The sequence below is a fragment of the Algoriphagus faecimaris genome, from assembly GCF_900101705.1.
GTDB classification, from domain to species: Bacteria; Bacteroidota; Bacteroidia; order Cytophagales; family Cyclobacteriaceae; genus Algoriphagus; species Algoriphagus faecimaris.
In genome coordinates, this window is sequence record NZ_FNAC01000002.1 from 1 (window position 1) to 205,572 (window position 205,572).

At 41.7% G+C, this 205,572-nt stretch carries 186 protein-coding genes, 8 tRNA genes, 1 rRNA gene and 1 pseudogene; 117 read left to right on the plus strand and 79 right to left on the minus strand.

Going from position 1 to position 205,572, the window contains the following annotated elements:
- Nucleotides 1-350, plus strand: a 350-nt coding sequence (locus BLQ57_RS01100) for an IS1595 family transposase (RefSeq protein WP_139162639.1), incomplete at its 5' end; no start/stop codon positions are given.
- A gap of 111 nt (nucleotides 351-461) precedes the next feature.
- On the opposite strand, the gene mnmD is transcribed toward BLQ57_RS01100, so the two are convergent.
- Genes mnmD through BLQ57_RS01115 form a run of 3 tightly spaced genes read right to left on the minus strand, consistent with a single transcriptional unit; the run spans nucleotide 462 to nucleotide 2,868 of the window.
- Nucleotides 462-1,151, minus strand: coding sequence for a tRNA (5-methylaminomethyl-2-thiouridine)(34)-methyltransferase MnmC2 (mnmD, locus tag BLQ57_RS01105; RefSeq protein WP_087940371.1), 690 nt, complete (start codon nucleotides 1,149-1,151; stop codon nucleotides 462-464).
- Nucleotides 1,148-1,630, minus strand: a complete 483-nt coding sequence (gene ispF / locus BLQ57_RS01110) for a 2-C-methyl-D-erythritol 2,4-cyclodiphosphate synthase (RefSeq protein ID WP_087940370.1) — start codon at nucleotides 1,628-1,630, stop codon at nucleotides 1,148-1,150. The genes mnmD and ispF overlap by 4 nt, the downstream gene beginning before the upstream one ends.
- A complete protein-coding gene (locus BLQ57_RS01115) occupies nucleotides 1,627-2,868 on the minus strand; it encodes a M16 family metallopeptidase (protein WP_087940376.1) in 1,242 nt (413 codons plus the stop codon). Before BLQ57_RS01115 ends, ispF begins: the two co-directional genes overlap by 4 nt.
- Nucleotides 2,869-3,069: 201 nt before the next feature.
- Here BLQ57_RS01115 and bshC point away from each other — a divergent pair, with 201 nt between their 5' ends.
- The 10 genes from bshC (at nucleotide 3,070) to BLQ57_RS01170 (ending at nucleotide 18,993) form a co-directional block, all read left to right on the plus strand.
- Nucleotides 3,070-4,629: a bacillithiol biosynthesis cysteine-adding enzyme BshC gene (gene bshC / locus BLQ57_RS01125; protein ID WP_087940368.1), complete on the plus strand. Its 1,560-nt coding sequence runs from the start codon at nucleotides 3,070-3,072 to the stop codon at nucleotides 4,627-4,629.
- Nucleotides 4,629-5,198 carry a 5-formyltetrahydrofolate cyclo-ligase gene (locus BLQ57_RS01130; protein ID WP_087940367.1) on the plus strand — a complete coding sequence of 190 codons (570 nt, stop codon included), beginning with the start codon at nucleotides 4,629-4,631 and terminating at the stop codon, nucleotides 5,196-5,198. The genes bshC and BLQ57_RS01130 overlap by 1 nt, the downstream gene beginning before the upstream one ends.
- Before the next feature lie 22 nt (nucleotides 5,199-5,220).
- Nucleotides 5,221-5,718, plus strand: a complete 498-nt coding sequence (locus tag BLQ57_RS01135; protein WP_087940366.1) for a hypothetical protein — start codon at nucleotides 5,221-5,223, stop codon at nucleotides 5,716-5,718.
- Nucleotides 5,719-6,295: 577 nt separating this feature from the next.
- Nucleotides 6,296-9,502 (plus strand): SusC/RagA family TonB-linked outer membrane protein, encoded by a 3,207-nt coding sequence (locus tag BLQ57_RS01140; protein ID WP_087940365.1) that lies wholly within the window; start codon nucleotides 6,296-6,298, stop codon nucleotides 9,500-9,502.
- A gap of 19 nt (nucleotides 9,503-9,521) precedes the next feature.
- Complete coding sequence (locus tag BLQ57_RS01145) at nucleotides 9,522-11,171, plus strand: SusD/RagB family nutrient-binding outer membrane lipoprotein (RefSeq protein WP_087940364.1); 1,650 nt, start codon at nucleotides 9,522-9,524, stop codon at nucleotides 11,169-11,171.
- Between the two features lie 19 nt (nucleotides 11,172-11,190).
- Nucleotides 11,191-12,123, plus strand: a complete 933-nt coding sequence (locus BLQ57_RS01150; protein WP_087940363.1) for a hypothetical protein — start codon at nucleotides 11,191-11,193, stop codon at nucleotides 12,121-12,123.
- Nucleotides 12,124-12,252: 129 nt separating this feature from the next.
- Nucleotides 12,253-15,033 (plus strand): 2-oxoglutarate dehydrogenase E1 component, encoded by a 2,781-nt coding sequence (locus BLQ57_RS01155; RefSeq protein ID WP_087940362.1) that lies wholly within the window; start codon nucleotides 12,253-12,255, stop codon nucleotides 15,031-15,033.
- A gap of 69 nt (nucleotides 15,034-15,102) precedes the next feature.
- Nucleotides 15,103-16,647 carry a 2-oxoglutarate dehydrogenase complex dihydrolipoyllysine-residue succinyltransferase gene (gene odhB / locus BLQ57_RS01160; RefSeq protein WP_087940361.1) on the plus strand — a complete coding sequence of 515 codons (1,545 nt, stop codon included), beginning with the start codon at nucleotides 15,103-15,105 and terminating at the stop codon, nucleotides 16,645-16,647.
- 92 nt (nucleotides 16,648-16,739) lie between these two features.
- Nucleotides 16,740-18,137: a dihydrolipoyl dehydrogenase gene (lpdA, locus tag BLQ57_RS01165; RefSeq protein ID WP_087940360.1), complete on the plus strand. Its 1,398-nt coding sequence runs from the start codon at nucleotides 16,740-16,742 to the stop codon at nucleotides 18,135-18,137.
- A gap of 82 nt (nucleotides 18,138-18,219) precedes the next feature.
- Entirely contained in the window at nucleotides 18,220-18,993 is a 774-nt protein-coding gene (locus BLQ57_RS01170; RefSeq protein ID WP_087940375.1) for a Rossmann-like and DUF2520 domain-containing protein, read from the plus strand.
- On the opposite strand, the gene BLQ57_RS01175 is transcribed toward BLQ57_RS01170, so the two are convergent.
- The 5 genes from BLQ57_RS01175 to BLQ57_RS01195 all read right to left on the minus strand — a co-directional run bounded on the left by BLQ57_RS01175 (nucleotide 18,990) and on the right by BLQ57_RS01195 (nucleotide 25,360).
- The gene (locus BLQ57_RS01175; RefSeq protein WP_087940359.1) at nucleotides 18,990-19,844 is read right to left on the minus strand and encodes a pirin family protein; all 855 of its coding nucleotides are present in this window, start codon (nucleotides 19,842-19,844) and stop codon (nucleotides 18,990-18,992) included. The genes BLQ57_RS01170 and BLQ57_RS01175 overlap by 4 nt on opposite strands.
- Before the next feature lie 72 nt (nucleotides 19,845-19,916).
- Entirely contained in the window at nucleotides 19,917-21,215 is a 1,299-nt protein-coding gene (locus BLQ57_RS01180) for a Zn-dependent hydrolase (RefSeq protein WP_087940358.1), read from the minus strand.
- Between the two features lie 211 nt (nucleotides 21,216-21,426).
- The gene (locus tag BLQ57_RS01185) at nucleotides 21,427-22,428 is read right to left on the minus strand and encodes an acyl-ACP desaturase (RefSeq protein WP_087940357.1); all 1,002 of its coding nucleotides are present in this window, start codon (nucleotides 22,426-22,428) and stop codon (nucleotides 21,427-21,429) included.
- A 316-nt stretch (nucleotides 22,429-22,744) separates the two neighbouring features.
- On the minus strand, nucleotides 22,745-23,626 hold the full coding sequence (locus BLQ57_RS01190; protein ID WP_087940356.1) for an NHL repeat-containing protein: 882 nt from the start codon (nucleotides 23,624-23,626) through the stop codon (nucleotides 22,745-22,747).
- A gap of 6 nt (nucleotides 23,627-23,632) precedes the next feature.
- A complete protein-coding gene (locus tag BLQ57_RS01195) occupies nucleotides 23,633-25,360 on the minus strand; it encodes an alpha/beta hydrolase-fold protein (protein ID WP_087940355.1) in 1,728 nt (575 codons plus the stop codon).
- 172 nt (nucleotides 25,361-25,532) lie between these two features.
- Between BLQ57_RS01195 and BLQ57_RS01200 the strand changes: the two genes are divergently transcribed.
- Nucleotides 25,533-26,780, plus strand: a complete 1,248-nt coding sequence (locus tag BLQ57_RS01200; protein ID WP_087940354.1) for a dipeptidase — start codon at nucleotides 25,533-25,535, stop codon at nucleotides 26,778-26,780.
- A 73-nt stretch (nucleotides 26,781-26,853) separates the two neighbouring features.
- Here the strand turns inward: BLQ57_RS01200 and BLQ57_RS01205 are convergent, their stop codons facing one another.
- A complete protein-coding gene (locus tag BLQ57_RS01205; protein ID WP_087940353.1) occupies nucleotides 26,854-27,309 on the minus strand; it encodes an ORF6N domain-containing protein in 456 nt (151 codons plus the stop codon).
- A gap of 261 nt (nucleotides 27,310-27,570) precedes the next feature.
- Here BLQ57_RS01205 and clpB point away from each other — a divergent pair, with 261 nt between their 5' ends.
- A complete protein-coding gene (gene clpB, locus BLQ57_RS01210; protein WP_087940352.1) occupies nucleotides 27,571-30,198 on the plus strand; it encodes an ATP-dependent chaperone ClpB in 2,628 nt (875 codons plus the stop codon).
- A gap of 101 nt (nucleotides 30,199-30,299) precedes the next feature.
- On the opposite strand, the gene BLQ57_RS01215 is transcribed toward clpB, so the two are convergent.
- Both BLQ57_RS01215 and BLQ57_RS21060 read right to left on the minus strand, forming a co-directional pair.
- Nucleotides 30,300-30,680, minus strand: a complete 381-nt coding sequence (locus tag BLQ57_RS01215) for a carboxypeptidase-like regulatory domain-containing protein (RefSeq protein WP_087940351.1) — start codon at nucleotides 30,678-30,680, stop codon at nucleotides 30,300-30,302.
- Between the two features lie 216 nt (nucleotides 30,681-30,896).
- Entirely contained in the window at nucleotides 30,897-31,385 is a 489-nt protein-coding gene (locus BLQ57_RS21060) for a carboxypeptidase-like regulatory domain-containing protein (protein ID WP_169712773.1), read from the minus strand.
- 463 nt (nucleotides 31,386-31,848) lie between these two features.
- On the opposite strand from BLQ57_RS21060, the gene BLQ57_RS01225 reads away from it, so the two are divergent.
- The 6 genes from BLQ57_RS01225 to BLQ57_RS01250 all read left to right on the plus strand — a co-directional run bounded on the left by BLQ57_RS01225 (nucleotide 31,849) and on the right by BLQ57_RS01250 (nucleotide 38,599).
- Nucleotides 31,849-32,388 carry an RNA polymerase sigma factor gene (locus tag BLQ57_RS01225; protein WP_139162640.1) on the plus strand — a complete coding sequence of 180 codons (540 nt, stop codon included), beginning with the start codon at nucleotides 31,849-31,851 and terminating at the stop codon, nucleotides 32,386-32,388.
- Entirely contained in the window at nucleotides 32,378-33,043 is a 666-nt protein-coding gene (locus BLQ57_RS01230; protein WP_087940349.1) for a hypothetical protein, read from the plus strand. The genes BLQ57_RS01225 and BLQ57_RS01230 overlap by 11 nt, the downstream gene beginning before the upstream one ends.
- The gene (locus BLQ57_RS01235; protein ID WP_087940348.1) at nucleotides 33,021-34,133 is read left to right on the plus strand and encodes a hypothetical protein; all 1,113 of its coding nucleotides are present in this window, start codon (nucleotides 33,021-33,023) and stop codon (nucleotides 34,131-34,133) included. Before BLQ57_RS01230 ends, BLQ57_RS01235 begins: the two co-directional genes overlap by 23 nt.
- A 289-nt stretch (nucleotides 34,134-34,422) precedes the next feature.
- Nucleotides 34,423-37,539 (plus strand): WD40/YVTN/BNR-like repeat-containing protein, encoded by a 3,117-nt coding sequence (locus BLQ57_RS01240; protein ID WP_087940347.1) that lies wholly within the window; start codon nucleotides 34,423-34,425, stop codon nucleotides 37,537-37,539.
- 311 nt (nucleotides 37,540-37,850) lie between these two features.
- Nucleotides 37,851-38,033 (plus strand): CPXCG motif-containing cysteine-rich protein, encoded by a 183-nt coding sequence (locus tag BLQ57_RS01245; RefSeq protein WP_087940346.1) that lies wholly within the window; start codon nucleotides 37,851-37,853, stop codon nucleotides 38,031-38,033.
- Entirely contained in the window at nucleotides 38,033-38,599 is a 567-nt protein-coding gene (locus BLQ57_RS01250; RefSeq protein WP_087940345.1) for a pyridoxamine 5'-phosphate oxidase family protein, read from the plus strand. The genes BLQ57_RS01245 and BLQ57_RS01250 overlap by 1 nt, the downstream gene beginning before the upstream one ends.
- Here the strand turns inward: BLQ57_RS01250 and BLQ57_RS01255 are convergent, their stop codons facing one another.
- The 3 genes from BLQ57_RS01255 to BLQ57_RS01265 all read right to left on the minus strand — a co-directional run bounded on the left by BLQ57_RS01255 (nucleotide 38,600) and on the right by BLQ57_RS01265 (nucleotide 41,899).
- Nucleotides 38,600-39,658 (minus strand): NAD(P)H-dependent glycerol-3-phosphate dehydrogenase, encoded by a 1,059-nt coding sequence (locus tag BLQ57_RS01255; protein WP_087940344.1) that lies wholly within the window; start codon nucleotides 39,656-39,658, stop codon nucleotides 38,600-38,602. It lies immediately after the preceding gene.
- The gene (locus tag BLQ57_RS01260) at nucleotides 39,636-41,333 is read right to left on the minus strand and encodes a 1-acyl-sn-glycerol-3-phosphate acyltransferase (protein WP_087940343.1); all 1,698 of its coding nucleotides are present in this window, start codon (nucleotides 41,331-41,333) and stop codon (nucleotides 39,636-39,638) included. The genes BLQ57_RS01255 and BLQ57_RS01260 overlap by 23 nt, the downstream gene beginning before the upstream one ends.
- A gap of 65 nt (nucleotides 41,334-41,398) precedes the next feature.
- Nucleotides 41,399-41,899 (minus strand): DUF4199 domain-containing protein, encoded by a 501-nt coding sequence (locus tag BLQ57_RS01265; RefSeq protein WP_087940342.1) that lies wholly within the window; start codon nucleotides 41,897-41,899, stop codon nucleotides 41,399-41,401.
- A gap of 139 nt (nucleotides 41,900-42,038) precedes the next feature.
- Here BLQ57_RS01265 and BLQ57_RS01270 point away from each other — a divergent pair, with 139 nt between their 5' ends.
- Nucleotides 42,039-43,013: a polyprenyl synthetase family protein gene (locus BLQ57_RS01270; protein ID WP_087940373.1), complete on the plus strand. Its 975-nt coding sequence runs from the start codon at nucleotides 42,039-42,041 to the stop codon at nucleotides 43,011-43,013.
- A 140-nt stretch (nucleotides 43,014-43,153) separates the two neighbouring features.
- On the opposite strand, the gene BLQ57_RS01275 is transcribed toward BLQ57_RS01270, so the two are convergent.
- The 4 genes from BLQ57_RS01275 to thrA all read right to left on the minus strand — a co-directional run bounded on the left by BLQ57_RS01275 (nucleotide 43,154) and on the right by thrA (nucleotide 49,381).
- Nucleotides 43,154-44,233, minus strand: coding sequence for a glycoside hydrolase family 43 protein (locus tag BLQ57_RS01275; protein WP_087940341.1), 1,080 nt, complete (start codon nucleotides 44,231-44,233; stop codon nucleotides 43,154-43,156).
- 372 nt (nucleotides 44,234-44,605) lie between these two features.
- Nucleotides 44,606-45,904: a threonine synthase gene (thrC, locus tag BLQ57_RS01280; protein WP_087940340.1), complete on the minus strand. Its 1,299-nt coding sequence runs from the start codon at nucleotides 45,902-45,904 to the stop codon at nucleotides 44,606-44,608.
- Between the two features lie 11 nt (nucleotides 45,905-45,915).
- Nucleotides 45,916-46,842, minus strand: coding sequence for a homoserine kinase (locus BLQ57_RS01285; RefSeq protein ID WP_087940339.1), 927 nt, complete (start codon nucleotides 46,840-46,842; stop codon nucleotides 45,916-45,918).
- 91 nt (nucleotides 46,843-46,933) lie between these two features.
- On the minus strand, nucleotides 46,934-49,381 hold the full coding sequence (gene thrA / locus BLQ57_RS01290; protein WP_087940338.1) for a bifunctional aspartate kinase/homoserine dehydrogenase I: 2,448 nt from the start codon (nucleotides 49,379-49,381) through the stop codon (nucleotides 46,934-46,936).
- 409 nt (nucleotides 49,382-49,790) lie between these two features.
- Between thrA and BLQ57_RS01295 the strand changes: the two genes are divergently transcribed.
- A complete protein-coding gene (locus BLQ57_RS01295; protein WP_087940337.1) occupies nucleotides 49,791-50,207 on the plus strand; it encodes an META domain-containing protein in 417 nt (138 codons plus the stop codon).
- Between the two features lie 3 nt (nucleotides 50,208-50,210).
- Here BLQ57_RS01295 and BLQ57_RS01300 read toward each other — a convergent pair whose 3' ends face one another.
- From BLQ57_RS01300 to BLQ57_RS01310, 3 genes are read right to left on the minus strand one after another with little or no spacing between them, the layout of a single operon-like run.
- Nucleotides 50,211-50,666 (minus strand): hypothetical protein, encoded by a 456-nt coding sequence (locus BLQ57_RS01300; RefSeq protein ID WP_087940336.1) that lies wholly within the window; start codon nucleotides 50,664-50,666, stop codon nucleotides 50,211-50,213.
- Nucleotides 50,667-50,669: 3 nt separating this feature from the next.
- Nucleotides 50,670-51,143 carry a nuclear transport factor 2 family protein gene (locus tag BLQ57_RS01305; protein WP_317042207.1) on the minus strand — a complete coding sequence of 158 codons (474 nt, stop codon included), beginning with the start codon at nucleotides 51,141-51,143 and terminating at the stop codon, nucleotides 50,670-50,672.
- Nucleotides 51,130-51,807: an SDR family NAD(P)-dependent oxidoreductase gene (locus tag BLQ57_RS01310; protein ID WP_087940335.1), complete on the minus strand. Its 678-nt coding sequence runs from the start codon at nucleotides 51,805-51,807 to the stop codon at nucleotides 51,130-51,132. Before BLQ57_RS01310 ends, BLQ57_RS01305 begins: the two co-directional genes overlap by 14 nt.
- A 54-nt stretch (nucleotides 51,808-51,861) precedes the next feature.
- Between BLQ57_RS01310 and BLQ57_RS01315 the strand changes: the two genes are divergently transcribed.
- Together BLQ57_RS01315 and BLQ57_RS01320 are read left to right on the plus strand one after the other, a co-directional pair.
- Nucleotides 51,862-52,755 (plus strand): mechanosensitive ion channel family protein, encoded by an 894-nt coding sequence (locus tag BLQ57_RS01315; RefSeq protein WP_087940334.1) that lies wholly within the window; start codon nucleotides 51,862-51,864, stop codon nucleotides 52,753-52,755.
- Nucleotides 52,736-53,074, plus strand: a complete 339-nt coding sequence (locus tag BLQ57_RS01320) for an MGMT family protein (protein ID WP_087940333.1) — start codon at nucleotides 52,736-52,738, stop codon at nucleotides 53,072-53,074. The genes BLQ57_RS01315 and BLQ57_RS01320 overlap by 20 nt, the downstream gene beginning before the upstream one ends.
- On the opposite strand, the gene BLQ57_RS01325 is transcribed toward BLQ57_RS01320, so the two are convergent.
- On the minus strand, nucleotides 53,071-54,516 hold the full coding sequence (locus BLQ57_RS01325; protein ID WP_087940332.1) for a sodium:solute symporter: 1,446 nt from the start codon (nucleotides 54,514-54,516) through the stop codon (nucleotides 53,071-53,073). The two genes, BLQ57_RS01320 and BLQ57_RS01325, sit on opposite strands and share 4 nt — an antisense overlap.
- A gap of 53 nt (nucleotides 54,517-54,569) precedes the next feature.
- Between BLQ57_RS01325 and BLQ57_RS01330 the strand changes: the two genes are divergently transcribed.
- From BLQ57_RS01330 to BLQ57_RS01370, 9 genes are all read left to right on the plus strand, one after another.
- On the plus strand, nucleotides 54,570-54,863 hold the full coding sequence (locus tag BLQ57_RS01330; protein WP_087940331.1) for an ATP-dependent Clp protease adaptor ClpS: 294 nt from the start codon (nucleotides 54,570-54,572) through the stop codon (nucleotides 54,861-54,863).
- Nucleotides 54,864-54,873: 10 nt separating this feature from the next.
- Complete coding sequence (gene recR / locus BLQ57_RS01335; RefSeq protein ID WP_087940330.1) at nucleotides 54,874-55,494, plus strand: recombination mediator RecR; 621 nt, start codon at nucleotides 54,874-54,876, stop codon at nucleotides 55,492-55,494.
- Nucleotides 55,495-55,634: 140 nt separating this feature from the next.
- Nucleotides 55,635-55,708, plus strand: a tRNA-Ala gene (locus BLQ57_RS01340).
- A gap of 263 nt (nucleotides 55,709-55,971) precedes the next feature.
- Nucleotides 55,972-56,223: a GIY-YIG nuclease family protein gene (locus BLQ57_RS01345; RefSeq protein WP_092824009.1), complete on the plus strand. Its 252-nt coding sequence runs from the start codon at nucleotides 55,972-55,974 to the stop codon at nucleotides 56,221-56,223.
- 93 nt (nucleotides 56,224-56,316) lie between these two features.
- On the plus strand, nucleotides 56,317-56,418 hold the full coding sequence (locus BLQ57_RS01350) for a GIY-YIG nuclease family protein (protein WP_092824010.1): 102 nt from the start codon (nucleotides 56,317-56,319) through the stop codon (nucleotides 56,416-56,418).
- A 344-nt stretch (nucleotides 56,419-56,762) separates the two neighbouring features.
- Nucleotides 56,763-58,292, plus strand: coding sequence for a PKD domain-containing protein (locus BLQ57_RS01355; protein ID WP_169712805.1), 1,530 nt, complete (start codon nucleotides 56,763-56,765; stop codon nucleotides 58,290-58,292).
- A 5-nt stretch (nucleotides 58,293-58,297) separates the two neighbouring features.
- The gene (locus tag BLQ57_RS01360) at nucleotides 58,298-58,720 is read left to right on the plus strand and encodes a hypothetical protein (RefSeq protein WP_087941203.1); all 423 of its coding nucleotides are present in this window, start codon (nucleotides 58,298-58,300) and stop codon (nucleotides 58,718-58,720) included.
- Between the two features lie 17 nt (nucleotides 58,721-58,737).
- Complete coding sequence (locus BLQ57_RS01365) at nucleotides 58,738-59,010, plus strand: hypothetical protein (protein WP_087941204.1); 273 nt, start codon at nucleotides 58,738-58,740, stop codon at nucleotides 59,008-59,010.
- Nucleotides 59,010-59,819, plus strand: coding sequence for a Cof-type HAD-IIB family hydrolase (locus tag BLQ57_RS01370; protein WP_087941205.1), 810 nt, complete (start codon nucleotides 59,010-59,012; stop codon nucleotides 59,817-59,819). Before BLQ57_RS01365 ends, BLQ57_RS01370 begins: the two co-directional genes overlap by 1 nt.
- A 6-nt stretch (nucleotides 59,820-59,825) precedes the next feature.
- Here BLQ57_RS01370 and BLQ57_RS01375 read toward each other — a convergent pair whose 3' ends face one another.
- A complete protein-coding gene (locus tag BLQ57_RS01375) occupies nucleotides 59,826-60,503 on the minus strand; it encodes a DUF2461 domain-containing protein (RefSeq protein WP_087941206.1) in 678 nt (225 codons plus the stop codon).
- A gap of 201 nt (nucleotides 60,504-60,704) precedes the next feature.
- Here BLQ57_RS01375 and BLQ57_RS01380 point away from each other — a divergent pair, with 201 nt between their 5' ends.
- Complete coding sequence (locus BLQ57_RS01380; protein WP_087941207.1) at nucleotides 60,705-60,971, plus strand: DUF6364 family protein; 267 nt, start codon at nucleotides 60,705-60,707, stop codon at nucleotides 60,969-60,971.
- Nucleotides 60,961-61,380, plus strand: a complete 420-nt coding sequence (locus BLQ57_RS01385) for a type II toxin-antitoxin system VapC family toxin (protein ID WP_087941208.1) — start codon at nucleotides 60,961-60,963, stop codon at nucleotides 61,378-61,380. The genes BLQ57_RS01380 and BLQ57_RS01385 overlap by 11 nt, the downstream gene beginning before the upstream one ends.
- Here BLQ57_RS01385 and BLQ57_RS01390 read toward each other — a convergent pair.
- Nucleotides 61,373-62,668, minus strand: coding sequence for a UDP-N-acetylmuramoyl-tripeptide--D-alanyl-D-alanine ligase (locus tag BLQ57_RS01390; RefSeq protein ID WP_087941209.1), 1,296 nt, complete (start codon nucleotides 62,666-62,668; stop codon nucleotides 61,373-61,375). The genes BLQ57_RS01385 and BLQ57_RS01390 overlap by 8 nt on opposite strands.
- A gap of 85 nt (nucleotides 62,669-62,753) precedes the next feature.
- On the opposite strand from BLQ57_RS01390, the gene BLQ57_RS01395 reads away from it, so the two are divergent.
- Both BLQ57_RS01395 and BLQ57_RS01400 read left to right on the plus strand, forming a co-directional pair.
- On the plus strand, nucleotides 62,754-64,820 hold the full coding sequence (locus BLQ57_RS01395) for a T9SS type A sorting domain-containing protein (protein WP_087941210.1): 2,067 nt from the start codon (nucleotides 62,754-62,756) through the stop codon (nucleotides 64,818-64,820).
- A 65-nt stretch (nucleotides 64,821-64,885) separates the two neighbouring features.
- Nucleotides 64,886-66,589, plus strand: coding sequence for an amidohydrolase (locus BLQ57_RS01400; RefSeq protein WP_087941220.1), 1,704 nt, complete (start codon nucleotides 64,886-64,888; stop codon nucleotides 66,587-66,589).
- A gap of 107 nt (nucleotides 66,590-66,696) precedes the next feature.
- On the opposite strand, the gene BLQ57_RS01405 is transcribed toward BLQ57_RS01400, so the two are convergent.
- Complete coding sequence (locus BLQ57_RS01405) at nucleotides 66,697-68,043, minus strand: ATP-binding protein (RefSeq protein ID WP_087941211.1); 1,347 nt, start codon at nucleotides 68,041-68,043, stop codon at nucleotides 66,697-66,699.
- Between the two features lie 666 nt (nucleotides 68,044-68,709).
- Here BLQ57_RS01405 and BLQ57_RS01410 point away from each other — a divergent pair.
- The 20 genes and pseudogenes from BLQ57_RS01410 (at nucleotide 68,710) to BLQ57_RS01505 (ending at nucleotide 87,102) form a co-directional block, all read left to right on the plus strand.
- Nucleotides 68,710-68,982, plus strand: a complete 273-nt coding sequence (locus tag BLQ57_RS01410) for a hypothetical protein (protein WP_087941212.1) — start codon at nucleotides 68,710-68,712, stop codon at nucleotides 68,980-68,982.
- The gene (locus BLQ57_RS01415; protein ID WP_087941213.1) at nucleotides 68,972-70,144 is read left to right on the plus strand and encodes an HlyD family secretion protein; all 1,173 of its coding nucleotides are present in this window, start codon (nucleotides 68,972-68,974) and stop codon (nucleotides 70,142-70,144) included. Before BLQ57_RS01410 ends, BLQ57_RS01415 begins: the two co-directional genes overlap by 11 nt.
- Nucleotides 70,145-70,157: 13 nt before the next feature.
- On the plus strand, nucleotides 70,158-72,308 hold the full coding sequence (locus tag BLQ57_RS01420) for a peptidase domain-containing ABC transporter (protein ID WP_087941214.1): 2,151 nt from the start codon (nucleotides 70,158-70,160) through the stop codon (nucleotides 72,306-72,308).
- Nucleotides 72,309-72,387: 79 nt separating this feature from the next.
- The gene (locus BLQ57_RS01425) at nucleotides 72,388-72,783 is read left to right on the plus strand and encodes an HTH domain-containing protein (protein WP_087941221.1); all 396 of its coding nucleotides are present in this window, start codon (nucleotides 72,388-72,390) and stop codon (nucleotides 72,781-72,783) included.
- Nucleotides 72,784-72,823: 40 nt separating this feature from the next.
- Nucleotides 72,824-73,009 carry a hypothetical protein gene (locus BLQ57_RS01430; protein ID WP_087941215.1) on the plus strand — a complete coding sequence of 62 codons (186 nt, stop codon included), beginning with the start codon at nucleotides 72,824-72,826 and terminating at the stop codon, nucleotides 73,007-73,009.
- A gap of 218 nt (nucleotides 73,010-73,227) precedes the next feature.
- Nucleotides 73,228-73,719, plus strand: coding sequence for a CPBP family intramembrane glutamic endopeptidase (locus BLQ57_RS01435; protein ID WP_087941216.1), 492 nt, complete (start codon nucleotides 73,228-73,230; stop codon nucleotides 73,717-73,719).
- 455 nt (nucleotides 73,720-74,174) lie between these two features.
- A complete protein-coding gene (locus BLQ57_RS20830; RefSeq protein WP_139162641.1) occupies nucleotides 74,175-74,339 on the plus strand; it encodes a bacteriocin class II family protein in 165 nt (54 codons plus the stop codon).
- Between the two features lie 9 nt (nucleotides 74,340-74,348).
- Nucleotides 74,349-74,546 (plus strand): annotated as a pseudogene (locus BLQ57_RS01440) (class IIb bacteriocin, lactobin A/cerein 7B family); the annotation flags it as partial.
- Between the two features lie 237 nt (nucleotides 74,547-74,783).
- Nucleotides 74,784-75,446: a CPBP family glutamic-type intramembrane protease gene (locus BLQ57_RS01445; protein ID WP_087941218.1), complete on the plus strand. Its 663-nt coding sequence runs from the start codon at nucleotides 74,784-74,786 to the stop codon at nucleotides 75,444-75,446.
- Between the two features lie 527 nt (nucleotides 75,447-75,973).
- Nucleotides 75,974-77,542, plus strand: a complete 1,569-nt coding sequence (gene istA, locus BLQ57_RS01450; protein WP_244887407.1) for an IS21 family transposase — start codon at nucleotides 75,974-75,976, stop codon at nucleotides 77,540-77,542.
- Between the two features lie 5 nt (nucleotides 77,543-77,547).
- Nucleotides 77,548-78,270: an IS21-like element helper ATPase IstB gene (istB, locus tag BLQ57_RS01455; protein ID WP_087937831.1), complete on the plus strand. Its 723-nt coding sequence runs from the start codon at nucleotides 77,548-77,550 to the stop codon at nucleotides 78,268-78,270.
- Nucleotides 78,271-78,541: 271 nt separating this feature from the next.
- Nucleotides 78,542-78,763 carry a hypothetical protein gene (locus BLQ57_RS20835; protein WP_139162642.1) on the plus strand — a complete coding sequence of 74 codons (222 nt, stop codon included), beginning with the start codon at nucleotides 78,542-78,544 and terminating at the stop codon, nucleotides 78,761-78,763.
- Between the two features lie 531 nt (nucleotides 78,764-79,294).
- Complete coding sequence (locus BLQ57_RS01460; protein WP_169712692.1) at nucleotides 79,295-80,419, plus strand: 6-bladed beta-propeller; 1,125 nt, start codon at nucleotides 79,295-79,297, stop codon at nucleotides 80,417-80,419.
- A 593-nt stretch (nucleotides 80,420-81,012) separates the two neighbouring features.
- Nucleotides 81,013-81,210: a bacteriocin class II family protein gene (locus BLQ57_RS01470; RefSeq protein WP_087937700.1), complete on the plus strand. Its 198-nt coding sequence runs from the start codon at nucleotides 81,013-81,015 to the stop codon at nucleotides 81,208-81,210.
- A 3-nt stretch (nucleotides 81,211-81,213) separates the two neighbouring features.
- The gene (locus BLQ57_RS01475; protein ID WP_087937701.1) at nucleotides 81,214-81,414 is read left to right on the plus strand and encodes a hypothetical protein; all 201 of its coding nucleotides are present in this window, start codon (nucleotides 81,214-81,216) and stop codon (nucleotides 81,412-81,414) included.
- 47 nt (nucleotides 81,415-81,461) lie between these two features.
- A complete protein-coding gene (locus tag BLQ57_RS01480; RefSeq protein ID WP_087937702.1) occupies nucleotides 81,462-81,842 on the plus strand; it encodes a hypothetical protein in 381 nt (126 codons plus the stop codon).
- 74 nt (nucleotides 81,843-81,916) lie between these two features.
- Nucleotides 81,917-82,060, plus strand: coding sequence for a hypothetical protein (locus BLQ57_RS21065; protein WP_169712693.1), 144 nt, complete (start codon nucleotides 81,917-81,919; stop codon nucleotides 82,058-82,060).
- Nucleotides 82,061-82,205: 145 nt separating this feature from the next.
- Entirely contained in the window at nucleotides 82,206-82,388 is a 183-nt protein-coding gene (locus tag BLQ57_RS01485; RefSeq protein ID WP_087937703.1) for a hypothetical protein, read from the plus strand.
- A gap of 429 nt (nucleotides 82,389-82,817) precedes the next feature.
- Nucleotides 82,818-83,465, plus strand: a complete 648-nt coding sequence (locus tag BLQ57_RS01490) for a CPBP family glutamic-type intramembrane protease (protein ID WP_087937704.1) — start codon at nucleotides 82,818-82,820, stop codon at nucleotides 83,463-83,465.
- Nucleotides 83,466-84,174: 709 nt separating this feature from the next.
- Nucleotides 84,175-87,102: a S9 family peptidase gene (locus tag BLQ57_RS01505; RefSeq protein ID WP_087937707.1), complete on the plus strand. Its 2,928-nt coding sequence runs from the start codon at nucleotides 84,175-84,177 to the stop codon at nucleotides 87,100-87,102.
- A gap of 69 nt (nucleotides 87,103-87,171) precedes the next feature.
- Here the strand turns inward: BLQ57_RS01505 and BLQ57_RS01510 are convergent, their stop codons facing one another.
- The gene (locus BLQ57_RS01510) at nucleotides 87,172-87,528 is read right to left on the minus strand and encodes a hypothetical protein (protein ID WP_087937708.1); all 357 of its coding nucleotides are present in this window, start codon (nucleotides 87,526-87,528) and stop codon (nucleotides 87,172-87,174) included.
- A 424-nt stretch (nucleotides 87,529-87,952) separates the two neighbouring features.
- Between BLQ57_RS01510 and BLQ57_RS01515 the strand changes: the two genes are divergently transcribed.
- The 4 genes from BLQ57_RS01515 (at nucleotide 87,953) to BLQ57_RS01530 (ending at nucleotide 92,005) form a co-directional block, all read left to right on the plus strand.
- Nucleotides 87,953-88,612, plus strand: coding sequence for a DUF3575 domain-containing protein (locus BLQ57_RS01515; RefSeq protein ID WP_087937709.1), 660 nt, complete (start codon nucleotides 87,953-87,955; stop codon nucleotides 88,610-88,612).
- A 120-nt stretch (nucleotides 88,613-88,732) separates the two neighbouring features.
- A complete protein-coding gene (locus BLQ57_RS01520) occupies nucleotides 88,733-90,118 on the plus strand; it encodes a mercuric reductase (protein ID WP_087937710.1) in 1,386 nt (461 codons plus the stop codon).
- Nucleotides 90,115-90,906 carry a hypothetical protein gene (locus tag BLQ57_RS01525; RefSeq protein ID WP_087937711.1) on the plus strand — a complete coding sequence of 264 codons (792 nt, stop codon included), beginning with the start codon at nucleotides 90,115-90,117 and terminating at the stop codon, nucleotides 90,904-90,906. Before BLQ57_RS01520 ends, BLQ57_RS01525 begins: the two co-directional genes overlap by 4 nt.
- A 142-nt stretch (nucleotides 90,907-91,048) precedes the next feature.
- The gene (locus tag BLQ57_RS01530; RefSeq protein WP_087937712.1) at nucleotides 91,049-92,005 is read left to right on the plus strand and encodes a calcium/sodium antiporter; all 957 of its coding nucleotides are present in this window, start codon (nucleotides 91,049-91,051) and stop codon (nucleotides 92,003-92,005) included.
- Between the two features lie 3 nt (nucleotides 92,006-92,008).
- On the opposite strand, the gene BLQ57_RS01535 is transcribed toward BLQ57_RS01530, so the two are convergent.
- Genes BLQ57_RS01535 through BLQ57_RS01545 form a run of 3 tightly spaced genes read right to left on the minus strand, consistent with a single transcriptional unit; the run spans nucleotide 92,009 to nucleotide 93,420 of the window.
- On the minus strand, nucleotides 92,009-92,293 hold the full coding sequence (locus BLQ57_RS01535) for a hypothetical protein (RefSeq protein ID WP_087937713.1): 285 nt from the start codon (nucleotides 92,291-92,293) through the stop codon (nucleotides 92,009-92,011).
- Between the two features lie 5 nt (nucleotides 92,294-92,298).
- Nucleotides 92,299-93,093 carry a P-loop nucleotide/nucleoside kinase family protein gene (locus BLQ57_RS01540; RefSeq protein ID WP_087937714.1) on the minus strand — a complete coding sequence of 265 codons (795 nt, stop codon included), beginning with the start codon at nucleotides 93,091-93,093 and terminating at the stop codon, nucleotides 92,299-92,301.
- A gap of 3 nt (nucleotides 93,094-93,096) precedes the next feature.
- Complete coding sequence (locus BLQ57_RS01545; RefSeq protein ID WP_087937715.1) at nucleotides 93,097-93,420, minus strand: hypothetical protein; 324 nt, start codon at nucleotides 93,418-93,420, stop codon at nucleotides 93,097-93,099.
- Nucleotides 93,421-93,655: 235 nt separating this feature from the next.
- On the opposite strand from BLQ57_RS01545, the gene BLQ57_RS01550 reads away from it, so the two are divergent.
- Both BLQ57_RS01550 and BLQ57_RS01555 read left to right on the plus strand, forming a co-directional pair.
- Entirely contained in the window at nucleotides 93,656-96,040 is a 2,385-nt protein-coding gene (locus tag BLQ57_RS01550) for a TonB-dependent receptor (RefSeq protein WP_087937716.1), read from the plus strand.
- A 44-nt stretch (nucleotides 96,041-96,084) separates the two neighbouring features.
- The gene (locus BLQ57_RS01555; RefSeq protein ID WP_087937717.1) at nucleotides 96,085-98,265 is read left to right on the plus strand and encodes a DUF5916 domain-containing protein; all 2,181 of its coding nucleotides are present in this window, start codon (nucleotides 96,085-96,087) and stop codon (nucleotides 98,263-98,265) included.
- Nucleotides 98,266-98,380: 115 nt separating this feature from the next.
- Here BLQ57_RS01555 and BLQ57_RS01560 read toward each other — a convergent pair whose 3' ends face one another.
- The 4 genes from BLQ57_RS01560 to fbp all read right to left on the minus strand — a co-directional run bounded on the left by BLQ57_RS01560 (nucleotide 98,381) and on the right by fbp (nucleotide 101,459).
- Nucleotides 98,381-98,752, minus strand: coding sequence for a PIN domain-containing protein (locus tag BLQ57_RS01560; protein ID WP_087937718.1), 372 nt, complete (start codon nucleotides 98,750-98,752; stop codon nucleotides 98,381-98,383).
- Complete coding sequence (locus BLQ57_RS01565) at nucleotides 98,739-98,975, minus strand: hypothetical protein (RefSeq protein ID WP_087937719.1); 237 nt, start codon at nucleotides 98,973-98,975, stop codon at nucleotides 98,739-98,741. The genes BLQ57_RS01560 and BLQ57_RS01565 overlap by 14 nt, the downstream gene beginning before the upstream one ends.
- 203 nt (nucleotides 98,976-99,178) lie before the next feature.
- Nucleotides 99,179-100,351: a PQQ-dependent sugar dehydrogenase gene (locus BLQ57_RS01570; protein WP_240507728.1), complete on the minus strand. Its 1,173-nt coding sequence runs from the start codon at nucleotides 100,349-100,351 to the stop codon at nucleotides 99,179-99,181.
- A gap of 61 nt (nucleotides 100,352-100,412) precedes the next feature.
- The gene (fbp, locus tag BLQ57_RS01575; protein WP_087937720.1) at nucleotides 100,413-101,459 is read right to left on the minus strand and encodes a class 1 fructose-bisphosphatase; all 1,047 of its coding nucleotides are present in this window, start codon (nucleotides 101,457-101,459) and stop codon (nucleotides 100,413-100,415) included.
- A 58-nt stretch (nucleotides 101,460-101,517) separates the two neighbouring features.
- Between fbp and BLQ57_RS01580 the strand changes: the two genes are divergently transcribed.
- Nucleotides 101,518-102,786 carry an aspartate kinase gene (locus BLQ57_RS01580; protein ID WP_087937721.1) on the plus strand — a complete coding sequence of 423 codons (1,269 nt, stop codon included), beginning with the start codon at nucleotides 101,518-101,520 and terminating at the stop codon, nucleotides 102,784-102,786.
- Nucleotides 102,787-102,837: 51 nt separating this feature from the next.
- The gene (locus BLQ57_RS01585) at nucleotides 102,838-103,959 is read left to right on the plus strand and encodes a Gfo/Idh/MocA family protein (protein WP_087937722.1); all 1,122 of its coding nucleotides are present in this window, start codon (nucleotides 102,838-102,840) and stop codon (nucleotides 103,957-103,959) included.
- Between the two features lie 32 nt (nucleotides 103,960-103,991).
- On the opposite strand, the gene BLQ57_RS01590 is transcribed toward BLQ57_RS01585, so the two are convergent.
- Together BLQ57_RS01590 and BLQ57_RS01595 are read right to left on the minus strand one after the other, a co-directional pair.
- Nucleotides 103,992-104,864, minus strand: coding sequence for a fructosamine kinase family protein (locus BLQ57_RS01590; RefSeq protein ID WP_087937723.1), 873 nt, complete (start codon nucleotides 104,862-104,864; stop codon nucleotides 103,992-103,994).
- Nucleotides 104,857-105,342, minus strand: coding sequence for a low molecular weight protein-tyrosine-phosphatase (locus tag BLQ57_RS01595; RefSeq protein ID WP_087937724.1), 486 nt, complete (start codon nucleotides 105,340-105,342; stop codon nucleotides 104,857-104,859). The genes BLQ57_RS01590 and BLQ57_RS01595 overlap by 8 nt, the downstream gene beginning before the upstream one ends.
- A 174-nt stretch (nucleotides 105,343-105,516) precedes the next feature.
- Here BLQ57_RS01595 and BLQ57_RS01600 point away from each other — a divergent pair, with 174 nt between their 5' ends.
- From BLQ57_RS01600 to panB, 4 genes are read left to right on the plus strand one after another with little or no spacing between them, the layout of a single operon-like run.
- Nucleotides 105,517-106,761, plus strand: coding sequence for a 3-deoxy-D-manno-octulosonic acid transferase (locus tag BLQ57_RS01600; protein ID WP_087937725.1), 1,245 nt, complete (start codon nucleotides 105,517-105,519; stop codon nucleotides 106,759-106,761).
- Nucleotides 106,758-107,681 carry a ribosome small subunit-dependent GTPase A gene (rsgA, locus tag BLQ57_RS01605; protein WP_087937726.1) on the plus strand — a complete coding sequence of 308 codons (924 nt, stop codon included), beginning with the start codon at nucleotides 106,758-106,760 and terminating at the stop codon, nucleotides 107,679-107,681. The genes BLQ57_RS01600 and rsgA overlap by 4 nt, the downstream gene beginning before the upstream one ends.
- Before the next feature lie 54 nt (nucleotides 107,682-107,735).
- Nucleotides 107,736-108,227 (plus strand): phosphoribosyltransferase family protein, encoded by a 492-nt coding sequence (locus BLQ57_RS01610; RefSeq protein WP_087937727.1) that lies wholly within the window; start codon nucleotides 107,736-107,738, stop codon nucleotides 108,225-108,227.
- 5 nt (nucleotides 108,228-108,232) lie between these two features.
- On the plus strand, nucleotides 108,233-109,054 hold the full coding sequence (gene panB, locus BLQ57_RS01615; RefSeq protein ID WP_087937728.1) for a 3-methyl-2-oxobutanoate hydroxymethyltransferase: 822 nt from the start codon (nucleotides 108,233-108,235) through the stop codon (nucleotides 109,052-109,054).
- Between the two features lie 56 nt (nucleotides 109,055-109,110).
- On the opposite strand, the gene BLQ57_RS01620 is transcribed toward panB, so the two are convergent.
- The 6 genes from BLQ57_RS01620 to BLQ57_RS01640 all read right to left on the minus strand — a co-directional run bounded on the left by BLQ57_RS01620 (nucleotide 109,111) and on the right by BLQ57_RS01640 (nucleotide 115,367).
- Nucleotides 109,111-110,319 carry a glycoside hydrolase family 57 protein gene (locus BLQ57_RS01620; protein WP_087937729.1) on the minus strand — a complete coding sequence of 403 codons (1,209 nt, stop codon included), beginning with the start codon at nucleotides 110,317-110,319 and terminating at the stop codon, nucleotides 109,111-109,113.
- A complete protein-coding gene (locus BLQ57_RS01625) occupies nucleotides 110,316-111,605 on the minus strand; it encodes a glycosyltransferase family 4 protein (RefSeq protein ID WP_087937730.1) in 1,290 nt (429 codons plus the stop codon). Before BLQ57_RS01625 ends, BLQ57_RS01620 begins: the two co-directional genes overlap by 4 nt.
- A gap of 6 nt (nucleotides 111,606-111,611) precedes the next feature.
- A complete protein-coding gene (locus BLQ57_RS01630) occupies nucleotides 111,612-113,531 on the minus strand; it encodes an amylo-alpha-1,6-glucosidase (RefSeq protein WP_087937731.1) in 1,920 nt (639 codons plus the stop codon).
- 107 nt (nucleotides 113,532-113,638) lie between these two features.
- Entirely contained in the window at nucleotides 113,639-113,779 is a 141-nt protein-coding gene (locus BLQ57_RS21075) for a hypothetical protein (RefSeq protein WP_169712695.1), read from the minus strand.
- Nucleotides 113,780-113,869: 90 nt separating this feature from the next.
- Nucleotides 113,870-113,945, minus strand: a tRNA-His gene (locus tag BLQ57_RS01635).
- A 78-nt stretch (nucleotides 113,946-114,023) separates the two neighbouring features.
- On the minus strand, nucleotides 114,024-115,367 hold the full coding sequence (locus tag BLQ57_RS01640; protein ID WP_087937833.1) for a dihydroorotase: 1,344 nt from the start codon (nucleotides 115,365-115,367) through the stop codon (nucleotides 114,024-114,026).
- Nucleotides 115,368-115,403: 36 nt separating this feature from the next.
- Between BLQ57_RS01640 and BLQ57_RS01645 the strand changes: the two genes are divergently transcribed.
- On the plus strand, nucleotides 115,404-116,753 hold the full coding sequence (locus BLQ57_RS01645) for a DEAD/DEAH box helicase (RefSeq protein ID WP_087937732.1): 1,350 nt from the start codon (nucleotides 115,404-115,406) through the stop codon (nucleotides 116,751-116,753).
- Between the two features lie 45 nt (nucleotides 116,754-116,798).
- Here the strand turns inward: BLQ57_RS01645 and BLQ57_RS01650 are convergent, their stop codons facing one another.
- Complete coding sequence (locus tag BLQ57_RS01650; RefSeq protein WP_087937733.1) at nucleotides 116,799-118,295, minus strand: M28 family peptidase; 1,497 nt, start codon at nucleotides 118,293-118,295, stop codon at nucleotides 116,799-116,801.
- A gap of 195 nt (nucleotides 118,296-118,490) precedes the next feature.
- On the opposite strand from BLQ57_RS01650, the gene gcvP reads away from it, so the two are divergent.
- Nucleotides 118,491-121,385: an aminomethyl-transferring glycine dehydrogenase gene (gcvP, locus tag BLQ57_RS01655; RefSeq protein WP_087937734.1), complete on the plus strand. Its 2,895-nt coding sequence runs from the start codon at nucleotides 118,491-118,493 to the stop codon at nucleotides 121,383-121,385.
- A gap of 50 nt (nucleotides 121,386-121,435) precedes the next feature.
- On the opposite strand, the gene BLQ57_RS01660 is transcribed toward gcvP, so the two are convergent.
- The 3 genes from BLQ57_RS01660 to BLQ57_RS01670 all read right to left on the minus strand — a co-directional run bounded on the left by BLQ57_RS01660 (nucleotide 121,436) and on the right by BLQ57_RS01670 (nucleotide 125,955).
- Nucleotides 121,436-121,879, minus strand: coding sequence for a hypothetical protein (locus BLQ57_RS01660; protein WP_087937735.1), 444 nt, complete (start codon nucleotides 121,877-121,879; stop codon nucleotides 121,436-121,438).
- A 659-nt stretch (nucleotides 121,880-122,538) separates the two neighbouring features.
- On the minus strand, nucleotides 122,539-124,938 hold the full coding sequence (locus tag BLQ57_RS01665) for a ribonucleoside-diphosphate reductase subunit alpha (RefSeq protein WP_087937736.1): 2,400 nt from the start codon (nucleotides 124,936-124,938) through the stop codon (nucleotides 122,539-122,541).
- A 36-nt stretch (nucleotides 124,939-124,974) separates the two neighbouring features.
- Complete coding sequence (locus BLQ57_RS01670) at nucleotides 124,975-125,955, minus strand: ribonucleoside-diphosphate reductase small subunit (protein ID WP_087937737.1); 981 nt, start codon at nucleotides 125,953-125,955, stop codon at nucleotides 124,975-124,977.
- A gap of 702 nt (nucleotides 125,956-126,657) precedes the next feature.
- On the opposite strand from BLQ57_RS01670, the gene rplU reads away from it, so the two are divergent.
- From rplU to BLQ57_RS01690, 3 genes are all read left to right on the plus strand, one after another.
- Nucleotides 126,658-126,969, plus strand: coding sequence for a 50S ribosomal protein L21 (rplU, locus tag BLQ57_RS01680; RefSeq protein WP_087937739.1), 312 nt, complete (start codon nucleotides 126,658-126,660; stop codon nucleotides 126,967-126,969).
- A 33-nt stretch (nucleotides 126,970-127,002) separates the two neighbouring features.
- A complete protein-coding gene (gene rpmA, locus BLQ57_RS01685) occupies nucleotides 127,003-127,263 on the plus strand; it encodes a 50S ribosomal protein L27 (RefSeq protein ID WP_087937740.1) in 261 nt (86 codons plus the stop codon).
- 148 nt (nucleotides 127,264-127,411) lie between these two features.
- Complete coding sequence (locus BLQ57_RS01690) at nucleotides 127,412-130,477, plus strand: WD40/YVTN/BNR-like repeat-containing protein (RefSeq protein ID WP_087937741.1); 3,066 nt, start codon at nucleotides 127,412-127,414, stop codon at nucleotides 130,475-130,477.
- A gap of 46 nt (nucleotides 130,478-130,523) precedes the next feature.
- On the opposite strand, the gene BLQ57_RS01695 is transcribed toward BLQ57_RS01690, so the two are convergent.
- On the minus strand, nucleotides 130,524-131,696 hold the full coding sequence (locus tag BLQ57_RS01695) for a baeRF7 domain-containing protein (protein WP_087937742.1): 1,173 nt from the start codon (nucleotides 131,694-131,696) through the stop codon (nucleotides 130,524-130,526).
- A 98-nt stretch (nucleotides 131,697-131,794) separates the two neighbouring features.
- On the opposite strand from BLQ57_RS01695, the gene BLQ57_RS01700 reads away from it, so the two are divergent.
- The gene (locus BLQ57_RS01700) at nucleotides 131,795-132,103 is read left to right on the plus strand and encodes an HPF/RaiA family ribosome-associated protein (RefSeq protein ID WP_087937743.1); all 309 of its coding nucleotides are present in this window, start codon (nucleotides 131,795-131,797) and stop codon (nucleotides 132,101-132,103) included.
- A 78-nt stretch (nucleotides 132,104-132,181) separates the two neighbouring features.
- On the opposite strand, the gene BLQ57_RS01705 is transcribed toward BLQ57_RS01700, so the two are convergent.
- From BLQ57_RS01705 to lipB, 6 genes are read right to left on the minus strand one after another with little or no spacing between them, the layout of a single operon-like run.
- Nucleotides 132,182-132,811, minus strand: coding sequence for a rhomboid family intramembrane serine protease (locus BLQ57_RS01705; protein WP_087937744.1), 630 nt, complete (start codon nucleotides 132,809-132,811; stop codon nucleotides 132,182-132,184).
- Nucleotides 132,812-132,814: 3 nt separating this feature from the next.
- Entirely contained in the window at nucleotides 132,815-133,801 is a 987-nt protein-coding gene (locus BLQ57_RS01710; RefSeq protein ID WP_087937745.1) for a polyprenyl synthetase family protein, read from the minus strand.
- Complete coding sequence (gene rnr / locus BLQ57_RS01715) at nucleotides 133,764-135,962, minus strand: ribonuclease R (RefSeq protein WP_087937746.1); 2,199 nt, start codon at nucleotides 135,960-135,962, stop codon at nucleotides 133,764-133,766. The genes BLQ57_RS01710 and rnr overlap by 38 nt, the downstream gene beginning before the upstream one ends.
- A 51-nt stretch (nucleotides 135,963-136,013) precedes the next feature.
- Nucleotides 136,014-136,766 (minus strand): 3'-5' exonuclease, encoded by a 753-nt coding sequence (locus BLQ57_RS01720; RefSeq protein WP_087937747.1) that lies wholly within the window; start codon nucleotides 136,764-136,766, stop codon nucleotides 136,014-136,016.
- A gap of 6 nt (nucleotides 136,767-136,772) precedes the next feature.
- The gene (locus tag BLQ57_RS01725; RefSeq protein WP_087937748.1) at nucleotides 136,773-137,174 is read right to left on the minus strand and encodes a hypothetical protein; all 402 of its coding nucleotides are present in this window, start codon (nucleotides 137,172-137,174) and stop codon (nucleotides 136,773-136,775) included.
- Between the two features lie 3 nt (nucleotides 137,175-137,177).
- Entirely contained in the window at nucleotides 137,178-137,912 is a 735-nt protein-coding gene (lipB, locus tag BLQ57_RS01730; RefSeq protein ID WP_087937834.1) for a lipoyl(octanoyl) transferase LipB, read from the minus strand.
- Between the two features lie 84 nt (nucleotides 137,913-137,996).
- On the opposite strand from lipB, the gene BLQ57_RS01735 reads away from it, so the two are divergent.
- A complete protein-coding gene (locus tag BLQ57_RS01735; RefSeq protein ID WP_087937749.1) occupies nucleotides 137,997-138,353 on the plus strand; it encodes a YraN family protein in 357 nt (118 codons plus the stop codon).
- Here BLQ57_RS01735 and BLQ57_RS01740 read toward each other — a convergent pair.
- The gene (locus BLQ57_RS01740) at nucleotides 138,347-139,216 is read right to left on the minus strand and encodes a toxin-antitoxin system YwqK family antitoxin (RefSeq protein WP_087937750.1); all 870 of its coding nucleotides are present in this window, start codon (nucleotides 139,214-139,216) and stop codon (nucleotides 138,347-138,349) included. The two genes, BLQ57_RS01735 and BLQ57_RS01740, sit on opposite strands and share 7 nt — an antisense overlap.
- 133 nt (nucleotides 139,217-139,349) lie before the next feature.
- Between BLQ57_RS01740 and BLQ57_RS01745 the strand changes: the two genes are divergently transcribed.
- Both BLQ57_RS01745 and BLQ57_RS01750 read left to right on the plus strand, forming a co-directional pair.
- Nucleotides 139,350-140,552, plus strand: coding sequence for a pyridoxal phosphate-dependent aminotransferase (locus BLQ57_RS01745; RefSeq protein ID WP_087937751.1), 1,203 nt, complete (start codon nucleotides 139,350-139,352; stop codon nucleotides 140,550-140,552).
- A 79-nt stretch (nucleotides 140,553-140,631) separates the two neighbouring features.
- Entirely contained in the window at nucleotides 140,632-141,342 is a 711-nt protein-coding gene (locus BLQ57_RS01750) for a glycosyltransferase (protein ID WP_087937752.1), read from the plus strand.
- Here BLQ57_RS01750 and BLQ57_RS01755 read toward each other — a convergent pair.
- Both BLQ57_RS01755 and BLQ57_RS01760 read right to left on the minus strand, forming a co-directional pair.
- Nucleotides 141,339-142,085 (minus strand): FkbM family methyltransferase, encoded by a 747-nt coding sequence (locus BLQ57_RS01755; protein ID WP_240507729.1) that lies wholly within the window; start codon nucleotides 142,083-142,085, stop codon nucleotides 141,339-141,341. The genes BLQ57_RS01750 and BLQ57_RS01755 overlap by 4 nt on opposite strands.
- Before the next feature lie 128 nt (nucleotides 142,086-142,213).
- Complete coding sequence (locus tag BLQ57_RS01760) at nucleotides 142,214-143,002, minus strand: glycosyltransferase family 2 protein (protein ID WP_087937754.1); 789 nt, start codon at nucleotides 143,000-143,002, stop codon at nucleotides 142,214-142,216.
- Nucleotides 143,003-143,342: 340 nt separating this feature from the next.
- On the opposite strand from BLQ57_RS01760, the gene BLQ57_RS01765 reads away from it, so the two are divergent.
- Both BLQ57_RS01765 and amaB read left to right on the plus strand, forming a co-directional pair.
- The gene (locus BLQ57_RS01765; protein WP_087937755.1) at nucleotides 143,343-144,347 is read left to right on the plus strand and encodes a DUF4421 domain-containing protein; all 1,005 of its coding nucleotides are present in this window, start codon (nucleotides 143,343-143,345) and stop codon (nucleotides 144,345-144,347) included.
- Nucleotides 144,348-144,710: 363 nt separating this feature from the next.
- A complete protein-coding gene (amaB, locus tag BLQ57_RS01770; RefSeq protein WP_087937756.1) occupies nucleotides 144,711-146,255 on the plus strand; it encodes an L-piperidine-6-carboxylate dehydrogenase in 1,545 nt (514 codons plus the stop codon).
- Nucleotides 146,256-146,310: 55 nt separating this feature from the next.
- On the opposite strand, the gene BLQ57_RS01775 is transcribed toward amaB, so the two are convergent.
- The gene (locus BLQ57_RS01775) at nucleotides 146,311-146,871 is read right to left on the minus strand and encodes a type 1 glutamine amidotransferase domain-containing protein (protein WP_087937757.1); all 561 of its coding nucleotides are present in this window, start codon (nucleotides 146,869-146,871) and stop codon (nucleotides 146,311-146,313) included.
- Nucleotides 146,872-146,885: 14 nt separating this feature from the next.
- Nucleotides 146,886-147,134 (minus strand): Rho termination factor N-terminal domain-containing protein, encoded by a 249-nt coding sequence (locus tag BLQ57_RS01780; protein WP_087937758.1) that lies wholly within the window; start codon nucleotides 147,132-147,134, stop codon nucleotides 146,886-146,888.
- 245 nt (nucleotides 147,135-147,379) lie between these two features.
- Between BLQ57_RS01780 and BLQ57_RS01785 the strand changes: the two genes are divergently transcribed.
- The 3 genes from BLQ57_RS01785 (at nucleotide 147,380) to BLQ57_RS21640 (ending at nucleotide 147,813) form a co-directional block, all read left to right on the plus strand.
- Nucleotides 147,380-147,454 (plus strand) — tRNA-Val (locus BLQ57_RS01785).
- A gap of 20 nt (nucleotides 147,455-147,474) precedes the next feature.
- Nucleotides 147,475-147,552, plus strand: a tRNA-Val gene (locus tag BLQ57_RS01790).
- Nucleotides 147,553-147,645: 93 nt separating this feature from the next.
- Entirely contained in the window at nucleotides 147,646-147,813 is a 168-nt protein-coding gene (locus BLQ57_RS21640) for a GIY-YIG nuclease family protein (RefSeq protein WP_338063644.1), read from the plus strand.
- 283 nt (nucleotides 147,814-148,096) lie between these two features.
- On the opposite strand, the gene BLQ57_RS01795 is transcribed toward BLQ57_RS21640, so the two are convergent.
- On the minus strand, nucleotides 148,097-149,923 hold the full coding sequence (locus BLQ57_RS01795; protein WP_087937759.1) for a TonB-dependent receptor plug domain-containing protein: 1,827 nt from the start codon (nucleotides 149,921-149,923) through the stop codon (nucleotides 148,097-148,099).
- 175 nt (nucleotides 149,924-150,098) lie between these two features.
- Here BLQ57_RS01795 and BLQ57_RS01800 point away from each other — a divergent pair, with 175 nt between their 5' ends.
- On the plus strand, nucleotides 150,099-152,039 hold the full coding sequence (locus tag BLQ57_RS01800) for a M1 family metallopeptidase (RefSeq protein ID WP_394331254.1): 1,941 nt from the start codon (nucleotides 150,099-150,101) through the stop codon (nucleotides 152,037-152,039).
- 44 nt (nucleotides 152,040-152,083) lie between these two features.
- On the opposite strand, the gene BLQ57_RS01805 is transcribed toward BLQ57_RS01800, so the two are convergent.
- Together BLQ57_RS01805 and BLQ57_RS01810 are read right to left on the minus strand one after the other, a co-directional pair.
- Entirely contained in the window at nucleotides 152,084-152,482 is a 399-nt protein-coding gene (locus BLQ57_RS01805; protein WP_240507730.1) for a VOC family protein, read from the minus strand.
- A 147-nt stretch (nucleotides 152,483-152,629) separates the two neighbouring features.
- Nucleotides 152,630-154,297: a S41 family peptidase gene (locus BLQ57_RS01810; RefSeq protein WP_087937836.1), complete on the minus strand. Its 1,668-nt coding sequence runs from the start codon at nucleotides 154,295-154,297 to the stop codon at nucleotides 152,630-152,632.
- Nucleotides 154,298-154,460: 163 nt separating this feature from the next.
- On the opposite strand from BLQ57_RS01810, the gene BLQ57_RS01815 reads away from it, so the two are divergent.
- The 5 genes from BLQ57_RS01815 (at nucleotide 154,461) to BLQ57_RS01835 (ending at nucleotide 159,396) form a co-directional block, all read left to right on the plus strand.
- Nucleotides 154,461-155,219 carry a hemerythrin HHE cation-binding protein gene (locus BLQ57_RS01815; RefSeq protein WP_087937761.1) on the plus strand — a complete coding sequence of 253 codons (759 nt, stop codon included), beginning with the start codon at nucleotides 154,461-154,463 and terminating at the stop codon, nucleotides 155,217-155,219.
- Complete coding sequence (gene ruvX / locus BLQ57_RS01820) at nucleotides 155,219-155,632, plus strand: Holliday junction resolvase RuvX (protein WP_087937762.1); 414 nt, start codon at nucleotides 155,219-155,221, stop codon at nucleotides 155,630-155,632. Before BLQ57_RS01815 ends, ruvX begins: the two co-directional genes overlap by 1 nt.
- Nucleotides 155,629-156,183: a peptide deformylase gene (def, locus tag BLQ57_RS01825; RefSeq protein WP_087937763.1), complete on the plus strand. Its 555-nt coding sequence runs from the start codon at nucleotides 155,629-155,631 to the stop codon at nucleotides 156,181-156,183. Before ruvX ends, def begins: the two co-directional genes overlap by 4 nt.
- Nucleotides 156,180-156,980, plus strand: a complete 801-nt coding sequence (locus BLQ57_RS01830; RefSeq protein WP_087937764.1) for an amidohydrolase — start codon at nucleotides 156,180-156,182, stop codon at nucleotides 156,978-156,980. The genes def and BLQ57_RS01830 overlap by 4 nt, the downstream gene beginning before the upstream one ends.
- 184 nt (nucleotides 156,981-157,164) lie before the next feature.
- A complete protein-coding gene (locus BLQ57_RS01835) occupies nucleotides 157,165-159,396 on the plus strand; it encodes an NADP-dependent isocitrate dehydrogenase (RefSeq protein WP_087937765.1) in 2,232 nt (743 codons plus the stop codon).
- A 49-nt stretch (nucleotides 159,397-159,445) separates the two neighbouring features.
- Here the strand turns inward: BLQ57_RS01835 and BLQ57_RS01840 are convergent, their stop codons facing one another.
- A complete protein-coding gene (locus BLQ57_RS01840; protein ID WP_087937766.1) occupies nucleotides 159,446-160,318 on the minus strand; it encodes a S1 family peptidase in 873 nt (290 codons plus the stop codon).
- 247 nt (nucleotides 160,319-160,565) lie between these two features.
- On the opposite strand from BLQ57_RS01840, the gene gap reads away from it, so the two are divergent.
- Nucleotides 160,566-161,570 (plus strand): type I glyceraldehyde-3-phosphate dehydrogenase, encoded by a 1,005-nt coding sequence (gene gap, locus BLQ57_RS01845; RefSeq protein WP_087937767.1) that lies wholly within the window; start codon nucleotides 160,566-160,568, stop codon nucleotides 161,568-161,570.
- Nucleotides 161,571-161,668: 98 nt separating this feature from the next.
- Nucleotides 161,669-162,289, plus strand: coding sequence for an LON peptidase substrate-binding domain-containing protein (locus BLQ57_RS01850; RefSeq protein ID WP_317042208.1), 621 nt, complete (start codon nucleotides 161,669-161,671; stop codon nucleotides 162,287-162,289).
- A gap of 238 nt (nucleotides 162,290-162,527) precedes the next feature.
- On the opposite strand, the gene BLQ57_RS01855 is transcribed toward BLQ57_RS01850, so the two are convergent.
- From BLQ57_RS01855 to BLQ57_RS01870, 4 genes are all read right to left on the minus strand, one after another.
- Nucleotides 162,528-162,600 (minus strand) — tRNA-Lys (locus tag BLQ57_RS01855).
- 43 nt (nucleotides 162,601-162,643) lie between these two features.
- A tRNA-Arg gene (locus BLQ57_RS01860) sits at nucleotides 162,644-162,717 on the minus strand.
- A 122-nt stretch (nucleotides 162,718-162,839) separates the two neighbouring features.
- Nucleotides 162,840-162,916: transfer RNA gene (locus BLQ57_RS01865), tRNA-Pro, on the minus strand.
- A gap of 116 nt (nucleotides 162,917-163,032) precedes the next feature.
- Nucleotides 163,033-163,105: transfer RNA gene (locus BLQ57_RS01870), tRNA-Lys, on the minus strand.
- A 128-nt stretch (nucleotides 163,106-163,233) separates the two neighbouring features.
- Between BLQ57_RS01870 and BLQ57_RS01875 the strand changes: the two genes are divergently transcribed.
- Nucleotides 163,234-163,959 carry an SH3 domain-containing protein gene (locus BLQ57_RS01875; RefSeq protein ID WP_087937769.1) on the plus strand — a complete coding sequence of 242 codons (726 nt, stop codon included), beginning with the start codon at nucleotides 163,234-163,236 and terminating at the stop codon, nucleotides 163,957-163,959.
- A 41-nt stretch (nucleotides 163,960-164,000) separates the two neighbouring features.
- Here the strand turns inward: BLQ57_RS01875 and BLQ57_RS01880 are convergent, their stop codons facing one another.
- The 4 genes from BLQ57_RS01880 to BLQ57_RS01895 are packed head-to-tail and all read right to left on the minus strand — an operon-like array spanning nucleotide 164,001 to nucleotide 167,447.
- Nucleotides 164,001-164,744 carry a 3-keto-disaccharide hydrolase gene (locus BLQ57_RS01880; RefSeq protein WP_087937837.1) on the minus strand — a complete coding sequence of 248 codons (744 nt, stop codon included), beginning with the start codon at nucleotides 164,742-164,744 and terminating at the stop codon, nucleotides 164,001-164,003.
- A 4-nt stretch (nucleotides 164,745-164,748) separates the two neighbouring features.
- Nucleotides 164,749-165,171, minus strand: coding sequence for a c-type cytochrome (locus tag BLQ57_RS01885; RefSeq protein ID WP_087937770.1), 423 nt, complete (start codon nucleotides 165,169-165,171; stop codon nucleotides 164,749-164,751).
- A 23-nt stretch (nucleotides 165,172-165,194) separates the two neighbouring features.
- A complete protein-coding gene (locus BLQ57_RS01890) occupies nucleotides 165,195-166,247 on the minus strand; it encodes a sugar phosphate isomerase/epimerase family protein (protein WP_087937771.1) in 1,053 nt (350 codons plus the stop codon).
- Nucleotides 166,248-166,277: 30 nt separating this feature from the next.
- The gene (locus BLQ57_RS01895) at nucleotides 166,278-167,447 is read right to left on the minus strand and encodes a Gfo/Idh/MocA family protein (RefSeq protein ID WP_087937772.1); all 1,170 of its coding nucleotides are present in this window, start codon (nucleotides 167,445-167,447) and stop codon (nucleotides 166,278-166,280) included.
- 239 nt (nucleotides 167,448-167,686) lie between these two features.
- Here BLQ57_RS01895 and BLQ57_RS01900 point away from each other — a divergent pair, with 239 nt between their 5' ends.
- From BLQ57_RS01900 to BLQ57_RS01915, 4 genes are read left to right on the plus strand one after another with little or no spacing between them, the layout of a single operon-like run.
- Complete coding sequence (locus BLQ57_RS01900) at nucleotides 167,687-168,919, plus strand: nucleoside permease (RefSeq protein ID WP_087937773.1); 1,233 nt, start codon at nucleotides 167,687-167,689, stop codon at nucleotides 168,917-168,919.
- Nucleotides 168,919-169,797 carry a hydroxypyruvate isomerase family protein gene (locus BLQ57_RS01905; protein ID WP_087937774.1) on the plus strand — a complete coding sequence of 293 codons (879 nt, stop codon included), beginning with the start codon at nucleotides 168,919-168,921 and terminating at the stop codon, nucleotides 169,795-169,797. Before BLQ57_RS01900 ends, BLQ57_RS01905 begins: the two co-directional genes overlap by 1 nt.
- A gap of 21 nt (nucleotides 169,798-169,818) precedes the next feature.
- Entirely contained in the window at nucleotides 169,819-171,498 is a 1,680-nt protein-coding gene (locus BLQ57_RS01910) for a GMC oxidoreductase (protein WP_087937775.1), read from the plus strand.
- Between the two features lie 19 nt (nucleotides 171,499-171,517).
- A complete protein-coding gene (locus tag BLQ57_RS01915; RefSeq protein ID WP_087937776.1) occupies nucleotides 171,518-172,075 on the plus strand; it encodes a gluconate 2-dehydrogenase subunit 3 family protein in 558 nt (185 codons plus the stop codon).
- Nucleotides 172,076-172,127: 52 nt separating this feature from the next.
- Here BLQ57_RS01915 and BLQ57_RS01920 read toward each other — a convergent pair whose 3' ends face one another.
- Complete coding sequence (locus tag BLQ57_RS01920; protein WP_087937777.1) at nucleotides 172,128-172,781, minus strand: MCP four helix bundle domain-containing protein; 654 nt, start codon at nucleotides 172,779-172,781, stop codon at nucleotides 172,128-172,130.
- 80 nt (nucleotides 172,782-172,861) lie between these two features.
- On the minus strand, nucleotides 172,862-173,608 hold the full coding sequence (locus BLQ57_RS01925) for a glycoside hydrolase family 16 protein (RefSeq protein ID WP_240507731.1): 747 nt from the start codon (nucleotides 173,606-173,608) through the stop codon (nucleotides 172,862-172,864).
- Nucleotides 173,609-173,740: 132 nt separating this feature from the next.
- Between BLQ57_RS01925 and BLQ57_RS01930 the strand changes: the two genes are divergently transcribed.
- Both BLQ57_RS01930 and BLQ57_RS01935 read left to right on the plus strand, forming a co-directional pair.
- On the plus strand, nucleotides 173,741-173,941 hold the full coding sequence (locus BLQ57_RS01930) for a CsbD family protein (protein ID WP_087937779.1): 201 nt from the start codon (nucleotides 173,741-173,743) through the stop codon (nucleotides 173,939-173,941).
- A gap of 115 nt (nucleotides 173,942-174,056) precedes the next feature.
- Nucleotides 174,057-175,220 (plus strand): homogentisate 1,2-dioxygenase, encoded by a 1,164-nt coding sequence (locus BLQ57_RS01935; protein ID WP_087937780.1) that lies wholly within the window; start codon nucleotides 174,057-174,059, stop codon nucleotides 175,218-175,220.
- Nucleotides 175,221-175,341: 121 nt separating this feature from the next.
- On the opposite strand, the gene pafA is transcribed toward BLQ57_RS01935, so the two are convergent.
- Nucleotides 175,342-176,970, minus strand: a complete 1,629-nt coding sequence (gene pafA / locus BLQ57_RS01940; protein WP_087937781.1) for an alkaline phosphatase PafA — start codon at nucleotides 176,968-176,970, stop codon at nucleotides 175,342-175,344.
- A 112-nt stretch (nucleotides 176,971-177,082) separates the two neighbouring features.
- Between pafA and BLQ57_RS01945 the strand changes: the two genes are divergently transcribed.
- Nucleotides 177,083-178,681 (plus strand): aminopeptidase P family protein, encoded by a 1,599-nt coding sequence (locus tag BLQ57_RS01945; RefSeq protein ID WP_087937782.1) that lies wholly within the window; start codon nucleotides 177,083-177,085, stop codon nucleotides 178,679-178,681.
- A 146-nt stretch (nucleotides 178,682-178,827) separates the two neighbouring features.
- Nucleotides 178,828-179,094: a GxxExxY protein gene (locus BLQ57_RS01950; RefSeq protein ID WP_317042209.1), complete on the plus strand. Its 267-nt coding sequence runs from the start codon at nucleotides 178,828-178,830 to the stop codon at nucleotides 179,092-179,094.
- A 52-nt stretch (nucleotides 179,095-179,146) separates the two neighbouring features.
- Here the strand turns inward: BLQ57_RS01950 and BLQ57_RS01955 are convergent, their stop codons facing one another.
- Nucleotides 179,147-179,737, minus strand: a complete 591-nt coding sequence (locus BLQ57_RS01955) for a carboxypeptidase-like regulatory domain-containing protein (RefSeq protein WP_087937783.1) — start codon at nucleotides 179,735-179,737, stop codon at nucleotides 179,147-179,149.
- Between the two features lie 164 nt (nucleotides 179,738-179,901).
- On the opposite strand from BLQ57_RS01955, the gene BLQ57_RS01960 reads away from it, so the two are divergent.
- The 3 genes from BLQ57_RS01960 to pruA all read left to right on the plus strand — a co-directional run bounded on the left by BLQ57_RS01960 (nucleotide 179,902) and on the right by pruA (nucleotide 182,692).
- The gene (locus tag BLQ57_RS01960; protein WP_087937784.1) at nucleotides 179,902-180,285 is read left to right on the plus strand and encodes an ArsR/SmtB family transcription factor; all 384 of its coding nucleotides are present in this window, start codon (nucleotides 179,902-179,904) and stop codon (nucleotides 180,283-180,285) included.
- Nucleotides 180,286-180,291: 6 nt separating this feature from the next.
- Nucleotides 180,292-180,987 carry a YjjG family noncanonical pyrimidine nucleotidase gene (locus BLQ57_RS01965; RefSeq protein ID WP_087937785.1) on the plus strand — a complete coding sequence of 232 codons (696 nt, stop codon included), beginning with the start codon at nucleotides 180,292-180,294 and terminating at the stop codon, nucleotides 180,985-180,987.
- A 70-nt stretch (nucleotides 180,988-181,057) separates the two neighbouring features.
- Nucleotides 181,058-182,692: an L-glutamate gamma-semialdehyde dehydrogenase gene (gene pruA, locus BLQ57_RS01970; RefSeq protein WP_087937786.1), complete on the plus strand. Its 1,635-nt coding sequence runs from the start codon at nucleotides 181,058-181,060 to the stop codon at nucleotides 182,690-182,692.
- Between the two features lie 577 nt (nucleotides 182,693-183,269).
- On the opposite strand, the gene BLQ57_RS01980 is transcribed toward pruA, so the two are convergent.
- The 5 genes from BLQ57_RS01980 to fabG form a co-directional block, all read right to left on the minus strand.
- Nucleotides 183,270-184,544 carry an SPFH domain-containing protein gene (locus BLQ57_RS01980; protein ID WP_087937788.1) on the minus strand — a complete coding sequence of 425 codons (1,275 nt, stop codon included), beginning with the start codon at nucleotides 184,542-184,544 and terminating at the stop codon, nucleotides 183,270-183,272.
- A gap of 4 nt (nucleotides 184,545-184,548) precedes the next feature.
- The gene (locus tag BLQ57_RS01985) at nucleotides 184,549-185,328 is read right to left on the minus strand and encodes a hypothetical protein (RefSeq protein ID WP_087937789.1); all 780 of its coding nucleotides are present in this window, start codon (nucleotides 185,326-185,328) and stop codon (nucleotides 184,549-184,551) included.
- Between the two features lie 519 nt (nucleotides 185,329-185,847).
- Nucleotides 185,848-186,699, minus strand: coding sequence for a DMT family transporter (locus tag BLQ57_RS01995; RefSeq protein WP_087937791.1), 852 nt, complete (start codon nucleotides 186,697-186,699; stop codon nucleotides 185,848-185,850).
- A complete protein-coding gene (locus BLQ57_RS02000) occupies nucleotides 186,699-187,919 on the minus strand; it encodes a hypothetical protein (RefSeq protein WP_087937792.1) in 1,221 nt (406 codons plus the stop codon). Before BLQ57_RS02000 ends, BLQ57_RS01995 begins: the two co-directional genes overlap by 1 nt.
- 181 nt (nucleotides 187,920-188,100) lie before the next feature.
- Nucleotides 188,101-188,847: a 3-oxoacyl-[acyl-carrier-protein] reductase gene (gene fabG, locus BLQ57_RS02005; RefSeq protein WP_087937793.1), complete on the minus strand. Its 747-nt coding sequence runs from the start codon at nucleotides 188,845-188,847 to the stop codon at nucleotides 188,101-188,103.
- A gap of 297 nt (nucleotides 188,848-189,144) precedes the next feature.
- Between fabG and lpdA (BLQ57_RS02010) the strand changes: the two genes are divergently transcribed.
- The 9 genes from lpdA (BLQ57_RS02010) (at nucleotide 189,145) to BLQ57_RS02050 (ending at nucleotide 199,719) form a co-directional block, all read left to right on the plus strand.
- Nucleotides 189,145-190,542, plus strand: coding sequence for a dihydrolipoyl dehydrogenase (lpdA, locus tag BLQ57_RS02010; protein ID WP_087937794.1), 1,398 nt, complete (start codon nucleotides 189,145-189,147; stop codon nucleotides 190,540-190,542).
- A gap of 91 nt (nucleotides 190,543-190,633) precedes the next feature.
- Nucleotides 190,634-191,167: an RNA polymerase sigma factor gene (locus BLQ57_RS02015; protein ID WP_087937838.1), complete on the plus strand. Its 534-nt coding sequence runs from the start codon at nucleotides 190,634-190,636 to the stop codon at nucleotides 191,165-191,167.
- Nucleotides 191,167-191,994 carry an anti-sigma factor gene (locus BLQ57_RS02020; protein WP_087937795.1) on the plus strand — a complete coding sequence of 276 codons (828 nt, stop codon included), beginning with the start codon at nucleotides 191,167-191,169 and terminating at the stop codon, nucleotides 191,992-191,994. The genes BLQ57_RS02015 and BLQ57_RS02020 overlap by 1 nt, the downstream gene beginning before the upstream one ends.
- Nucleotides 191,995-192,108: 114 nt before the next feature.
- Nucleotides 192,109-192,561, plus strand: coding sequence for a DUF2721 domain-containing protein (locus BLQ57_RS02025; RefSeq protein WP_087937796.1), 453 nt, complete (start codon nucleotides 192,109-192,111; stop codon nucleotides 192,559-192,561).
- Between the two features lie 102 nt (nucleotides 192,562-192,663).
- Nucleotides 192,664-193,614 carry a glycerophosphodiester phosphodiesterase family protein gene (locus BLQ57_RS02030; RefSeq protein WP_087937797.1) on the plus strand — a complete coding sequence of 317 codons (951 nt, stop codon included), beginning with the start codon at nucleotides 192,664-192,666 and terminating at the stop codon, nucleotides 193,612-193,614.
- On the plus strand, nucleotides 193,604-194,617 hold the full coding sequence (locus BLQ57_RS02035; RefSeq protein ID WP_087937798.1) for a threonine aldolase family protein: 1,014 nt from the start codon (nucleotides 193,604-193,606) through the stop codon (nucleotides 194,615-194,617). Before BLQ57_RS02030 ends, BLQ57_RS02035 begins: the two co-directional genes overlap by 11 nt.
- A gap of 159 nt (nucleotides 194,618-194,776) precedes the next feature.
- Nucleotides 194,777-196,039: a replication-associated recombination protein A gene (locus tag BLQ57_RS02040; RefSeq protein ID WP_087937799.1), complete on the plus strand. Its 1,263-nt coding sequence runs from the start codon at nucleotides 194,777-194,779 to the stop codon at nucleotides 196,037-196,039.
- Nucleotides 196,040-196,318: 279 nt separating this feature from the next.
- Nucleotides 196,319-197,650, plus strand: coding sequence for a M16 family metallopeptidase (locus tag BLQ57_RS02045; RefSeq protein WP_087937800.1), 1,332 nt, complete (start codon nucleotides 196,319-196,321; stop codon nucleotides 197,648-197,650).
- A gap of 26 nt (nucleotides 197,651-197,676) precedes the next feature.
- Entirely contained in the window at nucleotides 197,677-199,719 is a 2,043-nt protein-coding gene (locus tag BLQ57_RS02050; protein ID WP_087937801.1) for an insulinase family protein, read from the plus strand.
- A gap of 55 nt (nucleotides 199,720-199,774) precedes the next feature.
- Here BLQ57_RS02050 and BLQ57_RS02055 read toward each other — a convergent pair whose 3' ends face one another.
- On the minus strand, nucleotides 199,775-201,415 hold the full coding sequence (locus BLQ57_RS02055) for a M61 family metallopeptidase (protein ID WP_087937802.1): 1,641 nt from the start codon (nucleotides 201,413-201,415) through the stop codon (nucleotides 199,775-199,777).
- Between the two features lie 143 nt (nucleotides 201,416-201,558).
- Between BLQ57_RS02055 and rpmH the strand changes: the two genes are divergently transcribed.
- The 6 genes from rpmH to BLQ57_RS02085 form a co-directional block, all read left to right on the plus strand.
- Nucleotides 201,559-201,717: a 50S ribosomal protein L34 gene (gene rpmH / locus BLQ57_RS02060; RefSeq protein WP_087937803.1), complete on the plus strand. Its 159-nt coding sequence runs from the start codon at nucleotides 201,559-201,561 to the stop codon at nucleotides 201,715-201,717.
- A gap of 46 nt (nucleotides 201,718-201,763) precedes the next feature.
- Entirely contained in the window at nucleotides 201,764-202,162 is a 399-nt protein-coding gene (gene rnpA / locus BLQ57_RS02065; protein ID WP_087937804.1) for a ribonuclease P protein component, read from the plus strand.
- Nucleotides 202,143-203,804, plus strand: a complete 1,662-nt coding sequence (locus BLQ57_RS02070) for a S41 family peptidase (RefSeq protein WP_087937805.1) — start codon at nucleotides 202,143-202,145, stop codon at nucleotides 203,802-203,804. Before rnpA ends, BLQ57_RS02070 begins: the two co-directional genes overlap by 20 nt.
- Before the next feature lies 1 nt (nucleotide 203,805).
- Nucleotides 203,806-204,492, plus strand: coding sequence for a tRNA (adenosine(37)-N6)-threonylcarbamoyltransferase complex dimerization subunit type 1 TsaB (gene tsaB / locus BLQ57_RS02075; RefSeq protein WP_087937806.1), 687 nt, complete (start codon nucleotides 203,806-203,808; stop codon nucleotides 204,490-204,492).
- Nucleotides 204,489-204,995, plus strand: a complete 507-nt coding sequence (locus tag BLQ57_RS02080) for a DUF2480 family protein (protein ID WP_087937807.1) — start codon at nucleotides 204,489-204,491, stop codon at nucleotides 204,993-204,995. The genes tsaB and BLQ57_RS02080 overlap by 4 nt, the downstream gene beginning before the upstream one ends.
- A gap of 364 nt (nucleotides 204,996-205,359) precedes the next feature.
- Nucleotides 205,360-205,572: ribosomal RNA gene (locus BLQ57_RS02085) — 16S ribosomal RNA — on the plus strand; the annotation flags it as partial.

Consider the following 205,572-nt stretch of genomic DNA (forward strand, 5'->3'; position numbering starts at 1 on the left):
AGAACTTGGAGGCGAAAACCGCACAGCATTTAATCAAGGATTACATTGATTCAAACGCTGTGCTTCAAACAGATAAAAGTACCACCTTCTCAGACCTGAGTGATTGTATTGATGTTCATGTCAGAGAAATCTCTGGTACACAAGAAGGCAATTTTAACCTCAAATGGGTTCATATTGCCATCAGTAACTTAAAGAAACACCTGCAGACATACCATATGATCAGCGAACGAATGATGCAGAACTATCTGGATGAGTTTTGTTACAAGCTAAACAGAAGATACTTCGGTCAAAAACTCTTTGACAGACTCATTATTGCTTCAATTTACCCATACTGGCATGATTGCGGATAATCATAAAAAGAATTAAAAATACCATGTGCTGTTTTTTATTTTAAAAACAAATCCCAAGCCAAAGCAGACTTGGGAGGGTATAAAGTAAAAGAGAGATGCATTTTTATGATTTTAAATCGGATCTTTCCAGGCTCTTGTCATTTCCTTTTTGCCGGGAGGTCCGGGAGGGTTTTCGACACGAAGACCAAGTTCTTTGAGGTCACGTTTGAATTGCCCCATGGCTGAGTAGGTGGTGAAAACAGCTCCGGGTCGCATTGAATCTACTATTTTTTGGAGTAAATCTTTTTTCCAAAGCTCAGGCTGTTTGCTTGGAGCAAAAGCATCAAAAAACACCACATCAGAAGGGTATAGCTGCGCTTCTTCGAGGGTGACTTGGTCTTTTTTAAAGTTGAAATACTCTGATACTGGCCCGCCTTTATTCCATTCTACATCGTGTAGAAGCTGAAAATACTTATGGTAATGCCAGATAGCATCATTTTGATCGATATAATTTAGCTGAGAATAAATCTCTTTGGAGATGGGGTAGGGCTCCAGGGTATGGTACAGAACAGGGATTTGATTTTGCTCAGCCCATACTAGCGTTAGCCAAGCATTCAGTCCTGTCCCAAAACCCACTTCAACTATTCGAATGGGCATTTTCTTTGGGTTGTGAGCTAGCCAAGAGTCCAAGCCATAAATTAAAAATACATGTAGGGACTCCTTGTATGCTCCGTGAAAGCTATGATAGCTTTCTTTTAAACCTTCATGATAAAGCGAATGAGAGCCATCTTCCGTTGTGATGATTTTCAACTGATCTGTCATGGTTTGTAAATTAGTGCGGTACAATATGCAGACACTCCTTCCTCTCTACCTACAAACCCAAGCCATTCGGTCGTTGTTGCTTTAATAGAAATTTGACTTTCTGCCACATTCATTACTTCAGCTAGGCAGGTTTTCATGGCAGGAATATGTGGGTTGATTTTAGGGTTTTGTAGACAAATGGTGCTGTCCAGGTTTCCTAATTCGTAGCCTTCAGCTCGCAAGAGCTGCATTACCTCTCGTAGGAGTATTTTGCTATCAATACCTTTGTATTTGGGGTCTTTGTCAGAGAAATGATATCCGATGTCGCGGAGATTGGCTGCTCCTAGAATCGCGTCGCAGATCACGTGAATCAATACATCTGCATCAGAATGACCGACAGCTCCTTTTTCATGGTCAACTTTGATGCCTCCCAGCCAAAAGTCATAGTCAGGTTTAAGCTGATGGACATCGTATCCAAAACCTATTCGAAATGTATTCATGATTCTATGGGTTGATAATATAAGACAGATGCTTGGTTTTCACGGATGAGCTGGTCAGCAGAAGCCTTGATTTCCTCAGCAGTGATTTTTGATTTGGTCTCAAATTCTTTCCAGTAGAGGTCAGGATGCCCCTGATTGGCATAGAAAGCGAGATTCATTACTCTATTGATCAGTTGGATAGACTCATAGGTCTTCATCGCTTCACTTTGGTTTTTGGATTTTTCTAGTTCGTTCTCAGAGATTTCTTTGCTCATGAACTCTCCCAAAGCATCATCCAATGCCTCCTCTGCTTCTCTTGCATTCACACCGCTTTCCATTTTCCCGGAGAAGACCAACAGTCCAGGGTCCATGGACCCCAGTACATAAGCTCCTACGGAGGCAAATAATTTACCAGATTTGACCAATTTTTGTTCTAGAATAGATGATTTCCCAAAACCAAGGACATCTGAAATTAAGTCAGCCTGAAGAAAACCCTCCTGAGTCTTGCCTGGCATTTTGTAAGCTTTGAATAGTGCTGCGGTAGGAACAGGGTAAAACACTTCTTTTTCCCGACGCATTTTTTGGGTCTCTTCTGATGGAATAGGGGGATTTTTTAATCCTATGGTTGGTATCGGTCCAAACCATTTCTCTGCAAGCCGCTTGACCTGCTCGGCAGTGACGGCTCCACCTACGACTAGGATAGCATTATTGGGGCCGTAGTTTCTTTGATAAAAATCCCAAACATCCTCTCTTGTGTAGCCTTCAATATCCGCCGGAGAATCACCGATAGTAGGCCATCTATAGGGATGATTGTGGTAAGCCAGTGCCCTGAGGTGATGCCAAACATCGCCATAGGGTTGGTTGAGGTATCGCTGCTTAAACTCCTCCAAGACTACTTTTCGCTGGGTCTCTATGGTTTTTTCGCTCAGGGTCAATTGTAGCATTCGGTCTGACTCCAGCCAAAAAGCCGTCTCTAGATTGGCCGCCGGGAGGTTCATATAATAATTGGTAATATCAGGGCTGGTGAATGCATTGCAGCTTCCTCCTACCCGCTCCAGTTCCCGATCAAATACAGGTACATTGGCTGAGGACCCAAACATCAGGTGTTCAAAAAAATGTGCTAGACCTGTTTTTCCGGGGACTTCGTTTTTGGAACCCACTTTATAAAGCAGATTAAAAACAGCCATCTTGCTGGTTTGATCTTCATGGACAATAACCTCCAGTCCATTGTCGAGAAAAAAACGTTGATAGGGTAGCATCATAGGTTGGCAAAGCTAAGTTTTTTGAAAATAAGCCATGCTAAAAAGAAAGGCCTTTTCGCCTCTTTTGTTCCAAAATTGTAAGAATTGGCACTAATTTTTTCCCGTTGGTGGAAGATTCCTGATTTTTCAGAAAAAAGGCGAACTTTGGAGAAATGCTTAAAGTTTGAGCAAGAAGTTTTATCCTCCCCAAAATATCTCATGAAGAAGCATCTCATCGACCTAGAAAAGACCAATCAATTCTCCACGTTTTTTTTGGATTACCTGAAAGGAAAAGCAGAGTTGAGACCTTTTTATGGTCATTTGCCCAAGATCGAAAGCTTTGAAGAGGCCATTAAGAAAAAGGATTTTACTGCTGAATACAGAAAAACTCTTTGTCAAAGCCTGGAGAGGCAATACCAAGGAGTCGAGCTTTTTGAGGAGGAAAAAAGTCAGCTTTCGCACTTAAAATCTGAAAACACCTTTACGGTCACGACTGGTCATCAGCTTAATCTTTTTACCGGGCCACTTTATTTCATTTATAAGATAGTTTCCACGATTAATCTGGCCGCAAGATTAAAAAAGGAATATCCGGCCTACAATTTTGTCCCCATGTATTGGATGGCTTCCGAGGATCATGATTTTGCAGAAATCAATTATTTCAAACTTGACGGGAAGAAATACGCTTGGCAGACCAATCAAACAGGTGCAGTGGGTGATTTCAACCTAGATGCTTCATTTCAGGAGTTTTTGAAGTCGCTTAGTTTCGCTCCGGAGCTCTTTAAAAAAGCTTACTCCAGTTCAAAGACCTTGAAGGAAGCTGTACGGAAGTACGTCCATGAGCTCTTTGGAGAAAAAGGCCTACTGATCATCGACGGACACGATGTAGAGCTCAAAGCCCAATTCAAGGAGGTAATGAAAGAGGATGTGTTTAATCATGGTCCCTATAAGGAAGCTACCCTAAAGACAGAGTCTTTGGAGTCGCTCGGCTATGGTGGGCAGATTTTCCCGAGGGAAATTAATTTTTTCTATTTGGATTCAGGGATTAGGGAGCGGATTGAGCAGAAAGGGGAGGATTTTTATGTTTTAAACACAAATCTAAAATTTTCAAAAACTGAGCTAAATGAACTGATTGAGCAGCATCCGGAGAGATTTAGTCCCAATGTAGTGCTGAGACCGCTCTATCAAGAAATGATTTTGCCAAATCTGGCCTACTTGGGAGGTCCTGCAGAGGTGGTGTATTGGCTGCAACTGAAAGGTGTCTTTAAGCTTTTCAAAACGCCTTTTCCTATTTTGCTTCCAAGGAATTTTGCTTTATTACTCAACGCTGAGGTTCAGCGAAAAATCCAAAAGCTTGAATGGCGGATTGAGGATCTTTTTTCTGATTTGGATAAATGGCGGCGCGATTTTGTTTGTAAGCACGCGCAAGAGGATATAGAAATGACAGTGGAAAAAAAAGCAATCGAATCCCTTTTTGATGCCCGTGGTGAAAGTGCTGCACTCCTAGACAAAAGTCTAAAGGAGGCTTTTGAATCTGCTAAGGTCCGTTCATTCAAAATTTTGGATCAGATGGGTAGGAAAGTTAGAAAAGCAGAAGAGCGGCGACAAAAGGTAATGTTAGACCGATCTTCTGCTATTGAAGAATTTATCAAACCTGGAGGATCACCTCAAGAGCGGGTGGTCAATATGATGCAGTTTTATTTAGAGGATCCTGAATTGATTGAGAAGCTCTTCGAACATTTTGATCCTTTGGATTTTAGAATGGTGGTTTTGGAGAATTAATGATGGAGAAAGTTGAGTTTCGCCAAAAATACCTCCGAAAACGAGAGAATCTAAATCCCGAGCAACGCCTAGCGTTCAATGATGCCATTCAAAAGCGCGCAATTGAGTTTTTAGAAAAACGTCCACAGCTGGGTGGAATACATCTCTTTTTGCCTATAGATCGACAAAATGAAGTAGATACGCTTCCAATTTTAACCTACCTATGGCATAATGATCGGATGGTCTTTACTTCCAAAGTAATCAGAGGAAGCCTCAGAATGGAGACCTTGACCATCCCAAGAGGGGTAAAGCTGATTCCCGATCATTGGGGGATCCCGATTCCCGAAAGCTTTGACCTAGTGACCACTGAGGCAATTGATATTGTTTTTGTGCCCTTACTGGCTTTCGATGAGGAAGGAGGAAGAATAGGCTTCGGAAAGGGCTATTATGATGTTTTTCTTGCCTCATTAGCGGAGACAGTACTCAAAGTGGGGTTGAGTTTTTTTGAGCCTGAGCCTAGCCTACCTAAAGAATCTCATGATATTCCTTTGGATTATTGTATTACTCCAGAAAAAATTTTTACTTTTTAGTCCGTTTTATCTACAAGAATTTATGAAAAAGCTTGTTTTGGTTTCTGTGCTTGCCTTGGTGCTGTTTTTAGTGGAGTCTAGAGAGTCAAAGGCTCAAGTAGGCGCTTATAACACGATGATAGGTGTCACAGGGGGCACCAATGTGGGAGGCACAGTAAAGCAATTTATCTCTGAACAGGGTGCTATTGACCTTTTGGTCTACAATCGCTGGAAAGGGTGGGTGGGTGCTTTGCTTTACGAGCATCATATGAATATTCGAGAATTTGAAGGCCTAGAGTGGTATATAGGAGGAGGAGCGCATTATGGAATGTGGAAAGACGGAAAAGGCGAACCCCCTTGGGTCTATAAAATAGATCAAGACTACAATGTATTTGGAGTAGACGCTATTGTTGGTTTAGAATACAATATCAACAGAAGTAACTTCTATGTGGGTTGTTATTGGAAGCCCGCTTATAATTTTGAAGAATTCACGAAGCTCTGGGAGGATGAGGCGGCTTTTACGCTCAGATATTCCTTTTGATTTGGTGGAATTGGTTTAAAAAGCCACCATTTTTTTTCAATTCTTCAAGGAAATAGATTTTTATTGTTGAAAAAGAAACCAAAAAGGTATTTTCTTTAATTTTTTTTCAATTCTTCTAGTGCTTATTAGATAAAGACCAAAATTTATTTTTACAGAACTCGCATTTACATCAATGAAATTTCACAAGGATTATTTTTTACTATTTTATTGAAGGGGAATTAAAAAATAACGGAGTAAAATTTTTTTTTTGCATCCATAGTATTTCTTTATCTCCAGAATAAAATTTTGTATTTATTAAGAAATAAAGATGATTCGGTTAATTATTGTTAATATCTCTTATGTTACAAAATATTCATCTTGAATAACCGCCTACACAAAATTTTTACCGCCTGAGGCTTAAAAATGTTAAAAAATCAATATTAAGGTAATAATATTGAACTTATTAAGCTTATGAGATATATAAATGTAAAAATACATGTTTAAAATTGTATTTAAATAATTTTACGCTACTATTTCCCTGATTTTGAAATTCGATTTAAAGGGATTTTCTTTACGTATCAACTAAACTAAATACCTTATGAGAAAAGCTTTACTCTTTGTTGTTGCGCTTTTCACCATGACACTCAGTTATGAGGTGTCGGCGCAACAGCGGGTAATTACCGGAACGGTAATTTCCGACGAAGATGGACTTGGCTTGCCGGGTGCAACCGTCCTCGTGAAGGGTACGACTGTAGGTACTACCACCGATCTGGATGGTAATTACTCGATCAGCGTCCCTGCGGGTTCAGATGTCCTGATTTTCTCTTTTGTGGGCTTGGAGTCCAAAGAAGAGGTGATCGGGAATCGAACCGTTATTAATGTCACCCTTACTGCTGATGCTGCCCAACTATCCGAAGTGGTAGTGACGGCGATCGGTATAGAAAGGGAAAAGAAAGCCTTGGGTTATGGCGTTACCTCCGTAGGTAACGAGCAACTCGAAAATCGTCCAGAGCAAGACGTTGCCCGCGTTTTGCAAGGAAAAGTACCAGGGGTAAATATCACTTCAACCAACGGTATGTCTGGTTCGGGTACCAACATGGTAATTAGAGGTTATTCCTCTGCTACTGGTTCTAATCAGCCATTGTTCGTTGTAGATGGTGTGCCTTTTAACACAAGCACGAATGCTGAGAATGGCTTTACCACAGGTGGTGCAACTACTTCTTCTCGATTCTTGGATATCGACCCGAACAACATCGAGTCTATGTCTGTATTGAAGGGCTTGTCTGCTACTGTACTATATGGTGACCAAGGACGAAATGGTGTAATTTTGATTACAACCAAGTCTGGTGCTTCTAAAAGAAAAGCAGCAGAAGTAACGATCAACCAATCTGTATTTACCAACGAAGCGGCTTCTTTGCCTACTTATGGACAGATTTATGGTAATGGTTTCCAGCAAGGAAATGGATTCTTCTTCTCCAACTTTGGTGGAAGAATGGACATCGGTTCTACGGTGAATCACCCTTATGCTACTTCTTCTCTTGCATCGATTAGAAATGCATTCCCTGAGTTTTTCAATGCTGACGGAACTCCTGTTCAGTACGAATACAAGGCTTATGCAGATCCTTCTGAGATATTCTTCAGAAAAGGTCTAATCAGTAACACCTCTATTCAGGTTTCTGGTGCTTCTCAAAATACTAGCTATAACGCAAGCTTTGGCTACACGGATGAGGAAGGTTTTACTCCAGGAAACAAATTGAATAAATACAATTTCGGTTTGGGGATTAACACGGCTGTCACGGACAAGCTTACCGTAAAATCATCGTTCACCTTTGCGATCACAGACTTGGAATCACCTCCGGTTAACGCCGCATTTGGTTCAGGTCCTTCAGGAGGTATTCCGTCAGTATTTGCTCACGTGCTATACACGCCTAGATCTGTGGATTTGGGAGGGCTTCCTTGGGAAAACCCAGTAGATAGAAGCTCTGTGTACTATAGAGGAGGTAATGATATAGTTAATCCAATTTGGTTGGTTAATAACTATCAAAACACTTCAGATGTACAGCGATTCTTCAACTCTACCTCTATCAATTACGATATCAATGATGATTTCTTTATCACTTATCGTATTGGTTTGGATACGTATACAGAATTGCAAGAAGCCAGATATAATAGAGGTGGACCGTCTTCTAGTTTGGCTACCCAGACAGGTTATTACCGCTCTACCAATATCACTAACACCATTTGGAACCAAGATTTGGTGATCAACTGGAAAAAAGAATTTTCTGATGATTTTGGAATGAGTGCCTTGATCGGTGGAAACTCAAGATATGACACCTATGCCCAAAATGGAGTGGCATCTCAGGGTCAGTTAGCTTTCGGGTTGTTCCGTCACTCTAACTTCCGTCAGTCCTCTTCTAATGATGCCTATAACGGGAATAACCTCAACAGAACTCAAGAAGAGCGAAGAATGGGGATCTATGCCAACGTTACTTTAGATTATAAAAACTACTTGTACTTAAACTTGTCCGCTAGAAATGACTGGACTTCTACAGTAGAACCTGAAAACAGAAGAATTCTTTATCCAGGAGCTTCCGTTTCCTTCATTCCTTCCACAGCTTTTGACTGGAATTCGAATGTAGTCAACGACCTTAAGCTTCGATTGGGTTATGGTACTTCTGCAGGTTTCCCTCGTCCTTATAGAACAAGAAATATTCTTGAACAAACTGCAAGGGCATTTGATAGAGATGGTAATGTGTCTCCAACTCACTCAGTAGATAATCTATTGGGTAACGCCGATTTGAGACCTGAGTTGCACGAAGAGACAGAATTTGGAGTCGAGGCAGTGATGTTCAATAACAAATTGACTTTCGATCTTTCTTTGTATCAGAAAAATACCAGAGACTTGATTACTCAGTCTCCTATTGATCCTGCTACAGGATTTACCTCCACTGCGATCAACATCGGTAAGATCAGAACTAGAGGTATCGAATTTCAGGCTACTGTCAATCCTGTGACTACCGCTTCAGGATTCAACTGGAACTCTACCGTCAACTGGGGTCTTTACAGATCTGTGACAGTTGAACTAGGTGGAGGACTGGAAGAAGTACTTGTTGCCGGCTTCACTACCTTGGGTAACTTTGCTATCCCAGGAGAGCCATTCAATGTGATCAAAGGAATTGGTTTTGATAGAGATGAGCAGACTGGACAGCCTATCATTTTGTCGAATGGACTTCAAAAGCCAGCTGCGGATCTTCAGATTCTAGGTGATCCAAACCCAAGATGGAATGGATCATGGATCAATACCTTCTCTTACAAAGGATTTACACTTTCTGCCATGATGGAATACAGACACAAAGGAGCTATTTTCTCCAATACGGTGACTGCTACATTGGCAAGAGGGGTAACCAAAGATCCTGTAGCTGATAGAGAATTGACCTTTATTATGCCAGGTGTGAAAGAAGACGGTACACCAAATGATAGACAAATTACCGCTTCCGATTACTTCTTCGGAGGATATCAAGGTGCTACTGATGAGCCAAACATATTCGATGGTTCTATGATCCGATTGAGAGAAGTTTCTCTAGCTTATGCCTTGCCTGCAAGCTTAATCTCGAAAACTCCTTTTAAGAGAGCGTCTCTTGCGCTTAGCGGCACCAACCTTTGGTTCCTAGCGCTGAACTTCCCACCAAACATGAATTATGACACGGATGTGTTGGGAACAGGTGTAGGTAACGGGTTAGGTTTCGACTTTGTAACTGGGCCTAGCTCCAGAAGATTTGGTGGAACCTTGACCTTGGCATTCTAAACCACAAACAGACAATACAATGAAAAAGAAAATATATAGTTTATTGCTGGCGTTCAGCACCCTGTTTGCGGTTTCCTGTGATCTAGATCTATTGGAAAACCCAAATGCGGTGAATGCCGACACAGCTTCTCCTGATTTTCTCTTGAATAGAATCCAGTTGGATTACACTGATCTATTCAATGCAGTGGGAAATCACGGAATGAGATTGACGAGAATGCTCAATCAGGGCTCAGCCCAGTACGAAGGAGCTTACACTCCGGTGACTACCAATGGATATTGGACTAATGCTTATGCGAATATTCTTCAGGATGTTGCTTTCCTAGAGCCTTTGGCAGAAGAGGGTAATTTTCAGAAGCACCTTGGAATTTCTAAGACGATCAAGGCGATGGTTTTATTCCACTTGGTTGATTCTTATGGAGATGTTCCACTTACTCAAGCACTAGATCCGACCGAGTTTAATCCTACTTTGGATTCAGGTGAATCAGTTTATGATGCTGCTCTTGCTGCCTTGAATGAGGCCGAAGGACATTTCAATGCTGCAAGTGCTGGTGATCCCAATGACTTCTTTTATGGAGGTGATGAAGATAAGTGGGTAAGATTGATTAATACACTTAAACTTCGTTACTACTTAAATAGAAGATTGGTAGATGCTAGTGGTTCTACTGCTGGTATCAACGCCTTGGTTGCTGCAGATAATATGCTGAAAGAAGGAGATGATTTCATTTTCCAATTCGGTACAACTGCTGCTGATCCTGACTCAAGACATCCAAGATTTGCAAGCCAGTACACCTCAGGTGGCGGTGACTATCAGTCTACGTATTACATGTGGCATTTGACAGAAGCAAAGGGATTTGATGATCCAAGAGCAAGATTTTACTTCTATCGTCAGCAAATTGTAAACCCTACAGATCCCGCTGATATTGAGTGTATTGCTCAGTTGGCTCCAGGACATTACTTAGTAGGTAACTTTATTTACTGTCTACCTGGTGATAGAGGTTATTGGGGTCGTGATCACTTGGACCCGGATGGTATTCCACCAGATGGATTGAAGCGTACTGCTTGGGGAGTTTATCCTGCGGGTGGTCGATTTGATGATGATTCTGCCACTCCAGTGAATAATCCTTCTTTGGGAGCTCAAGGAGCAGGTATACATCCTATTATGTTAGCTGCTTATGTAGACTTTATGCTTGCTGAAGCTGCTTTGGAACTAGGGGTAACTGGAGATGCTAAAGAGTATTTACTTTCTGGGATAGAGAAGCAGATGAACTTCATGGTAGACTGGAGCTTAGCTTCAGGGGATGCTGGAAATATCAGTGATTTCTTTACTGAAGAAGAGATTGAGATCGATAGAAATATTGACAGTTATCTTGGATATGTAGATGATGAATATTCATCTGCTGCTTCCAATGATGCTCGAATGAATATCATTGGTCGTGAATATTGGTTGGCACTGTTTGGAAACGGTATAGAGTCTTATAACTTGTACAGAAGGACAGGCAAGCCGGATAACATGCAGCCTGGATTAGAGCCTAATCCTGGAGTTTTCCCAAGATCATTCTTCTATCCAAACAACTACATGGTAACCAATACTAGTGCACAGCAGAAGGCAGATCAATCGGCACAAGTATTCTGGGATACGAATCCTTCAGGCAACGCTTGGGTTTACTAACCAATAAATTTGAAAAATTATGAGAATCCTAAAATATAGTTTCGGCTTATTGGCAATGGCTCTTGTGTTCCTTAGTTCTTGTAGAGACTTTGTGGAACCAAACATTCCCTATAGCGAATTTGACACAGGTGCTTATCTACGTACTATCGATAGAACAAGTACTACGTTTAACCTCTTCAACTTAGCTAATTCAAACTTTGCTTTGACTCTTGAAGCGGTGGATATCGAAGACGGCGGTACAGTAGAGACCGTAGAAATCAGAGTTCGTCACAGAAGACTGATCCCTGGTGTAGGTTTGGAGTTTACTCCTCAGGAGGATGCTTTGGTGGCAACCTTGCAAAAGTCTGATTTTGCGCCAAATTCTGAGTCTAGGTTTTTGAGAACTAGCTTCCAAATCTCTGCTGCTGATGCAATTGCGGCAGTTGGTTTATCTTTCGAGGATATCGAAGGTGGAGATGTGTTTGAATTTAGATTGGTTTTGAATGATCGATTTGGTCGTTCTTTCAGCTCAGATAACGTGACTAACAACGTTGCTGGTGCGCCATTCTATGCATCACCTTTCCAATACAATGTAAGCGTAGTTTGTCCATCCGACTTGGGAGGTACTTACCAGTTTGAAGCAACTGAGACTTTCTGTGGAGCTACCTATTCAGGAGAGATTACTTGGACTCCTGTATCGAGCAGTCCTGGTAGCTATACCTTGTCTGATGGTACTTTCGGTGCTTGGCAGGAATGCTATCCTGATAGCTGGGGTAGTGGAAACGTAAGAATCAATGATGCTTGTAACATCCTCAGTATGACTGGAACGGATAAGTATGGTGATTCCTACTCCATGACCGTTGTGAGTTCTACTCCAGAGGAATTGACCCTTTCTTGGGAAAATACCTTCGGTGAGTTTGGTACTGTAATCGTTAAGTCTAATGACGGCAAACCTTGGCCTGATTTGAGATAATTCGATTGAGTTATAATAAGCAGCGCTTCGGCGCTGCTTTTTTTTCTTTATGTATATTTGTAAAAGCAAATAAGCGGTTTTTTAATATCATTATTCTCATGTAGTTTTGTTGTGATCTAAAAAACTGTCATGGACAAATTTTCATACATCGCCAATGCTCATATTTCCTACATCGATGAGCTTTACCAATCCTTCAAACAAGACCCAGATTCCATCGACCTTAGTTGGAAAGAATTTTTTCAAGGCTTTGATTTTGCCTTAACCAATTATGGTGATGAAGATTCAACTGAATCGAGGCCTCAGTCTAATGCTAAAAATGGCTCTTTAGCTACTCCAGGCACCATCATGGACATGGAACAGCTTCCTAAGGAGATTAAAGTAAGAGCGCTTATCCATGCCCACCGTTCTAGAGCACATTTACGGTCTAAAACCAATCCGGTAAGGGAAAGAAGAGATCGAAAAGCATTAATCGATCCTCAAGACTTTGGATTGGGCAAAGAAGATATGGGTACAGAATTCCAAGCGGGAAATGAAATCGGAATCGGAAAGGCCAAACTCTCAGCAATTGTTGAGGCGCTGAAAACCATTTACGAAGGTCCGATGGGATTTGAGTACCTCTACATTCGTGACCCAGAGATTTTGGATTGGTTAAAGACCAAAATTGAAAAAGAAGCCCTAGCTTTTAACCCCGCTACAGAAGAGAAGAAGCGAATTTTATCTAAGCTGAACCAAGCGGTTGTATTTGAAAACTTTTTGCATACAAAATACTTAGGGCAAAAGCGCTTTTCTCTAGAAGGTGGTGAGAGTACCATTCCTTTCCTAGATGCGGCCATCAATACTGCTGCTTTGGGTGGTGTAGAGGAAGTAATGATTGGAATGGCACACCGTGGTCGACTAAATGTCTTGGCCAATATCATGGGTAAAACCTATGAGCAGATTTTCTCCGAATTTGAAGGAACGGCTAAGCCCGACCTGACCATGGGTGATGGGGATGTGAAATATCATATGGGATATTCCTCAGATATAGTCACTCCTGATGAGAAAAAAGTTCACCTTAAGTTAGCACCCAATCCATCCCACCTAGAGGCGGTTAATCCTGTGGTGGAGGGTTTTATTCGTGCAAAAATTGATTCCGAGCACCAAGGTGACGCCAGAAAAGCGCTTCCTATTTTGATCCATGGAGATGCTGCGGTAGCCGGTCAGGGAATCGTATACGAAGTGACTCAAATGGCAGGCTTGAAAGGCTATCATACCGGAGGTACTATACACTTTGTAATCAACAATCAAGTAGGGTTTACCACAGACTTTGATGATGCTAGATCGTCTATTTATTGTACGGATGTAGCTAAAATTATCGATGCACCTGTGATCCATGTCAATGGTGACAATGCTGAAGCTGTCGTTTTTGCTGCTAGGCTAGCAGCAGAATTCCGTCAAAAGTTTGGTAAGGATATCTTCGTGGATATGGTTTGCTATCGTCGTCATGGACACAATGAGTCCGATGAACCTAAATTCACTCAACCCGAACTTTACAATATCATTTCAAAACACCCCAATCCGAGAGAGGTTTATATCAAGCGATTGACTGAGCGAGGGGATCTTGATGCCAAGATTGCCAAACAAATGGATGAGGAATTTAGGCAACTCCTTCAAGATCGCTTAAATATGGTGAAAGAGAAGCCTCTGCCTTATCAAGCGACCAAATTTGAGCGTGAGTGGGGAAGCCTAAGAAGATCCAACCCTGATGACTTTTTACAATCTCCTGAAACTGGGATCTCTGAAGATGCTATCAAAACGGTGGCAGAAGCCTTGACGGTGATTCCGAAGGGGTTCAAGGCCATCAAGCAGATCGAGGTGCAAATGAAGCAGCGAAAGGAAATGTTTTTCAAGTCCAAATCACTCAACTGGGCTTCTGCTGAGCTTTTGGCCTACGGTTCTTTGCTATTAGAAGGTAAAACGGTACGATTGACAGGACAGGATGTACAGCGTGGTACTTTCTCCCACCGTCATGCAGTGCTACATGATGCGAGTTCTAATCAGCCATACAATTCTCTCAAAGAGATGAAAGACAGAAAGGGGCATTTTTATATTTACAATTCCCTTTTATCTGAATATGCCGTATTGGGTTTTGAATATGGTTATGCAATGGCTAATCCGCATTCATTGACGATTTGGGAAGCACAGTTTGGGGATTTTGCTAATGGTGCTCAGACTATGATCGATCAGTTTATATCCTCGGGTGAATCCAAGTGGCAAAAGCAAAATGGACTGGTCATGCTTCTTCCTCATGGTTATGAAGGCCAAGGACCGGAGCATTCCAATGCACGCCCTGAGCGCTTTTTACAACTTTCGGCAGAGTATAACATGGTAGTTGCCAATATTACCGAGCCTTCCAACTTCTTCCATATGTTGAGAAGACAGTTGACTTGGGAATTCAGAAAGCCATGCATAGTCATGTCTCCTAAGTCTCTTTTGAGACACCCTAAAGTCATGTCTCCTGTGGAAGAATTCACTCAAGGGAGATTTAGAGAAATCATCTTGGATACCACTGTAGAAGCCAAGGATGTAAAAAGAGTGGTTCTTTGCTCCGGAAAAATTTACTACGATCTGGAGGAGGCAAGAGAAAAAGAGAAAGTAAAAGACGTTGCTATCCTTCGTATCGAGCAGCTGCACCCGCTGCCTATCAAGCAAATAGTGGAAGCAGTCAAAGCTTATAAAGATGCCGAGTTGGTGTGGGTTCAGGAAGAGCCTGAAAATATGGGTTATTGGACTTATATTCTCCGCCTGTTGTACAAGGAATTGCCGATGGAGCTGATTGCCAGAAAGGTAAGCGCTTCTCCTGCTACCGGTTATAACAAAGTTCACGTGGAAGAACAGAAATCTATCATTTCCAAAGCCCTAAAGTTGTAAATTACCTTTAATCCAGAATAATCATTTTGTCAATTTTGCCCTGCTGGCAAAATCATAATAGAAAAACACATGAGCAAAGAAATCAAAGTTCCCGCTGTAGGAGAGTCTATTACGGAGGTCACGATAGGCCAGTGGTTTAAAAAAGACGGTGATACCGTTCAGATGGATGAGGTTCTCTGTGAACTCGAGTCTGACAAAGCAACATTTGAATTGCCAGCAGAAGCGGCAGGTACGCTTAGGATTAAAGCTGAAGAGGGAGATATCCTCGAGATAGGAGCTGTTATCTGCACCATCGAAGAATCTGACTCCGGAGTGAAAGCCGAAGAGTCCAATACTGAAAAGAAAGAAGAAAAATCAACTGGTTCTTCCTCTTCCAAGAAGACTGGAGAAGTGAAAGAAATGGTGGTTCCCACTGTAGGGGAGTCTATCACTGAAGTCACTCTGGCCAATTGGATCAAAAATGACGGAGACTATGTCAAGCTTGACGAAATCATCGCAGAAGTAGATTCTGATAAGGCAACTTTTGAGCTACCTGCGGAAGCTTCCGGAGTTTTGAGGCATGTAGCCGCTGAGGGAGATACCCTAGAGATCGGCGGTTTGATCTGTAAAATAGAAGTCACTGATGGAGAACCTGAAGCATCTTCCTCTTCCGAGTCTAAAGATGACAGCGAAAAATCTTCCGATTCGGATTCTTCCGAAGACAAAGAGAATTATGCCACTGGCCATGCTTCTCCCGCTGCCTCCAAGATCCTTGCAGAAAAAGGAATCAAGCCTGAAGAGGTAAAAGGCACCGGAAAGGATGGACGCATCACCAAGGAAGATGCTCAAAATGCCGAAAAATCAGCTTCAGCTCCAGCCAAACAAGAACCTAAAAAAGAGGAGGCTCCTCAAGAGGCTGTAAAAGTAGCAGGCTCAAGAGACGAGCGAAGAGAAAAAATGTCCTCTTTAAGAAAAACTGTTGCTCGACGCCTAGTCTCTGTCAAAAATGAGACAGCGATGTTGACTACTTTTAATGAAGTCAATATGAAGCCTATCATGGACCTGCGATCTAAGTTTAAGGAGCAGTTTAAGGAGAAACATGGAGTCGGATTGGGCTTTATGTCATTCTTTGCCAAAGCAGTCTGCGTGGCACTCCAAGAGTGGCCGGCAGTGAATGCCAAAATCGATGGAAATGAAATCGTTTACAATGACTATTGTGATATTTCCATCGCGGTTTCCGCACCGAAAGGCTTGGTCGTGCCAGTGATTCGAAATGCAGAGTCCTTGACTTTTGATCAGATCGAAAAAGAAGTGGTTCGATTGGCGACTAAAGCACGGGATAATAAATTGTCGATAGAGGAAATGACAGGTGGTACATTCACACTTACCAATGGAGGGATATTTGGCTCCATGATGTCCACTCCAATCATCAATGCTCCACAGTCAGCTATTCTAGGGATGCACAATATTGTGGAGCGACCAATGGCGGTCAATGGAGAAGTTAAAATTTTGCCGATGATGTACTTGGCACTTTCTTATGACCACAGAATCATTGATGGTCGAGAATCAGTAAGCTTCTTGGTTCGAGTCAAGCAGCTTTTGGAAGATCCTACACGGTTGTTGTTTGGAGTTTAAAGATTTACGAGGGCAGCTTTTGAAAGCCCTCTTTTCAACTGGCTATGACTAGATCAAGAATCTTGTGTCTAGCCTCTAAAATCTAAAAAAATATGTACGACGTTATAGTAATAGGTTCGGGTCCCGGTGGATATGTAGCGGCTATAAGAGCTGCGCAATTGGGATTGAAGACCGCCATTATCGAGAAATATTCCACCTTGGGTGGTACTTGCCTCAATGTAGGCTGTATTCCCTCCAAAGCTTTATTGGACTCTTCGGAGCATTATCACAATGCTGCCCATACTTTTAAAACTCATGGCATCAATCTTTCTAATTTGAAAGTAGATTTGAAGCAAATGATTGCCCGTAAAGATGATGTGGTCAAGCAAAATGTGGATGGGATTCAGTTTTTGATGAAGAAAAACAAAATCGATGTTCATCATGGGCTAGGTTCCTTCGTGGATGCCACTACCGTAAAAGTGAGCAAGGAGGATGGTAAATCTGAAGAAATCAAAGGGAAAAACATTATCATCGCGACTGGCTCTAAACCTGCTTCACTTCCATTTATCAAATTGGACAAGGATAGGATCATCACCTCTACCGAAGCTCTGAAGATGAAGGAGATTCCAAAGCATCTCATTGTCATCGGAGGAGGGGTAATTGGTATGGAGTTGGGTTCTGTCTATGGAAGAATGGGGTCCAAAGTTTCCGTTGTAGAATACATGGACTCATTGATCCCTTCTATGGATAAGACCATGGGGAAGGAATTGCAAAAATCACTGAAAAAGCTTGGTTTTGAGTTTTTCCTCAAGCATAAAGTCACTGCAGTAGAGAGCAAAGGCAAGGAAGTCACGGTTAAGGCTGAAAATGGAAAAGGTGAAACTATTGAAATCAAAGGAGATTATGTTTTGGTTTCAATTGGAAGAAAGCCTTACACTGACGGCCTGAATGCAGAAGCTGCAGGAGTGAAACTAAATGACAGAGGTCAGGTAGAAGTCAACGAACATTTGCAAACTTCAGCTTCCAATATTTACGCCATAGGGGATGTGGTTAAAGGCGCAATGCTTGCTCACAAGGCAGAAGAAGAAGGGGTTTTTGTAGCAGAAGTGATTGCCGGACAAAAGCCTCATATCAATTACAACTTGATTCCAGGAGTCGTTTATACTTGGCCGGAGGTCGCTTCAGTAGGCTTTACAGAGGAGCAGTTAAAAGAAAAAGGAGTCAAATATAAAACCGGTAAATTCCCATTTATGGCATCAGGCCGAGCGAGAGCGTCTATGGATACCGATGGTTTGGTAAAAGTGCTTGCTGATTCAGAAACGGATGAGATTTTAGGAGTTCACATGATCGGGCCACGTACGGCTGATATGATCGCTGAGGCAGTCGTAGCGATGGAATATCGTGCTTCCGCTGAAGATATCTCAAGAATGTCTCATGCGCACCCCACCTATACCGAAGCTTTCAAAGAGGCATGTTTGGCTGCCACAGAAAATCGAGCCTTGCATATTTAACCTAGTTTTGAAACAATGTTTAAAAGCCATGTGATCCAAAAGCATGGCTTTTTCTTTTTGGGGAAATTGTGTTAATTCCGTAATGAAGTTTAAAATCGCCATCATAGGTACCGGAAATGTTGCCTGGCATCTTGCACCTGCCTTGGAAAATGCGGGACATGTGATTACAGAAGTCTATGGGCGTGATCTTGATCGAGCGAGTAAAATTACAGCACGACTCTATGCATCAGAGCCAAAAATTGACCTTGATTTTTCTGAAAGTCAAGCTCAGATTTTCATTCTTGCCATCAAAGATGAAGCTATTTCTGAGCTGGCCGATGCTATTATTTTGCCCGAAGAGAGTATTTTGGTTCACACTTCGGGAGCTCAACCACTGGATGTATTAGGCTATAGCTCGGCAAGCTACATCGGGATTTTTTATCCCTTGCAATCATTTACGACCGGACAGAAAATGGATTTCTCAGAAGTACCTCTACTTTTAGAGGCAGAAGATCAAGCAGTGCTCCAAAAACTCCAAAAACTTGCTAAAAGTATTTCTAACCAAACCTATATCGTGCGATCTAAGGATCGAAAAGCCATTCACGTGGCCGCTGTCTTTGCCAGTAATTTTTCCAACCATATGATTAGGATTTCGGAAGAAATAATGCGCAGACAGGGGCTTGATTTTGATATGATGAAACCACTTATCATAGAGACTATTTCAAAAAGTCTTCAGATAGGAGCAAAAAAGGCCCAAACTGGGCCTGCTATTCGGGAGGATTATGAAACCTTAGAAGATCATTTTAGATTTTTGAACTTCAACCCTGAATTGGCTGAAATCTACCGGCTGATCTCCCAGGATATTATCGATAGTTAACCGTTCCAGGATCCGAATTTTCCATTTTGATAATCTTCGTAGGCCTCACGTATTTGAGCCTCAGAATTCATCACAAAAGGACCTTGAGCCACCACGGGTTCATTAAAGGGAAGTGCATGTCCCAATATAATAACGGATTCTTCAAGAGCTTCCACCTGTAGCCTTTCTCCGTGATTTTCAAATTCGACAAGATGTCTAAAATCTACTTCCTTCTCATTGACGGAGACTTTACCTCTGACTACATAGAAAAATATATTTTCGGAAGCAGGTATTTCTTTTTCAAATGCTCCGCCTTTAGCAAGGTAGATCGTGCTCATTTGGATAGGGAAAGTCCCTTCAAAGGCTCCTTTTACTCCGTTCCATTCTCCAAAAAGCTGCTGAATCTTGATTTTAGAATCATCCAACTCGAGCACAGGAATCTCTTCTTTTTGAAGCCCAATATAATTGGGGCTCATCATTTTTTTGGAAGCAGGTAGATTCAACCAAAGTTGTAAAATCTCGAGATCACCCCCGGATTTCTTGAATTGATCGCTTGAAACTTCAGCATGAATCAGGCCTTTGCCTGCTGTCATATATTGTACACCTCCTGGACCAATGACAGACTCGTGACCCGAAGAATCCTTATGCATAATATCCCCTTCGAGTATAAATGTCACGGTTTCCATTCCTCGGTGAGGATGCGGCCCAAAGGGCAAACCACGATTGTTGGCCGGATAAGTTTGGTATCCATGATGATTGAGAAAAAGAAAGGGATCAATCATTTCAATGCTCCTAGTCGGCATTGGGCTATAGGTGATAAGGTCAGCAATAGGTCTATATTCTGAATTGTGTATTTTTTTGATCGCACGCATAGTCATTATGTTACAATTAATGTATATACATGTAATGGTTTTCTTTTCTACATGGTTCAAAAAATCCTAGATTTAATTCAGCTTTTTATCCAGGGCTAAAATGGTTTTCAAAAGCACATTGGCACCGTTTGCGATTTCCTCCTTGCTGGAATATTCATCAGGCGCATGAGAAACTCCATCTTTACTAGGGATGAAGATCATACCCATAGGTGCTATTCTTGCCATTTCTTGAGCATCGTGACCGGCGCCGCTTGGAAGACTCATCGTACTGAGCCCCAATGCTGTTGCGCTTTCTTTGATGAGTTCCCGAATAGAATCATCTGCCAAAGCCGGCTTTGAGGCTACTTCAATATGTTTGACAGAAACTTCCACTCCGTAATCTTTTGCAAATGCTTCAGCCTGTAATTCCAAGTTTTCAAAAAGCGACCAAATTTTTTCAGAGGAGAGGTCTCTGATTTCTAGGGTTAATTTTACTTCACCGGGTATAACGTTTCCTGCACCTGGTGAGGCTGCTATTTTTCCTACTGTACCGACTTGCCTTCCCTCTGAGGCACGGATAGTTTCATTGACTGCTAAAATAAACTTGGCAGCGGGGAGCATTGGGTCTTTTCTCAAGTTCATTGGAGTGGTTCCGGCATGGTTCGCTTTTCCAGTGAAGGTAAATTCCCACCACTCGATGGCAACAATACCTTCCACAACTCCGATATCCATTTTTTCATTGTAAAGGTTGGCTCCTTGCTCGATATGGAGTTCGAGAAATGCAGCCAAGTCACCCGGCTGACGAATTATTTCTGAAAGTCGATCGGGATCACCGCCTAATAGGCGTATTCCATCACCTTGACTGATTCCAGCATTACTGACAACTTTTAGCGCATCCTCATTAAGCTGTCCGACCAAAGCCCTACTGCCTATTACTCCGCCTTCTTCATTGGTAAAAATGATCACCTCAAGAGGGTGATCGGTCATCCTTTTTTGCTCGTTTAAGGTTTGAATCACTTCAATAGCACCCAAACTGCCGACAGGTCCATCATAATGTCCTCCATTGGGAACTTCATCTATATGGGACCCAAAGGCAATCGCTTTTAGGGAAGCGTTTTTACCTGCTCTTTTTCCAATTATATTTCCAGCAAAATCGACACTTACCTCAAGACCTGCCTCTTTCATCAATCCTTTGATATAGTCCCTAGCAGCCAAATCATGGGTGGAAAATGCCACTCGGTCAGAGCCTCCGGCATCATTCATGCCATACTTGGATAAAATCATCAGATGCTGATGGAGTCTATCTGCATTAACCGTAATTTTTTGGCTGAAAACAAGAAAAGGGACTTGGAGAAATAAATAGATGAGGATGGAGAAAAGCGCTTTTTTCATTGGATTGGATTTTTTGATTTCAAGAGCAATATACCGGATAGCCCCTTGTTTGGGAATGCTTGATTCAATCTTTCCCTCTATTTAGAATTGCTTACTATGGGCTTTTGGGTTATTCAATTTAATTTAAAAAAATAAAGGGAAGTTACCCTTTAGTCTGACTTCTCTTTCGTTAAATAAAAAAAGTCCCACTTTTTTGCGGGACTTTAAATTATTATTTCAGCCAAGCTAGCTTGACTTCGTCTGGAGCTTTCATTCGATCTGCTAATCTCATGTATCGATCAGCCAAATTGGATAAATAATCCTGCGCTTTGGAAGCGATATCATTTAGTCCAGTGACAGCTTCTATTTTCCAATAATCCACCAAATGTTGAATGATACGAGCATAATCCCAACCGGTATAAATTCCTACCTTTTGGGTGATTTCGGAGAAGTCCTTATAGAGCGACTCTCTGCTCCCTCCTTCTCCCATCAAGACTGCCGGCATGACGATTTGCTTTCTCATCATTTTTTCAAATGCCATCATTGCTCCACTTGGATCAATCTCAAATATTTTTGCCATAAAGCTCTTGTAGGCTTTTTCATGTCGGGCTTCATCCCCGGCTATGGTCTTACAAATCCTCGAAAGTACGTGGTCACCTGCTTTATCGGCTAGCTTACCCGTGTTCACATGGGATATTTTTGTAGCTCGCTCTTGAAAAGAAGTATAAATCATGGCTTGATAGGGGTCGGATTCCGATTTGGGATCAAATCCATTGCTTAGCAATCGGTGAATTGTCCGTTCCACGGCAACCATGTCTACTCTTCCGGTAAGGTAAAGGTATTTATTGAGCAAATCTCCGTGACGATTTTCTTCTGCTGTCCAGGCTTTGGACCAGCGAACCCATCCGGATGGAGATAAAAGACTTCGCTCATCGTTGATACCTTCTAGCAGATTAAAATAGGTTTGATACGATGGAAGTGCTTCTTCGGTGATCATATTACCTACAAGCGAGGTCAGCACAGTATCTGGAATTCCTTCTGCTCTTTTTTGCAATAGTTTCACCTCTTCGAAAACTTCCGGGTTATGAAAGTCTGGAAGGAAGTCAGAAGGCTGCCAACAAGTATCTGGATCGACCAAAACATTGTCCACTGCATGCCCTACAAAATCATCTAACTGGGAGATGACTTCCATGTTTTTTTCTAGCTCGTAATTGATTTCTCCTGATTTATTCATGGGTACTTATTTTTTCGAAGTTCCTTGTCCGAGGAACTGAAATGAAACATAAAGATACTGACAATAAAGCAGAATCCACATTGAAATATTCTATAGACGTTTTCGAATTCCATGAGTGGGCAAAACCGTCTATATTTAACCTCTAAATGAAAAATGAGACTATCACATAGATGCAAAATATCACATAAATTAACTTCCTTATGCAAGTCAGGTAGTTGGAATTTTGCAATACTGCCTAACAAAGGCTTTTCCACCTTTTAGTCTGAATTCAGCCCTTTAATTGAGATAGTCTCATTTTATTGCCTTGTAAGATCTATTAATAGTCAAGCCTGTAAGCTACGACTGTATTTTTAAAGAAGGTGGGCACATAGACGACCTTATCTTCTGGATTATATCCAATATCCGCTGTATTTGATTCTTCAGCTTTGGTGTCTAGCATTTTTGTCTGGTTTCCTTCTGATGCAAACCACACTTCACCTTGCCAGCGTGAAGCGACAAAGTTGCCATCACCTAGAATCACCAAACCATCGCCTCCTGTCACTTGATCGTTTACAATGGTGGTGCCACCGTCAGCATTCCATTTTTTCAGACCGCTGGCGTCTAGACCATAAATTGTTCCATCAGACGCAATGGCAATTCCATTGATACTTTCATGGCCTTCTGAAATAGTAGAGATTTTCCCTTCTGAATAGAGGTGAACCTTACCCGTATTCATGTCTGTAAAGAAGACGTTCCCATCATAAGTAGCCAAATCATTTAAAAATTCGGCACCCTCTACAGGCCATCGGTTGGTAATAGTAGCAGAGGCAATTTCTATTTCTACCAAGTCGGTAATGTCTGTTACATATAGTTTTCCATTGGCAATCCCCATTCCCTTAGGAGCATTAAGTCCAGTGACCCAATCTTGGGAAATGATACTCCCATCCTTTCCAATGATGGAGATTGAGCCTTGACCATCTTTTTCAGTAGGGTCTTGACCTATAATATTGGCAGTGTAAATTGTTCCCGTAGCTTCATCGTAGAGTACCGACTCCACAGTTTCTAGTGTTGCCTCGGTTTCCCAAAGCATAGTCAAGCTCGGTGTCTTCACTTCTTCTACGGCTACTTCTTTAGTTTCTGTAGATTTTTCGGGTGAGCATTGAGCAAAAAGCAATGCAACTCCCATTCCGTAAATAGCTGATTTCAAATAGTTTGTCATGATTAGTTAATTTTTAATTAAAGTCCAGTTTTTTAAATCAAAGTCCGATGGAGCTGATGCTTCGAATCGTTTTTGAATTTTGTCCAGATACATGGTATTGTACCTAAGGCGGGTGATGTAATTGGGTAAATCAGGATCTCCATTCCAACAGTGCTCAGCACGGTCTCCATAAGCAACCTCGCCTGCATAATAAGGGTTTTCGGTTTTTTCCAAAAATTCTTCTGTTAGGTACACAGCGTTGTTGAGATAGTAATTGTCCATATCCCCGCAATAGATATGCACTTTTCCTTCTAGTTTTGGCCCGAGCATTTCCCAGTCCCTTTCCATGATGTGGCGAAGGTCGTAATTTTCTTTCCAGTAAGCAGCAACTTCCTTGTCGATTTCACCTGAATATCTATCCCAGATAGGTCTTGGATAGCCATCTTCTCCCACAGGGGAAAATACGGCCTGCCAAATGTCAAATTGATCTCCAGATCGAGACTTTTTCCCTCCTAGAGCTAATTCCCGATGGTTCATGTCTTCTAACATAGCATCTACTTGGCCCAGATAGTTCCGATGTCCCGGCCGAGGGGTCTTCCGAAAGTGCCCTTCTTGATAATAGGCATTCTCATCTTCATAAATATTGACTAAGGTGTAAGCTCTGAAATCAATGGGGTCCGGACATCCCGCAAAGCAGCCATTGTATTGGTCGGGGTATTTTACTTGTACTGCCAAAGCCTCCCAGCCACCGGTTGATCCTCCATATAGAAACCTAGACCAACCTTCACCTATACCCCGAAATTGCTCCTCAATATAAGGGATGAGCTCAAAGGTAATGGCATCTCCATAGGGGCCAAGGTTAGCGGAGTTCACGGCATAGCTATCGTCATAGTAAGGGTTGGCATGCTGAATCTCTATCACAATGAAGCGCTGGAAATCCGGAGAGATCCATTGCTGATAAAAGTCGTAAGCCTCCTGCTGTTGCATTTTTTCATACCCATAAATCCCGAACCTTGCATTATATTCATTTTCATTCAAATCGGGATCTGGTGGTACTGTCCTAAATCCACCGAAATCGGAAGGGAAGTGCCCGTGAAAAACCATGAGAGGGTAGTACTGATTTGGGTTTTCCTCAAATCCTTCGGGTAGTAGGACATGGGCTCCAAGGTACATGTCTCTTCCCCAAAACTCGGAAAGCTTTTCGGACTTGATTTTGATGTGCTTAATATATTCCGTGTCGGCTGGTTCTGTGACTGCGGGAATAAGCTGATCTACAGTTATTTCAAGATTTGATTCTTTGTTCCAGGTGATTTTTTTGGGCATGCTATAAATATTTTTTGGAGCTCTAGCCCATTGTCTACCTTCCCCCTGATCCATGGGTAGCTTGACAGTATGGCCGTCAGCTCGTTCAAAAGTTTCATGCTTTTGAATGAATGCCTGCACGGTGTACTCACCTTCAGGGATATCATTTAGAGACTCAATGGGGTACCCAAAGCTTTCAGTATCAAACTTGATGATTTCCCCACCTTGATAATTTTCGAAGTCCATCCCAAAAACCTGATTTGTCTCCACCCGATCATTGATTCCAAAGCGGGGTTCAGCCTCATGATTGGTAGAGAAAATCAATAAAAGGCGACCATCTTTCAGGTCTTCTTGGAGAGCATCATCTACAGTGACAGCTATCGATGATTTGATTGAAGGTTGGCAGGATGCCAAAAAAACCAAGCTTATAAATAGCACTAGTAACCTTTTCATAGTTTGTAGTTTTATCAAAATGAAATTTACACATAATCCATTGTTTATTTGGGAAGTAGATGAAATTTAAACCTTTATTAGACAATTCTTCGGTTTTTATGGCCATTTATGGATAATTCTTCAAATACCCATAGAAAGCTATTATCTTGACTTTTCGAACAAAAACCAGATTATGAAAAAATATCTTAGCCTTTTACTAGTTGCAGGTGTCGCGTTTTCCTGTGAAACTAAGGATCAAGAAATCGACTACACCCAGCTTTCTGACTCTGAGCGACTGGAAGTAGCAACTGAAATCGCCCAATCCACCATCATGGTCGATGGCCATGTGGATTTACCCTACCGAATGAAAGTGGGTGGCTTTACTCTTCAACGCGAAATTCTTGATGTTTCCGTCCGCACGCCTGATGGCAACTTTGATTTTCCAAGGTCTAGAGAAGGGGGCTTGGATGCACCTTTTATGTCCATTTATATTCCTGCTGGAAATCAAGCTATCCCTGGCGCATCTAAGGCTTTGGCGGACTCACTTATCTTAATGACTGAGCGCTTGGCCACCACTTTTCCGGATAAATTCGCAATGGCTTATAGTCCAGCAGATGTAGAGGTCAATTTTCAAAAAGGTGTAATATCCCTTCCAATGGGAATGGAAAACGGGGCTGGAATTGAAGATGATTTGGCCAATGTGGAATATTTTCACGGTAGAGGAATTCGCTACATTACCCTAACACATGGAAAAGACAACCTAATAGGAGATGCGAGCTATGATACTACCGGGACGCATGGGGGACTGAGTGAGTTTGGAGAAAAAGTAGTCTCAGAAATGAACCGTGTGGGAATCATGGTGGATCTGAGCCACGTTTCTGATAATACTTTCAGAGATGCTTTGGCTATCACCAAAGTGCCCGTCATCGCCTCTCACTCGTCTGTGAGGAAATTCACGCCGGGATTTGAGCGAAACATGAGTGATGAGTTGATCAAAGCGATGGCAGATAATGGTGGAGTAATGATGATTAATTTTGGAGGATCCTTCATCGATTCCGCTTATGCAGCAGGCTCAGCCAAAGTTAGGGAGCACATTGTCAACTGGCTGGCTGAAAATAACCTCAGCCGAAGAGATTCCGCAGCTCAAGCTTATATCAGTGAATATGCAGCGGCTAATAATCCATTCCCAACCGTACAGCGAGTAGCCGACCATGTCGATCATGTGGTGAATTTGGTAGGGATAGATTATGTAGGATTCGGGTCCGATTTTGATGGGGTAGGAGACTCCTTGCCTACTGGATTGAAGGACGTTTCCATGTTTCCAAACTTGATCGCTGAGCTATTGAAGCGAGGATATTCTCGAGAAGATATTGAGAAAATTTGCTATAAAAATATTTTCCGAGTTTGGCAGGCTGTGGAGGATTATGCGGCTTCGATGTAGTAAATAAGATAGAAAATGAAGATCAATAGCCTCATTTTGCCTTTTAGGAGTGAGGCTATTTTTTAAATCCTATTCAAGTCCTTTTTTCTAGGTTTGGCCGGAGCAGTTCCTCTATCATTTGATAAATATGTGCAATGTGCTCTTGGTGATCTGAGGAGTTTTTTTCAAGTTCCTTTATTTTTAATGCTAATTCGCCGTAGTTAAGTCCCCATTCTCTTATTTTAACGAAGACACGAATGATCGAAATATTAATTTGAATTGCTTGAGGGCTATTTAGTACCGAGAAAAGCATGGAGACTCCCTGTTCAGTGAACACATAGGGCGGTGTTCGTCTTCCTCCCCAACTTGAAGTCGCATTTTGCGACTTCAAGTTTCTCCACTCTTCTTCATCCAGTTGGAACATAAAATCAACCGGAAAGCGATCTGAATTCCGCTTTACCTGTTCATTTAACCTCTTTGTGGGGACACCATACATTTCCGCTAGATCACTATCCAGCGTTACTTTTTGGTTTCTGATTTTGTGAATCAATTGTAAAACCGCTCCTCAGTTAACAGTTCATTCATAACCTGAAAGTTTTATCATATAAACTAAAATACTATATAAATTTCCATTTTTAAAAATCCATTCAAATTTCGGACTAAGTTAAATCAAGTCTTTTCCTGCCATATTTTCCTGATTTCTTTTTGAAAGCACTCCTTTTCAGTCATTTTGACCGAGAATTACAATTGGATTTTGATTTGCTGAATAGAATTTGGATTCAATTACAAGCAACTAAACCACTATCAATACATGGATTTTAAGCAATTCACCATCAAATCTCAGGAGGCGATTCAAAAGGCCGCTGAGCTGGTTATGGCTTCGGGACAACCCGCGATCGAGACGGCTCATTTGCTGAAGGGGATTTTCTCCGAGGATGAAAATGTCACCGATTTTGTCTTAAAAAAACTCGGTGCAAACAAGCAATTACTTTCTCAAAAGCTCGATGAGCAATTGGGAAAACTACCCAAGGTCAGCGGAACTAATCAGCAACCGCATCTTTCAAATTCAGCCAATCAAGCGCTGATTAAAGCGAAAGATTACCTTAAGACTTTTGGGGATGAATACGTAGCCATCGAGCATTTACTCTTGGCGATTCTTGCGGGAAGTGATGCGACCTCCCAATTACTCAAGGATCAAGGCATCGCAGAGAAGCCCTTGATCGAAGCTATCAAGGAACTAAGAAAAGGAAATAAAGTGACTGATCCCAACGCAGAAAGCAAATACAGGGCTTTGGAGAAGTATTCCAAAAACCTGAATGAATTGGCCAAAAAGGGTAAAATCGACCCCGTCATTGGCCGAGATGAAGAAATCAGACGAGTGCTGCAGATTCTAGCCCGACGTACCAAAAACAACCCTATTCTACTCGGAGAACCGGGTGTGGGTAAGACGGCTATCGTCGAAGGACTAGCTCAACGTATCGTCTCCGGGGATGTGCCGGAAAATCTGAAAAGTAAGATGCTGATCTCCTTGGATATGGGCTTGCTCGTAGCAGGTGCCAAATACAAAGGGGAATTTGAGGAGCGACTAAAAGCAGTAATCAAAGAAGTGACCGACGCAGAAGGAGAAATCATCCTCTTTATTGATGAGATTCATACCCTGATCGGAGCGGGAGGTGGAGGAGAAGGAGCCATGGATGCAGCGAACTTGCTCAAACCAGCCTTGGCTCGGGGTGAGTTACACGCGATCGGTGCGACCACACTAAAAGAATACCAAAAGTATATCGAGAAAGACAAAGCCTTGGAGCGTCGATTCCAAGCCGTCATCGTTGATGAACCGGATGCGGCGGATGCGATTTCAATCCTGAGAGGTATCAAAGACAAGTATGAGCTACACCACGGGGTACGGATTAAAGATGATGCCGTAATTGCCGCCGTTGAGCTTTCGCAACGATACATTTCTGATCGATTCTTACCTGATAAGGCTATCGACTTGATGGATGAGGCTGCTGCCAAGCTTAGAATGGAAATTGATTCTCTTCCTCAGGAATTGGATGAATTGAATCGTCGAGTCATGCAGCTGGAGATCGAGCGTGAAGCGATCCGAAGAGAAAACAACAAGGACAAAGAGGCGATCTTGAGTAAGGAAATCGCCGAGCTTTCGGAAAAACGTCAGTCAGTGAAAGCCAAGTGGGAAAGCGAAAAGGCGGTGATTATGGGCATTCAGCGGGAGAAAGAGGCCATCGAAAAGCTGAAACTCGAGGCAGAACAAGCTGAGCGTGCCGGTGATTTTGGGAAAGTAGCCGAAATCCGATACGGGAAAATCGTCGAATCCGAGAAAAAACTGGATTCCTTCAAATCTCAGTTAGCGGAAATGCAGGCTGGGTCCCCACTCCTGAAAGAGGAGGTGGATCATGAAGATATTGCCTCTGTGGTATCCAAATGGACCGGAATTCCAGTGAGTAAGATGATTCAATCCGAGCGGGAGAAATTACTCCACTTGGAGGATGAACTTGGAAGACGAGTTGCTGGTCAAAAAGAAGCGATTGTAGCCCTTTCTGATGCGGTTCGCAGAAGTCGGGCGGGATTGCAGGATCCTAAGCGCCCGATCGGTAGCTTTATTTTCATGGGTACAACTGGGGTAGGTAAAACAGAGCTAGCGAAAGCCTTAGCTGAATACCTCTTCAATGACGAGAATGCCATGGTCCGGATCGACATGTCTGAATACCAAGAGCGCCATGCCGTCAGTAGACTCGTAGGAGCACCTCCGGGATATGTGGGATACGATGAAGGCGGTCAGCTGACTGAGGCAGTGAGAAGAAAGCCATACTCAGTAATCTTGCTGGATGAGATTGAAAAAGCCCATCCGGATGTCTTCAACATTCTCCTTCAGGTCTTGGATGATGGGCGATTGACTGACAATAAAGGTCGAATCGCCAACTTCAAGAATACCATCATCATTCTGACCACGAATATAGGCTCCCACTTGATTCAGGAGCGATTTGCTGAGATGGAGGAGTGGAACAAAGAGGAGGTTTTGGAAAAGACCAAGGCAGAAGTTTTCGATTTGTTGAAGAAGTCAGTACGTCCGGAATTCTTGAACCGTATCGATGAGACCATCATGTTTGAGCCGCTGAACAAGCAGATCATCCGGAAAATTGTCGACATCCAATGGAGAGAAATTCAGAAAAGATTGGCTGAATCCCATATCGAAATCGAAGCGACTACGGATGTACTCGATTATCTGGGAGAAGTCGGTTTTGATCCGAATTATGGGGCCAGACCACTGAAGCGAACCATGCAGCGATTGGTGTTAAACGAGCTTTCCAAGCAGATTTTGGCAGGCTATATCAAAAATGATTCTGCGGTCTTAGTGGATTTGGATGCTGACAAGCAGGTGTACTTTAAGAATGTGGATGCTGCGGTTACGATAGAGAACTAATCTATCGGAAAAGCATTTAAGCTGAAAAATGGTAACCCTTGAGGTCCTTGAGACCTCGAGGGTTTTGTTTTACCCGAAAGAAAAAGGGGTCCAACTGATTTCTATTCTTTTTCCATTTTTATTTGTCCCATATCTTTAGGAAGTTTTTTCAGGGTTACCACTACCTCTTTTGACTGATAATCAGGAAACATTAATAAAAGCGTAACTTTTCTCTCATTAAATCCGGATAGATTGAGCTCAAAAAAGCCATTCTTGTCGGTTACTGTACCTGTCGTACTTCCTTTGACCAATACCGCAATACCTTGCATCACTTTGCCAGTCTCATCTATTACCTGAGCACTGACTTTTGGATCATTGAGATCTTCGCTTGGATCTGATTTAGCCTTTTCGATGGCTTGGGCAGGATGATAGGCAATGAATAGAACAAGGGAGAACAGCAACAGGAGATTTTTGTATCCGGGTAGTTTGAGTTTGGTTTTCAAGATTAAGAAGGTTTAGAAGATTAGAAATTACTAATAAACTAGTAATCTAGCTATTTTTTAAACTAACTGCCGAATAATTATGCCTTTATTTTTGGATAATTTGCCAATGGTAAACGGTTAATTGCCCCCATCCAGTCTAAAAATTGCCTGAATAAATCGCTTCAAAACTGGCAAACGGATAGGCTCTGGCCCAGGAGGCCATGATCTGATGCTTCTTTATGCGTGTTGGTGATTTGGCTTAGAGCAGTTTTTGGGGGTTTTGGATTTGAAAATACCCTTGAATCTTTGCCAGAGCGTTGGTTTAATGTAGATGAATTCACCCATCACAAAATCAGTATCCTCCTGAAGCTGGATTTCGCCTAATTGAACTGGGAGTTGAGTGTCGTAAACAGCCACTTCTTTAATTTTGTAGCCTACAAAAGAAAGGGATATTATTATTTTTTGAGCCCTAACCGAGTCTGGTACTTCTAGTTCAAAGTACCCTTTCTGATCTGCTACAGTTCCTGTAGGTGTTCCTTTGATAGCTATCCTTGTGCCTGTTAAAGCTTGTTTTTCGTTAAAGTAAAAGCTGATAACCCTTCCTTTAATTGTTCTTTTTGGAAGGTAAGCCGTATCACTTTTTGTAATTTCTTTAGGGGCTATCGGAATTTGTTCAATTGGGGATTGAATCGAAGCCTGCGCAACCATCGGCAAAGAACATCCCATGATTCCCAAAAATCCAAAAGCCCAAAAGCTTGGAAACTTCACATTTTTGGGGATTTTGTTTTTTGGAATGGTTAATTGATCGGGATCGAAAATACCACATCGACTTGATGAGTTTTTATTCAGAAAATCAAAAACTTCAGTTTGACTCATTTTTCTGAAATCCACTACTTTTTTCTGACAGGAATGACAAAATCCACCGTTTGGTGTTGCAGAAAAATTTTTTGGATCCTCAGAACAAGGATCGGGGATATGGATTTTATATCTCACTAGATAAACCTTTGATAGGATTAATGATGAAATTAAAAATTTTATCCTAGCCAAAAAAATAGTGTTTTATGAAATTTACAAGCGTCTAAGTTTGTAATAGGCTGCTTTTAGGGGTGTTTCAAAAAAAATGAAGTTGTCAGGCAACCTTTGCCTACATTATTTCATTTTTAGGTTTGAAAGAGAAATCTAATTTGGCTTGCAGGAGAAAATCATAAATAAAGCGAGGGAGGGTGATCAAAAGGCGCATCGGGCCATATTTGATTGTTATGCTCGGCAGATGTTTTTGCTATGTCTTAGGTATGTGAAAATTCAGGAAGATGCTGAAGACTTATTAAGCACTGGATTTACCAAGGCCTTCGCCAATTTGGACAGTTTTGAAGCTCGAGGAATAGCCTCTTTTGAAGCTTGGCTTAAGCGTATCTTGATCAACGAGTGTTTGATGTTTTTGCGAAAGCAAAACAAAGCTCCTTTAATGGTAGAGCCTGACGAAACTTTAATTTCTACTCACGAAGACATCATGGATACGTTGAGTGCTGACACTCTTTTTGAATTGATTCTTCACCTTCCGGAAGGTTATCGAACAGTATTCAACCTGTATGAAATAGAAGGGTATTCTCATAAAGAAATCGCCGAAAAGATGGGTGTTACAGTAGGTACATCTAAATCCCAACTGAGTAAAGCTAAAGCTGTACTGAAAGAAATGATTATTAAAAAAGGATTGAATTATGCCTCTTGACATAAAAAATATAGATAAAAAAGCAGCCTTGCCGGAAGAGATTGAATTTCGAAAGGAGCTAGTTTGGGGGAAAGTTCAAACCCGGAAAAAATCTAAATTGACGATTTTTTGGCCTTGGGTAGTGGCAGCATTAGTAGTCATTGGTTTTGGACTTTCGTTTTTGGGGAGGGTTGAAACACCCGAAATTCCTGTTGAAGAAAATATACTAACCGAAAAAAATTCAGGATATGATTTACCAAAACTTGAAAATCCGACCTTAGAACCTCAAGAGTCTGATGTGATCATTAAAAAATCTTCATTTCAGGCAATAAAGAGTAATAAGATAGAGATCAAGTCCGAGGTACGAGAAAAGATTTCCGATGAAATTCCAATTTTCAACAGTGCTTTTCCTGAGTCTTTAGAACCAAGGGAGATCGCTTCTTCCGAACAATTTGATGCCCCTTTACAGGAAGAAAAGCAGCTAAGCTTAGCTGCTTCTCGACTGCAAAGGAGTATCAAAAAAATGAATCCAAATGTAGCTGCTGAGCAAACTCTAGTTGCGGAGCGCTTTGATTTGATTAGAAAGTTGCAGAGCTATCCAGTTCAGGCTTCCTCGAAAAATACTTCTAATGCTAGTTTAAACAGCTTATTTAATGGAAAAATACATAAAAACTAATACAATAATCCTTGTACTTATTCTTTTTACTTGTATTCAAGGTTATGGACAAACCACAAGCTCACCTTCAGACTCGACGGTAAGAAGTAAACCTCGCACCGATGAGCGTGTTTCTTTCAGACCCTCTACCGGACTGTTTGATGAGGAAATGAATAGTCTGAAAAAAGCGAATGATACATTAAATATCTATATAGAAAATCAAAAGAAGATTTCTATAGTAAGTTTAAATATCAGAAAGCTTGAAGAGTTTGGTGGGTATGAAAAGGACATTCCTGATTTTTTGTCTTTGATAGATCAGCTGAATCTGAATTTTACTGAAAAAGCTTACAAAATACGTTTCAACCCCGTCAATCAGGAGTTTTCAATAGAGGAAAATAGCCAAATCCGATTAAAGGCATTTGAGAATAATATTTTTCCGGTTTTTAAACATGAGGTTATTTTCGTCTACCGCAAACAATTGTTGGAAATAAGTATGTTCCTTGGTGAATGGGATGAGATTTTGGTGCTGGAAGAAGCGGATTTTACAGGTATGATCAAAAGGGAAGCGGAGCAAAATGATTGGTTTAAAAGGTATTCAAAAACGCTTTTTAATAAGGATATTAGAATAGATGAAAACGGGCTTTTGAAGGTGATCACCTACACTGAACTTGAAAAGACTCCCACGATTTCTTTTGGGTTTGATGTCGGTGTTAAATTTTTTGCCGGACAGCTTCCATTCAATCAGGATCTATCTTTGATCTATCGTCCTCGACAAATAATCAAATCTGTACCACTTGATTTTGGATTCCTACTTTCATGGGATATGAATCAGTTTATATCACGAACCGAGGAAAATAAATATCAGGTAAATGAAGGTAGTTTTCTAAATTTAGGAGCTGTGTTTGGAGAAAAAGAGAGATCATTCAGAGTGTATTACGGTAGATTGATTACTCACTCAGATCAAAACTTTTTTGAGTTCAATAGGAATAAAATAGGAGTTGATATTTTGGCTACTTCAAGTTTAAGAATTAACTATGAGTTTTTCTTTGGGTCTGGGGGTAGCGAAACTGTTAACTCTATTGGTATCAGTTTCCCCATCTTTGATAATTAAATATGTAAATGTAGACCATATGGCGGATTGCTCTGCTTTGGTCCTTTCATTCGCTTTTACCCCCCAATCCAATCCAGATAATTCACGGAATGGATTACTTCAAAACCGGGATCCGGATAGGCTTTTGAACAAGCGGTCGGGGCTTTCCGATTTCCTAGCGTTTGACTAACAGGCTTAGTTTATGTAAAATCTGTCAGTTACTTCATTTTTAGAAAGCTAATTTTAGCTTTCTGCTCTCATTTTTCTCAGCCTTTTGTAACTTACTGCTTACCACCAAACCCAATCAATCATGCGTTTAAAATTTAGCCCTCTTTTACTAGGGTTGCTTTTGCTTTTTTCATCCGAAAGCGCCTTTTCACAAAAATCCAAAAAGAAAAACGAGACTGCTCCGGCACCCACTTTTGACACCGCCCTTTATAATGCCATGGAGTTCCGCCTTGTGGGGCCATTCAGAGGGGGTAGAGCCACTGCGGTAGCAGGTGTTGTTCAGGAACCTTTGACTTTCTATCAAGGCTCTGTCGGTGGAGTATGGAAAACCACCGATGCCGGAGAAAGCTGGTTTAATGTTTCCGACGGATTCTTTGGCACTGCATCCGTAGGTGCCATTACCGTTGCCGAGTCCGATCCAAATGTAGTCTATGTTGGGATGGGAGAAGCTCCCGTTCGGGGAGTGATGACATCTCATGGAGATGGAGTCTATAAATCAGTGGACGGAGGGAAATCCTGGAAGCACATGGGGCTTTCTGAGATCCGACAGATTTCCAAAATAGTCGTTCATCCCAACAATCCAGATCTAGTCATCCTGGGTGGACAAGGAAGTCCTTATGGCGCGACCGATGCCCGAGGTATCTACCGCTCTGAGGACGGAGGGGAAACTTGGGAGAAAGTCCATTATGTAGACGAAAACTCGGGAGTGTCGGATTTGAGCATGGATATGACTAATCCCCGAATGATTTATGCAGCCTATTGGGATCATCGGCGTTTCCCTTGGAAAGTGCAAAGTGGAGGCCCGGGTTCAGGTATTTATAAGTCATCAGATATGGGGAAAACTTGGACCAAGCTTACCGAAGGTCTTCCAAAAGGAGTGATGGGGAAAATCGGAATATCCGTTTCCCGGGCCAATAATAATATTGTCTGGGCTATCATCGAAGCCGAAGACGGTGGGCTTTACCGATCTAATGATGCGGGGAAAACCTGGAAATTGGTCAATGAGGATAGGCTTCTTCGTGCACGCTCTTGGTATTACATGCATATTTTGGCTCATCCTACAGGGCCGGAGACAGTTTACATCATGAATGCGCCTTTGGTAGAGTCCAAGGATGGGGGTAAGACATTTGTCAATCTGCAAACCCAACACGGAGATAACCATGCCCTTTGGATCAATCCGCAACATCCCCAATACATGGTCAATGCCAATGATGGGGGAGGAAATGTCACCATCGATGGTGGAAAAAACTGGTCTCGCCAAGACAATCAGCCCACCGCACAGTTTTATCGGGTGAATGTAGACAAGCAGTTTCCGTATCGCATTTATGGAGGGCAGCAAGACAACTCTTCCGTATCCTTTGCTTCTCGAGCCAATGGTTCTGGAATCGGCTGGGAGGAGTTTTATCCGGTAGGTGGCTGCGAATCTGCCTTTTCGGCCTTCGATCCAGAAAACCCCATTTATGTCTATTCGGGCTGCTATCAGGGCATCATCACGGAGTGGAATGCAAAGACCAAGCAAGAAAAGGATGTGATGGCCTATCCTTACCAGGGTTTGGCTTCCAAGCCAGCTGAAGTCAAGTATCGATTCAACTGGAATGCACCCATCATCGCTTCCAAGCATGACCCATCGGTGATTTACCATGCTGGAAATGTGATCTTGAAGACGACCAATCGTGGATTAAGCTGGGAGGAAGTGTCTCCTGATCTGACCAAAAATGATCCAGCTCATTTGGATTATGGTGGAGGGCCGATTACCAATGAGGGTGCCGGAGGAGAGGTTTTTCATACCATCATGTATCTCGCGGAATCTCCTCATACTCCGGATGTCTTGTATGCCGGAGCGGATGATGGTTTGCTTCATGTGACTCAAGATGGAGGGGAAAGCTGGACTAATATCACAATCCCCAATACGCCTGAAGGCATGGTCAATCAGATCGAGGTATCTCCTCATGATCCTGCTACCGTTTATGTGGCCTTTACCGGTTACAAATACAATGACTTCACTCCGCATATTTTCAAATCGACCGACTACGGAGCTACTTGGACCCGCTTGGTGAATGGTATTGCAGAGGAAGCTTTTGTAAGGGTCATGCGGGAAGATCCCAATCAGAAAGATTTGTTATATGCAGGTACCGAAACGGGTCTCTATGTCTCTTTCAATGGAGGCCAAACATGGGAAAAATTCCAGCAGAATTTACCTGTAGTACCCATCAATGACCTTATGATTCAGGAAAATGACATGATCATTGCTACTTCAGGAAGAGCCTTCTGGGTGATGGATGATTTGAATCCACTGTATGAATTGAAAGCTGCTGCAGACGCTGACTTCTACGTTTACGAACCTGAGGCTGCGATTCGTGATTTTGCTTTCCGTGGAAATAATCCACAAGCAGGGCAGAATCCTTATCCCGGATTTTCTGTAATGTATTACCTGAAGGAAAATGTTGATTCTGTGCTTTTGGAAGCTGAATTTCAGGATATGAGTGGAAAAGTGCTACGCAAATTCACTACTGATTCGGATGCCAAAATCGGGAAAATCAAAAAGAAAACCGGTATGAATCGCCTGAATTGGGATTTGAGCCTGGATTCCTTTGAGTCAGTAAAAGGTGTTTTTTCCGGAATCGGTTCTTCGGCCCAGCGAGTGATTCCTGGCAAATACAAGCTCGTGATGCGCTATGGGGATCAGGAGATCAGCAAGGAAATTGAAGTAAAGGCCGATCCAAGATGGACCGCCACAGCGGCACAGTATCAAGAGCAGGATGCTCAGTTGACTAGCCTTCGAGAGGCGATCATGGATACCCGTTCGATGGCGGAGGACTTGCGCAGTATTCGCACACAGATCACAGATTTGCAAAGTCGAGTCGATTCAGAAAAGTATGAGGCTTGGCATACTCAGGCCAAAGAAGTGCTGACAGCTATCGATGAAGCTGAGTCAGAATTGATTCAGACCAAGCAAAAGACCTTCCAGGATGTGATCAACTTCCCGAATAAACTGGATGCTGATTTGCTGCATATCTATGGAGCAATCAATGAAGGTGAACCTCCGATCACCGAGGGTCAAAAACAACGAGTAAAAGATCTCTTGGGAGTTTATAAAAAGGTCAAAGGACAAGTCGATGCTGTGATGGTTTCCACTCAGACCTTGGAAAAGTCCATGATCGATCAGAAGATTCCAATTTTGGCGCCGAAAAAGGATTAAGGAGGAATAATATCTCAATGGTAATCGTCATCGCGAGGCTTAACATTTAGGATTATGCTGAAAACGAGATGACAATTTCCAGTAGCTTCCGAATTCTGGTCGCCCTGAGCGGAGTCGAAGGATTCTTGACTCCGCTCAGGATGCCCCATTTTAGAATGCCTAAATAAAATTTGTCATCGGCAACAGATTGAAGCCCGCCTTCCGGAGGGCAGGTAATCTCATTTAAGCAATAGATCGCTTTTCTTCTCTCGCGATGACGTTTTTTATTAGGGTTCCACTCAACTTTTCCCAGACTCACTAGTTTCTACCTCATGTTTGAACATTTCTTCCATTGTCCCCATTGCTTTCAGGAGATATCCATGTTGCTTGATCCCTCAGTTTCTCGGCAGGAATACATCGAAGATTGTGAGGTCTGCTGTAATCCCATCGAGCTGAGTGTGGAGTTTGAGGAAGGAGATTTGGTATATTTTGAGGCAAATTCAATCGAACAATAATGCTTTTTCAAGACACAGACACTCTTAAGGAAATCTGGCAAGCGGTTAGGCATGAACTGCATCGCGGGGCTTTGGATACCAAGCATCCCTTTCATTGGGTGAATCTCGGGACCGTTTCCGGTGAGTTCCCTTCTCTAAGAACTGTGGTGCTGAGAAAAGTCAATGAGAACCTTCATTTTTTTATCTACACGGACCATCGGTCTGAAAAATGTTCGGATTTGGAGAATAACCCCAACGCTTCGCTTCATTTTTACCATCCCAAAAAGCAGATCCAAATTCGGGTAAAAGCTCAAGCTAAGTTTCATTTTGAGGGTGAATTGGCAAAAGAAATTTGGAAGACGATCCCAAGCCATCGAAGGTCAGAATATACCGGTAATCAAGCTCCAGGGACTTCTATTCTTCATCCTGAAGAAGGCTGGAAAAAAGGAAATTCTTCCGATCATTTTTTCTGTGTTTTGGAATTTTCTCCTGTAGAAATTGAGGCTTTACAGCTTCGAAGGGAAGGGCATCTTCGGGTCCGGTATTTGAAAAAGACTGAATGGGAAGGGGCTTGGCTCGTACCCTGACTAGACAAAATTCACGTCCACATTGAAAGGATATTTCATCAAAAACTGAAGTGCTTCCTCTATTTCCAAATCTTCAAAAAGAACCCGGTAAAGATTTTCAGTAATCGGGGCTCGCAGATCAGCAGTTTCCAAAAATGCCTTGATGATTTTTACCGTATTGATTCCTTCGGCTACTTCTTCCATATCGGCCTGAATTTGCTCCAGTGTTTCTCCTTTGGCAAGTCGATAGCCCACGGTGAAATTCCGGGAATTTTCCGAATTGCATGTCGCCACTAAATCTCCGATTCCGGCTAGACCAATAACAGACTTGACACTACCTCCCAATGCGTTGCTCAGATGGACCATCTCTACCATACCGCGGGAAATCAACAATCCTTTGGCATTTTCGCCCAAACCTAAACCGGCTAGTGCTCCGGCGGCTATGGCGATAATATTCTTCAAAACACCGCTAAGCTCCACACCGATAATGTCGGAATTTCCGTAAACCTGAAAGCGATCAGAGCGAAGCAGTCGCTGTCCTTCCAGAATCACTTCATTGAACTTACTAGCAATTACCGTGGCGGCAGGTTGTCCCTGACTGAGTTCTTTCGAAAGATTAGGTCCGGCAAGACAGCCGACTCTTACGGCCACCGTTTCCTGCTGAATCACCTCGCTCATCGTCAGTAGCTGGCTTCTTCGTAATTTCTTGACCGTATCCAGGGTTTGTCCTTGAGGTAGGTTCAGACAAAGGCCCTTAGTCCCATGGATGACGAGGTGATAGGGATGAAGAAAAGGAGCAAAATTCCTAGCTACATCCTGGAATCCTGACGAAGGGACCATGAAAAATAAAACCTCACAGGCTTCACATACTTCTTCGGGATCTTGAGTTGCACGAATAGCCGGATTTAAAGGTCTTCCTTGAGCTTGATGGGCGGAGTTAATTTCTTCTACTACTTCAGCCTTACGGGCATAGACCATTACTTTATTCTTCTCTGCCAGCATATTGGCTATTGCTGCTCCGAAGCTGCCAATTCCCACTACTCCTATGGTTTTTTCTTTAGAAGATTTTCTCGAGGCCATATCCGTGAAGTCTGTTGTGGTAAAAATAAAGTAAGCTTATATCCTCTGTGACAATATCCCCCTCTGAATTGCGAAGTAGGGGGCGCTTGGCATGGTACATGCCCACATTGTCCAAGCCATGAGCAATAATCTCATCCATGCTTCGCTTCATATGTGGGGCAATTTTGATTAGTTCCTCCGCACGTAGCTCCAAAATCCTATCGTAAACCTGGTGACATGCTGATTTAAATTCTTCAAATGAAAGTACAATTTCCTCCTCCGGAAGACGAATCAGATCGAAGAGGTCCATTTTCTGATTTTTGGACTGTATAAGTTGAAATGCAGTGAAAGCGACCAAATGACTGCTGAATACTCGATTGATCTTGTGAAATTCTTCTACAATCCGCTTCCCCAGCATATGGGTATATTCCTCTTCACGCTGTTGATCTACAGTGATTTTTCCCTCAGAGATGAAGTAATCTCTCGTGTCAATCACTCGGCCATGCTTATCGAGACTTTTTCCCTCTGCATCTACATAATTTCCCAATACATCCATGGCTTTACCGACGGATACGGAAATATCTGATCCCTTGGTAAAAAACTTGAAAAGGAATTTGGAGATTTTATAGGAGGTCGAAAACTCATCGTTTTCTTTATAATATCGTTCTTGGCCGGTGATACTAAGATGGTCTCTGATCAGACTTGGCGCCTCCAAAACAAAATGATAATTGATGGTCACAGGCACGATAAAGATCTTGCCGGAGGTCTCGTTTAGCTCATTTTCATAGTTGGCTCGCTGGGCTTCGATAGCGGTACTAAGCAGCCCAAGTTTGAGTTTGGACTCGATCATTCCACTGCGGCTTCTCGTGCCTCCAGGGAAAAATAAGGAATGGCAGCCAAATTGTATGGCCTCTTTAGAATAAGTCTTGAGAGTCTCCAGGTACATCAAGTTTTTCTTGCGACGGTCCACTTTATAGGCACCTAGAGCATTCATGAAATAAGCGAAGATCGAAATATTAAACAGGTTCAAACCAGCTCCATAGATGAAAGGAGGAAGGCCTAAAACTGAAATAATCCAACCGATCAGGATACTGTCAAGATTAGAAAAATGGGTCGGAACCATGACCACAGTTCCTTTGGTTGCCAAATCTCTCAGCTGATCGGTTTCTCCGGTAATTTGGATTTTATCCTGCAGGGTAAACTGATTGCTGAAAATCGAGCGGAAACCTTTGACACGCGCGGCATTGAGTAATCGCGAGAAGCCAAATGTGACGACGCTTCGGGTAAATTTATAATGCTGATGTTTGAAATTACTCGCGATTTCTTCTGAGTATCGGGAAGTGATTTTCTCTAAGATATCTTGGTATGCTTGAAGCTTTGAGCTCTTGCTCAGCTTAGAGTCAGAGTTGACTTGCAAAAGTGAAGCCTTTACCTTTCCCCAAAACTCCTGCTCATCATCCGGGTCTACCGCCCATGGATTTTGTTTGATGCGGAGTTTTTCCCGATAGAGAGAAGTTTCAAGCTCTTCTTTCAGCAGGTCAGGATTGTTCCCCACTAGATCTAAAATACGATCTTGCGATCTTTCGGATACTTGCTTGATAAACTCTTTCCGCTCCCGCGCCAATTTCACGACAGGCCATTCGTTTTTGCTGGGCAAAATCGGTTCGTATCGATGTTTGATGTATTTCTCCTCCAAAGTGCGTCTGTGCTTATCAAAAATTATTCGCAAAGATAATGAAATAGAATTTGCGGTGGTAAGGCTTAAGAATAAGTACTTGCTCGTTTGGCTTTGCTACGGACGAAGAACGCGACTATTAAGGTAGTAATCACTCCCATCAAAATCGCACCAGTTAACGATTGAATCATATAGCTCTGTAAATTAAAATAGGATTCCGCGTCTTCAATCGTCATTTGACCCGTTTCGACTGCATGTTGGATGACATTGGTAAAATAGTCAGGTGTCACCCATTGACTAATGATGTACTGAGTGAGTGGGCTTAAAACAGCAATGAAGAGCGTTATCCACAGGCCAGAAAGTATTCCCTGCTTGTAGCTAATGACTCCTTGAAGGTCGTTTTTCTTTTTGTCCATCAAGGCTAACACATAAACCGCTATGGCAGGTATAGCAAAAAAATTGGTCAATGTGGCGTGATCAGCGATGTTTTCGTCATGCCAGCCTAAAGACTTTTCGGCAAACATCCAGGCAATCATTACAAGAGAAAATAAGATTGCCCATTTGATTTCAGTTTTAAGTTTATTCATAGTTAGGGTTGATTTTGGGGTTGAGAAACAAATTAAGAAATTTTCGAAACGTTTCAATCGTTTGGATGTTTCTTTGGTATGCTCTCATATTCCCTTGTCCATGAAGGAAAGGGTATTATTTTTACGCCATCAAATCCGGATGAAACCAGACCTCAAGCAAATACAAAAACCTATTGAAACCGAAATGCTCGTATTTGAGCAGAAATTTCGGGATTTCATGAAGAGTAGGGTGAAACTGCTCGATCACATCACCAATTACATCGTCAAACGCAAAGGCAAGCAAATGCGACCCATGTTTGTGTTTTTGACAGCAGGTGTCTGTGGCCAGGTCAATGACTCTACCCATCGAGGTGCGGCATTAATTGAGCTGCTTCATACAGCTACTTTGGTGCATGATGATGTGGTGGATGATGCCAATTATCGCCGGGGATTTTTTTCGGTCAATGCCCTTTGGAAAAATAAAATTGCAGTTTTAGTAGGGGATTACTTGCTCTCGAGAGGTTTGTTGCTTTCGGTGGACAATGGAGATTTTAACCTGCTTCAGATTGTGTCTAATGCCGTAAAAGAAATGTCAGAAGGGGAGCTTTTGCAGATCGCCAAAGCTCGTAAACTGGATATCACCGAGGACGTGTATTATACGATCATTCGCCAAAAAACAGCCAGTTTGATAGCCTCCTGCTGTGCTGTGGGAGCGGCTAGCGTAGGTTCTGATCTGGAGATGGTGAGTCGGATGCGAGAGTTTGGAGAAAAGGTAGGAATGGCTTTCCAGATCAAAGACGATTTGTTTGACTTCGGAGAAGACGAGATCGGAAAGCCCGTCGGCATAGATATCAAAGAGAAAAAAATGACACTTCCTTTGATTTTTGCATTGACAAAAGCCAGCTGGATGGAGAAAAAACGGATTATTCATTTGATCCGGAATCGCTCTGAAGATAAAAAAGCCGTCAATGAGGTCATCCAGTTTGTCAAACAAAGTGGGGGCTTGGAATATGCCAAAGAAAAAATGAATGATTTTTACCAGGAAGCCTTAGTGATACTTGGCGGATTCCCAGAGTCGGAATACAAAACTTCCTTAAAAGACTTGGTTAGTTATACCATTGAAAGAAAAAAATAAAACGACTGTTCAAAAGCTGTTTTTTTAATTTGACCAAGCGTAGTCAAAGCCCGATTTAATCCAGTAAAACATTTCGACTACTCTCTTTAAGTAGCGTAGTCGAAATGTATTAAACTTGAAGTGGAGAAAACTTTTTTTAATTAGTTGACAGGTTGTATCGTTTGGATTTTCCCGTCAGGTAAATGAGTCAATTCAGCCATTTTGATATTTCGAAGTGGGGTTACGCCAGACAATTCGGTATCGTGATAAAACAGATACCATTTCCCCTCAAATTCGGCAATAGAATGATGATTGGTCCAGCCCTCTACAGGTTCCAAAACATTGCCTTGGTAGGTGAAAGGTCCGTAGGGACTATCTCCTATTGCGTAGGCGATAAAATGGGTATCTCCCGTGGAATAGGATAGGTAATACTTGTCCCCGTATTTGTGCATCCAAGCTGCTTCAAAAAACCTTTTGGCATTATCTCCCGCTGTGATGGGGTTTCCTTCATCATCCAAAATCAATATTTCTTTAGGTTGCTCTGCCAATTCGGTCATCGATCCATCCAACTTGGCGATGTAGGGCATCAAGGCCTTTTCCTCATCAGCAGGAATGCCATCAGTTGGTCCCTTTCTTCCCTCCACCAATTTTTGATCCTCGTACCATTGAAGTTGCCCTCCCCAGATTCCTCCAAAAAGCAAGAAATAGTCCTCGCCTTCCTGATAAACTGCCGGATCCATACTGAATGTCCCTGCTATAGGCTCGGGCTCGGCAGTGAAAGGTCCTTCTGGGCGATCGGAAATGGCTACTCCTATTTTGAAAATATCTTCCTTGTCTTTGGCGGGAAAGTAGAGGTAGTATTTTCCGTCCTTCTCTGCTGCATCAGGCGCCCAAAGCTGCCGGCTTGCCCAAGGAACGTCCTCAAGCTTTAGCGCGACACCATGATCAGTAACTTCCCCGCCCGGCTGCTCCATGGAGAATACATGGTAATCCTTCATGTCGAAATGCGAACCCATATCGTCCTCTTCTACCTCCGTCTCGATATCGTGTGAGGGATAGATGTAGATTTTACCCTCAAAAACATGAGCCGAAGGGTCTGCCGTATAGATATGCTCTACCAGTGGTGAATGGGCAAATTTAGATTGAGCGGACTCAGCGTCGCCTGCTTCAGAAGATTTTTGAGGCTGTGAACAGGCTGTCACCAAGAATAGCACTCCGAGGAAAGGAATTGAAATTTTCATGGTTTAGTAAGGTTTGAGTTGAATACTAAAATAAGGAAGAGATTGAGAGTTTTCTAAAAATTCGATCGAATTGGGGGGTTCTAAATGAAAATGCACGTCTTTTTATTTAAATAAAACAATACATGTGATGAAATCCATATGAATAAAATCATCATTTAACACATAGGGCAATACTCAGATATATCGTAGTTAATCGTCAAAGATTACCCATCCGACCGGAGTTTTCCGAGCGGGCATGTGACTTTTGAAAATCAATTATAGACACGTGAAAAAACAGAGTTTTCAGGCAAGCCAAATCCCTGTTTTTGAGCCTTGGGCTTTAGGTTGAATAAAAACGGATAATATCAAATGATGCTATCACTGATAGATATATCAATCCAACCCTTCCAAAAATCCTTTAAATTCTGCAAAATTTTTCCCCATCTGAATTACTTTTTTTTCTCCATCTAGAAATGCAGCCAATCGCTCCGGTAAGACCAATTTTTTACCCAAAGCATCTTCTACGACATCTCGGAATTTACCCGGATGGGCAGTTTCTAGGAATACTCCAATGTAGTCAGGATGTTCGTCCATAAAATCTTTGAGACCTAAATATCCCACTGCCCCGTGCGGGTCAAGCGTGTAGCTCTTGAGCTGAATAGCCTGAATGGCCTCAATAGTTTGGCGATCGCTGTAGTAGTAACCTTTGACTTTTTCCCGGAATTGCTCTTCGTTTTTTTCATAGAGGGCCTGAAGTCTAGGGAAGTTACTTGGGTTGCCTACATCCATGGAGTTGGAGACAGTTGCGATGGAGGGTTGTGCATGAAAAGGCAAGCCCTGCAAATAGTTTGGTACCACTTTATTTACATTGGTAGCTGCTACAAAATGATCGATTGGCAAACCCATTCGAGAAGCCAAAATTCCTGCACCTAAATTTCCAAAATTCCCGCTTGGGACGGAAAAAACCACTTTTTTGCTGCCTTTCGGTATTCGGGAATAGGCATAAAAATAATAGAGACACTGCGGGACCCAGCGGGCAATATTGATGGAATTGGCAGAAGTCAATAGGAGATGCTGATTCAATTTTTGGTCTGAAAAAGCTTGCTTGACCAGCGTTTGGCAGTCATCAAAAACTCCATCCACTTCCAAAGAGGTAATATTTTGTCCTAAGGTAGTAAATTGCTTTTCCTGAAGTTTACTGACTTTTCCTTTGGGAAAAAGAATGATTACCTCGACCCCTTCCACTCCCAAAAAACCGTTGGCCACTGCGCTCCCAGTATCTCCGGAGGTAGCAACCAATACCCTCAGTGTCCTTGATTTTTCCTTCACTAACATACTCATTAGTTTGGAGCAGAATCGCGCTCCAAAATCCTTAAATGCAAGGGTAGGACCATGAAAAAGTTCCAGAGAAAACACATCCTCTTCTACTTGGATCAGCGGTGCATCAAAACTTAGTGTGTGATCTACCAATTCTTTGATTTGCTGCTTGCTCAGGTCCTCGGCAAACAATGCTCCGATCACTTCATATCCGATTTCACGGAAAGTCATTTCAGGCATCTTGTCGATCAATTCCTTAGGTAAAATAGGGATCTGCTGAGGCATGTAAAGCCCATTATCAGGCGCCAGTCCTTTGATGACCGCTTCCGAGAGCGAAGCGAGATGGTAGGGGTTATTTGTGCTATAATACTTCATTTTCTTTCTCCTTAAAGAATATAAGCGCCTCGGGTATTGATGGCTGAGTGGTATGCATCCACCTCTAGCCCTATCGACCGATAAACCTGCTGAGCGGCCTCGATGATATCTGAGATTTTTTCATTTCCTTCACAGAGGGCAAAAAGAGTAGGCCCTGAACCTGAAATGCCCATGCCCATTGCACCTGCAGATTTAATGGCTTCTCTCACTTCATAAAACCCAGGAATCAAAACCGCCCTGTAAGGCTCGGCAATCACATCGCGTAAGGATCTTGAGATGAGTTGAAAGTCAGCTTGAAAAAGGCCCGCGATAAGTCCTGCCACATTTCCCGATTGGATGGTAGCATGCTTTAGTGGGATCTGATCTCTTAAGACGGAACGGGAATCTGATGTATTCAATTCATAATGAGGATGAAGCAGTACACAGTGTAAGCCATCGGGCACGGGAAGCTTGATGATATCCAAGGGATGGTAATCTCTGATCAATACAAATCCGCCCAAAAGACTGGGGCCTACATTGTCTGCATGTCCTGCACCACAGGCTGCTTTCTCGGCAGCAATCGCAAAAGGAAGTAAATCGTTTTTTTGGAAGGGATTTCCGAGTAGTTCATTGGCCGCGACTAGAGCAGCTACTGCACTGGCTGCGCTGGAGCCCATTCCCGAGCCTAGAGGAAGCCCTTTCTCCAATCGAATTTCAATTCCCGGATTGACTCCTAGCTCATCAAGCATGGCCTGAATAGCTACTGAGCAAGTATTTTTATGACTTTCATAGGGCAATTTGCCTCCATCTCCTTTGATGGAAAGCACTTCTAAGCCTGGTTTTTCCCGCTCAGAAAGGGTTACTGTATCACCCATTTGATCAATGGCAAAACCGAGAATATCAAAACCACAGGAAACATTTGCCACAGTGGCTGGTGCAAAAGCTTTGGTAGATTTCATAAGGTTATCATCTGATTTAAAGAGGCAACAAGGTATCTCTCCTTGAGGTAATTCATTTCAATGAATGCCCAAGTTGACTCGCTCGATACCATCACTCACGAGTATAATTACCGATTCGGATGACGTCGGCAAATACCCCTGCGGCTGTCACATCTGCCCCGGCACCAGGTCCTCTGATTATCATCGGGCGGTCCAGGTATCGCTCTGTGGTAAGCAAAATCATATTATCACTACCACTCAAACTGCTGAAGGGGTGGGCATTGGGAAGGGAATTGAGACCTACCTTAGCTTTTCCATTTTCTAGCGTAGCCATAAAGCGAAGTTTTTCTCCCTTCTTGTCGGCTTCTTGGAGCAAGTTGGCAAATTCTTCATCATGCGATTTCAGCTTTTCGAAAAACTCCTGGACCGAGGACGCATTTTGACAATCCTCCGGTACCATGCTTTGGATCGTGATGTCCTCAAACTCCAGCGTTTGCTCGGCTTCGCGGCCCAATATCAAAATTTTACGAGCGACATCCATTCCGCTGAGGTCATCTCTTGGGTCAGGTTCGGTGTACCCTTTGTCCTTGGCGGATCGAACCACTTCAGAGAAGGGGGCTCCTTTCTCGAGTTCTGAGAAAATAAAATTCATTGAACCACTCAATACCGCTTCGATTCTGATTACTTTGTCCCCTGAGAGCATCAAATCCTGAAGGGTATTGATGACAGGTAGACCTGCTGCCACATTGGTTTCATAGAGGAATTTAACCCCGCGCTTTTTGGCGAGTTTTTTCAGGGATTTGTATTCCTCCATCGTCCCGGAGTTAGCTTTTTTGTTGGGGGTAACTATGGCCACTTTTGCGCCTAAAACTCGGCTGTAGGCATCTGCTACTTCCTGACTTGCGGTGCAGTCCACAAAAACCGAATTGGAGAAGTTCATCTCTTCCATGGTCTTGATGAATTTTTCTAAATCCATCTTCTCATCTGACTCCTTAAGCTGATGCGGGTTTTTCAAGTCAAAACCATCTTCATGAAAAGCCATGAAGCGACTGTTGGCCATGCCGTGGATCTGAATATCCAGTTCACTCTCACTGCGCAATTTTTGCTGTTGAATCGCAATCATTTTGATCAGCGCCTGACCTATTAGGCCTGTGCCCACTAGAAAGACGTGAAGAACTTTGTTTTCTGAGAGGAAAAATGCCTCATGTAAGGCATTGAGGGCTTTTTGAAGATCTGCTTGCGGGATGACTGCCGAGATATTGAGCTCCGAGCTGCCCTGAGCAATAGCAGCGACGTTAATGTTGTTTCTACCCAAAGCGCGGAACATTCTTCCCGATGCACCCGGGTTTTGTTTCATATTTTCACCGACCACGGCAATCGTCGCGAGACCATGAAGCAGCACCACTTCATCCATCTCTCCCGATTTGATTTCGTAGTAAAATTCCTTTTCAATTGCTTCCTTGGCCAAATAGGCCTCGTTGGTCTTGATGGCTAGGCAAATGCTATGCTCGGACGAAGCCTGAGAGATCAAAACAATATTCACTTTGGCCTCTGCCAAGGCTTTAAATACCCGGCTACCAGCTGTGCCGTCCAGTAAAGAAGCACCCTGAACGGTCACTATGGAAATATTGCTCATCGAACTGATGCCTTTAATCAAAGCACCATTGGTTACCTCCCCATTGATGAGGGTTCCCGGATTTCCTTGGTCAAACGTATTTTTGATGTAGATCGGGATATTTCTCTTCATGGCCGGCTGCATGGTCGCAGGGAAGATGACTTTAGCACCAAAGTGCGAAAGCTCCATGGCCTCATTGTAGCTCAATTGAGGGATGGTAAAGGCCGTGTAAACTAACTTGGGGTCGGAAGTCAATACTCCGGATACATCTGTCCATATCTCCAGATCATCTGCACCCAATGCTCCTGCGAAGATGGCAGCAGTATAGTCAGAACCTGATCTTCCAAGAGTGGTCGTTTCTCCCTTGGCAGTGGAGGCGATAAATCCCGTGATGACTTTTATCCCGTCATGCTTAGAAAAATAGTCTTTGATCAGGGCATTTGTCACTTCAAAATCCACACGGGCTTGCCCGAAGCGATCATTAGTCCTAATGACCTCGCGAGTGTCCAAAAACTGAGTCTTAAGACCCTTGGCAGCGAGTGCTTCGGCCAAAATAAACGCAGAAAGTCGCTCCCCAAAGCTTACTACATAGTCCAAGGTTCGGGAGGAATTTTCTTTAATCAAATAGATTCCATGAAAGAGGTCTTCAAGTTCATTAAATCTCACTTTGACGTAAGTCATGACTGTGGACTGATTGTGAACAGCGATCAACTGTCGCACCATATCGAGGTGCTTTTCTTCCAAGCTCTGCAAAAGATCCCGGTATACTTGATCTCCTTCTCGAGCTAGCCTTGCGATAGTCAATAAACTTTCGGTGACACCTCCGAATGCGGAGAATACAACGGCGATTTCTTGTTTTTTGAGCTTATCCTGAATGATCGAAAAGACTTCTCTGATAGTATCTGGATTAGCTACGGAAGAACCTCCAAACTTGATGATTTTCATAGGGAATAAAGGAAACTGATTTCGGAAAATTATAAGGGCTGTAAAGCCGGAAGGGGCGGGTACTTATGATTTAAAAACGGGATTACCCCGTAATTGTGGTCATGCCTGTCATCATAGACATAAAAGTAGGATTTGCTAAACCTTTGGCGAAGCAAGTAGGAAAAAAGAAAAAGTGATTTGACTCAAGTACCATGACCTTGTATTTGATTGTACAATTCTAGCTAGATATTTCCTTTTTGCCAAGTTTTAGCCCCTTATTTTTCAAACTTTATATAATAAAGGCGCTTTTAATAATAAATCATTAAAACTAGCTTCTGTATTTTTTGGATTAAAATTTGGTTATTTAAAGTAATTAAGAATTTTGTTTCTTATTTATTCCTTAAATTGAGGTCAAACCAACGGAAATGCTATGAAAAACCTTAGAATTCTTTCGATCGTTTTTTTGATTTTACTTTATGGGGGTTGCGATAGTGGCAAAAGGTTAAGCCCAATTGGTTTGGTGAAAGGAAATACTTGGGTGCTTTCCTCCCTTTTAGGTCAGGGCTTGAATCTTCGAGATTTTCCGGAGGGTGTCCCTACGCTTAATTTTCTAGAGGGCGGAAGATTGGCTGGATTTACGGGCTGCAATAATTTCTCAGGGAGTTTTTCATTGGAAGGTACTTTGCTAAGCCTGGATCCGGGAGCAATGACCAAAAAAGCCTGCCCAGGAAATGGAGAGCAGGAATTTTTGGCAGCATTAGGGAGAGTAAGTAATCTGCAGGTTTCTAAAGATAAATTGACCTTGACAGATGGAACTACAGAACTGATGGCTTTCTTGCCTCGCTAAGCCCTAGTGAATCTCTACGATGGGATGGGGTTTTCCCCGGAAGAGCACTTCCTCATTTTCTTTTTTCCCGAGGAGAAGCTGTCCGAGGGGAGCATTTTTACTCAGCAAAAAAACCTTTTCATTTTCAAAATTAAGAAGTCCAAAGCTGATCGAAATCAAAAACCATTCTGTTCCCAACTTGATCAGGCTTCCTTCTTTGACCTCTGATTGGGTGTTTTTGATCGCTTGAATCCGGTAAAGCTCCTCTAAATCTTCTTGATTTTTTTCGATTTGATTTTCTACTTGTCGAAGATCTTGGGTAAGCATTTCTCGACTGGTTTCAAATTTATCTCCAGCGCTACTTTTATTGTCTTCTAAAATCCCGTCCGAAATGGCTTTCTGCTCGGATTTCAGTTCTTCGATTTTAGCTTTCAACGCGGTAATGGCCGCTTTGAAAAGTGATTCTTTTTCCAGACTCATGATTTAGCAACCCTCTTTTCTACGTGTATCGATGATATAAACGATTTTCCAGCCTTCGGTCATTTTGACCAGTTGGAAGGAGTTGACCCCGCAGTGGCTGAATTGATCATTGACATAAAACTCATACGGAGTCCAAGCAGCAGCCAAATCCCCGTCGATTTTAATTTGATAGTCGAGAATTCGCTCATCCAGTTGGGTGTCTGCAGGTGTCGATGAGATACGGTTGAGGAAATCTGATACAGCATTACTCCCAAGGGTGCTGCCGTTTTCTCCCGCAATGACAGTTTGCATAGGCGCCTCTGCATAAAATGCAGCTTCTATCAAATCTGTATTTTTTGTTTTCATACCCTCAAAAAGAGATTGAATGACTGCTTTTACTTGATCTGACTCTGATTGTGCCAGAGTAGACGTATTAAAGCCAAAAGTCAGTAAGGCCATCATGAGTGTCAGGCATGTGAGTGGTCTAAGCTTCCCCATATAATTTGAAGGTCATGTTTCGTAAAGCGGGATTGTTGACTGCATAGTGCATGGCTTCGGCGATTTCCTTAGGGCTTACCCACTTGCTGAAATCTGCATCAGGCATAGCTTCTCGGTTTTGTGGGGTATCGATGATGCTAGGAGCAAATACATGAGAGCGAATAGAGGTTTCTTTGGTCTCTGTGGCCAAAATCTCTGCCAAGGAAATGATGAGTTTTTTACTCAATGCATAGGCTATGGTCGCTGAGGCATCTTCCAGCTGCAATGCAGGTCGAGCACCTACGAATAAAAAGGTGCCTCTTTGATTTTTTTTCATGACAGGCAAGAGCCCGCGGACTAAATGATAGGCACTGAAAAAGTTTAGACTAAACATTTTCTCAAGGTCTTGCTGTCCGGTAGTCTCCAAAGAACCCATCGAAAAACCTCCCACAATTAATGCAAGAGCATCAAGTTCGGAGTATTGAAGCTGGTATTCTTTGACAAAATCCAAGACTGAAGCCTCGTCGGTGACATCCACTTCGTAGCTGTCGTCGGCTTCTTCTACTTCTTCGTTTTTTCCGGGTTGAAGCAAGGCAATGACATGATAACCTTCTCGTTTAAATTTTTCTACAACCGCAGCACCAAGGTTACCTGCAGCTCCTGTTACGATAATATTTCTATTCATTTGATTAAATCAATTGATTATTGCTAAAATTAGCGGTTATTTTTCGATTAAATTATGAATCATCTAAAAACAAGCATTCGAAGCAAGGAAAATAAGCGAAAGAGAAACTTCGTTCTTAAGCTTTTGTTCCTCATTTTTCTGGATTACATCTATCTGGGAAATACCTTTCTTAATTCTCTAGCAGAGCGATTTCCTTTTTTGCTCGATCTAGTAAGAGCCTTGATTTTTCTCCTTTCAGCCAACTTGGTGATTTCTTTGGGTAGGATCGTGACGCTGCGATTCTATCTTCAGAAAACTGCAGAGACAAAAGTGCTGCCTAATTTTGTGATCGGAATTGATCGAATCTCTACCATTCTCAATTTCCTGGCACTTCTGATCGGGTTGATGTTGGCTTTTGGAATTAAGCCCCTAGAGTTTTTGACATCTATCACCATTGTAGCTGCAGCGATCGCTTTATTGACAAAGGAATATATTACTAATATCGTCAATGGTCTGATTATTATGTTTTCTGAGCAGTTGGAAATAGGTGATAAAATCAATATTGGGAAAAATACTGGCTTTATCCGAGATATTACATTGATCAATTTGGTCATGAAAAGTGAAACTGGTGAGGTGATTTTGATTCCAAATGCCATTGTACTTTCGACGGACATCATCAATTACTCGAAAAACAATACCCATCAGGTGGTCTTTGACTCGGAAATACCCTACAGCAATGACCTTCAGCTCTCTAAATTGGAAGATGAATTGGGAAAAATTTTAGAAGGTTTTAAGGAATATGTAACGGTAGAAGGAGCGCAATTAAATGTCCTTGAGAGAAAATCAGAAAGTTTACTTATACGCTATCAGTTTCCTATTATTTCAGGACAAAAGGAAGTCGAAACTGGACTCAGGAAATCGATTAATCAAGGTTTTTTAAATTGGAAAAATGAGCAAAGAAAAGGCTAATTATTTTGATCTGGTCTACCAGGTAGTTCGGGAGATTCCTCCCGGCAGGGTATGCTCTTATGGTGTGATTGCCAATTATCTAGGCCTCAAAAGTGGAGCTAGAATGGTGGGCTACGCGATGAACGCTGCCCATACACTCCGTGACGTGCCTGCCCATAGGGTGGTCAATCGGCAAGGATTATTGACGGGAAAGCATCATTTTGAGACGGTTGACAGAATGCAGGAACTCCTAGAAGCCGAAGGTGTCCGTGTGGTGAATGATCAAGTTCAGGAGTTTGAAAAGCGATTTTGGGATCCTGAAAAGGAGTTGGGCTTTTAATTTTTATTTCTAAATAAATACAGTCCGATAAACATCAGTAGTCCATTGAGGATCAGGGCCTCGAAGCCAAATTTATAGCCCCAAAACCAAGCTTCAGAATTTGAGCTGATGGTGAACGTGATCAATGGAGCCGCTACAGCTAAATAGGGTACTGCTTTATCCTTTACATTTAGTTTAGTGAAAAGCCCAAATGCATACAAGCCTAATAATGGCCCATAGGTATATCCCGCGATGATAAAGACAGAGTTGATGACACTTTGATCGTTGATCCAATAAAAGATCAGGATAGCGAAAAACATCACAGCAGTGAAGGCCAGGTGTACTTTTTTACGGATGCTAACGCGCTGTTCTTTAGGGTATTTACGCTCGATCTCCAGAAAGTCAATGCAGAAAGAAGTCGTCAGTGCAGTCAGTGTAGAATCGGCACTTGAATAGGCTGCGGCAGTAATCCCAAGGACAAACACAATTCCTGCAAAGGCCGAGAAATGCTGAGTTGCCAATAGTGGGAATAATTCATCGGTTTTGGTAGGTATTGGGATACCTTTGGTTTCGGCATAGAGGTAAAGCATCACTCCTAAGGCCAAAAAAAGCAGGTTGACGAAAACAAGAATCGTCGTAAACCAAAACATATTTTTCTGTGCTTCTCCGATATTTTTGCAGGTAAGGTTTTTCTGCATCATGTCCTGGTCTAGGCCAGTCATGACAATGGTGATAAAAGCCCCTGAAATAAATTGCTTGAAAAAGTTGGTGCCCGCTTTCCAGTCCCAATTAAAAATCTCGGACCTTGGGTCTCCGCTGACTGCACTGAAATATTCTTTAATTCCGTCAAAGCTCAACTCATCACCAACAAGCTTGATACAGACGATGACGGCTGCCAACATAAAGAATGTCTGCAGCGTATCCGTCCAAACGACCGTCTTGATACCTCCCCGATGCGTATAGAGCCAGATCAGTCCCACAGTGATCAGAACCGATACCCAAAAGGGAATTCCTAATGAATCAAACAAGATCAGCTGAAGTACTGAGGCTACCAGAAAAACTCGTAGGGATGAGCCTAATGTCCGAGAAAGGATAAAGAAAAAAGCGCCTGTCTTGTAGGACCAAAACCCAAATCTATCTTCCAAATAGGAGTAAATTGAGACAAGATTGAGTCGGTAATAGAGCGGTAGGAGGACTTTAGCAATTGTGAAGTATCCTAGGGTGTAGCCCAAAACAACTTGGAAATAGAAGAAGTTACTATTACCTACCTCTCCTGGAACCGAGATAAAAGTCACTCCTGACAAAGAGGCTCCGATCATCCCAAAAGCCACCAAAAACCAAGGAGACTGTCTATCTCCAGTATAGAAAGTTTCTGCTGTTACCTGACGGGAAGTCAGCCAAGAAATCAAAAAAAGCAATAAAAAATAGGCGGAGATTACCAGAAGAACTATTTGCGGATTCATAAAAGGGAGCGGATTGAATCGCTAAAATTGTCCATTATTCTTAATTTTGCAACATGATTGATAGGAGAACGACATTTCCACAGGTAGAAGAGGAAGAAATTGTATTGGAGGATTTGCTGGATCTCGAATCTCACGACCTAGTGGTTTTTAATGATGATTTCAATACTTTTGACCATGTAATTACAGTGTTGATGAAAGTCTGCAAGCATACTCGTGAGCAGGCCGAACAATGCACCGTCATTATCCATTATAAAGGAAAATGTGCTGTGAAAAAAGGGTCCTATGAAGAGCTAAAACCCATGTGTGAAGCTATTCTAGAAGCCGGAATACAGGCCACCATCACCTAAAACCAATTTTGTGAATTTTCCCTCCAAATTAATAGAAGATGCAGTTACTGAGATTTCGCGTCTTCCCGGAATCGGCAAAAAAACAGCTCTCAGGTTAGCTTTGCACCTCCTCAAGCAGCATGAAGCGCATACTGAAGCCCTGTCTTTGGCCTTGACCAAAATGCGACAGGAAGTAAAGTATTGTGTGATTTGCCATAATATTTCTGATGAGGAGGAGTGTAGTATTTGTAAAAGCCACCGGAGAGATACTTCCATTATTTGCGTGGTAGAGGACATGCGCGATGTTCTGGCCATCGAAAATACCAACCAATACACCGGTAAATATCATGTGCTGGGAGGAGTGATTTCTCCGATTCAGGGTATCGGACCTGAAGAGTTGAAAATCGAATCCTTGATAAGTAGAATCGATCAATCGGTGAATAAGGAGCCTGTGAAAGAGATTATTTTAGCGCTAAGTGCCACGATGGAGGGCGATACTACCTCCTTTTATCTGGCAAAGCGTCTCAAAGAAAAGGGGGTGAAGGTCAGTACCATAGCGCGGGGAATTCCGGTAGGAGGGGAATTGGAATTTACAGATGAAGTTACCTTGGGACGAAGTATCATGACACGAATAAATTATAATACCGATTAAATTTTGTTTGGCTAATTGAATCCTCAGCTTATATTTGCACTCCGTTTGGGGGATTAGCATCCCGAAATACTTCAGGACTAGAGCGTCCCGACAGTGGTCGGGAAGGTCATCTGAGAGTAAGTTCAATAAAATTAAAAAGAGGGGGATTAGCTCAGCTGGCTAGAGCGCTACACTGGCAGTGTAGAGGTCATCGGTTCGACTCCGTTATCCTCCACTCAAAGCTTCACAGAAATGTGAGGCTTTTTTATTTCGTCAATTAGCTCAGCTAGCTAGTGCGTCCCGCTAGGAAGCGGGAAGTTCATCGGTTCGACTCCGTTATCCTCCACTCAAAGCTTCACAGAAATGTGAGGCTTTTTTATTTCGTCAATTAGCCCAGCTAGCTAGAGCGTCCCGCTAGGAAGCGGGAAGTTCATCGGTTCGACTCCGTTATCCTCCACCAAAACCTGCAATTTTTGCAAGCCTTTTTTATTTTTAGTTATGTATTTCGTTTACATTCTTTTCAGTTCCAAGACCAACAAATATTATGTAGGCTCAACAGATAATTTGGAGTCTCGTCTGAAGCATCACAATGCGGGCTCGACTCCGTCCACAAAGCCTGGAGCGCCTTATTGGGAGATGAAATATTCTGAAATCCTAGCCGATAGAACTCTAGCTCTTAAGCGAGAGCTGGAAATCAAAAAGAAAAAGAGCCGAAAATTTATTGAATGGTTAATCAACTCAGCTGGCTAGATCGTCCCGCTAGGAAGCGGGAAGTTCATCGGTTCGACTCCGTTATCCTCCACCAAGGCTTGCAATTTTTGCAAGCCTTTTTTATTTTTAGTTATGTATTTCGTTTACATTCTTTCCAGTCCCAAGACCAACAAATATTATGTAGGCTCAACAGATAATTTGGAGTCTCGTCTAAAGCATCACAATGCGGGCTGAGCTCCTTTCTCAAAGGATAACTAGTTTCTCAGGGTTAAGTGTAAAAAACTAGAAAAGCAACCAGTTGCCACTATCAGGAGGGTTTATTTTCTGATCTAAAGTTGACTGATTGTTAGAAATAATGAGATTTTATTTAAAATTTTTTAAATTTTTTTTGTGACCAAATTCAAATTCAATATTGTCAAAAGAACTTTTCGTAATACATAAAATAATCAGTTTAAATTAAAGGTTATCAGTGACTTAAGTCATGTTTTTAAGCCCTAATATTTGTTATTTTTGATTTCATTAAAAGCCTGGAACTGATGAAAAGGCGAGGTTACATATGGCTAATATTTTGGGTGTTCATGTTCTTGAATTCCGCAGGAGAAGTTTTTGCACAATGCTCCCAAAACAATTTCACAGTTACTGGATTTGAACTGCGTAATGAAGCAGGTGTACCTTTTTCTGTAACAGATGATTATGAATTGGGGGAGGAGGTTACAGGTGAATTATGGATGTTTCTAGCGGGATCTTCCACAAATGGATATAACCTTCGGTTTTTCTTTGATATTCATGTCAATGGGATTTTAACACAAGACGATCAGTATGAATGCTTGTTTCCTGGCACTCAGGCAATTCAAGGGATTTGGGTGAAAGTTCGGGATTTCACTTGGAATTGGGGAGATGTTATTGATGTGAAAGATTTGTTCATTTATTGGGATACAGGAACAGCAAAATCTGGAACCACCTGTGTTAAAAGTGATAAAAATAATATTAATGCTCAATGTTATAGCAACCCTAATGGTTATACTGCAGCTGTACCTTTGTTTCCCAAGTTTGATTTTGTGTCCAATGGTATCTGTAATACCACGATTGAGTTTACTTCTGAGACCATTGGTGGTTCACCTCCCTATGAATATACCTTTGAGTGGGACTTTGACGGTCTTGGCGCTGCTACTGGTCCAAATCCAACCTTCAATTTTCCTTCTTCAGGTACTTATTCTATAGGCCTGACAGCTTATGACGGGGTGACTACTACTACCATTTATAAGGATATCTTCATTGATCCTAATTTTGGAATTCAGGTAGAAATATTCCCGACAAAAAAGGATGAGAGTTCAGGGATGATCTATGTCGAAAGTGTGACTGGGGGAACTGAACCCTACTCATTTGTTTGGACTGGGCCAAATGGATTTTACAGTACTGATAAGGATATTTTCGGTCTAAGCGATGGTTTGTATCAGTTGACTGTCACAGATGCTAATGGATGTACTCAAACGATAGAATATCTCTTGGATATTGCTAGTGTATTATCCCTTGACCTTTCTTTTATCGAAGCTTCTTGGAGCAAAGAGACTGGTTTGGTTTCTTTAAAATGGGAAACCAATAAAGAGGCAGAAGTGGGGGCTTTTCAGATTCAGAGAAGAATGAATACTGAGGATAAATTTGAGGTGATAGGAACCATCGATGTCCCCAATATCAAGATTGAAAAGACAGCCTACGAGTTTCATGATTCCACCTTTGCCTTTAACCGAGATCAACTGTATTATCGGATTAAAAAACTGACCCAAGAAGCAGATTATTATAGTTCAGTTTTATTGGTCAGAAGAGAAGTCCCCTTGCCTCTAGTAGATGAATGGACTTTATTCCCGAATCCAAGCATAGCGGGGCAAAATTTGGAATTGGCCTTTTTGGGAAATGAGGATATCCTGGACCAAGAGGTCCAACTCCGATTGATTGGGCCTTCGGGAGAGCTTGGAAAGAAAATTATCCCTATGCCGGCAAATTCTAAAATCACTTTTAATTCGTATTTTGGTCCCATTCCTCCTGGCTTTTACGTACTCGAAGTCATTTGGGATAACCAAGTCAATCGAATAAAAATCTTAAGAAATTAATATAAATGAAGACAATCCTTCTAAAAGCCATCACCATTCTGATGGCTACTTTTTTGTTTAGTAGTTGTGCTTGTGAACCCGAATCTGTTTTCAGGTTTGCCATGAAAGGAATGGATATGATGATGGGAGATGGGTTTCTCCCTTCACAAGAAATTGTAGCCTTGGCCAACTTTCAGGGAGTCAGTGTTTCGATTGAGAAAAACAACGATCAGGGGGAGATTTTCTTAAAATTGCAAAACGGAGATCCAGTCCTAATAGGAGATAGACCTGAAGTTTTAGCTCGCAAGTGTGCTGAAATTTATCTTCGAGATTTTGAAAATGCAGCAGATTATCAGCAAATTACTGTGCAGTTGATGCAGTCTGACCCTCTTAATCCTGAGAATTTTGCCATGCAAGAGTACAGCTTTGAGGTTTCAGACTTTCACTAACCCTAAACCGTAGTACTATGCATATTCCAGAAGAATTCAAAAAACCACCCATGAGTCTGGGAGATTGGATTATTTCTGTCCTTGTCAGCAAAATCCCCTTGATTGGATTTATTATGTTGATTGTCTGGGCTGTAGATTCTAATACAGATAAAAATAAGTCCAATTGGGCCAAGGCAGAACTGATCGTCACCTTGATTTTTATAGGGATATCTATTCTCTTTGTGGCCATCATCGGATTTGGCTTTTTTGCTAACTTTTCTGATGAAATAGACTGGTCCCAAATCGATTAATGCAATTTAAAGCAATCTGTACCGACATAGACGGTACGCTTCTCAATTCAGATAGAGATCTATCGCCTAGGCTGAAAGCGATAGTAAGAAATATACCCGATTCCATTCCCTTGATTTTGGCTAGTTCTCGTATGCCTGATGCCATGCGGCACTTGCAAGAGGATCTGGGTAGGATCGCTGAGCCTTTGATTTGCTATAATGGAGGATTTGTGATCGACAGTGAAGGGCAGGTTTTGGATTCGGTGGAGATTCCTTTTCCTATCGTCCAATCCATATATACACTTTGTCAAGGAGAAGAAATTCACCTTAGTCTTTATCGGGGAGAGAATTGGTTCGAAGAGAAGGAAGACTTTTGGTCCACTCGAGAGATGACAAACACTAAAGTAATTCCGACATGGATTACTTTGGAGAAACTACTTGAGGAGTGGGGAAGTACTCAATCCGGCGCCCATAAAATCATGTGTATGGGAGAGTCTAATCTAATTAATTGGCTTTTCGGGGAGCTTCATCTGCATTTTGGCGATCAACTTCATCTCTATCGCTCCAAGGACACCTATATAGAAATCGCACCCAAAAGGATATCCAAGGCCTCTGCTTTGAAATTGATTTTGGAGAGCAAATATGATTTTGGGATGGAAAAGGTCATTGCTTTTGGGGATAATTACAATGACATCGATTTGATTCAATCCGTGGGCTGGGGAGTGGCTGTTGCTAATGGACGCCCTGAGTTAAAAGCGGTCTGCAAAGAATTGACACTGCATCACAAAGAAGATGGTGTAGCCCTTAGTTTGGAAAAATACTTTGGGTAAACTCAGCTAAAGAATCCCACTACCATCCTCTACATCTTCGATAGCTTTAGCGAGAAAATCATTGAACGGTTTCATGACCGAAAAGCCATGTAAGGCCAGGTTGATAAAGTTGCCAGAATTCACATCCTTGTCAGCAATCGGATGAGACACGGTATAGCTTTTCAGTCTAAGGTATTCAATATAGGGGTGGTCTGCTTCATAATCTCTCGGGCTAGTTTTGAGTTTGTCTCCTTCGATTTCCGGAAATAGTTTTTGGAAACTGGGTTCGTTTTCGATTTTTTTCAATTCCGCACCGCTGTAATCGATTTCTCTTCTGATCTTTTTCAGATTCTCAGCTTCAGGCATCCAGATACCGCCGGCAAAAAACGAATTTCCAGGTTGGATCTGAAGATAGTAGCCTGGGCCGGGTGATTTTTTTCCTTTTGGTGAAAAGTAAGCTCCAAAATTCGTTTTGTAGGGATCTTTATTTGCTGAAAACCGGATGTCTCGATTTTGTCGAAACACGCAATCTTTGGGCTTAAATGCCGAAAGTTCAGGCTCCAATTCGGTAAGTCTTTTTAAGATCACCCCTACATCTTCCAAAAATTCGGCTCGTGTCTCCTGATACCAACCTCGATTGTCATCCATCCATTCTTTGTGGTTGTTTTCGGCTAGTGAACTGAGAAATTTGAGAAAGGGGCGCATGGTAGGAATTAGGGATAAAGTTTGAATTATAAAGTGATCCAATAGTTAAACTGGGAAGGAGAAAATTGGTTTTGGCTTAAAGATGCTCATTTTTTCTAGTGTTTGTAATTGGCCGCTTTCGACAAACTCATCGATTTGTGTAAAGAATTGAGAACTTTTGAGTATTTTACACGTGTTTAAACCTTGTAATCTACACGTGTAATGAATACGAAACTAACCCTCACACTGGAAAAAGATGTGATCGAAAAAGCAAAGGAATATGCGGCCCAACAAGGTCAGAGTTTGTCTTCCTTGGTAGAAAATTACTTTAGGCTCTTACTACTTGAGAAAAAGGAGGATTCTATCAAAAAAGAAAGGAAACCACTTCCAAAAAGTTTCTTAGAATTAGAAGGGTGCTTAAAGCATGAAGGAGAATTTGATTACAAAGAAGAACTGACCAAAGCATTAATGGAAAAATATGGACTCTAATATATTTTTAGATTCCGATGTAATATTAGATTTCCTTTTGAAAAGGGAACCTTTTAATGTACCAGCAAGAAGTATATTCGGCTTGGCATATAATGGTGAAATCCAAATTTTTCTTTCATCATTGACAGTGGCTAATATTCATTACATCCTCAGAAAGTCATTTGGAAATGATGGTGCATTAAAAAAGATCGCCGAATTGGTAAGCTTCTGTAAAATTCTCCCAGTTTCCGAAAAAGAGATTTTTGCAGCAATGAAAAGTGGATTTTCTGATTTTGAAGATGCTATTCAACACTTCTCAGCTGTTCAAAACCCGGAAATCAAAGGTATTATCACTCGAAACTTGGCTGATTATAAAAAGTCTCAACTTCCGATTTTTACGCCTGAAGCTTTCCTTTCCACCATCAAATAAAATCAACCAGCCCCTCCAGCTTCATCCCTCTACTTCCTTTGATCAAAATCATGTAGTCTTCAAGCTGACTATCCTGAAGCCAATTTCGGAATGAAAAAGGATCGGGAAAATAGAGTGCCTTTGGAGCGGATTCAAGCGCAGAAACAATCAGTTTTCCTGTAAAGCAGACTTTGTCAATCGGATACTCACTGACGATCTCACCGAGCTTTCGATGCTCTTCTTCAGCATGCTCACCCAACTCAAACATATCTCCCAAAATCACCATTTTATGCTTCTTCCCTTTCATTTCTCCAAAGGTCCGGATGGCCGCCTCCATACTCGATGGATTGGCATTATAAGCGTCCAAAATGATCAAATTACTCCGACGCTCTATGAGTTGTGAACGCATGTTGACTGGTTGGTAGCTAGTAATTGCTTTTACCGCTTTTTCCAAATCTACTCCGAAGTATTTCCCAATTGTCAGCGCGTTGGCGATATTTCCAAAATTATACGCGCCAATCAATGAAGTGAGATGCTCTCCTTTTACCTGCTCTACCGAAAACTTCACAAAAGGATCGGCACCAAGAAAATTCACCTCACAAAAATCGCCTGCTGCCGGGTAGAGCACCGGATTTTCGAATCGCTTGATCATATTGGAGAGAATGGGGTCTAGACTATTGATGAAAACGGTCCCCTTGTTTGCACGCAAATGCTGATAAAGTTCGGTTTTGGTTTTCAGTACTCCCTCAGGCCCGCCCATGCCTTCGAGATGTGCCTTACCGATGTTGGTAATGAAGCCGTGGGTAGGTTCGGCGATTTCACAAAGCTCCGCGATGTCTCCTTGCTTATTCGCTCCCATTTCGATGATGGCGACTGTATGTTCCTTGTTGAGCTTGAGCAAAGTCAAGGGTACGCCGATGTGATTGTTGAGGTTGCCCTCTGTGGCCAAGGTGTTGAATTTCTGGCTGAGAACGGCATTCAACAACTCTTTTGATGTGGTTTTGCCATTCGAGCCTGTCAGGCCGATAATGGGGATGTTAAATTGGTGCCGGTGATAGTTGGCCAGCTTTTGCAGACAGGCTAAAGCACTTTCTCCAATAAAATAGCGCTCGTCCTCCTCTTCAAAATAGGCAGCTTCATCCACCACTACTGCCGAAGCTCCCATTTCCAAGGCTTTGGAAGCAAATTCATTGGCGTTAAAATTGGGCCCTTTGAGTGCAAAAAAAAGATTTCCCTTTTCGATTTTTCGGGTGTCTGTACTCACACCGGTACTTTTGAGAAAGAGCTGATAGAGAATGGCGATGTTCATGATTGGAAATTTTCTTCAAAATAAATGATTCATCACATCTTTAGGCAAAAGGCTACGTATTAAATTTAGCTTCTAGCTTTATATTATGCGTTTTCTAACCACCGTTTTTTTCTTTCTTTTGACTGTATGGGCCTTCGGTCAGACTAATTTTAGTTTGCAAAATCAACCCATTCTCAGTGAAAACGGTGAAGAGTTGCCTTCAGCTTGGAGTGGGGGAATTAATAGTGCTCAGATCCAATTGATTGATTTGAATTTTGACGGGCAGGAAGAGTGGGTCATTTGGGATATCAATTCCCGACAGCTCAGCGTGTTTGAAAAAGAAGGGGATCAGTTTATTCATCAGCCCGAGTGGGCTTATTATTTTCCAGCTGATATCAGCGGATTTTTGGTTTTGGTTGATTATGATGGAGATGGAAGGAAAGATCTGTTTACATCGACGGCCCGAGGGATCAAAGCCTACCAAAACACTTCTTCAGACGGGAGTATTTCCTTTGAAGTGGCAAGAGACTTTCTTCCGCTGGATAATGGCTCCAATATTCAAGCAAATAACCTCGATACTCACCTGATTCAGGATTTGGATGGTGATGGTGATCTGGATTTAGTGATTTTTAATTTTGCCTCGGGAGATTACCTGGAATTTTATGAAAATACTTCTGTGGATCGAACAGGCAGTCCTGATATTGATGGCTTTGCATTTCCAGAAAGGCATTGGGGAAAATTTGAATTTTGTGCTTGTGGGGATATTTCCTTTGGGCAGACTTGCTCGGGTTTGGATTTGAGAATTGATCCTTCGGAAAATTCCCGTGTGCAGCATGCCGGTGGGCATTCGATTCTATACCGAGATTTTGATGGAGATGGGGTTCCTGATTTGATTTTGGGTCGGGATGAATGCAATGTGTTGTATTTTCTACCGAACAAAGGCACGGCATCTGAACCCCTTTTTGATGAATTTTCGAATGAGCTACCTGAGTGGGGCGCATTGCCTCGTTTTCCGATTTTTCACAATCCTGCCTTTATCGATGAGCAGCTGATTATCAGTTCCAATTCCAATGAAGCGGCACAAGTGTATGGAGTAGATTTCGCGAATTCCATTTTTTCCTTTGATGGTTCGCTTAATTCTATTTTGCAAGACCAGGTATTGGATTTGGGCGAAAATACGCGGCCTTTTTTCCTTGGAAATCAAAATGGGGGAAAACTCTACCTCGGTACCAATGTAACCCGTGAAGGAAATGTTTTGGGGGAAATCTTAGCGTTCGATTTTGAAATTGGAACATTCGAAGAGAAGGATCGCTTAGAAAACATTCGGGAATTGAATCTGACTGAAATCCAGTATTTGGAATTTCAGGATCAGTCGGGCATTTCTCAGCAATTTTTGACAGGAATTCGCTTTGAAGGAACTATTCCGCAGCAGCGGATTTTTCGGCAGGAAAATAATCAGTGGGAAGAGATCAGTTTTTCAGGATTTGAACCGAATCGGGGCGATCATTTGACCTTTTTCAGCTATCAAAATCAGGATCATTTGCTGGTAGCTGCACAAAATGGCGGTTTGGACCTGTATGAAGTTAATTTTGAAAATTTGTCTGCCGAACTGCTGAAGTCAGATTTTCTGGGCTTTCAGGACAATCCAGCCAATCGAAATCTGAATGTGGCAGTGAATCCAGGAACTCAACCCGGGCTCTATGCCGTGGATCAGCGTGGGATTTTGATCTATGTCGAAAACTTCATGGAGCAAACCCAGCGTGAGGAGGTTCAAATCGTCATTGAAAATAAAAATTTTCCAACTCGATTGGGCAGAAATACTTGGGTAACTTTGGTGCCGGATGTCTTGGGAGAAAACCCCGATTTGATTCTGGGCACTCGCGGAGGAGGTTTGATTTACCTGAGTGCAGTGCAAGGAACTGCCCCCCCTTCGGAAAGCCTTCAACTGCTTCTCTATCCCAATCCAACTGCCGGTCCCATCAAGGTCATCTCCAACCAATCGGGTAGGGGTAGAATTATCAATGCGATGGGACAAGTGCTTTTAGATGAGATTTCTGTTAAGGCTGGACAAGAAATCGAAATCCAATCCGGTATTTACACTCCGGGCCTTTATATTTTTCAACTCGAAACAGCCAATCGACGGCAGTTTTCAAAGAAGTTTTGGGTGAGGTGAGTAAAATGATTTTGTTTGGATTGTGGAAAAACCCTAGCTTTCCATTACAGAATAAACACCAACTTATGAGATATACATATTTACTGGCCTTTTTGGCCTTTTTCGGATTTGCCTGTAGCTCAGGCCCTGAGAACCCCGCAGACCAAGTTTTTATCAATGGCATCATCTACACCGTCGATGAATCCAATCCCAAAGTGGAGGCTGTTGCAGTTAAGGATGGCATGATTCAGGCCGTGGGAACTACTGCCGAAATTCAAGAATGGGCTGGAGAAAATACCGAGGTCATTGATCTCGAGGGTAAAACCATGACACCAGGCTTGATCGAATCTCATGCGCATTTGATGGGAATCGGCTACAACAAACTTGAACTTGATCTCATGTACGTAAAAACTTACGATGAATTGGTCGAAAAAGTAGCCGAAGCCGTGGAAAAAGCCCAGCCAGGCGACTGGATCACCGGCCGTGGGTGGCATCAGGATAAATGGATCGAAAAGCCCGAGAAAATGGTCAAAGGCTTTCAAACCAATGACAAGCTCAATGAAGTCTCCAAAGACAATCCGGTTTTTCTCCGTCATGCTTCAGGACATGCCTCCTTTGCGAATTCAAAGGCTATGGAACTAGCCGGTATAGCCAATCTCAATGGGGAGCGTCCCGGCGAAGTAGAAGGTGGAGAAATAATTACCGATGAACTGGGAAACCCAACTGGAGTACTTACTGAGCGAGCTTCTGGATTGGTGGCTAGATTGGTTCCCGAAGAAACCCCTGAGCGGGCAGAAGAGGCCTTGACTTTGGCATTGCAGGAATTGGTGGAAAAAGGAATCACTTCTTTTCACGATGCAGGTTCAGGTCAGGATGTGATTGATTTGGTGCAGAAATTCAAAGATGAAGGCAAACTCACCGTTCGTCAATACATCATGCTCACAGGACGTCAGCCCGAGCTTTTGGAGGAGTGGTATCAAAAAGGGCCGATGATCGATACTGAAGACCACCTCTTGACTGTTCGATCGATCAAGTTGAATTGTGATGGAGCTTTGGGGCCAAGAGGTGCCTGGTTGCTGGAGGATTACTATGATCGTCCAGGGCACAGAGGCCATGAGACCTTGCCGATGTCTGTGGTGACAGAAGTTTCCGAGAAAGCCCTGCCTTTAGGGTTTCAAGTTTGCTCTCATGCCATCGGAGACCGCGCCAATCAGGAGATTTTGGATCGTTACGAGGCCGCATTTGCCAAAAATCCAGAAGCAACCGATCACCGTTTCCGTATCGAACATGCTCAGCACATTCATCCCGATGACATTCCCCGATTTGGAGAAATGGGCGTTATCGCCGCCATGCAGGCCATTCACTTGAGTTCGGACCGACCATGGGCGATTGATCGCTTGGGCGAAAAGCGAATTATTGACGGGGCTTATGTTTGGCAGAAACTGATGAAGTCCGGTGCGGTAGTGACCAACGGGACAGATGCACCTGTGGAGCCGGTGGATCCGATTCCTTCTTTTTACGCTTCGGTGACCCGAAAAACGCTGGAAGGAACTCCGGAAAACGGTTACGAAGCCGATCAAAAAATGACCCGGGAAGAAGCCTTGAAATCCTATACTTTGGATGGAGCTTATGCCGAGTTTGAGGAAGATTTCAAAGGCTCGATTGAAGTAGGCAAGGCGGCTGATTTCACCGTTTTTGATCAAAATATTATGGAAATCCCTGAAGAGGAAATTCTGAAGACGAAAGTGGCCATGACGGTGATGGGGGGAAAAGTGGTTTTCAAAAAATAGGGGTTAGAAAACTCATTGCTTATATCTAAGTTAGACCTTCCAGGTTTTGAAAACCTGGAAGGTTTTTTTATTGCTATTGGCGTGGATTGAAATTTTAAAAATGGGTTTCATCGGACAAACCATTCCAGGTACTCATGGATTTTGGTTCCCAAAAAGTAGGGTAGATTGAGAAGTTTATAGGATTTACCCGCAGGTGTCTTTGTATTCTCGGTTCGTAATTCACCTCCATACATTCTCACCGCAAATCCATGATCAGAGGCATCGATAAACTGATGTAATGAGCGAAGTGAGCCCGTAGCTCCGGATTTAATTTCGATAGGAATGACTAAGCCACGAAATGAAATCACCAAGTCAACCTCTGCGCTAGATTGGTTTTTCTGCCTCACCCAAAAATTTGGTTTTTGATCTGTTAGTTGGGTGGTTGATATAAGTTCTTGATTGATCAAATGTGGAATGAGAGCCCCCTTGTACGCCTGACTTAAATCTTCCATGCGAAGCATTTGGCCTTGGATGTTGACTGAATAATTGATCAATCCTGTATCTAGAAATTGGATTCGGGGAGATTTTTTCAAGTCGGGACGGATCGGTGGCTTCAGGTCCGTAGTTGGATAAATCAGTCTCATCACCTTGGCCTCCTCCAAGATTCGGAAGGCCTCTCCGACTTCTCTAGACCGATAATTGGAATTGCCAAACCCTTGAAATTTTACGCGATCGTCCAAATGTAAATGTGCCGAATTCATGATATGTCCTATGATTTTCCGTCCGCTGTCCGTGCTCGTATATTTATCCACATCCGATTTATAGGTGCTCCAGATGCTTTCATAGATTGCCGGTAGATCTGCTAGATTGTTTTTGGCGAGATCCATTTTGACCACTTCGGGCATTCCACCGATAATTGCATAGCGATGAAATAGGTCCATTAAGGGTTTATGGGCAAATGGCTTTAGGGGTAGTTGATCCAATTGTGCCAGTGCTACTTGATTTCCGACGGCATCCAGATATTCGGGAAAGTTCATCGGATATAAATAGGCAAACTCAACTCTGCCAACAGGGAAGCTTTTTACCTCTTTCAGTGCAAATTCCAATAAGGAACCTGCTGCAATCACAGCTAATTGAGGAAACTCTTCATAAAAGTATCTGAGCATTTGAATTGCCTTTGGGGATTCTTGGATTTCGTCTAGAAAGAGAATGGTGTTTGAAAGTTTTTCAGAAGAAAGATTCCTGCTCAGAAATAATGATTCCACAATAGTTTTGACATCATCAAAGTCATCGAAAAAGGATTTATCACTTTTTTTCTCAAAATTCAATATGATGGAATGAGGAAAGCCCTTGGCAAACTCTTTCACCAAAGTAGTCTTTCCCACCTGCCTTGCCCCTCTGATAATAAGTGGCTTTCTGCTTGGGTTAGATTTCCAGTTTTCTAGAGTCCTGAATAATTGTCTTTTAAAGCTCATTCCCTTGTCGTTTGTTACAAAATAAGGGTATTTTATTGTATTTTATGGTATAAAATAAGGGTAAAATATCTTAAAAATTGTAATAAAGTAAAGGGAAGCTAAATTTGAAGACTTTCCTTCAGTCATTAAGGTGGTGTTTATTAGCTTTTAAATTTGCTTAAACTCAATATTCCTCTTAAGAAGCTAGTCTAAATTAGGTTTGGAAAATTGATTAGTGGTTTCTCAGATACTTCAAAAATCTGCGAACCTTGTGAATGCTACTTGATTTCGTTTTTAAACCCGAAATATGCATTAGAATCTCTTTTCCGAGTTCAAAATGCTTCATTGCATTTAATCCAGAGAATCGAGATTACCATAGTGGTGTTATGCTTTATTCGTTAAATACTTGATTTTCTTCTATTTTGATTGCTCATCACGGATCCTAATTTAACATCCAGCTTAAATTTCAAAAAACTATTAAAAAATTTATTCAAACAGTTTAGTTGATTTTCGGAATAAAATTCTAAATCACTCATAGTTTTTTAGGTGGGTTAGGAATAATATATTGTAAAACTAGTTTGAGATTTTTATAGAATTAATTCAAGAAAAAAATTGATTAAACAATTTCTTTGAAATTAGAATTTACTTTTAGTTATTGTTGTCATTGACTATTTAATCTAATTTTTTATGAAGATTTTAGGATTGATCGCACTTTATTACCTGTCCCTTTTTGTGATAGGTTGGTTGCTGCTGGATGCCGAATTTAAATCTTGCAGAGTTGAAGATCGGTTTTCGTCAGTCGATCTTCTGAGGAAGGATGCTTTATTGATACTGGAAAAATTCCAATTAGAGTCATTCTCAGACTCACTTTGGCCTCTTCCAAGTTGGCTACAAAGACCCATTGATATCGTCCGCTATCCTGATGTCCCACCTATTAATTTTTTACCCAATGGAGACTAAGATTTTCCCATCGGCAATAGTGAATAACACCGTCGAGGTGTTTGATTCCAAAATAAGCATCCGGTCAAAATTGATTTACCTGACCTTTCTGACTTTGATAGGCGCTATTATCCTGGCACTGCCTCTGATCGTGGTTGATGTAGCCGTACAGACTCAGGGCACCTTTCAGTCCGCCCTCCAACGCAATCCCGTTCAGATTGCCACGGGTGGTCGGTTAGAATCCTGGAATCTATCCGAAAATCAGGAGGTGAAACAAGGAGAAGTCCTTGCCGTCATCCGGGGTGAGCAACTGACTTTGGAAATGAAGGCCTTGGAAGAGCGCATGACATTGCTTCAGGATTTTATCAGGGATTTGAAGTTGCTGACCAATTACCAATCTGAAGGGGAAGGCTATATCCCTACCCTCAAGTCCAACCTCTATCAGGCGGCTTGGTACGAGTACCAGTCTCAATTGCTCAATCAGGAGATGCTCGTGCAGAAGCTGGATCGGGACTATCAGCGGGCCAAAAGTCTCTATGATACCAAATCCATCGCCTTTGCAGAGTACGATGAAGTACAGGTCAACTACCAACAGGCAAGCACGCAACTGGAACTGATCAAAAAGCAGCGACTCAATCAGTGGGGGCAGGAACTCACCAATCATATCACCGAACGGGATCGAATCTTGAGTCAACTGGAGTTGTCACTGGAGCAGATGGATCAGTTTAAGATCATTGCCGGTACTTCAGGGACGCTCATGAATGTCCAGAATTTGAATGCGGGTGACTTTGTCTATCCCAATCAAAAGCTGGCGGAAATTTCCCCTGATTCGGAACTGATGGCCGTGACTTACCTTTCTCCGGCAGATATCGCTTTTCTGGAAATCGGTCAGGAGGTCAAATTCCAAGTGGATGCCTACAACTACAATCAGTGGGGAGTGGCTACGGGGAAGGTGGTAGAAATAGCCAAAGACCTGTCGCTGATTTCTGAAAAAGAAGCAGGTTTTTTGGTGACTTGTAAACTGGACTCCTTGGACATGAGGCTTCCCAGTGGGCAAAGTGGACAAATCCGAAAAGGCATGACCTTTAATGCACGCTTTGTGGTAGCGAGACGTTCGCTTTTCCAACTGCTCTACGACAAGGTCGATAACTGGCTCAATCCTTCACTTTCTAATCCCTCCTAATTTTTTTGAACCGATGAACATTAAAATCAAACAGCGCGATATCACTGACTGCGGGGCAGCTTGCCTGGCTTCGGTAGCTGCATTCTATAAACTGGAGTTGCCCGTGGCAAAGATCCGGCAGATGGCCTCTACCGATCAGAAAGGCACCAATATCTTGGGCTTGATCGAGGCAGCCACCAAAATGGGCTTTTCGGCCAAAGGTGTCCGTGGGGAATTCGATGCCTTGCTGGATGTTCCCATGCCTGTTATCGCCCATGTCATTGTGAAAAAAGTCCTACACCACTATGTGGTTTTGTACAAAGTCACGGACAAGCAAGTGGAATACATGGATCCGGGCGACGGTCAGATCCATAGGGTGACTCCTGAAGCGTTCAAGGAAATGTGGACAGGTGTCCTGGTCCTGCTGATGCCCAATGAGGAATTTCAGGCCTTGAACCAAAAAGTAGGCACTTGGTCCCGCTTTTGGTTTTTGGTGCGTCCGCATAGTAGCGTCATGATCCAATCCCTACTGGGGGCTGTAGTCTACACTATCTTGGGGCTTTCTACCTCAATCTATGTGCAGAAGATTATTGATCATGTGTTTATCGGTCGAAATACCAATTTGCTGAATCTGCTTTCGGTAGCGATGATTGTATTGCTGGTCTTCCAATTATTCATCGGAACTTTCAAAACCCTATTTATCATCAAAGTGGGTCAGCGGATCGATGCTCGTTTGATTTTGGGCTATTACAAGCACCTGTTGTCCTTGCCTCAGCGGTTTTTCGATACCATGCGTGTGGGAGAGATTATCTCCCGGATCAACGATGCAGTGAAGATCCGCGCCTTCATCAATGATGTGTCCATCAGCTTTTTGGTCAATGTGTTTATTATCATTTTTTCCTTTGCGCTGATGTTTACCTTCTACTGGAAGCTGGCTTTGGTCATGCTACTGTTGATTCCCCTTTACGCGGTGATCTACTGGATATCCAACCGGCTGAACAAGAAAGTAGAACGTAGGCTGATGGAAGAGTCTGCCGAACTAGAATCCCAACTGGTAGAATCCATCACCTCGGCTAGTACCATCAAGCGCTTTGGCGCTGAGGATCATGCTAATATCAAGACCGAGATGCGCTTTGTCGCCTTGCTTCGGACGGTCTATCGATCAGGGCTGAACAGTGTTTTCTCCGGAACTTCCTCCGAGGCGGTATCCCGGCTCTTTACCATCATCCTACTTTGGGTAGGTGCAGGCTATGTGCTTCAAAACGAGATTACCCCAGGGGAACTGATGTCCTTTTATGCTTTAACGGGTTATCTGACAGGGCCCATTTCAAGTCTGATCGGGATGAATAAAACCATTCAAAATGCCCTGATTGCGGCAGATCGACTCTTTGAAATCATGGATTTGGAGGTGGAGAAATCAGAAGAAACCTTTCCTATCAAAAAGTCAGATGTGGGTGACATTAGCTTTTTGGAGGTGTCCTTCCGCTATGGTTCCCGAGCCAATGTATTCGAAGGACTTTCCTTGACTTTCCCCAAAGGAAAGATCTCCGGGGTAATCGGGGAGAGCGGTTCTGGGAAAAGCACGCTCGTCTCCCTCCTTCAAAACCTTTATCCACTCCAATCCGGGAATATCTACATCGGGGAGCACGACATCAAGTTTGTGGACAATACTTCCCTGAGGCGGATCGTATCCGTTGTACCACAGCGGATAGACCTCTTTGCGGGAAATGTACTGGAGAATATCGCCCTAGGAAACTATCAGCCCGACATGCAGCGGGTAGTGCATATCTGCCATCGGCTGGGGATGATGGATTTTGTGGAGAGTCTGCCCAATGGATTTGGGACGTATCTGGGAGAAAATGGAGCTGCACTTTCGGGTGGACAGAAGCAACGGATTGCCATCGCAAGAGCCTTATACCGAGACCCAGAGATCCTGATTCTGGATGAGGCCACAGCTTCCTTGGATCCCGATTCGGAGCAGTTTGTACAGCAGGCCATCCGAATGCTGGCTACCGAAGGGAAAACGATCATCTTTATCACGCATCGATTGGCAGCTGTTCAGGAGTTTGACAGACTGTATGTGCTGGATAAGGGCAAGCTGGTCGAGGAAGGCAATCAAGCGGAGCTAATCGCACGGGAGGGAAAATACTTTCAGATGATCCGAAAGCAGCTGGTTTTGCTGTGAGTAGTAAGTATAAAGTACGATGTACCAAGAATTAAGTACAAAGAAGGGAAGAGTAGATAAACTGTTAAAGAAACGAGATATGGAATTTATCAAACAGATTGAGCGATTACAGCTATTAAATAAGCTAGTTCGGGAGAAGCGAACAGGAAACCCAAGGGAACTTGCTGAAAGGTTGGGTCTTAGTAGAAGGCAATTGTATTCATATCTCGAATTTTTGAAAGATTATGGGATAGATATTGTCTATTCCAGAAAAACAAATAGTTTCATATTCAACAACGGGAAGGAAATAAAGATTGACTTCCAATTTCAGGTTTTGGACGAAAAGGCCAACAGAGAAATAACTGGTGGAAAAAGTTTAGAAAATTTTCTTCCGTGCTGTTTTTCTGCACGGAGCGAAACTAAGTTAGCACCATGGTCAGTCCTCGAGGTCAATGCTAGCTACCGATCTCAGAAGTGCTGTGATGAGGTAATCTGACTCCTGAAAAACGTCGGGCAAACGAAAACAAAACATACAGATGGAAAAGTTTAAAGAACTGAGCATCGAGGAGATGCATGAGTTAAACGGGGGTTATTGGAAAGTAATTTATGATGCAGTTAGAGGCGGTGTTATTTATGATGCACTAAAGGCTGGAGTAGATTACCTCTTTGAGAATCCGATAGAACAGCCAGAATGGCAAAAACATAAAATGGGAGGTTTATAATTAATAAGGGGTTAATATTCTTTTAATGTATATTATCCCCTTATTCTAATATTAATTTTTAAAACTCTGAACTAGTCAGAAATATCTGATTAATGCAGTAATAACAGGAGTTTCTTTCATCTATTTGACATCTTAATTAATTAGAAATAAAATTGGATTGAACAATAAAATTTCATTTTCTCCTTAAAAGAATTGAATAAACTAATTCAATTAGAATTATGATTAAAAAAATTGAAAATTATTTGATAAAAACCGGAAGTAATTTTGTTATTCTCATTTTTGTGATTTTTATTTTTTTAATTTCAATACTTTATAACATTTTATTACAGTTATTTACTATAAAATCAAAAGTTGACAGTATTCAGTTTTATGATTCAATTCTTGAGATATTTATTTTTGCAGTAGTACTCGCTCCTGTAATTGAAACCTTTATTTTCTTATATTTATTTTTTCATTTTTTAAAGACAAAATTAAATTCTAGATATATTATTTTTCTATCTGCTTTGTGTTTCAGCTTAATACATTTCCCAAAAAATTTCAGTGTAACCGAGACATTAAATGTATTTATTGTTGGCCTAATTTTAGCATATGCCTATAAGATTTTTTCATATAAAAATAAACCGGCGTTCTGGTATGTTGTCGCAATACATGCATTTATAAATTTAATAGGTATAATGACACATTTTTTCCTTCCAGAAGTTTCAAGTTGAATTTTATGTCTACATATAAATATAAGCCATTATAAAACCAAAACGGTGAAGCCATCTTTTAGAAAAGGTATTTCATTAAAGGTAAAATTCGCTTGGGAGTAGAAAAGTTGGTTAGGACTGGGTGGGATTTGCATATACTTGATGTTGGAATAAACTTAATTCGGATATTTAACTGAATTGTTTACTCCTGTAGGCATTTAGAGAGCCTTTCTCTAACTTCTTATCCCTACCATCCATTGCAAAAAGCTACAGGGAAATTCTTCAGACTCTAAAATCTTCTTCTTATTTTCTGAAAATTTTGTAATTTCCTCGACCTGTTTTTCCAATAGCACCGAACCTAAGTTAGCATTATGATCAGCCATCGAGATCACATGCTAGCTACCGATCGGAGATGTGCTGAGATTGGGAATCCCGACGCCCGGAAAAGGTCGGATAAAAATTAAATTCTTAGAAAAATGGATAAATTTAAGGAGTTGAGTTTTGAGGAGATGCAGGAGGTTGAGGGAGGAGGTCCAGTAAGGGAATGGTTTTGTAAAAAAACCAGAGAATTTATGGAATGGTGGAATTCCACAGAGGATAAAGTTGATCCCTGCGCTGTTCAAGATTGTATTTTAGTTTAAAATAAAAGAAAAATGGAAGATTTTAAGGAATTATCAGCTGAAGAACTTCAGAAAATTTCTGGGGGAGCTTGGCCACTTATTATTAAAGTGGGAGCATGGATTGTTGGTGCATGTGCAACAGCTGTTGCAGGATATTATGCAGTGGAAGCTGTCCAAGGAATTGAGGATGGTTTAAGCGATGATTGTTGCGATTGTGAATGCAAGTAATCCAATAAATAATAGATACGTCGAAGACGTATCTATTACTTATTAGAAGAAATATAGCTTATCCTATGAGACATATTAAAAACTTAACTTTCTCTTTATTATTCAATATTATTATTTATTTAATGGTTAAATATATTTTTTTCCTAAATTCAATATCGTCAGTTCATTTTGCTGTAATGACAGCAATGGTGTTTCTTTTTACTACAATAATCCCTTTTCCAAGAAAATCGAAAAATAATGATAAAAAAATATTTTCTGAAAATCGATAATTTTGTTCGCTTTTTTAACGAGCCTAAATCATTGGGTAAAATTAAAAATTTTAAAATTGGAGATTTTTTCATCATATTCTCGATAACTCTAATTATAATAGCACCTTACACGGCTCTAATTTATGCGCTTGGATTAAATGAGCTAGAAAATGAGGTAATGGATTTATTGAGGGAGAATCCTTTCTTTCTACTATTAATTGCTGTTTTCATCGCGCCGATACTTGAAGAGCCTGTTTACCGGCTTCATCTTGATCTGAAAAAAAAATCGATCTATTGGGGTCTTGGGCTATCACTATTGCTTATCGATGAATTTTGGTATCCATTGGCTGCTTTGTGGATTTATTTAATTTGGCTTTTGATTCGAGTTAACAAAGACAATCCTCCTTCTTTAAAATTCGTTGTTTACAGCTCCGCTATTTTATTTGGCCTAGTCCATTTAGGTAACTTTACGAATTTGGATTACACAAAGCAATTTTATCTGATACCTTTATTGGTTGGGGGACAAGTTTTTGTTGGCTTGGTAATTAGCTTTATTCGCCTTACCTACGGAATGAAGTGGGCAATTATTTTTCATGGGGTCTATAATGGGATTTTGATTGGATCATACTTGTTATTCTTCCAGGATTTGTAAGTATTTCTTTCACATTCAAAGGCTTTATGAATGTTTTGTCCTTTTTTATGTCTACTTCTCCCCGCTAGGCGTAGATTCTATTATGCCCCATTGAAGTTCAATTAAGCGCTGGGTGGTCCCGAAGCTGTCGGGAGCAATTCCACCTTCATATCCTTACCAATTTGCAATTGGCCCAGCTGTTCAGGATTTGTAATCCTGAACCTTTATAGTAGGATTTTTAATCCGATAAACTTGATCCTTGGCTTCCTGGATATTCCGGAGCATTCTGACCCCTCCAATCCGGAATGTTTTCAAGTAGTGAAAGTGCCTTTACAGGCTGGATTCGACTGACATTCCGGCGCATGTTGACCCCTCTAAGATAGATTTATGGTGATATTCCGGAGCATGTTGACCCCCTAAGGTTGAGATTCCGGAGCATTACCTGTCCCGAGTTTCGGGATTGACCCCTCTGATCGACGGTTTTGGTTTTTTAGCGGACATTTTCGATAACCGCTAACTATAATCCAATGGCTGGAAAACCTAAACCTATGAGTCAGATAAAACAGATGATCATACTTAACAGGCAGGGAAAGGGAGTCAAGACAATCGCCCGTATGCTGGCTATCAGTAAGAATACCGTCAAGACGTATCTCTTTAAGCTCGACAAACTACTGACAGCCAACCGACAAGAGAAGCTTACAGCCGAGACACTCCTAAGCCTTGACGAGCCTGAATTATACACGCTTTTCCATCCCGGAAACCCTTCCTATAAAGATACCAGGTATGAATACTTTAAAGCCAACCTTGGGTACTATCTAAAAGAGCTGGAAAAGACCGCAGTAACCAGAGCCGTGCTATGGGAAGAATACAGACAGGCCATTCCGGACGGATACAGCTACTCCCAATTCTGCTTCCACCTAGACCAGCAGCAGACCGCAAAAGGGAAGCCGTCGATGGTTCTGGACCACAAACCCGCAGAAAAGCTCTACATAGATTTTGCGGGAAAGACCATTCCCTACGTCGACAGGGAAACAGGGGAAGTCATCGCCTGCCAGCTTTTTGTTGCCTGCCTGCCCTTCTCGGATTATGCGTTTGCCATGGCTGTACCATCCCAAAGCACAGCTGACTTCCTGTATGCGCTCAGTAGGTGCATGGAAGACCTGGGAGGCGTACCACAGCTTCTGGTTCCAGACAACCTGAAGGCAGCTGTGGTCAAAGCAGACCGGTACGAACCTGATATCAATCAAGCCCTTGAAGATTTTGCCAACCACTACGCAACAGCCGTACTCCCAGCAAGGGCAAGAAAACCACAGGATAAAGCGTTGGTGGAAAACCAGGTCAAGATCCTGTATTCAAGGGTATATGCCAAGCTCAGGAACATGCAGTTCTTTGATCTTACTGCCCTCAACGGAGCCATCAGAACGAAGGTAAAGTCCCACAACCAGACAAGGATGCAGAAGAAGCCATACTGCCGGGAAGAGAAGTTCCTTGCAGATGAAAAGGCCCTGCTGGGTGACCTTCCTGCTGAGCGTTTTGAGCTCAGGAGCTATTCACTGCTTACAGTCGCCAAAAACAACCACATCTATCTATCTGCAGACAAACACTACTACAGCGTCCCACACAACCTGATGGGCAACAAAGTAAAAGTAGCCTATACCAGATCCATGGTTTTCATATACCATGAGGGTAAAAAAGTGGCAGTCCATTCCAGAAGCTTCAAAATCGGGGCTTACTCCACAGTCAAAGAACACCTCTGTTCCCATCACCAACACTACCGGGACAGGAGCCCGGAGTATTACAGAAACCAGTCAGCAAAAGTGTCAAAAGTTCTGTATGAGTATGTATGCCTGCTTTTTGAGCAGAACAGATATCCCGAGCAACTCTACCGATCCTGTGACGGGCTACTTGCCCTGGCAAGAAAATCCGATACAAAGGCTTTGGAAAAAGCATGTAAAACGGCCATGGAGAACGGGATATTCTCCTACAAATTCATCAAAAACATCATCGAAAACCATATGGAAGACGAATCTGTCCAAAACAACAATACAGCCCTGCCCAAACACCAGAACTTAAGGGGAAAAGCATATTACAGTAACCAACAGAAAATTAAATTTTAATGCCTATGACAAACCATATCCAATCGCAGCTTACCAGACTCAAGCTGCACGGCATGTCCAAAACATGGACGGCCATTATCGAAACAAGAAAAAACCAAAGTCTCTCACTCGCTGAGGGGCTTGAGCTGTTGCTGCAGGCCGAGGAGCTTGAAAGGGACAACAGAAGATTCAAAAGACTTGAAACCAATGCTGCATTCAGGTATAAAGCTTCCATAGAGGAGCTCAAGCTGGACAAGGTAAGAGGCCATGACGATGTGCTTCTCACCACACTTGCAACCGGAGAGTACATCAGCAAGGGAGAAGCTGTTCTGATTACCGGGGCCACCGGATGCGGGAAAAGCTATATGGCTTCTGCGCTGGGACACCAGGCCTGTATTCTGGGATTTAAAGCCGCTTACTTCAACACACAGAAACTGATGCTGAAAACCAAGATGGCCAGACTGGAAGGGACAGTGATGAAGTTCTTTGACAAACTGGCCAAGACAGACCTGCTGATCATCGACGACTTTGGGCTGACTCATCTGGAACAACAGCAGCGAATAGATTTTATGGAAATGATAGAAGACAGACACGGGAAGAAATCAACGATAATCGTCAGTCAACTGCCCGTTTCGAGTTGGTATGATATCATCGGTGAAGAGACCATTGCTGATGCAATACTTGACAGATTGGTACACTCATCTTACAGGATCGAGCTAAAGGGGGAAAGTCTCAGAAAAAAAATGTAAAATTGTCAGCCTAACAGATTATAGTACCAAACCCATTTTTAGAGGGGTCAATATGCCCGGAACGGGGGTCAGTATTGTCCGGAATATCCAATTGGCCCATATCAGTTTAGAATGAAAAAGCCATCATCATTTTTCTTAGACTATAAACCTGATATGCCACACATAACATTTTACTACCGATCGTAAAAAAAATAATGATTTTTTCAAAGGGTGGTACATAAATTACGAATGTATGGTCTAAATTAATCTAATTAATCAAATGTATTGTGGTATGAAAAAATTATTGTTATCATTTATTATTGTTTGTGGAATATCCGCTTATTCAAATGCACAAATCTCTGTTGATGACGGGGGTATTTATTATGAGGACGATTATTGTGGAGATTATTTTGAAAATTGTAGCGCAACTGTGATTAAATGCAGGTTTTATGGCATAAGCCCATGTCATGTTTCAATTCAAGTCCCTTGTGAAGATGCATGTGGGATTGATTAAGTCAAGTTGAGCTGTAATTTATTCAGCTCAACTTTTTTTATAATAAATTTCTGCAAATTTGCCAGAGGGCGATTAAATAAAATGACATTGGTGGACTTCAAAATGAGTAACTTTACTTAGAGTTACTAAATTGAAATATGCAAGCATTTTAAAGCTATAATTTTCTGATTCAGAGCCAGTATAACGACCGGAGCTAAGGAAAAAAACAATAGCCCTATCAAAATACATCATTTTCATAATCTTTTTATTCGATAAGATCCGTGTGGATGCTTTGAACGATAAGCAAGAAAATATTTCAAAAATTTGATTATCCTCAATCTTACCAGTCACTTTAGACTGTTCTGTTATCTGGTCGGATGAAGACCTAAATAGCCACAATATTTAGGTTTAGCATACCCTATGTTGCTTTTGGCCCACTACTGGCAGAAAAGCAATTAATCATATCAAGAATTTGAAATATCCTTAACTTTTATAAGTTAAAATTGTAATAAGAATTTAAACTAATCTAATTTTCATTAAACAATGAATAGAATGTATTTTATATTAATTGTACTTTTTCTATCATGTAGGGATCAAACTCTGAATGAAATTAATGTAAGTTCAATTGCAGTACCTTACGATAAAACTACTAAAGCAAGTGATTTTATTTCAAAAATTGAGCATTTTATCCTTCCCCAAGAAATAGCTATTGGAAGAATAGATAAAGCAGTCTTCTATGACTCACTTTATTTTTTCGGAGATTATGATTTCTGTCAATGCATTTCCGTCATAGATTCAAGTTTTAATTTTGTGAGCAACATTAAATTTTTCGGCGAAGGCCCTGGTGAGTATAAAAATATAATGGATTTCACTTTAAACGAAGATCTTAAAACTATTGATATATTAAGCATAAATAAAGTGCTTCGTTACAGCTTTCAAGGACAGTTTATCGAGGAGTTTAAATTGCCTAGTTTAATTTATAAATTTCAACATCTTAGTGGTAATGAATATTTAGTATATAAGCCTGAGGCTATGAAGGCATACAATAATCGGCAGGAATCTTCGATTCTATATGTTTTAAATATTGAATCGAGTGAAACTAAAAATGTTCTTAATCCATTAAATGAATTAGAATTCCCACACTTAAGAGAGCGAAATAATTTAACTAAACAAAATGGATTTATTTTGTTTTCAACATCATTTCTTGATACAATTTATTACTATGACTATATAGGTGATTTAAAACACAAAAGGTATTTCAAATCTGAAAAACCGCTATTGCCAATAGAAATGCTAAGTACAGACGAAAGTAATATGAATATCTTAAATAACATAGATATCCAAAGTAAATACAGATATCACCGCGCAAACTTATTTGAGAGTAAGGAGTTTATCATTACTTCATTTATAGATTATGAATTAGGGAGTCTAATATTCGATAAAGGAGAAAATACCAGTTTATTATTTTCTGAGCTAGAAAACGATATAGACTACGGACTTAAGCGGATTAAACCTATTTTAATACAAGGAAAAACTATAATTGCAATTAACGAGCCTACAGCTTTTGTTTCTATTTATGAAAATTCAGATACCCCTTTCGAATCTCCTTTCTTTGAATTTACTAAATCTCTCACTATCAATTCCCCATTAGTTTTGTCAAAATACCACCTAAAGTAATTTCATTTAAATAATAATTTCGGATGCTCAAACCACAAATACTGATAATTTTCAATTCGGCTCAGTCAATACTTTGGACATCATGGAATTTGAAATCAAAGCTGGATTAAAGCCAATTGGTCAAACGCAAAATGCTTATGAAATTAGGTTCTATTAGGTGTAGAGGAACTATCTGGAGTAAAGACCTTAAAAGTACTTTACTCCGCTACGCGTAGATTCTACTATGATTCCTTAAAGTTCAATTGGGCGCTGGGTGGGATTTGCAATTCCACCCCAATATTCTTACCAATTTGTAATTGGCCTACATCCATTCAATCCTGCTGTTTATACAAATTTCAAATTTGTATAAACTGGATGGCCTAATTAGAAATTCACTTAGTGAGTTCAAATCATCTAAAATATTGATTAAGGATATCGGAAAATTGGGTGAAAATTTCAAATTCTCAGCTCCCAACATTATTTTAGACGGAGCGAAAGTAAGTTAGCATCATGATCAGTCCTCGAGATCAATGCTAGCTACCGATCGGAAATGTGCTGTGATTGGGAATCCCGATGCCCGAAAAAGGTCGGGGAAAAATTAAATTCTTAAAAAAATGGAAAAATTTAAAGAGTTGAGTTTGGAGGAGATGCAGGAGGTAGAGGGGGGAATTCTTCCTCTGCTTGCTGGAGCAGTCGTTTTAGCTGGAAAAGCAGCTGGATATGCCTGTGGTCTGCTAGCTGCTGATATTTTAATTAATTGGTCCAGTTACGAAGCCGCTATTGATAAAAAATTAGCAGAATGTAAAAATTAGGTTATGAAGAATCTTACTAACACTGAATTAATTTGTATTCGAGGTGGTGGAATTTCTGATGCTGGTGAATGGCTAATAGATAGCGTTGGAGATCTTATTTGTAAAGCAAAATCCGCTTATAATAAGGCTTCATCTTGGTTGGCAGAAAACGGCGGCGCTTACCTTAAGAATTATTCACATGGAACATATCCAGGAAATATGTAATCAATAGCGAGGAAGAAAACTCCTCGCCTTTTAGGTTTTAAAGATAAATGCAAAAAAAATATCTCCTTCTTTTCTTGCTTTCAGCAGTTCTTTTCCTACTACTTAGATTTCCATATAGAGAATTTGTGTATTCATATCAGGTTTTTGATTATTATATAGCTGATACTTCACCCAACCTTTTTGCACTGCTGTTATATGTTTTTTATCACAAATGGAGACATCCGAATAAAGAATCTTCCTTGTTTCTTATTTTAGGAGCCCTAGGCGGTCTGATTTTTTATGAGATAGTAATTCAGCCTATGATATTAATACAAACCTTTGACGAAAAAGATATTGTAGCAAGTGCTTTAGGTTCAATTATATGTTCTGTAATTTGTATGAAAGTTGAAGATCAAAAATTAGGCGATTTTCTGAAATTAAAATATTAATAATAACTGTTTTAACCAATAATGATCCTCGTTTTTATCAATTCAAAATTCCTCAGTTAGCAATCTAATCAACCATGGGATCAGCCGCTAGCTACCGATCGGAGATGTGCTGTGATGAGGTATCTGACCACTGTCAAAAGTCGGGAAAACGAAAACAAAACAAACAGATGGAAAAGTTTAAAGAACTGAGCATCGAGGAGATGCAGGAGCTGTTTTGAAGGGTATAGGAATTACAAATACTGTTAGATCAGTTGCCTCAGGATTATGGGAAATAGCCAAATGGCCATATGAAACCTTGGTTGGCTGGTATGAGTACGGAAAAGATTCAGTTCAATGTGATTGTGAATAAAAAATAAAAGTAAAATGAAAGAACTACCAATCTCAGAAATGAGAGAAATTAAAGGGGGTTGGCTACCAATTGTAGTAAGTGTTGCTAAAGCAATAGATGCAGGGATTGCAACTCTAGCTACAGCGGGTGCGGTCGCCTATGATGTTGGCTATTATGACGGAAAACAAGAGTGTGAAGAAGTTTGCTCCAATCAATAATATTTACCATACCAAATGAATCCCGTCCTATTCATATTTCCGTCTATACTAATAATTCTTGTACTTTTCGTTAGGTACAAAAAATTAAGTAAGTGGTTAAAAGTCTTATATTTGTTTTTTATAATAGTATCTCTTATAGTGTCTATTATAATTATTTCACATAGGACATTTTGAATTTTCGAATTTCTTTTATCCTTAAATACTTATTTATATTTAATATGAAAAGTAAAAAAAAATCAATTTCTAGTATTTGTAATTTCTTTAATAATATTTTTAAATTTTGGGATAGTTTGAAGTCCCTTTTTAATTAGCAGCTACAATCTCCAGATAAGAGTCGAATATTATGAGAAAATTCTCGATTTCTGAATATAGAAAACCAAACAGAAATCTAAAATTATTAACTATAATCTTTAGTTTTTTGATCAGCCTATGAAAACCACCTTCACGAACCTCCTCTCCTTCCTCAAATCTCCTTACCTCCCGGAGACTTATACTCCTATCAAGCCAAAAACCTTTTTGAGCTTATTGATTTTGACCTTGGTAATCATCATCCCTTACGCTTTGATTATAGAGGCTGCAGGCATCGATCAGTTTGACAACCTGATTGAACAAATGCTTAAAGACAATAAATGGCTGGTTGCCTTTTTAGCTATTTTCCTAGCGCCGATTTTGGAAGAACCGATATTCAGGCTTCATCTTGACTTGAAAATATCTTCTATTTGGTGGGGAATTGGGCTTTCGGTACTTCTTCTGAGTGAAGTATGGTGGCCGGTAGTCTTGATTTGGGCGTACTTGTTTTACTTGATATACCGTGTAAGCAAGGGAAACCCACCAAATCTGAAGTATGTAATCTGGATTTCTTCTTCGCTGTTTGCCTTGGTTCATATGGGGAATTTCACTGATTTTGATTACAGTCGATATTTTTATTGGGTGCCTTTTATGGTAGGGGCGCAGTTTGTGGGGGGTTTGGTGCTGAGCTATATCCGACTGAATCACGGCATGAAATGGGCCATATTCTTTCATGGCGTATATAATGCCGTACTGATCATTCCGGCGGTTTATTTCTACGAAGGTTGATTGGAAAGTCCCTATTTGCCTTAATCAAAACTAGTAATTACCTTTAATTTTGATTGAACTATGCTTAACATTGAACTATGCTTAACAAAATCACTCGGGTTTTTTCTCTGGTTTTGGGTATCCTTTACGGATTGAATGCTTTTTATGTCTTCTTTTTCACATCCTCTGGGGATGAGATTAGGCTATTTAGCATTTGGGAAACCAATAAATGGATAGTAGGACTGGTTTATCTGTTTTTTTCGTCTGTTTTCTTGAGTTCGGAAATCACCAAGTCAAGAAAAAAGAATAAGTCAACTTCCTAGCCTATGAATACGAAAAACTACCCTTCTTCTTTTTGGAGTAGAAAAGTCGGTTAGGACTTGGTGGAATTTTTCCGCATTACAAGCTGGCCCAAGGTTAACATCTTCCAAAGGGAAGATTTCTCTACAGCTGTCTTCAGGCAGGCCTTGATCTACCTTGCATATCCTAACCATTTTGCAATTGGGCTCTATCGAGAAAGCTCCAATAAAGATTATTTTAGGTTATGGGATTACAATTTTATGATATCAGATAGGCTTAATTGCAAATATCGCCGAGCGCCTTTACCACATTCCCTGCAAGTAGGAATATCAATTGCCAAGTTTTACCAATATCCTGATTGAAACCTCGTCCAAAACAAATCCCATTAGATTTTTCCCTATTTTCACTTTTCTAATAAAAAACCAATTTCATGAGAAAAACACTACACCTCTTTTTAGGCTTGATGCTGATTGCGTTTATCGCACAGGCCCAAGATACCAAACCCATCGCTTGGCAGGATATTTCCACTTGGAAATACATGCCTGGACAGGCATTTCGACTCTCTCCTGACGGTCAGTGGCAAGCATTTGGCCTCGTTCAGACCGAAGGTGACGCTGAGATCATCCTCCAGAAAGTAGGGGATGAATCCTCCAAAAAAACTTTTAAAATCGGTTCGACCAACTATCCCTCCATGCAATTCAGCGAGGATGGGAAATGGTTTGTCTATACGGAATACCCAACGTTTGCCCAGAAAAAAGCCAATGAAAAAAGTAAAGGAAAACCTTTGAAGAACAAGGCTATTCTGATCAAGTTGGGAACTGATGAGAAAAAGGAATTTGAAAATGTTTCAAATTATTCTTTCAATGGAGAAGCTTCCACAGTTTTGGCCATTAACCTATCCAAAGAAGGCAATGGAGATGCCCGAGGCTCAGATTTGCTGATTTATCATCTAGCATCGGAAAAAGCTCAGAATATCGGCAATGTCGCTGACTTTTCTTTTAACAAAGCGGGGAGTTACCTTGCCTACACCGTCGATGCGGCCAATCAGTCCGGCAATGGGCTTTACCTGATGAATGTCCCAGCCAATAGTATGCAGATTCTCGACTCGGACAAGGCTTCTTACCGTTCGCTTCGCTGGACCGAAAAGGGAGAAGCTTTTGCCGCTTTGAAGCTCGTCAAAGAAAAAAAATACAAGCAAGATAGGGGTCAGGTCATCGGGGTGAAAAATCTCGCTACTCCGCAGGTCACCGTTTACAATCCTGAAAAAGACTCGGTCAATTTTGATCAGGACTTTACCATTTCCCAAAATAGAACTCCGATGTGGTCGGAGGATTTGACTCGACTATTTTATGGAATTCACCCCTTGGTTTTAGCAGAAAAAGAGGAAGCCAAAAAGGAAGTGGATCAGGACTCGGTCAAACAGGCTGAAGCGGAAGCCATGAAAAAAATCATGGCCGATACCACGATCAAATCCATCTCAGACTTGCAGAAGGCTATAGCCAAATTGGATTCTGGGAAGGTGAAAGACAAAAAAGGCGATGAGGCAGATAAACCGGATATGACGATCTGGCACTGGAATGACAGCCGTCTGCAGTCCCGACAGCAGGTCATGCAAAACCAGGATAAAAACTACAGTTTCTGGGCGATGTATGATGTTAATGCAGCGAAACATATTCAACTGCAGGATAGCAGCATGCGGGAATTGAATATCTTGGACAAGGAGCGCTATGCGTTGGGTTCAGACCTGCAAGCCTACGAATTGGATGGAAATCTGAATGGACAGAGCTATCGGGATTTTTACATCCTGGATTTAAAAACCGGAGAAAAGAAGGAGCTTTTCACCAACTTTTATCTGCCTAATTATTCCTCTTTCCCGAGGGAATCTCCCGATGGCACCAAGTTGATTTATGGTCTCGATGGGCATTTCTACATCTATGATATTCCTAGCGCTCAAAGCAGAAATATCACGGAAGGTATGCCGGTTTCTTTCGTCAATGTAGAGGATGACCACAATATCGAAAAGCCGCTTTATGGAGCATTGGGCTGGAGTTCGGATAGCAAATTCGTACTCATCCGGGACGGTTGGGATATCTGGCAAATTCCTGTTACCGAATCCAAAGAAACCCCCGTCAACCTTACTGTCAACGGCAAAACGGATCAGATTCGCTATCAATATCGCTTTACCTTGGATCCTGAAGAGAAGGGAATTGACCTGAGTAAGCCGGCTTTTATCCGCATGTATGGCGAATGGACCAAGAAAAGTGGAATCGCTAAACTCACTCCGGCGCGGAGAGGTGGAATGAATCCAGGTGCCGAAGTTTTGATTTGGGAAGATGCCAATGTGGGAAATTTCTTCAAAGCCAAGAATGCGGATGTCTATTATTTTTCCAAAGAAAAATTCAATGAACCCACCCAAATCTACTTGACGGATGCTTCTTTGACTAACCCGACACAGGCGACAGAAAATGCGCCGGATGCTGGAAAATACGCTTGGTCAGCCGGAACCATGCTCGTGGATTATGTCTCCGACAAGGGCGACAAACTCCAGGGGACGCTCTTTTTGCCCGCAGGCTATGAAGAAGGGGAAAAATATCCCACGGTAGTTTACTATTACGAAAAACTCTCCCAAACCCGTCACAACTGGTCCAACCCAGGCTATGGAGGCACAGGCTGGAATCCCGGCGTTTATACTTCCAATGGCTTTGCGGTCTTTATTCCAGATATTGTGTACAAACTGGATGATCCGGGAATGTCGGCCGTTTGGTGTGTGATTCCTGCCGTGAAGGAAGCGATCAAAACCGGGGTGATCGATGAAGACAATATCGGTATTCACGGTCACTCTTGGGGCGGTTATCAAACTTCCTTCTTGATCACGCAAACGGATATGTTTAAGGCTGCCGCCGCAGGGGCACCACTGACCAATATGATTTCCATGTATGACTTAATTTACTGGAATTCGGGTGGGGGAAATATGTCCATCTTTGAAGCTTCACAGGGGAGATTCCGAGGAGCACCTTGGGAAAACTGGGAAGCCTATGAGCGAAACAGCCCGGTTTATCACGTGAAAAATGTGAAAACTCCGCTTTTGCTGCTCCACAATGATAAGGACGGTGCAGTGGACTTTACTCAGGGAATTGAATATTATTCCGCTCTTCGTCGCTTGAAAAAACCGGTGGTGATGATGCAGTACAAAGGCGAAAATCATGGACTCAGCAAGCTGGAAAACCGAAAAGACTACAGTGTGCGGATGATGGAATTTTTCGACCATCATCTGAAGGGCGAGGCTGCTCCCGACTGGTGGAAAAGCGGAGTGAATTTATTGGACTTGGATGAGCATCTGAAGGAAAGAGCTTTTTGACAGATACTAGAGACAAGAAGCAAGAAGCAAGAAAGGTCCCCCGGTTGAATAATCGGGGGATTTTTGGGTTTAGATGAGGCCTGCTTCTTTCAGTTCTTTTTTTAGATCGTGGTAAACTTGTAGTAATTGCTCATCAGTCGGGGGGACTGATTTCCCCCTTTCCGTTGGCTCGGAAATTTGAGTGGGAGTAGCACGGACAACGTTGAGTTCAAATTTTTCACCGATTTCCAAGGGCCTTTTTAACCAATCAAGATGTTCATCAGCCTCATTTAACCCTCCTAAACTGATTTGCATTGCCTTTCGATGCTGATTGTGAATCGATTCAAAAATTGCAGTAAAAACCCCATTTTCCAAACCAAAAACGATCTGCTCTTTCTCACTTTTAAATTCAAAAGCTAAAATCTTCTCTTGATCCAATTCAGTCATTTTCAATGTCGATTAATCCTTTTTCGAGCAATTTTTTTTGAAGATTCTTGAAAGACCAAAGCTTTGACTCCAAGGCTGATTTCTTACTTTTCTCCTTGGAGTGTCTTTTAGTTGGCTCTGTCGCTTCCTCTGTTTCAACTACCTTAATTTCAAGTTTGTCACCTTCTTTTAGATTCCATTTTCCCCATACAGAGCGAAAATCAAAAATTATAGCTAGAACCTGTCACAGAAAGATCCAACTCATCTCGATCTTTATTTTTTACCCGAGTGAAAATCAAAAATGTGCTCCCCGTCTCGGCAGCAATTAATTTTTCATCTTTAAAAGAAATCTCAAATCCAATCATATTAAAACTTTTTGATCATATTTCTCCTAAGTTAATAATATTCTAAAATTCTCCTTAGCTTTATTCCTCTTGTCTAAACTATGACGCTGCGAACTATTTTAGCATTTTTTCTTCTGCTCTCAAGCTATTCCCTTTTTGCTCAGCAGGATCTAGGCTTGGAAAATCAGTTCTTGGTCAAAGTATCACCATTGAGTTTCTTTGAACCGGAGACGATAATCATTCAGGGGGGATTAGAGTATTTTTTTAGTAATGAAGTCAGCATTCAATCGGAATTAGGAGTGAATGGGGGACTATTCGGAATGAAAGCCGGAAGAGGGAAAAATGAGGATTTTAGGATTTGGAGGAGTAAAAGTGAGCTCAAGTTCTATTCGAAAAAATACTATTGGGCGATTGATTTTTTTGTGGTCAATAAGGATTTTATTCGTATTGACGACCATTATACGCCATTCAAACGAGAAATCCACTATAATCGGGCCCGGATAGAATTTCAAGTATTTGGAGGAGGATTGAAGTTTGGTAAGCAGCTTTTTATTTCCAAAAATCTTGTGATGGATATGTATGGAGGTTTGGGAATACGAAGTAGGTATCGGGACGTTGAAGTTTTAGAATTAGCAAAATTTCAAAACCGGGAATTTTTTGAAATTGGAAACCCTTTCGCAGAGCGCTACCGCTTTACGGGCTGGGATGCTGTACCCCAACTTTCACTGGGAATGAAAGTTGGGATTCTTACCACCAAATAGTCCGTTCTTTCTACTGTCCATGAAAGTAAAAATAGTCCTTAGCAACTATTTTTTAATCGCTCTTTTCTTTTAAAAACACTTTTAAATTCCTAGCTTAATAATTGACCCAATACTTTTAGCATGAACAAAAATCTAACTTTTGACTCGATTATCATAGGCTCGGGCCAAGCAGGGAATCCCCTTGCTTTTTTTCTCGCTGCTCAAGGCGAAACAGTGGCACTAGTCGAAAAGGGAAAATTGGGCGGTACCTGTGTCAATACCGGCTGCACTCCTACCAAAACCTACGTTGCTTCAGCTAGACGAGCATGGGAACTAACCCAATCCAAACGTTTGGGTATTCATACATCATCCACTCCGGAAATCGACCTGAAGCAAATTTGGCAGCAGAAAGAAAATCTCATCGATTCCACTCGAGCGGGCCTTCAGCAGGGACTAGAGGAAAATAAGCAAATCAAGGTATTCAATGGAGTAGGGAAATTTCTCCAACCCAACTTGATTCAGGTTGGAGATGATCAACTCGAAGCCAAAAAAATATACATCAATGTCGGTACGAGGCCCCGGATTATTCCGGGTTTTGAGAATACCCGCTACTTTACCAATGAAAGCATTTTGGAACTTAAAGAAATTCCAAATCACCTCCTGATTGTGGGGGGAAGTTATGTGGGGCTGGAATTTGCCCAGATTTTTAAAAGACTGGGTAGTAAAGTGACCGTTTTGGAAAAAGGGGAGCGAATCATTCATCAAGAAGATCCTGACCATTCACAGCTTGTCCAAGAAATGTTGGAGGCTGAGGGCGTTCAATTTGAGCTTCACTCCACTTGTCTCTCCGGAAAAAATTGGGGCAAATCCCAAGTGAAAGTGCAAATTGATTGCCATGGTGAAAAAAAAGCAGTCCGGGGAAGCCATTTGCTCTTGGCTACAGGTAGAGAGCCCAATACGGACCTACTCCAACTGGAGTTAGCCAAAGTCAACACAGATGAAAGAGGATTTATTCGGGTTTCAGAAAAGTTAGAAACCAATATCAAGGGGATTTTTGCACTAGGGGATTGCAATGGCAAGGGAGCATTTACTCATACAGCTTTCCATGATTTCGAAATCATCAAAGACCATGTCAGCGGTGCCAAGAAGAAAAAAATCCGCGATCGTATCCTCAATTACGCCCTTTATATCGACCCACCGTTTGCCAGGGCCGGCATCACAAAAACTCAAGCGTTGAACTCGAATAAAAGTTACTTATTTGCTGAAATGCCCATGTCCCAAATCAATCGAGCCAAAGAAAAGGGGGAAATGCAGGGGAAAATGGAGGTTTTGGTCGAAGAAAAAAGTGGCGTGATAGCAGGTGCAATGATTTGTGGACCAGGTGCAGATGAAATCATCGGAATATTCCTTACGGCTATGTATGGAAATTTGCATGTTGATGTACTGAAGAATGGGGTTTTTACTCATCCCACTGTCACAGAATTAATTCCTACGCTTTTACAATCCCTCCAACCTCTCAAAAAATGAAAAAGCCTCAAAAAGTCCTTGCAATCATCAATTTGGTAGTCTTACTGGCACTCATATTTTGGAATTACCGGGTCAACGCGATCGGAATCAACGGCAATACCGTGGGCTCCTTGAGCAGGGAATATGAAAACTTGTTTACACCTGCATCCTATGCTTTTTCGATTTGGGGTTTGATATTTTTGAGTTTGACTGCTCAAGCGATTTACCTGGTCAAGTCCGCTTTCAGTAAGGGTGAAAGCCAATTTATCCCCCAAATGGGACCTTTTTTGATTCTTGCCAATCTGCTTAATGGTGCTTGGCTTTGGTTTTGGCTGACAGAGCAGACAGGATGGAGCGTAGTGATTATGCTGGGAATTTTAGCTTCCTTGGTTTTGGTCATTCTACGGCTGAATATGGAGCGGTGGCATGCACCCCGCTCCATCATTGGCTGGATTTGGTGGCCGATTTGCCTCTATTCAGGCTGGATTGCGGTAGCCACCATCGCCAATTTTTCGGCTTATCTGGCTAAGATTGGTTGGACAGGGGGGCTGGACGAACTTACCTGGACTATCATCATGATTTTAGTGGCCACGGGATTGAATTTGTGGATGATTTATGCTCGCTCTATGCGCGAATTTGCTTTGGTGGGAGTGTGGGCCTTGGTGGCCATTGCCCTTAGACACTGGGGAGAAATCCCATCTTTGCAATTTTCGGCCTTGGCCGGATCAGGGTTGATATTTCTCTATAGTTCTTACCATGGATTCAAAAACCGGAAGTCCAATCCTTTCAATCCAAGAAATTTCATTTAAAAAATTGTTTTTCAGCCAGTTAAAAATTATCTAAGCGAAAAAAATACAAAAAAATTAAATGTAGACGATTAACTGAAATGTGAATTTTTTCCATCTACATTTGCGCGATTTATTGAAAGAATATTAACCCCCTCACTCCATTATGGCAGTTCCAATTCTCTTGTTGCTTATCGGCTTAGTACTTTTGGTCAAAGGGGCAGACTGGCTCGTGGACGGAGCTTCTGTCTTGGCTAAAAAGCGAAATGTTTCAGACTTGGCGATTGGTCTTACCATCGTGGCTTTTGGGACTTCTGCTCCTGAATTGGTGGTGAATGTGGTGGCGGCATCGGGCAATTATCCGGATATCGTTTTTGGTAATATCATCGGGTCCAATAACTTTAATTTATTTGTGATTTTGGGGCTATCGGGACTGATTATTCCACTATCGGTTCAATCTAGTACGGTTTGGAAGGAGATTCCTTATTCCCTCTTTGCAGCGATTGTGGTATTAGTCATGGTGAATAATTTTCTGCTAAGTGGAGGAATGGATATTTCCCGAATGGATGCGGGGATCTTACTCGTTCTCTTTGCGGCATTCCTTTATTACGTAGCGACGCAATTGAAGACCGAGGAGGGAGGAGAAAAGATGGAGGTGAAAGATTATTCCCAGCTTAAAATTTGGACCTTGATTTTAATCGGGCTTGGCGGTTTGGTACTGGGCGGGAAACTGGTGGTGGACAACGCCGTTTCCATGGCCCAGTCATTGGGAGTGAGTGAAAAAATCATCGGCTTGACTATTGTGGCAGCAGGCACTTCTTTACCTGAATTAGCCACTTCGGTGGTGGCTGCCTATCGGAAAAATACCGACATCGCCATCGGGAATATCATTGGCTCCAATATTTTCAATATTTTCCTGATTTTGGGTGTCAGTGGTATGGTTCGTCCATTGGAGTTTAACCCTTCCTTTAATACCGACATTTACATCTTGATGGGGGGTACAATTTTCCTTTTCTTGGCCATGTTTACCGGAAAACGCAAAAAACTGGATCGCTGGGAAGCGTTTATCTTGCTGGCGACCTACTTGCTATACACAGGTTATTTGGTGGGGATGGAGAGTTGATATTTATTCATTTCCCTGCAAATTCAGGTTGTTTAAGCCATTCCAATTGATCATTTCATCCTCTGCAATCTCAATTGCTTTGACGGCATACTGAAGGCTCTGGATATTGGGATCTGTGGCATGGTCAAAGTCACTGCTTCTAAAGGAAAATTGCTCTCCTTCCTCAAAAAGCTCATCGACATCCTTAAATTCGGAGTGCATGGCCACGTTTACCAAGGCGGTGAATACTTGGATTTTTGCACTTTCTAAAGCCTCAAAGGCTTCCTTAACTTTCTCTTGATAGTTCATATTGATCAGTTTAAATGTTGATTCCAGTCATGGTTGGATAGGAAAGCTTGCTCTCCATTTAGAAATTTTTGATAAGCTTTTCGAAATTCAGATTGGTAGCCAGCATGGACTTTCAATGGCACTAGAGAGAAAATGGGATAGGTATCCAAAAGTGCCGCAAAAGCGTCTGAAAATGTCCCATATTCCCTTACGTAATTCACTCCTTTTATTTTATCAAGCTCATTTTTAGGTTCAAAGTCAAAGGTGTCAGATTCATCGGTATTGAAAAAGAAGCGGTCTTCATTTCCTTTTCTAAAGCGGAAAAAACTGATCGTGCCTCCCTCAGCTCCAACCTCGCATATTCGATCAAAATCCATGTTGAACTCTACGTCCTCCAACACGCCCAAAAACAACATCTCTGTGTCCTCCTTGATTTTCGCCGAGGAAAAATAATCAGGACCCGCTTTTTGAACCCGCTCCCAGGCCACATCCGCATCGCATGTGAGGGTAATTAATTCAGTCCGAATTCCTATGGAATTGGCTTTTTTGCACATGGCGAAAAGCCCATCGTCAAAGCCGTTTGAATAATACTCTACAACTACTTCTTCTCCATCCATCAAGGTAAAAAATGCATCTCTACAGGACTCATTAATGATTTGGAGTTCTCGTGCACTATCCTTCATAGCCTCATAGTTCCCAAAGAGCTCCTTGGCTTTTCTGGCAATGTTAAAAATGCAAACTCGTTCTTTTCCGGCATATTCTCGCTCGATGAAGCTGCTTTTTCCGACCCCACTGGGGCCGATGATAAAGGTGATTTTCATAGTTTATCGATTTTTGGCGTAGTTCCACATTACTCCCCAAATGTCATGGTAGGCATTTAATTTATCCCGCTGATCGGGAGTTTGGGCGATTTTATTTTTGAAATTGGGATAGTCAATTTCTTGGACTTGGTTGGAGATAATCTCCACCGCTTGTTGCTTACTGACGTAGACCCGATAGCCGTAGTCTGCCTCGGGGGTTTCTATGATTTCTTGGCTTGGAAAAAGCGACTCTAAGTCTTTCCTGACCCGAGCCCGAAACAACACTTGATCGGGCTGATCCCGATGCTGAACGATAGAAATAAATCCATTTTTACTGGCGATCCACATGATTGATAGCGAATTGATTACACTATAAATCTACGGAATACATCAAACATGGTCTATCTTTTGACAGTAAGTGTCGCTAATTAGTTTGCTGATTTTTAGGATGAAACAAGCTTTCGATCGGTTCAAAATTTACTCTTGCCATTGATAAAAAATAGGGATTGAATCCTCTTTAAGAAGTTTAAATTGCAGAACTCAATTTGGTAAAGTCAGCTTTGCCAGCCCAGCCTACAAACCTATGACAACCCAAAATTTACCCTTTCGGCTTTTTCTGGCCGGATTTACTCTTGCCTTACTTGGAAGTTTCTCTGCCTATTCCCAAGGGAAGCTACTAGGGAAAGTTCAAGATCAAAACTCCAAACAAGCCCTTCCTTTTGCGTCAGTAGCGGTTTATTCGGAAGCCGATAGCCTAATCGGAGGAGGAATAACTGAAGAGAATGGCAACTTTTCAATTGAATTACCCTATGGAAGATTTTACGCTCTTATCGAATTTATGGGTTTTGAGTCGCAGCGCACCCCGCTATTTGAGCTTTCCAATACCCAAAAACTGGAGGATATAGGAACTGTTTTTCTTCAGTCCTCAGATAAAGACTTAGAAGAAGTCCTCGTGCAGGGCGAAAAAACACTGATGGAGCTTTCGCTAGATAAGCGGATTTTTAATGTAGGAAAGGATCTGGCCAATGCCGGTGGGACAGCCACGGATATTTTGATGAATCTACCCTCCGTTGCGGTGGATCCTGAAGGTAATGTGACCCTTCGTGGCTCGGGGAATGTTCGGATCCTGATTGATGGCAAGCCTTCGGGTTTGGTAAGCTTCAAGGGTTCCTCGGGTCTCCGGCAGCTTCAGGCTAATCTCGTGGAGCGAGTCGAAGTCATCACCAATCCCTCCGCCCGATACGAGGCCGAAGGAATGGCTGGGGTAATCAATATCATTCTGAAAAAAGACAGTAAGCAGGGCTTCAACGGTTCCTTTGAAGTGATTGCCGGAAATCCCTTGAATCTTGGTTTTTCTACCAACCTCAATTACCGTAAAAACCGAATCAACTGGTTTATCAATTACGGTTTTGCCCGGCGCTATCAGCCCTATGTCAGTGAGCAATATCAAGAAGTCTATGAGGGGGGAAATACCTTGATTTTGAATCAGACCAACTCTGGTGAACTCCGAGGCTGGAACAATAATATCCGAGGTGGATTGGATTATTTTTTCTCTGAGCAGAGTATCCTGACCGCTTCCTATCTCTGGAGACGAACAGACGGTCGGCGCATTACAGATATTCGCTATGAGGATTACCTGAATTCACTGGATAATTTCCAAGGATACTCCCTTCGAAGACAGGATGAAAAGGAAAAAGAACCCAATTCGGAAATTGCCATCAACTACAAGCGGACTTTTGCTCAAAAAGGGCATGAACTCACGGGGACTTTGACCTATCTGAATTATTGGGAAAATTCCGATCAGCTCTTTACCGAATTTCGCTTTGATCCCAATGGGCAGGAAGTACCGGGAGAAAACTTGCTGCAAACTTCCCTCAATGATGAATTCGAAAATCAATATTTGCTCCAGTTGGATTATGTCAAGCCTTTGGGTTCCGAGGGGAAATTTGAAACAGGCATCCGGACGAGTTTCCGGGAAATGGAAAATGATTTTATCGTTTCGCAGGAAAATGAAAGCGGCGAATTGCTTCCTCTTCCGGGTTTGGATAATATTTTTCTCTACAACGAAAATATCTTGGCAGCCTACGGGATTTTGGGAAATAAAACCGGCGATTTCACATATCAGGCAGGGCTACGGGCAGAGCATACAGATGTAGAGACGATATTGGCTGAGACCAATGAACGCAATCCGAGAAAGTACACCAATCTTTTTCCAAGTGCGCATTTGACCTATACTATTTCTACCGAAAATGCATTCCAACTCAGTTATTCCCGCCGTGTGCGTCGTCCGGTTTACAATGATCTGAGTCCATATGTAACCTTCTCCGATCAACGGAATTTCTTCAGTGGCAACCCCGATTTGGATCCTGAGTTTACCGATGCCTTTGAACTGGGGCATATCAAATACTTTAAGGGAGGAACACTTTTTTCGACGGCCTATTTCCGGAATACGACCGATAAAATCGAGCGGATACGAACGGTCAATGAGGAGGGGTTTGCGAATACCTTGCCTTTTAATTTGACAGGAGAGCGATCCTTTGGGTTGGAGTTTAGCGGTGACTATCAAGTCAAAGAATGGTGGAAACTGGATTTAAATCTCAATTTCTTCCATGCTAATATCGACGGCAGCAATGTACAGGCTGATTTTCAGGCCAAAACCACTTCGTTTTTAGCAAGGCAAACGTCCCGATTTATTTTGGAGAATGGCTGGGATTTGCAATTCCGGGCGAATTATGATGCCCGACAAAAAACCGCACAGGGCATTAGAAAGGGGATTTTCTTTATGGATATTTCAGCCAGCAAGCAAATTATGCAAGAGCGGGGCAGGCTGATATTTACGGCCAATGATATTTTAAATTCGCGAAGAAACCGCTACATCATCGAAGGAGAAAACTTCTATACGGTAGGAGACTCCCAGTTTGTAAGAAGGCAGCTTAACTTGACCTTTTCCTACCGATTCAATCAGTAATTTATTTCTCCACTTTCAATACTCTCCCAAAGCAATCACCCACCATGAATATTAAGTTATATTTCCTGAGTTTTGGCTTATTCTTATTTACTCAATTGCTCTATGCTCAGAAGATCAATGACAGCTATCGTTTGAATATGAAAAAAGCAAGCTCGCCGATTGTCATCGATGGGGTGATGGATGAACAAGCATGGGAAGAGGCTGAAGTGGCTACTGATTTTTTCATGATTACACCCATGGATACCAGCTTTGCGCAGGTGCGAACGGATGTCCGAATGAGCTATGATGATCAGAATTTGTACTTGATTGTAGTGAATTTTCATGCTGTGGAAGGCCCGTACATGGTGGAATCTTTGCGTCGGGATTTCAGCTTTGGGAAAAATGATAACTTCCTCCTTTTTATGGATCCTTTTGACGATCAGACCAATGGGTTTTCTTTCGGAGCCAATGCAGCGGGAGCTCAGTGGGATGGGATCATGTTTAATGGAGGTTCGGTGGACTTGAGTTGGGATAATAAATGGACTTCCAAAGTCACTAATTATGAGGATAAGTGGGTTTTTGAAGCTGCCATTCCTTTTAAGTCCATCCGCTACAAAAAAGGAATCAAAGAATGGGGGATCAATTTCTCTCGACTGGATTTGAAAACTACCGAAAAGTCCGGTTGGGCACCGGTTCCCCGACAGTTTCCATCTGCCTCCCTCGCCTACACGGGAGTCTTGGTCTGGGATGAAGCCCCACCCGAGGCAGGGGCTAATGTCTCTGTTATCCCTTATTTACTCGGCGGAGTATCCAAGGATAGGGAAAATAATAGTAGTTCAGAATATCGGAGGGAATTTGGGATGGATGCCAAGATTGCTTTGACTTCCTCCTTGAATTTGGACCTGACCGTTAATCCGGATTTTTCCCAAGTGGAAGTCGATCGGCAAGTGACTAATTTGGATAGATTTGAGCTGTTTTTTCCAGAGCGGAGACAGTTTTTTCTCGAAAATGGCGACCTCTTTGCCAACTTTGGGTACAGTACGATTCGCCCTTTTTTCTCGAGAAGGATCGGCCTCAATGCGCCTATTCAGTTTGGCGCCCGCCTAAGCGGAAAAATCAATAAGGACTGGAGAATCGGCGCGATGAATATGCAAACTGGCGGAGTAGATGCAGAAGGTTTGCCATCGCAGAATTTTACCGTGATGGCTTTGCAACGACAAGTAGGGGCAAGATCCAATATTACCGGTATTGTGATCAATAAGCAGTCACTGAATTACAATCCAGATCCTGAATCTGAGCATCCCGTCTACAGTCAATACAACCGAAACCTTGGTCTAGAATACAATCTGGCTTCCTCTAATAACCTGTGGACGGGAAAGGCGATGATGCTTAAAAGTTTTGGACCTGATGGAAGTCAGAACGGATTTGTTCATGCAGCTAACTTGAGGTATGCTTCCGGGAATCTTACCTGGAATTGGCAGCATGAGTATGTATCGGAAAACTATACGGCTGAAGTGGGTTTTGTGCCGAGAAATGGCTTTTATAAAATCTCACCTACATTGGGCTATCGATGGTTTCCCAAAAGCGAAAAAATACTAAGCCATGGTCCTGATGTAGGGACGACTTTCTTTTTCAATACTAATGGGGAGCAAACAGACAATTCCAGCTATGCTGCATACAACGTCAAATGGAGAAGTCAAAGTACTTTTATGCTTTGGGCAGGCTATGATTTTGTCAAGCTCCAAAGGCCCTTTGATCCCACCAATTTCTCGGGAGAGACTTTACCATCAGGCACGAGGCATACCTGGCGAGCCTGGGGAACAGAGTATGCGTCCAAGCCTCAGAGTTTGTTTACCTACAGTTTTTCCACTCGAATGGGCGGCTACTATGCGGATGGAGATCGATACAATGTCAGTACAGAGATGGGGTATCGTTTCCAGCCTTATGTGAGTATTGCGATGAATACCAATTACAACCGGATCATTTTGCCTGAACCTTGGGGAACCACAAACTTCTGGTTAATCGGGCCTCGGGTAGATGTAACCATGACCAACACTTTGTTTTTTACAGCTTTTGTCCAGTACAATGAGCAAATCGAAAACATCAATTTGAATACCCGATTTCAGTGGCGATTCCAGCCAGCTTCTGATCTTTTTATTGTCTACACGGATAATTACCTCCCTGCTCCATTTTACACCAAAAACCGATCAATTGTGCTGAAATTCACTTATTGGTGGAATGTGTAGGTTTTGAAAAAAATGGGAATGTCGATCGTACATGGTTCTTTTTTTCTAAACTCTAAAAGGTAAATACTTTTCCTACTCTGAGGGTTTTGCAGAAGGCTAGAATCATCCAAAAAACTTATTTCGAAATAATTTTTAGAATCCTTTTATCGAAGGTGTGCATTTTGGCATTTGCACTTGAATTGTGGTAAGCGATCAGCGAAGAGTCTGAAAAGTCAATCCTTTCTTCCGAATATATTTTAAGAGATTCAAGAATGGCACTTTTATTTACCATTTTCAGGTTTTGATAATGAATAAGGTCTTCTAAGGTGCTTTTTATGACATCTCTTGGAATTAAATAGACTTTTTCCAATACGTATATCACTTCTGCAAAAATAAAATCAGTCAAGACGATTTTTTGATTTTCGATCACTTCTCTAGATAGCAGAAACTGTCTTTCATTATCCCGAAGAAGATATCTCAAAATATAATTTGCATCAATGAACGCCATGCTTGGATTTCATCACTTTATCCCAAACTGACTCTTCTTCTTTGAGTTTAGTTTTGTCAGCATAAGTGTTCAAAATACCGGCAACATTTTTTGAGTCTGCTAATTCCTTTTGCAGGGTGACTGACTCTCCGTCCACCTCCATTACAAAATTAAATTTAAGAAGAAGTTCCTTTAAATAGACCTGATTTTCCTTTGTGTCTACTTTAACAATGATGGTTTCCATATCAAAATGATTGATGACTCACTTAAAAGTAACGAAATTTCAGCTTTTTAGATTACTGTTGAAGGCAAGATTTAGGGGTTTGGTATTATTGTAGGTATTTATGAGTGTAATCCTAAAAAATGAATTTGGAAAATTAAAATGATAAGAGCCGAATAGTCATCGGCTCCTATCAAATAATAAAATTTTATTTTTCTCGCAATTAATTAATTCACCGGAAGTAGCTTTACCAAAAGTCCTGTTCCTTCCGTAATCGCATAAAGGTATCCATCAGGGCTTTCAGATACTTGTCTTACCCGTCCAATGTCTTGGAACATCACCTCTTGAGAAAGTGCTTCTGTTCCTTCCATATCCACACGGTTGATATGCATCTTTGCTAATGCTCCGATCAAAATGTCACCTTTCCAGGCAGGATATTTATCAGAGGTGACTAGGGTCATCCCGCAAGTAGCAATCGAGGGCACATAATAGGTGACGGGTTGCTCCATTCCTTCTTTTTCGGTGATATCAGTAATCGGTGTCCCATCGTAATTGATGCCATAAGTGATCACCGGCCATCCGTAGTTTTTACCTTTTTCGATCAGGTTGAGCTCATCGCCTCCTTGAGGTCCATGTTCTACTTCCCAGAGTCGATCATTGGCTTTGTCGTAGACCAGGCCTTGTGGATTTCTGTTGCCATAGGTCCAGATCGAACCCACCGCTCCATTTTGATCCACGAAAGGGTTGTCAGAAGGAATTCTCCCGTCATCATGAATACGGTGAACTTTCCCGTGTGCATTAGTGAGATCCTGTGCGTTTTCAGGCTTATTGCCTTTGTCACCGTTGGAGAAATAAAGGTAGCCCTCATTGTCAAATACGATACGACTACCAAAATGACGTCCACCTTCCCACTCAGGCATAGCAGTGATTAGCTCTTCTTGCTGCACGGCACTGTTGCCATCTAGCTTAAATCGCATAATTGTCAATGCTCCCTTATTGTCAGGGAAAGGTTTTGCATAAGCAATGTAAATCCAGCCATTTTCGGCATAGTTAGGATGAACAGCCACATCAAGAAGTCCGGCTTGATTGACTTCATGTACCTCTGGAAGACCTTGGATTTTTTGTCCGGTAAAGGCATCATTTTCGAAAATCAAGATTTCACCTTTTCGCTCGGTGATTAGCATTTTGCCATCAGGAAGCCAAGTCATACCCCATGGACTTTCAAAATCCGAATAAAGGGTGTCCAGTTTGATGAGCATTTCGTCTGTCTGAGTGGCAAAAGTAGCATCAACAGGCTTTTCTTCAATAATTGCGTTATCTACTTCTTTTGATTCGCAGGAGAAAATCATGGCAATGCCAGCTACCCCTGCAACCAATCGATAAAATGGTTTTAGTATCATAAGTTCAGAATTTAAGCCTACAAGATAACACATCCTCTTGGATTGCTCAATCGCTATCTTTTCAGAGGTTGATTGTGGGGATAATTTGCTTGTGTCTTGCTATCCGCCTCAGGGCCTCGTCTACCATTTTGTCTGACCCGATGTATAGGGGTGTGCGCTGATGTAAAGAAGTAGGTTGTATTTCTAAGATTCGCTGATTTCCATCGGTGGCTTTGGCACCTGCCTGCTCGGCGATAAAAGCCAAAGCATTGGCTTCGTACAATAGGCGTAGTTTTCCATTGGGATTGCTCTGTGTGCCTGGGTAAAGGTAAATTCCGCCTTTCAGTAAATTCCTGTGAAAATCAGCTACCAGAGAGCCGATGTAGCGAGCAGAAAGTTGCTCACTTTTACAAAAGCCGATGTAATCCTTGATTCCGTCTGTCCAACTTTTCTCAAGCCCCTCGTTGATGGAATAGATTTTGCCGTTTTTGGGTGCCTCAATATTAGGATGAGAGAGGAAAAACTCACCCAAGGATGCTTCATAAGTAAATCCATTGACTCCGAATCCGGTAGTGTAAACGAGCATTGTCGAAGAGCCATAGAGCACATAGCCGGCGGCTACCTGTTCGGTTCCAGGCTGCATCACGTCTTCCTCCTGAATGGGAGACCCAATAGGGGTTTTGCGGCGATAAATCGAGAAAATCGTCCCAATACTGATATTGACATCGATATTTGAGCTTCCGTCCAAGGGGTCTATTGCTACGACATATTTTCCCGAGTTATTTTGCAAATCAATGACTGCATCTTCTTCTTCAGAAACTATCGCACAGACTTCTCCACCTTTGCTCAATGCTCGCATAAACCGGATATTGGCAATCACATCTAGTTTTTGCTGTTCTTCACCTTGTACATTGGTTTGCCCAAAAGCGCCTCCAATATTAGCCAATCCGGCTCGATTAGTTTCCCGATTGACTATCTTGGCAGCTAAGGCGATGTCCCGAAGAAGCTGTGAGAGTTCGCCGGAGGCAAAAGGGAAATCACTCTGTTTGAGTTTGATAAATCTGTCAAGGGTAGTTCCGACAGAGTAGGCCATTCCGCTTTGGTCCGGCTGATAAGGTAGGATTTTCATAACTTAGAAAAATACAATTATTGGGTTTATATCTTCCGAAAATTAGGAAATATTTCTTATGACAAAAACACAAGTATTCAAATTTGGAGGGGCTTCGATCAAAGATGCTGATTCTATCAAAAACTTAGCAAATATTTTCCGTAATCGATTGCGAAAAAATCTCATAATAGTGGTTTCAGCAATGGGGAAAACTACTAATTCTCTTGAAGAACTTTTGGAGTTGAGAATAAATGAGGAGGATTGGTATCAAAAAAGTGCAATTTTAGAAAGCTATCATTATTCTATTTGTGAAGAACTGTTTCCAGAAGGGCATTCGGTATTTTCTAGAATCAAAAACTGGTTTATTCAATTGAAAAATGAGATAGAACGGCCAGTTTCCAAAGAAAATTACGATGAAGCATATGATAGAATTGTCGCGTTTGGTGAATTGATTGCCACGACGATTGTGATGGAATACCTCTGTAGTCAAGGTTTGATTGTTCTTTGGCAGGATGCCCGAGAGCTTATTTCTACCAATGCTGATTTTCGATTTGCCAAGATTGACTGGAATCAAACGGAGAAGCTATGTAGAAGTCAACTTTTGCCCAAGTTAGATCAATTTCCAGTCCTGACTCAGGGTTTTATAGGGGCAGATGCCAATGGAAGGACGACAACCCTAGGGAGGGAGGGATCTGATTTTACGGCAGCTATTCTGGCTTCCTGCTTGGATGCATGCAGTGTCACGATTTGGAAGGATGTTCCTGGAGTATTGAATGCAGATCCAAAGCGATTTGAAAATCCTCTTCTTTTTGATGAGTTGGATTACAGACAAGCGGCTCAGATGACATTTTATGGCGCTTCGGTGATTCATCCCAAAACCATTAAGCCACTGGCCAATAAGTCCATTCCGCTTTTTGTGAAGTCGTTTTTGAACCCGGATGCCAAGGGTACAAAAATCCATGCAACAGGTATTCAAAACCCCATTCCTACTTTAATTCTCAAAGAAAGGCAGATTTTGGTGACCTTTCAGGTGACTGATTTTTCATTTATCGAGGAGCACCATATCCATGAGGTGTATCGCGAATTGGATCAGTTAAAATTACGGGTCAACTTGCTACAAACCTCTGCCATTAGTATCTCCATAGTGATTGATTATCAGGTGTATAAATTAGAGAAATTGGTCGAAAAGCTAAAGGGCATTTTCAAAGTGCGCTACAATGAAGATTTGCAGTTATTGACTATTCTGAACCCTGAGGAAGAGTTGGTTAGGAAGTTTTCGGGCACCTATTCCATTCTGCTGGAGCAGGTGACACGGACCACTTTTCAGCTTGTTGGGAAACCAAAATGACTCGTATTTTTTAAAAAATGAGTACATTCCCCTTCTCAACCCAAGCTACCTATGAAAACCAGAAGATCCTTTCTCCAAAAAGCCAGTGCATCTGCGCTTGCCATGAGTTTACCCGCCTTTCCTATGTTTAGTTTGACCAAAGAATCCGAAACCTACTTCGATTTCCAAGAAGTGAAACCCCTTAGAGTTGCCATCATGGGCCTGGGCAGTTATGGTAAACGTGTAGCAGATGCAATGAAAGATTGCAAACGGGCAAAGTTAGTCGGCCTAGTAAGTGGAACTCCCTCTAAAGTTGAGTCTTGGAAAAAGGAGTTTGGAATCGAAGATAAAAACTGCTACAACTACCAGAATTTTGATCAAATAAAAAATAACCCCGATATCGATGCAGTTTATGTCATTACGCCGAATGGGTTACATAAAGAGCATGCCATCCGAACTGCCAAGGCAGGAAAGCATGTGATATGCGAAAAACCCATGGCCACTACCGCTGCAGATGCTGCCGAAATGGTAAGTGTCTGCGAACAGGCTGGAGTGAAGCTACTAATTGGATATCGAATGCATTTTGAGGCCAATACCCTGGAGGTAGTCAGAAAGAGAAAAGCGGGGGAATTTGGTGAGATCAAGTTTTTTCAGGGCTTGAGTGGATTTATTATTGGTGATCCTACGCAGTGGAGACTTGATCCTGTACTTTCTGGGGGAGGCGCTATGATGGATATTGGCATTTATTCTATCAATGGTGCCCGATACATGATTGGTGAAGAGCCTCTTTGGGTGACAGCCCAAGAGGTAAAAACAGATCCAGTCAAATTTAAAGAAGGAATTGATGAGACGATTACTTTTCAGATGGGGTTCCCCAATGGGGTGGTTGCCTCCTGCCTTTCGACCTATTCAATGAATTATTTAGACAAGTTTTTCTTAAATGGAACCAAAGGCTTTGCAGAAATGCAGCCCTCAACCGGCTACGGTCCTATTGAAGGCCGGACCCATCAAGGTCCTTTGACCAATCCTCATGTGACTCATCAGACCACCCAAATGGACGAGATGGCAGCGATGATTTTGGATGGTAAACAAGCCGAAATCCCAGTAGATGGTAGAGAAGGCTTGAAGGACATGAAAATCATTGAGGCGATTTTTGAGGCAGTAAAGACCGGGCAGCGAGTCGATTTGGTCTAGAGTCAGAGTTTGATAACCCCGACATCCGGGCCTTATTCAAATCGCTTTAGGATTCGCTCTATCCCAGGCAGATAAGCACTCCCAAAAAGATTAAGATGGACTAAAAGTGGGTATAAATTGTAGATTCCCATACGAGATTCGAATCCTGGTGCCAAGGGAAAAGCGGATTCGTAGGCCTCATAAAATTCCTGATCAAATCCACCAAATAGCCGGCTAAAAGCCAGATCCATTTCTCGATGTCCAAAATATACTGCGGGGTCAATCAGTGCAGGCTGACCATCCTCATTGCAGATGACATTCCCCGACCATAGATCTCCGTGAAGAAGAGCTGGGTTTTCTTCTGGGAATATTCCATTGAGTTTGGGATAGATTTCCTGAAATCGTTTTAGGAAGTCTAAAGGTACAAGTCTGTCAAAGTAGGCTTTTCCAATCAAAGGTTCCAGTCGGTATTCCACAAAAAAGTCTAGCCACTTATCAGTGGGTAAATTTCTTTGGTTTAGAGAGGCGATAAAATTATCTTCTTCCAGGCCAAACTGTGACTGCTGTGTTAAATGAAGGTGAGCCAAACCTATGCCGAGATTTTCCCAGTAATTGGAGTTTTGTCTCCGTTTTTGAATAAATTCCATGAGTAGGTAATTGTAATCACCCACTCGTCCAAAACCCACTACATTAGGAACTTGCAAAAATGTACTGTTTCGAAGTAGGGCAAGACCTGCAGCTTCCTTTTTTAAGATGTCCCGTTCATGGTCAAAATTGATTTTTAGGAAAAAGGAGCCTTCCTGAGTTTCTAGCCGAATACCCTGATTGTGGCTTCCGGCAGCGATTAAACTTGCGTCTTTTAATTTGGATTTGGGTCCAAAATTCTCAAAAATTATATGTTCGTATAGTTCCTGCTGCTCATGCATAGAGTTGATGTCTCTCTTGGATTTTGCTCAGAAAATGATCCACTGCCTCGTTTAAAATGTGGTAAATTTCCTCAAACCCATCCTCTCCGCCATAGTAGGGATCAGGGACCGAAAGCCCCGCTCCACTAGGAACAAAATTCCGGATTAAGTGGATCTCTTTACCCTCAAAGCCATACCTATCCTTTATAGCGTTGAGATTTTTAAGGTTGTTTTCGTCCATGGCAAGGATGTAATCGAAGTCTCTGAAATCGGTTCGATTGACTTGACGGCCACGATGATTGATTGGGATATTGTATTTTTTTGCACAATTGATGGTTCGCTCATCTGGAAGTTCTCCTATGTGGTAGTCAGAAGTACCGGCACTATCAGATTTGAAGTGGTCTTCGATACCAATTGACTTGATTTTATGGTCAAAAATGGCTTCTGCTAAGGGTGATCGACAAATATTGCCTAGACAAACGAATAAAACTTTAATCATGTGAAATTACTGAATTGAGAACATACTACGGTTTTGGCAACATTGAAAGTATGAAATTTTAAATGGAATTGCATTAAGCGTTAGGATTTTTTCTACGAAATAGCTCATCTAATTTAGGAATCAACGGAGAATAGGCCGCGCAAAGATTATCAAAAGTAAAGACTATTTTTGGGCATGAAATTGATTTACAACTTTTCCATGATCCTATCCGAATGGCTGATGCCAATCTTATCCTTGATCTCTAGTAAGATTAGGGTTTTTTGGACTGGAAGGAAAAATCTTTTTCAGAATCTTATTGAATTTCGGGAAAAGAACAAGCAGCCATTGGCTTGGTTTCATGTGGCTTCTCTAGGAGAATATGAGCAGGCAAAGCCAGTCATTGAAGCTTTGATTCTGAAAAGATCGGATTTGCAGGTTGTGGTCAGTTTTTTCAGTCCTTCAGGGTATATTCCCATCCAAAAAAAGAAACTTAAAGAACTAGCTTATATCACCTATTTGCCCCTAGATACTCCAGCCAATGCCAGGAAGTTTGTCAACCTAATGGCTCCTGAAATAGTGTTTTTTGTGAAATACGACTTTTGGAACAATGTACTTCATGAAATAAAGCGCCATGGAATTCCTCTTTATTTGATCGCGGCCTCTTTTCGGGAGGGTCAGCCATACTTCAGGCAAAAGGGATTTTTTAGAGATCAAATTTTCTATTTTGACCATATTTTCACCCAAAATACTAAGAGCCTGTCTTTGCTCGATGAGATCGGCTACACTGCACATACCTTGGCAGGAGATACACGTTTTGATAGGGTGAGTCAAACAGCGGAGTTTGCAGCTTCTTTTCCGGACCTGGAGAAATGGAAGTCAGAGGATCCTGTCATCGTCTTAGGATCGGTCTGGCAGGAGGACATGGAGATTCTGATACCGCTGATCAATCAAAAGCGCAGATATAAATGGATCATTGCACCTCATAGCTTGGATCCTAAACCCATGGAAAGCTGGAGAGGTAGATTGGAAGGGGATTGCGAGTTTTATTCTAAGTGGGATAAACAGGCCCCGTGTGAGATTTTATTTATAGATAATGTAGGTATGCTTTCTTCGCTTTATCAGTTTGCTAGAGTGGCCTATGTCGGTGGAGGTTTTGGCAAAGGCTTACATAATATTTTAGAACCTTTGGGGTTTCATGTGCCGGTTTTTTTCGGAAAACTAGCCAATAGTCGAAAATTCCCCGAAGCAAAAATCAGTCAAGAAAAAGGCTGCGGTTTTGAAGTTGCTAGTTTTGCAGAGCTAGTAGCACAGTTTGAAAGGTTGGAAGAGGGTAAGCATTATCATACTGCTGTAAAATCTGCTAAAATGTGGGTAACTGAAAATACAGGGGCAGCCGCTCGTATTATTGGAAAACTCACCAAACTAGAAAAGAGATTATGAGAGGAAGAGTCATTAAATCAACTGGCAGCTGGTATTCGGTACAAGTAGAAGACCGTCAAGTACAGGCCCGTCTCAAAGGCAAGTTTAAGCAGGATGAGTTGAAACTGACCAATCCCATTGCAGTAGGGGATTGGGTGGAGCTAGCTGTAGAGGCCGGTCAAGACACTGCAGTGATTCATGAGATTTTACCAAGAGAGAATTATGTCATCCGTAAATCTACTAGAAAGCAGCATTTCTCTCATATTATTGCGAGTAATTTAGATCAGGCGATCTTGGTGATCACGATGAAAAACCCGAGAACTTCCCTAGGATTTATAGATCGATTTTTAGTCAGTACGGAGAGCTTTCGGATTCCTGCTATGCTTGTGGTCAATAAGGTGGATTTGATGAAGGGTGAAAATGCTGACGATTGGCTTCTGGATATCCATGAAATTTATGAGCCCTTGGGATATCAGGTGCTCGAAGTGTCTGCTACCGAGGATCAAAATTTGGCTGATAAGTTCCTCCCTTTTGTTCGGGGGAAATCAAGTTTAATTGCAGGTCATTCTGGTGTAGGCAAGTCTACTTTGCTCAATAAACTTGCCCCGGGAGCGAGACAGCAGACCAAGGAAGTGTCAAATTTTAGCAGTAAAGGGGTGCACACTACTACCTTTGCAGAATTATTTCCCTTGCCAGGAGGTGGAGACTTGATAGATACTCCCGGGATCAAGGAATTTGGTATTTTGGATGTGGAGGAGAACGAGCTTTCTCATTATTTTCCGGAAATGTGCAAATACCTCGGACAATGCAAATATAATAACTGCAGGCATGTCAATGAACCGGGCTGCGTCATTTTAGAAAAACTTGAGGAGGGCTACATTCACCCTTACCGCTACCAAAGCTATTTGAATATTCTTAGCGAAGAGGATTCTCACCGCTGATTATATTTTGAAAGCAGGGCAATTTGGCCTAATTTTCATGATCAATATAATTTTATGAGCGAGGTACTCAATCACGGACAGATTCAGAAGAAAATCACACGAATGGCTTATGAGATCTATGAGCGAAATCTTTATTCCTCAGGATTGATATTTGCAGGAATTTCAGGAATGGGACTACACTTATCCCGGTTGCTTTCGGAAGAGCTACGCAAAATTTCTGACTTGGAAATAGAGGAAATAGAAGTTCATCTGGATAAGGACAATGTCGCTCAGTCCTCCATAAAATTATCGAAGGGACTCATTTTAAGAGGGAAAAACCTGATTTTGGTTGATGATGTGCTGAATACCGGCAAGACAATCGTGTATGCGATGAAGCCATTTTTAGAAGGGGAGCTAAGCAAAATGGAATTAGCTGTGCTGGTCAATCGAGCACATGGACTTTTTCCCATCAGACCGGATTATACGGGCTATGAGCTTTCTACCACACTCAATGAACATATAAAAGTCGATCTTTCCGGAGATCAGTATTCTGTACACTTACATTAAATCTCATGTCCGTTCACTCATCTGCGTCAATCAAGCGCATCACTACCCATATCCTTCAAGAAATGAAAGATCGTGGAGAGAAAATCTCCATGCTTACAGCTTATGATTACTCGATGGCCAAGATTGTGGATGCTGCAGGAATTGATATTATTCTGGTAGGAGACTCTGCGTCTAATGTAATGGCCGGACACGAAACGACCTTGCCGATCACCTTGGATCAAATGATCTATCATGCTTCCTCAGTTGTCAGAGCGGTGAAGCGGTCCTTTATCGTAGTGGATATTCCTTTTGGTAATTATCAGGGGAATAGCTCTGAGGCTTTGCGTTCTGCGATCCGAATTATGAAGGAATCCGGTGCCCATGCGGTAAAAGTGGAGGGAGGCTCAGAGATCAAAGAATCGGTCAGTAGGATTTTGACCGCTGGCGTCCCTGTGATGGGGCACTTGGGCCTCACTCCGCAGTCGATTTATAAATTTGGTACCTATACCGTAAGGGCTAAAGAAGAAGCAGAGGCACAAAAGCTTTTGGAAGATGCTAAAATGCTTGAGGCCTGCGGTTGCTTTGCGATCGTCTTAGAAAAAATACCCGCTTCTCTTGCAAAGAAAGTTGCGGAGGCTGTCGCAATTCCCGTGATTGGAATAGGGGCTGGAGCAGATGTAGATGGGCAGGTACTGGTCATGCACGATATGCTGGGAATTACTCAGGAGTTTAAGCCTCGATTTCTCAGACAATATGCCGACCTTCAACAGATCATGACTGATGCCTTCAAAGGATTTATTAAAGATGTCAAAAGCAAAGATTTCCCGAATGAATCGGAGAGTTATTAAATTCATTTGTAATAAAAAAGAGGCTATTTCTAATTGAAACAGCCTCTTTTTTTTGGCTAAACTTTTTCTGCTTCCTTTAATTTCGCTTTTACTCTGAGTACAAAATCACTCAGAACGTTCATATAATTGATAAAGGCGTCATAGGGTGTATCGTAGGGACTGAAATACTCATGCACCGATCCATCAGAAAAGAACTTGGTACACATATAATAGAAGTGATCTGAGGTTTGAAGGTACTTCCAGTCTCGTTGGATTTCAGGGTCATCTATTTTTTTGACTTGATTCTCCAGTTCATAGAGTCGATCAAAAGCCTCGTCCTGTAAGTCATTTCCTAGCCATGCGGTTAAGTCTCGCTCTTCATCAGCCCAAGATATAGGAGTGGGGACAAATATTTTTCCAATGCCAGGGACCTGATTGATGATCTCAGTAGGTGTTGAGAATCCGAAATCTGAATGCTTAAAGACTGCATCAGGCAGAGCACGCATAAACTCGAAGATGCCTGTTTCTGCCCATTGATGCTCTCCAAAGGTTTCGTAATCCATAAAAAGATTGAGGACTTGTTCCTCTTTGGGAATAGCATTGATCCAATTGACAAACTTGTCTGTAGTCAGAGGATAATCGGCCCAAGTTCTATTGCTGAATCGAAAAGCAATGTCATCCGATAGTCTAAAGTTCTTTAGAAGAACTTTTAATTTGGGATTGTTGGCGTTGTTGTAGACGTAGTTTGGGCTTTTCCATCCCAAAATATGCTTGGCGCCTTCGGTAAGGATAGCCTCATAACCCATATCTGCTACCATTTCTCCAATTTGATCAGAGTAGATCAACTCGGTATTTCGGAAAACTTTTGGTTGGTAGCCATTGAAAAGTCTACTTATTTTTTCCTGATGCTTTTGTACCATATCAGTAAACTCCTCCTTGCTTTTGAGGGAAGCTAAAGCATGACCATAGGTCTCGTTTAGTAACTCGACATGACCGGTAGCGACTAGTCGCTGAAAGCTTTCTAAAACGTCTGGTGCATAGGCTTCGAGCTGATCCAGAAAAGTACCTGACATAGAAAAAGTCACCTTAAATGCCCCTTGGTATTTTTGGATGAGTTCCAAAAGCAGGGCATTCATTGGTAGATAGCATTTCTGGGCTACTTTACGGATAATGGTGCGATTGCTGAAGTCATCCCAATAGTAATGATCTTCCCCGATATCAAAAAACCGATAGGGCTTGAGTCGGTAAGGTTGATGCACCTGAAAGTAAAAGCATATAGTTCTCATGATCGTGTGGATAAAGTTTTTTCGTAAACAGTGATTAATTTGGCGGCTACATGCTCCCATTTTAATCTTTTTAATTCTTGGCTTCCCAGCTCTTTAAACATACGGGAGATCCCATTGTAATGGAGTAGCGCAAAAATAGAGTCAGCCATCGCATCAATATCCCAGAAGTCCACCTTGATGGCATTGATCAATACTTCTGCTACTCCGGATTGCTTGGAGATGATGACGGGGGTATTGTGGCGTACGGCTTCCAAAGGAGAAATCCCGAAAGGTTCGGAGACGGATGGCATGACATAGACATCGGATATAGCATACATGTGATCTACATCATCCCCCTTTAAGAATCCCGTGAAGTGAAATTTTGAGCCTATTCTTAATTCCGCCACGCGGTCTATCATTCGATTGAGTAGATCGCCGGAGCCAGCCATTACAAAGCGTACATTGGGATCTCGGTCGAGGACTTTTTTGGCCGCTTCTACAAAGTATTCAGGGCCTTTTTGAAAGGTGATCCGTCCTAGGAAAGTCACAATTTTTTCAGGGACTTTCTTTTCGTATTTAGATTTGATGATACTGGCATCAAGTACTGCATTATGCAAAACACTGACTTTTTCTGCGGGTATGCCGTACTTTTTGATAATGGTATTTTTGGTCAATTGACTGACTGCGAGTACATGATCCGCTGCTTCCATGCCGGCTCTTTCTATGTCGTAGACAGGCTTATTGACTGATTCTCCTGACCGGTCGTATTCGGTAGCATGCACATGGGCGATGAGGGGTTTTCCGCTGATTTCTTTGGCTGCTATGCCTGCGGGAAAAGATAACCAATCATGTGCATGGATAATTTCAAAATCACTTCTATCCCGAGCTATTTGGGCACCTGTAAGCGCATATCGGCTCACCTCTTCCATGAGGTTTTTCCCATACTTGCCACTAAACTCGTACTTCGTACTAAATATACTTTCGTCCACGTCGGTTCTGTCATGAATCGCGTAGTCTGTGAATTTTTGGTATTCTTCCGGTCCAAGGTAGGGTACCAAAAAACTACTGACTTCCAGGTAGGTGAGGTTTTTCCAGATTTTTTTAAACTTTCGCTCCCGATAATCAATATCGATGTCGCTGGCATTGACAAAATCCGCGAGGGGCTCCTCGTCTCCCCATAATTTAGGCACCACAAAGATGATATCCTGGTTGTGATGCACCATGCCTTTCACCAAACCATAGCAAGCTGTACCTAAACCTCCCGATATATGCGGTGGAAACTCCCACCCAAACATTAATACTTTCATAAAAATTTATTTTATCCTTTTGACCAATTCCATCATACGAAGTAATTCTGCTATACTCCAAGCTTGTGAGACAGCGCCTTTGGGGCGATGCGGAGGGTCTCCGTCATAGATCTCTGCAACTGTACCCACACCATACTGCGTCATCACTCCGTCAAAACCCTGAATAATCTTATTGATGAAATTCTGGGAAGATTTCCCATGAAGTCTGATGTATCCTTCTACAAAATGTCCCATCGGCCAGACCCAGACTGTGCCATTGTGATAGGCTTGATCTCGGCTGATTTGATCTCCAAAATAATACCCCTTGTAGGCAGGATCATCCGGAGCTAGTGTTCTCAAGCCTCGAGTGGTCAAAAGCTTTGATTTGGCCATTTCAAGAATTTGATCACACTGATACTCGGTGAGCATGATATATGGTAGAGAAGTAGCAAAGACCATATTAGGCCGTATCATCCAGTCTTTCTCCTCACCGTCAATCACATCTGCCAGGTAACCTTTTTCTTCATCCCAGAAGTTGTTGATGAAGCTTTCTTTTACTTTTTCAGCTAATTTCAAGACGGCTTCATCCTGCGTAAGCTCGTGATAAAAACAAAGGGCATTATACCAAAGAGCCTGAATCTCCACTGGGCAGCCTATTCGTGGTGTCACTGGGCCGTCCGGAGTTACTGCATCCATCCAAGTGAGAGCAATCCCTTCTTGTCCTCCGTATATGAGGCCGTTTTCCTTCATATGGATATTGAAGTCAGTTCCCGCTTGGAAACCATCTATTATTCCTTTTAATTTTTCTAAATAACGCTTCTTGATCGTCTTGGTGTCACCCGTATAGGTAATGTATTTTTGCAAAGACCAAAAAAACCAAAGTGGCGCATCCATTGAGTTCATGTTGGTGAAATCACCACTTCCCACATTTGGAAACAAGGGGCCTATGAGATCTTTGGACATGGTATCCATGATCTCCAGAAAAGTTTCATTGTCCCCGCGGGCCAAAGTCAAGCCCGGTGCGGCAATAAAAGTATCTCGACCCCACCATCCAAACCATGGATAGCCCGCAATAATTCGCGTATCTCCGTTTCGTTTGCGAATAAATTGAGTGGCAGAATTCTGTAGACAATTTTCAAAGTTATTTCTTGGAATTCGCCTTGCGATTTCTTTTTCGAAAGCCCTTTCACGGGTTTTGGGATCGGCTTCTGTCAGACCCGCAGAGAAAATAACTGATTCGCCCTTTTCGATTTCAAATTCAAAATATCCTGGAACGAAAAGGTCTTCTTGGTAATCATAGCCTCGCTCCCGCTCCAAAATGTATTCTATATTGTGGTACCAATTGGGATCTGAGTTGAACTTGTTTTTTTTGGAAAGCTGTAAATATAGCGGGTCATATACTGGATAAAGTTGAAATTTTGCACCATTGGGCACTTTTTCAAATTCTTTGTTGATGTCGCTGTTTTCTTTACAAAGCGTGTGATATCCTCTAAATGCAAGAAAAGGTTGGATTCTGATCTTAGTAGGGGAGTGTGCTTCCAGTAAGGTGTAGCGGATCATCACACGGTCCCGATTGGTGTCTAGGATGATTTCCTTTTGTAGAACTACTCCTCCTACACGATAGGTGAGTTTGGGAATGGGTTCGGAGTCAAAATCCTCCAAATACTTATGGCCTCTTGGTGAGTAGTTTCCCGGATATTTGCTGATTCCTAAGTTGAAGCTCGCACCATGTTGGATCACTGTTTCGTGGACAGTAGAAAGAAAAACATGGTTTTGAGAATCGATTTGGGGCTGGGGCACCACAAGCAATCCGTGGTATTTCCGGGTGTTGCAGCCAATTATCGTAGTGCTGGTGTAGGTGCCAGATCGGTTGGTACGGATGATTTCCCGATCTAGTGAATAGTTCAGGTTGACTAGTTGGGTCTTGTCAAAATGGATGTAACTCATAGGGTAAAAGTTGTATTCCGTTAAAATAGAATATTGAATTGATAGAAAAAATCAAATGGCAAAAAATAAAGGCTATGTTTCCATAACCTTTTGAATTTGTACGTTTTTTACGAATGAATTGCTTCTTTTTGGATTTCTTCAAAAATCTGAAGCGATTCTTCAAACTTTACCATGTAGCTTCTGATCTGGTGAATATTCACAGGTTTGACTACAGGGAATTTTGGTGAAGATTTGAACAAAGTAAACATCACAAGTTGGTTTAGTTTGATCTGAAATTGTCAAATGTTGTGCCAAGCACACCCTATTTAAAGCAAAAACCCCTCGAAGAGAGGGGTTTTGGGTGAAAGACCGGGTTCGAACCGGCGACCTCTGGTGCCACAAACCAGCGCTCTAACCAGCTGAGCTACAATCACCATTTGTAATCCGTGAGAACTCTTTTCTCAATCGGTTGGCAAAGGTAAGTAGAATGAAATTTAACTCCAAGATTGCCTCTTAAATATTTGTAAGAAATGTGAGTCTTTCTCCTTTTTTAGATTCATCGAATTGTCCGTTTTCATAGGCTAAATGTCCAGATACGATCGTGTGCGTCACGCTGGATTTGAAAGTATACCCCTCGAAAGGTGACCAGCCACATTTGGCAAGGATATTCTCTTGGCTTACCGTCCACGGTTGATCTAGGTCTACCAGTACCAAATCTGCAAAGTACCCTTCTCTGATGAAGCCTCTTTCTTCCATACGAAAGAGTTTTGCGACATTGTGAGACATTTTGTCAGCGATGCGTTCCAGACTGATTTTTCCTTGGTGGTAAAATTCCAGCATAGCGACCAAGGAATGTTGAATTAACGGTCCTCCTGAAGGTGCTTTGGTGTAAACTTGACCCTTCTCTTCTAAGGTATGTGGAGCATGATCTGTGGCGACGACATCGATTCGGTCATCGAGCATTGCTTTGAAAATTTCCTCCCGGTCCTTTGCCGTTTTGACCGCAGGATTCCATTTGATAAGTGTTCCTTTGGTATCATAGTCGGCCTCGTCAAACCACATGTGGTGAATACAGGCTTCGGCGGTGATTTTCTTTTCTTCCAAAGGAATGCTATTGTCAAATAGACTTAATTCTTTGGCCGTGCTTATGTGGAGAATATGCAGTCGAGTTCCGTGTTTTTTTGCCATAGCCACCGCTCGACTCGAGGCATCGTAGCAGGCTTCTTCAGATCGGATTTTTGGATGAAATTTGACAGGAATATCCTCTCCATATTTGGCTTTGTATTCGGCAAAATTGGCAGCTATGATGTGGTCATTTTCTGAGTGAATGGCCAGAAGCCCTTTGTAATGCTTAAATATACCCTCTAGTGATTCGATATTATCGACCACCATATTTCCTGTGGAGGAACCTTGAAAAACCTTCAACCCACAGACATTTTTGAGATCGAGTTTGAGGATTTCTTCCAAGTTATCATTGGTGCCTCCGAAGAAAAAGGAATAGTTTGCCAGGGAAACTTCCTTTGCGCGAGCATATTTTTCTTCCAAAAGTGGAATTGTCACCGCTTGTGGAACTGTGTTGGGCATCTCCATGTAGGAAGTAACTCCTCCAGCCACCGCAGCTTTTGCTTCGGTGTAGATTTCTCCTTTATGGGTGAGTCCGGGTTCTCTGAAATGTACCTGATCATCGATTACACCCGGGAAAAGGTATTTTCCCTCGGCTTGGATGTGTTTTTCGGCAGATTCTTGGGTTAGGTTTTCTCCGATTTTGGCGATCCTTCCATTCTGGACTAAAACATCTCCCCGAAAGATCCGACCTTCATTGACTATATTTGCACCGGTGATCAGTATACTTTTCATCATTACTCAGTAAAATTTCCCTAAAAATAAGGAATCATGGCCAATCAGGCAGAAGGATTTGAAGCTTTTAAATTAAATAAGCAACTGCTCAATGCAATTGAGGAGGCAGGATATCATCAGCCTACTGCTGTACAGGAAAAAGCCATTCCCCTTGCATTGGCAGGGCATGATGTTTTGGGGATCGCTCAGACAGGTACAGGGAAAACGGCAGCCTATGTATTGCCCATTTTAATGAAGGTGAAATACGCTCAAGGGGATTTGCCTAGGGCGATGATTTTGGCGCCTACTCGTGAGTTGGTGATGCAGATCGAAGAGGTTTTTCACCAATTGGGAAAATATACCGACTTGAGGATAGTATCACTCTACGGCGGGATAGGCCCAAAGACTCAGATCGAGCAAGTCACGGCTGGAGTGGACATCATCATTGCAACCCCGGGTAGATTTTTGGATTTATATAAAAAAGGTGTGCTGATGACCAAGGAACTTAAAACCATGGTTCTCGACGAAGCAGATAAAATGATGGATATGGGTTTTATGCCGCAGATCCGGTCGGTTTTGGAAGTGATCCCAGTCAAACGCCAGAATTTACTTTTCTCGGCCACCTTTGCCCCTCGGGTGGATGGTTTGGCCGCTGAGTTTTTGGAATTTCCCGAGCGGGTGGAGGTGACGCCTTCTGCGACTACTGCAGAGACCATTGCCCAGGTTAAGTATTTTGTGCCCAATATGCGGACCAAAATCAATTTATTGGAACATCTACTCGAAAACGAAGAGATCAACCGGGCAATTATTTTCACTCGAAGTCGGAAAAATGCCGAAGAGGTTTCCAATTTTCTCATGAGGAAGAAAGTAGGGGAAGTCCGTGTGATTCATGCCAACAAAGGGCAAAATACCCGGATCAACTCCATGGAGGATTTCAAGGCCGGGGAAGTACGGATTTTGGTGGCGACCGATGTGGCTTCCCGCGGATTGGATGTGACGATGGTTTCTCATGTGATCAATTTTGACGTGCCACTGATTTATGAGGACTATGTGCACCGTATCGGCCGAACGGGGCGGGCGGAGCACGAAGGGAAAGCAATTACTTTTATTAATCCTGCTGAAGTATGGCATTTTGAAAAAATCGAAGCCTTAATTCGGATGGATGTTCTGGAGTTGAGGATTCCCCAGCCAGTTACGGTTACTGAGACGCCTTTCGGCGAAAAGCAGATCTATGCCCGTGAATTGGATAAGCTCAAGCAAAAAGAAAATCCGGACTACAAGGGTGCATTTCACGAAAAGAAATCCAAGCCCAAGCGAAATATCGGGAAGGGTGAAAAAGTCAAAGCCAAGAAATCAGGCACCAAGAAAAACAGGAACCAGTTGAAGACCAAGAATCGGAAGAATTAGAATTAAAAAGGCCCTGATTACTCAGAGCCTTTATTCTTTCATTTCTTACCGTTCTCCTCTGGTGTTAGTTCCATCCACCCGAGTTCTGTTTTCTCGGTTGGCCAGATCCCAAGCAGTGTGGAAAATCAAGTGTGCCCGCTTCGTCATCAGCGGAAATTCGATTTTGTCTACGGTGTCAGTTACCTGATGATAGTCATCATGCACCCCGTTGAAGAAGAAGATCACAGGGATATCGAACTTCGCAAAATTGTAATGATCAGATCGGTAATAGAATCTGTTTGGATCATCTTCTGCATCGTAGCGATAGTCCAAAATCAAATCAGTGTAGGTAATGTTGTTGTACTCATTGATTTTTTTCAAATCAGTAGATAGCATTTCTGAACCGATCACATAGACATAGTCCTTGTTTTCTGCATCTTGGTATTCGTAGTCGATACGACCTACCATGTCTATATTGATATTGTTCACCGTGTTTTCAATTGGGAAAAGTGGGTTTTCAGAATAATACTGAGAACCTAAAAGACCTTTCTCTTCACCTGTTACATTTAGAAAAAGGATGGATCTTCGCGGCTTTTTTCCGTCTTTGGCAGCCATAGCAAAAGCTTCTGCAATTTCCATCACTGAAACCGTTCCTGAGCCGTCATCATCTGCACCATTAAAAACTTCTCCGGTGGAACTCACGCCTACGTGATCGTAATGCGAAGAAATTACCAATACCTCGTCTTTTTTGTCCGTTCCTTCCAAAAAGCCCATGACATTGTAAGCTTCTACCGGAGTAACACTCTTTTCAATTTGGTAGGTTGCTTTTTGAGACTTGATGGACTCAGGGGAAGATTTTGCCGCTTCTTTCAACTGATCCACTGGAGTACCAAATAATTCGCCCATTTTATCGGAGCTGACCATGAAAATAGGACGCTGGTTGACTTCCCTTTCAAATCCTATTCGGCCTCTTCCAGCTAGGGTTTTGTATCGGTTGGCGATACGATCGAAATTAGCTTGACCCTCCATGCTGACGATCACAATGCCGGCTGCCCCTGCATCCATCACTTTGGTGACGAGGTTATTGCTTCTTTCTCCGACTGCCCAGATACCTACTAGCTTACCGGATACATCTACTTTGGCCAAGTTTTCGTCAGTGACAAGACCTAGGAACACCAAATCAGTTTTGGCCTTCTTGTCCATGTCTCCATCGCCTGTGAAAACAAAGTCTTCGTTTTCTGCCAATTTGGACCTTCCGATCTGAAGGGTTACTTTTTCAAACTTGGAACTGACTAAGGGTACCTGCTGGAAATAGCTTCCATCCGCAGGTCCGGTCAGTCCGAGCTCCTTGTAAAAGTCCGCCAAATAGTTGGCAGCAATCAAGCCCTCAGGCGATCCGGTATCCCGGCCCTTCATTTCGTCTGAGGCCAAGAAAGTAAGGTGTTCTTTCAGGTCATCCGCCGTAATTGTATTGGCGTATTTTACCTGCACTGGATCTTGTGCAAGAGCGCTTAAGGACAAGCCTAAAGCTACCGCTCCTGTCAATGCAAATCTCTTTTTCATAGATAAAATTTTATTTTGACTGCTAAGCTAGACAATTTTTTATCCCAGCCGTAAACCGTTTACATGAAAGGAGTGTTGAGAGGTTGAATTTCTAGGGGTTAAGAGAAGATTATCTTTCATTTAATTGTACCTTTGCCGCCAGAAACTATAAGGATTTCTTACCCAAATATTCATTACAGCTTCCATTCAAATCGTATGAAGATTAACCTTTCGAATGCTGTCAAATTTGAGAGCAGACACAATGGCCCGACTGAGGCAGAAATTGCAGAGATGTTGGAGAAAATCGGCGCCAGTTCCTTGGATGAATTAATCAACCAAACCGTCCCCGAATCCATACAATTAACTCGTCCCTTGGACCTTCCCAAGGCTCAGCTAGAATCTGAGTTTTTGGTAGAGTTCAAGAAGTTGGCGAATAAAAATAAAGTGTTCAAATCATTTATTGGGCAGGGGTACTATGATACCCAAGTTCCAGGAGTGGTTTTGAGAAATGTATTGGAAAACCCGGGGTGGTATACGGCTTATACTCCTTATCAGGCTGAGATTGCTCAGGGAAGACTTGAGGCACTGATTAATTTTCAGACGGTGGTCATGGAGCTGACCGGAATGGAGCTGGCTAATGCCTCTCTACTGGACGAAGGAACAGCTGCTGCAGAAGCCATGACGATGCTTCATGCCGTAAAGCCAAGAGATAAAAAGAACGCCAATAAATTTTTTGTAGACCAAAAGATTTTTCCTCAAACCAAAGCTTTGCTTGAAACAAGAGCAGAGCCAGTAGGGATTGATTTGGTCTTTGGTTCAATCGCCGATTTGGATGTCACTGATCCGGAGCTTTATGGGATTTTGTTCCAATATCCGGATGCAGATGGAGCGGTAAGAGATTACTCTGCTATCGTGGCAGCGGCTAAAGAGAACAAAGTCTTGACGGCTTTTGCCTCAGATCTTTTAGCTTTGACCCTTTTGACCCCTCCGGGTGAAATGGGGGCAGACGTGGTGGTAGGTTCTGCACAGCGATTTGGGGTGCCAATGGGATACGGAGGACCTCATGCAGGGTTCTTTGCCACCAAAGAGGAATTCAAGAGACAAATTCCGGGAAGAATTATCGGAGTATCTATCGACCGAGCTGGAAACAAGGCCTACAGAATGGCCCTCCAAACCCGAGAGCAGCATATCAAGCGTGAAAAGGCAACATCCAACATCTGTACCGCTCAGGTGTTATTGGCGGTGATGTCTTCCTTCTATGCAGTCTATCACGGTCCAAAAGGGCTTAAAGATATCGCACTAAGAACGCATGGTTTGGCTAAATTAACTTCCCAGGCATTGAAGGAATTGGGATTGCAAGTAGGCGAGCAGGCCTTCTTCGATACCATTGAGGTGAAGATGAATGAGGTTTCCCGCGAGCGGGTAAGAGGCCTGGCTTTAGGTGCTGAGATGAATTTCCGCTATGAGGATGATGCCATTTTTGTCACCTTTGATGAAACCAAGACTTTGGCGGATGTGGAGCAAATTGTTTCGATTTTTTCTAGCGAGCAAGGTGTACATGCCCCTAATCTTGATCAATTGGTGGAGGAATTGGAGCTCGCTTTGCCAGAAGCACTATCGCGAAAGTCCGACTATTTGACTCACCCAGTTTTCAACAGTTTCCATTCTGAGCATGAGATGCTTCGCTATATCAAGCGTCTGGAAGCAAAAGACCTGTCTTTGGTGCACTCCATGATTTCTCTGGGAAGCTGTACCATGAAATTGAACGCCACTGCCGAAATGATTCCGGTAACTTGGCCTGAATTTGGACAGATTCACCCTTTTGCTCCGATGGATCAGGCCTTGGGTTATCAGGAATTGTTCACCAACCTGAGAACTTGGTTGACAGAGATAACAGGCTTTGCAGATACTTCTTTGCAGCCTAATTCAGGTGCTCAGGGAGAGTATGCAGGATTGATGGTGATTCGAGCTTACCACATCAATAGAGGAGAAGGGCATCGCAATGTGGCTTTGATTCCTACTTCGGCTCACGGAACCAATCCAGCATCCGCAGTCATGGCAGGTATGAAAGTGGTTTTGGTCAAGTGTGACGAAAAAGGAAATATTGATGTAGCGGACTTGAAGGAAAAGGCAGAGGCAAATTCTGAAAACCTTTCTGCATTGATGGTCACTTATCCGTCCACACATGGGGTATTTGAGGAGGCTATTCAGGAAATTTGTGCAATCATACATCAGCACGGAGGTCAGGTGTATATGGATGGAGCCAATATGAATGCGCAGGTAGGATTGACTTCTCCTGGAATAATCGGAGCAGACGTTTGTCACCTGAATTTGCATAAGACTTTCTGTATTCCTCACGGTGGAGGTGGACCGGGCATGGGGCCGATTTGTGTAGCTGCTCACTTGGCACCTTTTCTTCCTGGCAATCCTTTGGTGAAAACCGGTGGTACGCAAGCCGTATCTTCCATTTCATCAGCTCCATATGGCAGTGCGAGTATATTGCCTATTTCCTATGCCTACATCGCGATGATGGGAGGTGATGGACTGACGAATGCCACTAAAATGGCGATTTTGAATGCCAATTATATTAAAGAGCGATTGGAGGGGTATTATCCGATTCTCTATACTGGAACTAAAGGCCGAGCAGCTCATGAGATGATTGTGGATTGTAGAGAGTTCAAATCTGTGGGCGTGGAAGTAGAAGACATTGCGAAGAGATTGATGGATTATGGATTCCATGCGCCGACCGTATCCTTCCCTGTGGCCGGTACGATGATGATCGAGCCTACCGAGTCGGAAACTAAGGCGGAATTGGATCGATTCTGTGATGCGATGATTTCGATACGGGAGGAAATCAGAGAAATCGAAAACGGCAAGGCGGATAAAGAAAACAATGTGCTGAAAAATGCACCCCATACCGCACAGATGGTTTTGATCGGAGAGTGGGATATGCCGTACTCTAGAGAAAAAGCCGTCTATCCATTGAGCACGGTGAAAGAAAATAAATTCTGGCCAACTGTAAGAAGAATTGATTCCGCTTACGGAGACCGAAACTTGGTTTGCAGCTGTATTCCGGTAGAGGAATATGCCGATCAGGAGGAAATGGCTTAATCGGATTTAACTCAAAAAAAGAGGTTAGTGGAAACGCTAACCTCTTTTTTTTATGCAATCCCAAACTGCCCAAAATGATGGGTAAAGTGCTTGTGATGAAATTTTTCCCATTCCTCATGAGTCAAAAACCCAAATCGGGGATGAATGGATTTGAAATCGGGATTGTTCTTAAAAACCTCTTCATATTCTTGAATACTTTGAATCAGTTTTTCCTTGGCTGTATCCAAATCAGGAAACCTCAAATCCGATAATTCTCCTTTGGAATTGGGGGCCAAAATACCTTTTGGAAATTCCATTTCTGAGTAAATTAGGGCTTGCTTTTGCATGAGCTGCTTCTCATTCGGTTCAAATTCGGGAAGCTTTATTCTGCCACTTGAGAGCTTCACTGTAATGGTGAGATGCTCCACCATATGTTGGGGAGTCATGATGCCGAATTGGGCTCTAGTTTCTGGATGTAATTTTTTAAGATTGAAATTTATTAATGACAGGATCATGGTATTTTGATTTAAATGTTGTAAATCTAATAAGTGGGTTTTAACTATTTAAATTTAAGGGTCTGATTTCGAAATAGTTAAAACTATTATTCCAGTGGTTTTTAGACCGTATTGAAGAAAAAAGTATAATTTTTGTCAGAGAACGTAAATAATTAGGTTATATTATTATATTTAAATGTTAAATGTAAACGACTCTGTTTCGTCAAAAACAGAGTCGTACCAAAGAGGAAAGTTACTAGAAAACTTATCTCAACTTAAATTGGCTCTAGTAGCCTTGAGGATTTCTGAAAACTTTCAGAATTTAAGCAAATTGGAATTTCCTTGGAGTAAATCTCTCATTCCACTGCTTTAAATACTCTAATAAGATATCTAAAGCTTTGCTTAGTCCTACTTGGAAAATGGTGTAGAAGAATTCTTCTTTCATTTTCAAAATTTTAGAAAGGGTCCTGCATTTGCCTTAAGGTAAGTCCAGGGCCTTTTCCTTTTCCTTAAGGTTTTCGATGTAAATTATTACTAATTACTTTTTAAGGGTCATCATGAAAATCATTCTATTTAGTTTGCGGTTTTATTAATTACTAACTCAATTTCTTAGGCAATTATTTTCTTAAAAAAGCATCTGAGATACCCAGATGCTTTTTCCAATTGACGAACTCTAAAATTTAACTTCCGCACATTTCGCAGTCATCCGGATTATCCAGAGAACATTGCACGGCCTCTTGCTTTGTAGACTTTGCAGCAGCTTCTTCCGCTTTTGCTTTTTCATCCTGTGGTTCAAATCCTGTCTTGTCCAAGGTAAACTTGATCGCAGCAGCAGCAGCTTGAGATCTGAGGTAATACATACCGGTTTTCAAGCCTTTCTTCCAGGCGTAGAAGTGCATGGAAGTCAACTTACCGAAGTTTGGATCCTGCAAGAAGACATTCATACTCTGGGATTGACAGATGTAAGCTCCACGATCGGCAGCCATATCGATGATGATTTTTTGGGATATCTCCCACACCGTTTTATAAAGGTCTTTGATGTTTTGAGGGATTCCAGGGATATTTTGTACAGATCCGTTGGTAGAAATCAAACGGTTTCTCATGGTATCATTCCACAATCCCAGCTTGATCAAATCACGCATCAAATGCTTGTTGACTACGATGAATTCTCCTGAAAGTGTTCTTCTCGTGTAAATATTGGAGGTGTAAGGCTCAAAGCACTCGTTGTTTCCAAGGATTTGCGAAGTCGACGCAGTCGGCATTGGAGCGACTAGTAGAGAGTTTCTTAAGCCATGCTTTTTTACTTTATCTTTTAATTCTGACCAGTTCCATCTTCCGGACTTTGGAGTCACTCCCCACATGTCAAACTGGAACTCACCTTTGGATGCAGGCGAGCCTTCGTAGGTCTCGTAGGTGCCTTCTACTTTCGCCAATTCCATGGAGGTTTCCATAGCTGCGTAGTAGATGGTTTCAAAGATATCCTCGTTCAGTCCTTTAGCTTCAGGAGAGTCAAATGGCATACGAAGCAAGATAAAGGCATCTGCCAAGCCCTGTATTCCTAGTCCGATTGGACGGTGGCGGAAATTGGATCTTCTTGCTTCTTCTACCGGATAGTAGTTAACATCTATGACTTTGTTCAGGTTTTTAGTAGCGACCTTGGTGATTTCATAAAGCTTCTGATGGTCAAAGAATAACTTACCGTCAGGTCCGCTTGTGATGAACTTGGGTAAGGCCAAGGAAGCTAGATTACAAACCGCTACTTCATCAGGAGCAGTATACTCAATGATTTCAGTGCAGAGGTTGGAAGACTTGATCGTTCCCAAGTTCTTTTGATTGGATTTACCATTGGCAGCATCCTTGTAAAGCATGTAAGGAGTTCCAGTCTCGATTTGAGATTCTAATACCTCAAACCAAAGCTCTTGAGCTTTGATTGTCTCGCGTGCTTTACCTTCGCGCTCGTATTTTTCGTACAGTCTTTCAAATTCCTCTCCGTGACAATCGGATAGACCAGGACATTCATTAGGGCAGAAGAGGGACCAAGTTTCATTTTGCTCCACTCGCTTCATGAACAAATCCGGAATCCATAGTGCATAGAACAAATCGCGAGCTCGCATTTCTTCTTTCCCGTGATTTCGCTTCAACTCTAAGAAGTCCTTGATGTCAGCATGCCATGGCTCCAAATAGATCGCAAATGATCCTTTTCTTTTCCCTCCGCCTTGATCTACATAGCGAGCCGTCATGTCAAAGTTTCTTAGCATCGGGACGATGCCATTAGAAACACCGTTGGTGCCTTTGATGTAGGAACCTTTGGCGCGGACATGATGGATAGAAAGTCCTATACCACCTGCGGATTGAGAGATTTTGGCGCATTGCTTCAAGGTGTCGTAGATCCCGTCAATACTATCATCCTTCATGGTCAAAAGGAAGCAGGAAGAAAGCTGTGGCTTGGGAGTACCCGCATTGAATAGGGTAGGAGTCGCATGAGTAAACCACTTTTCGGAGAGAAGATTGTAGGTTTCAATCACCGAATCGATATCCTCCTTGTGAATACCAACCGCGACACGCATCAGCATATGCTGGGGACGCTCGACTACTTTACCGTCCAAGCGGATGAGGTAACTTCGCTCTAGTGTTTTGTATCCAAAATAATCGTAACCAAAATCCCTTTTGTAATCGATCGCTGCATCGAATTTGGCAGCGTTCTTTTTGATGATTCCATATACTTCAGGATCGATCAGCGCTGCATTTTCTCCTGTGATCGGATTGACATAGGTGTAGAGCCTTTTCATGGTATTGGAAAAGGACTGACTAGTAGTTTTATGAAGATTGGAGATGGCGATGCGAGCAGCTAAAACCGCATAATCTGGGTGCTTTACCGTAAGAGAGGCACAAACTTCCGCAGCAAGATTATCCAATTCGGAAGTGGTCACCCCATCATACAATCCGTCGATTACTTTTTTGGCCACCTCTATAGGTTGGATGAATTTAGGATCGAGTTCATAGCATAGATTCTCAATCCGAGCGGTGATCTTATCAAATCTGACGGACTCGCGTCTACCGTCTCTTTTTATTACTAGCATAGCTTAAAGGATTAGGGTGGTTGTTTGGATTAATTATTAAAAGTCCTCTCCCAAAGAGAAGCGCTGAGAATCTGTAGCTGGTTCTGTGGATTTCATGACACCTGCTTTTTGGTAATCACCTACTCGCTTTTCGAAGAAGTTGGTTTTTCCCTGTAGAGAAATCATGTCCATGAAATCAAAAGGATTGGTGCTGTTCCATACTTTTTCGCAATCAAGCTCTACTAGCAATCGATCCGCTACAAACTCGATGTATTGACACATCAAGTCTGCATTCATTCCGATTAGTCTTACAGGTAGAGCGTCGGTTACGAATTCTTTTTCGATTTCTACTGCATCTTTGATGATGGCAGTTACCGTTTCCTTTGGAAGTGGGTTGACTACGTGCTTGGTGTAGAGGTGGCAGGCAAAATCACAGTGAAGTCCTTCGTCACGAGAGATCAACTCATTGGAGAAGGTCAAGCCTGGCATCAAGCCTCTTTTCTTCAACCAGAAAATAGAACAGAAAGAACCGGAGAAGAAAATCCCTTCTACAGCTGCAAAAGCAATCAAACGCTCTTGGAAGTTGCCGTTGTCAATCCAACGAAGCGCCCAATCGGCTTTTTTCTTCACACAGTCAATGTGTTCGATAGCATTTAGTAATTTGTCTCGCTCAACTGCGTCTTTGATATAAGTGTCTATTAGAAGGCTATAGGTTTCAGAGTGGATGTTTTCCATCGCAATTTGAAATCCATAGAAAAACTTTGCTTCTGTATATTGTACCTCAGACACAAAATGCTCGGCAAGATTTTCATTGACGATTCCATCGCTCGCTGCAAAAAAGGCAAGTACATGGGAGATAAAATGCCTTTCCCCATCATTCAAATTTTTCCAATCGCGCATATCCTGACCAAGGTCAATCTCCTCTGCAGTCCAAAAACTCGCCTCTGCCTTTTTGTAGTATTGCCAGATGTCATTGTGTTGGATTGGGAATAAAACAAAGCGATTATTGTTCTCTACTAAAATCGGTTCTTCTTGCATCGTTCTCTTTGGTTTATTATTTGTCTTTTTTAATGGTTTTGTTTTCAGGCATCTATCTTCAATTGCACTGGCTGGGGATACAAAAGGCTGCCTTATTTAGAACAGCCTCTGAACAAATATGTGAACCAAAATCCAGAAAAAAAACCGTGGGAGGTCAATAAATCAATAGTTTTTGAATGATATTCAAAATTACATAAGTATCTTTAATTCAATTTATTAAACTATTTTTATTAAATAAAAGAATTAGCTGAAACAGGCGTTTTAGGCAGGTTAAACTTTTTTTAGAAAATTTTAAAAATCTTTTTTTACTACAATTCAACCATTTTTTTGAACAACAGTCAAAAATAACCACCTTCACAGGAAGTAAATAAACTGCTGAAAATCAGTAATGAAAAGCAAAAGGCCTAAGGTTATTTCCTGAAATCAGCTTGATAGAATCATGAATTTTATCGAATACCTTATGTCCAGAAAATTGCTGTAAATTTGCTTTTACTTTTTTAGCCAAAAGCTAAATTAGAAAGGAAATCACTGGTTTCAGCATAAGGGATCGGAAGTATTTGAATTAAAATCATTCTTAGAAAGATTAAAAGCTTGATTAAGTCATGGTTATGGAATAGATAAATTTCGAGCCCTGTTTTTTTCTTCTGAATCTCTTCCTTATATTTGCACTCCGATTTTGAATAAGAATCTATAAATAAACACATGTACGCAATTGTAAACATCGCTGGAAAGCAGTTCAAAGTAACAAAAGATCAGTTTGTCTATGCTCCTAAGCTTGACGCAGAAACTGGCGCTTCCGTGGAATTTGACCAAGTACTATTAGCCGAGGCTGATGGGAATGTGTCTGTAGGTGCACCTGTGCTAGAAGGTGCAAAGGTATCTGGCAAAGTGCTGGATCATGTAAGAGGTGACAAAGTAATTGTCTTCAAAAAGAAGCGAAGAAAAGGCTACAAGAAGAAAAACGGTCACCGACAGGATTTTACCAAAGTATTGATCGAAAATATTTCACTTTAAGTTTTCATTAGAAAACCATAAACGAATTTAACCATGGCACACAAAAAAGGTGTAGGTAGCTCCAAAAACGGTAGAGAATCACATTCCAAAAGATTGGGCGTGAAAAAATTTGGTGGCGAGCAAGTGATCGCTGGCAATATCATTGTAAGACAAAGAGGCACTAAGCATCATCCTGGCAACAATGTAGGTGTGGGTAAAGATCACACTTTGTTTGCCTTGTCTGATGGAGTAGTGACTTTCAAAAAGAGATTTGACGGTAAGTCATACGTGAGTGTTTTGCCAGCTGAGGCATAACATTTAAAATTTATATTTAAAACCTCGTTCTAGGACGAGGTTTTTTTTTGGCCAAAAAATAAATTTAACCACTAATCATATTTTTTGTAATATATGGCTTGACAAGTGCTAATTTTTTATCTTCAAGCAACCACCAAATTAAAATTATATGAATAAGAAAATTACGATAGGCTTATTGGGTTTGATACTGTGCCTCTTATGGCAACCTCAGACTTCTCTGGCCCAAAATGTACCCGATCCTGAAGTTTATAAAGCCTTGGAGTGGCGACTAGTTGGGCCATTCCGTGGAGGAAGAGCCGATGGAGTTACTGGAGTGACAGGATCAGATCACTCCTATTATTTTGCATCCACTGGTGGAGGTGTATGGAAAACCGTAGATTCAGGTCAGACTTGGAAGTCTGTATCTGACGGTTTTTTTGGAGGATCTATAGGCGCAGTAGCAGTTTCTGAAAGTGATACCTCGGTTGTTTATGCTGGAGGTGGGGAAAAGACCGTAAGGGGAAATGTTTCCTTTGGCTATGGAATCTGGAGATCGGGTGATGCAGGTAAAACTTGGGAGAGAGCTGGCTTAGATAAAAGTAGGTTTGTATCTCGTCTTCGCATCCACCCCGAAGATCCCAATACTGTTTACGCTGCTGTTCTTGGGGATATTTTCAAGGCTGATCAAACTAGAGGAGTTTATAAGACTACTGATGGTGGCAAAAATTGGGAACAAGTACTTTTTGCTGATGATCAATCAGGAGCAGTGGACTTGATTTTGGATCCAAAAAATCCGGATGTACTTTACGCGACTACTTGGGAGCTGAAGCGGACCCCATATTCATTGGAAAGTGGTGGCCCCGGTTCCAAAATGTATAAATCTACTGACGGTGGAGCTAACTGGGAAGATCTGACTCAGAAGAAGGGCTTCCCGGAGGGCACTCTTGGCATCATGGGTGTAACTGTTTCGCCGGTCAATTCAGATCGTTTGTATGCCATTATTGAAAATGAAAATGGCGGGGTGTTTACCTCCATAGATGGCGGTGAAACCTGGGAGAAAACCAATGAGGACCGCAGTCTTCGGCAGCGTGCCTGGTACTATACCCGAATCTATGCGGATACTCAAGATGAGGAGACGGTCTACGTGCTCAATGTGAGTTATCACAAGTCTACTGATGGGGGTAAGACTTTCAAAGGAGCTAATGCACCCCATGGAGATCACCATGACTTGTGGATAGATCCTCAGAATAATCAACGAATGATTATTGCCGATGATGGTGGCGCTCAGGTTTCCGAAGACGGTGGGAAAAATTGGTCATCCATGATGAATCAACCTACGGCACAGTTTTACAGAGTGACAACGGATAATTCTTTCCCTTATCGAATCTACGGAGCACAACAGGATAATTCAACGATGAGAATCCGCCACCGAACTGACGGAAGAGGAGGAATCAGCGAGAACGATTGGGAACCTACAGCTGGAGGCGAAAGTGGCTGGATAGCACCCGACCCCACAGATAATGATATCGTCTACGGTGGATCTTACGGTGGATACCTAACCCGTGTAGATCATAGAAATGGAATTACCCGCTCTGTCAATGTGTGGCCTAATAACCCAATGGGGCATGGTGCAGAGGATATGAAATACCGTTTTCAGTGGAATTTTCCGATTTTCTTTTCGCCGCATAATCCAAAAATGCTTTATGCGACTTCCAATCAGTTTCATAGATCAACCAATGAAGGTCAGAGTTGGGAAGTCTTTTCTCCAGATTTGACTAGAAATGACAAGAGTAAACTCGGACCATCAGGGGGACCGATTACAAAAGACAATACCTCAGTAGAATATTATGCTACGATTTTCACTGCTGCCGAATCACCAATGAAAGCGGGAGTGATATGGGCTGGTTCGGATGATGGCTTGGTCCATGTGACTGTGGATAATGGAATCAACTGGCTCAATGTCACTCCAGTGGACATGCCTGAGTGGTTACAAATTAATAGTATTGAGGCCAGTCCATTTGATCCGGCTGAGGCTTATTTTGCTGCCACCGGCTATAAGAGCGGTAATTACGAACCCTATCTTTATAAGACCAAGGATTATGGTAAAACCTGGACCAAGATAACTAGTGGAATTGATTCGGAGCACTTCACTAGAGTGGTAAGGGCTGATCCAGTAAAGCGGGGAATGCTTTATGCAGGGACAGAGACGGGAATGTATTACTCAAAAGATGATGGAGCTTCTTGGCATTCGCTTCAAATGAATCTGCCGATTGTGCCGATCACCGATTTAACGATTAAGGAGAATAACCTGATAGTAGCGACTCAGGGGCGATCATTTTGGATTATTGATGACTTGACTGTTCTTCATCAGGCAGAACCAGGAATCGAGCAAAAGGCACTTCACCTCTTCAAGCCGCAGGATTCCTATCGAATTGACGGAACGAGGAGGAAATCTTTAACTCAAGGAACAAATCGTCCAGGGGGTGTATTGGTCTACTATTTTATGAAAGAAGAACCGAAAGAGGAGTTGAAAATTGAATTTTTGGATAATGATGATCGGATTCTCCGAACGTTCTCTACTGCGGGATACAATGGGGATACGCTGAAAGTGAAGGAAGGAAGCAATGAGTTTAACTGGAACTTGAGAGTAGAAGATGCTGAAGGCTTTGATGGGTTAATCATGTGGGCGGCTAATCTACGTGGCCCAAAGGTTGTACCCGGGACTTACAAGGTAAGGATGACACTTGATGGGGAGACTCAGGTTCAAGACTTCAAGGTTTTGGCTGACCCTAGATATCCTTCGACTCAAGCCGACTTGGAGGAGCAATTTGAATTTCTGATGAATGTCAATCGTAAACTCACTGAGACGCATCAAACGATTAAGTTGATTCGTCAGTATCGAGCAGAACTGGATAGCTTAGGAAAGCAAACTAAGGCTATTGAGCGTGTGCAGGCTGAGATGAAATCCATAGAGGAAACACTCTATCAGACCAAAAACAGAAGTGGTCAGGATCCGCTTAACTTCCCGATTCGACTCAATAATAAATTGGCGCACCTAAACTCTGTCGTAGGAAATGGAGACTTTAAACCTACAGATCAGGCGGAGGGTGTAAGGACTGAATTGACTGAGCTCATCGACGTACAGCTGGCCAAATTCAAAAAGCTGGAGCAGGAGGAAGTATCCAAATTGCTCAATATTGAAGAGCTTAAAACCAAGCTGGATCTCAAAAAATAAATGCAATCTAAAAGCCCCAAAAACAAATTGTTCTTGGGGCTTTTTTTTAGCTCAAAGGGTATCTTAGAATTCCTTTTAGTGATTGGTTTTTTGGTAGATCTTCTGGAGAGACTAGGTAGACTTTCCCTCCTGTCTCTATGACTTTGGAGGCTGCCGAGTCGATTAGGCAATGCATACCTTTTTTAGGCTGATCGGAGAGTTCTACTTGAAAATCCTGAGCGGAAAATTTACCCCAGATATGATCATGATTTGGATCTACAAAAAGGGTCTCTACTCCTCCGATGAGTGCCATTTTAATTAGCGCTACAGGATCGTTTTCGATGGTAAGTCCAGTCGCTTTTTTATTTTCAAATTCTTCGGTACGCCTTTGTTGCTCTTTGCTGAAAAATTCACCCGCCAGACTCCATGCTTTCTGATGAATGTCCAGCTGATCTTTGTTGGAAAATGCTCCACTGACATGACCATCTTGTAAATTCCCGTATTTACTAGCTTGTCTATATAAAGGTATGAGGTAGTCGACTCCTGCTAAAAATAGAGGTAGTGGATTCTCCTTCAGCTTCGGTTCTAACATAGAGGACATTCGATGGAAGTAATTTAATATTTTGACTTTTTTGTCTTCGTCAGACCCTCCATCATGACCGTGAAACATAGCTCCAGCATTTCCCACGCCGCCTTGACCGTGGAGTTGAGCTTGATTTTCGGCTAAATTTTCTTCTGTGGTAAAGGAGAGTGCTACTTCTTCAGGGTCCAAAATTATTTCTTGGATGACATCCCTTGTGGCTTCATAGAGATGAATTTTGTCCAAATTAAGTAGTAATACATAAAAGTGGCCGTTCCCATTGATCGCAGGGATAAGTGGAAAGGTCATGGCTCTCTGACCAATAAAATGGAAGGACTTTTCAATGTGAATAGGCAGTTTGGCGACGTCGGCCTGTCCATTATGTAGATAGATTGCCAGTAAATCCGAATTGTTTTGCCAAAATTTAAATTCATTGATAAGGTTTTCGGCAGGAATTAGAAACTTATCAATACTTTGGCTTTCCATATTCCAATCGTTCTGAAGTGCCTTTTTGATTTCTTTTATCTGGTTTTTGAACTCTAAGATATCTTCCTTGTAGGCATCAGTGCTTTTACGTGAAGTGGGGAGAAAAATGGAAACGACTGGGTCTGATTCGATTTTAGAATGATCTAAATAATCTTGTTTATTGAAAATCTTCATAATATTTAGAGTTATAGTTAATTTTTATTTGCTTATTATAGCTATATAAAGTAAAGAAAAAGAACTATAAAACCAAATAATTTAATAAATAAATAGTTATGAATTACACTGAGAATTATCGCGGAATCAAAATCGATGTCCAATCGGTAAATTTGGATTTGAATCCATCCATTCAGGAAGAAATCAGAGCATCAATAGATAAATTGATCAAATTTGGAGCAGATATCAATGCTGTAGATCTTTATTTTAAGTCTGAAGGTCATGGAAGCACAGCGGTGTGCACTTTAGGAATGAGGGTGGGTATTCCTGGTCCGGATGTGTTTTCCGAAGAAAAAGGAGATAATTGGGTTCAGCTTTTGAAATCAGTTACTGATAAAAATATCCGACAGGTTCAGAAGAATAAATAAGCATGACTCATCGTCAATTTCACCGTCTTTTCTACGCTTCTAGGAAGATTACTAAATTAATTGGATAAAGTTCTGAGGTTAGAAGAGGCGGTAACTTTTTATTTGATCGATAAAATACAAGCCACTGTCAGGGGAAATGATTAAAATAAATACAATTCCAAAAAGGGCCCCGAAAAGGTGCGCGTCATGATTGATTCCATCATTGTCTTTTTTGCCTTTGGTATACGAGTAAATCAGGAAGATCGCCCCTAAGATAAAACCAGGCAAACAAATAATTCCAAAAAGGCAGATATCAGCCAAGGGCATGATGATAATGCTGGAGAAAACAGTAGCTGCAGTGCCGCCTGATGCCCCAAGCGCACGATAGTAGCTATTATCTTTATTCTTTAGATAGGTAGGAATATCGGCCACGACTATTCCCAAAAGGTAAAAAAGGATAAATACTACCCCACCAGTAAGAGGGCCGTATTTAAATGCCAAAAATCGCTCAACTACACCTCCAAAAAAATAAAAGGTGAACATATTGAACAACAAATGCATGTAATCCTTGTGTATCAATCCCGAGAGAAAGAAGCGATCCCATTGGTTTTTGTTTTTGATTTTATAAGGAATAAACATCCACCGCTCAATAAAACGGTGATTATTGAAGCCGATCATGCTTGTGATAACTGTAAGTAAAATCACGAGCAAAGTAAGTGATAGGGTCATGGATTATTTTTCTCGATGAATGAGCCCTTGAGTAAGTTCAAGGAGGGTCTCATGAAATACCGGATTTTGATAATTGATGGATTCAAACAGATCGAATCCCTTACTGAAATAGTGATCCATTTTTTCTTCTGTAAGTTGTCGGATTCCAAGTTTTTCATACAAAGCTTTTACCGCATCGACCTTTTCAGTTTTATCAAACTCCTTGATCGAAAGCCAATACATTAGTTCTTTTAAATCCTCTCCCTTGGCTATTTCTAGTGCTTTGATCAGCAGAAAGGTTTTTTTATTGGAAATGATATCTCCACCTACCTGCTTGCCAAATTTTGCTTGATCGGCAAAAATATCGAGTAAATCGTCTTTCAGCTGAAATCCGATACCGATATTTACCCCGAATTCATAGAGATTTTCGAGATCTGATTTGGAAGCTCCTGCTAAAAGCGCACCTAATTCTAATGCATGCCCTAATAGCACAGCAGTTTTAAGACGAATCATAGACAGGTATTCTTCCTCATGTACTTCATCACGAGTTTCAAAATTCATGTCTAATTGCTGTCCTTCACAGACTTCTGCAGCGGTCTTATTAAAGCGCTGAATTACTTCAGGGAGGTATTGATGATCAGATTTTAGCAATAGATCGTAAGCCCTAATCAGCATAACATCCCCTGACAAAATGGCTACATTCGAATTCCATTTTTCATGCACGGTGGCTTTGCCTCTACGTAAGGGGGCTTCATCCATGATGTCGTCATGCATCAAGGTAAAGTTGTGAAAAACCTCAATGGCAGCAGCCGGACCTAGAATTTTTTCAGGGTCATCTTGGTAGAGCCCATAGGAAAGTAAGGCCAACAGTGGGCGAATACGCTTTCCACCAAGGCTAAGAATGTATCTGATGGGTTGATAAAGTTCTTTTGGGGAGTCTCCAAAATTCTCTTCCGCGAGGAAGTTTTCTAGGTTACTTAGAAGCTCGTGAGTGGGACTTTTTTTCGTCATTATTTGCAAATTCCAAATCGATTGTTCTTCGGTCAATATCGGTATTAACTACCCGGACCATCACTTTGTCACCCAAAGTGATCATTTTTTTTGATCGGGATCCGATCAAGCGCATATTTTTCTCATCAAAATCATAGTAATCATCCGTCATATCTTGGACTCGGATCATCCCTTCGCACTTGGTTTCGGTGATCTCGACAAATACACCCCATTCGGTAATTCCTGACACGATTCCCTCGTAATCCTTATCCTCAGCCAAGGACATGAATTCCACCTGCTTGTATTTGATAGAAGCTCTTTCAGCATCAGATGCTCGCTTTTCTCGTTCAGAAGAGTGAACACACTTCTGCTCCCAAGATTCTGGATCGGGAGATTTCCCTCCTCCCAGATAATGCTCGAGTAATCGATGCACCATCATATCAGGATATCTTCTGATCGGTGAGGTAAAGTGTGTGTAATGGGCAAAAGCTAATCCAAAATGCCCCTTGGGTTCGGTGGTGTACTTTGCCTTTGCCATACTGCGGATGGCTAATTGCTCGAGCACATTTTGCTCGGGTTTTCCCTGGATTTCATCCATGAGTTTGTTGAGACCGGCAGAAATCTTCGTTTCACCGATTTCTACTTGATGACCAAATCGCTTCGCAAAATTAGAGAAGGTTTCGAGTTTTTCGGGGTCGGGAGAGTCGTGGGTCCTATACACAAAAGTGTCTGCTCCACTTCGCTTTTTGAAAATAAATTCGGCCACATATTTATTAGCCAAGAGCATAAACTCCTCAATCATTTTATGGATATCTTTCCGCTCTTTGACCATGAGGCCTAAAGGAGTTCCTTTTTCATCCAGTTTAAATTTAACTTCTACGGTCTCAAAATTAACAGCTCCGTGGTCAAAGCGTTTTTTCCTTACTTTTTTTGCTAAATCGTTCAGCGTGGTAAGCTCCTCAAAAAAGTCTCCGGATTGCTTGTCAATGTTTTCTTGAGCCTCTTCATAGGCAAATCTTCGATCGGAATGAATGATCGTTCTCCCTATCCAATGATTATGAATTTTGGCCTGATCGTCGATTTCAAAAACGCAGGCGAAGGTCAACTTGTCCTCATTGGGACGAAGGGAGCAAAGTCCATTACTCAATCGCTCCGGAAGCATAGGGATCGTTCGGTCTACCAAATAGACGGACGTCGCTCGTTCGAATGCTTCTTTTTCAAGAGCTGTTTTTGGTTTGACATAATGGGTCACATCAGCGATATGCACACCCACTTCTAAATTGCCATTTTCTAGTTTCCTGTAGGAAATGGCATCATCAAAGTCCTTGGCATCTGCAGGATCGATGGTGAATGTGGTGATATCTCGAAAATCCTTGCGAGCTTGGATTTCTTTATTGGAGATTTCTTCAGGTATGGCATTCGCCTCTTGATCGGGTTGCTCAGGGTACTCGAAAGGCAACCCAAATTCAGCCATAATTGAGTGGATTTCTACTTCATGGACTCCTGCTTTACCCAATACTCTAATGACTTTTCCCGTTGGGTTTTTATCTCCCTCTCTCCATTCAGTGAGTTTGACGATGACTTTTTCATTATGCTCAGCATTCATCAGGTCCCCTCGGTGTACAAAGATATCTTTGTGCATTTTTTTGAAATCAGGGACCACAAAAGCAAATCTCGGAGAGATCTCTACTCTACCTACAAACTCATCTCGTACTCGCTCGATTATTTCAAGTACCTTCCCCTCCACTCTTCCAGTCTTTCCCTTCATCGGGTAGATCATGATCCTTACGCGATCACCGTCTAGAGCCTGCTTTAGGTCGGCTTCTTTGACCAAAATATCTCCATCGGAAACACTGGGATCATCAGGGATGACATACCCAAAGCGCGGGTTAACATTATCAACAGTGCCTGTGATAAATCCAGGCTCTTGATTGGATGAAAAATAATTTCTAGGAGTTTTGGAAACCGAACCGTTATCCACCAGTTTTTGCAAAACAGGCTCCACTCCTCCTTTGGTAAGAGCGTCTCTGATTTCGAGTTTCTTGATGATTTGTTTGGCATTGAATTCCTGCCCGTAATTATTGTCTAAAAATTGAAGGATTCGACGCGCCAAAGAAGCAGCGTCGGTTTTTTTTCCGGATTTTTGAGTATTCGAGTGTTTTCGATTGGATTTTCTTCCCATAGTTTGGGTGATTGGTTTGGTTAAGGTAAAAAGATTCTATTCCAGTACCCTCTATTTTTTATGTTCTTTTTTTAATTCTTCGGAATGGGTCACCTCGATCTCCATTTCGTCAAGTTGTGGGTGCATAGCTAGATATACTCTGGCGGTCACTTCTACATCTCTGGAGCAATACTTTTTGATTTTGTCGAGGTCATTTTCTAGATGAAAAGTTGCATTTACTTCACTGCCGTCTAAGTCGTCTTTAGAGGAGGGGATTCCAAAAACAGAGGCTAACAGTTCTAGTCGGGTGTAATGTTTGTAATCCCCAAATTTCCAGAGCTCCATGGTGTCCAGGTGTCTGATTTCCCATGGTTTTTTCCCGGCCATCTGTAGTGGTTCAGGAAGCGGAACACCCTGGATCAGCATTCTGCGACAGAGGTAGGGAAAATCGAATTCTTTGCCATTATGAGCGCAAAGAACCCACTTCTTTTTCTCTAACAAGTCAGAAAAGGCTACAAGAAGTTCCCTTTCTTCAGGATCCGAAAATACTTTAGATCGAAAAATTAGCTTCTTCTCCTTTTTTTTCCATTGAAAATACCCAACTCCTACACAGACGACTTGACCAAATTCGGCATGAATCCCAGCTCGGTCAAAATATAATGAGCCAGGTTCAATTTTACCCTCTGTATTTGTTTTGATCAAGCGTTCTTTTTTGATCCATTCTTCCCTTAGCCGCTCGTCAAGCTCATCAAACTTAGCTGTCAGCGAGGCTGTCTCTATATCCAAAAAAAGGATGTCACCCAAATGCTCAAAAAAATCATTCATGGTTCTTTAACTATGTAAAACCCCTTCGAGTCCTATTTCTGGGATATGCCGCTGCAGTGAGGGGTCAAAACTGCCAGGAGTAAAGATAAACTTTTTGTCAAAAATCTGATCCATAATGTAATAACTTACCCAGAACTCATTATTCAAAACAAAAACAGCAGGGTCTATGGGCTCTACTTTAGCTACGCACTGGGGTCCAAGTTCTTCTATCATGTGACGGAGTGTAGAGGTCTTGCGAGTTTCGCCATCGATCTCTCCGTACCCTTTGGAGGTGATCATCACGGTGCTCAGTTCAATTAAATTGAGGTTGATGATGTATACCGCCCATTCTTCTCCCGAAGCCGTGATCTCTTTAGCTATTGCCATTTTGACTCCTGTAACAGGAGAAAAATCAATGTCTTTTTTCATGCTTTACTTGGTTTGAGCAGTTTCTACATATTCCATCTCAAAGAGCGCTCCGATATGCTTTTTTAATTTAGCTTTCGCTTCGCTTTCATCCACAGGGTGTCCTAGTTCGAGATGTAAGGAAGTGACGGCTTTGTCATCTATACCACAGGGGATGATATGGCTAAAGTAGCTCAGGTCAGCGTTTAAGTTAAAAGCAAAGCCATGCATGGTGACCCATCTACTGGACTTGACTCCCATAGCGCAGATTTTTCGAGGATTTTTTTGAGCCAAGTGATCCAGCCAAACTCCGGTGAGGCCCTCGATCCGCCCTGCTTCTACACCATACTCAGCCAGTGTCAGAATGATGGATTCTTCAAGTAAGCGGAGGTATTTATGGATATCGGTGAAGAAATTATCCAGGTCCAAAATCGGGTAACCTACCAGCTGCCCGGGACCGTGATAGGTAATGTCACCCCCGCGATTGATTTTGTAGTAAGTCGCTTGATGATTTTTCAGCCCATTTTCATCTAAAAGGAGATTCTCCTCTTTTCCACTCTTGCCGAGTGTATAGACATGGGGATGTTCTACAAACAAGAGGTAGTTGGGCGTACTGCTCTGTTCCTCAGTTGGACGTTTTCGATTTTCGATTTTGAGATTGACTGTTTCGGCAAAAATTTTCTCCTGATAGTCCCAGGCTTCTTGGTAATCCATCCGTCCCAAATCTCGGAATTCTACTTTTTTATTGATAATTTCATTCATCTGCAGCTCATCAGGTGATTTGAGTTCAACTCCTGATTCGTTGAATTCGTTCTTCGATTTTTCAAAATTAAACATAATTCCAAGATGGCAGCACATAATGAATCCGGTAAAAAAGCCGAAGAAATGGCGGCCGAATGGCTTCAGGGAAAGGGTTACGAATTAATCGAGACTAACTATCGGTACAAACATGCCGAAATTGACCTCATTATGAAATATCGAGGTTTATTGATTTTTGTGGAGGTAAAATACCGTTCGGGGACAGGATTCGGATATGCTGAGGAGTTTGTAGACTACACCAAGAAAAAACTCTTGGTAAAGGCGGCAGATGCCTACATTCATGAGTCAGATTGGCACAAAGATATTCGGTTCGATATTGTGGGTGTTTACAAGGATCGATCTGGGGCGATCAATTTCAGGCATTTTGAAGATGCTTTTTATTGATTTAATGCTCTGGGATTGCGATAGATCAAATTCCCCTCATCGTCCCACTCTGCTCTGATATAGGGTTTAAACTCATCCATAAAGGGTTCTTCCTGGTATTGAATTTCTCTTTTGCGGACGGCTTTTGTGTTGTTGGTGTCCCAATATTCCGTCCAGAGGCCTACCTTTTGACCATATCGGTATTCCCCCGTGACTGCGATCTGTCTATCCTCATAGAAATGGTAAAAGTTGCCCTCTTCCAGCCCGTATTGAATAGGGATAATCTTTTCGACTGTTTTTGACGATTGATTGTAGTAGCTAATCCGGGATTCTCTTGGCCAGCCCTCTTCGTAGTGATTTTTGTCCTGAAGGATATTTCTGGCATCAAATAGCATCCATGTACTGTGCTTGGTGCCGTAGTAGAACATCCCGCTCTCCACGACTACTTCATTGACTTGACGCTCATAGGGTCCGTGTAGAAGATAGCCTGCGCCGGGAGTAAAGCCGGAGGATCGGATACTTTTCTCTTTGGTGTCGTACCAGTAGACATCTCGAATGTAAGGGTCAGGCTGCCTGCTGGCATCAGTATAGTTGAAGATGTGAAAAATCTCCTGCCCTCTGATGTTTTCTCTGATAAAACCTTTTCGTGCTTTTACTCCAAACCAGATGTTTTTTCGTGATTTTTTCTTTTTTTCTTTCTTTTTCTCCTTTTCGGAGGCATCGTCAAATAGCAGCAAGGGCATAGTTGTGGGCAAAAGTCGACTTTCCACTACGCCAGAAGAATCCGGGTCTACTTTTTCTGTTTTGCTCTTCTCTTCTTTTTGAGCGAGGGTATAGCCCACAGAGGTCAGTAGTAAAATGAGGATTAGGTAAACACGTTTCATGTATGCAAAAAACGAAATTTAATGCTTAGTATTTTGTTCAAAAATAACATTTCATCATCAATTCTGCTGCTTTGTTTAGATTTTATAATCTTCTGCCTATTTTTGAGAAATTTGTAATAAAATCCCTAAAATAATGAATTCTATTCTATCAGATCGCATCTTGAATATGGAGGAATCAGCAACCTTGGCCATGGCAAAAAAGGCACGAGAGCTGAAATCTCAAGGAATTGACATCATCGGGCTAAGCCTGGGTGAGCCGGACTTCAAAACCCCCAAACACATTCAGGAAGCTGCCAAATCCGCGATAGACGAAGGGAAATATTTTTCTTATCCTCCCGTGGCAGGTTATCAAGATTTGAGAGAAGCCATCGCAAAAAAGCTCAGAGAAGAAAATAATATTTCTGAGGCGAAAGCAGAAAATATCGTAGTGTCTACGGGAGCCAAGCATTCTATAGCAAATACCTTTATGTGCCTTTTAAATGAGGGAGATGAGGTGGTAATTTTTTCTCCGTATTGGGTGAGCTATGCAGAAATCATCAAATTAGCCGGTGGAGTGCCCGTTTTGATCGAGGGAACTCTTGAAAACAATTTCAAAGCGACTGCAGAGCAATTGGAAGAAGCCCTGACCGATAAAACCAAGGCAGTGATCTATTCATCACCTTGTAATCCGACAGGCTCAGTTTTTAGTCAATCTGAGCTTGAAGCCATAGCAGAAGTGGTGAAAAAGAAAGAGGGATTGATGGTCATAGCTGATGAAATCTATGAATTGATCAATTTTACAGGTAAAAACTTTAGTATTGGCTCTTTACCGGGGATGTTTGAGCGTACGATCACAGTGAATGGCTTTTCTAAAGGCTATGCCATGACCGGTTGGAGAGTAGGGTACATATGTGCTCCGGTGGAAATCGCAAAAGCAGTAGAAAAAATTCAGGGACAGTTTACCTCAGGAGGAACGGGGATTGCTCAGCGTGCTGCTTTGGCAGCTATTTCCGGAGATCAAAATCCATCCAAAGAAATGGCAGAAGCTTACCTCAACCGAAGAAAGATTGTCTTGGACTTGCTTCAAGAGATCCCTGGTATCAAGACGCATATTCCGGAGGGAGCTTTTTACTTCTTCCCGGATGTGACGGCATTTTTCGGAAAATCTGCCCATGGCTACTCGATCAATAATGCGGATGATCTTTGTCTTTACCTGTTAGATGTAGCCAATATTTCATTAGTAACAGGCGCGGCTTTTGGTGCTGACAATTGTGTGAGACTTAGCTATGCCGCTTCTGAAGAGGATCTGAAAGAGGCCTTGAAGAGAATGAAAAAGGCACTCGGAGAGTTATCCTAAATTATACCAGCCCCGGCAATCGTCGGGGTTGTTTTTTTGCCAAAGTAGAATGGCTTACTTTTGAAGAAAATTTTAGAAAATGGCGAAAGTTCTGGTCATCACACCCGTCAAAAACTCCATCACCACCACCTTGGACACTGCCCGTGCAATTGCTCAGTCGGATGTCTCGGTAAAGCATGTGATTTTTAATGATTTCAGTACGGAGGATACCAAAATCGAACTGACACGAAATAAAGATAAGATTGGCTATGAGTTGATTCATCTGGAAGAATTGACCGATCACCCCTCTCCCAATTATAAACTTGTGCTTCAGATGGCACAAAAGATGGCCCTAGAATCAAAATTACCGCTATTGGTTATCGAATCTGATGTGGTGATCAAGCCCGATACTATCAGTCGATTACTAAACCACCAAAGCAAGCATACTCAGTCTGGACTCACAGGTTCGGTGACAGTAGATGAAGTAGGCGAGGTCAATTTTCCGTATCTCAAATTCAAAGGGAGGAAAGAGGAGGAAATCAAGACTAAAAGGAGCTTAAGTTTTTGCTGCACCTTATTTTCTTTGGATTTTCTCAAGTCATTCGACTTTACCGGTTTGGATGATGCCAAAGATTGGTACGATACCTTTATTTCCACTAAGTCTTGGGAGTATGGTTTTGAAAATTATGTATTGTTGAATGCACCAGTCTGGCATCGTCCGCATGCTAGCCGGCCTTGGAAACAGCTGAAATATAAAAATCCGCTTAAATATTATTTCCTGAAATTCTGGAAAGGCTTGGATAAAATCTAGGTTGTTTTTTTGAAAAAGCGCTCAAACTCCTGAGACGGATTAAGCATAGCCAAGGTGTCCCGACCGATGACTTTTAGACAGTACCCCTGTCCTCGAAGCATTTGATAGCAGGTCTCTAGTTCCTCAGGAGAATGGTTGACATTTTCAAAAATGATCGCTCCTGGCTTGGAAGTGGGAATGTCAAAAATAGCAATCACTTCCAAGTCAAAGCCCTCTGCGTCGATTTGTAAAAGGTCAATTTTTTGAATTCCATAGGTATCTCTCAGCGTTTTTGGGCTGAGAACATTTACCAGTTCATAGCTAATTCGTTCGGATGGATCTTCAGGGATTTGGATTCCAAATTTCTTACAGTTTTTTTCGACTATGCCATTTTCAAAAAGCTCTTCTATTTTTTCTTTTGAAAAGGAGGCCAAACCCGTCGCCCAACGCATATCACTAAATCCTATCTTGTAAAGCTTCTGTTTTCCGTCTTTTCTTCCGATGGCGGCACATACGGGATGAAGCCCCTCGTTTTTCTGATAGATTCGCTTCAGGAAGGTGTTAAAAACATAAGGTTGGGGCTCGAGCAGTACACCTTTCCAACGGTCTCTTTTGATAAATTTATGAATGGGGTCATTGGTGATACCATCATTGGCCCCTATTTGAATCACGGTGAATTCCCCCTTCTTTGATAGGGAATATTGGGATAAAAATTCAGAGAGACTTCCCTCTTTTGGTTTGTAGAGGTGGTTGTAGTAGGCCATGAAAAGAGGGTTTTCATTGGCACTGAGAGAGATTCTTAGGTTTTTATAAAAGTTTTTGAATTGGGATTTGAGTGTCATAGAGGGAGAGTGCTAAATAGAGAATTTTCCACGCTTGAATTGGTCTTAAATTATTCTAGGATTCCGAGTAATCGTAAAATTTTATTGTAAGGCCTCGACCAAGTCCGCTGATTTCTTAGGGGCCCATCGAGCTCTCGAAAGAAAAATTCAGCATGTTTTTGATTAAGGTAGGCGATTCGCTCTTTTTTCTTCTGCTTAGTTCCAGTTCGTTTACGCTTGCTATTAGGTGTCAATCGATAGTGAAAGCCGATAAATGGAAGCTGAACGACCTCTCCTCCATTTTTGAGCATTTTTATCCAAAATTCCCAGTCCTCTCTTCCCATCGTCATGTCCTCCGAATAGCCGCCGCAAGCTTCCCAATCAGACTTTCTAAAAAGTGCCGACACGAAAATCATATTGTCCTTTGCCAGGGCTTTTCGACTAAACGGCTTTAGGTTCCATGCTTTACTTCCTTCCTGATTAAATTTGATCCCCTGGGCATAGACTACTTTTACACTTGGACTCTCTTCCAAAACTTTTACTGCTTTTTCTATATAATCTACAGAAATCAAATCGTCCCCATCCAAAGGTAGAATGTACTCTCCTTTTGCTTCGCAAATGCCGTGATTACGGGCAGCGGCCACTCCCTGGTTTTTTTGATCAAGGAGGCGCAAATTACTATAGTTGGAAGCTAACCTCTGGGCAAGCTCCAAACTCCCGTCGGTGGACCCGTCGTTGACAATCAAAACCTCTAAGGGATGATGGGTCGAATTGAGAGCAGACTCGACGGTTTCTTCCAAATATTGGGCTTGGTTAAAGCAGGGGATTACAACAGAAACTAGTTTAGCTGTATTATTCATTCTATGCAAACTAAATGAAACTGACCTTTATAAAAAATTTTATTTCAAGAGTAAAGATTCAATTAGGGTGCTGATAGGAGGAGTACATCATGAGCAAAAGCCTCTTTTTTTAGCATAGGACTTCCAAATTATTGACTTCACTGTCAAAAAAATACAACAATTAATTTGGAAAATTAAATACTCTTCGTAATTTCATCTCGGTGATTAAACAACTTTTGTCAACTTCTTTTTAAAATTCAGGGATTAAAATCCCTCAATTTTCGAACTCAATAAGTTTTAGAAAGAAATCCGGGCTACGGTCCGGATTTTTTTATGTCAAAAAAATCCCTCATTTTCCTCTATGAGTTTTCCAGCCAAGTCAATCCTTTTACTCTTATTATTTTTTGGCTTCAGCTATGTTCCAAGTTTCGCCCAATACGATACTGCCTACATAGGAAAACCAGAAGACCAGTTGATCTTTCGAGTTTACTTATCAAGGAAGTTCACGGATTTTACCATTCGCGACCCGGAGTCTGAACTGCGATTTATGCCAAATTCTGGAAATAATTTAGGAATAGGGGCCACATTCAAAACCCTGACCCTAAACTTGGCTGTTCCCTTTGGGTTTTTAAATCCCAATCGAAGAAACGACTGGCCAAGTTATTTGGACCTTCAGGCTCATATTTACCCTGAAAAATGGATTATTGATTTGTTTGGGCAGTTTTATAATGGCTATTCCATTCAAAATTATTTTGGAGATGGGGAAGATTATGTGAGAAGAGATATGAAAATGAGGAAGATTGGGGCTAATGTGAATTACTTATTTAATGGAGAGCAGGTGTCATTTGCCGCAGCTATGCTTCAGAGTGAGGTTCAGAAGCGCTCTGCGATTTCTCCCATGCTGGGCTTTGAGCTTTATCGGGTTACAGTCAAAGCCGATTCGTTGATTTTCCCATCTGAGGTGGCTGTAGATACCAATTTCCAACGTGGAGATTTTATTCAATTTGGGCCCAATGCAGGGATGGTCGGGACCTTGGTTTTTGGAAAAGGATTTTTTGTGACGGCTGCGATGAGTGTAGATTTGGGTTTGGGTTATGGACGATTAGAAAAACAGCGGGAAAGCAGCGTATTGCAGTTTAATCCCACCTATTTTGCCCGTGGTTTTGCTGGGTATAACGGTCGGAGATTTTCCTTAAATTTCAATTATGTCTACAAGCGACTCCCTTTAGCTGGCAATAGTAACTTTGATCAGTCGGTCAACACAGGGAATTACCGAATAAACTTGGTGTATAAATTCAATTTAAAGGAGGAGGTAAGCAAAGCTTTATCTAGAATTAGCCCAAGCCGGATTTTAATAAAGGATTAAGTGCCTCTTTCCACTTTGTAAGCAGGAAAATATTCCTAGTTTTGAACAAAATAACATCTAGAAAACTAGATTCCATCCCGATTTTCGGGACAGGTAGTGACCATTTAAAAGCAATTATAAACACATGAAATCGAGCACGACGCAAGCGACACACACTGGGATGATTGTAAATTGTGCGAGATTCTCCCGAATCAAGTTCGGGACAGGCTATCCCGATACTCGGGACAGGTTATGACGTCTAAAAAACAAATTATAAACACATGAAATGGAGAGTTCTTACTGATAGTTACCCATTATATTTTCTTATAATCAAAGGGTTATCAGGTAAGAATTGAGTTATCTGAAATTTTAAATCACATATACATGAATGATCAATTTGGAATTCAGGAGTCTTTAAGAAGATTAGGCTTAGCGTCCGAAAATATCGGGACTTCTACAGGAATCAATTGGATTGATTCGAAAGAGAAATACATAGAGTCCATTTCTCCCGCAGATGGAGTATTGATAGGAAAGGTGCAGCTTACGAATGATGAGGCTTACGAAAAAGTAATCAGTACAGCTCAGATTGCCTTTGAAAAGTGGAGGATGGTACCAGCTCCACAGCGGGGAGAAATTGTCCGTGAAATCGGTAATGCACTTCGTGAAGTCAAAGCAGACTTGGGTAAGTTAGTTTCTTATGAGATGGGGAAATCCTATCAGGAAGGTTTGGGAGAGGTTCAGGAGATGATCGATATTTGTGATTTTGCTGTAGGGCTCTCGAGACAGCTATATGGCTTGACCATGCACTCTGAGCGACCAGGCCACCGCATGTATGAACAGTGGCATCCGTTGGGTATCGTGGGGATTATTTCTGCTTTTAACTTCCCGGTGGCAGTTTGGTCTTGGAATACTGCATTGGCTTGGGTTTGCGGGGATGTGACTGTTTGGAAGCCCTCAGAGAAGGCACCTTTGTCGGGTATTGCCTGCCAAAAAATCGTGGGAGAGATTTTTAGAAAGCACGGAATGCCTGAGGGGATCTCATCCCTTATTGTGGGAGATTATCGAGTGGGAGAGTTGCTCTCACATGATACTCGAATCCCCCTGGTTTCAGCTACTGGATCTACTCGTATGGGTAAATTAGTAGGTAAAGCAGTAGGTGAACGACTTGGAAGATCACTTTTGGAACTCGGTGGAAATAATGCGATCATTATTACCGAGCATGCCGATATGGATATAGCTATCCGAGGAGCGCTTTTTGGTGCTGTAGGTACTGCAGGCCAACGATGTACTAGTACCCGCCGCTTGATTATACAAGAGTCGGTTTTCGAAGAAGTAAAGAGCCGGTTAGCCTCCGCCTATGGAAAATTGACTATCGGAAATCCCTTAGATGAAAAGAACCATGTAGGACCTTTGATAGATCAGGATGCGGTCAAAATGTATGAAGAAGCCCTTAAAAAGGTTAAAGAAGAAGGCGGAAAAGCTGTAGTAGAAGGTGCGGTCTTATCTGGGGAAGGTTACGAGTCCGGTTGCTATGTGAGGCCCGCGATTTATGAAGCGGAAAATCATTATGAAATCGTACAGCATGAGACCTTCGCACCTATCCTGTATTTGATCAAATATAGAACCATCGCAGAGGCGATTGCGATTCAAAATGGAGTCCCTCAAGGGCTGTCCTCTGCTATTATGACTACTCACATGCGCGAGGCTGAAGCCTTTTTATCTGCTGCAGGATCTGATTGCGGTATTGCCAATGTCAATATCGGAACTTCGGGGGCCGAAATCGGCGGTGCATTTGGAGGTGAAAAAGAAACTGGTGGAGGACGTGAATCAGGTTCTGATGCATGGAAAGCCTACATGAGACGCCAAACCAATACCATCAATTATTCCACTGCCTTGCCTTTGGCCCAGGGGATCAAATTTGATATTTGAGTTAACAATAAAGAGGCTGCTAAATCAATTAGCAGCCTCTTTTTATATGAACAAATCAGATGGTTTTATTTCGGAGATGGACTCCTTCTCTAAATTCCTCAATCATCTTAGCATTGAATGCTTTTAAATCATCTGGATTTCTACTAGTAACCAATCCCTGGTCTGTTACCACTTCACGGTTTTCCCAGCGGACGCCTGCATTTTTCAAGTCGGTTTTTATACTGGAGAAGCTTGTCATTCTTCTTCCTTGTAGCGCGCCTGTCTCTACCAAGACTTGAGGGCCGTGGCAAATACTAGCGATAGGCTTACCAGATTCAAAAAACTGATTGATAAATTCCACCGCATCCGAATTTCTTCTAAGTTTATCGGGGTTGAGAACACCTCCGGGAATCATCAGTCCATCGTAATCTGCCGGGTCTACATCACTCAGTAATTTATCTACATTCAGTTCCATGTGCCAGTTTCCGTCTTTCCAACTTTTAATTTTGGACTGAGGAGAAATAACATCTACACGGAATCCAGCATCCTCTAATGCTTTCTTGGGACTTGTCAATTCTATTTCTTCAAATCCTGTTTCCGTCAATAATGCAATATTTTTATTTGTACTTTTCATCATTAGTTGGTTTAAAATTAATTTGATCTCAGAGCTTCTATTAGCTCATTTTTATTCATTTTACTTCTTCCCTCTACACCGACTTCCTTCGCCTTTTGATACAATTCATTTTTGGTTCTTTTTTCATAAGGTGTACTATCATAGTCCATATCCTTACTGCTTGTGTTTGCGATCCTAGCGGCTTTTTGCTTGCTCATTCCCTTATCACGAAGTGCGTCATATTGCTCTTCATTTTTAATTTGAGGGGTTGATCTTTGAGTAGGCATAATAAAAAGGTGTTAATGTGTTTTTTATTCGTTCAACTATATAATAAGGAAAAAAATTGAAAATCCCAAACTCTCCAGCCTTTGAATATTTAACTTAAGGACTGAGCATGTATTTACTTGGTTTTAAAAATATTTATTACTCATTCTCAATCGATTAAATATTTTAAGTTTTGAAACGTTTGGGTAATTCAAAATAGAAATTACCTTTGCATTCCCATTTGAAAGAAATGGGAACGCGAAAAAATGGGAGCTTAGCTCAGTTGGTTCAGAGCATCTGCCTTACAAGCAGAGGGTCGGGGGTTCGAATCCCTCAGCTCCCACATCTTATTTTACATATTCTGGAAGTTTAGCTCAGTTGGTTCAGAGCATCTGCCTTACAAGCAGAGGGTCGGGGGTTCGAATCCCTCAACTTCCACCACAGCCTCAGCGAGACCTGAGGCTTTTTAGTTATCTAACTTGCTATTTTTACATTCCTCGGAGCTGGATAAGTTTTACTTGGGTCATAGCTGTGATGATCTGGAGGACAGGATTGGTAGGTATCTTTCTTCACATAAAGATCACTTCCCGGGCAAAGGATTGGCGTTTGGTTTATTCCGAGGTCTACTCCAATAAGAGTGAGGCCTATGCAAGGGAGCGTTTAGTCAAATCGTGGAAAAGTAAAAAAAAATCCAGGAGCTGATTGGAGGTTTCTATCGTCCTGAAAATAGTTGACACTCTTAATTTTCGAATATAGTTACAGTTTTACTTTCTGAACTGTTTATTCTAATTTACAATACCACGGTGAAGCGGAGACAAGCTCTGCTGAGGAGCATCCCGATGCAATCGGGAGGGTCGGGGGTTCGAATTCCTCAACTTCCACCACAGCCTCAGCGAGACCTGAGGCTTTTTAGTTTTGATAAAAAATCCCCCAACGAGTATTTTGCTTTTTGGGGGATTTTGAAACTTTAAGGCCATTTGTGTACCTAGTCGAGGTTTAGCATGAAGCCCATTCTAAACCATCTTCCAGGCATTTGAACCGTGCCAGCTTCAATGTAATCGGTATTGCTGATGTTGGAGGCTTCTGCAAAAACGCCTACTTTACCACTTCGATTATAATCTAGGCGTGAGTCGAGAAGGAGGTAGGGATCTAGACTGAAGCGTTCGACGTAGCGCATTTTCAGATTCCACTCCAGTTTTGGTCCTATCCCTACTAGAAAGCCGCCTATCAACTGATGCCTCAAAGCGGCTAAAGCATAGCGTGTCTCAAAACCCGGTCTTTCTACCAAGTTGGCGTCAATAAAATTATAAGAAACCATCATTTCTTTTAACTTAATAGAAGCTATACCAGAGTTGACCCGATAGGTTATGGCAGCTTCCAATCCATTGAATTTTACTTCATTGAAATTTTGGGGTTGCCAAGGATTGTTTGCATCGGTTCTTGTCCACTCTATCAGGTTATCTGTATTTCGGTGAAAGTAAACCAACTCAGCGAAAAAGCCATTTTTCAACCATTTTGCTCCGATTTCGAAATTTTGTGCCTGCTCAGGGGCCAATTCGGAATTTCCGATATTGGTAGGTCCTACATAAAATAAATCAGTGTAAGTAGGGATTCGAAAACTTTTGCCATAGCCTGTGTAAAGGCGAAGTGCTTCAGTCGCTTGGTAGCCTATCTCAGCTCCCGGAAAGTGTTTCCACCCAAATTCATTAAAATAATTGCTGTAAACTCCAGCCCGCAGGTCAGCTTTTTCACCTATGTTTACCAGCTGTTCCAAAAAGACTCCCGCCAAAGTACGGTCATGATTACCGAGGTTGTTGCTTTCGATCACCTCTTTCCGGTATTCCAGTCCAAAGCCAGTACTTCCAATTTTGCTTTCATACACAGCATTCAATTCAACGGCGTAGGTATTAGAAGTATGGAAATTTTGAAAAAACTCAGGCTCATTTCTTCTCAAGCGATACTCGTCTTCATTTTTTCTCCAATAAGCCCGAGTATTAATGTTCCACTGTGTACCGGAATAGGTATGACTTAAAGCTCCTAAACTGGTCTGAAGGCTTTCCCACTGATCAGGAAAAGTACTGGTGTAAAACCCATTTGCTCCAAAACTTCTTTCAGTGTATGCTGCCATTCCTCTTAATGAATGGAATTCATTAAGCTTAAGTCCGCCTTCGTAAAAAAGATTACTGACTTGATAATCTGAATTGTACCAATGTCCCGCCGATTCGTCGAAAGAAACGGATAGGTTTTGCCGGTAGTTGTCAATCGGGAGAGAACCGGTAAAGGCAATTCCCCTCATCGCAAAATCTCCTCCGTAACCTTGAAGACGGAGATTTCTTGTTGGGGAAAGTTCTGTGATAATATTCACTGCTCCGGCATAGGCATTTTGCCCAAATATTCTCGATCCAGGGCCTTTTAAAACTTCCACTCTATCTATATTGAGCATGGGAACAGGGATATTCATCATGTGATGTCCTGTTTGAGGATCAGTGAGTTTAATCCCATTGAGGAGCATGAGGGTTTGGTTAAAAGATCCGCCTCGGATACCAATGTCAGCCTGTACACCCGTGACTCCACGCTGACGTACATCTACTCCTGGCACAAATGCCAAAACTTCCTGTAAGCTGCGGGCAGGAGTAGTTTCTAGTTGGGGTTTGGTGATTACAGAAATATTTCTGCTTTGTTTGGAAAAAGGGATTTGGATTCTGTTTTCTTGAATGATCACTTCTTGTAAATTCAATGAGGTACTGTCTGTTTGTCCAGCTAGTCCATTGCATAATCCTCCAAGAAGAAAAACAAGTAGAACTTTTTTCATAAGGGTAAATAGCGTAATAGTTTGGGCAAAGTTGAGCCCAAAATCTTCTAAATCCTAGATTGAGGCTTTTCTAAAAATTCGTTAAGCTTTACTCATTTACTGAAAATAGAATGGAGGAATGGATTGGGCTTTGTATTTTCATGACTTTAAAAACACATGTGATATGATAAAAAGAATGTTGTCAGGTTTGGTTGTATCGGCCTTGTTCTTGAGTAATCCTACTTTTGCTCAGCAAGGATTGGATAATAATCAAGCAGATTTTGGAGAATTTATGAATAGAAAGGGGACGTTTACCCGAACTGCCTCTGGAAAGCCGAGTGAAAATTATTGGCAAAATGCCGCCGACTACCAAATCGAAGTGACCCTAGATGACGAGGCTCACACATTGACGGGGAAAGTCACTATTTCCTACACTAACAATAGTCCAGAAGAATTGGATTTTGTTTGGCTTCAGTTGGAGCAAAATCGTTTTACCCCTGATTCACGAGGTACACTTACCACCCCTGTTCAGGGCAATCGCTACAATGGAGACACTGATGGAGGATATGATATCTCCGGTGTCCAAGCTAAAGTGGGTAAAAGGGGAAATGTTTCATCCAAGCACATTATCGAGGACACTCGGATGCAGGTATGGTTTGATGAACCCATCCCTGCTAAGGGCGGAACGGCTACAATTTCAATGAATTTTTCATTCAAAGTCCCTCAAAAAGGAATGGACCGAATGGGGAGGCTGAAGGTGGAAGATGGTTGGATCTATGCCTTTGCCCAATGGTATCCTAAAGTTTCGGTATTTGATGATATCGAAGGATGGAATGTTGAGCCTTATTTAGGTGCTGGTGAGTTTTACCTCGAGTATGGAAACTTTGATTACAAAGTGACGGTGCCCTATGACCACATTGTGGTGGGATCTGGAAAGTTGATGAACCCAAAGGAAGTATTATCTAGTGAGCTTCAAGACCGCTATTCCAAAGCGATGGAAAGTGATGAAACAGTATATTTGATAACTCCTGAGGAGATCAAAAATACCGCTTTGACCAGGCCTAAGCAGGAGGGAACAATCACCTGGCATTTTCAGATTGAAAATTCTAGAGATATTGCTTTTGCCTCTTCGAATACCTTTATCTGGGACGCCGCGCGGATTAATTTGCCTTCAGGTAAAAAAATCTTAGCACAATCTACCTATCCTAAGGAATCAGACGGTGAGGAAGCTTGGTCGAGATCTACAGAGTACTCCAAGGCTTCTATTGAGCACTATTCTGAAAAATGGTTTGAATTTCCCTACGAAACAGCTACCAACGTAGCCGCTGATATCGGAGGGATGGAATATCCGGGATTGAACTTCTGTCGATACACTTCCAAAGGTGAAGGACTTTGGGGTGTCACAGACCATGAGTTTGGGCACAATTGGTTTCCAATGATTGTCGGAAGTAATGAGCGTCGCTATGCTTGGATGGATGAGGGATTCAATACTTTCATCAATCATTATAGTACTCTTGCTTTTAATGATGGAGAATACGAGTCAAACCTTAACCAAACCCGGAGATATAACAATTATTTTCAAAACGAAAACCGAGAGGGAATAGACACTTACCCCGATGTGGCCAATACCTCCAACCTCGGTATGGTAGCCTACATGAAGCCAGGAATAGGTTTGATTATGTTGCGAGAATATATTTTAGGAGCCGAGCGATTTGATAATGCGTTTAAATCTTACATCGAGACATGGGCCTACAAACATCCTCAACCTTCGGATTTCTTCAATCACATGGAAAATGTAGCAGGAGAGAATCTTTCTTGGTTTTGGCAGGGTTGGTTCTATGGCAATGGTAACATTGACCTGGGCATCAATGCTGTAGTTCCCTATTCAGGAAATTATTTGGCGATCCTGACAAATAAAGGCGATATACCTATGCCTGTTCTTTTGGAGATCGAATTCGAAGACGGTTCCAAGGAGCGACAAATGCTTCCTGTAGAAATCTGGCAGCGTGGTGACAATTGGAATCACATGATTCGAACAGATAAGAGAGTGGTAAAAGTGACGATTGACCCAGATAGAATTTTGCCTGATATCAATTTTGGCAATGATAGCTGGCCACAACCCCTCTATGAGGATTAAAAAAACAAAAACCCGAAGAAATTATCTCTTCGGGTTTTTTTATGTTAATAATCATCATTGATTTCTAACCAATAGCCATCAGGGTCCTGAATGTAAATCTGCCGGACTCCATCAGGCCGAGTGGTTATTTTTCCTTTTTCCCCCGGCCAATCTTCGAAGGGGTAGCCACTCGATTTGAGACGAGAAATAAAACCGTCCATGTCTACCATGCTAAAACAAAGGTGATTTGTTTTTGAGATTTGGCCCGGTCTGTCTGTTGCCTCGATAAGATGTAGGGCAGCGCCCCCTCCGATATCGTACCAGGCGTGCAGGCCATCTTTAAAGGGCTCCTCAATCTCTGTTAGGTTCAGCAGCTGTTCGTAAAAATCACTGCTCTTTTTTAAATCAGAAACATGAACAGCAATATGGTTGGTTTTAATTTGGGCTTGGGTTGCGTTTGTCATGACAAAGAAACAAATTAAAAGAAATAGGTTTTTCATAGCTGAATTGATGGGGATTTGGTTTGAAGGTAGTTTTTTTAGACTAAAAGCTCCAATGAGTTAAAAAAAAGAGCAGCGTTTCGGCTGCTCTTTTTGATATGGGAATAAATCTTATTCTTCTTCCTCTTCATTAGAACTTGAAGGTGTTAGGTCTTTGGCTAGTGCTATTCGGTCGGCCTCGTCAAAAAGGCGGATGGCCTGTTGATATACTTCATTGATGTCATTGATCACCATATAGAAGGCGTCATCATCATACAGCTGACGTCCAAGATGGGCTTTGACAAGCTTTTTCAAATAGCTCTTTGATTTGGTAAAATCTGCGGCATCGTAAGCTACTTTATTTTTCTCACCTACCTTGATCAGGTCTTGAAGCATAGCATCATTTACTTCAAAATCCTGGTAGTAGCTTTCCAGACTCATTTCTGAAAACTTGTCCTTGTTTTTCTCTGTATAGTCTAGAATAAACTCTCTTGAGGAATCCGAATTGAAAAGCCTACTCACATAAGCTGATGAAAAAGTAGTATCTAATGGAACAAAGAAGTCAGGCATAATTCCTCCTCCGCCGTAAACAATTCTACCTTTTTTGGTTTCGTACTTCAAGCTATCATTAAATTTAATACTGTCAGCTGAGAAAAACTCTCCATGCTCCAATCTGGAAATCCAGTCTTTTTCGTAGGCTTCATGATCCGGTCCATAAGGCTTCTGGATAGAGCGACCTGAAGGTGTGAAGTAGCGAGCTATAGTCAACCTTAATTCAGCACCATCAGATAGATCGATTGGCATCTGAACCAGTCCTTTTCCAAAAGACCTGCGACCAACGATCAGTCCTCGATCATTATCTTGAATTGCTCCAGCCAAGATTTCCGAAGCGGAAGCAGAACCCTCGTTTACCAATACAATGACCGACCCTTCTTCAAACATTCCGGGCCTAAAGGCATAGGCTTTTTGGCTATACTGCTCCACTTTGCCTTCCTGGGAGACGATCAATGAACGATCTCCTAAGATCTCATCAGCAATATTGATCGCAGCCCCCATGTATCCACCAGGATTGCCCTGTAGGTCAATGATCAACTTCTTCATTCCTTGATCTTTAAGTTCAGCTACAGAAGCTTTAAATTCATCATAAGTAGTAGCTGCAAATCGAGTGATTTTTACATATCCGATTTCACTATTGACCATGTAGGAGGCGTTGATACTGTATTGTGGGATTTTGTCCCTAGTGATCTCGTAGGTGATGAGATCACTTTGGTTTTTGCGCTTGATGTCAACGACAACTTGGCTTCCTTTGGGACCTCTGAGGAGATCAAAAACATCTCTATTGGTGATTCCAGTACCTGCGACCGTTGTACCATCTACATTAATTATTTGATCACCGGATTGAATACCCAGGGCTTCAGAAGGTCCTCCTGTAAGTGGGGCTACGACATAAATCGTATCTCTGATAATCCCAAATTCTACTCCTATTCCATCAAACTCCCCGTCTAGTTGGGATTGTGCCAAGGAGGCATCTCGGGCGGGAATATAGCTCGAGTGCGGATCTAGATTTTCGAGCATTTTATTGATCCCATATTCGACCAGCTCGTTGGTATTGACACTGTCTACATAGTCTCTATTGATGTAGGTCATGATTTCCTGAAGCTTGTAAAGGGCCGCTCTCAGGTCATTTTGATTACTTTTGGGTTCGGCAAAGGTGGCTCCTATCCAAATACCCGCCGAGATGGCTAGTGCAAGGATAATAGGGAGTCGTATTTGTGATTTTGAATTTTTTGTCTCGCTCACGGTTTTTCGCTTTCTGTTGGTTATTTTCAATAAGTTAAACTACTGCTTTTTGCTAGTGTTTAAAAGATGTAATTGATAAAGTATGTGAAAGTTTACATGGATTGAACGCATAAAGGTCAAATTTAATCCCCAACTTTCTGTTAAAATAATTTATTTTTGTGGGATGCAGCGGGACGAAAATTTGAATAAGACTTTAGTAGGAGACTTGGTTTCTGAAAATTATGTGTTCGCCTCCGTGCTACATTATTTTGGGATCAGTTTTTATCAGTATCCTTCGGAGTCACTCGAGGAAGTTTGTAAAAAGCATCGGGTGAACCCCCGTCAGTTGATTTCTGAACTTGAGTCATGGGCATCCCGAAAAGAACCGACACCCGAGGAGCTTTATATCAATCCGATTGAAGTTTTGGTAGCTTATCTGAAGAAGAAGCATTATTATTTTGTGCGTCAAGAGTTGCCTTTTTTATCCAATATGATCTCAGGAATACATGCCGAACCTCATTTTCAGGCATTACTCGCGGATTTGAAGATGATGTTTCCACTTTTTGTTCAGGATTTTATTCATCATATCCATGAGGAGGAAAGTCGGCTTTTCAAACGGATAGAATTGCTTCAGGATATTGAAGAAGGCAATTTTGCTTTGCATGATGCACTTAAAATTTTAGAAAAAGATCCGGTTTGCCTTCTGGCTGAGGCTCATGAGATCCATGATGATGAGATGGAAGGGATTAGGAAATTGACCTCGAACTATTCGCTATCTGAAAATGCTCCCCTTACGATGAAGGTATTGTATCATGAGCTTCAAAATTTTGAGCGGGAACTCATTATTCACGCCCAAATCGAGGACGAGTTATTGTTTCCGAAGGCAGTTGAACTTGAGCGAGAGGCTCTTCGTATGATTCGACACAAAATTAGAATCAATTAATGGCTCGAGTAATAGCAATAGATCTGGGTTCCAAGAGAACAGGGATAGCAGTGACTGATTCACTTCAGATGCTTGCAAACCCTCTGGAAACTATTGAGACGCATAAGCTGTTTGACTTTCTGAAAAGCTACTTCGAGAAGGAAGAAGTAGAAACGATAGTGCTTGGCTATCCCACCAAACTGGACGGAAGGCCCAATGAAATGACACCCCGAGTAAATACGCTACAAGGAAAGCTAAAGAAGGCTTTTCCTGATAAAAAAATTGAATTAATAGACGAACGCTTTACTTCAAAAATGGCAATGCAAACAATGATTGCTATGGGAAGCAAAAAAAAGGACAGAAGAGAAAAGTCCGGTAACCTTGATAAAGTAAGCGCAGCTATTATCCTACAATCCTATTTAGAAAAGAAATGATATATCCGATAGTAGCCTACGGAAATCCCATCCTCAAAAAAGAAGCAGCTGAAATAGAAGAAGGTACAGATCTAAATGCGCTGATCAAAGACATGTATGCCACCATGGACCATGCTAGTGGGGTGGGTTTGGCAGCTCCCCAGATCAATCAAGGAGTGCGACTTTTTGTGATCGATAGCAGCTTGATGCTAGATAAAGAGGATGAGGAGAAAGGCATCCGAAGAGTATTTATCAATCCCATCATTTTGGACGAATACGGAGATGATTATGGGTTTGAAGAAGGGTGCCTGAGTATTCCTGACGTCAGGGCCGAAATCATTCGTCCGGAAAAGCTTACCATCGAATATTTCGATGAAAATTGGAACCTGAAGGAGGAAGAGTTTTCCGGTATGACAGCACGGGTCATACAGCATGAGTACGACCATTTAGAGGGGATTTTGTTTGTAGATTACCTCAAAGGCCTCAAAAAGCGATTGGTTCAATCAAAATTGGTCGATGTGAGTAAGGGCAAGATTCCCACGGATTACCGTATGATATATCCGCTGAAATGAGTGATTCTTTTCAGCTAAAAATAGCCCTGATTCAAGCTGATCTTTACTGGAAGGATAAGGTTGCCAATTTCTCTATGCTGGAGGAAAAGATCTGGGCGGTAGGAGAAAAAGTCGACTTGATCATCTTGCCTGAGATGTTTTCGACAGGATTCAGTATGGATGTGTCTGAATTAGCAGAGCCTATGAATCTCACCGCATGCAGGTGGCTGCAGCAGCAGGCTGCTCAGACTGGGGCTGTGGTCACGGGAAGTGTCATTATTAAAGAAGAAAAAGGATATTTTAATCGTCTCCTATGGGTGGAGCCCAATGGTAAGATTCAGCATTACGACAAGAGGCATTTGTTTAGAATGGCTCAGGAGGATGAGCACTTTTCTGCAGGACAAAATCAACCCGTTTTTCAGTGGAAAGGGTGGAAAATTTTACCTCAAGTCTGCTATGATTTGAGATTTCCCGTATGGTCAAGAAATACCTCTTCCGAGGGTCAAATGGCCTATGATTTAGTTTTTTATGTGGCTTCATGGCCTGCCCCGAGAGTGAGCGCGTGGGATGCTTTGCTACCTGCTAGAGCCATTGAGAATTTAGCTTATTCAATAGGAGTAAATAGAGTAGGCACTGATGGAAATAAGGTGCCTTATTGCGGACATTCGGCAGTTTATGATTTCAAGGGACAGTCTTTATTATCTCTCGGGGAGGACGAAAATACCGAAGTGCTGACTTTGAGCCTTGCAGATTTGACTGATTATCGGAAAAAGTTTCCCGCTTGGATGGATTCCGATAAATTCTCGATCCACAAGTAATGGGTTTACCCTCTTCTAATTCCATTAGTGGGATTTGAAACAAGGATATTTTCCGTATTTTAGCCCATCGATTTCACAGATCAGATAGACTCTTTTAATAGTAAAAAAGCTCAAAAAAATATCAATTTGGTGAGTTTTAAGGCTAAATGATTTGATTTCCCATCATCCAACGCAATACATAATTATGAGTAATTCCACTCCCAAAATTCTTTACACGCTTACAGATGAGGCGCCTGCTTTGGCCACGTACTCCTTACTGCCAATTGTACAAGCATTCACTAATTCAGCTGATATTCAGGTGGAGACTAGGGATATTTCGTTGTCAGGCAGAATAATTGCTACTTTTTCGGAGTTTTTAAAGCCCGAGCAGCAGCTAAATGATGCACTGGCAGAGCTAGGGTCCATTGCCAAAACTCCCGAAGCCAATATTATCAAATTACCCAATATTTCCGCTTCTGTTCCCCAGTTGAAAGCAGCCATCAAAGAACTGCAGCAACAGGGATATGCACTTCCTGATTACCCGGAAGAACCAAAGAGTGAAGAGGAAAAAATAATCAAAACAAAGTACGATAAAATCAAAGGCTCAGCTGTAAACCCGGTCTTAAGAGAAGGGAACTCTGATCGTAGAGCTCCCCAAGCCGTAAAGGCTTACGCCAGAAAACATCCACATTCGATGGGTAAATGGTCTGCTGACTCCAAGTCTCACGTGGACAGTATGGTGGAGGGAGATTTTTATGGTAGCGAACAGTCCGTTACACTTGCTGATGCAACGAAAGTTTCTATTGAGTTGCACGGTAAGGATGGTAGGAAGGAAATATTAAAATCTGGTTTAGCTATTCAAAAAGGGGAGGTCATAGATGCCTCGTGCATGAGTGTAAACGCCCTCAGGGCGTTCCTGAAAAAAGCGAAAGCAGATGCTAAAGCGGAAGGTGTTTTGTTTTCCCTTCATATGAAAGCCACGATGATGAAGGTCTCAGATCCAATTATATTTGGCCATGCAGTGAAGACATTTTTTGAGCCTGTTTTTGACAAGCACGCTTCAGTGCTTGAAGAAGCAGGTGTTGATGTAAATAATGGATTTGGTGATTTATTAGCCAGTATCGAAAAGCTTCCTGCAGCCCAAAAGGCTGAAATCTTAACTGATATTGAAGCTTGCTATGCGGATAGTCCGGATTTGGCTATGGTGAATTCTGATAAAGGCATCACCAACCTGCATGTCCCAAGTGATGTGATTATCGATGCTTCCATGCCAGCCATGATTAGAACCTCAGGTCAGATGTGGAATAAAGCCGGAAAACTCCAAGACACCAAAGCGGTGATCCCCGATAGGAGTTATGCCGGAGTATATCAGGCTACGATTGATTTTTGCCGAAAACATGGAGCCTTTGATCCATCGACTATGGGCTCTGTGCCCAATGTAGGCTTAATGGCTCAAAAAGCAGAAGAATACGGTTCTCATGATAAAACGTTCGAAATTCCTTTTGCAGGAAAAGTAAAGGTAATTTCAGCTGATGGCAATGAATTGATGAGCCATGAAGTAGAGTCTGGGGACATTTGGAGAATGTGTCAGACCAAAGATGCTCCGATTCAGGACTGGGTCAAGCTAGCCGTGACTCGCGCCAGGCAATCCAATACTCCAGCTGTTTTTTGGCTAGATGCCAATCGAGCTCATGACGCTGAGTTGATTAAAAAGGTAAATGCCTATTTGCCTCAGCATGATACCACGGGCTTAGAGATTCATATTATGAACCCTATAGAAGCAACAAATTTCTCGTTATCTAGAATCAAAGAAGGGTTGGATACTATTTCAGTCACTGGTAATGTGCTTCGAGACTACTTGACTGACTTATTTCCGATTTTGGAGCTTGGCACGAGTGCCAAAATGCTTTCCATTGTCCCTTTGATGAATGGTGGAGGCTTGTTTGAAACAGGGGCTGGAGGATCGGCACCTAAGCATGTGGAGCAATTTATTACTGAGGGTCACCTTAGATGGGATTCACTTGGTGAGTTTTTAGCACTTGCTGTTTCTTTGGAGCATTTAGGACAGACCTTCGATAATCAAAGAGCTCTTTTATTGGCAGAAACGCTGGATCAGGCCACAGGCAAGTGGTTGGAAAATGATAAATCTCCTGCTCGGGTAGTAGGTAAACTCGACAATAGAGGGAGTCATTTCTACCTCGCGCTATACTGGGCAGAAGCCTTGGCAAATCAAAGTAAGGATGCCGCACTTCAGGAAAAATTTGCGTCAATAGCTAAAGATTTGGCTGAAAAACAAATTGAAATCGAGTCAGAACTGAATGGAGCACAAGGAAGCCCCGTTGCGATTGGTGGATATTATCGACCAGATGGAAATCTACTTGCTCAAGCAATGCGACCAAGCAAAACATTTATTGAGATTTTGGAGAGATTAAAATAGAAAACAAAAAAAGCCGGATTTACCGGCTTTTTTTGTTTTCTGTCTATTTTCAACCTTCTTGAAAGCTGACCTGATGCTGTCTCAAGAAATCCTTAATTACTTTGACATGCACGCATTCGCCCAAATGGATAAAGGCATAATCATTGATTTTTTTGGCTTTTCCATGAGCTATCACCTCCTTTTCTTCGATATCAAAACCCAAGTGTAAGTGTTTGGTACGGCTTTGCATTCCATAGATCCTACCTTCAGAGTCAAAAAGCGGACCACCGCTCTGCCCCCGAAGTCCTGGGGTACTCATTTCAATCCCGTGTATTTCACCTTTTTTGCCTCCTAGGAATCGAGTAACCATTCCTTCTATTGGAAATCGCGGCGATCTAGCCATGCCTTCTTTAGTCCATTTCAGAGATTGGCTCATCTGATCCAGCTTGTAATTAGTGAATTCGGGAAAGGGAAATCCCAGCCTACAAAGCATGTCTCCAGACTGAATTGATTGATCGTCGGCTAAAAAGGTGGGAGCACCTGTGAATAGACTTTGATTGAATCCCTCAAATTTCAATAATGCCAAATCATATTCAGGGTGAATGATGAATTTTAAATTTTTGATCTGATCCACACAGTCCACGAAGGTAATGCGCATTTCAAAAAGCTGCTCGGCTGTAAGACCGAGTTTTTTGGCAAGCTTATTTTGTTGGTTGCCCGTGCTGTTTTTACTCTCGTTGATGAAATTTGCAAAGCGCTTATTCACCTGGTCTGCTTGGCCAATCCATTGTGCGACGTGTTTACAGGTCAATGCCCAGCCTTCTTGATTGACAAAAAATAGGCTAGCGGAACCTTTATGGATTTTAGGGTTTCCAAAATTACGGGAAATGGAATGAATAGCTCGGGTGTAATTGGCGACTTCTTTGATGGCGTTGGCAAACATGGGAGAAATAATTTATCTAAGTTCAAGGTATTCAATTTCGATCAAAAAATCTGCTAAAATAATCGTTTTCATTTTTTTTTTCATTTCGAAATCGATTGAATGCCAATCTTGTCTTCTTCAGAATAGGGGGAGTTTGGGTGAGCAAAAAAAATATGATAACTTAGGGATTCGCTAGTAATTTTTTGCTAAAAGAGGCAAAGGCTAGGGAGTTTTTAGATTCAAACCTATACAAAAAATCAACATAATTATGAGCAAAATCAAAGTAGGAATCAACGGATTCGGAAGAATCGGTCGATTGGCATTCAGAGTAGCACAAGAGCGTGAAGATATTCAAGTGGTCGGCATCAATGACCTTATTGATGTAGATTACATCGCTTACATGCTTAAGTATGACTCTACTCACGGCAGATTTCAAGGTACTGTAGAAGTGAAAGATGGGCACTTGGTAGTCAATGGCAATACTATTAGAGTGACTTCTGAGAAAAGCCCAGCAAACCTTAAGTGGGGTGAGATCGGGGCCGATTACGTGATCGAGTCTACAGGTATTTTCTTAACCAAAGATTCAGCACAAGGTCATATTGATGCAGGGGCTAAAAAAGTGATCATGTCAGCTCCTTCTAAGGACGACACTCCAATGTTTGTAATGGGAGTCAATGAAGATACATATACCGATGACATGGTTTTTGTATCTAATGCATCCTGCACAACCAATTGCCTTGCGCCAATAGCAAAGGTACTGAATGACAATTGGGGTATTGAGGAAGGTTTGATGACCACTGTTCACGCTACTACAGCCACTCAGAAAACCGTAGATGGACCATCTGCCAAAGACTGGAGAGGTGGACGTGGTGCAGGTCAAAATATCATCCCTTCTTCTACAGGAGCTGCTAAAGCAGTAGGGAAAGTCATTCCTGAGCTTAATGGAAAATTAACCGGTATGGCATTTAGAGTGCCTACTCCAAATGTGTCAGTGGTAGACTTGACGGTAAGGTTAAAAAATCCTGCCAAATACGAAGAGATTTGTGCTAAGATGAAAGAAGTATCTGAAACCTCTATGAAAGGAGTACTTGGATATACTGAAGACGCAGTTGTCTCTAATGATTTCGTAGGAGATGCCCGGACATCTATCTTCGATGCAGGCGCGGGTATTCAGTTGTCGGACACTTTTGTAAAAGTAGTTTCATGGTACGACAATGAGTGGGGATACTCCAATAAGGTAGTAGATCTTCTTGCGTTTATTGCAAAAAAATAAATCAATAAGCCTCGGAAATCTCCGAGGCTTTTTTTTGCTAATTTTTTAAGATAACCAAAAAGCATTTTGGGGAGTTTATTTAAAAAATTCTCATTTACATGTATCTCCCACTTTTCCCATTAAAGCTGGTAGCTTTTCCTGGTGAAGAACTTAATTTACACATCTTTGAGCCGCGTTACCGTCAATTAATTGCAGACGTGGAAGCTGGCCAAGGGCGTTTTGGAGTTTGTGCCTATCTTGATAAGCTCAGCGGATTCGGGACCGAAATGGAACTCGTCAAGATACACAAAAGGTATGATGATGGGAGAATGGATATTATGACTTTGGGAAAGCGGGTATTTAAATTAAAGTCCTTTGATAATCCGCTTCCAGGGAAGCTCTATGCTGGGGGAGAAGTGGAATTTTTTAGGGACTCGGATAGGATCACTCCATCGCTGAAATATGAGTATATTTTCTATCTAAAGGAGATTCTTTACCTTTTAAGTTATCCTCATGAAATAGCTGTTGAAACAGTCAACTCATATACTTATGCTCACAAAGTGGGGCTAAGTTTGGAGGAAGAGCTGGAGCTAATCCAACTTCCATCGGAAGGAGAGCGGGTAGCCTTTTTGACCCAGCATTTTAAGCGAATCATCCCGATGCTCAAGGCAGCAGAACAAGCTAAGGAGAAGATTAAGCAGAATGGGCATTTTAAGCATTTGGACCCGCTTAATTTTTGAGTTAACCAGTTTTCTCACAGTTATAACCATTCGGGGAGGACTGACCTCTCTCTTATTCTTTTCAGGATAAACTTCTCGCCCTTGGGTAATTAATAAAGTAAAAAAGCAGGCCAAAAGACATGCTTTCTATGTGATCCCGCTGGGGCTTCCCGATTACGCTAGGCTTCATCGGGATAAACTTCTCGCCCTTGGGTAATTAATAAAGCAAAAAAGCAGGCCCAAAGACCTGCTTTCTATGTGATCCCGCTGGGGCTCGAACCCAGGACCCTAACATTAAAAGTGTTATGCTCTACCAGCTGAGCTACGGAATCAAAGAAAAAGCGGAACTTAATTCCGCCTGTGATATTTCCAAAGTGATCCTGTCAGGACTCGAACCTGAAACCTACTGCTTAGAAGGCAGTTGCTCTATCCAGTTGAGCTACAGGACCTGGATAAATAAATATTGAAAGTAGAATAGATTAAAATCTAGTCGACTTTCGATTTGCCTTGACTAAAAGCTGTCAAGCCAACTATTATAAACTAATTCTCCCCTTTGGAAGAATTGATGAAGTGGTCGGGGTGGCAGGATTCGAACCTACGACCTCCACATCCCAAATGTGGCGCGATACCGGGCTACGCTACACCCCGAACAAGATTTTTAACTCCTTGCAAGTTGTTTCTATGAGATCCCGCTGGGGCTTCCCGATTTCGCTATGCTTCATCGGGACAGGCTTCTCGCCTTTACCCTTACTTGGATTTCAATGTGATCCCGCTGGGGCTCGAACCCAGGACCCTAACATTAAAAGTGTTATGCTCTACCAGCTGAGCTACGGAATCATGATTTAGTATTGACTTTTTTTAACGTCTAATACCCTTCTTTTTTGCTTTCAAATCAGCTCCCTAACCTTGCTTTTTGTTAGATCATTGCCGTAATTGGACTGCAAATTTATGACTCTCATTTATAAATGCCAAACAGGAAATCAATCTTTCTCGCAAAACTTTCAATATTTTTTATCGCCCTTCTTCAAAGCATTCATTGTCAAGGAGATGTAAATGGTGTCGCTAAGGCGGACTCTCTATTTGCACAGGAAAACTACAAGGAAGCCATGGAATTGTACGTTTCTAACTATCAATCCGGGCTATATTCGCCTGCTATGCTTCTGAAAATGGCTTTCATTTCGGAAGGAATGGGTGATAAAGAAAAAGCAACACTCTACTTGAGTAAATACTATGACTTAGTTCCCAATAATCAGATCATCTCTAAGATTAAAGACCTAACAGGTCAAAATACGCTACACGGTTTTGAAGTATCAGATTCAGGTAGATTTCTACTACTTTTGGTTGATTACAAAGAGTACATCGTTGGAGGGTTGGCTTTTTTATTGATTTTGTCTTTGTTGGCTGTATGGTGGACCGGTAGAAGTTCAGATTCTAGAGTCTCATATTGGCCGAGTTTCTTTCTTTTGATTTTATTATTCTTGAGCAATAATTTTTTACAGGGACCTCGCACGGGATTAATTACCAATAGTCCTACCTATGTGGTGAGCAAGCCCACTGCCGGCGGTTCGATTGTGGAAAGGATAGAGCCGGGACATCGGGTCAAAATAAAATCCTCCAAGGATATCTGGTATGAGGTCGAATGGAAAAATAAAGAGGCCTACATAAAAAAAGATCATATCACAAGGCTGTGAAAAAAAAACCTCCAAATCTGGAGGTTTTTTTGTTAAGCATCTTAAAGTTTTTTGAGAACAATATTTCTGAAATGGACCAAGTCTCCATGATCCTGAAGAGAGATTTTACCCTTTTTGTATTTGCCAAATCCGGGCATGTCTTTGAACTTGCTGTTTGCGATCAGTTCCTCCCATTCAGGGGTCCACATGGTTGTCTCCACAATTGTGACATCGTTCAGACGCAGTTGAAGATTACCATTATTGGCGATGATTTCGGCTAGATTCCATTCTCCTGCTGGTTTTACGGTCTCTTCACTACTTACGATGAGATCATACAGGTCTCCGGCTCTATGACTGATGATTTCGGCGTCTGGATGGCCTTCATTGTCCAGTACTTGCATCTCAGGTCCTGTTTGCCATGGATAGTCGTATTCATCAGACTCATGCACAAGGAATATTACTCCACTATTTCCATTTGGAGCTATTTTCCATTCGTATTTCAGATGAAAGTTTTCAAACTCTTCATCAGTCACTATATCTCCTCCATCTCCAGTTTGCCAACCGTCTTTATTGGCAGCGTCTAGGTAAAGTTCACCGTTTTCGATTTTCCAAGCCTTACCTACTTCCCCACCACCGTATTTGTGCCAGCCGTCAAAGGACTTACCGTCGAATAATGAAATCCACTCTTCTTGAGTAGTGGTAGAGGCTTGAGTTTCCTCTTCAGTGTTTTCTACTTCCTTTTCTCCTGAGCAGCCAAATATCAGCGCAGCTGAGAGTGAAAGCAGTATCCAATTTTGTCTTTGCATCATTTTATTTTTTCAAAAGGAGTACATATTTAACCATGTCTTTGGCATCTTCTTCACTTAATCCTGGATGGGCAGGCATAGGTACTTCACCCCAGTTTCCGACTCCGCCATTGATGACTTTTTGAGCTAGCATGTCGATGTTTTCATCGGTTGTTTCGTATTTGGCAGCGACTTCCGCATAGGACGGGCCTACGATTTTTCGCTCTACCATGTGACATGACTGACAGTCAGAGGCCTTTATTTTTTCTAAACCTTTGATGTAGATAGGGTCATCTTGGTATTTTTCTTCAAGGCTTATTTCCTTGGCTGGAGCAGGAGTGCTAGAAGCACTACTCTCACTGGATTGTTGCTCTCCCCCTCCTCCACATGCGAAGGCAATTCCTGCTAATGCAGCTAATCCAAGAGTAATTGGTTTTCTGATTTTCATTGTTTTATATATTATTTATAGTATTAGATGCCCAATATTTTTTTGTTAAAGGACTCATCTGCTCCTGTGCCGGCAAAGTCATCAAATGCTTTTTCTGTGACACGGATTAGATGCGCATCAATGAATGGAGCCCCCTCGGCTGCTCCCTGTTCGGGATGCTTTATGGCGCATTCCCACTCAAGTACGGCCCATCCATCAAAATTGTACTGCGAAAGTTTACTAAAAATTCCACCAAAATCAACTTGTCCATCCCCTAAAGATCTGAATCTTCCAGCTCGTTCTACCCATCCTTGGAATCCTCCATAGACGCCTTGCTTGCCCGTTGGGTTAAATTCAGCATCTTTTACATGGAACATTTTGATTCTTTCGTGATAGAAATCAATGAATTGAAGGTAATCTAGGCATTGTAATACAAAGTGGCTCGGATCATAAAGGATATTGGCGCGCTTGTGATGGTTGACTTTATCGAGAAACATTTCAAATGTAATTCCATCATGAAGATCTTCTCCTGGATGAAGCTCGTAGCAGACATCTATACCATACTTGTCAAATTCGTCCAGAATCGGGGTCCATCTGTTGGCTAATTCTGCGAAACCTGTATCCACTAATCCTGCGGGTCTCTGAGGCCAAGGATAGACCGTGTGCCACATAAGTGCTCCAGAGAAAGTGGCGTGCGCTGACAATCCCAAATTGGAAGAAGCCTTAGCCGCATATTTTAACTGCTGGGTAGCCCATTCTGTTTTTCCTTTGAGGTCACCTTTAAGATTAGCAGGGGCAAATCCATCAAATAGTTCGTTATAGGCAGGATGAACAGCCACTAGCTGCCCTTGAAGATGCGTAGAAAGCTCTGTGATGACCATGCCAGTTTCCTCTACTGTACCAGCGATTTCATCTGCATAAGTTTTACTTTCTGCTGCTTTTTGTAAATCAATCATGCGGTTATCCCAAGAAGGGATCTGAACACCCTTATAGCCTAGATCGGCCATGTATTCACAGATATTCTTCAGGTTGTTAAATGGGGCTTTATCGTCAGCAAATTGGGCCAAAAATATGGCTGGTCCTTTAATTGATTTCATATCTTATTAAATTTTAGGTTTAAGAGTTGATTATTTTTCTACGACTAATGGCGTCCACTTTATCTCAGACTCCGTGCTTTTAAGTACGTGATCGATAAAAGCCATTCCTCTGATGCCATCTTCGACACCTGGGTAGTCCTCCCATTCGGGTTTTGGTTTTTCTCCAGCTTGCTGGGCATAGATACATCTTGCAAAATTGCGGTATAAGTTGGCAAAAGCTTCAATATATCCCTCAGGGTGACCGGCTGGAGTTCGGGTATTTTCCTGAGCTAAAGATCCGAGGTAGCCTGTACCGGCTCTGAAGATTTGAGCGGGGACATTTGGGTACCTGACCGTCAAAGAATTGTTGTCTTCCTGCTCCCATTCCAGACCACCCTTATCTCCATAGACACGTATTTTTAGATTGTTTTCACAACCTGTGTCAGTCTGAGAGGCCATTAGTACACCTGATGCTCCATTTTCAAAGCGCAGAAGGACGACTCCATCATCGTCGATGGGTCTTCCGTCCACTTTGATGTAAAGGTCTGCGCACAGATGTGACACCTTTTGCCCTGAAACGTATTCCGCCAAATGAAAGGCGTGAGTCCCAATGTCACCCATGCAGCCCGCGAGCCCATTTCTTTTTGGATCAGTTCTCCATTCAGCCTGCTTGTTGTTTTCAGTTTCGAGTAGCTTATAGAGCCAACCCTGTGGGTACTCTACGTACACTTTGTGGATTTTTCCCAGCTCACCATTTTGGATCATCTGCTTGGCCTGCTTGATCATGGGGTAGCCTGAATAGGTATGGGTCAGTAAGAATAGCTTATCTGAAGCATTGACTGCATGATATAGCTCTTTTGCTTCTTGGTAATTTAAAGTCAGTGGCTTGTCTAGGGCTACGTGAAAACCATGCTTCAATGCTTTGATAGCCGGATCGAGATGGACATTGTTTGGGGTAACGATAACAACGACATCGATTCGCTCTGTCTGGGGCAGTTGGAGTTCTTTTTCAAACATCTCATCGTAGCTCCCATATACTCTCGTAGCATCGAGCATGAGTTCTTCTCCGCGTTGTTTTGATTTTTCGGGGTTGGATGAAAAGGCACCCGCAGCAAGTTCAAACATGCCGTCCATCAAGGCGCCATTGAGGTGTATCGCTCCAATAAACGATCCTGGTCCTCCACCGATCAATCCAATTTTTAGTTTTTTAGTTTTTGACATAGGTCTTTTTAGGTTTTTCAGGTTTTTTTCTTGAAATAATTAATTATCGATCAAAAAATCCTTCAAACTTTAATCGAGATGTTTGAATTATTGACCAATTGCCGCATCACGTTATGAGTGGCTTGTTCAAAACTTTTGATCGCCTTATTTCATATTGTCAAAGGACTTGCTTAAAATACAGGAAAAACACCAAATTCTAAACTTTCAATTTTAAAATTAACGTCTACTCCCCTTGATTTATGAATTTTAATCTCCGTACCAGGCTTTCTTTCATGATGTTTTTAGAATTTTTTGTCTGGGGATCCTGGTACGTGACGATGGGGACTTTTTTGGGGGCAAATTTGGGAGCAAGGGATCAGGACATTTCATTGGCCTTTTCTACTCAATCTTTCGGGGCGATCATCGCACCATTTATAGTGGGATTGATTGCCGATCGGTATTTTCATGCCCAGAGGATTTTAGGTGTGATTCATTTGATTGGAGCGGGACTGATGTATCTACTTTATCAGAGTGATGATTTTTCAGTGTTTTTCCCATTATTATTGGTTTACATGATCTTATTCATGCCCACCTTGGCCTTAGTCAATTCCATATCCTTTAACCAAATGAAAGATCCAGCAAAGGAATTTTCTATCATCAGAGTTTGGGGTACAATAGGTTGGATAGCAGCGGGGATATTGATTAGCTGGATGGCCTGGGATAGTCAAGCGGGGATGGCGAATGGTTTGCTCCGTAATACATGGCTGATGGCATCTGTAGTATCGGTAATTTTAGGTTTTTTTAGTTTTACCCTTCCTCAAACTCCCCCTAGGGCTGATCGAAGTACGGACTTTAAACTCTCAGAGTTACTGGGCCTCGATGCGCTTTCGCTATTGAAGCATAGAAACTTCGCCATTTTCTTTATATCATCTATTCTGATTTGTATTCCACTGGCATTCTATTATCAAAATGCCAGTCCCTTTTTGACTGAAATAGGCGTGGAGAATTCTACCGGAAAGATGACACTTGGTCAAATAAGCGAAGTTCTTTTCATGCTTGCCCTTCCGATATTCTTTTCGCGCTTTGGGATAAAGAAAACACTAATTGTAGCCATGCTTGCTTGGGCAGCGAGGTATCTGTTCTTTGCCTTTGGCAATGCCGACGAACAGGTCTGGATGCTACTGGTGGGAATAGCATTGCATGGTGTATGCTATGATTTCTTTTTTGTGAGTGGTCAGATATATACAGACGCTCATGCCGGAACAAAATTCAAATCTTCTGCGCAGGGATTAATCACCTTAGCTACCTATGGAGTGGGAATGCTAATAGGCTTCTGGGCTGCCGGACATATATCAGATTATTTTTTAATTGCAGAGGGAGATCATGACTGGAAATCAATTTGGTTAATTCCTTCTGGTATTTCCGTTTTGGTTTTGCTATTTTTCATGTCCCTTTTCAAAGAAGAAAAAATTAAACCTATAAATAACCTATAATGCCCAACGCTGTTAATAGAAGTAGAAGAGAAAGCTTGAAGAAAGTTTTGCTAGGAGGAGCTGCCCTAGGTGGCTTTAGTTCTTTTGATTGGAAGGATGAAATGCCACTCAAACTAAAAGGAAATATAAACCATGGAGTCTGCGCATGGACAATGCCGGATTTTAGTTTAGACGAACTTTGTATTGCCATTAAGGAAATCGGCTTTAATGCCATCGATATAGTCGGTCCAGAAACATGGGATACGCTCAAAAAACACGGTGTTGAATGCTCCATGTGTAATGGTGCCGAACTCGGGATCCCCCACGGATGGAATGATCCACAATATCATGAGCAATTGATCAAAAACTATTCAGAAATTATTCCGGTAGTTGCAAAATACGGCTTCAAAAACTTGATTTGTTTTTCGGGGAATCGAAATGGTATGGACGATGAAGTAGGGATGAAAAACTGTGCCGAGGGCTTGAAAAAAATCATGAGTCTGGCAGAAAAACATAATGTAGTGATTCAAATGGAGCTACTGAACAGCAAAGTAAATCACCCTGATTATATGTGTGACCTTTCCGCTTGGGGAGTGGAGCTTTGTAAAATGGTTGACTCAGCTAATTTCAAACTTTTGTACGATATCTATCACATGCAAATAGACGAGGGAGATATCATACGGACTATTCAAACCAATCATCAATACTTTGGTCATTATCATACGGCAGGTAATCCAGGGCGAAATGAGTTGGATGAAAATCAGGAAATCAATTACCCCGCAGTGATGCGAGCGATCGTAGAGACAGGCTATAAGGGTTATGTGTCTCATGAATTTATACCAAAATCTAAGGACAAACTTGCTGCACTTTCTCATGCAGTTCAGGTATGTGATGTGTAATATTTAATCAAATTTATATTTATGGCAAATCAATCATATGATGCAATAGTAGTTGGATCGGGGATTAGTGGCGGATGGGCTGCTAAAGAGCTGACGGAAAAAGGGCTGAAGGTATTGCTCTTGGAGAGAGGACCTAACGTGGAGCATGTCAAAGACTATGATACTGCTACTCTGCCTCCTTGGGAAGTTCCGCATAGAGGAAGAAGAACAATCGAGATGTTAGAAAATCATCCCAATTTGAGAAGGGATTATGTTTTGAATGAATTGAACCTAGACTGGTGGGCACATGAAAGTGACTCCCCTTATGTGGAGGAAAAGCCTTTTACGTGGTTTCGAGGATATCAGGTAGGCGGACGCTCGCTTCTTTGGGGACGGCAGTCTTATCGATTGGCGGATATTGACTTTGAGGCTAATGCCAAGGAAGGTATAGCAGTGGATTGGCCTATTCGGTATAAGGACTTGGCTCCTTGGTATTCTTATGTTGAAAAATTTGCTGGGGTTTCAGGAAACAAAGATGGCCTGGATATTTTGCCTGATGGAGAGTTTATGCCTGCTATGCCGATGAACTGTGTGGAGAAGGATGCTGCAGAGCGGATCAAGTCTCACTATCAGGGCGCAAGGCATTGGTTGATGGGAAGACCTGCCAATATCACACAACCACTTCCTGGTCGTGTAGGCTGTCAGTACAGAAACAAATGTTCTCTAGGTTGTCCGTTTGGTGGGTATTTTAGTACTCAAGCCTCCACATTGCCTGCGGCTGTAGCTACAGGTAATTTGACACTGAGGCCTTGGTCTATCGTCAGAAGGTTGATATACGATAAAGATACCCAAAAGGCCACAGGAGTCGAGGTCTTAGATGCTGAAACCAATCAGACGGTGGAGTATGACGCTAAAATCATATTCCTATGTGCTTCATCTTTTAATTCTACGGCCATATTGATGAGATCAGCTACTGATATCTGGCCTGGAGGGTTAGGGTCTAGTTCGGGAGAGCTCGGACACAATGTGATGGATCATCATTTCAGATTGGGTGCAAGAGGAACGATAGATGGCTATGAGGATAAATATTACTTTGGAAGAAGACCCACAGGTCTATATATCCCTAGATTTAGAAACTTGAATGGAGAAAAACGAGATTACCTTAGAGGTTTTGGATATCAAGGTGGAGCTAGCCGAAGTGGTTGGAGTAGAGACGTAGCGGAGTTAAACTTTGGTGCTCCTATGAAGGAAGCACTGACGCAGCCTGGTCCGTGGAGCATTGGCTTTACGGCCTTTGGAGAAATACTCCCTTACCATGATAATCATATTCGTCTCAGTGATACCGTCAAGGATAAATGGGGGATGGAAGCACTTGTCATGAATGCTGAAATCAAAGAGAATGAGAAAAATATGCGAAAGGATATGATGGCTGATGCTGTGGAAATGTTGGAGGTAGCTGGATTTAAAGATGTGCAGTCCTACGATGCGGGTTACACCTTTGGTCAGGGTATCCACGAAATGGGTACAGCCAGAATGGGAAGAGATCCCAAGACCTCCGTACTGAATGGAAACAATCAGGTATGGGACGCTAAAAATGTCTTCGTGACAGATGGGGCATGTATGACATCAGCCGCGGCACAAAACCCTTCATTAACCTACATGGCTTTGACGGCTCGAGCAGCTGCTTTTGCAGTGGATGAATTGAATAAGCGTAATCTCTAATCACTAAACGAACAAAACAATGGCAATGAATAGAAGAGACGCGTTAAAAAGCGTCATGCTAATGATGGGAGGAACTATGGTCGGTGCTACTGCGATTTTGACCGGATGTGCTCCTGAGAATCAAATAGAGGGACTTAATTTTAGCCCTGAGGATATTGCATTTCTAGATGAATTAGGGGATACGATTATTCCTGATACGGACACCCCGGGAGCAAAAGCCGCTGGAATAGGCCAATTTATGGTTATGATGGTAAAAGATACCTATGATGCTGATCAGCAAAAAACTTTCGTGGATGGATTGAATATGATTCGTAAAGATTTTAAATCCGAAAAAGGAGCTGATTTTGTAGGGGCAGCGGCTGAAGACAGATTGGCTTATATGAATGGGCTTTATGAAAAATATAAATCATCAGAGCCCAGAGAGCCCCAAGTAATCAATATGCTTAGAGATCTGACAATTTTGGGTTATTTCACATCTGAAATTGGAGCTACTCAAGCACTAAACTATGTGGAGGTTCCCGGCCGATATGATGGCTGTATTGATCTCAAAGAAGGAGATAGAGCCTATGCGATCTAAAACAAAAAAAGCCTGCTTTGATCAAAGCAGGCTTTTTTATTAATTGGTGGATCTATGAAATCATACCTTTGGTCTCCTCGGATTTTCTAAAGACTAATAAAAACATCACAACGATTAAAATAATAAGTAGGGCTACTTCAAATTGAGCCCAGATTTGGGATCTATTGATCAGTACTTTTGCTTTGCTGATAAGCTTTTCTCCCTCTTCCATTTGAATTTTACTGAGATTATCAAGGTCTAGGCGTGCTTGAGAGATTTTTTGATCATAGAGTTTTACTTGTTCTACATTGATTCCTTGTTGATCATTGTAAAGCAGGTCGTAACTCTTTATGCTTAGGTCATCAACAATTATTTCCTTGAAATCGCCCAAGTATTCACCTTCTTGAGTGGTAAGATTGGTTGCTTCAAAGTCTTCGACAATAGCCAGAATCCTATTTTCGTGTCCTTCTATTTCATCTACCACCCTGGAATAATCATAATCGAGGTTACAATGATCTACTAGTTTTTGGATCTGAAATAGATGCTCTGAGATTTGAAAAATGTATCCCTCTACCACTAATCTATCGTTGTAAACCTCTGTAAACGTGCTACTAATGCTTTGGAATGACTGTCTTTCGATCAGGTTTTTCGCATAGATTAATAGAAGTAAAATACTGATGATTAAGAGGGCACGTATTTTTCTTCTTTTGAGACCGGGATTTTGCATAGCTTAGTATCACTAACAGGTTAGAACTTACATTTTATAAAAAGATTCAGAGATTGCCAAGGAAATCCTTAATCTCGATCTTATAAAGGCATCTTATCATACACGCGAACGTAATCTACTTCCATTCGCTGCGGCCAAATGGATGCATCTACTCCTTCTTTTCCACCCCAATTTCCTCCGACAGCTAGATTCAACAGCAAGTGAAAGGGTTGATCAAAAGGCCACTCTGCACTTGATTTACCCGTATTTTCAAAAGTGAAGTACAGCTTGCCATCTATGAAGAAATCTATTTTTTCAGCAGTCCAATTGATAGCGTAGGTATGAAAGGCTGAGTTAAAATCAGGGACTATGACCTGCTTACCTACTTCAGTGCCTATAGAATGGTTAAAGGCTTCCGTATGAACTGTCCCGTGAACCACTGCGGGATCGAAGCCTACGTGCTCCATGATGTCAATTTCACCGCTTCTGGGCCAGCCGCCGTAAGTATTATTCTCAGGAAGCATCCAGATTGCAGGCCATGTGCCTCTACCTTCCGGGAGCTTAGCACGGACTTCAATATACGCATATTTCCATGACCCTTTACCCTTAGTGACTAGTCTGGCCGAGCTGTACCCTTTTTTTGATTCGGCCTCGGAATGGGCTTCGATGATTAAAATACCATTCTCAATTCTGGAGTTTTTTGGCTTAGCTTTTTTGTAATCTTGAAGCTCATTGTTTCCCCACCCATGGTCACCTGTATCATAAGACCATTTGTTTAAATCAGGTAAACCTGCAGTTTCAAACTCATCAGACCAAATTATTTTTTGAGCATGTAATGGATTGTACATGAGTAGTATTACTAGGATAAAGTGAGTGAATAAAAGGATTGATTTTTTCATTTGTTTAATAGTTTTGAAACTATTTTATATGGATGGCGTATACTATAGTATAATTATTTTTAACCAAAACCCATAAATTTTATGTCTTTACAACTTAAAGGAAACTGGAATCAAATAAAAGGTAAACTTAAACAAAAGTATGCGTCCTTAACCGAGGATGACCTGAAATATCAAGAAGGTCAAGAAGATGAAATACTTGGTTTACTTCAGGAAAAAACAGGGGAGTCAATTGAAAATCTTCGAAAAATGATCTTTGAAGATGAAAAGCAAGAGACGACCTAATAGGTTTAACAAAATAGGGAAGGGCTAGTTGTTTATTCAACTGGCCTTTTTTTATGGCTTGGCTTTTTCACAAGCTATCAGAATCGTAACTTGCTACCTATAAACCCAAATTAATATGGCATATTATCATCGATTGGGGGCTATCCCGCCCAAAAGACATACCCAATTTAGGCAGCCGGATGGTACCTTATACAAGGAAGAACTGGTCAGCTCTAAAGGCTTTTCTGGCATTTATTCCAACTTATATCATGTCCATAATCCCAATAATGTAAAATCTATTGGTGAACCTCGGCCTTACAAGTGGACAGTTGCGGAAGATCATGGCCTGAAACAAACCCATCTAAAAACCTCCGGGGTGGAAGTGACAGGGGAAGACTTCTTAAGTGCTCGTCGGATGCTCATGAAGAATAATGACGTGATGATGGGAATTTGCACTCCTAAGAACCGAAAAATGGACTTTTATTTCAAAAATGCCGATGGGGATGAATTGATCTATATCCATGACGGTGAAGGAGTTCTTTATTCACAATTTGGGAAATTGGAAGTGCGAAAGGGGGATTATATTGTCATTCCTAGGACTACAATCTATCGGTTTGAATTTCAAGAAGAAGGTCCTCTCAGGCTTCTTGTTATCGAATCCCAAGGTCCAATCGAAACCGTAAAGCGCTATCGTAATGAAGTCGGACAGCTTTTAGAGCATTCGCCTTATTGTGAGCGTGATATTCGGCCTCCTCATGAACTTCATGTAGAAAAAGAAAAGGGCGAGTACCTCGTTCAAATAAAGAAGCAAGGAATGCTCCATCAATACCACTACGAGCACAGCCCACTGGATATTGTAGGCTGGGACGGTTACCTCTATCCCTATGCCCTGTCGATTTATGATTTTGAGCCGATCACAGGGAGAATACATCAACCACCACCCGTTCATCAAACATTCCAGGCTTGGGGCTTTGTGATCTGTTCTTTTGTCCCTAGATTATTTGATTATCATCCACTCGCTATACCTGCTCCATATAATCATTCTAATATTGATTCAGATGAAGTCTTGTACTATGCCGAGGGGGAATTTATGAGTAGAAAGGGAATAGACAGAGGATCCTTTACCATTCATATGGGAGGGCTTCCTCATGGACCTCACCCCGGCACTGTGGAGAAATCCATTGGAGCAAAGGCCACAGAAGAGTATGCCGTGATGCTGGATACTTTCAAACCTTTACAGATTACTACCGATGCTTTGGAATTTGTCGATGAAAATTATCCTATGAGTTGGACAGAATAAATAACACTAGATCCATTAGTCTTTTAGAAGAAAAAATTCTCTTGCTCATCAATACGGTTGGGAGGACTTAAAGACTTTAAAAAATCCCGCTCTTTTAAAAAAGCGGGATTTTTTGCATTTATCAATCAAATAATTCACGAATGGGCTGCCCTGTGGCACCATTAGGGAGACGGATATTGAGGAGCATAGATACAGTAGGGGCAATATCAGTCACTGTGGCATATCGAGTACTGCTTCCTGACTTTACACCCCAACCGTAAAAGAGTATAGGTACGTGCGTATCATAGGTAAACCCTGTCCCATGTGAAGTTCCTCTAGCACCGCCTGTAAGCCAAGCTGGCTCCAAGATCATTAATAGATCTCCGGAAGCCTTGTGATTATACCCCATCTGAAGCAAATGAGGTCTGTCTAAGGCAAAATTCGTGTTTCGCATAGCATGAGCTGTATAGACTTCTTTGATTCCATTGAAGCGTAGAAGGAAGTTCGCAAGGTCATTTTGCATATCTAAAATGTTGACACCTTTGTCTCTCGCTAATCTATGGTTGAGAAAAATTTGGTCATTTGATCCGTTAAGGATCCAGTCCCCTTCTCCGTATACTTGAGAAGTGTAGCCTCGGAGTTGACCTAGAATGTAACCTACATTAAGATTTCCCGCAGGGACATTTTCACTTTGCATGTAAGTAGCGATATCTGCCACTCCATGGTCAGCTGATAAGAAAATCAAATAATTGTCCTCACCGTAGGTTTCATCTAGGAAGTTTAGAAATTTCTCCATTTCTCTGTCGAGACGGATATAATTGTCCTCCAGTTCTTTGGAAGTAGGTCCAAATCGATGGCCGATATAATCCGGAGAAGAAAAACTTACCGCTAGGAAATCAGATTCTTCACCTTTTCCCAGGTTTTCACCTTCAATAGCAGCATAAGCAAAATCCAATGTCAAAGAATTGCCGAAAGGGGTAGCGGCAATCATTCCATATCCACCATTATCTTCTTTGAGCTTGGCCAAATCATATGGGAATGTAGGGCTATCTTTTCCGATAAATGGGGCTTCAAAGTCATTATTGTCATCAATACTATTGATATACTTTCCCATGGGTAAAAGAGGCTCCCAAGTTTGAGACAAATACTTTTCCACTTGCTTTTTGGCATTGAAGTTTTTCACCCACTTTGGAAGTTCTTCGTAGTAATAGGTCGACGTCATAAATTCCCCATTATTACTATCATACCAGTAAGCATCACCTAAATGCCCTCCAGGAAGGCTTGCACCCCGATCTTTAATCGCAACAGCGACTACTTTAGAACGCTTATTAGAGGCAAATCGCAGTTCGTCAGTAATGGTAGTGGTTAATAGATTTCTCGGACTGATCTCTCCACTCATTGGAGTTCCACCTACATTGGTCACAGTACTGTCTTCCGCACAATAGATTGATTTGTTCAAGCTTCTGACGTACCAGTTATTCCCGATGATGCCATGGGTAGCTGGTGTAGTGCCGGTATAAACTGAAGCATGTCCAGGCCCTGTGTAAGTGGGTATATAATTGTAATGACCATTTTTCATCTCAAAACCATCTCTAAGCAATCTTTTGAAACCACCTTCTGAATAGTTTTCTGAAAATTTGTAAAAATATTCCTGACGCATTTGATCTACTACGATACCCACGATTAGTTTGGGTTTAGGAGTAGTCTCTTGGGCTAAAATCGAAAGGGAAATGAGGGAGAAGAGTGTTCCCAAAAGGATGTTCTTTTTCATTTTTAAAATGTTTGTCCTCCCAAAGATAAGGATATGAAGCTATCTGTGGATTAAGACTTTGTTAAATGGCTAAAAGAACAGACATTGTAAGATTGAAAATAATTCCCAAATCATGAAAAAACTCAATCTTCTCTTTTTTGCTCTGTTTTTGACTACGGTATCCTTTGCACAGTCTTATTTTGAAGATGGCCTTTCCGCGGATTGGCACCGTTCTCGTCGAGAAGCTCTTCGAGCTTTGATGCCAGCTAACAGTATGGCGATTCTTTTTAACAATCCGGTAAAAAACAGGTCTAACGATGTGGATTTTATCTATCATCCCAATACCGATTTTTACTATTTGACTGGTTTGAGAGAGCCCAATGCCGCTTTGATTCTCTTTTCGGAGAAAAGACAAATCGGGGAAATGGAAGCTGATGAATTGATCTATGTACAAGCCCGAGATCCCAGAGCTGAAATGTGGAATGGGAAACGGCTAGGAATCGAAGGAGTACAGGAGAAGCTCGGCTTTGATCAGGCATTTTTATATGATGAATTTGGGAAGAAGCCTGTATTAAATTTTGATGAATTTGATAAACTCCTAACTTTCAATTTATCTCAAGATATCGAAGGTAGTAGCTCCAATAATGGATTGAAAAAAATGATCAGCGATTTTAAGAAAGCTTCTAATTATCCTGAGGAAGTATCTGAGGTCCGCATGCAGATGTATCAGATGATACGGGCGACGGATATTGAAAACTCGGCAAATGTCGCTCAAATAATAGGCAGGTATAAAAACCGCTATCCTGAAGTAGCCAATGATCAGGTGTTAAAAGATTTTATGGAAGCAGAAAGTCCCGAGAAAAGGATGGAGGTCAGGGCAAAAGTGCCAGAGACTAAGACTGATATTTTTGCCCTGTCTCAGATGATGGATGTACTCAGGGAGGTAAAGACGGCTCCAGAAATCGAACTCCTTGCAAAAGCGGCTAAAATATCGGCTATAGGCCAAATAGAAGTCATGAAAGCGACTAAGCCAGGCATGTCTGAGCGTGAGATTCAAGGGGTGCACGAGTTTATCTACAAGCGGTATGGAGCAGAAAACGTAGGTTATCCTTCCATTGTGGGTGGAGGTAATAATGGCTGCATTCTGCACTATATCGATAACGATATGAAGCATATCAGCGAGCGGCTTATCCTGATGGATCTAGGAGCGGAATGGCGAGGGTATACGGCGGATGTAACACGTACTATCCCAGTCTCTGGAAAGTTTAATGATGAAGAAAAAGCTATTTATGAACTGGTGTTGAAATCGCAAGAAGCAGGAATAGCGCTATGTAAACCGGGTGTTGAGTTTGGCGAAATCGGTCGAGTAACTCGAGAAATCATCAATGAGGGATTAGCCGAATTGGGAATCATAAAGACCGGTCAGCGTCACAATTATTTTCCGCATGGGACCAGTCATCACCTAGGTCTAGATGTCCACGACCGTGGAGGATATGGTCCGCTGAAAGAAGGAGTGGTTTTGACAGTAGAACCAGGAATTTATATTCCCGAGGGGAGTGATTGTGATCCGAAGTGGTGGGGCATCGCAGTGAGAATAGAAGATGATATTTTGATCACGAGCGGAGATCCTGTCAATTTATCTGGGGATGCTCCACGTACAGTAGCAGGGATCGAGCAAATGATGCGTATACCAAGTGTCTTAGAAAACTGGGTCTTGCCCGAAATCGATTAGCAGCTCGCTATTGCGCTACGGAGCGAAGAAAGGTTACTATTTTGGAAATGCACGAAAATGATATTACAAAATTAATTTTGGACAAGGCATTTTTGATCCATAGATAGTTGTGTTCAGGATTGCTTGAATCGATCTATGAAAAAGTCTTGGCTTTTGAATTAAAAAATGAAGGATTAAAAGTGACAAGTCAAGAACCAATCACTTTCAAATGGGATGGCTTTGTTTTTGAGAAAGGATTTCGAGCTGATCTGATTATTGAGATTAAGGTGATCATTGGAGTGAAATCATTTCAAATTTTATCACTGGTTCACCCAAAGCAATTGTTGACCTATTTGAAATTAACTGAATTAAAGTTAGGACCACTTCTCAGTTTAATGAGGCACTGCTCAAAGACGGAATCAAAAGAGTTGTAAAAGGATTATAAATTTCAATAAAACTCGTCGCGTCGTCGCTAGCTGAAAAACATTAATCCCGGCTTTTCAAATCTCCACGCTTGATTGATCGAATGAATTGCCCCCATGCAAAGGGATCGAGTAGACGAAGTGGTCTAGGACCGTATAGGTCTTGATTTTGAAGCATCTGACCCTGCTGGAAATAGCGGAAGTTTTCATTGCCAGAGGCAGGCATCTGCTCGGCCCATCGCAATAACATTTCAGGACTCATATTGGCGCGGCTAATGGACATCGGGTCGACCACATTCATAGCCAATACAGCATCTTTAAACTCCTTTTCGCTAGGGTAAGGCATTACTTCTATTTCAGCCAAGGCAATCTCATCCACTTCCATGGTCAGAATCAGACTGATTTTGTCAGATTCTATATTAGAAGGGACCTTAAAAGTTTGCCTTTTTAAACCGATAAAACTAAAAACCACACTATCTCCTTCCAATACAGGCATGGAGAAATAGCCGTATCTCCCACTACTGGTGCCTCGGCCCTTTTTCGGAACATAAATATTTACACCAGGAACGGCATCAGTGCTGTCAGCATTTAAAATAATACCAGAGAGCTGAATTACTTTTTTATCAAGATCAGTTTGTGCGTGGGCATCAGACATGCCAAGCCATATTGACGAAACGAAAGCAAGTGCTAAGATTAAAATTGGATTCTTCACGAATTTGTAACTAATTGGTCAGCCAAAAGTTGGCGGGTTGGAATCTGAATACCCTAATTTCGGGGGTTTTTTTAAATTCGCCAGTAAATCTTGGTTAAAACTTACTAATGCGCCTCAAAAATATCAGTTTAAATTATGGATTACGAATTTTCAAGGCATTAGGTGAAGAACCTCGTGTGCGAATTATCCATTTGTTGATGCTGAATAAAGAATTAACCATTTCTGATTTGGAACATATTTTGGATTTTACCCAGACCAAAACCAGCCGTCACCTCATTTATTTGAAGAATGCAGGACTTTTGGGAAGTCGTCGAGTAGACCAATGGATGTTTTATTACATCCTTGAAGAGTACCTGGAAATCATTCATCAGATTTTTAAGTTTATACAGAAGGATGCTAGTTTGATTCGTGATCAGGAGACTTTCGAAATACTCAAATCCAATCGTGAATTGGCCATCAATAAAATTCAGAATAATCAATACCGTAGATAAAATCATTTGAAAACTTACCAACACCTCTTCTTCGACTTGGACCATACTCTTTGGGATTATGATCGAAATGTCACCGAGTCCTTATCGGAACTCTATGAACATTACCAACTCACTGAACTTGGAATTCCAACTTTTGAAAAGTTTTTTGAGGCATTTCATGCTGTTAATTTTCAGCTTTGGGATTGGTACAATGTGGGTAAAATCGATAAAGTCAATCTCCGAAAAGAGCGTTTTCCCCGGATCTTTACACATGCCGGGGGGCGTGCAGAGGGTATTCCTGTCGAGTTTGAAGAGGATTTCATGCATCGGACTTCATCCAAGCCTCATGTTTTTCCTTATTCTAAAGAGATCCTCACTTACCTCAAAGAGAAGTACAAAGTGCATATTATTACCAATGGCTTTAATGAATCGCAGGCCAAAAAAATGAAGTCATCAGGTTTAGATGTTTTCTTTGATTTGGTGGTAACCTCAGAGACGACTGGTCATAAAAAACCGGATCCACGAATTTTTCATTACGCGATGGGGCAGTTGAAAACAAATGCCAAAGATTGTCTCATGATCGGAGACAATCCCCAATCGGATATTTTGGGGGCGCAGCGGGCCGATATAGATCAGGTGTATTTCAATCCTGAGGGTAAAGTTTCAGATATTTTACCGACCTACGAAATAAAGCATCTTCAAGAGCTGGAGGCACTTTTGTAAGTAAAATCACGCTCCTTTAGCCTCGGAAATCCTATCTTTGAAATTCAGAAATCACATAAACTCCAATAGTATGTTAAAAGGTTTTTTCAACGTGCCTACACCGGTCAATGAGCCGGTGAAATCCTATGCGCCGGGAAGCCCTGAGCGTAAAGAATTACAAGCCAAACTCGCCGAGTTGCGAGCCACTCAAGTCGATGTGCCTATGTACATCGGTAGTGAGGAAATCCGTACGGGAAAAACTAGACCCCTCTCTCCTCCCCATGATCATCAGCATATTTTGGGGCATTTTCATGAGGGAGATGCCTCACACGTCGAGCAGGCGATCAATGCAGCTCTGGGAGCTAAGGAAGCTTGGGAAAATCTGGAATGGGAACAGCGTGCTGCCATTTTCTTAAAAGCAGCCGATTTATTGGCGGGTCCTTACCGAGCCAAGATCAACGCAGCTACTATGCTTGGACAATCCAAAAATGCCATGCAGGCTGAAATTGACTCCGCTTGTGAGTTTATCGATTTTCTTCGGTTCAATGTGAAGTACATGACAGAGATATATGCTCAGCAGCCGCCTGTTTCAGGTGGAGGGGTATGGAACCGTTTAGAGCAACGGCCATTAGAAGGCTTTGTATTTGCCCTGACTCCCTTCAACTTCACTGCAATCGCCGGGAATCTCCCAACTTCTGCAGCCATGATGGGTAATACCATCGTGTGGAAACCAGCCTACACACAGATCTATTCAGCGAATGTGCTGATGGAAGTCTTTAGAGAAGCTGGAGTTCCCGATGGAGTGATCAATTTGATCTATGTAGATGGACCTACGGCTGGGGATATCATCTTCAAGCATCCTGATTTTGCAGGAATTCACTTCACAGGTTCTACGGGCGTATTCCAGCATATCTGGAAAACCATAGGAGAAAATATCAAGCTTTATAAATCCTATCCAAGAATCGTGGGAGAGACTGGTGGAAAAGACTTTGTACTCGCACACAAATCCGCTGATGCCAAAGCTGTTGCTGTAGGATTGGTTAGAGGTGCATTTGAATACCAAGGCCAAAAATGCTCTGCTGCTTCAAGAGCCTATATTCCATCCAACCTTTGGGAGGATGTTAAAAAGTACATGCTGGAGGATTTGGCAAGCCTGAAAATGGGTGGAACAGAAGATTTTACCAACTTTATCAATGCAGTCATTGATGAGAAGTCATTTGACAAAATTGCCAAGTATATAGATAATGCAAAAGCTGCCGAGGGAGTAGAAATCATCGCGGGCGGTAACTACGACAAGTCTAAAGGTTACTTCATCGAACCAACTGTCATCCTGACTCAGGACCCGATGTACACAACCATGTGTGAAGAGATTTTTGGTCCGGTTTTGACCATCTACGTGTACAATGCGGAGCATTTTGAGACGGTGCTCGAACTCGTCGATCAGACTTCCCCTTATGCATTGACTGGCGCTGTTTTCTCCCAAGATCGCTATGCCATAGAATTGGCTACGCAAAAGCTAAGAAACGCCGCGGGGAATTTCTACATTAATGACAAGCCAACCGGCGCTGTGGTCGGTCAGCAGCCATTTGGTGGAGCGAGAGCTTCCGGTACCAACGATAAGGCCGGCTCGATGATCAATTTGCTCCGCTGGGTGTCTCCACGCACCATTAAGGAAACCTTTGTGTCTCCTACGGATTATCGATATCCTTTTTTGGGGAAAGATTAATTGACCTTTGGGGTTTTGAAAACCCCGAAGGTCTTATTGCAAAAAACATTCAAGTTCAGAAAAACTTCGAGGTAGAAAAGACCTCGAAGATTTTCAAGAGCCTCGGTCCCGATAAAATCGTGATCGGGGCTTTTTTTGTGACCTAAAGGATTAAAAAAAAATCGAAAGCCCCGTTTACTAGAAAAGATTTCTTTACAAAAACATTTAATATTAGTCACAATTTATTGTTTTGCTTTAAATACGGTGTAAACAATTAGAACATAAATTAACATCAAAATACCGTTTACAATTACATAAAGCGGGGCTGAAAACTCAGAAAAAGAAAAAATTAAATTGCTCGAAAAAGCAATCAAAAAGAAAATGCCTGAAACTACCCTCATCATTGTTGTGGTTCTTGGAAACCTGAAACTAATCGCTATCGCCAATAATAAGCTAATCGTAGTAAACAAAAAACAGCCCAAACTTAACAGCGTTTTGTTTTCAAAACTGTAAAAGCGATAAAAACCATAGGCTATTAATCCACACACTCCGATTGCAATGGCTGACTTAACTAAATTTATTTTCACCTCTTATTTAGTTACACGCCTGGAGGCGGGGGTGGAACATTTGAAAATAGGTTTGCAAGTTCAGTAATATTACCTGCCAATTCCCATCCAGTCATGCCCTCTTTCCATGCATAATGATTTTTTGTCAACTGTCCGTTTTGTGCAAGTTGTTTGATTTGTTCAAGATTGTATGGACCAGATTGTTGTCCGTTAGATGAGATATAATAAAGTAAAGCTGGTGGTGGCGGAGGCATTTTATTCAGGTTTGTCATCATTCCTCCCATTTGATTACCCATAGTACCACCGATTCCCATTCCCACCAGAAGACCAACGGGATTTAAACCTCCACTATCTCCTCCGCCAAGATTTATATTTCCCATTTCTCCCAAATTCTCGGCAGCGGTTTTTAAAACTTCGGATTGTTTATTCAATTGATGAACTTGGAAATTTTTACCCTCAACACCTAATTCCACATCCTTTCGATTTATTCTCAAGGTTTCATCCAGATTTTCAATCTCAATGTCTGTTTTTGCCTCAATAAATTTGGTTTGTTGGTCGGCAGTGGATTTTTTGAGTTGAAGATAGTGTGGATTTTCCTTGTCCAATTCTAAGGCACTGATATCAATCCGCTTAAAGTTGATTCCGAAATCATCTTCAAGAACTGCCTTGATTTTCGATTTGACCAACTCACCGATTTCGTCAATTTTTCTTTCCAGTTGCATAACCGGAATATTTTCATCCAGAGGAATGTTCAATACGATTGATTTAACTTTACGAATGAAAAACCCCTTGATTTGATTTTTAAAATCTTCAAGGTCAAATTCACGAAGCCTATTTAATTTTATAAATGATTTGTAATCAGTCAGATTAAAAGTCATACTACCTCTTACTGCACAAGGAACACCCAATTCAGGAAAACGCGGGTCGAATATATCAAAATACGGGATCCCGAATTTTATTTGATTATTTCTTGCGAGGTTGATAAAATAAATTTCCGCTTGAAATGGGGAACTGCCACCAAATGCAGCTCCGACAATACTTGTAAGAACAGGAAAGTTGGCTGTTCTAATGGTATCGTCATGTGGGCCAATAATATAATCCTGAATTGTTCCTTGATTTTGCTGATAGACAAAAACTGCTAGTTCTCCGTCTTTAACGCGTAAACTGCTACCATAGCGGATCGCGTTTTCTTTCTTTGAAGAATTTGCAGTACCCGAAGGTTTCCATTTCCAAACAAGATATTCCGGTTCGTCACAGCGGATGACATCCATGAGTCCGCCTTCGCTTTTATTTCCAAATAATATCATTCTGTTATTTTTTGGAACTTAATTGCGAGACCATATTTTCTATTTCTGCAAGCAAAGATTTGTCATCTTTCAAAGACATTTTTGCTTTAAAAACGACCTGGTCTATTTTTGATTTCCATGCAGGAACTAATGCATTGTGTTCTTCCTCTGCAATAGTCTTTTTGCTAAAAAAACCCTTCTTAATAGGAGTGGCCTTAGAAATACCTAAAGTTAAAAATTCCAATAAAGGTTCTTTTGTATTTGGAATTGGAAAGCTAGTTATTATCTGTACTTTTCTTGAATGAATTTTTTCTTTGTGCAATTCCTCATGTTTTTTTAGTCGTTCTTCATTTTTCTGTTTATCTAAAGCTGCATAAGAATTCCCCATAATACCACCTAGGATCCCTCCCATATCACCAGTGTGAATTTCTCTAAATTGATCCTTAGGAATATTATCCGCTTCCATTAACGCTTCAAACAATTTGTTAATGGTAGCATCGCTTTGAATATCCCTAAATTCATATCCACAATCTGAGCATTTACCTGAAAAAGATTGAACAATTGATCCACAAGAAGGACATTTTTTCACATCACCATACTTATCAGATTTTGGTGCAGAAACTGGAGGCGAATCTTTTTTTGCTTGATTTTTCTCGAAAAGCTTTGCATCAAGCACCATTTCAAATTCATCCAAATCAATACCTTCTGCTTCTGCTTTTTTAAAAAGAACTTGCTTTTCTTTTTCTGTTAGCTCGCCATCAGCAAGGGCAAGTTCAATGAGTTTTTCTACTTGTTCGTTATACATTGTTGGATTTGATTAAAGAGCTTTTTTTTCACTATAGATTAGAATTAACTACTTCATTATTCTCCTTTCTATCTCCTCCACTGAATGTACCGTGTCGATAATTTCACCGTTAGTAAGGCAAATTCTTGATTCAACTCGGACCCTCACTTTATCATCATCTTTCCTTTTTGAAAGGTCAATTATGTGGAGGATATGGTTGACATTGATCAATCTGTGGTCTGAACCCTGCAATGTCAAGGGGTTATAATTATCTTCGATTTTGATGAACATTCCAGTTTAATTTTGGGTGACTATTTATTCTAAAGATTTCAGTTAGGAACTTTTACTTTTAATCGGGCAGAATCAGAAAAAACCCGATTGTACAAATGAAAAACCCTTTTACTCAATTAGCTTGTAAGGCTTTACTAATTGTTTGGCCAAATTACCAATGTGATTCAAAGAAAGATGGACAAAACTGTTCCAAATAGGCTCAAATAGCCGGGCAGCCCAAAGCAAAAAGAAATAACAAGAACCTAAAGACTACAGAAGGAAAACTCCCCCTGCTATCATCAAAACGAGGGACACCCAGTGCAAAACATCCATGCGGTCGCGAAATACCATACCTCCAAAAATCACTGTCAATACCGGAACAGCAAAACCAGCGACAGATGCCAAAAATGGATCTGCTGTTTTTAACCCAATCGTACCCGCAAAAATCCCTGCAAAAATTACCACTGCCATCAAAGCCATTTTAAGGGTTGATTGACTCTCGGAATTTCGGGAATTCTCTGCCGGTCTGAAAAAAATGCCGAGCAGTGACGTGGTAATCAAAACAGTGGTTTCCTGAGTACAGATGATCGCCAAAGGAGGAAAGATCTTCAAGCTTTCCCATTGAATCAAAAGGGAAACTGAAAAGGAAAGCGTCATTCCGATTAAAAGTAAATGGTGTTTAAACACAGTCTTTTCCTTCTGAGCTTTGAGACGATCGTTAAAACAGAACACTAAATAACCGGTCATCATTAACACTGAACCCAAAATAGCTTTGGTTGTGAGACTTTCTTCACTGAATAAGTATGTGTAACACCCCGCGATACCCGTACCCAAAAGTGAATAAAAAGCCATTTGAATCAAGCTCCCCGATTTCAAAAAGGTTACCATTAAAACCAATCCTAACACTCCAAAAAGTGATGCAATGAATACATAAATTGAATTGGGGTGGAGGATAAAATCGATAAGATTTACTTGAGTAACCCAGGCAGCCCCAAGAGCGAAGGCAAAAGTGAATATTGCTCTCCGACTGATTATATGCAAGGGTTGTTCGCCTTTCAAAAAGAGCTTCCAGAGCACATTGTTAAAAGCGTAGAGACAAACTGAAAGAAAAAGCCACAACATTACCTATCTCCCTTTATTAGTTGTGCCACCACTTCATAATCTCTAAAAATTGTTACTCTTATGAAGTTATTAACCAAAAGAGGCTCAAATTCATTAATTACAATATGAGCCTTTTCAAATTCATCAACTAGAAAACAAGCATACGCTCTATAGATTTTGAGCTGATTGAGGTTGATTTGAGTCCAAATATCTTTGCCCAACTCATTTGAATAAGGTAGAAATTCAAGAACTTTTTGAATCAATAAATCTCGTCTCTTTGAAAATAACAGTCTCACAATTATAAGAACAGCGATAATTCTGGCATCATCATTTATTTGATCAAAGTATTTCTCAAACTCATTTTTTAGAGAATTTGGTAGTTTTTGGGATTCCACTTCCAGCATCAAGATCCCCAACCTTCTTGCTTTTGGAATCGCATGAACCGGATCGGTCTCCTCAAATTCCCGAATCGGTTCGAGCCATTGACGGCTTGATATTTTTTTTAGTTCGGCCCATTGATACATCAAGCAGTTGTAAAACAACTTAGATTCCAGACCGGTCTTATGCTTTTTATACTCTTGGAGCAGGTCATAGTAATATCCATCTAAGTGGTCCTCATCCACATACCATTCAATTAAAAACTCCCGGGCTTTTTCACTTGCACCAAAATATGGGATCATCTTTTGCATCAATCCGGCTTTAATAAGCTTAATTACAAGATTGTGAATGAAAAAATAGATTTTCAGAGAATCCTGTCTGTAGTCAAAAACACCATCAAGTTCGAATAGCTGTCCTAGTATCGAAATGTTTCTTTGAGATATTGCAGCATCTACGATGGCCTCCAGAAGGTTAAACAAGTTGGGGCTATCAATAAATTTGGATACTTGCTTTCTAACCTCATCAAGAGATGAAATACCTCCAATTTGAATCGCAGAAATTACCTGTAATAAATCAAAATGATTAAGTTCAGACTCCTTTTCAACAAAATCTTTCCAATTGTAGTAGCCTAGGCTTTGGCAAATGAGGTCTAAAGTGGACTTGGTCGGCGAATGCGGGGAATCGTATTGAAAAACCCGACGCAGGGTACTTTGGCTTACACTAACGTGAGTTCTTTCAAAAAGGAACTCAGAAACCCTGTAATAACTCTTGTTTGCGTTGAAAGATACATTTACCCTCTTCGCCAGCCTCTGTCTTAGTCTTTCAAGTAGTTTTTCATCTAGGTCACCAATGGCTTTCGGCATAGATTGTTACTTTTTTTCGGTTTGAAATACTAAGCTATAAAAATCAGTGAATTCAAATCGTGGATATAGGCTGCAGGCCAAGAATCGTTCTCCAAATCCAAAATCACCTTGTTCATAAACAAATAAAACAAAAAAGCGACTGAATCTCTCCAGCCGCTCGTAAATCGTAATTCAAAAATCCTTAAGTATACATCGCTCCATTCACATGGATCACCTGTCCGGAAATGTAGGTGCTCATCTCCGAACCCAAGAAAACGCACACATCGGCGATTTCCTCCGGCTTGCCCCCGCGCTTCATCGGGATAGCATCTCTCCAGCCTTGCACGGTCTTTTCGTCCAGTACTTCCGTCATTTCAGTCTCGATAAATCCAGGTGCCACAGCATTGCATCGGATATTTCTTGATCCCAATTCTAAGGCCACTGATTTGGTAAAACCGATGATTCCTGCCTTGGAAGCGGCATAGTTCGCCTGACCGGCATTTCCTTTGGCACCGACTACGGAGGTCATGTTGATGATTGAGCCGGATTTGGCTTTCATCATGGTGCGGGTGGCCGCTTTGACGGTATTGAAGCAGGATTTCAGGTTTACATTCATGATTTCATCCCAAGACTCCTCGGTCATTCTCATCAATAGATTGTCTCGGGTGATACCGGCGTTGTTGATCAAAATGTCCAGGCTACCGAATTCACTGACCACATTATTGATCAATTCCTCGGCAGCTTGAAAATCAGAAGCATCAGATCGATATCCTTTGGCTTTGATGCCAAATTCCGCTAATTCGGATTCCAATGCTTGCCCTTTTTCTACAGAGGATAAAAATGTAAATGCCACGTTGGCGCCTTCCTGAGCAAATCGGATGGCAATAGCTCTTCCGATTCCCTTGGATGCACCGGTAATTAAGGCTGTTTTTCCTGAAAGTAAACCCATGTATTTTCGTTTTTTTGTTTGTCCCAAAATTAGAAAAAAAGACAGAAGAATCAGGTCGCTTCATTTATTCAATTCATTTTTCCTTGATTTTCAAAGGATAAAACTGTGATTTTTCCTCTGAGGGAAATATTGAAACAAGAAAATTGCTTTTCCCGAATATTTATTCTGTGGATGAGTTTTTATGTCCAATTCAACTGACCATTATTGATCGATAGACTATTTTGACCAAATTTTTTTCTGAATCCAAAAGGCCTATTTTTGCATAGTTTCAATTCGTTATCAACTAAGAATAAAAATATGTCTTCAACCAAATTTGACTTAATCGTTTTGGGGAGTGGTCCCGGTGGATACGTAGCCGCGATTCGAGCTTCCCAGCTTGGCCTCAAGACGGCGATCGTAGAGGCGGAAGAGTTGGGGGGGATTTGCCTCAACTGGGGTTGTATTCCTACCAAAGCCTTACTGAAAAGCGCCCAGGTTTTTGAATACATCAATCACGCCAATGACTATGGAATTAGCGTGAAAGATGCCAAAGCGGATTTTTCCGGAATGGTAAAGCGAAGTCGAGGAGTAGCAGACGGCATGAGCAAAGGAGTTACTTTTTTGATGAAGAAAAATAAGATCGAGGTGATTCCGGGATGGGGAAAAATCCAAGCAGGGAAAAAAATCGAAGTAGCCGACAAAGACGGTAAAAAGACTGTTTATTCTGCCGATAACATCATCATCGCAACTGGGGCTAGAGCACGTCAGCTACCTTCGATGAAAATTGACGATAAGAAAATTATAGGCTACCGCAAAGCCATGACTCTAGACAAGCAACCCAAAAAGATGGTGATTGTCGGTTCTGGAGCGATCGGTGTTGAGTTTGCCTACTTTTACAATGCTATCGGTACTGAGGTGACTATCGTCGAATACATGGACAGAATTGTTCCTGTTGAAGACGTGGAAGTATCTAAGGCCTTGGAGAAAATCTATAAAAAGTCAGGAATGACCATCATGACTTCTTCGGAAGTGACAGGCGTAGATACCAAAGGAACAGGTTGTAAGGTTACTGTCAAAACTGCAAAAGGTGAAGAAACATTGGAGTGCGACATCGTACTTTCTGCAGCTGGAGTCGTATCTAATATCGAAGACATTGGATTGGAAGACGTAGGAATCCTAGTGGATAAAGGTAAAATCAAAGTGGATGAATACTACAAGACAAATATGCCTGGGTATTACGCCATTGGTGATGTAGTTGCTGGACCAGCTTTGGCGCACGTAGCATCTGCAGAAGGAATTATTTGCGTAGAGAAAATCGCAGGTCATACGCCTGAACCTTTGGATTATGGAAATATCCCGGGTTGTACCTATTGTTCTCCGGAAATCGCCTCAGTAGGAATGACCGAAGCTAAAGCAAAAGAAGCTGGCTATGAAGTTCTCGTTGGTAAGTTTCCTTTCTCTGCTTCTGGCAAAGCATCTGCCGCGGGAGCCAAAGATGGTTTTGTGAAATTGGTCTTTGATAAGAAATATGGCGAGTTACTCGGAGCGCATATGATCGGTGCGAATGTGACCGAAATGATTGCCGAAATCGTAGCTATCCGCAAGTTGGAAACCACAGGCCATGAATTGATCAAAACGGTACACCCACACCCAACAATGTCTGAAGCGGTGATGGAAGCGGCTGCTGCAGCTTATGACGAAGTGATTCACCTTTAATTTTGATGAATTATAAAAATATATCGACACCAGGCCGAAACAATTGGTCTGGTGTTTTATTTTTAACCGTGACACACACGAAAAGTTGATTTTGGAAGAAACACAATTAATCGCAGGATTGCGTTCGAGAGACCGAAAGACGGTGGAGTATTTGTATGACAAGTATTCAACGGCGCTTTTTGGAGTGATTTCCAGAATCATTCCTGATCGAGATATCGCAGAGGAGGTTTTTCATGATGCTTTTGTAAAGATTACCCAGAAAATTGATTTTTATGACGAATCCAAGGGTAGGCTTTACACTTGGATGGCTAATATTTGTAGAAATTCGGCTATAGATAAACTGCGCTCCAAGGAAATTTCGCAATCCAATAAGACCAACACCATAGAAGACTTCGTATATGGTTTCGAAAGTGAATCAGGTACAATGGAGCACGTGGATGGAATCGGTGTGAAAGAGCTGATGAATCAGCTAAACGAGGATCAAAAGTTTATAATCGAGTATATTTACTTCAAGGGATATACTCACTCAGAGATTTCGGAGGAATTTGATATTCCCCTTGGAACAGTGAAATCCCGTGTCAGAGCGGCAATACAGGTATTAAAAAAGAACTTAGACAGCATCTAGTGGATATTCAAGAATACATAGCATCAGGCAAACTCGAGCTTTTCCTTCTGGGAGAGTTGACCGATCGTGAGCGTGAAGAAGTGCTGGATCTCGCTAAGGAATACCCTGAAGTACGAGAGGAATTAGACGCTTTGGAAAAAGCCATGTTTGCCTTTGATCAATTGACAGGAAAGGCTCCTTCTGCAAAAGTAAAATCTGACATTTTTGCAAGCTTGGAGGATGAGTTTCAAAAATCTGAAACGGAGGAGACATTGACCGATTTACCAAAGAAGGAAGGTAAAGTAGTACAATCCACTTTTTGGAAAAGTTTTGCAGTGGCAGCATCCATCGTTGCGATAATTGCTTCATTGGCAGCTGTTTACTTTGCTGGTAAATTTTACGACACGGATCAGCGCTTTACGGCATTACTTCAAGAGCAGCAAGTTCTGGCTGATAATCTAAATCAGGTTAAGCAGGAGTACGAAGAAACGGATTCGAGATTAGACCGCTTGGTTGCAGGTGACTTCAAACGAGTAGAAATGCTTGGAGAAGCTCTAGAAATGCAGAAAGATGCCAAAGTGGATGTCTTTTGGGATCAGGGAAAGAAAGAGGTTTTTATTGCGGTGAATCGCCTAAATTCATTAAGTGCCGAATTTGATTATCAGCTTTGGGCTATTGGTCCTGATGGTCCAATCGGAATTGGGCTTGTAGATCCTGCTCAGCCTTTTAGTCTGCAGCAGATGAATGCGGTGGCCGAGGCAGGTGCTTTTGCCATTACGATCGAACCAAAAGGTGGTTCTGAATCTCCTACGCTAGAAAAGCTGGTTGTATTGGGAGAAGTCGCTTAATTTGATTGGTTAAAACATTGAAGCTGGTTAAAACATTGAAGCCCGTTCTTACAAGATCGGGCTTTTTTAATCCCTTTTAGTAAACTTGTAAGTGACTCAAACTATTGCCTATTCATGGAACTTCAACTTTCGACTCCTGCGCTTTTATTTTCGGCTATTACCCTCTTGATGCTGGCTTTTACCAATCGTTTTTTGGCAATAGCAAATTTGATTCGAGGGTTGCATAAAAAATTTAAGGAGAATCCTGACGAGGAGCTTGTCGTGGAGCAATTGCACAATTTGAGACGAAGGCTCTCTTTGATCAAAAACATGCAGCTGTTTGGCATTTTTAGCTTTTTATTGTGTGTGATTTGTATGTATTTGCTTTTCCAAGGCTACACGATTGCGGCTAATTGGATATTTGTAGGGAGCATGGCTTCGTTACTGATTGCTTTGGGTCTTTCATTAATTGAAATTCAGATTTCTACCAAAGCACTAAACTTGGAGCTTTCAGATATGGAAGAGGTATTTCGGTCTCGGAAGGGTAGTTTGGATTTTATTTTCAAAAAAGAGAACAAAAAAGAATGAAATCGAGCAAGACCCAAAGCGACACACAGAGGTATGCCCCGATGGGTCGGGGAATGCTTGCGAAGATTCCATGTGGCCATTAAAAATCAAATTATATAACACATGAAAAAATATTTTGGATTGCTGATTCTATTGATTGGGTTTCAAGCTTGTCAATCTCAGCAATCAAAAGGCGATGGTTCAAATGACGGAACTGGGAAATTAAATCGGATCTCGGTTTTCAATATAGCCGATGCCAGGCAGTTTTATACTTGGACCGCTGATCGAATTCCCATGGTTTCCGCGCACAGGGGAGGGCCTTATCCTGGATTTCCAGAAAATGCGATTGAAACCTTTGAAAATGTACTCATATATACTCCTGCCATTATCGAATTGGATGTGGCAATGACTCGGGATTCTGTATTGGTCTTAATGCATGATGATGAGCTCGACCGGACGACCAATGGAACGGGAAAGGTAAATGAAGTGAGTTATGAATACATTCAAAGTCTGTTTTTGGAAGACATGGATGGGCAATTGACTGATTTCAAGGTGCCAACATTGGAGGAAGCGTTGCTTTGGTCTAAGGGAAAAGCACTGCTTACTGTGGATATCAAGCGTTCAGTGCCTTTTGAAAAAGTGGTGGAAACGGTTCGTACTACAGAGGCGGTGTCTTATGCTGCCCTGATTTCTTATACTTTTCCAGCGGCCAAGAAACTCCATTCTCTTGCGCCAGAATTAATGCTTTCGATCACGATTAGGAACGAAGAGGAAATTCAGCGTTTTGAGGAGACGGGTATTCCTTGGGATCGGGTAATTGCATTTACCGGCTTAGCTGAGAGAAACTGGGAATTCAATGAGCAATTGCATCAAAAAGGTGCCTTTACTATTTTGGGAGTTTTGGGCAACTTGGATCGGAGTGCCATAGCCCGAGGAGATGAAATTTATGTAAGCTTTATTCAAAACGGAGCCGATATTTTAGCCACAGACCGACCGATAGAAGCTGCTGCAGCGATCCGTGGTCTTGTCCCTAATCAAAGTTCAAAATCTATATATTTCAAAAATGCTAATTGATCTGAGAAGTGACACCCTGACCCGACCAAGTCCGGGAATGAAAGAAGCGATGTTTGCCGCACCTGTTGGAGACGATGTCTTTGGCGAAGACCCCACTGTTAATGCTCTTGAGGAGAAAATCGCCAAACGCTTTGGGGTGGAGGCGGCGATTTTTTGTCCATCCGGCACGATGACCAATCAGATTGCTATTCGGCTGCATACTCAAATTCAAACTGAGGTCATTTGCCACAAATATTCTCATATCTATCTTTACGAAGGAGGCGGAATTATGGCTAATTCGCTCGCTTCTGTAAAATTATTGGATGGAAATTTAGGAAAAATTACTGCTGCTCAAGTAGCTGAATCCATCAACCCGGATGATGTTCATGCTCCTGAGACAACATTGGTTTCTTTGGAAAATACGATGAACAAAGGCGGAGGGAGCATTTATACCCTCGATGAGGTCAAGCCTATAGCCGCTCTTTGTCAAGAAAAAGGAATCAAACTTCATTTGGATGGCGCTAGACTGTTCAATGCTTTGGTGGAAACTGGTGATAGTCCTGCCGATTGGGGGGCGCATTTTGACACAATTTCGATTTGTTTGAGCAAAGGATTAGGCTGTCCTGTTGGTTCAGTCTTAGTAGGAAGCAAGGCCGATATCAAAAGAGCTAGAAAAGTGCGAAAGGCATTTGGCGGTGGGATGAGGCAGGCTGGATTTATGGCTGCAGCTGGGATTTATGCACTGGACCATCAGGTAGAAAGATTGAAAGAAGATCATATACGAGCCAGAGCTTTGGGTGAAATGCTGAGCAAACTCTCGGTGGTATCGGAGGTTTTTCCAGTATCAACCAATATTGTTATTGCCAGATTGGAGGGAGTAAGTCCGGAAGAATTCATGAAAAAGCTTTCAGACCTAAGGATAAAATCTGTCAAGTTTGGGAAAGACCTTGTTCGATTTGTGACCCATTTGGATTTTGGAGACGAGCACTTGGAGGAGTTTGGGAAAAGAATTCAGAATATCTAGTCAAGACAGTATTTGACGCTATTCAAATCCAATCATGCCTGAAAAGGCCATTTTTATGCTATTTTTCAATTCTCAAAGGGAAATTAAATCTTAAAGAAAAAATATCCTCATACTCGATACTTTCTGATTTCTTGGCTCTAATCTCTTGCTTCTACGAAAATGAATCCAACTCCTCTAGCCGAACGTATGCGTCCCACCCGATTGGAAGACCTGATCGGGCAGGAGCATTTATCTTCCCCTTCGTCTTTTTTGCATAAGGCCATCAAGTCTGGAAATGTGCCCTCGCTGATTCTTTGGGGGCCTCCGGGAGTGGGCAAGACTACCATTGCCAATATTATAGCCAATGAAATCAAGGCTCCTTTTTATACGCTCTCAGCGATCAGTTCGGGAGTAAAGGATATACGAGAAGTCATCGAGAAAGCGAAATTTCAAATGGGTGTGGTACTTTTTATCGATGAAATCCACCGCTTTAATAAATCTCAGCAGGATGCACTTTTGGGAGCGGTCGAAAAAGGGATTATTCGACTGATCGGGGCGACGACTGAAAATCCATCATTTGAAGTGAATTCAGCCTTGCTTTCCCGCTGTCAGGTATTTACCCTCAATCCACTCGGGAAGACCGAAATGGAGGCGATGATGAAGCAGGCCTTGGAAAAGGATGTGGAGTTGAAAAAAGTAAGCGTAGAATTACAAGAAACAGATGCCTTGTTGCGGATTTCGGGAGGTGACGGTCGAAAGCTTTTAAACTTGCTGGAAATAGTGATCGACGGAATCAATGAAAACCCTACGGTAATCACTGACGAAAAAGTCATGAAGATTGCGCAGCAAAAAGTCGCCTTGTATGACAAATCCGGAGAACAGCATTACGATATTATTTCGGCTTTTATCAAATCCATCCGTGGTTCCGATCCCAATGCTGCCGTGTATTGGCTGGCAAGAATGATCGAAGGAGGAGAGGATGTGAAATTTATCGCTCGCAGGCTGGTGATTTTAGCATCCGAAGATATAGGCAATGCCAACCCCAATGCATTGCTTTTAGCGACTAATTGCTTTGAAGCGGTTAAAATCATCGGCTATCCCGAAGCAAGAATTATTCTTTCCCAATGTGTGACCTATTTGGCGAGTTCACCCAAAAGTAATGCTTCTTATTTGGCAATCAACAAAGCACAGGCCTTGGTCAAAGAAACGGGAAACCTCTCGGTTCCTTTTCACCTCCGAAATGCGCCGACTAAGCTGATGAAGGACTTGGACTATGGCAAAAATTATAAGTATGCGCATGATTTTCCTGGGAATTTCGTGAACCAAGAGTTTTTGCCGGATGAAATCAAAAACACTTCTATCTATCAGCCGGGGGAGAATGCCCGGGAAAACGAACTACGGAAATACCTGTCCAGCAGATGGAAAGGTAAATATGGCTATTGATAGAAAATTTGAGATTTATCAAATAATCTTTACTGGACAATGAATAAAATGCTTTTAAGATAGAAATTTGGATGTATTAAGATTAGAAGCTCATTTATAAATAAAAATATTAGTTCGAATTACTTTTTTGTTTCGATAAAAAGTATGTTTTTAGTCCCCAGATTTATGTTAACTGGTAAAAAAGTCTTTTTTTGGCGCTTTTACCGTCCACCATCGGACACAATAAACAAATCAGGTCGATTTAACGATTATACAACTAAACTAACCATAACTTTTGCTATGAGAAAACTAGCTGCTTTAGGCTTGGTTGCAGGAATGCTTAGTATGCCTGCGCTTGCCCAAAACAAGATTGACTTCAGGGAATTCACCTTGGATAACGGATTGCATGTGATCATGCACCAGGACAATACTACCCCGATTGTCATTACATCGGTTTTGTACCATGTCGGTTCAAAAAATGAAAACCCTGAACGAACAGGATTTGCACATTTTTTCGAGCATTTGATGTTTGAGGGCACTGAAAACATCGAGCGAGGAGAATATATGAATATTATTCAAGGTCGTGGGGGAACGCTCAATGCATTTACTTCTAACGACATTACCTACTATTATGAATTACTCCCGTCAAACGAATTGGAACTGGCGCTCTACATGGAAAGTGAGCGAATGCTTCATTCCAAAGTGGATGTCACAGGTGTAGAGACCCAGCGTGAAGTGGTGAAAGAAGAAAGACGTCAGCGCTACGAAAATCAGCCTTATGGTACTATCCTGCCTGAAACACTGAAGCGTGCCTATGCCGAGCACCCCTATCAGTGGGCGCCGATTGGCTCCATGGATCACTTGAATGCTGCAACAATCGAAGAGTTTCAGCAGTTTTATCAGGATTTCTATGTGCCAAACAACGCCACTTTGACTATAGCAGGCGATATCAGCTACGAGGCCACCGAGGAAATGGTGAGAAAATACTTCTCAGAAATCCCTAAAGGACAAAAAGAGATTTATAGGCCTAATGTAACAGAACCAAAGAAAACAGCAGAAATCCGAGATGTGATTTATGACAATATTCAGATTCCGGCGGTAATTCAAGCCTATAACCTCCCTCCTCAAAATCACCCTGATTCCTACGCGCTTTCTTTACTTTCTACTTATTTGACAGGAGGAAACTCGTCATTAATGACCAAAGAACTTGTGGATAAGCAGCAGAAGGCATTGGCAGTAGCTGCGATACCTTTAGAATTGGAAGATGGCGGATTGTTTTTAATGTATGGAATCGCCAATATGGGTGTAGCTCCGGAGGTTTTGGAAACTGAAATAGACGCACTCTTGAAGCAAGTGCAGCAGGAAGGGATTTCTGATCAAGATTTTGAGAAGTTGAAAAATATCACCGAGAATAATATTGTCAGCGGAAATTCTTCAATGGCAGGTATTGCTCAAAACTTAGCCGAAGCCCATGTGATTTATGGAAACACCAATTATATCAATCAAGTAATGGATGCTTATAGCAAAGTGACTCAAGAGGATATTAAAAGAGTGGCTAATGAGTACCTAAACCTTGAAGGTAGAGTGGTGCTTTATTATTTGCCCAAGCCACAAGACGCTGCTACTGAGTAATTGTTTCATCTAAAACTAAAAATCAAATGAAAAAAATCATAACAACATTCATATTTGGGCTCTTGGCTGTAGTTGTTGCCTTTGCTCAAGTCGATAGGAGCCAACTACCTGCTTCTGGCCCTGCACCTGAGATCAAAATCGGGGATGCAGAATCATTTACATTAGATAATGGACTCAAGGTTTTTGTCGTAAATAATGATAAACTACCTAGGGTATCCTTTTCTTTGGTATTGGATAGAGATCCACTTTTCGAGGGAGAGAAAGCAGGTCTTACCGGATTTGTAGGGCAAATGCTCACTGCTGGAACTACAAGTCGAACCAAAGATGAAATTGACCAAGAAGTTGATTTTATCGGAGCGAGTCTTTCTGCATCTTCTACTTCAGTGTTTGCTTCTTCTTTGAAAAAGCATCAGGATAAAGTATTGGAGTTAATGACAGATGTCTTGTATAATCCATCTTTTCCCGCAGAGGAAATGGAAAAAATACAAAAGCAGACCTTGACAGGATTGGCTCAAAGCAAGGATAATCCTGATGCAATGTCAAGTAGGATGATTTCAGCTATGGTATATGGCAAAGACCATCCATACGGTGAGGTCCAAACTGAGGCGACTGTAAAAAACATTACAACGGAAGATGTTAAAAACTACTATCAGACTTACTTCAAACCCAATATTGCTTATCTCGTCATTGTGGGTGATATGACCTTAAGCGAAGCTGAAAGTGTGGTGGGTAAATATTTCTCTAAGTGGGAGTCAGGCGATGTGCCTACATTCGAATACCCAACTCCAAGCAGGACTGCTTCCAATAGAGTAGGACTTGTAGACAGAAGCTCCTCTGTACAGACCGTGATCAATGTAGCTCAGCCAGTACAGCTTCAGTTGGCGGATGAGGATTATCTGCCGAGTAGGCTGCTCAATCAAGTTTTGGGTGGAGGATCTTCGTCTAGATTGTTTGTGAATTTGCGTGAAGATAAAGGCTATACCTATGGCGCTTATTCTTCTATCGGTTCAGATCGATTGATTGCTAGATTTTCGGCCAACGCTTCTGTTAGAACGGAAGTGACTGATTCTGCAATAGTGGAGATGCTCTATGAAATTGAGAAAGTGGTAAATGAAGGCGTGACTGAGGAAGAATTGGCAAAAGCAAAAGCAAACCTTTCCGGTTCTTTTGGAAGATCGTTAGAAAGCCCCGCGACTATTGCGAATTTTGCATTGAATATTGAGCGATATAATCTGCCTAAAGATTTCTATGCGACTTACCTTCAGAAGTTGAATGATCTTAGCGTTGAAGATATCAATGCAACTGCCAAAAGGTTGATCGATCCGAGCAAGCTTTACATAACGGCGGTAGGAAATGGTGATCAGATAAGAGAAAAGCTAGAGAAGTTTGGTCCCGTTACCCTCTATGACAACATGGGCTTTGAAGCGAAAGAACTTACAGCTGATGCGGATGCAACAGCCGAATCTGTCATCGCGAAATACTTGGAGGCAATAGGTGGAGCAGAAAAGGCTCGAAACATCAAAACAACCAAAATGACCATGGAGGCAGAAGTGATGGGGAATAGCCTAAGTATAGATGCCGTTTACGATGTAAATGGTAGATACGGTCAGAAAACATCAGCCATGGGAAATGTCATTCAAAGTACTACCATAATCGGCGATGAGGGTTCAGTCTCCGTTCAAGGTCAGACGATGGCTATACCTGCGGAGCAGTTTAATATAGCTAAGATCAACTCTTACTTATTCCCTGAAGCGCTTTATGAAGATTTAGGTTACTCTTTGCGATTAGAAGGCCTTAAGGATGTGGAAGGCACCGCGGCTTACAAGCTAGTGATGGTCGCAGAGTCAGGAGCCGAGTTGATTAACTATTATGATCAAGCTACTGGCTTGAAGATAAAAAATGAAAACCCGGTATCGGGGGATACATTCTTCTCAGATTATCAAGAGAAGGAGGGGGTATTGATTCCCATGACTTGGACTATCAAGTCGGCAATGATACCTGTACCATTGGAGGCGAAAATATCCAACTTGGAAGTCAATCTTCCCTTGACTGACGAGGATTTTAAATAAGCACAATCGGCATACTTTCATATGGGGACGCGGAGGTACACCGTCCCCTTTTTTTTTACTCACTCCATAAGTTTCTTAATTCATTTTCTACCTCAGTTGCCTTTAGGAAATAGATGGGATAAAAGTTGGCCTTTACTTTGAAGTCAAAATCCAGTACTTGCCCATTTAGTCTTTCGATAGATATTTTAATTTTTTCCTTTTCTTCTACTTGTGTGATTTTATCACCTATCATCAGATGGGGATAGGCAGGGCTCTCGGGATGTATTTTTTGTATTTTATTTTCCGTATATAAGATTCCTAGGTTTCGACAAATAGAATCAGGGTTAGGTTTAGTCTCAAGAGAGATTCCTAGGTAGGGGAGTATTTCCTCTAGTTCTTTGAGAATAGATTCATTTCCTCCAATAAATCGCTTGTAGAAATCGTTACTTTTCCATTCTTTACCGAACTTAGTTATGACCCGCCAAAAAGTCCCCTCTTGATAGCTTCTCTGTCCATATCGGAATCGATCATAGGCATGTTTCATTACTTTGGCCAAAGAAGAGCCTGACTGGTGAAGGTGGATATCAATTGCCCAAGCAACCAATGAGCCGTTGGCGTAGATGTTTTGTTTCTTATCTGGAATACCCGCCTGATAGCCGTCTAACCATAGGTCAAAGGATGACTCCAGCAGATTTTGATTTTTCCAGCCGAAATCTCGAGAAACGCGATTGATCGTTTTCTCTATTTCTCCGAAATATTCCTCTAGACTGAATATTTTTGATTTTAATAGATACAGGTCTCCCATATAGGTGGTGATTCCTTCTAGAATCCACCCGGATTTTGTGTAGTTTTCTTTCGAAAAATCGTAAGGAAACAAATCTCTAGGACGTATACTGCAGACATTCCATGCATGGTAAAATTCATGTGAGGTCACTCCTATGAGTTCCATCATGGAGGACTTTTCTTTCAATTTGTCTGCTGGGCCAAAGGTGATGACAGTGCCTTTTTTATGCTCGACTCCATGGTAGTGAGTGTAAGGAAGAAGCTGGTAAATGAAATGGTATTCATTTTCAGGGAATCCCCCGAAGTCATTAAGTTGCTTTTGGAGGAAGCTGTTCAAGGTGTCTAAAAATGATTTTTTCTCAAAAAACACTTCTCCATGAAACCAGCAATGTATCATCACTTCGCGAAGCGGTAGTTGCCAGTGTGTTAATTTTTTGGCAGCAAGTAGAGTAGAGTCTGCCACTTCTTGGAAGTTGATAGCTTCATATTTTCGATTGGAGATTTCGGGTAGGGTGCAGATTTGCTGGGAAAAACCTTCAAGGTCAAACTGAAAACTGTAAGGTCCGAGAGCCGCCCCTTTCACCTCAAAACAGCAATTGACTAGATTGAGATAAACTTGCTGGTCATCCACCCAGGAGGAACCTGCATCCATTTTTCCTGCAAAAAATTCATAATGGATTTGATATTTCCCGACTTTCGTTGCGTTAAAAGTCCAGCAGTCTTTGGTGGTTTTTTCCCAAAACAAAGCCTGGCCATCCGGTTGAATGACTTGAAAATTTCTAATATTTTGAGCGTAATTTGCGATCTGATAGCGACCAGCACGCCAGGCTGGTAATTGGAGTCTGATCAAGTTGGACTGGTTCAATATAATTTCCAGCTTAATTTGGGTGAATTGGCTGGTGGGGCAGTGGCAAGAAATGGTGTATTCAAACATAGGTGAAAATTAACAGGTTATTCTCGGATAATTATAGTAGAGTAGTTTGTATTTCAGAAAACGCTGCATATCTTTGCAGTCCTTTTTGGAGGTTAAGTCCAGAGGAACAAGTTAAGAAAGCAATTAGATAAAGATATTCGATCATGAAAAGAACATTTCAGCCTTCCCGCAGAAAAAGAAAAAACAAGCACGGATTTAGAGAAAGAATGTCTTCTGCAAACGGTAGAAGAGTTCTAAAGTCAAGACGCGCTAAAGGAAGAAAAAAATTGAGCGTTTCTTCTGAAAAGACCCTGAAGAAGTAATTCTTTAAGGTAGTTTTCGTATTTTCATGCGAATTGACGCCTTGTGATGAATTACCGATTCTCAAAAAAAGAGCGATTACACGCTCAGAAATTAATCAAGGAACTTTTTAACGAAGGTTCCTCTTTTTTTTTATATCCATTTAAGATACTCTATTTGAAGAAAGACAGCTTGGAGTCCCATCAGGTGTTGGTCTCGGTATCAAAAAGAAAAATTAAAAAGGCGGTTCATCGAAATTTTGTCAAGCGAAGGATCAAGGAGTCTTATCGGCTTAACAAACATTCACTTAAATCCACCAATGGATATGCCCTGATTGGTTTGATTTATGTAAGTTCAGACCTGATAGAATTCCATGAAATTGATCAAAAGATCCAAAAAATTCTACCCAAACTCGAGGGTCTTTTGTCACAGGAAAAACAACAAAAAAATGAAGATACAAGCCAATAAAATTATCCTCTGGACCCTAATTGGGGTACTATCAGTTTCGGGGATATTTGCATTCACTACCAAAAATGACAAGTTATTCGCACTGGCTAAGAATATTGACATTTTTGCTACACTGGTAAGAGAATTAGATTCCTTTTATGTAGAAGAGATAGACCCTGATAAATTGGTCACCATAGGGATCAATGCCATGCTAGAGGAATTGGACCCCTATACCACTTATGTTCCTGAAGAGGAGTCGGAGGATTTTAGAATGCTGACCACTGGTGAATATGGGGGGATTGGTGCTTTGATAGGAAATAGAGAATATGGTAATATCATTATCATGCCCTATACTGGATTTCCTGCGCAATCAGCGGGGCTTAAAATAGCCGACCAGATACTTAAAGTGGACTCTATAGATGTAGTGGGTAAGGCTACTTCAGAAGTTTCAGATTTATTGAAGGGGCCTGCAAATACCCCCTTGAAATTAAAAGTAAGGCGAAATACAGATACGCTCGAGTTTGACCTTGTAAGAAGGAAAATATCCTTGAAGAATGTCCCTTATTACGGCAAACTAGACGAACGGACAGGTTATATCAAACTTAGTGATTTTACTACCAATGCGTCAAATGAAGTGCGTAAAGCAGTCCTGGATTTGAAAAACCAGGGAGCAGAACAATTAGTGCTGGACCTTCGAGATAATCCAGGAGGCTTATTGGGAGAAGCTGTAGAAATAGTCAACCTTTTTATTCCCAAGGGAAAAGTGGTTGTAAAAACTATAGGTAAACTTGAAAACGTCAATTACACTTATAAAACATCAAAATCTCCAGTAGATAAGGAAATACCGCTCGTGGTTTTGATCAATGAGCGAAGTGCGTCCGCTGCGGAAATTGTGGCAGGAGCACTTCAAGACTATGATAGGGCAGTTTTGATCGGTAGAAAATCCTTTGGTAAGGGGCTGGTTCAGACTACTGTCCCTTTGACCTATAATGCGCAAATGAAAGTCACTACTGCCAAATATTATATCCCAAGCGGACGATGTATTCAGGCGATAGACTACGCACAAACCCGAGAAAACGGTTCTCTGATTACAGTGCCTGACTCGCTGAGGAAAGAGTTTAAAACAAAAAACGGCAGGATCGTCTTTGATGGTGCAGGTATAGAACCAGATCAATCGGTAGAAACAGAAAGTTACGCTCCTATTTCTTACAGTTTAGTAGCGAGAAGTCATGTATTTGATTTTGCCACACATTATGCGTACCGACATGATCAAATTTCAGATCCGTCGTCTTTTCAAATTTCCGAGGAGGATTATCAGGATTTCATCAAATTTCTGGAGGGTAAAGAGTACGACTACACTACTTATTTGGAAAAATCAGTAGAAGATATGAAGGAAAACGCAAAAAAATCACCTCTTTATGAGGAGGTAAAGGATCAGATAGAGGCATTGGAGATGAAGATAAATCACAGTAAGGAGCAAGATCTCATTACTTATAAAGAAGAAATCATGAAAATTTTATCTGAGGAAATTGTATCAAGGTATTATTTTCAAGAAGGGCTGATCCAAGCTAGCTTGGATGAAGACAATGATGTAATTAAAGCAATGGAGATCTTCTCTAACCCTAAAAATTTAGATCAGTTACTTTCAGCATCGATCAAATAATATGTCACTCATTTTATCCTTGGAGACATCCACAGATAAATGCTCTGTAGCATTACATGATTCGGGTAGACTAATTAGCCTTGAAGAGTGGGATGAAAAGGGAGGTCATGCGACAAAATTACCCATATTGATTGATGAGGTAATGAGGAAATCAAATCATCAGCTTGATGATCTCCTTGCCATTGCTGTTTCTGAGGGGCCCGGATCGTATACAGGCTTGCGGATAGGAGTATCGACGGCAAAGGGTTTGGCTTATGCCTTGGATTTACCCTTGATAGCTGTGAATACCTTACAATCTCTGGCGATTCAGTTTTCTGGTAAATCTGAAAAGAGTGCGATTATTGCTCATATGGATGCCCGTAGGATGGAAGTCTATGCACAGCCTTTCGACTCAACTATTCTCCCATTGGCCGAAATAGCCCCTGAAGTATTGGAGGAAAATAGCTTTATGGAATATTTATCAGGTGGACCTGTGTTTTTTGTAGGTAATGCCAATGAGAAAATAGCCTCCATGATATCAAGTGTCAATGCAACTTTTGAAGAAGCTGATTTTTCTGCCCGATGGATAGGTGAGTTGGCTTTTCAAAAGTATAAAAAGAAAGAGTTTGAAAACCTAGCCTATTTTGTTCCTAATTATCTTAAAGAGTTTCAAGTATTGAATTCAAGAAAAAACCCACTATTGTTATGACTGAAATTGTCAATAGAGTTGCTCAAAGCCCTATCGTCACTATCAACTTGGAAGAATTTTATCCCAAAGAGGAGCGATTGCTTTTTGATTTGAAGCCATTTCTTTTCCAAGAATTGGTTTTAAGAGAAAGAGAGTTTAGGGAGTCGTTAAAGTCATATGATTGGTCAGTATACAAAGGGAAATGGGTTGCTATTGATTGTACCGTAGATGCTATTATACCCACATGGGCATACATGCTTGTGGCAACTTACCTTACTAATTCAAAAGGCTATGTCATTGGAGATTTGTCTCAACTTGAATTTTACATAGCTGAGCGATGTGTTACCCAAATAGATTTAGATAGAATAGAAGGTGCGCCAGTAGTTATCAAAGGATGTAGTGAAATCACAATTCCGCTATTTGCTTATGGAAGAATTGTCTCATTGATTCAGGACAAGGCAAAATCAATAATGTTTGGGGAGCCTTGCAGTACTGTTCCGCTGTATAAAAAACCAAAGTCCTGATTTTTAGATTGATGAAAATTTTCTTAACAAATACTTGAATTTTTGTCTTCACAGTCTTGTGAAATCTCTTAATCTACCCTATGTTTGCACTCCCAAATGAGAAAAGTCTCGAGGGAAATTATAATTGAAGAGCGGCAAGAAAAAATAAAATAAATTTTTTCAAAACTCGGTTTGCAGATTAAAAAAACATTCCGATATTTGCACTCGCTTTTGGGGAAAGTAGCCCTCACCAAGTCTCCGAATGCGGGGATATAAAGTTCTTTGAAGTGATGTAAGGCTAATAAAAAAGAAGAAAACCTGAGTAGAAAAGACGGGAGTTTCGACGGTATACTTTACTGTCGGGGCATTTACAAATAGACAACTTACAATGGAGAGTTTGATCCTGGCTCAGGATGAACGCTAGCGGCAGGCCTAATACATGCAAGTCGAACGAGATTTGGGACTTCGGTTCCAATGAAAGTGGCGCACGGGTGCGTAACACGTATGCAACCTACCTTATACAGGGGGATAGCCCGGGGAAACCCGGATTAATACCCCATGGTATAGACGAATCGCATGATTTGTTTATTAAAGATTT

Coding starts and splice junctions, on each gene's coding strand:
- mnmD (WP_087940371.1), bottom strand. CDS start 1,151: ATGACAGATCAGTTGAAAATCATCACAACGGAAGATGGCTCTCATTCG.
- ispF (WP_087940370.1), bottom strand. CDS start 1,630: ATGAATACATTTCGAATAGGTTTTGGATACGATGTCCATCAGCTTAAA.
- BLQ57_RS01115 (WP_087940376.1), bottom strand. CDS start 2,868: ATGCTACCCTATCAACGTTTTTTTCTCGACAATGGACTGGAGGTTATT.
- bshC (WP_087940368.1), top strand. CDS start 3,070: ATGAAGAAGCATCTCATCGACCTAGAAAAGACCAATCAATTCTCCACG.
- BLQ57_RS01130 (WP_087940367.1), top strand. CDS start 4,629: ATGATGGAGAAAGTTGAGTTTCGCCAAAAATACCTCCGAAAACGAGAG.
- BLQ57_RS01135 (WP_087940366.1), top strand. CDS start 5,221: ATGAAAAAGCTTGTTTTGGTTTCTGTGCTTGCCTTGGTGCTGTTTTTA.
- BLQ57_RS01140 (WP_087940365.1), top strand. CDS start 6,296: ATGAGAAAAGCTTTACTCTTTGTTGTTGCGCTTTTCACCATGACACTC.
- BLQ57_RS01145 (WP_087940364.1), top strand. CDS start 9,522: ATGAAAAAGAAAATATATAGTTTATTGCTGGCGTTCAGCACCCTGTTT.
- BLQ57_RS01150 (WP_087940363.1), top strand. CDS start 11,191: ATGAGAATCCTAAAATATAGTTTCGGCTTATTGGCAATGGCTCTTGTG.
- BLQ57_RS01155 (WP_087940362.1), top strand. CDS start 12,253: ATGGACAAATTTTCATACATCGCCAATGCTCATATTTCCTACATCGAT.
- odhB (WP_087940361.1), top strand. CDS start 15,103: ATGAGCAAAGAAATCAAAGTTCCCGCTGTAGGAGAGTCTATTACGGAG.
- lpdA (WP_087940360.1), top strand. CDS start 16,740: ATGTACGACGTTATAGTAATAGGTTCGGGTCCCGGTGGATATGTAGCG.
- BLQ57_RS01170 (WP_087940375.1), top strand. CDS start 18,220: ATGAAGTTTAAAATCGCCATCATAGGTACCGGAAATGTTGCCTGGCAT.
- BLQ57_RS01175 (WP_087940359.1), bottom strand. CDS start 19,844: ATGCGTGCGATCAAAAAAATACACAATTCAGAATATAGACCTATTGCT.
- BLQ57_RS01180 (WP_087940358.1), bottom strand. CDS start 21,215: ATGAAAAAAGCGCTTTTCTCCATCCTCATCTATTTATTTCTCCAAGTC.
- BLQ57_RS01185 (WP_087940357.1), bottom strand. CDS start 22,428: ATGAATAAATCAGGAGAAATCAATTACGAGCTAGAAAAAAACATGGAA.
- BLQ57_RS01190 (WP_087940356.1), bottom strand. CDS start 23,626: ATGACAAACTATTTGAAATCAGCTATTTACGGAATGGGAGTTGCATTG.
- BLQ57_RS01195 (WP_087940355.1), bottom strand. CDS start 25,360: ATGAAAAGGTTACTAGTGCTATTTATAAGCTTGGTTTTTTTGGCATCC.
- BLQ57_RS01200 (WP_087940354.1), top strand. CDS start 25,533: ATGAAAAAATATCTTAGCCTTTTACTAGTTGCAGGTGTCGCGTTTTCC.
- clpB (WP_087940352.1), top strand. CDS start 27,571: ATGGATTTTAAGCAATTCACCATCAAATCTCAGGAGGCGATTCAAAAG.
- BLQ57_RS21060 (WP_169712773.1), bottom strand. CDS start 31,385: ATGGGATGTTCTTTGCCGATGGTTGCGCAGGCTTCGATTCAATCCCCA.
- BLQ57_RS01230 (WP_087940349.1), top strand. CDS start 32,378: ATGCCTCTTGACATAAAAAATATAGATAAAAAAGCAGCCTTGCCGGAA.
- BLQ57_RS01235 (WP_087940348.1), top strand. CDS start 33,021: ATGGAAAAATACATAAAAACTAATACAATAATCCTTGTACTTATTCTT.
- BLQ57_RS01240 (WP_087940347.1), top strand. CDS start 34,423: ATGCGTTTAAAATTTAGCCCTCTTTTACTAGGGTTGCTTTTGCTTTTT.
- BLQ57_RS01245 (WP_087940346.1), top strand. CDS start 37,851: ATGTTTGAACATTTCTTCCATTGTCCCCATTGCTTTCAGGAGATATCC.
- BLQ57_RS01250 (WP_087940345.1), top strand. CDS start 38,033: ATGCTTTTTCAAGACACAGACACTCTTAAGGAAATCTGGCAAGCGGTT.
- BLQ57_RS01255 (WP_087940344.1), bottom strand. CDS start 39,658: ATGGCCTCGAGAAAATCTTCTAAAGAAAAAACCATAGGAGTAGTGGGA.
- BLQ57_RS01265 (WP_087940342.1), bottom strand. CDS start 41,899: ATGAATAAACTTAAAACTGAAATCAAATGGGCAATCTTATTTTCTCTT.
- BLQ57_RS01270 (WP_087940373.1), top strand. CDS start 42,039: ATGAAACCAGACCTCAAGCAAATACAAAAACCTATTGAAACCGAAATG.
- BLQ57_RS01275 (WP_087940341.1), bottom strand. CDS start 44,233: ATGAAAATTTCAATTCCTTTCCTCGGAGTGCTATTCTTGGTGACAGCC.
- thrC (WP_087940340.1), bottom strand. CDS start 45,904: ATGAAGTATTATAGCACAAATAACCCCTACCATCTCGCTTCGCTCTCG.
- BLQ57_RS01285 (WP_087940339.1), bottom strand. CDS start 46,842: ATGAAATCTACCAAAGCTTTTGCACCAGCCACTGTGGCAAATGTTTCC.
- thrA (WP_087940338.1), bottom strand. CDS start 49,381: ATGAAAATCATCAAGTTTGGAGGTTCTTCCGTAGCTAATCCAGATACT.
- BLQ57_RS01295 (WP_087940337.1), top strand. CDS start 49,791: ATGAAAAACCTTAGAATTCTTTCGATCGTTTTTTTGATTTTACTTTAT.
- BLQ57_RS01300 (WP_087940336.1), bottom strand. CDS start 50,666: ATGAGTCTGGAAAAAGAATCACTTTTCAAAGCGGCCATTACCGCGTTG.
- BLQ57_RS01305 (WP_317042207.1), bottom strand. CDS start 51,143: ATGGGGAAGCTTAGACCACTCACATGCCTGACACTCATGATGGCCTTA.
- BLQ57_RS01310 (WP_087940335.1), bottom strand. CDS start 51,807: ATGAATAGAAATATTATCGTAACAGGAGCTGCAGGTAACCTTGGTGCT.
- BLQ57_RS01315 (WP_087940334.1), top strand. CDS start 51,862: ATGAATCATCTAAAAACAAGCATTCGAAGCAAGGAAAATAAGCGAAAG.
- BLQ57_RS01320 (WP_087940333.1), top strand. CDS start 52,736: ATGAGCAAAGAAAAGGCTAATTATTTTGATCTGGTCTACCAGGTAGTT.
- BLQ57_RS01325 (WP_087940332.1), bottom strand. CDS start 54,516: ATGAATCCGCAAATAGTTCTTCTGGTAATCTCCGCCTATTTTTTATTG.
- BLQ57_RS01330 (WP_087940331.1), top strand. CDS start 54,570: ATGATTGATAGGAGAACGACATTTCCACAGGTAGAAGAGGAAGAAATT.
- BLQ57_RS01345 (WP_092824009.1), top strand. CDS start 55,972: ATGTATTTCGTTTACATTCTTTTCAGTTCCAAGACCAACAAATATTAT.
- BLQ57_RS01350 (WP_092824010.1), top strand. CDS start 56,317: ATGTATTTCGTTTACATTCTTTCCAGTCCCAAGACCAACAAATATTAT.
- BLQ57_RS01355 (WP_169712805.1), top strand. CDS start 56,763: ATGTTCTTGAATTCCGCAGGAGAAGTTTTTGCACAATGCTCCCAAAAC.
- BLQ57_RS01360 (WP_087941203.1), top strand. CDS start 58,298: ATGAAGACAATCCTTCTAAAAGCCATCACCATTCTGATGGCTACTTTT.
- BLQ57_RS01365 (WP_087941204.1), top strand. CDS start 58,738: ATGCATATTCCAGAAGAATTCAAAAAACCACCCATGAGTCTGGGAGAT.
- BLQ57_RS01370 (WP_087941205.1), top strand. CDS start 59,010: ATGCAATTTAAAGCAATCTGTACCGACATAGACGGTACGCTTCTCAAT.
- BLQ57_RS01375 (WP_087941206.1), bottom strand. CDS start 60,503: ATGCGCCCCTTTCTCAAATTTCTCAGTTCACTAGCCGAAAACAACCAC.
- BLQ57_RS01380 (WP_087941207.1), top strand. CDS start 60,705: ATGAATACGAAACTAACCCTCACACTGGAAAAAGATGTGATCGAAAAA.
- BLQ57_RS01385 (WP_087941208.1), top strand. CDS start 60,961: ATGGACTCTAATATATTTTTAGATTCCGATGTAATATTAGATTTCCTT.
- BLQ57_RS01390 (WP_087941209.1), bottom strand. CDS start 62,668: ATGAACATCGCCATTCTCTATCAGCTCTTTCTCAAAAGTACCGGTGTG.
- BLQ57_RS01395 (WP_087941210.1), top strand. CDS start 62,754: ATGCGTTTTCTAACCACCGTTTTTTTCTTTCTTTTGACTGTATGGGCC.
- BLQ57_RS01400 (WP_087941220.1), top strand. CDS start 64,886: ATGAGATATACATATTTACTGGCCTTTTTGGCCTTTTTCGGATTTGCC.
- BLQ57_RS01405 (WP_087941211.1), bottom strand. CDS start 68,043: ATGAGCTTTAAAAGACAATTATTCAGGACTCTAGAAAACTGGAAATCT.
- BLQ57_RS01410 (WP_087941212.1), top strand. CDS start 68,710: ATGAAGATTTTAGGATTGATCGCACTTTATTACCTGTCCCTTTTTGTG.
- BLQ57_RS01415 (WP_087941213.1), top strand. CDS start 68,972: ATGGAGACTAAGATTTTCCCATCGGCAATAGTGAATAACACCGTCGAG.
- BLQ57_RS01420 (WP_087941214.1), top strand. CDS start 70,158: ATGAACATTAAAATCAAACAGCGCGATATCACTGACTGCGGGGCAGCT.
- BLQ57_RS01425 (WP_087941221.1), top strand. CDS start 72,388: ATGGAATTTATCAAACAGATTGAGCGATTACAGCTATTAAATAAGCTA.
- BLQ57_RS01430 (WP_087941215.1), top strand. CDS start 72,824: ATGGAAAAGTTTAAAGAACTGAGCATCGAGGAGATGCATGAGTTAAAC.
- BLQ57_RS01435 (WP_087941216.1), top strand. CDS start 73,228: ATGATTAAAAAAATTGAAAATTATTTGATAAAAACCGGAAGTAATTTT.
- BLQ57_RS20830 (WP_139162641.1), top strand. CDS start 74,175: ATGGATAAATTTAAGGAGTTGAGTTTTGAGGAGATGCAGGAGGTTGAG.
- BLQ57_RS01445 (WP_087941218.1), top strand. CDS start 74,784: ATGATAAAAAAATATTTTCTGAAAATCGATAATTTTGTTCGCTTTTTT.
- istA (WP_244887407.1), top strand. CDS start 75,974: ATGAGTCAGATAAAACAGATGATCATACTTAACAGGCAGGGAAAGGGA.
- istB (WP_087937831.1), top strand. CDS start 77,548: ATGACAAACCATATCCAATCGCAGCTTACCAGACTCAAGCTGCACGGC.
- BLQ57_RS20835 (WP_139162642.1), top strand. CDS start 78,542: ATGAAAAAATTATTGTTATCATTTATTATTGTTTGTGGAATATCCGCT.
- BLQ57_RS01460 (WP_169712692.1), top strand. CDS start 79,295: ATGTATTTTATATTAATTGTACTTTTTCTATCATGTAGGGATCAAACT.
- BLQ57_RS01470 (WP_087937700.1), top strand. CDS start 81,013: ATGGAAAAATTTAAAGAGTTGAGTTTGGAGGAGATGCAGGAGGTAGAG.
- BLQ57_RS01475 (WP_087937701.1), top strand. CDS start 81,214: ATGAAGAATCTTACTAACACTGAATTAATTTGTATTCGAGGTGGTGGA.
- BLQ57_RS01480 (WP_087937702.1), top strand. CDS start 81,462: ATGCAAAAAAAATATCTCCTTCTTTTCTTGCTTTCAGCAGTTCTTTTC.
- BLQ57_RS21065 (WP_169712693.1), top strand. CDS start 81,917: ATGGGATCAGCCGCTAGCTACCGATCGGAGATGTGCTGTGATGAGGTA.
- BLQ57_RS01485 (WP_087937703.1), top strand. CDS start 82,206: ATGAAAGAACTACCAATCTCAGAAATGAGAGAAATTAAAGGGGGTTGG.
- BLQ57_RS01490 (WP_087937704.1), top strand. CDS start 82,818: ATGAAAACCACCTTCACGAACCTCCTCTCCTTCCTCAAATCTCCTTAC.
- BLQ57_RS01505 (WP_087937707.1), top strand. CDS start 84,175: ATGAGAAAAACACTACACCTCTTTTTAGGCTTGATGCTGATTGCGTTT.
- BLQ57_RS01510 (WP_087937708.1), bottom strand. CDS start 87,528: ATGACTGAATTGGATCAAGAGAAGATTTTAGCTTTTGAATTTAAAAGT.
- BLQ57_RS01515 (WP_087937709.1), top strand. CDS start 87,953: ATGACGCTGCGAACTATTTTAGCATTTTTTCTTCTGCTCTCAAGCTAT.
- BLQ57_RS01520 (WP_087937710.1), top strand. CDS start 88,733: ATGAACAAAAATCTAACTTTTGACTCGATTATCATAGGCTCGGGCCAA.
- BLQ57_RS01525 (WP_087937711.1), top strand. CDS start 90,115: ATGAAAAAGCCTCAAAAAGTCCTTGCAATCATCAATTTGGTAGTCTTA.
- BLQ57_RS01530 (WP_087937712.1), top strand. CDS start 91,049: ATGGCAGTTCCAATTCTCTTGTTGCTTATCGGCTTAGTACTTTTGGTC.
- BLQ57_RS01535 (WP_087937713.1), bottom strand. CDS start 92,293: ATGAACTATCAAGAGAAAGTTAAGGAAGCCTTTGAGGCTTTAGAAAGT.
- BLQ57_RS01540 (WP_087937714.1), bottom strand. CDS start 93,093: ATGAAAATCACCTTTATCATCGGCCCCAGTGGGGTCGGAAAAAGCAGC.
- BLQ57_RS01545 (WP_087937715.1), bottom strand. CDS start 93,420: ATGTGGATCGCCAGTAAAAATGGATTTATTTCTATCGTTCAGCATCGG.
- BLQ57_RS01550 (WP_087937716.1), top strand. CDS start 93,656: ATGACAACCCAAAATTTACCCTTTCGGCTTTTTCTGGCCGGATTTACT.
- BLQ57_RS01555 (WP_087937717.1), top strand. CDS start 96,085: ATGAATATTAAGTTATATTTCCTGAGTTTTGGCTTATTCTTATTTACT.
- BLQ57_RS01560 (WP_087937718.1), bottom strand. CDS start 98,752: ATGGCGTTCATTGATGCAAATTATATTTTGAGATATCTTCTTCGGGAT.
- BLQ57_RS01565 (WP_087937719.1), bottom strand. CDS start 98,975: ATGGAAACCATCATTGTTAAAGTAGACACAAAGGAAAATCAGGTCTAT.
- BLQ57_RS01570 (WP_240507728.1), bottom strand. CDS start 100,351: ATGATACTAAAACCATTTTATCGATTGGTTGCAGGGGTAGCTGGCATT.
- fbp (WP_087937720.1), bottom strand. CDS start 101,459: ATGAAAATCCTACCTTATCAGCCGGACCAAAGCGGAATGGCCTACTCT.
- BLQ57_RS01580 (WP_087937721.1), top strand. CDS start 101,518: ATGACAAAAACACAAGTATTCAAATTTGGAGGGGCTTCGATCAAAGAT.
- BLQ57_RS01585 (WP_087937722.1), top strand. CDS start 102,838: ATGAAAACCAGAAGATCCTTTCTCCAAAAAGCCAGTGCATCTGCGCTT.
- BLQ57_RS01590 (WP_087937723.1), bottom strand. CDS start 104,864: ATGCATGAGCAGCAGGAACTATACGAACATATAATTTTTGAGAATTTT.
- BLQ57_RS01595 (WP_087937724.1), bottom strand. CDS start 105,342: ATGATTAAAGTTTTATTCGTTTGTCTAGGCAATATTTGTCGATCACCC.
- BLQ57_RS01600 (WP_087937725.1), top strand. CDS start 105,517: ATGAAATTGATTTACAACTTTTCCATGATCCTATCCGAATGGCTGATG.
- rsgA (WP_087937726.1), top strand. CDS start 106,758: ATGAGAGGAAGAGTCATTAAATCAACTGGCAGCTGGTATTCGGTACAA.
- BLQ57_RS01610 (WP_087937727.1), top strand. CDS start 107,736: ATGAGCGAGGTACTCAATCACGGACAGATTCAGAAGAAAATCACACGA.
- panB (WP_087937728.1), top strand. CDS start 108,233: ATGTCCGTTCACTCATCTGCGTCAATCAAGCGCATCACTACCCATATC.
- BLQ57_RS01620 (WP_087937729.1), bottom strand. CDS start 110,319: ATGAGAACTATATGCTTTTACTTTCAGGTGCATCAACCTTACCGACTC.
- BLQ57_RS01625 (WP_087937730.1), bottom strand. CDS start 111,605: ATGAAAGTATTAATGTTTGGGTGGGAGTTTCCACCGCATATATCGGGA.
- BLQ57_RS01630 (WP_087937731.1), bottom strand. CDS start 113,531: ATGAGTTACATCCATTTTGACAAGACCCAACTAGTCAACCTGAACTAT.
- BLQ57_RS21075 (WP_169712695.1), bottom strand. CDS start 113,779: ATGTTTACTTTGTTCAAATCTTCACCAAAATTCCCTGTAGTCAAACCT.
- BLQ57_RS01640 (WP_087937833.1), bottom strand. CDS start 115,367: ATGAAAAGTATACTGATCACCGGTGCAAATATAGTCAATGAAGGTCGG.
- BLQ57_RS01645 (WP_087937732.1), top strand. CDS start 115,404: ATGGCCAATCAGGCAGAAGGATTTGAAGCTTTTAAATTAAATAAGCAA.
- BLQ57_RS01650 (WP_087937733.1), bottom strand. CDS start 118,295: ATGAAAAAGAGATTTGCATTGACAGGAGCGGTAGCTTTAGGCTTGTCC.
- gcvP (WP_087937734.1), top strand. CDS start 118,491: ATGAAGATTAACCTTTCGAATGCTGTCAAATTTGAGAGCAGACACAAT.
- BLQ57_RS01660 (WP_087937735.1), bottom strand. CDS start 121,879: ATGATCCTGTCATTAATAAATTTCAATCTTAAAAAATTACATCCAGAA.
- BLQ57_RS01665 (WP_087937736.1), bottom strand. CDS start 124,938: ATGCTAGTAATAAAAAGAGACGGTAGACGCGAGTCCGTCAGATTTGAT.
- BLQ57_RS01670 (WP_087937737.1), bottom strand. CDS start 125,955: ATGCAAGAAGAACCGATTTTAGTAGAGAACAATAATCGCTTTGTTTTA.
- rplU (WP_087937739.1), top strand. CDS start 126,658: ATGTACGCAATTGTAAACATCGCTGGAAAGCAGTTCAAAGTAACAAAA.
- rpmA (WP_087937740.1), top strand. CDS start 127,003: ATGGCACACAAAAAAGGTGTAGGTAGCTCCAAAAACGGTAGAGAATCA.
- BLQ57_RS01690 (WP_087937741.1), top strand. CDS start 127,412: ATGAATAAGAAAATTACGATAGGCTTATTGGGTTTGATACTGTGCCTC.
- BLQ57_RS01695 (WP_087937742.1), bottom strand. CDS start 131,696: ATGAAGATTTTCAATAAACAAGATTATTTAGATCATTCTAAAATCGAA.
- BLQ57_RS01700 (WP_087937743.1), top strand. CDS start 131,795: ATGAATTACACTGAGAATTATCGCGGAATCAAAATCGATGTCCAATCG.
- BLQ57_RS01705 (WP_087937744.1), bottom strand. CDS start 132,811: ATGACCCTATCACTTACTTTGCTCGTGATTTTACTTACAGTTATCACA.
- BLQ57_RS01710 (WP_087937745.1), bottom strand. CDS start 133,801: ATGACGAAAAAAAGTCCCACTCACGAGCTTCTAAGTAACCTAGAAAAC.
- rnr (WP_087937746.1), bottom strand. CDS start 135,962: ATGGGAAGAAAATCCAATCGAAAACACTCGAATACTCAAAAATCCGGA.
- BLQ57_RS01720 (WP_087937747.1), bottom strand. CDS start 136,766: ATGAATGATTTTTTTGAGCATTTGGGTGACATCCTTTTTTTGGATATA.
- BLQ57_RS01725 (WP_087937748.1), bottom strand. CDS start 137,174: ATGAAAAAAGACATTGATTTTTCTCCTGTTACAGGAGTCAAAATGGCA.
- lipB (WP_087937834.1), bottom strand. CDS start 137,912: ATGAATGAAATTATCAATAAAAAAGTAGAATTCCGAGATTTGGGACGG.
- BLQ57_RS01735 (WP_087937749.1), top strand. CDS start 137,997: ATGGCAGCACATAATGAATCCGGTAAAAAAGCCGAAGAAATGGCGGCC.
- BLQ57_RS01740 (WP_087937750.1), bottom strand. CDS start 139,216: ATGAAACGTGTTTACCTAATCCTCATTTTACTACTGACCTCTGTGGGC.
- BLQ57_RS01745 (WP_087937751.1), top strand. CDS start 139,350: ATGAATTCTATTCTATCAGATCGCATCTTGAATATGGAGGAATCAGCA.
- BLQ57_RS01750 (WP_087937752.1), top strand. CDS start 140,632: ATGGCGAAAGTTCTGGTCATCACACCCGTCAAAAACTCCATCACCACC.
- BLQ57_RS01755 (WP_240507729.1), bottom strand. CDS start 142,085: ATGGCCTACTACAACCACCTCTACAAACCAAAAGAGGGAAGTCTCTCT.
- BLQ57_RS01760 (WP_087937754.1), bottom strand. CDS start 143,002: ATGAATAATACAGCTAAACTAGTTTCTGTTGTAATCCCCTGCTTTAAC.
- BLQ57_RS01765 (WP_087937755.1), top strand. CDS start 143,343: ATGAGTTTTCCAGCCAAGTCAATCCTTTTACTCTTATTATTTTTTGGC.
- amaB (WP_087937756.1), top strand. CDS start 144,711: ATGAATGATCAATTTGGAATTCAGGAGTCTTTAAGAAGATTAGGCTTA.
- BLQ57_RS01775 (WP_087937757.1), bottom strand. CDS start 146,871: ATGATGAAAAGTACAAATAAAAATATTGCATTATTGACGGAAACAGGA.
- BLQ57_RS01780 (WP_087937758.1), bottom strand. CDS start 147,134: ATGCCTACTCAAAGATCAACCCCTCAAATTAAAAATGAAGAGCAATAT.
- BLQ57_RS21640 (WP_338063644.1), top strand. CDS start 147,646: ATGATCTGGAGGACAGGATTGGTAGGTATCTTTCTTCACATAAAGATC.
- BLQ57_RS01795 (WP_087937759.1), bottom strand. CDS start 149,923: ATGAAAAAAGTTCTACTTGTTTTTCTTCTTGGAGGATTATGCAATGGA.
- BLQ57_RS01800 (WP_394331254.1), top strand. CDS start 150,099: ATGTTGTCAGGTTTGGTTGTATCGGCCTTGTTCTTGAGTAATCCTACT.
- BLQ57_RS01805 (WP_240507730.1), bottom strand. CDS start 152,482: ATGACAAACGCAACCCAAGCCCAAATTAAAACCAACCATATTGCTGTT.
- BLQ57_RS01815 (WP_087937761.1), top strand. CDS start 154,461: ATGCAGCGGGACGAAAATTTGAATAAGACTTTAGTAGGAGACTTGGTT.
- ruvX (WP_087937762.1), top strand. CDS start 155,219: ATGGCTCGAGTAATAGCAATAGATCTGGGTTCCAAGAGAACAGGGATA.
- def (WP_087937763.1), top strand. CDS start 155,629: ATGATATATCCGATAGTAGCCTACGGAAATCCCATCCTCAAAAAAGAA.
- BLQ57_RS01830 (WP_087937764.1), top strand. CDS start 156,180: ATGAGTGATTCTTTTCAGCTAAAAATAGCCCTGATTCAAGCTGATCTT.
- BLQ57_RS01835 (WP_087937765.1), top strand. CDS start 157,165: ATGAGTAATTCCACTCCCAAAATTCTTTACACGCTTACAGATGAGGCG.
- BLQ57_RS01840 (WP_087937766.1), bottom strand. CDS start 160,318: ATGTTTGCCAACGCCATCAAAGAAGTCGCCAATTACACCCGAGCTATT.
- gap (WP_087937767.1), top strand. CDS start 160,566: ATGAGCAAAATCAAAGTAGGAATCAACGGATTCGGAAGAATCGGTCGA.
- BLQ57_RS01850 (WP_317042208.1), top strand. CDS start 161,669: ATGTATCTCCCACTTTTCCCATTAAAGCTGGTAGCTTTTCCTGGTGAA.
- BLQ57_RS01875 (WP_087937769.1), top strand. CDS start 163,234: ATGCCAAACAGGAAATCAATCTTTCTCGCAAAACTTTCAATATTTTTT.
- BLQ57_RS01880 (WP_087937837.1), bottom strand. CDS start 164,744: ATGCAAAGACAAAATTGGATACTGCTTTCACTCTCAGCTGCGCTGATA.
- BLQ57_RS01885 (WP_087937770.1), bottom strand. CDS start 165,171: ATGAAAATCAGAAAACCAATTACTCTTGGATTAGCTGCATTAGCAGGA.
- BLQ57_RS01890 (WP_087937771.1), bottom strand. CDS start 166,247: ATGAAATCAATTAAAGGACCAGCCATATTTTTGGCCCAATTTGCTGAC.
- BLQ57_RS01895 (WP_087937772.1), bottom strand. CDS start 167,447: ATGTCAAAAACTAAAAAACTAAAAATTGGATTGATCGGTGGAGGACCA.
- BLQ57_RS01900 (WP_087937773.1), top strand. CDS start 167,687: ATGAATTTTAATCTCCGTACCAGGCTTTCTTTCATGATGTTTTTAGAA.
- BLQ57_RS01905 (WP_087937774.1), top strand. CDS start 168,919: ATGCCCAACGCTGTTAATAGAAGTAGAAGAGAAAGCTTGAAGAAAGTT.
- BLQ57_RS01910 (WP_087937775.1), top strand. CDS start 169,819: ATGGCAAATCAATCATATGATGCAATAGTAGTTGGATCGGGGATTAGT.
- BLQ57_RS01915 (WP_087937776.1), top strand. CDS start 171,518: ATGGCAATGAATAGAAGAGACGCGTTAAAAAGCGTCATGCTAATGATG.
- BLQ57_RS01920 (WP_087937777.1), bottom strand. CDS start 172,781: ATGCAAAATCCCGGTCTCAAAAGAAGAAAAATACGTGCCCTCTTAATC.
- BLQ57_RS01925 (WP_240507731.1), bottom strand. CDS start 173,608: ATGTACAATCCATTACATGCTCAAAAAATAATTTGGTCTGATGAGTTT.
- BLQ57_RS01930 (WP_087937779.1), top strand. CDS start 173,741: ATGTCTTTACAACTTAAAGGAAACTGGAATCAAATAAAAGGTAAACTT.
- BLQ57_RS01935 (WP_087937780.1), top strand. CDS start 174,057: ATGGCATATTATCATCGATTGGGGGCTATCCCGCCCAAAAGACATACC.
- pafA (WP_087937781.1), bottom strand. CDS start 176,970: ATGAAAAAGAACATCCTTTTGGGAACACTCTTCTCCCTCATTTCCCTT.
- BLQ57_RS01945 (WP_087937782.1), top strand. CDS start 177,083: ATGAAAAAACTCAATCTTCTCTTTTTTGCTCTGTTTTTGACTACGGTA.
- BLQ57_RS01955 (WP_087937783.1), bottom strand. CDS start 179,737: ATGTCTGATGCCCACGCACAAACTGATCTTGATAAAAAAGTAATTCAG.
- BLQ57_RS01960 (WP_087937784.1), top strand. CDS start 179,902: ATGCGCCTCAAAAATATCAGTTTAAATTATGGATTACGAATTTTCAAG.
- pruA (WP_087937786.1), top strand. CDS start 181,058: ATGTTAAAAGGTTTTTTCAACGTGCCTACACCGGTCAATGAGCCGGTG.
- BLQ57_RS01980 (WP_087937788.1), bottom strand. CDS start 184,544: ATGATATTATTTGGAAATAAAAGCGAAGGCGGACTCATGGATGTCATC.
- BLQ57_RS01985 (WP_087937789.1), bottom strand. CDS start 185,328: ATGTATAACGAACAAGTAGAAAAACTCATTGAACTTGCCCTTGCTGAT.
- BLQ57_RS01995 (WP_087937791.1), bottom strand. CDS start 186,699: ATGTTGTGGCTTTTTCTTTCAGTTTGTCTCTACGCTTTTAACAATGTG.
- BLQ57_RS02000 (WP_087937792.1), bottom strand. CDS start 187,919: ATGCCGAAAGCCATTGGTGACCTAGATGAAAAACTACTTGAAAGACTA.
- fabG (WP_087937793.1), bottom strand. CDS start 188,847: ATGGGTTTACTTTCAGGAAAAACAGCCTTAATTACCGGTGCATCCAAG.
- lpdA (WP_087937794.1), top strand. CDS start 189,145: ATGTCTTCAACCAAATTTGACTTAATCGTTTTGGGGAGTGGTCCCGGT.
- BLQ57_RS02025 (WP_087937796.1), top strand. CDS start 192,109: ATGGAACTTCAACTTTCGACTCCTGCGCTTTTATTTTCGGCTATTACC.
- BLQ57_RS02030 (WP_087937797.1), top strand. CDS start 192,664: ATGAAAAAATATTTTGGATTGCTGATTCTATTGATTGGGTTTCAAGCT.
- BLQ57_RS02035 (WP_087937798.1), top strand. CDS start 193,604: ATGCTAATTGATCTGAGAAGTGACACCCTGACCCGACCAAGTCCGGGA.
- BLQ57_RS02040 (WP_087937799.1), top strand. CDS start 194,777: ATGAATCCAACTCCTCTAGCCGAACGTATGCGTCCCACCCGATTGGAA.
- BLQ57_RS02045 (WP_087937800.1), top strand. CDS start 196,319: ATGAGAAAACTAGCTGCTTTAGGCTTGGTTGCAGGAATGCTTAGTATG.
- BLQ57_RS02050 (WP_087937801.1), top strand. CDS start 197,677: ATGAAAAAAATCATAACAACATTCATATTTGGGCTCTTGGCTGTAGTT.
- BLQ57_RS02055 (WP_087937802.1), bottom strand. CDS start 201,415: ATGTTTGAATACACCATTTCTTGCCACTGCCCCACCAGCCAATTCACC.
- rpmH (WP_087937803.1), top strand. CDS start 201,559: ATGAAAAGAACATTTCAGCCTTCCCGCAGAAAAAGAAAAAACAAGCAC.
- rnpA (WP_087937804.1), top strand. CDS start 201,764: ATGAATTACCGATTCTCAAAAAAAGAGCGATTACACGCTCAGAAATTA.
- BLQ57_RS02070 (WP_087937805.1), top strand. CDS start 202,143: ATGAAGATACAAGCCAATAAAATTATCCTCTGGACCCTAATTGGGGTA.
- tsaB (WP_087937806.1), top strand. CDS start 203,806: ATGTCACTCATTTTATCCTTGGAGACATCCACAGATAAATGCTCTGTA.
- BLQ57_RS02080 (WP_087937807.1), top strand. CDS start 204,489: ATGACTGAAATTGTCAATAGAGTTGCTCAAAGCCCTATCGTCACTATC.